203 protein-coding genes, 1 other RNA gene, 9 pseudogenes and 1 riboswitch (2 of these 214 cut by a window edge) are annotated in these 230,686 nt (G+C 61.9%); of the genes and pseudogenes, 134 read left to right on the top strand and 79 right to left on the bottom strand.

The window, feature by feature from the left end:
• Positions 1-501, top strand: the 3' end of a protein-coding gene (locus IVA81_RS27990) for an LLM class flavin-dependent oxidoreductase (RefSeq protein ID WP_247323990.1). 519 nt of this gene lie to the left of the window's left edge; 501 of the gene's 1,020 nt are visible here — the last part of the coding sequence; its start codon lies off the left edge, out of view; it ends in the stop codon at positions 499-501.
• Between the two features lie 128 nt (positions 502-629).
• On the opposite strand, the gene IVA81_RS27995 is transcribed toward IVA81_RS27990, so the two are convergent.
• A complete protein-coding gene (locus IVA81_RS27995) occupies positions 630-1,490 on the bottom strand; it encodes a prephenate dehydratase (protein ID WP_247323991.1) in 861 nt (286 codons plus the stop codon).
• Positions 1,491-1,527: 37 nt separating this feature from the next.
• A complete protein-coding gene (locus IVA81_RS28000; protein WP_247323993.1) occupies positions 1,528-2,268 on the bottom strand; it encodes a 3-deoxy-manno-octulosonate cytidylyltransferase in 741 nt (246 codons plus the stop codon).
• A gap of 218 nt (positions 2,269-2,486) precedes the next feature.
• Here IVA81_RS28000 and IVA81_RS28005 point away from each other — a divergent pair, with 218 nt between their 5' ends.
• The 6 genes from IVA81_RS28005 to IVA81_RS28030 all read left to right on the top strand — a co-directional run bounded on the left by IVA81_RS28005 (position 2,487) and on the right by IVA81_RS28030 (position 11,004).
• Positions 2,487-3,041 (top strand): cytochrome c family protein, encoded by a 555-nt coding sequence (locus tag IVA81_RS28005; RefSeq protein WP_247005541.1) that lies wholly within the window; start codon positions 2,487-2,489, stop codon positions 3,039-3,041.
• Between the two features lie 213 nt (positions 3,042-3,254).
• On the top strand, positions 3,255-5,171 hold the full coding sequence (locus tag IVA81_RS28010; RefSeq protein ID WP_247323995.1) for an extracellular solute-binding protein: 1,917 nt from the start codon (positions 3,255-3,257) through the stop codon (positions 5,169-5,171).
• Between the two features lie 14 nt (positions 5,172-5,185).
• Positions 5,186-7,072, top strand: coding sequence for an extracellular solute-binding protein (locus tag IVA81_RS28015; protein WP_247323997.1), 1,887 nt, complete (start codon positions 5,186-5,188; stop codon positions 7,070-7,072).
• Positions 7,073-7,074: 2 nt separating this feature from the next.
• Positions 7,075-8,184: a microcin C ABC transporter permease YejB gene (locus IVA81_RS28020; protein WP_247323999.1), complete on the top strand. Its 1,110-nt coding sequence runs from the start codon at positions 7,075-7,077 to the stop codon at positions 8,182-8,184.
• Positions 8,184-9,362, top strand: coding sequence for an ABC transporter permease (locus IVA81_RS28025; protein WP_247324001.1), 1,179 nt, complete (start codon positions 8,184-8,186; stop codon positions 9,360-9,362). Before IVA81_RS28020 ends, IVA81_RS28025 begins: the two co-directional genes overlap by 1 nt.
• 4 nt (positions 9,363-9,366) lie before the next feature.
• Entirely contained in the window at positions 9,367-11,004 is a 1,638-nt protein-coding gene (locus IVA81_RS28030; RefSeq protein ID WP_247324003.1) for an ABC transporter ATP-binding protein, read from the top strand.
• 78 nt (positions 11,005-11,082) lie between these two features.
• Here the strand turns inward: IVA81_RS28030 and IVA81_RS28035 are convergent, their stop codons facing one another.
• From IVA81_RS28035 to IVA81_RS28050, 4 genes are all read right to left on the bottom strand, one after another.
• Positions 11,083-11,310 (bottom strand): hypothetical protein, encoded by a 228-nt coding sequence (locus IVA81_RS28035; RefSeq protein WP_247324005.1) that lies wholly within the window; start codon positions 11,308-11,310, stop codon positions 11,083-11,085.
• A 38-nt stretch (positions 11,311-11,348) separates the two neighbouring features.
• Entirely contained in the window at positions 11,349-11,630 is a 282-nt protein-coding gene (locus tag IVA81_RS28040; RefSeq protein ID WP_247324007.1) for a hypothetical protein, read from the bottom strand.
• A gap of 200 nt (positions 11,631-11,830) precedes the next feature.
• Positions 11,831-12,685 (bottom strand): NlpC/P60 family protein, encoded by an 855-nt coding sequence (locus IVA81_RS28045; protein ID WP_247324009.1) that lies wholly within the window; start codon positions 12,683-12,685, stop codon positions 11,831-11,833.
• Entirely contained in the window at positions 12,678-14,051 is a 1,374-nt protein-coding gene (locus IVA81_RS28050) for a leucyl aminopeptidase family protein (protein ID WP_247324011.1), read from the bottom strand. Before IVA81_RS28050 ends, IVA81_RS28045 begins: the two co-directional genes overlap by 8 nt.
• A 200-nt stretch (positions 14,052-14,251) precedes the next feature.
• Between IVA81_RS28050 and IVA81_RS40740 the strand changes: the two genes are divergently transcribed.
• The 3 genes from IVA81_RS40740 (at position 14,252) to IVA81_RS28065 (ending at position 17,178) form a co-directional block, all read left to right on the top strand.
• Complete coding sequence (locus IVA81_RS40740) at positions 14,252-14,455, top strand: hypothetical protein (protein WP_246923905.1); 204 nt, start codon at positions 14,252-14,254, stop codon at positions 14,453-14,455.
• 291 nt (positions 14,456-14,746) lie between these two features.
• Entirely contained in the window at positions 14,747-16,249 is a 1,503-nt protein-coding gene (locus IVA81_RS28060; RefSeq protein ID WP_247324016.1) for a metallophosphoesterase, read from the top strand.
• A gap of 98 nt (positions 16,250-16,347) precedes the next feature.
• Positions 16,348-17,178, top strand: coding sequence for a tetratricopeptide repeat protein (locus IVA81_RS28065; protein ID WP_247324019.1), 831 nt, complete (start codon positions 16,348-16,350; stop codon positions 17,176-17,178).
• A 52-nt stretch (positions 17,179-17,230) separates the two neighbouring features.
• Here IVA81_RS28065 and IVA81_RS28070 read toward each other — a convergent pair whose 3' ends face one another.
• The 10 genes from IVA81_RS28070 to IVA81_RS28115 form a co-directional block, all read right to left on the bottom strand.
• The gene (locus IVA81_RS28070; protein ID WP_247324021.1) at positions 17,231-18,205 is read right to left on the bottom strand and encodes a type II secretion system F family protein; all 975 of its coding nucleotides are present in this window, start codon (positions 18,203-18,205) and stop codon (positions 17,231-17,233) included.
• Between the two features lie 9 nt (positions 18,206-18,214).
• The gene (locus tag IVA81_RS28075) at positions 18,215-19,192 is read right to left on the bottom strand and encodes a type II secretion system F family protein (protein ID WP_247324023.1); all 978 of its coding nucleotides are present in this window, start codon (positions 19,190-19,192) and stop codon (positions 18,215-18,217) included.
• A 16-nt stretch (positions 19,193-19,208) separates the two neighbouring features.
• On the bottom strand, positions 19,209-20,678 hold the full coding sequence (locus IVA81_RS28080) for a CpaF family protein (protein ID WP_247324025.1): 1,470 nt from the start codon (positions 20,676-20,678) through the stop codon (positions 19,209-19,211).
• Between the two features lie 21 nt (positions 20,679-20,699).
• On the bottom strand, positions 20,700-21,968 hold the full coding sequence (locus IVA81_RS28085; RefSeq protein ID WP_247324027.1) for an AAA family ATPase: 1,269 nt from the start codon (positions 21,966-21,968) through the stop codon (positions 20,700-20,702).
• On the bottom strand, positions 21,965-22,699 hold the full coding sequence (locus IVA81_RS28090) for a CpaD family pilus assembly protein (RefSeq protein WP_247324037.1): 735 nt from the start codon (positions 22,697-22,699) through the stop codon (positions 21,965-21,967). The genes IVA81_RS28085 and IVA81_RS28090 overlap by 4 nt, the downstream gene beginning before the upstream one ends.
• Before the next feature lie 20 nt (positions 22,700-22,719).
• Positions 22,720-24,195, bottom strand: a complete 1,476-nt coding sequence (locus tag IVA81_RS28095; protein ID WP_247324329.1) for a type II and III secretion system protein family protein — start codon at positions 24,193-24,195, stop codon at positions 22,720-22,722.
• A gap of 11 nt (positions 24,196-24,206) precedes the next feature.
• Positions 24,207-25,004 (bottom strand): Flp pilus assembly protein CpaB, encoded by a 798-nt coding sequence (gene cpaB, locus IVA81_RS28100; protein ID WP_247324039.1) that lies wholly within the window; start codon positions 25,002-25,004, stop codon positions 24,207-24,209.
• Between the two features lie 128 nt (positions 25,005-25,132).
• Complete coding sequence (locus IVA81_RS28105) at positions 25,133-25,657, bottom strand: prepilin peptidase (protein ID WP_247324041.1); 525 nt, start codon at positions 25,655-25,657, stop codon at positions 25,133-25,135.
• A gap of 114 nt (positions 25,658-25,771) precedes the next feature.
• A complete protein-coding gene (locus IVA81_RS28110; RefSeq protein ID WP_247324364.1) occupies positions 25,772-25,912 on the bottom strand; it encodes a hypothetical protein in 141 nt (46 codons plus the stop codon).
• Between the two features lie 74 nt (positions 25,913-25,986).
• Positions 25,987-26,151, bottom strand: coding sequence for a Flp family type IVb pilin (locus IVA81_RS28115; protein WP_027544253.1), 165 nt, complete (start codon positions 26,149-26,151; stop codon positions 25,987-25,989).
• A gap of 270 nt (positions 26,152-26,421) precedes the next feature.
• Here IVA81_RS28115 and IVA81_RS28120 point away from each other — a divergent pair, with 270 nt between their 5' ends.
• The 4 genes from IVA81_RS28120 to IVA81_RS28135 all read left to right on the top strand — a co-directional run bounded on the left by IVA81_RS28120 (position 26,422) and on the right by IVA81_RS28135 (position 29,355).
• Positions 26,422-27,249, top strand: coding sequence for a sterol desaturase family protein (locus tag IVA81_RS28120; RefSeq protein WP_247324042.1), 828 nt, complete (start codon positions 26,422-26,424; stop codon positions 27,247-27,249).
• 156 nt (positions 27,250-27,405) lie between these two features.
• Entirely contained in the window at positions 27,406-27,903 is a 498-nt protein-coding gene (locus IVA81_RS28125) for a pilus assembly protein N-terminal domain-containing protein (RefSeq protein ID WP_247324043.1), read from the top strand.
• A 232-nt stretch (positions 27,904-28,135) separates the two neighbouring features.
• Positions 28,136-28,717, top strand: coding sequence for a TadE/TadG family type IV pilus assembly protein (locus IVA81_RS28130; RefSeq protein WP_247324044.1), 582 nt, complete (start codon positions 28,136-28,138; stop codon positions 28,715-28,717).
• 23 nt (positions 28,718-28,740) lie between these two features.
• A complete protein-coding gene (locus IVA81_RS28135; RefSeq protein WP_247324046.1) occupies positions 28,741-29,355 on the top strand; it encodes a TadE/TadG family type IV pilus assembly protein in 615 nt (204 codons plus the stop codon).
• A gap of 102 nt (positions 29,356-29,457) precedes the next feature.
• Here IVA81_RS28135 and IVA81_RS28140 read toward each other — a convergent pair whose 3' ends face one another.
• From IVA81_RS28140 to IVA81_RS28150, 3 genes are all read right to left on the bottom strand, one after another.
• Positions 29,458-29,670 (bottom strand): cold-shock protein, encoded by a 213-nt coding sequence (locus IVA81_RS28140; protein ID WP_194404462.1) that lies wholly within the window; start codon positions 29,668-29,670, stop codon positions 29,458-29,460.
• A 266-nt stretch (positions 29,671-29,936) separates the two neighbouring features.
• A complete protein-coding gene (infA, locus tag IVA81_RS28145; protein ID WP_008131890.1) occupies positions 29,937-30,224 on the bottom strand; it encodes a translation initiation factor IF-1 in 288 nt (95 codons plus the stop codon).
• Between the two features lie 24 nt (positions 30,225-30,248).
• A complete protein-coding gene (locus IVA81_RS28150) occupies positions 30,249-31,832 on the bottom strand; it encodes a DEAD/DEAH box helicase (RefSeq protein WP_247324047.1) in 1,584 nt (527 codons plus the stop codon).
• 480 nt (positions 31,833-32,312) lie between these two features.
• Between IVA81_RS28150 and urtA the strand changes: the two genes are divergently transcribed.
• From urtA to IVA81_RS28225, 15 genes are all read left to right on the top strand, one after another.
• Entirely contained in the window at positions 32,313-33,641 is a 1,329-nt protein-coding gene (urtA, locus tag IVA81_RS28155; protein ID WP_247324056.1) for an urea ABC transporter substrate-binding protein, read from the top strand.
• Between the two features lie 84 nt (positions 33,642-33,725).
• Complete coding sequence (gene urtB / locus IVA81_RS28160) at positions 33,726-35,333, top strand: urea ABC transporter permease subunit UrtB (protein WP_247324058.1); 1,608 nt, start codon at positions 33,726-33,728, stop codon at positions 35,331-35,333.
• Positions 35,330-36,499, top strand: coding sequence for an urea ABC transporter permease subunit UrtC (urtC, locus tag IVA81_RS28165; RefSeq protein ID WP_247324059.1), 1,170 nt, complete (start codon positions 35,330-35,332; stop codon positions 36,497-36,499). The genes urtB and urtC overlap by 4 nt, the downstream gene beginning before the upstream one ends.
• A gap of 6 nt (positions 36,500-36,505) precedes the next feature.
• Positions 36,506-37,267: an urea ABC transporter ATP-binding protein UrtD gene (gene urtD / locus IVA81_RS28170; RefSeq protein WP_097659970.1), complete on the top strand. Its 762-nt coding sequence runs from the start codon at positions 36,506-36,508 to the stop codon at positions 37,265-37,267.
• A 3-nt stretch (positions 37,268-37,270) separates the two neighbouring features.
• Complete coding sequence (gene urtE / locus IVA81_RS28175; protein WP_247324061.1) at positions 37,271-37,966, top strand: urea ABC transporter ATP-binding subunit UrtE; 696 nt, start codon at positions 37,271-37,273, stop codon at positions 37,964-37,966.
• A 31-nt stretch (positions 37,967-37,997) separates the two neighbouring features.
• A complete protein-coding gene (locus tag IVA81_RS28180) occupies positions 37,998-38,828 on the top strand; it encodes an urease accessory protein UreD (protein WP_247324063.1) in 831 nt (276 codons plus the stop codon).
• Between the two features lie 36 nt (positions 38,829-38,864).
• Entirely contained in the window at positions 38,865-39,167 is a 303-nt protein-coding gene (locus tag IVA81_RS28185; RefSeq protein WP_247324065.1) for an urease subunit gamma, read from the top strand.
• Positions 39,168-39,297: 130 nt separating this feature from the next.
• The gene (locus IVA81_RS28190; RefSeq protein ID WP_247324067.1) at positions 39,298-39,603 is read left to right on the top strand and encodes an urease subunit beta; all 306 of its coding nucleotides are present in this window, start codon (positions 39,298-39,300) and stop codon (positions 39,601-39,603) included.
• A gap of 57 nt (positions 39,604-39,660) precedes the next feature.
• The gene (locus IVA81_RS28195; protein ID WP_247324069.1) at positions 39,661-40,200 is read left to right on the top strand and encodes an HD domain-containing protein; all 540 of its coding nucleotides are present in this window, start codon (positions 39,661-39,663) and stop codon (positions 40,198-40,200) included.
• A 34-nt stretch (positions 40,201-40,234) separates the two neighbouring features.
• Positions 40,235-41,950, top strand: a complete 1,716-nt coding sequence (gene ureC / locus IVA81_RS28200; protein WP_247324071.1) for an urease subunit alpha — start codon at positions 40,235-40,237, stop codon at positions 41,948-41,950.
• A 141-nt stretch (positions 41,951-42,091) separates the two neighbouring features.
• Entirely contained in the window at positions 42,092-42,391 is a 300-nt protein-coding gene (locus tag IVA81_RS28205) for a putative quinol monooxygenase (RefSeq protein WP_018318764.1), read from the top strand.
• 14 nt (positions 42,392-42,405) lie between these two features.
• Complete coding sequence (ureE, locus tag IVA81_RS28210; protein ID WP_247324072.1) at positions 42,406-43,053, top strand: urease accessory protein UreE; 648 nt, start codon at positions 42,406-42,408, stop codon at positions 43,051-43,053.
• Complete coding sequence (locus IVA81_RS28215) at positions 43,034-43,762, top strand: urease accessory protein UreF (protein ID WP_247324330.1); 729 nt, start codon at positions 43,034-43,036, stop codon at positions 43,760-43,762. The genes ureE and IVA81_RS28215 overlap by 20 nt, the downstream gene beginning before the upstream one ends.
• A gap of 41 nt (positions 43,763-43,803) precedes the next feature.
• Complete coding sequence (gene ureG, locus IVA81_RS28220) at positions 43,804-44,427, top strand: urease accessory protein UreG (protein WP_008131868.1); 624 nt, start codon at positions 43,804-43,806, stop codon at positions 44,425-44,427.
• Positions 44,428-44,721: 294 nt separating this feature from the next.
• Entirely contained in the window at positions 44,722-46,380 is a 1,659-nt protein-coding gene (locus IVA81_RS28225) for an HWE histidine kinase domain-containing protein (protein WP_247324074.1), read from the top strand.
• 11 nt (positions 46,381-46,391) lie between these two features.
• Here the strand turns inward: IVA81_RS28225 and IVA81_RS28230 are convergent, their stop codons facing one another.
• The 5 genes from IVA81_RS28230 to IVA81_RS28250 form a co-directional block, all read right to left on the bottom strand.
• Positions 46,392-47,006, bottom strand: a complete 615-nt coding sequence (locus IVA81_RS28230; RefSeq protein WP_247324076.1) for a TetR/AcrR family transcriptional regulator — start codon at positions 47,004-47,006, stop codon at positions 46,392-46,394.
• A 178-nt stretch (positions 47,007-47,184) separates the two neighbouring features.
• The gene (locus IVA81_RS28235; protein WP_247324078.1) at positions 47,185-48,327 is read right to left on the bottom strand and encodes an OpgC domain-containing protein; all 1,143 of its coding nucleotides are present in this window, start codon (positions 48,325-48,327) and stop codon (positions 47,185-47,187) included.
• A gap of 183 nt (positions 48,328-48,510) precedes the next feature.
• Positions 48,511-48,966: a hypothetical protein gene (locus IVA81_RS28240; RefSeq protein WP_247324081.1), complete on the bottom strand. Its 456-nt coding sequence runs from the start codon at positions 48,964-48,966 to the stop codon at positions 48,511-48,513.
• A gap of 93 nt (positions 48,967-49,059) precedes the next feature.
• Positions 49,060-49,431 carry a DUF883 family protein gene (locus tag IVA81_RS28245; RefSeq protein WP_247324083.1) on the bottom strand — a complete coding sequence of 124 codons (372 nt, stop codon included), beginning with the start codon at positions 49,429-49,431 and terminating at the stop codon, positions 49,060-49,062.
• A gap of 78 nt (positions 49,432-49,509) precedes the next feature.
• Positions 49,510-50,622, bottom strand: coding sequence for an AI-2E family transporter (locus IVA81_RS28250; protein WP_247324087.1), 1,113 nt, complete (start codon positions 50,620-50,622; stop codon positions 49,510-49,512).
• 208 nt (positions 50,623-50,830) lie between these two features.
• On the opposite strand from IVA81_RS28250, the gene IVA81_RS28255 reads away from it, so the two are divergent.
• The gene (locus IVA81_RS28255) at positions 50,831-51,604 is read left to right on the top strand and encodes a L,D-transpeptidase (RefSeq protein WP_247324088.1); all 774 of its coding nucleotides are present in this window, start codon (positions 50,831-50,833) and stop codon (positions 51,602-51,604) included.
• A gap of 17 nt (positions 51,605-51,621) precedes the next feature.
• Positions 51,622-52,272: a DUF2865 domain-containing protein gene (locus IVA81_RS28260; protein WP_247324090.1), complete on the top strand. Its 651-nt coding sequence runs from the start codon at positions 51,622-51,624 to the stop codon at positions 52,270-52,272.
• An 85-nt stretch (positions 52,273-52,357) separates the two neighbouring features.
• On the opposite strand, the gene IVA81_RS28265 is transcribed toward IVA81_RS28260, so the two are convergent.
• Positions 52,358-54,451 carry a HAMP domain-containing methyl-accepting chemotaxis protein gene (locus tag IVA81_RS28265; RefSeq protein WP_247324092.1) on the bottom strand — a complete coding sequence of 698 codons (2,094 nt, stop codon included), beginning with the start codon at positions 54,449-54,451 and terminating at the stop codon, positions 52,358-52,360.
• A gap of 270 nt (positions 54,452-54,721) precedes the next feature.
• On the opposite strand from IVA81_RS28265, the gene IVA81_RS28270 reads away from it, so the two are divergent.
• Positions 54,722-54,877 carry a Thivi_2564 family membrane protein gene (locus tag IVA81_RS28270; RefSeq protein ID WP_008546817.1) on the top strand — a complete coding sequence of 52 codons (156 nt, stop codon included), beginning with the start codon at positions 54,722-54,724 and terminating at the stop codon, positions 54,875-54,877.
• Between the two features lie 143 nt (positions 54,878-55,020).
• Here IVA81_RS28270 and IVA81_RS28275 read toward each other — a convergent pair whose 3' ends face one another.
• The 4 genes from IVA81_RS28275 to cysD all read right to left on the bottom strand — a co-directional run bounded on the left by IVA81_RS28275 (position 55,021) and on the right by cysD (position 60,541).
• Complete coding sequence (locus tag IVA81_RS28275) at positions 55,021-55,221, bottom strand: CsbD family protein (protein WP_247324094.1); 201 nt, start codon at positions 55,219-55,221, stop codon at positions 55,021-55,023.
• Positions 55,222-55,352: 131 nt separating this feature from the next.
• Complete coding sequence (locus IVA81_RS28280) at positions 55,353-57,518, bottom strand: malate synthase G (protein WP_247324096.1); 2,166 nt, start codon at positions 57,516-57,518, stop codon at positions 55,353-55,355.
• Between the two features lie 292 nt (positions 57,519-57,810).
• Positions 57,811-59,727: an adenylyl-sulfate kinase gene (cysC, locus tag IVA81_RS28285; protein WP_247324098.1), complete on the bottom strand. Its 1,917-nt coding sequence runs from the start codon at positions 59,725-59,727 to the stop codon at positions 57,811-57,813.
• Between the two features lie 19 nt (positions 59,728-59,746).
• Positions 59,747-60,541 (bottom strand): sulfate adenylyltransferase subunit CysD, encoded by a 795-nt coding sequence (gene cysD / locus IVA81_RS28290; protein WP_247324100.1) that lies wholly within the window; start codon positions 60,539-60,541, stop codon positions 59,747-59,749.
• A gap of 244 nt (positions 60,542-60,785) precedes the next feature.
• Here cysD and cysG point away from each other — a divergent pair, with 244 nt between their 5' ends.
• From cysG to IVA81_RS28350, 12 genes are all read left to right on the top strand, one after another.
• Positions 60,786-62,210 carry a siroheme synthase CysG gene (gene cysG, locus IVA81_RS28295; protein ID WP_247324101.1) on the top strand — a complete coding sequence of 475 codons (1,425 nt, stop codon included), beginning with the start codon at positions 60,786-60,788 and terminating at the stop codon, positions 62,208-62,210.
• Complete coding sequence (locus IVA81_RS28300) at positions 62,207-62,524, top strand: DUF2849 domain-containing protein (RefSeq protein ID WP_135166566.1); 318 nt, start codon at positions 62,207-62,209, stop codon at positions 62,522-62,524. Before cysG ends, IVA81_RS28300 begins: the two co-directional genes overlap by 4 nt.
• An 11-nt stretch (positions 62,525-62,535) precedes the next feature.
• Positions 62,536-64,191, top strand: a complete 1,656-nt coding sequence (locus tag IVA81_RS28305) for a nitrite/sulfite reductase (RefSeq protein WP_247324102.1) — start codon at positions 62,536-62,538, stop codon at positions 64,189-64,191.
• Positions 64,178-64,693, top strand: a complete 516-nt coding sequence (locus IVA81_RS28310) for a DUF934 domain-containing protein (protein WP_247324104.1) — start codon at positions 64,178-64,180, stop codon at positions 64,691-64,693. Before IVA81_RS28305 ends, IVA81_RS28310 begins: the two co-directional genes overlap by 14 nt.
• A complete protein-coding gene (locus IVA81_RS28315) occupies positions 64,690-65,415 on the top strand; it encodes a phosphoadenylyl-sulfate reductase (RefSeq protein WP_247324105.1) in 726 nt (241 codons plus the stop codon). The genes IVA81_RS28310 and IVA81_RS28315 overlap by 4 nt, the downstream gene beginning before the upstream one ends.
• Positions 65,416-65,527: 112 nt before the next feature.
• The gene (locus IVA81_RS28320) at positions 65,528-66,541 is read left to right on the top strand and encodes a sulfate ABC transporter substrate-binding protein (protein WP_276578192.1); all 1,014 of its coding nucleotides are present in this window, start codon (positions 65,528-65,530) and stop codon (positions 66,539-66,541) included.
• A gap of 38 nt (positions 66,542-66,579) precedes the next feature.
• Positions 66,580-67,416, top strand: a complete 837-nt coding sequence (gene cysT, locus IVA81_RS28325; RefSeq protein ID WP_346659422.1) for a sulfate ABC transporter permease subunit CysT — start codon at positions 66,580-66,582, stop codon at positions 67,414-67,416.
• 10 nt (positions 67,417-67,426) lie between these two features.
• Positions 67,427-68,338 (top strand): sulfate ABC transporter permease subunit CysW, encoded by a 912-nt coding sequence (gene cysW, locus IVA81_RS28330; protein ID WP_247324108.1) that lies wholly within the window; start codon positions 67,427-67,429, stop codon positions 68,336-68,338.
• A complete protein-coding gene (locus IVA81_RS28335; protein WP_247324110.1) occupies positions 68,328-69,365 on the top strand; it encodes a sulfate ABC transporter ATP-binding protein in 1,038 nt (345 codons plus the stop codon). Before cysW ends, IVA81_RS28335 begins: the two co-directional genes overlap by 11 nt.
• Before the next feature lie 87 nt (positions 69,366-69,452).
• Positions 69,453-69,956, top strand: coding sequence for a CAP domain-containing protein (locus IVA81_RS28340; RefSeq protein WP_247324112.1), 504 nt, complete (start codon positions 69,453-69,455; stop codon positions 69,954-69,956).
• Between the two features lie 89 nt (positions 69,957-70,045).
• Positions 70,046-71,221, top strand: a complete 1,176-nt coding sequence (locus IVA81_RS28345) for a patatin-like phospholipase family protein (RefSeq protein WP_247324113.1) — start codon at positions 70,046-70,048, stop codon at positions 71,219-71,221.
• A 1-nt stretch (position 71,222) separates the two neighbouring features.
• Positions 71,223-72,011 (top strand): 3-hydroxybutyrate dehydrogenase, encoded by a 789-nt coding sequence (locus tag IVA81_RS28350; protein ID WP_247324114.1) that lies wholly within the window; start codon positions 71,223-71,225, stop codon positions 72,009-72,011.
• A gap of 155 nt (positions 72,012-72,166) precedes the next feature.
• Here IVA81_RS28350 and IVA81_RS28355 read toward each other — a convergent pair whose 3' ends face one another.
• From IVA81_RS28355 to IVA81_RS28365, 3 genes are all read right to left on the bottom strand, one after another.
• Complete coding sequence (locus IVA81_RS28355) at positions 72,167-72,991, bottom strand: sulfite exporter TauE/SafE family protein (RefSeq protein ID WP_247324116.1); 825 nt, start codon at positions 72,989-72,991, stop codon at positions 72,167-72,169.
• 198 nt (positions 72,992-73,189) lie between these two features.
• Positions 73,190-74,557, bottom strand: coding sequence for an oligosaccharide flippase family protein (locus tag IVA81_RS28360; protein WP_247324342.1), 1,368 nt, complete (start codon positions 74,555-74,557; stop codon positions 73,190-73,192).
• A 612-nt stretch (positions 74,558-75,169) separates the two neighbouring features.
• Entirely contained in the window at positions 75,170-76,009 is an 840-nt protein-coding gene (locus tag IVA81_RS28365; protein ID WP_247324119.1) for a protein-disulfide reductase DsbD domain-containing protein, read from the bottom strand.
• Positions 76,010-76,151: 142 nt separating this feature from the next.
• Here IVA81_RS28365 and IVA81_RS28370 point away from each other — a divergent pair, with 142 nt between their 5' ends.
• Positions 76,152-76,796 (top strand): YqgE/AlgH family protein, encoded by a 645-nt coding sequence (locus IVA81_RS28370; protein WP_247324120.1) that lies wholly within the window; start codon positions 76,152-76,154, stop codon positions 76,794-76,796.
• Positions 76,797-76,994: 198 nt separating this feature from the next.
• Here IVA81_RS28370 and IVA81_RS28375 read toward each other — a convergent pair whose 3' ends face one another.
• Complete coding sequence (locus tag IVA81_RS28375) at positions 76,995-77,882, bottom strand: TauD/TfdA family dioxygenase (protein WP_247324122.1); 888 nt, start codon at positions 77,880-77,882, stop codon at positions 76,995-76,997.
• 97 nt (positions 77,883-77,979) lie between these two features.
• Complete coding sequence (locus IVA81_RS28380) at positions 77,980-78,759, bottom strand: SDR family NAD(P)-dependent oxidoreductase (protein ID WP_247324124.1); 780 nt, start codon at positions 78,757-78,759, stop codon at positions 77,980-77,982.
• Between the two features lie 98 nt (positions 78,760-78,857).
• Here IVA81_RS28380 and IVA81_RS28385 point away from each other — a divergent pair, with 98 nt between their 5' ends.
• Complete coding sequence (locus IVA81_RS28385) at positions 78,858-79,595, top strand: SDR family oxidoreductase (protein WP_247324126.1); 738 nt, start codon at positions 78,858-78,860, stop codon at positions 79,593-79,595.
• 78 nt (positions 79,596-79,673) lie between these two features.
• Positions 79,674-80,042, top strand: coding sequence for a CsbD family protein (locus IVA81_RS28390; RefSeq protein ID WP_247324128.1), 369 nt, complete (start codon positions 79,674-79,676; stop codon positions 80,040-80,042).
• 175 nt (positions 80,043-80,217) lie between these two features.
• On the opposite strand, the gene IVA81_RS28395 is transcribed toward IVA81_RS28390, so the two are convergent.
• Together IVA81_RS28395 and IVA81_RS28400 are read right to left on the bottom strand one after the other, a co-directional pair.
• Positions 80,218-81,927 (bottom strand): DUF459 domain-containing protein, encoded by a 1,710-nt coding sequence (locus IVA81_RS28395; RefSeq protein ID WP_247324130.1) that lies wholly within the window; start codon positions 81,925-81,927, stop codon positions 80,218-80,220.
• A gap of 170 nt (positions 81,928-82,097) precedes the next feature.
• Positions 82,098-83,483, bottom strand: a complete 1,386-nt coding sequence (locus IVA81_RS28400; protein WP_247324132.1) for a lytic murein transglycosylase — start codon at positions 83,481-83,483, stop codon at positions 82,098-82,100.
• 205 nt (positions 83,484-83,688) lie between these two features.
• Here IVA81_RS28400 and IVA81_RS28405 point away from each other — a divergent pair, with 205 nt between their 5' ends.
• On the top strand, positions 83,689-84,564 hold the full coding sequence (locus IVA81_RS28405; protein ID WP_247324134.1) for a UTP--glucose-1-phosphate uridylyltransferase: 876 nt from the start codon (positions 83,689-83,691) through the stop codon (positions 84,562-84,564).
• Positions 84,565-84,670: 106 nt separating this feature from the next.
• On the opposite strand, the gene IVA81_RS28410 is transcribed toward IVA81_RS28405, so the two are convergent.
• The gene (locus IVA81_RS28410) at positions 84,671-86,167 is read right to left on the bottom strand and encodes a diguanylate cyclase (protein WP_247324135.1); all 1,497 of its coding nucleotides are present in this window, start codon (positions 86,165-86,167) and stop codon (positions 84,671-84,673) included.
• Between the two features lie 154 nt (positions 86,168-86,321).
• Between IVA81_RS28410 and IVA81_RS28415 the strand changes: the two genes are divergently transcribed.
• Complete coding sequence (locus IVA81_RS28415) at positions 86,322-86,585, top strand: hypothetical protein (protein WP_247324137.1); 264 nt, start codon at positions 86,322-86,324, stop codon at positions 86,583-86,585.
• Between the two features lie 199 nt (positions 86,586-86,784).
• Here the strand turns inward: IVA81_RS28415 and IVA81_RS28420 are convergent, their stop codons facing one another.
• Entirely contained in the window at positions 86,785-89,661 is a 2,877-nt protein-coding gene (locus tag IVA81_RS28420) for an EAL domain-containing protein (protein ID WP_247324138.1), read from the bottom strand.
• A gap of 138 nt (positions 89,662-89,799) precedes the next feature.
• Positions 89,800-90,798, bottom strand: a complete 999-nt coding sequence (locus IVA81_RS28425) for an NAD(P)H-quinone oxidoreductase (RefSeq protein ID WP_247324139.1) — start codon at positions 90,796-90,798, stop codon at positions 89,800-89,802.
• A 109-nt stretch (positions 90,799-90,907) separates the two neighbouring features.
• Here IVA81_RS28425 and IVA81_RS28430 point away from each other — a divergent pair, with 109 nt between their 5' ends.
• Positions 90,908-91,099 carry a DUF1192 domain-containing protein gene (locus IVA81_RS28430; protein ID WP_247324140.1) on the top strand — a complete coding sequence of 64 codons (192 nt, stop codon included), beginning with the start codon at positions 90,908-90,910 and terminating at the stop codon, positions 91,097-91,099.
• Positions 91,100-91,111: 12 nt separating this feature from the next.
• Here the strand turns inward: IVA81_RS28430 and IVA81_RS28435 are convergent, their stop codons facing one another.
• Positions 91,112-91,543 (bottom strand): helix-turn-helix domain-containing protein, encoded by a 432-nt coding sequence (locus IVA81_RS28435; RefSeq protein WP_247324142.1) that lies wholly within the window; start codon positions 91,541-91,543, stop codon positions 91,112-91,114.
• 88 nt (positions 91,544-91,631) lie between these two features.
• Here IVA81_RS28435 and IVA81_RS28440 point away from each other — a divergent pair, with 88 nt between their 5' ends.
• Complete coding sequence (locus IVA81_RS28440; RefSeq protein ID WP_247324143.1) at positions 91,632-92,063, top strand: SDR family NAD(P)-dependent oxidoreductase; 432 nt, start codon at positions 91,632-91,634, stop codon at positions 92,061-92,063.
• Positions 92,064-92,472: 409 nt separating this feature from the next.
• Entirely contained in the window at positions 92,473-92,982 is a 510-nt protein-coding gene (locus tag IVA81_RS28445; protein WP_246931258.1) for a DUF1465 family protein, read from the top strand.
• A gap of 379 nt (positions 92,983-93,361) precedes the next feature.
• On the opposite strand, the gene rpmE is transcribed toward IVA81_RS28445, so the two are convergent.
• Complete coding sequence (gene rpmE / locus IVA81_RS28450; protein ID WP_007599895.1) at positions 93,362-93,589, bottom strand: 50S ribosomal protein L31; 228 nt, start codon at positions 93,587-93,589, stop codon at positions 93,362-93,364.
• Positions 93,590-93,785: 196 nt separating this feature from the next.
• Between rpmE and IVA81_RS28455 the strand changes: the two genes are divergently transcribed.
• On the top strand, positions 93,786-95,648 hold the full coding sequence (locus IVA81_RS28455) for an ABC transporter ATP-binding protein/permease (protein ID WP_247324144.1): 1,863 nt from the start codon (positions 93,786-93,788) through the stop codon (positions 95,646-95,648).
• A 194-nt stretch (positions 95,649-95,842) separates the two neighbouring features.
• Here IVA81_RS28455 and IVA81_RS28460 read toward each other — a convergent pair whose 3' ends face one another.
• From IVA81_RS28460 to IVA81_RS28475, 4 genes are all read right to left on the bottom strand, one after another.
• A complete protein-coding gene (locus IVA81_RS28460; RefSeq protein WP_247324145.1) occupies positions 95,843-96,049 on the bottom strand; it encodes a hypothetical protein in 207 nt (68 codons plus the stop codon).
• 79 nt (positions 96,050-96,128) lie between these two features.
• On the bottom strand, positions 96,129-96,575 hold the full coding sequence (locus IVA81_RS28465; RefSeq protein ID WP_247324147.1) for a GNAT family N-acetyltransferase: 447 nt from the start codon (positions 96,573-96,575) through the stop codon (positions 96,129-96,131).
• Positions 96,575-97,603 carry a peptidoglycan -binding protein gene (locus IVA81_RS28470; protein ID WP_247324148.1) on the bottom strand — a complete coding sequence of 343 codons (1,029 nt, stop codon included), beginning with the start codon at positions 97,601-97,603 and terminating at the stop codon, positions 96,575-96,577. Before IVA81_RS28470 ends, IVA81_RS28465 begins: the two co-directional genes overlap by 1 nt.
• 147 nt (positions 97,604-97,750) lie before the next feature.
• Positions 97,751-98,773 carry a flagellar motor protein MotA gene (locus IVA81_RS28475; protein WP_247324149.1) on the bottom strand — a complete coding sequence of 341 codons (1,023 nt, stop codon included), beginning with the start codon at positions 98,771-98,773 and terminating at the stop codon, positions 97,751-97,753.
• Positions 98,774-98,940: 167 nt separating this feature from the next.
• Here IVA81_RS28475 and IVA81_RS28480 point away from each other — a divergent pair, with 167 nt between their 5' ends.
• From IVA81_RS28480 to IVA81_RS28500, 5 genes and pseudogenes are all read left to right on the top strand, one after another.
• A complete protein-coding gene (locus IVA81_RS28480; protein WP_247324150.1) occupies positions 98,941-99,966 on the top strand; it encodes a cyclopropane-fatty-acyl-phospholipid synthase family protein in 1,026 nt (341 codons plus the stop codon).
• Between the two features lie 284 nt (positions 99,967-100,250).
• Positions 100,251-102,846 (top strand): annotated as a pseudogene (locus IVA81_RS28485) (autotransporter outer membrane beta-barrel domain-containing protein).
• Between the two features lie 321 nt (positions 102,847-103,167).
• Positions 103,168-104,361 carry an efflux RND transporter periplasmic adaptor subunit gene (locus IVA81_RS28490; protein WP_247324151.1) on the top strand — a complete coding sequence of 398 codons (1,194 nt, stop codon included), beginning with the start codon at positions 103,168-103,170 and terminating at the stop codon, positions 104,359-104,361.
• A 6-nt stretch (positions 104,362-104,367) separates the two neighbouring features.
• Positions 104,368-107,529 (top strand): multidrug efflux RND transporter permease subunit, encoded by a 3,162-nt coding sequence (locus IVA81_RS28495; RefSeq protein WP_247324152.1) that lies wholly within the window; start codon positions 104,368-104,370, stop codon positions 107,527-107,529.
• Between the two features lie 172 nt (positions 107,530-107,701).
• Positions 107,702-108,829, top strand: a complete 1,128-nt coding sequence (locus IVA81_RS28500; protein ID WP_247324153.1) for an AAA family ATPase — start codon at positions 107,702-107,704, stop codon at positions 108,827-108,829.
• A gap of 26 nt (positions 108,830-108,855) precedes the next feature.
• On the opposite strand, the gene IVA81_RS28505 is transcribed toward IVA81_RS28500, so the two are convergent.
• The 8 genes from IVA81_RS28505 to tkt form a co-directional block, all read right to left on the bottom strand.
• Positions 108,856-109,647: an inositol monophosphatase family protein gene (locus tag IVA81_RS28505; RefSeq protein ID WP_247324154.1), complete on the bottom strand. Its 792-nt coding sequence runs from the start codon at positions 109,645-109,647 to the stop codon at positions 108,856-108,858.
• Between the two features lie 97 nt (positions 109,648-109,744).
• Positions 109,745-110,827: a tetratricopeptide repeat protein gene (locus tag IVA81_RS28510; RefSeq protein ID WP_247324155.1), complete on the bottom strand. Its 1,083-nt coding sequence runs from the start codon at positions 110,825-110,827 to the stop codon at positions 109,745-109,747.
• 8 nt (positions 110,828-110,835) lie between these two features.
• Positions 110,836-111,504 carry a thiamine phosphate synthase gene (locus IVA81_RS28515; RefSeq protein WP_247324157.1) on the bottom strand — a complete coding sequence of 223 codons (669 nt, stop codon included), beginning with the start codon at positions 111,502-111,504 and terminating at the stop codon, positions 110,836-110,838.
• Positions 111,505-111,507: 3 nt separating this feature from the next.
• The gene (locus IVA81_RS28520) at positions 111,508-112,533 is read right to left on the bottom strand and encodes a class I fructose-bisphosphate aldolase (protein WP_247324159.1); all 1,026 of its coding nucleotides are present in this window, start codon (positions 112,531-112,533) and stop codon (positions 111,508-111,510) included.
• A 304-nt stretch (positions 112,534-112,837) separates the two neighbouring features.
• Positions 112,838-113,905, bottom strand: a complete 1,068-nt coding sequence (fba, locus tag IVA81_RS28525; RefSeq protein WP_247324160.1) for a class II fructose-bisphosphate aldolase — start codon at positions 113,903-113,905, stop codon at positions 112,838-112,840.
• A gap of 57 nt (positions 113,906-113,962) precedes the next feature.
• Positions 113,963-115,159, bottom strand: coding sequence for a phosphoglycerate kinase (locus IVA81_RS28530; protein WP_247324161.1), 1,197 nt, complete (start codon positions 115,157-115,159; stop codon positions 113,963-113,965).
• Positions 115,160-115,301: 142 nt separating this feature from the next.
• Positions 115,302-116,309, bottom strand: a complete 1,008-nt coding sequence (gap, locus tag IVA81_RS28535) for a type I glyceraldehyde-3-phosphate dehydrogenase (protein ID WP_247324162.1) — start codon at positions 116,307-116,309, stop codon at positions 115,302-115,304.
• A gap of 148 nt (positions 116,310-116,457) precedes the next feature.
• Positions 116,458-118,443: a transketolase gene (tkt, locus tag IVA81_RS28540; protein ID WP_247324163.1), complete on the bottom strand. Its 1,986-nt coding sequence runs from the start codon at positions 118,441-118,443 to the stop codon at positions 116,458-116,460.
• Positions 118,444-118,816: 373 nt separating this feature from the next.
• On the opposite strand from tkt, the gene IVA81_RS28545 reads away from it, so the two are divergent.
• The 5 genes from IVA81_RS28545 (at position 118,817) to IVA81_RS28565 (ending at position 121,451) form a co-directional block, all read left to right on the top strand.
• Positions 118,817-119,137 carry a DUF4164 domain-containing protein gene (locus tag IVA81_RS28545; protein ID WP_247324164.1) on the top strand — a complete coding sequence of 107 codons (321 nt, stop codon included), beginning with the start codon at positions 118,817-118,819 and terminating at the stop codon, positions 119,135-119,137.
• A complete protein-coding gene (locus tag IVA81_RS28550) occupies positions 119,134-119,517 on the top strand; it encodes a cell division protein ZapA (RefSeq protein ID WP_212088021.1) in 384 nt (127 codons plus the stop codon). The genes IVA81_RS28545 and IVA81_RS28550 overlap by 4 nt, the downstream gene beginning before the upstream one ends.
• A 162-nt stretch (positions 119,518-119,679) precedes the next feature.
• Positions 119,680-119,840, top strand: a non-coding RNA gene (ssrS, locus tag IVA81_RS28555) — 6S RNA.
• 212 nt (positions 119,841-120,052) lie between these two features.
• Positions 120,053-120,649, top strand: coding sequence for a 5-formyltetrahydrofolate cyclo-ligase (locus IVA81_RS28560; protein ID WP_247324165.1), 597 nt, complete (start codon positions 120,053-120,055; stop codon positions 120,647-120,649).
• Entirely contained in the window at positions 120,627-121,451 is an 825-nt protein-coding gene (locus IVA81_RS28565) for a TIGR00282 family metallophosphoesterase (RefSeq protein ID WP_247324166.1), read from the top strand. Before IVA81_RS28560 ends, IVA81_RS28565 begins: the two co-directional genes overlap by 23 nt.
• A gap of 495 nt (positions 121,452-121,946) precedes the next feature.
• Here the strand turns inward: IVA81_RS28565 and IVA81_RS28570 are convergent, their stop codons facing one another.
• Both IVA81_RS28570 and IVA81_RS28575 read right to left on the bottom strand, forming a co-directional pair.
• Entirely contained in the window at positions 121,947-123,371 is a 1,425-nt protein-coding gene (locus IVA81_RS28570; RefSeq protein WP_247324167.1) for a methyl-accepting chemotaxis protein, read from the bottom strand.
• Positions 123,372-123,479: 108 nt separating this feature from the next.
• Positions 123,480-125,228, bottom strand: a complete 1,749-nt coding sequence (locus tag IVA81_RS28575) for a methyl-accepting chemotaxis protein (RefSeq protein ID WP_247324169.1) — start codon at positions 125,226-125,228, stop codon at positions 123,480-123,482.
• A 223-nt stretch (positions 125,229-125,451) separates the two neighbouring features.
• On the opposite strand from IVA81_RS28575, the gene IVA81_RS28580 reads away from it, so the two are divergent.
• The 6 genes and pseudogenes from IVA81_RS28580 to IVA81_RS28605 all read left to right on the top strand — a co-directional run.
• The gene (locus IVA81_RS28580) at positions 125,452-126,198 is read left to right on the top strand and encodes a YebC/PmpR family DNA-binding transcriptional regulator (protein WP_247324170.1); all 747 of its coding nucleotides are present in this window, start codon (positions 125,452-125,454) and stop codon (positions 126,196-126,198) included.
• A gap of 212 nt (positions 126,199-126,410) precedes the next feature.
• Complete coding sequence (gene ruvC, locus IVA81_RS28585; protein WP_247324171.1) at positions 126,411-126,938, top strand: crossover junction endodeoxyribonuclease RuvC; 528 nt, start codon at positions 126,411-126,413, stop codon at positions 126,936-126,938.
• Positions 126,939-127,080: 142 nt separating this feature from the next.
• Positions 127,081-127,698, top strand: a complete 618-nt coding sequence (ruvA, locus tag IVA81_RS28590) for a Holliday junction branch migration protein RuvA (protein WP_247324174.1) — start codon at positions 127,081-127,083, stop codon at positions 127,696-127,698.
• Between the two features lie 155 nt (positions 127,699-127,853).
• A complete protein-coding gene (ruvB, locus tag IVA81_RS28595; protein WP_247324345.1) occupies positions 127,854-128,888 on the top strand; it encodes a Holliday junction branch migration DNA helicase RuvB in 1,035 nt (344 codons plus the stop codon).
• A 129-nt stretch (positions 128,889-129,017) separates the two neighbouring features.
• The gene (locus tag IVA81_RS28600; protein ID WP_247324176.1) at positions 129,018-129,938 is read left to right on the top strand and encodes a metallophosphoesterase; all 921 of its coding nucleotides are present in this window, start codon (positions 129,018-129,020) and stop codon (positions 129,936-129,938) included.
• 69 nt (positions 129,939-130,007) lie between these two features.
• Positions 130,008-130,097 (top strand): annotated as a pseudogene (locus tag IVA81_RS28605) (acyl-CoA thioester hydrolase); the annotation flags it as partial.
• Here IVA81_RS28605 and IVA81_RS28610 read toward each other — a convergent pair.
• Entirely contained in the window at positions 130,070-131,773 is a 1,704-nt protein-coding gene (locus IVA81_RS28610) for a recombinase family protein (RefSeq protein WP_247324180.1), read from the bottom strand. The pseudogene IVA81_RS28605 and the gene IVA81_RS28610 overlap by 28 nt on opposite strands.
• A gap of 852 nt (positions 131,774-132,625) precedes the next feature.
• Here IVA81_RS28610 and IVA81_RS28615 point away from each other — a divergent pair.
• Together IVA81_RS28615 and IVA81_RS28620 are read left to right on the top strand one after the other, a co-directional pair.
• Positions 132,626-133,180, top strand: a complete 555-nt coding sequence (locus tag IVA81_RS28615; protein WP_247324181.1) for a hypothetical protein — start codon at positions 132,626-132,628, stop codon at positions 133,178-133,180.
• A complete protein-coding gene (locus IVA81_RS28620; protein WP_247324182.1) occupies positions 133,177-133,944 on the top strand; it encodes a hypothetical protein in 768 nt (255 codons plus the stop codon). Before IVA81_RS28615 ends, IVA81_RS28620 begins: the two co-directional genes overlap by 4 nt.
• Before the next feature lie 67 nt (positions 133,945-134,011).
• Here the strand turns inward: IVA81_RS28620 and IVA81_RS28625 are convergent, their stop codons facing one another.
• The 3 genes from IVA81_RS28625 to queD all read right to left on the bottom strand — a co-directional run bounded on the left by IVA81_RS28625 (position 134,012) and on the right by queD (position 138,935).
• Positions 134,012-135,589, bottom strand: coding sequence for a recombinase family protein (locus IVA81_RS28625; protein WP_247324184.1), 1,578 nt, complete (start codon positions 135,587-135,589; stop codon positions 134,012-134,014).
• A 1,431-nt stretch (positions 135,590-137,020) separates the two neighbouring features.
• The gene (locus tag IVA81_RS28630; protein WP_346659423.1) at positions 137,021-137,713 is read right to left on the bottom strand and encodes a 3'-5' exonuclease; all 693 of its coding nucleotides are present in this window, start codon (positions 137,711-137,713) and stop codon (positions 137,021-137,023) included.
• Positions 137,714-138,572: 859 nt separating this feature from the next.
• On the bottom strand, positions 138,573-138,935 hold the full coding sequence (gene queD, locus IVA81_RS28635) for a 6-carboxytetrahydropterin synthase QueD (RefSeq protein WP_247324346.1): 363 nt from the start codon (positions 138,933-138,935) through the stop codon (positions 138,573-138,575).
• A gap of 754 nt (positions 138,936-139,689) precedes the next feature.
• Between queD and IVA81_RS28640 the strand changes: the two genes are divergently transcribed.
• The 3 genes and pseudogenes from IVA81_RS28640 (at position 139,690) to IVA81_RS28650 (ending at position 142,951) form a co-directional block, all read left to right on the top strand.
• A complete protein-coding gene (locus IVA81_RS28640) occupies positions 139,690-140,679 on the top strand; it encodes an MATE family efflux transporter (RefSeq protein WP_247324186.1) in 990 nt (329 codons plus the stop codon).
• A 12-nt stretch (positions 140,680-140,691) separates the two neighbouring features.
• Positions 140,692-141,144: pseudogene (locus IVA81_RS28645) on the top strand (MATE family efflux transporter); the annotation flags it as partial.
• 623 nt (positions 141,145-141,767) lie between these two features.
• Positions 141,768-142,951, top strand: a pseudogene (locus tag IVA81_RS28650) (Glu/Leu/Phe/Val dehydrogenase).
• Between the two features lie 482 nt (positions 142,952-143,433).
• Here IVA81_RS28650 and IVA81_RS28655 read toward each other — a convergent pair.
• The 3 genes from IVA81_RS28655 to IVA81_RS28665 form a co-directional block, all read right to left on the bottom strand.
• Positions 143,434-145,137: an outer membrane beta-barrel protein gene (locus tag IVA81_RS28655; RefSeq protein WP_247324188.1), complete on the bottom strand. Its 1,704-nt coding sequence runs from the start codon at positions 145,135-145,137 to the stop codon at positions 143,434-143,436.
• 322 nt (positions 145,138-145,459) lie between these two features.
• The gene (locus IVA81_RS28660) at positions 145,460-145,675 is read right to left on the bottom strand and encodes a hypothetical protein (protein WP_247324189.1); all 216 of its coding nucleotides are present in this window, start codon (positions 145,673-145,675) and stop codon (positions 145,460-145,462) included.
• 47 nt (positions 145,676-145,722) lie between these two features.
• Entirely contained in the window at positions 145,723-146,319 is a 597-nt protein-coding gene (locus tag IVA81_RS28665; RefSeq protein ID WP_247324190.1) for a recombinase family protein, read from the bottom strand.
• Between the two features lie 155 nt (positions 146,320-146,474).
• On the opposite strand from IVA81_RS28665, the pseudogene IVA81_RS28670 reads away from it, so the two are divergent.
• From IVA81_RS28670 to IVA81_RS28680, 3 genes and pseudogenes are all read left to right on the top strand, one after another.
• Positions 146,475-146,951, top strand: a pseudogene (locus IVA81_RS28670) (helix-turn-helix domain-containing protein); the annotation flags it as partial.
• A gap of 53 nt (positions 146,952-147,004) precedes the next feature.
• A pseudogene (locus IVA81_RS28675) lies at positions 147,005-147,264 on the top strand (hypothetical protein); the annotation flags it as partial.
• 161 nt (positions 147,265-147,425) lie between these two features.
• Positions 147,426-147,611 (top strand): hypothetical protein, encoded by a 186-nt coding sequence (locus IVA81_RS28680; protein WP_247324366.1) that lies wholly within the window; start codon positions 147,426-147,428, stop codon positions 147,609-147,611.
• Positions 147,612-147,921: 310 nt separating this feature from the next.
• Here IVA81_RS28680 and IVA81_RS28685 read toward each other — a convergent pair whose 3' ends face one another.
• Positions 147,922-148,755, bottom strand: coding sequence for an IclR family transcriptional regulator (locus tag IVA81_RS28685; protein WP_247324191.1), 834 nt, complete (start codon positions 148,753-148,755; stop codon positions 147,922-147,924).
• An 18-nt stretch (positions 148,756-148,773) separates the two neighbouring features.
• On the opposite strand from IVA81_RS28685, the gene IVA81_RS28690 reads away from it, so the two are divergent.
• From IVA81_RS28690 to IVA81_RS28715, 6 genes are all read left to right on the top strand, one after another.
• Positions 148,774-149,562, top strand: a complete 789-nt coding sequence (locus IVA81_RS28690; RefSeq protein ID WP_247324192.1) for an ABC transporter ATP-binding protein — start codon at positions 148,774-148,776, stop codon at positions 149,560-149,562.
• Complete coding sequence (locus IVA81_RS28695) at positions 149,546-150,319, top strand: ABC transporter permease (protein ID WP_247324200.1); 774 nt, start codon at positions 149,546-149,548, stop codon at positions 150,317-150,319. The genes IVA81_RS28690 and IVA81_RS28695 overlap by 17 nt, the downstream gene beginning before the upstream one ends.
• Before the next feature lie 33 nt (positions 150,320-150,352).
• Entirely contained in the window at positions 150,353-151,375 is a 1,023-nt protein-coding gene (locus IVA81_RS28700; RefSeq protein WP_247324208.1) for an ABC transporter substrate-binding protein, read from the top strand.
• Positions 151,376-151,429: 54 nt separating this feature from the next.
• Entirely contained in the window at positions 151,430-152,671 is a 1,242-nt protein-coding gene (locus IVA81_RS28705) for a CoA transferase (protein WP_247324209.1), read from the top strand.
• 77 nt (positions 152,672-152,748) lie between these two features.
• Positions 152,749-153,576, top strand: a complete 828-nt coding sequence (locus tag IVA81_RS28710; RefSeq protein WP_247324210.1) for a citryl-CoA lyase — start codon at positions 152,749-152,751, stop codon at positions 153,574-153,576.
• Positions 153,573-154,472 (top strand): SMP-30/gluconolactonase/LRE family protein, encoded by a 900-nt coding sequence (locus tag IVA81_RS28715; RefSeq protein WP_247324211.1) that lies wholly within the window; start codon positions 153,573-153,575, stop codon positions 154,470-154,472. The genes IVA81_RS28710 and IVA81_RS28715 overlap by 4 nt, the downstream gene beginning before the upstream one ends.
• 579 nt (positions 154,473-155,051) lie before the next feature.
• Here IVA81_RS28715 and IVA81_RS28720 read toward each other — a convergent pair.
• Complete coding sequence (locus IVA81_RS28720) at positions 155,052-155,567, bottom strand: GNAT family N-acetyltransferase (protein WP_247324212.1); 516 nt, start codon at positions 155,565-155,567, stop codon at positions 155,052-155,054.
• A gap of 602 nt (positions 155,568-156,169) precedes the next feature.
• On the opposite strand from IVA81_RS28720, the gene IVA81_RS28725 reads away from it, so the two are divergent.
• Both IVA81_RS28725 and IVA81_RS28730 read left to right on the top strand, forming a co-directional pair.
• The gene (locus IVA81_RS28725) at positions 156,170-157,384 is read left to right on the top strand and encodes an EAL domain-containing response regulator (RefSeq protein ID WP_247324213.1); all 1,215 of its coding nucleotides are present in this window, start codon (positions 156,170-156,172) and stop codon (positions 157,382-157,384) included.
• Between the two features lie 617 nt (positions 157,385-158,001).
• On the top strand, positions 158,002-158,205 hold the full coding sequence (locus IVA81_RS28730) for a 4Fe-4S binding protein (protein WP_148740553.1): 204 nt from the start codon (positions 158,002-158,004) through the stop codon (positions 158,203-158,205).
• 21 nt (positions 158,206-158,226) lie between these two features.
• Here the strand turns inward: IVA81_RS28730 and IVA81_RS28735 are convergent, their stop codons facing one another.
• Both IVA81_RS28735 and IVA81_RS40510 read right to left on the bottom strand, forming a co-directional pair.
• On the bottom strand, positions 158,227-158,490 hold the full coding sequence (locus IVA81_RS28735) for a hypothetical protein (protein ID WP_247324214.1): 264 nt from the start codon (positions 158,488-158,490) through the stop codon (positions 158,227-158,229).
• 27 nt (positions 158,491-158,517) lie between these two features.
• Positions 158,518-158,652 (bottom strand): hypothetical protein, encoded by a 135-nt coding sequence (locus IVA81_RS40510; protein ID WP_256468918.1) that lies wholly within the window; start codon positions 158,650-158,652, stop codon positions 158,518-158,520.
• Positions 158,653-159,302: 650 nt separating this feature from the next.
• Positions 159,303-159,503: riboswitch (cobalamin riboswitch) on the top strand.
• A gap of 99 nt (positions 159,504-159,602) precedes the next feature.
• Between IVA81_RS40510 and metE the strand changes: the two genes are divergently transcribed.
• From metE to IVA81_RS28755, 4 genes are all read left to right on the top strand, one after another.
• On the top strand, positions 159,603-161,918 hold the full coding sequence (gene metE, locus IVA81_RS28740) for a 5-methyltetrahydropteroyltriglutamate--homocysteine S-methyltransferase (RefSeq protein ID WP_247324216.1): 2,316 nt from the start codon (positions 159,603-159,605) through the stop codon (positions 161,916-161,918).
• A gap of 1,354 nt (positions 161,919-163,272) precedes the next feature.
• Positions 163,273-163,740 carry a reverse transcriptase domain-containing protein gene (locus IVA81_RS28745; protein ID WP_247324217.1) on the top strand — a complete coding sequence of 156 codons (468 nt, stop codon included), beginning with the start codon at positions 163,273-163,275 and terminating at the stop codon, positions 163,738-163,740.
• Between the two features lie 111 nt (positions 163,741-163,851).
• On the top strand, positions 163,852-164,157 hold the full coding sequence (locus IVA81_RS28750) for a reverse transcriptase domain-containing protein (protein ID WP_247324348.1): 306 nt from the start codon (positions 163,852-163,854) through the stop codon (positions 164,155-164,157).
• Positions 164,158-164,218: 61 nt separating this feature from the next.
• On the top strand, positions 164,219-164,311 hold the full coding sequence (locus IVA81_RS28755) for a group II intron maturase-specific domain-containing protein (protein ID WP_247324218.1): 93 nt from the start codon (positions 164,219-164,221) through the stop codon (positions 164,309-164,311).
• 358 nt (positions 164,312-164,669) lie between these two features.
• Here the strand turns inward: IVA81_RS28755 and IVA81_RS28760 are convergent, their stop codons facing one another.
• On the bottom strand, positions 164,670-165,737 hold the full coding sequence (locus IVA81_RS28760) for a cytochrome-c peroxidase (RefSeq protein ID WP_249812871.1): 1,068 nt from the start codon (positions 165,735-165,737) through the stop codon (positions 164,670-164,672).
• A gap of 1,801 nt (positions 165,738-167,538) precedes the next feature.
• On the opposite strand from IVA81_RS28760, the gene IVA81_RS28765 reads away from it, so the two are divergent.
• Positions 167,539-168,045 (top strand): hypothetical protein, encoded by a 507-nt coding sequence (locus IVA81_RS28765; protein WP_247324219.1) that lies wholly within the window; start codon positions 167,539-167,541, stop codon positions 168,043-168,045.
• 280 nt (positions 168,046-168,325) lie between these two features.
• Here IVA81_RS28765 and IVA81_RS28770 read toward each other — a convergent pair whose 3' ends face one another.
• Positions 168,326-168,622 (bottom strand): hypothetical protein, encoded by a 297-nt coding sequence (locus IVA81_RS28770; RefSeq protein WP_247324220.1) that lies wholly within the window; start codon positions 168,620-168,622, stop codon positions 168,326-168,328.
• On the opposite strand from IVA81_RS28770, the gene IVA81_RS28775 reads away from it, so the two are divergent.
• The 10 genes and pseudogenes from IVA81_RS28775 (at position 168,621) to fdxB (ending at position 178,362) form a co-directional block, all read left to right on the top strand.
• Positions 168,621-168,911, top strand: a complete 291-nt coding sequence (locus IVA81_RS28775; protein ID WP_247324221.1) for a hypothetical protein — start codon at positions 168,621-168,623, stop codon at positions 168,909-168,911. The two genes, IVA81_RS28770 and IVA81_RS28775, sit on opposite strands and share 2 nt — an antisense overlap.
• Positions 168,868-169,216, top strand: a pseudogene (locus IVA81_RS28780) (ISNCY family transposase); the annotation flags it as partial. The gene IVA81_RS28775 and the pseudogene IVA81_RS28780, both read left to right, overlap by 44 nt.
• 1,452 nt (positions 169,217-170,668) lie before the next feature.
• On the top strand, positions 170,669-172,171 hold the full coding sequence (gene nifD, locus IVA81_RS28785) for a nitrogenase molybdenum-iron protein alpha chain (RefSeq protein WP_247324222.1): 1,503 nt from the start codon (positions 170,669-170,671) through the stop codon (positions 172,169-172,171).
• Between the two features lie 72 nt (positions 172,172-172,243).
• The gene (nifK, locus tag IVA81_RS28790; RefSeq protein WP_247324350.1) at positions 172,244-173,803 is read left to right on the top strand and encodes a nitrogenase molybdenum-iron protein subunit beta; all 1,560 of its coding nucleotides are present in this window, start codon (positions 172,244-172,246) and stop codon (positions 173,801-173,803) included.
• Between the two features lie 118 nt (positions 173,804-173,921).
• Positions 173,922-175,565, top strand: coding sequence for a nitrogenase iron-molybdenum cofactor biosynthesis protein NifE (nifE, locus tag IVA81_RS28795; protein WP_247324351.1), 1,644 nt, complete (start codon positions 173,922-173,924; stop codon positions 175,563-175,565).
• A gap of 9 nt (positions 175,566-175,574) precedes the next feature.
• Positions 175,575-176,957 (top strand): nitrogenase iron-molybdenum cofactor biosynthesis protein NifN, encoded by a 1,383-nt coding sequence (gene nifN, locus IVA81_RS28800; protein WP_247324223.1) that lies wholly within the window; start codon positions 175,575-175,577, stop codon positions 176,955-176,957.
• Between the two features lie 22 nt (positions 176,958-176,979).
• On the top strand, positions 176,980-177,375 hold the full coding sequence (gene nifX / locus IVA81_RS28805) for a nitrogen fixation protein NifX (RefSeq protein WP_247324224.1): 396 nt from the start codon (positions 176,980-176,982) through the stop codon (positions 177,373-177,375).
• Between the two features lie 10 nt (positions 177,376-177,385).
• Positions 177,386-177,856 carry a NifX-associated nitrogen fixation protein gene (locus tag IVA81_RS28810; RefSeq protein ID WP_247324225.1) on the top strand — a complete coding sequence of 157 codons (471 nt, stop codon included), beginning with the start codon at positions 177,386-177,388 and terminating at the stop codon, positions 177,854-177,856.
• Between the two features lie 7 nt (positions 177,857-177,863).
• A complete protein-coding gene (locus IVA81_RS28815; protein ID WP_247324226.1) occupies positions 177,864-178,064 on the top strand; it encodes a CCE_0567 family metalloprotein in 201 nt (66 codons plus the stop codon).
• 13 nt (positions 178,065-178,077) lie between these two features.
• Positions 178,078-178,362 (top strand): ferredoxin III, nif-specific, encoded by a 285-nt coding sequence (gene fdxB, locus IVA81_RS28820; RefSeq protein ID WP_247324227.1) that lies wholly within the window; start codon positions 178,078-178,080, stop codon positions 178,360-178,362.
• 875 nt (positions 178,363-179,237) lie between these two features.
• On the opposite strand, the gene IVA81_RS28825 is transcribed toward fdxB, so the two are convergent.
• On the bottom strand, positions 179,238-179,828 hold the full coding sequence (locus IVA81_RS28825) for a hypothetical protein (protein ID WP_247324352.1): 591 nt from the start codon (positions 179,826-179,828) through the stop codon (positions 179,238-179,240).
• Between the two features lie 326 nt (positions 179,829-180,154).
• Here IVA81_RS28825 and IVA81_RS28830 point away from each other — a divergent pair, with 326 nt between their 5' ends.
• From IVA81_RS28830 to IVA81_RS28885, 12 genes are all read left to right on the top strand, one after another.
• A complete protein-coding gene (locus IVA81_RS28830; protein ID WP_247324229.1) occupies positions 180,155-180,475 on the top strand; it encodes an iron-sulfur cluster assembly accessory protein in 321 nt (106 codons plus the stop codon).
• Positions 180,476-180,514: 39 nt separating this feature from the next.
• The gene (locus tag IVA81_RS28835) at positions 180,515-180,808 is read left to right on the top strand and encodes a NifU family protein (RefSeq protein ID WP_247324230.1); all 294 of its coding nucleotides are present in this window, start codon (positions 180,515-180,517) and stop codon (positions 180,806-180,808) included.
• Positions 180,809-180,826: 18 nt separating this feature from the next.
• On the top strand, positions 180,827-182,020 hold the full coding sequence (nifS, locus tag IVA81_RS28840) for a cysteine desulfurase NifS (RefSeq protein ID WP_247324231.1): 1,194 nt from the start codon (positions 180,827-180,829) through the stop codon (positions 182,018-182,020).
• Positions 182,017-182,238 (top strand): putative nitrogen fixation protein NifT, encoded by a 222-nt coding sequence (nifT, locus tag IVA81_RS28845; protein ID WP_247324232.1) that lies wholly within the window; start codon positions 182,017-182,019, stop codon positions 182,236-182,238. Before nifS ends, nifT begins: the two co-directional genes overlap by 4 nt.
• Positions 182,239-182,727: 489 nt before the next feature.
• Complete coding sequence (locus tag IVA81_RS28850) at positions 182,728-184,833, top strand: prolyl oligopeptidase family serine peptidase (protein ID WP_247324236.1); 2,106 nt, start codon at positions 182,728-182,730, stop codon at positions 184,831-184,833.
• 640 nt (positions 184,834-185,473) lie between these two features.
• Complete coding sequence (gene nifB, locus IVA81_RS28855; protein ID WP_247324239.1) at positions 185,474-187,030, top strand: nitrogenase cofactor biosynthesis protein NifB; 1,557 nt, start codon at positions 185,474-185,476, stop codon at positions 187,028-187,030.
• A gap of 15 nt (positions 187,031-187,045) precedes the next feature.
• A complete protein-coding gene (locus IVA81_RS28860) occupies positions 187,046-187,270 on the top strand; it encodes a 4Fe-4S binding protein (protein ID WP_247297545.1) in 225 nt (74 codons plus the stop codon).
• 744 nt (positions 187,271-188,014) lie between these two features.
• Positions 188,015-188,395 carry a 4Fe4S-binding leucine-rich repeat protein gene (locus tag IVA81_RS28865; protein WP_247324241.1) on the top strand — a complete coding sequence of 127 codons (381 nt, stop codon included), beginning with the start codon at positions 188,015-188,017 and terminating at the stop codon, positions 188,393-188,395.
• On the top strand, positions 188,392-188,712 hold the full coding sequence (locus IVA81_RS28870) for a nitrogen fixation protein NifZ (protein WP_247324242.1): 321 nt from the start codon (positions 188,392-188,394) through the stop codon (positions 188,710-188,712). The genes IVA81_RS28865 and IVA81_RS28870 overlap by 4 nt, the downstream gene beginning before the upstream one ends.
• Complete coding sequence (locus tag IVA81_RS28875) at positions 188,709-188,948, top strand: nitrogen fixation protein NifZ (protein WP_247324250.1); 240 nt, start codon at positions 188,709-188,711, stop codon at positions 188,946-188,948. The genes IVA81_RS28870 and IVA81_RS28875 overlap by 4 nt, the downstream gene beginning before the upstream one ends.
• Before the next feature lie 11 nt (positions 188,949-188,959).
• Entirely contained in the window at positions 188,960-189,319 is a 360-nt protein-coding gene (locus IVA81_RS28880) for a hypothetical protein (RefSeq protein ID WP_247324251.1), read from the top strand.
• Positions 189,320-189,330: 11 nt separating this feature from the next.
• Positions 189,331-189,597 carry a DUF6129 family protein gene (locus tag IVA81_RS28885; protein ID WP_247324252.1) on the top strand — a complete coding sequence of 89 codons (267 nt, stop codon included), beginning with the start codon at positions 189,331-189,333 and terminating at the stop codon, positions 189,595-189,597.
• Between the two features lie 1,878 nt (positions 189,598-191,475).
• On the opposite strand, the gene IVA81_RS28890 is transcribed toward IVA81_RS28885, so the two are convergent.
• A complete protein-coding gene (locus IVA81_RS28890; protein ID WP_247324253.1) occupies positions 191,476-192,030 on the bottom strand; it encodes a peroxiredoxin in 555 nt (184 codons plus the stop codon).
• 534 nt (positions 192,031-192,564) lie between these two features.
• On the opposite strand from IVA81_RS28890, the gene nifH reads away from it, so the two are divergent.
• The 8 genes from nifH (at position 192,565) to IVA81_RS28930 (ending at position 201,481) form a co-directional block, all read left to right on the top strand.
• On the top strand, positions 192,565-193,455 hold the full coding sequence (gene nifH, locus IVA81_RS28895; RefSeq protein ID WP_026233535.1) for a nitrogenase iron protein: 891 nt from the start codon (positions 192,565-192,567) through the stop codon (positions 193,453-193,455).
• A gap of 98 nt (positions 193,456-193,553) precedes the next feature.
• The gene (locus tag IVA81_RS28900; RefSeq protein WP_247324355.1) at positions 193,554-194,249 is read left to right on the top strand and encodes a nitrogen fixation protein NifQ; all 696 of its coding nucleotides are present in this window, start codon (positions 193,554-193,556) and stop codon (positions 194,247-194,249) included.
• Positions 194,250-194,844: 595 nt separating this feature from the next.
• Entirely contained in the window at positions 194,845-196,113 is a 1,269-nt protein-coding gene (gene nifV, locus IVA81_RS28905) for a homocitrate synthase (protein WP_247324254.1), read from the top strand.
• 2 nt (positions 196,114-196,115) lie between these two features.
• Entirely contained in the window at positions 196,116-196,448 is a 333-nt protein-coding gene (gene nifW / locus IVA81_RS28910; protein WP_247324255.1) for a nitrogenase stabilizing/protective protein NifW, read from the top strand.
• Between the two features lie 1,171 nt (positions 196,449-197,619).
• Entirely contained in the window at positions 197,620-198,732 is a 1,113-nt protein-coding gene (locus IVA81_RS28915) for an electron transfer flavoprotein subunit alpha/FixB family protein (protein ID WP_247324357.1), read from the top strand.
• Between the two features lie 11 nt (positions 198,733-198,743).
• Entirely contained in the window at positions 198,744-200,051 is a 1,308-nt protein-coding gene (locus tag IVA81_RS28920; RefSeq protein ID WP_247324256.1) for an FAD-binding protein, read from the top strand.
• 41 nt (positions 200,052-200,092) lie between these two features.
• Positions 200,093-200,389, top strand: a complete 297-nt coding sequence (locus IVA81_RS28925; protein WP_247279062.1) for a ferredoxin family protein — start codon at positions 200,093-200,095, stop codon at positions 200,387-200,389.
• Between the two features lie 561 nt (positions 200,390-200,950).
• Complete coding sequence (locus tag IVA81_RS28930; protein ID WP_247324257.1) at positions 200,951-201,481, top strand: hypothetical protein; 531 nt, start codon at positions 200,951-200,953, stop codon at positions 201,479-201,481.
• A gap of 832 nt (positions 201,482-202,313) precedes the next feature.
• On the opposite strand, the gene IVA81_RS28935 is transcribed toward IVA81_RS28930, so the two are convergent.
• Positions 202,314-203,153, bottom strand: a complete 840-nt coding sequence (locus IVA81_RS28935) for an RMD1 family protein (RefSeq protein WP_247324258.1) — start codon at positions 203,151-203,153, stop codon at positions 202,314-202,316.
• 714 nt (positions 203,154-203,867) lie between these two features.
• On the opposite strand from IVA81_RS28935, the gene IVA81_RS28940 reads away from it, so the two are divergent.
• The 4 genes from IVA81_RS28940 (at position 203,868) to IVA81_RS28955 (ending at position 206,512) form a co-directional block, all read left to right on the top strand.
• Positions 203,868-204,614 (top strand): energy-coupling factor ABC transporter permease, encoded by a 747-nt coding sequence (locus tag IVA81_RS28940; RefSeq protein ID WP_247324259.1) that lies wholly within the window; start codon positions 203,868-203,870, stop codon positions 204,612-204,614.
• 67 nt (positions 204,615-204,681) lie between these two features.
• A complete protein-coding gene (locus tag IVA81_RS28945; protein WP_247324260.1) occupies positions 204,682-204,918 on the top strand; it encodes a hypothetical protein in 237 nt (78 codons plus the stop codon).
• Between the two features lie 153 nt (positions 204,919-205,071).
• Positions 205,072-205,593: a thermonuclease family protein gene (locus IVA81_RS28950; protein WP_247324261.1), complete on the top strand. Its 522-nt coding sequence runs from the start codon at positions 205,072-205,074 to the stop codon at positions 205,591-205,593.
• Between the two features lie 589 nt (positions 205,594-206,182).
• Complete coding sequence (locus IVA81_RS28955; protein WP_247324262.1) at positions 206,183-206,512, top strand: hypothetical protein; 330 nt, start codon at positions 206,183-206,185, stop codon at positions 206,510-206,512.
• Positions 206,513-206,579: 67 nt separating this feature from the next.
• Here IVA81_RS28955 and IVA81_RS28960 read toward each other — a convergent pair whose 3' ends face one another.
• Entirely contained in the window at positions 206,580-206,849 is a 270-nt protein-coding gene (locus IVA81_RS28960; protein ID WP_247324265.1) for a hypothetical protein, read from the bottom strand.
• Between the two features lie 259 nt (positions 206,850-207,108).
• Here IVA81_RS28960 and IVA81_RS28965 point away from each other — a divergent pair.
• Positions 207,109-207,437, top strand: a pseudogene (locus IVA81_RS28965) (inorganic phosphate transporter); the annotation flags it as partial.
• Positions 207,438-207,460: 23 nt separating this feature from the next.
• On the opposite strand, the gene sugE reads toward IVA81_RS28965, so the two are convergent.
• The 3 genes and pseudogenes from sugE to IVA81_RS28980 all read right to left on the bottom strand — a co-directional run bounded on the left by sugE (position 207,461) and on the right by IVA81_RS28980 (position 211,689).
• Positions 207,461-207,775 carry a quaternary ammonium compound efflux SMR transporter SugE gene (gene sugE, locus IVA81_RS28970; RefSeq protein ID WP_247279066.1) on the bottom strand — a complete coding sequence of 105 codons (315 nt, stop codon included), beginning with the start codon at positions 207,773-207,775 and terminating at the stop codon, positions 207,461-207,463.
• A gap of 116 nt (positions 207,776-207,891) precedes the next feature.
• A complete protein-coding gene (locus IVA81_RS28975) occupies positions 207,892-208,752 on the bottom strand; it encodes a radical SAM/SPASM domain-containing protein (RefSeq protein ID WP_247324266.1) in 861 nt (286 codons plus the stop codon).
• A gap of 1,580 nt (positions 208,753-210,332) precedes the next feature.
• A pseudogene (locus IVA81_RS28980) lies at positions 210,333-211,689 on the bottom strand (IS1182 family transposase).
• A 1,268-nt stretch (positions 211,690-212,957) separates the two neighbouring features.
• On the opposite strand from IVA81_RS28980, the gene IVA81_RS28985 reads away from it, so the two are divergent.
• The 7 genes from IVA81_RS28985 to IVA81_RS29015 all read left to right on the top strand — a co-directional run bounded on the left by IVA81_RS28985 (position 212,958) and on the right by IVA81_RS29015 (position 221,612).
• A complete protein-coding gene (locus IVA81_RS28985; protein ID WP_247324268.1) occupies positions 212,958-214,073 on the top strand; it encodes a dsDNA nuclease domain-containing protein in 1,116 nt (371 codons plus the stop codon).
• Positions 214,070-215,761: a hypothetical protein gene (locus IVA81_RS28990; RefSeq protein WP_247324269.1), complete on the top strand. Its 1,692-nt coding sequence runs from the start codon at positions 214,070-214,072 to the stop codon at positions 215,759-215,761. Before IVA81_RS28985 ends, IVA81_RS28990 begins: the two co-directional genes overlap by 4 nt.
• A 580-nt stretch (positions 215,762-216,341) precedes the next feature.
• Positions 216,342-217,904, top strand: a complete 1,563-nt coding sequence (locus tag IVA81_RS28995) for a hypothetical protein (RefSeq protein WP_247324271.1) — start codon at positions 216,342-216,344, stop codon at positions 217,902-217,904.
• Positions 217,905-217,995: 91 nt separating this feature from the next.
• On the top strand, positions 217,996-218,760 hold the full coding sequence (locus IVA81_RS29000; RefSeq protein WP_247324273.1) for a hypothetical protein: 765 nt from the start codon (positions 217,996-217,998) through the stop codon (positions 218,758-218,760).
• 3 nt (positions 218,761-218,763) lie between these two features.
• Positions 218,764-219,957, top strand: a complete 1,194-nt coding sequence (locus IVA81_RS29005; protein ID WP_247324275.1) for a hypothetical protein — start codon at positions 218,764-218,766, stop codon at positions 219,955-219,957.
• 111 nt (positions 219,958-220,068) lie between these two features.
• Positions 220,069-220,737 carry an ATP-binding domain-containing protein gene (locus tag IVA81_RS29010; protein WP_247324276.1) on the top strand — a complete coding sequence of 223 codons (669 nt, stop codon included), beginning with the start codon at positions 220,069-220,071 and terminating at the stop codon, positions 220,735-220,737.
• 74 nt (positions 220,738-220,811) lie between these two features.
• Entirely contained in the window at positions 220,812-221,612 is an 801-nt protein-coding gene (locus IVA81_RS29015) for a restriction endonuclease (RefSeq protein WP_247324278.1), read from the top strand.
• Between the two features lie 21 nt (positions 221,613-221,633).
• Here IVA81_RS29015 and IVA81_RS29020 read toward each other — a convergent pair whose 3' ends face one another.
• The 4 genes from IVA81_RS29020 to IVA81_RS29035 all read right to left on the bottom strand — a co-directional run bounded on the left by IVA81_RS29020 (position 221,634) and on the right by IVA81_RS29035 (position 228,247).
• Entirely contained in the window at positions 221,634-222,623 is a 990-nt protein-coding gene (locus IVA81_RS29020; RefSeq protein WP_247324279.1) for a restriction endonuclease, read from the bottom strand.
• 60 nt (positions 222,624-222,683) lie between these two features.
• Positions 222,684-225,587 (bottom strand): hypothetical protein, encoded by a 2,904-nt coding sequence (locus IVA81_RS29025; RefSeq protein WP_247324281.1) that lies wholly within the window; start codon positions 225,585-225,587, stop codon positions 222,684-222,686.
• A 1-nt stretch (position 225,588) separates the two neighbouring features.
• Positions 225,589-226,674: a hypothetical protein gene (locus IVA81_RS29030; RefSeq protein WP_247324283.1), complete on the bottom strand. Its 1,086-nt coding sequence runs from the start codon at positions 226,672-226,674 to the stop codon at positions 225,589-225,591.
• Between the two features lie 232 nt (positions 226,675-226,906).
• Positions 226,907-228,247: a hypothetical protein gene (locus tag IVA81_RS29035; RefSeq protein ID WP_247324285.1), complete on the bottom strand. Its 1,341-nt coding sequence runs from the start codon at positions 228,245-228,247 to the stop codon at positions 226,907-226,909.
• Between the two features lie 205 nt (positions 228,248-228,452).
• Between IVA81_RS29035 and IVA81_RS29040 the strand changes: the two genes are divergently transcribed.
• Together IVA81_RS29040 and IVA81_RS29045 are read left to right on the top strand one after the other, a co-directional pair.
• Positions 228,453-229,784: a hypothetical protein gene (locus IVA81_RS29040; protein ID WP_247324287.1), complete on the top strand. Its 1,332-nt coding sequence runs from the start codon at positions 228,453-228,455 to the stop codon at positions 229,782-229,784.
• Between the two features lie 16 nt (positions 229,785-229,800).
• Positions 229,801-230,686, top strand: the 5' portion of a protein-coding gene (locus IVA81_RS29045; RefSeq protein ID WP_247324289.1) for a PD-(D/E)XK nuclease family protein. Its footprint extends 1,766 nt past the window's final position; only the first 886 of its 2,652 coding nucleotides appear in the window; the start codon lies at positions 229,801-229,803; its stop codon lies off the right edge, out of view.

Below are 230,686 nucleotides of genomic sequence, written 5' to 3' on the forward strand. Positions count from 1 at the left end.
AGCGATTATTCTTCGGAGCTCGCCGCCCAAGTCGGCATGGGCTTCGCCTTCGCCCATCATTTCGCGTCCCACGATGCGGTCGATGCGATGGTGCATTACCGTAACCGCTTCCAGCCCTCGTCCTGGCGTGCGAATCCGCAAGCGATCCTCGCGGTCGCGGCAATCGCGGCCGATACCGATGAGGAGGCCGAACGGCTCGCCAGCTCGTTCGACCTCAACCAGCTGCGCCGCGACCGCGGCCAATATCTGCCGCTGCCGAGCGTCGAGGAGGCGCTGGCCTATCCTTACTCCGATTCCGAGCGCACCTCGATCCTCCGCAACCGCTCTCGCCTGTTCGTCGGAAGCCCCGCGACGGTGCGGAAGAAGCTGCAGCCGCTGATCGACGCGAGCAAGCCGGACGAGCTGATGGTGATCACCGCCGTGTATGACCACGAGGCGCGGAAGAAGTCGTATTCGCTGCTGGCGGAGGCGTTTGGGCTGGCGAAAGTTGCAGCCGCGTAGCCAGTCCTGTGCCCCGGACGCAGCGCAGCACTTCTTTAGTGGTGCGCTGCAGAGCCGGGGCCTAGCGCAGCAGCGGGTTTTGCCGCCTCTGGGTCCCGGCTCGCGCTTCGCGCGGCCGGGACACGAGTTTAATCCTGCTGCGCTTCGCTGAACGTCGCGCGGAACGGATGGCCCGGATAGACGCCGACGATGCGGAATTCGCGCGAGAAGAATTTCAGCTCCTCGATCGCGAAAGCGAGGCCCTTGTCCTCGGGGTGGCCGTCGACGTCGGCATAGAACTGCGTGGCGAAGAAATTGCCGTCGACCATGTAGCTCTCGAGCTTGGTCATGTTGACGCCGTTGGTGGCAAAGCCGCCGAGCGCCTTGTAGAGCGCGGCCGGCAGGTTGCGCACCCGGAATACAAAAGTGGTGACCAGCGGGCCGGAGCCCTGCGCGGCCCATTTCGGCTCCCGCGCCAGCACCACGAAGCGCGTGGTGTTGTGGGCTTCATCCTCGATGTCCTCGGCGAGGATGTCGAGGCCGTAGATCTTGGCGGCGAGGCGCGAGGCGATCGCGGCGACAGTCTTGTCCTTGCGTTCTGAGATGTCGCGGGCGCTGCCGGCGGTATCGGCGTGCACGATCGGCTTGATGCCGAGCTTGCGGATGATGCGCCGGCACTGGCCGAGCGCATGCACATGGCTCTCGACGCTCCTGATGTCGTCGAGCTTGGTGCCCTTCACCGCCATCAACTGATGCCGAACGGGGAGAAACCACTCACCGATGATGAAGAGACCGGAGGCCGGCAAGAGATGATGGATGTCGGCGACGCGGCCGGCGACCGAGTTCTCGATCGGGATCATGCCGAGATCGGCCTCGCCCGACGAGATCGCAGACAGCGCGTCCTCGAAGGTGGCACAGGGCATCGGCTCGGCGTCGGGATAAGCCTCGACGATGGCGATGTGCGAATTGGCTCCGGGCTCGCCCTGGAATGCGATTTTCAGCTTGCTCATATCTCGAAGTGCTCCTGCGGCGCCTTGTAACAGCCGCTCAGGATTTGGAAAGGATGCTGCGCGCGGTTTCCAGATCGGGCGGCGTGTCGACGCCGCGGGGCACGCTGTCGACGATCATGATGTCGATGCGCATGCCGGCTTCTACCGCCCGGAGCTGCTCCAGGCTTTCCTGACGCTCCAGCGGCGAAGGCGGCAGCGCCACGAACCGCTCCAGCGCAGCGCGGCGGTAAGCATAGAGGCCGATGTGGTGGTAACGCGGTCCATTGCCGTAAGGGGCCGTAGCGCGGGTAAAGTAAAGTGCCCGCATGCGCCGCGGGCCGATCGGCGAGCCGATGGCCTTCACGACGCTCGGGGCGAGGTCCTCCTCCTCGGTGTGGATCTGCGAGGCCAACGTCACGATGTCGACCGCCGGATCGGCAAAGGGCGGCAGCACCTCCCGGATGGTTGCCGGCGTGATCGTCGGGAAATCGCCCTGGAGGTTGATCACGATCTCCGCCTTGCCGTCCGGGTCGAGCTTCTGCATGGCCTCGTGGATGCGGTCCGAACCAGAGGGGTGGTCGGCGCGCGTCATCACGGCTTCGCCGCCATGGGCAGTCACGACCGAGGCGATCTCCGGCGTATCGGTTGCGACCGCGACCCGGCCGATACCGGCGGCCTCGGCGCGGCGCAGCACATGCACGATCATCGGCTGGCCCGCGATATCGGCGAGCGGCTTGCCGGGCAGGCGGGTGGCGGCCATGCGGGCCGGGATCAGCACCAGGATGCGAGGATCGATCATCGGGTCAAGAGCCTGCAAACAGGGCGTTTTCCGCGCCGAGAAATGGAGTGGGGACGGGTTGAAAGTCGGGTCGCTTATACGGGTTGCCAGACCCCGGGCAAACCGATATCTCAATGGCAAAACTCGGGGAAACAATAGGGAACGTTTGATTCTCCCGAGGCTCGTCCTGGCGGCCGATTGCGCCGCTGTTTCCTTCTTGCGGTGGGGCCTGGCCGGAAATGGACTCTTTCGAACTCAATAAAATCATGGGTGCCGTGCTTGGTACCTGTCTCTTTCTCTTGGTGACCAGCTTTACCGCCCAGGCTCTTTTCTCGCCCAAGATGCCGGAAAAGCCCGGCTTCGAGATCGCCGTGAAGGAAGATGCCGGCCACGGCAAGGAAGGCGGCGCTGCCGCCGCTGCTTCCGAGCCGATTGAAAAGCTGCTCCAGACCGCTTCGGTCGAGAAGGGCTCTGCGGCCGCCAAGAAGTGCGGCGCCTGCCACACCTTCGAAAAGGGTGGCCCGAATCGCGTTGGTCCGAACCTCTATGGCGTTGTCGGCGAGAAGCGGGGCGAGGGCCGCGGCGGCTTCAACTTCTCGGCTGCCATGAAGGCCAAGGGCGGCACCTGGACGTTCGACGACCTCAACAAGTTCATCGCCAATCCGAAGGGCTTCATCCCGGGCACCGCGATGGGCTTTGCCGGTATCCCCAAGGATTCCGAGCGCGCCGATGTCATTGCCTATCTGAATTCGCTGTCAGAGCACCCTCAGCCGCTGCCGACCGCATCGAAGTAAGGGCTCTCAAGAACCTGTCTTGGAATATGCGGCCAGGCTGAAAAGCCTGGCCGTTTCCTTATCCGGGCCTCGCAGTGAATTTATCGGGGCGTTTGGCCGCATCTGACAGGCCATCGGGTCTTTCAAGATGAGGAAAAAGCAACATATTCGGTCGAAACCTCGCCTATATTGGGAACTTAAAGGAGTAGCCTCCTTCAAGACAGGGATGTTGATTTGGCCATTACCCGACGCGATCTCCTGCTCACAAGCACTGCTGCCGCAGCGCTTCCCGTCCTTGGTTCCCTCGGCAGCGTTCCCGCCATCGGCACGGCGCATGCGCAATCTGCCAGTGAGCTGACTTCAAATGGGCTTCCTTGGCGCCACGCGCTATCCCTGTTCGGGAAGGTCAAGTACCCCGCCGATTTCAATCGCTTCGACTACGTCAATCCGGAAGCGCCCAAAGGCGGCGTCGCCCGCCAGATCGCCGTAGGCACCTTCGACAACTTCAACATCGTCGTGTCAGGTGTGAAGGGGCAGGTCGCCGGCGCCGTCGCATTCATCTACGAATCCCTCACGACGGCCTCGCTCGACGAGGTCTCGACTGAATACGGCGCGCTGGCCGAGGCCATCAGCCATCCGGATGATTTCTCCTCCGTCACTTACCGCCTGCGGCCGCAGGCCAAATGGCACGACGGCAAGCCCGTTACCGCGGACGACGTGATCTTTTCGCTCGATTCCTTCAAGAAGCACCACCCGATGTACTCGGCCTATTACAGCCATGTGGTGAAGGCCGAGAAGGTCGGCGAGCGTGAGGTGAAGTTCGTATTCGACGCGCCCGGCAACCGAGAGCTGCCGCAGATCGTGGGCCAGCTCACGGTCCTGCCGAAGCATTGGTGGGAAGGGACCGACGCGCAGGGCCGCAAGCGCGATGTCTCCGCGACCACGCTCGAAGTGCCGCTCGGCTCCGGTCCCTACAGGATCAAGGACTTCGTCGCCGGACGGTCGATCGCGCTGGAGCGCGTCAAGGACTATTGGGGTCGCGACCTGCCGGCCAATGTGGGTCGCAACAATTTCGACGAGCTGCGCTACGAATATTTCCGCGATGCCACCGTGGCGATCGAGGCTTTCAAGGCCGACCAGGTCGATTGGCGTACCGAGAACAGCGCGAAGAACTGGGCGACCGCCTACGACTTCCCGGCCGTGACGGAAAAGCGGGTGATCCTCGAGGAGTTCGCCAATCGCAGCTCGGGCGTCATGCAAGCCTTCGTGCCGAACCTGCGCCGCGCCAAATTCAGCGACCCCCGCGTGCGGCGTGCGCTCAACTACGCCTTCGACTTCGAGGAGATGAACAAGCAGATCTTCTACGGTCAGTACAAGCGCATCAGCAGCTATTTCGACGGCATCGAAGATCTGATGGCGACCGGCGTGCCGCAGGGGAAAGAGCTCGAGATCCTCGAGACGGTCCGCGCCCAAGTGCCGCCCGAAGTCTTCACCACGGCCTACACCAATCCGGTCGGCGGCAGTCCGGAGGCCGTACGCGACAATCTGCGCGAGGCGCTGCGCCTGTTCAAGGAGGCCGGCTACGAGGTTCGCGATCGCAAGCTGATCGACGTCAAGACCGGCGCCCAGTTCACCCTGGAATTGCTGAACTCGGATCCAAGCTTCGAGCGGATCACGCTGTTCTACAAGCCGTCTCTGGAGCGGCTCGGCATTGCCGTCAGCGTGCGGACGGTCGATCCGACCCAATACGAGAACAGGACACGCGAGTGGGATTTCGACATCGTCACCAACTCGTGGGGCGAGTCGCAGTCGCCGGGTAACGAGCAGCGCGAGTTCTGGTCGTCCAAGACGGCTGACATCGCCGGCTCCCGCAACATTGCTGGCATCAAGAATCCCGCAATCGATAAGCTGATCGAGCGGGTCATCTACGCGACCGATCGCGACGATCTTGTCGCCGCGACCAAGGCGCTCGACCGTGTGCTGCTCTGGAATCACTATGTCGTGCCGCAGTGGACCTATACGAAGGTGCGCACCGCGCGCTGGGATCGCTTCGGCCGGCCGGCCGAATTGCCCAGATATGGCCAGTCCGGCTTCCCTTTCATCTGGTGGTACGACGCAGACAAGGCGGCGCGGATCGCAAAGAAGTCGTGAAGGACATCCCCCGCATGACGCAGATGTCGCGCCGCCATGTGCTAGCCCTCGGTGTCGGCGGCACCTTTGGGGTGTCGCTGGGCGCGCAGCTGTTGCGTGGCGCGCATGCATCGGAAGCCGGAATTGAGGCTCACGGCATTTCGGCGTTCGGCGATCTCAAATATCCCGCCGACTTCCACCATTTCGACTATGTCAACGTCGATGCGCAAAAGGGCGGCGCGTTTTCCCTCATTCCATCGGTGCGCGCCTACAACCAGTCCTACCAGACCTTTAACTCGCTCAACGCCTTTATCCTGAAGGGCGATGGCGCGCAGGGCATGGACATGACGTTTGCGCCACTGATGGTGCGCGCGAACGACGAACCCGATGCGATGTACGGGCTTGCCGCCAAATCCGTGCAGATATCGCCGGACAGGCTGGTCTACCGCTTCACGATGCGGCCGGAGGCGAAATTCCACGACGGCACGAGGCTCACCGCACATGATGCGGCGTTTTCGCTGACGGCGCTGAAGACCAAGGGACATCCGCTGATCGTCGTGCAGCTGCGCGACATGGTCAGCGCGGAAGCGGTCGACGATGCGACGCTCGTCGTCACCTTTGCCAAGGGGCGGGCACGCGACGTGCCGCTCTATGCAGCGAGCCTGCCGATCTTCTCGAAGGCGTATTACGCGTCTCGCCCGTTCGATGAATCGTCTCTGGAGACCCCGCTCGGTTCGGGTCCGTACAAAGTCGGCAGGTTCGAGGTCAATCGCTACATCGAGTATGAGCGGGTGAAGGACTGGTGGGCTGCCGATCTGCCGCCCTGCCGCGGCACCTACAATTTCGATGTCGTGCGCTATGAGTTTTATCGCGACCGCGATGTCGCCTTCGAGGGTTTTACCGGCAAGAACTATCTCTACCGGGAAGAGTTCACCTCGCGCATCTGGGCGACGCGCTACGACTTCCCGGCCGTGAAGGAAGGCCGCGTCAAGCTGGAGATCGTGCCCGACGACACGCCGTCCGGCGCGCAGGGCTGGTTCATCAACACGCGACGCGAGAAATTCAGGGATCCCCGCGTGCGCGAGGCCCTGATCAATGCCTTCGACTTCGAATGGACCAACAAGACCATCATGTACGGCGCCTATGCCCGTACGGTGTCGCCGTTCCAGAACTCCGATCTCATGGCGAGCAACGGGCCGCCGTCGCCTGAAGAGCTGAAGCTGCTCGAGCCATTCCGCGGTCAGGTTCCCGACGAAGTGTTCGCTACGTCCTTCGTGCCACCGGTTTCCGACGGGTCGGGGCAGGACCGCGCTCTCTTGCGCAAGTCGCAGCAGCTTCTTAACGAGGCCGGCTTTCCGATCAAGGATGGCAAGCGAATGCTGCCGAGCGGAGAGGTGTTCAAGATTGAGTTCCTGGCGGAGGAGCCCTCGCTTCAGCCGCATCACGCGCCGTATATCAAGAACTTGGGAACGCTCGGCATCGAGGCGAGCCTCCGCCTCGTCGATGCCGTGCAGTACCGCGCGCGCGTGGAAGATTTCGACTTTGACATGACGATCCAGCGCTTCAGCATGTCGGCGACGCCGGGCGATGCCATGCGCGCGTTCTTCTCGTCGCAGGTCGCGGCGACCAAAGGCTCATACAATCTCGCGGGCGTCGCCAGCCCGGCAATCGACGCCATGATCGAGAAGATTATGGCGGCCGACAGCCGCGAGGAATTGACCGTCGCCTGCCGCGCCTTCGACCGCCTTTTCCGCGCCGGCCGCTATTGGGTGCCGCAATGGTACAACAAGACGCATCGGCTGGCCTATTGGGACCAGTTCGGCCATCCACCGAGGCTGCCGCGTTATGCCAACGGCGTCGGCGCGCCCGACATCTGGTGGCATGAACCCGCCAAAGCCGCCAAGCTCGAGCAGGCGAAATAATCATGAGCGCCTATATCGCCCGCCGCATCCTCTTGATGATCCCGACGCTGCTGGGGATCCTCTTCGTGTCCTTCGTCGTCGTGCAGTTCGCGCCGGGCGGCCCGGTCGAGCGCGTGATCGCGCAGCTCTCCGGGGCTGACACCGGCGGCACTTCGCGCATTTCGGGCGGCAGCGACTTTGCGCAGCGCGCGCCCGGGCAAGTCGGGGCCGGCGGCGATGCCATCAACTCGAAATATCGCGGCGCGCAGGGTCTTGATCCTGACTTCATCAAGAAGCTCGAGGTACAGTTCGGCTTCGACAAGCCCGCACCGGAACGCTTCGCACTGATGGTGTGGAATTTCGCCCGCTTCGATTTCGGCAAGAGCTATTTCCGAGACGTCAGCGTTCTGCAACTCATCAAGGAGAAGCTGCCTGTTTCGATCTCACTCGGGATCTGGCTGACGCTGATCACCTATCTGATCTCGATTCCGCTCGGCATCCGCAAGGCGGTGAAGGACGGCGCGCGCTTCGATACCTGGACATCGACCATTCTCGTGCTGGGCTATGCCATTCCCGGCTTTCTGTTCGCAATCCTGCTCATCATCCTGTTTGCCGGCGGCTCCTTTTTCAACTGGTTCCCGCTGCGCGGACTGACCTCCGACGGCTGGTCGCAGTTTCCCTGGTACTGGAAGATCATCGATTATTTCTGGCATCTGACGCTGCCCCTGATCGCCATGGGGTTAGGTGCCTTCACCACCATGACGTTCCTGACCAAGAACTCGTTCCTGGACGAGATTCGCAAGCAATACGTCATGACCGCGCGCGCCAAGGGCTGTAGCGAGGGCCGGGTGCTTTACGGCCACGTCTTCCGCAATGCCATGCTGATCGTGATCGCCGGCTTCCCCGGGACCTTCATCCACGCCTTCTTCTCCGGCTCGCTGCTGATCGAGACCATCTTCTCGCTGGACGGTCTGGGACTGCTCAGCTTCGAGAGCGTGCTCAACCGCGACTATCCCGTGGTGTTCGGCACGCTCTATATCTTTTCGTTGGTCGGTCTCGTGATCAACCTGGTCTCCGACCTGACCTATATGTGGATCGACCCCCGAATCGATTTCGAGGCGCGGGAGGTCTGATGACGATTACCGCACCGACGCCGATCGAGACCACCACCCAGTCCCCACTGGGCGAGGTCGTTCCGATCACACGGAAGCCGTTCGCTCCTTCGCCGCTCAACAGGCGGCGGTGGCAGAACTTCAAGGCGAACCGTCGCGGCTATTGGTCGTTCTGGATCTTCATTGCGCTGTTCGTGGTCTCGCTGTTCGCGGAGCTGATCGCCAACGATCGGCCTTTCCTGATCAAGTTCGACGGCCGTCTCTATTGGCCCGCGTTCGTGACCTATTCCGAAACGACCTTCGGCGGGGACTTCGAAACCGCGGCTGACTACCGCGATCCCTATTTGCAGAAGCTGATCAAGGAGAAGAACGGCAGCATCGTCTGGCCCCTGATCCGTTATTCTTACGACACCCACAATCTCGACTTGCCGACGCCGGCGCCGTCGCCGCCGACCTGGATGCTGACCGAGAAGCAATGCCAGCCGGTGGTGGAGAAGAAGGGGCTGAAGAGCTGCCGCGACCTCGAATACAACTGGCTCGGCACCGACGATCAGGGCCGCGACGTGGTCGCACGGCTGATCTACGGCTTCCGCATCTCGGTGCTGTTCGGCCTTTGTCTCACCATCGTCTCGTCCGTCATCGGCATCGCAGCGGGCGCCGTGCAAGGCTATTTCGGCGGTCGGGTCGATCTCATCTTCCAGCGTTTCATCGAGATCTGGACGGCGATCCCCTCGCTCTATCTTCTCCTGATCCTGTCTTCGGTCCTCGTGCCCGGCTTCTTCGTGCTGCTCGGCATCCTCCTGCTGTTTTCCTGGGTCTCGCTGGTCGGTCTCGTGCGGGCCGAATTCCTGCGCGGTCGCAACTTCGAATACATCCAGGCGGCGCGGGCGCTCGGTGTCTCCAACCCGATCATCATGTTCCGCCATTTGCTGCCGAATGCGATGGTCGCGACCATGACGTTCCTGCCCTTCATCGTGTCGAGTTCGGTTATGACGCTGACGGCGCTGGATTTCCTCGGCTTCGGCCTGCCGCCGGGATCGCCTTCGCTCGGCGAATTGCTGTCGCAGGCCAAGTCCAATGTGCAGGCGCCCTGGCTCGGCTTCTCCGGCTTCTTCTCGGTCGCGAGCATGCTGTCTCTCTTGATCTTCACCGGCGAAGCCGTGCGCGACGCCTTCGATCCGCGCAAGACGTTCAGGTAAGCCGATGGACGCGATCAACCAGCCCCTGCTTGCCGTTCGCGACCTCTCGGTGGCCTTCCACCAGGGCGGCGCCACCACGCTTGCGGTCGACAAGGTCTCGTTCCAGATCAAGCGCGGCGAATGCCTGGCACTGGTCGGTGAATCCGGCTCCGGCAAGTCTGTCAGCGCGCTCTCGATCCTCAAGCTCTTGCCCTATCCGAACGCATCGCACCCCTCGGGCAGCATCCGCTTCAAGGGGCAGGAGCTGATCGACCGATCCGAGCAGGAGATGCGGGAGATTCGCGGCAGCGATATCTCCATCATCTTCCAGGAGCCGATGACCTCGCTCAATCCGTTGCACACGATCGAAGCGCAGATCGGCGAGATCATCCAGCTGCATAATCCGACCAGCAATGCCGAGGTGCGCAGACGGACGCTGGAACTGCTGACGCAGGTCGGCATCCCCGAGCCCGAGACGCGGCTGAAGAGCTATCCGCATCAACTCTCCGGCGGTCAGCGCCAGCGCGTGATGATCGCGATGGCGCTCGCCAACGAGCCGGATCTGTTGATCGCGGACGAGCCGACGACGGCGCTCGATGTCACCGTGCAGGCACAGATCCTGGCGCTGCTCGCCGAGATTCGCTCGCGGCTCGGCATGAGCCTGCTCTTCATCACCCACGATCTCGGCATCGTGCGCCGCATCGCCGACACCGTCTGTGTCATGAAGAGCGGCGAGATCGTCGAGCAGGGACCGGTCGAGCAGGTCTTCAAGTCGCCGAAACATCCCTATACGCGCGATCTGCTCGCGGCCGAGCCGAAGCCGGATCCGGCGCCGCCGCAGCCGGATGCGCCGGTGGTGATGTCGGCCAATGACCTGAAGGTCTGGTTTCCGATCAAGCGCGGCCTGATGCGCAAGACGGTCGGCCACATCAAGGCGGTCGACGGCGTCAGCGTCGCCGTGCGCAAGGGCGAGACGCTTGGCGTGGTCGGCGAATCCGGCTCGGGCAAGACCACGTTGGGGCTGGCGCTGATGCGGCTGATCTCCTCGAACGGGCGCATCGTGTTCTTAGGGAAGGACATCCAGGGCCTCCGTTTCAAGGAGATGCGGCCGTTCCGGCGCGACATGCAGATCGTATTCCAGGACCCGTTCGGCTCGCTCAGCCCGCGCATGTCGGTCGCCGACATCATCGCCGAAGGTCTCTCCGTGCATCAGCCGAAGCTGTCGCGCGAAGAACGCGAGGAGCGCGTCGTCAAGGCGCTGGAAGACGTCGGGCTGAAGCCCGATACCCGCTACCGCTATCCCCATGAATTCTCCGGCGGCCAGCGTCAGCGCATCAGTATCGCGCGGGCGGTGGTGCTGGAGCCGGATTTCGTCGTGCTGGACGAGCCGACCAGCGCGCTCGACATGCTGTTCCAGGCGCAGATGGTCGATCTGCTCCGCGAGCTCCAGCGCAAGCGCGAGCTCACCTACATGTTCATCTCGCACGACTTACGCGTCGTCGCCTCGCTCGCCAGCCATCTGATCGTGATGCGTGGCGGCAAGGTGGTCGAGGAAGGCCAGGCCACCGAACTCTTCAAGAGCCCGAAGACGGATTACACGCGCGCGCTGTTCGCGGCGGCGTTCCGGCTGGAGACGGCGGGCAATGGGGCGGCCGCGACGTAGTCCGTCATTCCGGGGGCGCGACAGCGCAAACCCCGGGGACGCTTCCAAAGCGGGCTGTGCTTGACCCGTCGCGTTGATTTACGCGGCGCGTTCCTTGTCCGACCGGTCCTCGGCCGCGGTCGCAGTTTCTTCCAGCCGCTTTTCGTAATTGCCCGCGAGCCTCTCGATGCTGTCGGCCCACATCCTCAGCATTGAGATCTGAAAGTGCATCATCGGCTTCAAGGCATTCATGCCGATTGCTGTCGCTGCGGCGATGCGCCGTTCTGGGTCGCGCGCGAAACGGTCTGCATTGGTCTTGTCTGCCATGCTGTTCGCTCCTTCGCTCTGGTGTTATGGCCTGAAAGCTACCTGTCGTGTTGTGAACCGCGTGCCTCTAAACATTTGGCCAAAACTTGATCCGCCGCGAGGCGCGCGCATTGGTTGTCTTGCAATTCATCCAGCTTTTTCAAGTAGGCGACTGCGGCGATTTGCAAGAGATCGAAATCATCTTCGCCGGCATCGCGAAGATTGGCGATGTAGCGGTAGAGGGCGGAACGCCTGTTATCATTCTCGCTGATGCCGCTGTGGAGCAGCAAGTAGTTCCGCCAAGCGAACGCACACGCGCCTTCTCTGGCCTGAGAACTCATGGGCACCTCCCAAAGCCAGAGAAAGACTGACGACGCGTTTCGTTCCGCAAAGCTCTCAGATGTAACGTTTGTTCCGTAGCTGCGCCGCAAGGTGCCCATTGAGACGGGGTCGATGCGTCCGATAGGTCAACAATCGCGTCCGGAACCCGTTCGGGTACCGAGAAAAAAGCTCGCGTTTACGATCCTCTTGATTCACGGCCCTAGAGTCGCTTGATCGCGACGACTTCGCTGCCGGCCTGCTTGGTCCGTGCGATGGCCGGCTCGATCGGTTCGATCACCGTCGCCATGTGATGCGCGTTGGCGTGAACCATGGTGCTGCCATCGCGTACGATGGCAACGTGGCCCTTCCAGAAGATCAGATCGCCGCGCAGCAAGCTGCTCCGCTCATGCGGCTCCAGGGTGCGGCCGAGCCCGGCCTGCTGCATGTCGCTGTCGCGCGGGCAGCCGGTGCCTGATGCTGTCAGCGAGACCTGAACGAGGCCAGAGCAATCGATGCCAAAACTGCTCTTGCCGCCCCACAGATAGGGCGTGCCGACGAAGCGCTCGGCGACGGCGATGAAATCCGGCTCGCGATGATCGAGCGGCGCGAGATGGGACTTCGGCAGATATCTGCCGTCACGCGTCACGGCGAAGCTGCCGTCTTCGCGCGTCACCGCGAGCTTGGATCCCATCACGAGCGTCTCGGCCGGCGGCAGCTTGATCGAGGGACCGGGAAAGGCAAACGTCCGTAGCGCGCTGACCACGTGAGTTGGGGCGGCCGACGGCTTTACGAGCGCCGCATCCGGCAGCCAGCCGACATAGCCGTCGCCATTGAGCTGGCCCCATGCCCAACCTTCGCCGTTGCGGTCGTAGATTGTGACGCGTTCACCGCGCAGCGCCTCCGTCATCAGCATCGCGCTCGACGACGGCTGCTCGCGCACCGGCGCGACCGGTTCGATCACCTCGAATTCCTCGCCACTGACGAAGCGATTCGCCTCAACCTTGCCTTCGAGATACTTCGCGGCGAGGTCGCCCCGCGCCGGCGTCAGCCTTGGGTCGTATTTTGGATCATGCATAGCGCGCGCTCAGCAAGGTGTAGATGGCCCGCGCGGCCTGGCACTCGCCGCCTTCGGGGCGTGCCGGTTTTGCCGACGGCGTCCAGCCGTAGATGTCGACATGCAGCCAGCTCCCGGCCTGCTCGACGAAGCGTTGCAGGAACAGCGCGCAGGTGATCGAGCCGGCAAAGCCGCCTGATGGCGCGTTCGTGATGGTGGCCGTCTTGGAGTCCAGCCACGCATCGTAAGGCGGCCACAGCGGCATGCGCCACAACGGGTCGTTCTCCTTCGTCGCACAGCGCGCGAGGTCGGCGGCAAGGATCTCATCATTGGTGTAAAAGGGCGGTAAATCCGGCCCGAGCGCGACACGCGCCGCGCCGGTCAGCGTGCCCAGATCGATCAGCAGATCGGGCCTCTCCTCGTCGGCCAGCGCCAGCGCGTCGGCCAGCACCAGCCGGCCTTCCGCATCGGTATTGCCGATCTCGACCGTGATGCCCTTGCGCGAGGTGAAGATGTCGAGCGGGCGGAAGGCGTTGCCCGCGACCGCGTTCTCGACGGCCGGGATCAGCACGCGCAGCCGCACCTTCAGCTTCGCGTCCATTACCATGCGCGCCAGCGCCAGCACGTTGGCGGCACCGCCCATGTCCTTCTTCATGATCAGCATGCCGCTCGACGGCTTCAGGTCGAGCCCGCCGGTGTCGAAGCAGACACCCTTGCCGACCAGCGTCACCTTGGGATGATCAGGATCGCCCCAGCCGATATCGATCAGTCGCGGCGCGCGGCTGGAGGCCATGCCGACGGCATGGATCAACGGGAAATCCTTCGCCAACTCTTCGCCGATGGTGCAGGCGAAACTTGCACCGAACTCGGCCGCGAGCGCTTGCGCAGCTGCGGCCAGCTCCGCCGGTCCCATGTCGTTGGACGGCGTGTTGATGAGGTCGCGCGCGAGCATTGCGGCATCAGCGATCCGCTCGATCTCGGCCGCATCGACGCCATCAGGCGGCACCAGCCGGACGTCGCGGCGATCAGCCTTGCGGTAGCGAGCGAAGCGGTAGCGGCCCAGAGCAAAAGCGAGCGCCGCCAGCCGTGCATCGTGTGGGGCATTGGCAAAGCGATAAGTGCCCGGCGGCAGAAGCCCCGGTAGGGCACCAGGCCGGAACAGGTCGCGCGATCTTGCACCCTCGTCCTCGAGGCCGAACAGCACCTGCGCAATTGCGCCATCGGGCGCAGGCAGCGCCAGATAGGCGCCCGGCTTGGCGGTGAAGGCGCATGCCGTGGCGAACAGGCGTTGCGGCGGCGGCAGCGTCTCGGCGACCTGATCCCAGCTCGATTTGGTGACGAAGGTGATCGGGATGGCGGTGGGTGACGTCTCGAAGACAGAAGGCATTGGCGGGTCCGGATCGTCAGATCAAACGGGTCATACGAACGGACGAGACTTCGCAGAGTTTGGCCGCTGCTGCAATCGGCTTCGCTGTCACCGTTCGGCGAGCCGCTACTCGCAGCAAGGGGGCCATGCTAGGTTCCGGCAACGGTCGCCAGGGATGGAAATCGGGCGACCGACGACAAAGCGCGCCGGGAGGAAGTGCAATGGAATTTGTGTGGAGCGTGGTCACATTCATCGGCCAGGCCGTCGAGGCGATTTTTGGCTATGTCGAGCACCACCACTGGATCTTCGCGCTCCTTGCCGGCGGTTACGTCTTTTATCTCCATGATCGATCCGTCCACGCGCGGTTCGATGCGCTGGACAAGCGCGTCGACGAAATCCGCAAGCGGCTTGCCATCGAATATTGATCGGACGAAGCGAAACCGTTGTACGGCAGGTCTCGTATCTCATGTTGAGAACTGTCGTTCACGCGAGCGCGGCCGCAGGGCTTTACTAGCGCCACGGTTGTGGCATGATTGGCCGAAATTTTAGATTGTGCCGCGCGTCTCTGTACGCATCGGGAGCGAGAACGCGGCGGCACGCGGTTGATACTTGCCCGAGGTCATCCTTGCCCGGGCTGCGACCGGCCTCAATCTGTTCGTCGAAGGCATTTCTCGCATCGTTTTGGGCGACGCAGCATTGGCAAATGAGCGGCGCAAATGGATAGATCGTTCGTTATTGCGCAGATTTCCGACTTGCATCTGGACGGGTCGGGCCGGCTGCTCCCGACGATCGAGGCGCTCAGTGCCGCTCTCCGCGAGAGGATTGCGCACCTCGCCGATGTCCCCGATCGCATCCTGCTGATCACGGGAGATCTCGTGGACGATCCGACGCCGCGCGCGCTCGACGAAGCGCTGGCCGTCATCGCGTCCCTCCGGCAGACCGGTGTGTTCACCGACATCCAGGCCGTTGCCGGCAATCACGATGTCAAGCGGCCGAGCCAGTGGACCGGCCGTCACGACGTCTATGATTACCTGCATCTACCGCGGACCTCGAAGAGCGTCTATTACCGGCAGGCCGGCCTCGACCTCGTGCTGCTGGATTCCAACCGCGCAAGCCTGACGACGCTTGCGAGCGGCAATATCGATCAGGGCACCTACAACGCGATGGTCGCGGATTCCGCCCGGCTGAGCGTCGAGCTCGCGGGCAGCATGGGGTCTGCGGGGCGTGCCGATCATGCCGAGCCGACGGAAAACCTGGTGCGCGTGCTGGCCCTGCATCATCATCCGCTGCCGCAGGCGACCGGGGAAGGAAAGCGCTTTCTCGGCGTGCCCGACGAGCCGCTGATGTATCTGGCAGCGCCCGGAACCTTCCTCGAAGCGGCAACCTCCCTCAACGTCAATCTGGTTCTGCACGGTCACCGACATGTCGAGGGACTGACCCGCTATTCCATCCCCGATCCACGCGCGATCTCGAGCGAGAGCGGCGAAGCGTTTTGGCGCACGATCTACGTGCTCTCCTGTCCATCCTCGACCGGGCAAGCCGGCGACGATGCCGGCTTCAACATCATCCATTTCGGTCCAACGTCCCGTGCTGCCCGCACGGACTACCGCTTCGCGATCGCGCGCTATTCCAGGCCGCGTAACGGTGACGCTTTCGGGCTGCTCGATTCGAATCTGCCGGACGGCGTCATCAGGCTGCCGGCAGGGCGGGACTTTTCCCGCGATCCAGCGGTCCAGTCGGCGATCGAGATCGCCTCATGCGCCTCGCTGAAGCGGGATCAGGTCGCGGCGATCGCCCGCCGATTGTTCATGCGTCGCGGCTTTTACGATGAAGCCGAACCGGACTGGGCGAGCGCGATCTACACTTACGTCGTCTCGTCTCATGCCTGGACGGACCTCGAAGGCAAGGTCGCGAGGCCCGGGCCGAGGTCTGACATCGACGCATTGTCCGCCGTGAGAACACTGCTTGGTCGATTGATCGCGCAATCCGCCGACGTGTTCGGCGTCGATCGCGCTCAGCTCGATGAGCTCGCCGGCAGGCGCCCGATCAACTGTGATGATTTCCTGCGCCAACTGCCGAGGCTGTCCCGCGAGGGCCTCGATGCCCGGCAGCCGGCGCGACAAAGGCGTCAATTGCTGCGGGACCTGAACGAACAGGTGAAGGCACTCGGCCTCGATCTTGACCTTGGCGGTGAGGCGCCGCCGCAAACGCCGCCGTGAGAGGTGCGGGTCGGGAAGCGGCGTTAACACGCCGTTAGGGTTAACAGTCTATTGCTGGCGCGTTCGGCTCGATCAATCGGCTCGAGAGTCAAGGCGTCATGCGTCAACGGTTCAGTCTTGCCAGGCTTCTTGCGTCCACGTCGGTGGTCGCAGCATTGGCCATGGGCCTCGGCGGCTGCACGGCCATGTCGAAACTCTCCGACGTGACGGGCTCGGTCGGCGGGCCGCGGGCTGAGGCAGCTCCCACCGATCGCGCGCCCACCGATCCGGTGCGTGCCGTCGAGGCCTATGGCGAGCGCTACCGCGCCAATCCCAAGGACGCCGACGCCGCGCTTGCCTATGGTCAGGCCCTGCGCGCGAACGGCCAGCGCGCCCAGGCCGCAGCGGTGCTCGAGCAGGCGACCATTGCCAATCCCGGCAACAAGACACTGCTCGCCCTGTACGGCCGCGCCCTCGCCGACAACGGCAATTTCCAGCAGGCCTACGACGTCCTGTCGAAAGCGCATTCCCCGGACAATCCGGATTGGCGCCTGCTCTCTGTGCAAGGCACGGCGCTGGACCAGATGGGCCGTCACGAGGAGGCGCGCTCCTATTACGCGAGCGCGCTCAAGATCGCTCCGGGTGATCCCGGCGTGCTCTCCAATCTCGGCCTGTCCTACATGTTGTCGCGAGACTTGCCGAAGGCCGAAGAGGCGCTGCGGCAGGCCTACGCCTCGCCGCGCGCGAGCACCCGGGTGCGGCAGAATCTCGGCCTCGTCGTCGGTCTCCAGGGCCGCTTTGCGGAAGCCGAGACCATCGTGAAGGCAGATCTGCCACCGGATCAGGCTGCGGCCAACGTCGCCTATCTCAAGGACATGCTCAGCCGCAGCGAGGGCCCGCGCGGCGGGCCGAAGCGGACGCCGGTGGCCTCGCTCAGCCAGCCAGACTGATCAGATTCCTCGACTTTGACGTAAGGGACGGACCGCGCTGTCGGGCCCTGTCTCAGTGCAGCTCGGTGATCTTGATGCCGGTCGGCCCGAGAATGACGACGAAAAGCACCGGCAGGAAGAACAAGATCATCGGCACAGTCAGCTTCGGGGGCAGGGCGGCGGCCTTCTTCTCGGCCTCGTTCATGCGCATGTCGCGGTTTTCCTGCGCCATGACGCGCAAGGAATGCCCGAGCGGGGTGCCGTAACGCTCCGCCTGCTGAAGCGCGAGACACACCGACTTGACGCCTTCCAGCCCGGTGCGTCGCGCCAGGTTCTCATAGGCGACCTTGCGATCCTGCAGATAGGACAATTCGGCCGTGGTCAGCGTGAACTCCTCCGACAGCGCGATCGACTGTCCCACGATCTCGGTGGCGACTTTCCGGAACGCCATCTCGACCGACATGCCGGATTCGATGCAGATCAGGAGCAGGTCGAGCGCATCGGGAAAGGCGCGCTTGATCGAGAGCTGGCGCTTGGAAATCGCGTTCCTGAGGAACAGCATCGGTGCCTGGAGGCCGAGATAGGCGGCGCCGACGCAGATGCCGATCTTGATCGGCATCGTCTGCTCCATATGCGCGATGCCGAAAACGTAGACGACCGAGCCGATGAAGAGCACGATCGGCGCGACCATGCGGGCAAACAGGAAGGTGATGTAGGGCGCATGGCCGCGGTAGCCTGCCATGATGAGCTTGTCCCGCGCAGCCTCCTGCGCGAGCCATTTGGTGAGGTTGAAGTCCTCGACGACCTTGGAGACGAGCTGCTTCGGGGTCTGGCGCAGCGAGACCTTTTCGTTCTTGTGAAGGCGCTCACGCTCGCGCTGCCGAATGCGCTCACGCTCGCTCGCCACCGCCTTCATGCGCTTGGAGAGCCCCTCGCCGGCGAGCAGTGGCATCACCAGCGTATACACGGTGGCGCTGGCGGCAATGGCCGCCAGCAGCATGGTCATGAAGCGAACGTCGTGCAGTTTCGAGACGAGGAAATCGACCATACGGCACCGTCAGAAATCGAAGTTGATCATCTTCTTCATCACCATGATGCCGATCGACATCCAGACGACGCAGCCGACCAGCATCAGCTGGCCGGTGGGATGAGTCCAAAGCAGCGAGATGTATTGCGGCGTCGTGAGATAGACGAGGAACATCACGATCGGCGGCAGCGAACCGATGATGCCGGCCGAAGCCTTGGCTTCCATCGACATTGCCTGGATCTTCTCTTTCATCTTCTTGCGGTCGCGCAGCACCTTGGAGAGGTTGCCGAGCGCTTCGGAAAGGTTGCCGCCAGACTTCTGCTGGATCGAAACCACGATGCCGAAGAAATTGGCCTCCGGCAGCGGCATGCGCTCGTAGAGCCGCGAGCAGGCTTCGCCGAGGGGCATGCCGATCGCCTGCGTCTCGATGATCGCCAGGAACTCGCTGCGCAGCGGCTCGGGCGCGTCGGCGGCAACGACCTTGATCGATTCGAATAGCGGCAGGCCCGCCTTGATGCCGCGGACGATCACGTCGACCGCGTCCGGCAACGCCGCCAGGAACTTGGCCTCGCGACGGTTCTTCAGGAAGCCCAGCGCCCAGCGCGGCAGCCCGAACCCGCCGGCAAAGGCAAGGCCGGCAGCACCGATCAGGCCGCCGCCGGCGAACAGGGCGACCGCGAAAAACACGCCCGCCACGACGGCGGAGGCCACCCAGAATTTCTGCGTCGTCCAGTCGAGCCCAGCCTGCGACAGGCGGACGCTGAGCGGAGCGCTCCTTTCCTGCAGGCGTCGTGCTTCGAGATCCTTCAGCGTGGTCTCGACCTGCTCGCGGCGCGAGCGCTGGGTCTTCTCGGCCTGGCGTGCCGTGGGCGCCTCGGCGCGCGAGATCGAGGCTCGGCGGCTTTCCGCCTTTCGTTCCCCGGACAGCAGCGGATAGAGGAAGACCCAGGCGACGCCGCCGACCGCTGCGGTGGCGAGGAATGCGAGAGCGAGGACTTGCATGTTCATGACGGTGCTGACCTGCTCACGTCTTCGGCGTGACTTCCGCCGCGTCCAACGCAGCGGCAAGGCGCTTCTCGTCGCCGTAATAACGAGCGCGTTCCCAGAACTTCGGACGGCCGATGCCGGTCGAGCGGTGCTGGCCGATGATCTTGCCGTTGGCGTCCTCGCCGACGATGTCGTAGAGGAAGACGTCCTGGGTGATGATGGTGTCGCCTTCCATGCCCATCACCTCGGTGATGTGGGTGATGCGGCGCGAGCCGTCGCGCAGGCGCGCGGCCTGGACGATGACGTCAATCGAGGCGCAGATCATCTCGCGGATGGTGCGCGAGGGGAGCGAAAAGCCGCCCATCGTGATCATGGATTCGCAGCGCGACAGTGCCTCGCGGGGGTTGTTGGCGTGCAGCGTCCCCATCGAGCCGTCGTGGCCGGTGTTCATGGCCTGGAGCAGGTCGAACGCTTCTGGGCCGCGGACTTCGCCGACGATGATGCGTTCAGGACGCATACGCAGGCAGTTGCGCACCAGCTCGCGCATGGTGACCTGGCCCTCGCCCTCGATGTTGGGCGGACGGGTTTCCAGCCGCACCACGTGAGGCTGCTGCAGCTGGAGTTCGGCGGCGTCCTCGCAGGTGATGATGCGCTCATCGTGCTCGATATAGTTGGTCAGGCAGTTGAGCAGCGTGGTCTTGCCCGAGCCGGTACCGCCGGAAATCAGCACGTTGCAGCGGACGCGGCCGATGATCTGGAGGATTTCCGCGCCTTCCGGTGAGATCGCGCCGAATTTGACGAGCTGATCCAGCGTCAGCTTGTCCTTCTTGAATTTGCGGATGGTGAGCGTCGGCCCATCGATCGACAGCGGCGGCACGATGGCGTTGACGCGGGAGCCGTCGGCGAGGCGCGCGTCGCAGATCGGCGAGGATTCGTCGACGCGCCGGCCGACCTGGCTGACGATGCGTTGGCAGATGTTGAGGAGCTGCTGGTTGTCGCGGAAGCGAATTCCCGTGCGCTGGATCTTGCCGGCGACTTCGATGTAGACGGTGTTGGCGCCGTTGACCATGATGTCGGCGATGTCGTCGCGCGACAGCAGCGGCTCGAGAGGGCCGTAGCCGAGAACGTCGTTGCAGATGTCGTCGAGCAGTTCCTCCTGCTCGGCGATCGACATCACGATGTTCTTGATCGCGATGATCTCGTTGACGATGTCGCGGATTTCCTCGCGCGCGGACTCCGAATCGAGCTTGGCGAGCTGGGCGAGGTCGATCGCCTCGATCAGCGCGCCGAAGATGGTCGCCTTGACCTCGTAATAATTGTCTGAACGCCGGCTCTCCATGGACGGAGGCGGCGGGGCCTTGGCAGGAGCAAGCGGCGGGGAGGCGACGGCCGGCGGAGGCGGGGCGCGCGACACCGTCGGCGCCGGAGCCTGGGCAGGCTCGGGCGACACGGCGCCGGGCTTGGGCGCCCGAAGGTCGGTGTCTGTTCCGCTACGCTTACCGAACACTTAACAACTCCATGCGGTGGCTTATTTTCCCCGCAACTTGTCAATCAGGGGTGAAAACAGGGACGACTTTTGTTTCTTGGTCTCGCTGCGGCCGGTCAGGCGCTGGGCGATCTGAAGGAACATCTCGATCGACTTGTGGTTGGCGGAGATCTCCGCGATCATCTGGCCGTTATTGGCCGCCGAGCCGAAGATCTGCGGCTCGAACGGGATCGAGACGATCGGCTGGCTCTCGATGGCCTTGGCGAACTCCGCGGCGGCGATTTCGGGTCGCTTCGGCACGCCGACCTGGTTCAGGCAGTAGAGCGGCGGTCGGTCGTTGGGGCGCGCGGCCTTCAGCAGATCGAACAGGTTCTTGGTATTGCGCAAATTGGCGAGGTCAGGAGCGGCCACGATCAGGATGTCATCCGCTCCGATCAAGGCGCGCTTGGTCCAGCCCGACCATTGATGCGGAATGTCGAGCACGATGCAGGGCATGGTGGAACGCAGCGTGTCGAATACTGAGTCGAATGCGTCAGTGCCGAAATCATAGACCCGGTCGAGCGTCGCCGGCGCCGCCAGCAGGCTGAGATGGTCGGTGCATTTCGACAGCAGGCGGTCGATGAAGGCGGTGTCGACGCGATCAGGTGAGAATACGGCGTCGGCAATGCCCTGCGGTGGATCCTGGTTGTAGTCGAGCCCGGCGGTGCCGAAGGCGAGGTCGAGATCGGCGACGACGGCGTCCATTGCGAGGTCGCGCGCGATCGCCCAGGCGACATTGTGGGAGATGGTGGAAGCCCCGACGCCGCCCTTGGCGCCGACGACGGCGATGATGCGGCCGACCGCCTTGGCTTCCGGCGCCGAGAACAGGTTGCAGATCGAGCGCACGACGTCGATCGCGCCGACCGGCGCGAGCACATAGTCGCTGACGCCGCGGCGCACCAGCTCGCGGTAGAGCATGACGTCATTGATGCGGCCGATCACGACCACGCGGGTGCCGGCGTCGCAGACGGTGGCGAGCTGGTCGAGCCCGTTCAAGAGGTCGTTGCGGCCGTCGCTCTCGAGCACGATGACGTTCGGTGTGGGAGCCGAGCGGTAGGCTTCGATCGCCGCCGCCATGCCGCCCATCTGGATCTTCAGATGAGCCTTGCCGAGGCGGCGATCCTCGCCGGCCGACTGTACCGCGGCAGCAGTTTCCACGGTCTCGCAAAAGGCCTGGACGGAGACGCGCGGCGCGGGCGCAATATGCTCCTCGACCGGCGGAGGAGCTGCTTCCGGCTGCTCTTCGTGTGTCTGGCGAGCGTAGCTGATCATTTGCCGGTGTCGCTGAGTTTGGCCTTGTCGGCGTCGGGATAGGTGGTCGATGTCGAGAGTCCCTTGCGATACTTCTCGAGACCGGTGATGCGTCGGGCCGTGTATGACGGCGTTTCAGGCCGCGGCTGCTCGAGGTCCGACGGATTGTCGACCATCGCCGCGAGGTTGCGCTGATAGGCGCAGCCGTAATTGTAGTAGTCCTTGTTCTCGAACCACCTCTTGTTCTTCATCGAAGGGCCGATGTCCTCCGGCCACAGGCCGCACGGACCCGCGACCGCGGCGATCTTGGAATAGGTGAGCCGGATCGGCGGCAGGAAACGTTTGTCTTCCGGCTGATAGGGGCGAATGTTCACGCCGCGCGGCGGAACGCCGGCGCCCGCAAGCATGGCCTGGATTTCACGCATCGTGTCCGCGACCGGACGCGCGTTTGGCGTGCCGGAGGGCACGTCGATACGGATGGCGCCCGTGCCTTCGTGCAACCATGCCGAGGCCACACCCATCACGTCCGCGCGCTGGGCGGCGGTCAATCCGCCGCGGGCATGACCGACGAAGACGACGATCGAGCGGTTCTGCTCCTCGACCGCGATCGGATGGCGCTGCTTGTAGTCGTCGGGAATGGAGGCGGTGAGGACTTCGTCGTGCTGGCAGCCGCAGAGCGCCAGCGCCATGCCGACGAGCGCGCCACCGAGGCGGATGGCGCGTTTGCGAAGCTGGGGTGGTCTTGTGATCATCGTGAAGTCCCCGTTCCGCTTCAGTCGGTGATGAAGCCATAGGTGCCGCGGTAGTTCTTGGCCGGTTCGGTTCGGCCAGGCACGCCATAGATCCGGTTGATGTTGCCGATCAGCTGGGCCTGCGGATCCGCTGGCGGGGCAAAGCCGTCATCCGGTCGCGACAGATCCTTCGGCGCCACCGCGCGAACGACGTAGGGCGTTACGATCACGACGAGCTCAGTCGCGTTGTTGACGAAGTCGCGGCTGCGGAACAGCGTGCCGAGGATCGGGAGCTGCATAAGTCCCGGCAGTCCGCTGACCGCCTGTTTGGTCTGCTGCTGAATCAGGCCGGCCATCGCCATTGCGCCGCCGGAGGGAATTTCCAGCGAGGTCTCCGCGCGGCGGGTCCTGATCGAGGGCACCGTCAGCGAGTTCACCGACGTCGAGGTCACGGCCTGCGACAGCGTGATCGCATTTTCGTTCGATAGCTCGGAGACCTCGGTCATGACCCGCAGGCTGATCTTGCCTTCGCTCAGCACCACGGGGGTAAAGTTGAGCGAGATGCCGAACTTCTTGAAGCTGATCTGGGTGGTACAGACATGCGTGGTGGGATCGCACGCATAGCCTGCCGGGACCGGAAACTCGCCGCCGGCGATGAACGTTGCCGATTCACCGGAGATCGCGGTCAGGTTCGGTTCGGCCAGCGTGCGGATCACACCCGCGGTTTCCATCGCGCGCAGAGTGGCCTGCACCGACGGCGCGGCGCCGAATTTCGTGGTCAGATTGTTGCCGTCGACGAGGTTCTTGCCGAGAGCCGTGAACGGATTCGAGTTGGAGAAGCTCACCACGGAGGTGCCGTAGTTGAGGTTGGCGGTCAGGTCGATGCCGAGCTGCTTGACGATGTTGCGCTGGACCTCGGCCACCGTCACCTTGAGCATGACCTGGTCGCGGCCGCGGACCACGATCGAGTTCACCACCTTGTCGGCGCCGCCGGCCAGGCGCGCGGCGAGATCGTTGGCCTGCTGCGCTTCCAACGGGTTTGCCGCCGTGCCGGTCAGGACGATACCGTCACCGAGTCCGTCGATCTGGATGTCTGAATTGGGCAGGACCTGCTTCAGCGCGGCCCGCACGCCGTTGAGGTCGCGCTTGACCGCGATGTCATAGGCCGCGATCTGCTGACCGGCGGAATCGAAGAACACGATATTGGTCTGGCCGACCGCGGCGCCGATGATATAGGCGCGTTGCGCCGAGCGGACCACCGCATTGGCGATCTTGGGATCGGCGACCAGCACGTCCTTGATGTCGCGCGGCAGGTCGATCACGATGGACTTGCCGACGCCGAGCGAGAGGAAGCGCGCGTTCATCTGGCCGTCCGCTGCGGCCGACGCCACGGGGCGGTAATCGGCGGCGACCGCGGGGGTCAGCACCGGGTTGAGCGCCAGCGCGAAAGCGGCCGAAAACGACAGGGCGCGGACCATGGAGGTTCGCATCGTCGCCAAATCCACCCTGCAATTCATATCGACTGTCTTCATCGTGCTTTCGCCGTCTGACTTGGAATGCCGTAGCGAATGATCGAAACACCGTCCCGCTTCTGCGCGGAGTCATCGAGCGTGATTTCGCTCATCTTGACGTCGACGATGCTGCGCAGTGCCAGCGACAGCGTGCCGCTCTGGCGGGCCGCCGAAAGCGTTGCGGTCTGCGCGGGATTGAGCTCGAGGGTGACGGTCTTGCCGACCACCGCGTTCTGGCCATCCTTCTCCTTCGGCGCCTGATCGATGGCGAGGACACGGATGTTGGCCAGGATGATCTCGGAGGTGACGACGTCGGGGGCGCCGCTGCTCTGGTCCGGGTTCTTCAGCCGGCGCGTGAGAAGGACGTCGACGCGATCGTTGGGCAGGATGAAGCCGCCTGCGCCGGTCTCCGGCGAGATCTCGGTCGAGATCGCGCGCATGCCGGTGGGCAGGATTGCGGCCATGAAACCGGAACCCTCGGCCTTGACCAGCTTCTGGTCGCGAATCGGCTCGCCCTGAATGAAGGGCGCGCGCGCAATCGAACCAGCGACCTGGGTCGCGCCCTCGGGACGCTCGTTGCGGCGGATGAAGGTGGCGCTGGCGGTCGCGGCCGGCCAGGTCTGCCATTGCACGTCTTCCAGCTTCACGGTCTGGCCGAGGCCGATGTCGTTCTTGGCCACGAGAACGTCGACGGTCGGAAGCTGCGCGACCGGGGCCGGAGGCGGCGCAGAATTGTCCGAGCCGCTCGCCAGGTACGCGGCGACGCCGCCGGCGCAGATGGCGACCGTCAGGACGACAATGCGTGCCCTATTCATACGCTTCACTTTCCAACAAAACGCCGCGACGCTGCCGCCGCCGTAATCGGCAGTTGACCAGCTATTCGTCAAAGCATGGTTAATGAGGCGTATCTAAATCGCCTTAACGCCGGGTTTACCCAGTGCGTTCAGCGCAGTGCGAGGTGAGTGAGGTCGATTGCCTTCACCCATTCGGTCTCCGGGTAGACCATCAGCGCGCTCAGGGCGAGCGCGATGCCGTAGGGGATGCCGCTCTCCTTGGCGTGCAGCCGCGCGAGCCAGGCCTGACCCGCCAGCCCGTAGGGCAACGGCCATTGCCGGAACTGGAGCAGGAGCAGCGTCAGCGCGCCGCCGAACAGCGAGGCGTAGAGCAGGAAGTTCATCAACTGCGCGAACCCGAACCAGAGCGCGACCGAGGCCGCGACCTTGGCGTCGCCGCCGCCGACCCAGCCCATCGCAAAGCAGGTGAAGGCCGCGACCAGGAGAAGCGCGCCGGCACCGACATGACTCAGCATCTCGTAAGGTGCCATGCCACCGGCGAGGGCAAGTGCGAAGAAGCCTGCGACCAGCGCCAGCGACACACGGTTCGAGATCGTCATCGTGAAGAGATCGCTCGCGGCGGCGAACGCCATCAGGGCCGGGAAGAGCAGAAGGCGCGCAAGGTCGAGGATCATGGGCTGGGTCTTGAGGCCTGGGTTTGTCGCGGGAACTGGCGTCGCCCCGATGCTAGCCGGCAGTGCTAAACAAACCGACAACGGCGGCGAGGACCAAAGCCCCAGAACGCGTGCTCACCAGAGGCTGGCAATGCGCGCGGCGAGCGCGACTGTTGCAAGCAGCAGGGCAAGGCAGACCCAATAGACCGGCGAGCCGGCCTGCGCCGCCCCTGTCTCGTTCGCCGCGACCGCGGCATCGGTTCTGTACTCGCGCAACGCCACTGGAACTCGCCGTCTTCAAAAACAAAGGCCCCGGAGATCCGGGGCTTTTGCCGTCGTTCGTCGGTCGCTTACTTCAGCGACGTGCTGATCGAGGTGAACTTGGTGTTCAGCGTGGTGCCGAGGTTGTTGACGACGGTGATGATGGCCAGCGCGATGCCGGCGGCGATCAGACCGTATTCGATGGCGGTGGCGCCGGATTCATCCTTCGCGAAACGTGCAATCAAGTTCTTCATGAACAAAACTCCATCTGGGGTGAAGATCGCCTCGTTCGGCGCCGTCTTTGACCTGATGACCATGAGAGCCGAGCTCTTTCGGTAGAGTTAATTCGATCAAGCAAACCCGATTCTGGCGCGATGCTTTCGCCCAAAGTGAATTTCGCCTTAAGGCTGCGGCCGCAAATCGCTCCGGTTCCAGATGCAGCGTGAGCGCGGCGGCGGCTTCACCGTCCCTTAAATCTAGCGGAGTAAGCGTAAGAGAACTTGAATCCGCGGAGAGAGGCGACGATGTCGAGCCTGCCCATGCAAGTCGCCTTGATGCTCGGCGAGACCATCGTGAAGGTGATGCCCGTCACCTTCGTGCTCGCGGCCGTCTTCACCGTGCTCGAGCATTTCTGGGCCTGCAATCCCGGCGCACCGTGGTGGCGCAAGCGGGAGATCATCACCGACATCTGTTACTGGTTCTTCGTTCCGGTGTTCGCCCGCACCATGCGGATCGGACTTCTGATCGTCGGCGCCAGCGCCATCTTCAACATCCACGATGCCGACGGGCTCATCGCCTTCTACGACAACGGCCACGGCCCGCTGTCGCAACTGCCCCTGTGGGTGCAGGCCCTGCTATTCCTGATGCTGTCTGATTTCATGCTGTATTGGCTGCACCGGCTTTTCCATGACGGCGGCTTCTGGAAGTACCACGCCGTCCATCATTCGTCGGAGGAGATCGGGTGGATTTCCGCGGCCCGCTTCCATCCCGTCAATCTCATGCTCGGGACGATCAGCGTCGACGTCGTTCTGCTGATGGCCGGCATCTCCCCGAACGTCATGATCTGGGTCGGCCCGTTCACCACCTTCCATTCGGCCTTCGTGCACGCCAACCTGAATTGGACCTTCGGACCGTTCAAATATTTGCTGGCAACGCCGGTATTCCACCGTTGGCACCACACCTCGCTCGAAGAGGGTGGCAACACCAATTTCGCCGGGACGTTCCCGGTCTGGGACGTGCTGTTCGGCACCTTCCGCATGCCGGCGGGGCAGCTGCCGCAGGACTACGGCAAGGACGAAGCGACCATGCCGAAGGAGTTCGCCGGCCAACTGGCTTATCCGTTCCGCCGCTAGGATTGGAATATCGGGCCGTAAACGCCAGTCCGTTCAAACAATAGTCGGCGAGTTTGCGGAACGTTCACGAATTAAAGGCAGGTTACCCGGGTCGGGCACTGGCTCCGCTGTTATCTGGTCGCTTCTGCCGGTTTGTGACGTCCCGGGGGTAAGAGTATGCGTAAAGAATTGCTGCGCCGTCATGCGCGCGTCTGTCTTCTGGTTGCTGCCGCAGTGCTGGCCTCGCCGGCTGCCGGCCTCGCCGAGCCCACCGCCGACACCATCGCCGTCAATGTCGACCAGGCCAAGCTGGTGCGGCTGCCCGGCAAGGTAGCGACCATCGTGGTCGGCAATCCCCTGATCGCGGACGTCACCCTCCAGCCCGGCGGCATGATCGTCGTGACCGGCAAAGGTTATGGTGCCACCAATTTCATCGCGCTCGACCGGAGCGGCGAGATTCTGGTCGACCGCCAGATCCAGGTCGAAGGTCCGAGCGACCGGCTCGTCACCGTCTATCGCGGGATCGAGCGCGAATCCTACAGCTGCGTGCCGCTTTGCCAGCGTCGCGTAACGCTCGGCGACAGTGACACCTACTTCAACAACACGATGAGCCAGGCCGGTTCGCTGAGCAGCAGTGCCAGCGGCAACGCCGGTGCGGGCACCAAGTCCAACTAGCGTCGACTGGCGGGTTGACCCGGGCAGGATCACCTGATCGCGCCTGAGTATTTCCGGATGTCAGGACGAGGTCTCTCTGCGCGCGCCGTGTTTCCGGTGCCCTGGGGACGTGCACGGATAACGCATCCTTAACGATGCGGTTCGCCGGGCGTGAATCGCCTGCAACACTTAAACAATCAGTTTTAGCTATTGAACGAAGCAGAGGATCGCCGCTGCCGGGGAATTTGACGCGATGCCATCGCTGCCACCTACGAGGTTCACGCTCCGGAAAGCGCTATGCCGGTTTCATGGCAGCCGCCGCGGCTCCGCGGCGGTCGAATTCGCGCTGGTCGCTCCGATTTTCTTCGGGCTGCTGTTCGCCATCATCGAGACGGCGCTGGTGTTCTTCGCAGGCCAGGTGCTCGAGACCGTCACCCAGAATTCCGCGCGTGCCATTCTGACCGGCCAGGCGCAAGCGCAGGGCGGCTCGGTGGCAGCCTGTCAGACCACGCCCAACGTGGTCTCGGCGTGCGATCAGACCACGTTCAAGACCTATGTCTGCAGCCAGATCCCGGCGCTCTTCGATTGCAGCAAGCTTTACGTCGACGTGGTGAGTACCAGTTCCTTCACGGCGCTGAGCCTCACCAGTTACGGCGATTCCTGCAACTTCAACCCGGCCGGCGTGCAATACAATCCCGGCAGCTCCAGCCAGGTCGTCGTGGTGCGGATGTTCTATCAGTGGCCGCTCTTCGTCACCGGCCTCGGCTACAACATCGGTTGCAGCAGCAAACGACTGCTGGTGGCGACCGCAGCCTTCAAGAACGAACCTTTCTGAGGCAGATGGATCTGAGCGGACCAATGCAGGCGATTGCGAATTTCTCGAGGAATGCGCGCTGCTCGGTGCCCGACTTCGTCGCCGACAGCCGCGCGCTCGCGGCGACCGAATTCGCGGTCATCGTGCCGCTGATGCTGGTGATGTTCTTCGGTACCGTCGAATTCTCGTCGGCCGTCGCGATTGATCGCAAAGTCACATTGATCGCACGGACACTGTCCGATCTGACGTCGCAGTCGACGACGCTGAGCGATTCCGACATGCAGAACGCGTTCACGGCAAGCATCTCGATCATCATGCCTTACGACGCTACGCTCGTGAAAGGCTCGATCTCCCAGATCTACATCGATGCCAACAGCATTGCCACGGTCCAGTGGAGCAAGGCCGGCACCATTGCGAGCGGCGCGACGCAAGCGACGCTGGCGACCTCGGCTCGGAAGGCCGGTGACAAGGTCACCAGCGAGCTTCCCTCGACGCTGTTGATTCCGTCGACCTACCTCATACTCAGCGAGGCGAGCTACACGTACAAACCTTCCGTGGGCTACGTGTTGAAGTCGAGCATACCGCTGAGCGATCTGTCCTACACGCGGCCGCGCCAGGTCACCTGCGTTCCCTACAACGGCGTGCCGTCCTCGTGCTGACATCCACGAGCAGGCCCCCGGAATGAAAAAGGCCGTGCGTTGTGCACGGCCTTCTTGTTTGCTTTGGCTGGCGTAAGCCGATCGGGCCAAGCGCCCGGCGGTTCAGCCTGCGTCGCGCAGGTTGTCCGCTGCCGACTTGCCGGAACGACGGTCGGCTACGATCTCGTAGGAGATCTTCTGACCTTCACGCAGCGTGCCGAGGCCTGCACGCTCGACAGCGCTGATGTGAACGAACACGTCCTGGCCGCCATCGTCGGGCTGAATGAAGCCGAAGCCTTTGGTCGCGTTAAACCACTTCACGGTTCCCATGCTCACGGGGGTAGTCCCTTCTCAGATACATAGTGTTGGAGCCCGCTCGCGCGGACCGGTTAGATCGAATTTTTGGAAGGGTCGTCAGCGTGTCTGAACCGGCTGTACCGGTGGATGCTAATGTCGTCCGGCCGAAAATCGATAAATTCATTTTATCGGAATTGAGCCCTCAAAACAATCCGGCCATGCACGATTTTTTGATCCGCCGCGAGGTCCGCGGCGGATCGACAGGCAGGCCGTAATCTTACGGCCGCACTCGCGCCAGCAACCTGCTAGCGACGGCGGAACTGGCCGCCGCGCTGGCCCGGACGAGGCGGTCCACCCACCCCGCTGGGACGTTCGTCCTTGTGGCGGAAAATCAGCCGGCCCTTCTCGAGGTCATAGGGCGACATTTCCACCGTCACGCGATCGCCCGCCAGCGTCTTGATGCGGTTCTTCTTCATCTTGCCGGCGGTATAGGCAACGATCTCGTGTCCGGCGTCGAGCTGCACGCGGTAGCGGGCGTCGGGGAGGATTTCGGTGACCAGTCCTTCGAACTGGATCAGCTCTTCCTTAGCCATGTGGGTGTCTCCAGTCGTGGACTGTTAGTTCGAATGAGGATTGCGGTTCGGTCGGCCGTTGGGGCGACTCTCGCGACGCAAAAAGGCAACGCCTTGTATTCCATCAGGCTTGCCGGCGCTATGCGCGGAACGCTGTTCCGACCGATCGGCGGGTGAGGAGTTCATCTTACCACCGGAACCGCGGCGGCGGCGAGACCCCTTGGAGGCCTTGTGGCCTTCACCGGGCCTGCCATCAACAGGTCTGCCCTCGCCATGACGTCCTTCGCCGGGCCGTCCGTCGCCCTGCCTGCCGGCGCTATGATGGCGTCCGTCGGCATGCCTGTCGTCGCCACGCCGTCCGTCGCCGTGCCGAGCGCCTTGGGGACGCTGGCCCGGGCGGCCCGACCGGCCCTGTCGCTGCTGAGCAGGGGGAGGGCCGGCGTCGCGGCGGCCGGCATCGGTGCGGAGGTCTTCGCGCGGCAGCGCCACCTTGATCAGCCGTTCGATGTCGCGGAGGTAGCTGAGTTCCTCGCCGCCTGCGACCAGCGAGATCGCGGTGCCTTCGGCGCCGGCGCGCGCGGTGCGGCCGATGCGATGGACGTAGGTTTCCGGCACGTTGGGCAGGTCGAAATTGATGACGTGGCTGATGCCGTCGACGTCGATGCCGCGGGCGGCAATGTCGGTGGCGACCAGGGTGCGGATCTCGCCCGAGCGGAACTGGGCGAGCGTGCGCTCGCGATGGTTCTGCGACTTGTTGCCGTGGATGGCGCTGGCGGGGATGCCGGCCTTCTCGAGCGACTTCACGACCTTGTCGGCGCCGTGCTTGGTGCGGGTGAAGACCAGTGCGCGGTTGACCGGCTCGTCCTTCAGAAGCTTGGTCAGGAAGGCGGGCTTGGCGGAGAAATCGACCTGGACGATGCGCTGGTTGATCCGCTCGGCGGTCGAGGAGACCGGGGTCACCGCGACGCGGGCGGGGTCACGCAGCATGGCGTCGGCGAGCTCGGCGATGTCCTTCGGCATGGTGGCCGAGAAGAACAGCGTCTGCCGCTTGATCGGGAGTTTCGCGACGATTTTGCGGATGTCGTTGATGAAGCCCATGTCGAGCATGCGGTCGGCTTCGTCGAGCACGAGGAACTCGACGCTTCCAAGTTTCAGGCCATTGCTCTGCACGAGGTCGAGCAGGCGGCCGGGGGTCGCGACCAGCACGTCGACGCCCTGCATCAGTGCACGGACCTGGCGGCCCATCGGCACGCCGCCGATAGCGAGCGTCGAGGACAGGCGGATATGGCGCCCATAGGCGTTGAAGCTATCGAGGATCTGGCCTGACAGCTCGCGGGTGGGCGACAGCACCAACACCCGGCAGGTCTTGGGCTGCGGCTTGATGCGGTTCTCGAGCAGGCGGTGCAGGATCGGCAGCGCGAAGGACGCGGTCTTGCCGGTTCCGGTCTGGGCGATGCCGACGACGTCGCGCCCGGTCAGCGCGATCGGAACAGTCTGGGCCTGGATGGGGGTGGGAGTGACGTAGTTCTCTTCGGCGAGAGCACGCGCGATCGGTTCGGCGAGGCCGAAATCCTGAAACGAAGTCAAAAGATGGGTTCTTTCCATGTCAAAAGCGGGCGCCCGGCGCATTCAGCGCGGCGCGCGCAAAAGGGTGTCGAGAAGACACCTGCGTGTTTAGGGTGTCGGATGGCTTGGGAGATATGGGGCAAGCCAGAGGCCCGTAGGGGCTTAAGAACACGCGGCTCGCAACGACCTCTTGATTCGCAAGAGGTCTCGGCTGCTCATATGGAACATTCAGGGGGCGCTTTCAAGGCAGGCTCACTCGAAATGGCGATTGCGGTGCAGAAATAGTTATGCCGGAAATTTAGCCAGAGTGGGTAATTTGCTAAAAAAATAACCAGCCTGCCGCTTTGGCATACATTTGGATTGCTCAAGATTTGGGCTGTTTCTTGGTGGTGAAACTTTGATTTCTGGCAATTATTCTAGTGAAACCAAATGGTTGGTGGGTGCTCAGTCCATGGCACGGTTCTTGCGAATCCGTTAATCGCAGGCGGCCGTGGGGCCGTTTCGCAGCGTTTTTCACGTCTGCGTCAGGGAGAAGAGACACTCATGCTTAGCAAATCCATTCACGATATAGCGGCGTCATTTAGCCGCCGCGGCGTTCTCGCTGCGACCGCCGGCCTGATGCTCGGCCTGGCTCCATTGACCGGCGCGAAAGCCGCCGACGACACCATCAAGGTCGGCGTGCTGCACTCCCTTTCCGGCACCATGGCCATCAGCGAAACCACGCTGAAGGATACCATCCTCTTCCTGATCGACGAGCAGAACAAGAAGGGCGGCGTGAACGGCAAGAAGCTCGAGGCCGTCGTCGTCGATCCCGCCTCCAACTGGCCGCTGTTCGCCGAGAAGGCGCGCGAGCTGATCACCAAGGACAAGGTCTCGGTCGTATTCGGCTGCTGGACCTCGGTGTCGCGCAAGTCGGTGCTCCCGGTGTTCAAGGAGCTGAACAGCATCCTGTTCTATCCCGTGCAATACGAGGGAGAGGAAAGCGAGCGCAACGTGTTCTACACCGGTGCGGCGCCGAACCAGCAGGCGATCCCCGCCGTCGACTACCTGATGAAGGAAGAGAAGGTGAAGCGCTGGGTGCTCGCGGGCACCGACTACGTCTATCCGCGCACCACCAACAAGATCCTGGAAGCCTATCTGAAGTCCAAGGGTGTCGCCCAGGAAGACATCATGATCAACTACACGCCGTTCGGTCACTCCGACTGGCAGACGATCGTGGCTGACATCAAGAAGTTCGGTTCGGCCGGCAAGAAGACCGCGGTGGTCTCGACCATCAACGGCGACGCCAACGTTCCCTTCTACAAGGAGCTCGGCAATCAGGGCATCAAGGCGAAGGACATCCCGGTCGTCGCGTTCTCGGTGGGTGAGGAAGAGCTCGCCGGCATCGACACCAAGCCGCTGGTCGGCCATCTCGCCGCCTGGAACTACTTCGAGTCGATCAAGACCAAGGACGGATCGAACGAGAAGTTCATCAAGGACTGGCAGGCCTACACCAAGAATCCGAAGCGCGTGACCAACGATCCGATGGAAGCGCATGTGATCGGCTTCAACATGTGGGTCAAGGCGGTCGAGAAGGTGAAGTCGACCGATCCGGACAAGGTGATCGAAGCGCTTCCCGGCATCGAAGCACCCAACCTGACCGGCGGCGTGTCGAAGATGCTGCCGAACCACCACATCACCAAGCCGGTGTTCATCGGCGAGATCAAGGGCAACGGCCAGTTCGACGTGGTCTGGAAGACCCCCGGCCTCGTCGCGGGCGATGCCTGGTCGAAGGAGCTCGACGGTTCCAAGGATCTGATCGGCGACTGGGTCGGCAAGAAGTGCGGCAACTTCAACACCAAGACCAACAAGTGCCTCGGTTCGGGCTCCTGATCCGGATCTGATACTCCATTGCACGATCGGAGAAGGCGGCGATCCCGCCGCCTTCTCCACTCATTTCCGCCGGGGTCATTCACAGTGCCAGCCTATTTGTCCGCGCGCCTCTGCTCGCTTGCGCTCTCGTTGCTGCTGATCGCGTTCGCGCTGCCGGCCTTCGCCGGTCCGTTCGAGGACGGGGTCGCCAAGTTCGCCAATGACGATTTTTCCGACACGGAAGAGGCTATCGGCGTGGTCGCGGGCAGCGGCAATGCGCTGGCTTTCCCCATCATCAGCGCGCTCCAGGACGGCCGCCTCATGGCCGACCCCGACAGCAAGAAGGTTTACGTCACCGGCACCGACGGTAAGTCGATCGATGCCGCGACCGGTCAGGCCGTGGCCAGCGTTCCCGACAGCGCGAGCGCGGTCCGCCTCAACAACCGCCTGCGCCGCAGCGTCGATGCCGCGCTCGGCGGCCTGACGCTCCAGTCGCCGGACGTCGGGACGCGGCTTCAGGCGGCGCAATCCGTCTTCAAGTCGCATGAGGAGACCGCCCTCGAGGCCGTCGACGCCGCGCTTGCCAAGGAAACCAACAGATCCGTCAAGACGGCGCTGGGCGAGGCCCGCGCGGCCATCCTGCTGTTCAAGGCTGATGCCTCAGAGGTCGAAAAGCTCGAGGCGGTCGCCACGCTCAAGGCCCGCGGCGACCAGGAGGCGATGGCGCTGCTCACCGGCATGGGCGACCAGCCGGCTTCGGTGACCAAGGCCGCCGCGAGCGCGATCGGCTCGATCCAGTCTTCGCTCGCCATCTGGTCCACGGTTCAGAATGCCTGGTACGGCCTCTCGCTCGGCTCGGTGTTGCTGCTCGCCGCGATCGGGCTCGCCATCACTTTCGGCGTGATGGGCGTGATCAACATGGCGCATGGCGAGATGGTGATGATCGGGGCCTACACCACTTTCGTGGTGCAGGAGGTGATCCGCACCCGCTATCCCGGCCTGTTCGACTATTCGCTGCTGATCGCGGTGCCGCTCGCCTTTGTCGTCGCCGGTGCGATCGGCGTATTGATCGAGCGCAGCATCATCCGCTTCCTCTATGGCCGTCCGCTGGAGACGTTGCTTGCGACCTGGGGTCTGTCACTGGTGCTGCAGCAGGCGGTGCGCACCATGTTCGGCCCGACCAACCGCGAGGTCGGCAACCCCTCCTGGATGAGCGGCGCGTTCGAGCTCGGCCAGATCACCATCACCTACAACCGGCTCTGGATCCTCGTGTTCACGCTCGCATTGTTCGCGATCCTGCTGGCGATGCTGCGCTACACCGCGCTGGGCCTCGAGATGCGCGCGGTGACGCAGAACCGCCGCATGGCGGCCTCGATGGGCATCGCCACCTCGCGCGTCGATGCGCTCACATTTGGACTCGGCTCGGGCATTGCCGGCATCGCCGGGGTGGCGCTGTCGCAGATCGACAATGTCAGCCCCAATCTCGGCCAGAGCTACATCATCGACAGTTTCATGGTCGTGGTGTTCGGCGGGGTCGGCAATCTCTGGGGCACGCTGGTCGGTGCCTTCACGCTCGGCATCGCCAACAAATTCCTGGAGCCGGTTGCCGGCGCCGTGCTCGGCAAGATCGCCATTCTGGTTCTGATCATCCTGTTCATTCAAAAGCGGCCGCGCGGCCTGTTCGCGCTCAAGGGCCGTGCGGTGGAAGCATGACCCCTCACATGCTGACGCGATCGCTGGACCGCAGCGCGACGATCTTCCTTGCCGTCGTCGCGGCCTGCGGCATTCTCATCCCGCTCTCCAACCTGCTGCTGCCCGCAGGGGCGTTCCTGCAGGTGCCGACCTATCTCGTCGCGCTGTGGGGCAAATATGTCTGCTACGCCATCCTCGCGCTCGCGATCGATCTGATCTGGGGCTATTGCGGCATCCTCTCGCTCGGCCACGGCGCGTTCTTCGCGCTCGGCGGCTACGCCATGGGCATGTATCTGATGCGGCAGATCGGCAGCCGCGGCGTCTATGGCAATCCGGTCCTGCCCGACTTCATGGTGTTCCTGAACTATTCGAAGCTGCCCTGGTACTGGTACGGCTTCGACATGTTCTGGTTCGCCGCGCTGATGGTGCTGGTCGTGCCCGGCCTGCTCGCGTTCTGCTTCGGCTGGCTCGCGTTCCGCTCCCGTGTCACCGGCGTGTATCTCTCGATCATCACGCAGGCGATGACCTATGCGCTGCTGCTCGCCTTCTTCCGCAACGATTTCGGCTTCGGCGGCAACAACGGCCTGACCGACTTCAAGGACATCCTCGGTTTCAACGTCCAGGCTGAAGGTACCCGCGCGGCGCTGTTCGCGCTGAGCTGCCTGGCGCTGATCATCGGCTTCCTGATCTGCCGCGCCATCGTCTCGTCCAAGCTCGGCAAGGTCCTGATCGCGGTGCGGGACGCGGAATCGCGCACGCGCTTCCTCGGCTATCGCGTCGAATCCTACAAGCTGTTCGTGTTCACGGTGTCGGCCTGCATGGCTGGCGTCGCGGGCGCGCTCTACGTGCCGCAGGTCGGCATCATCAATCCATCCGAATTTGCGCCCGGCAATTCGATCGAGGCGGTGATCTGGGTTGCGGTCGGCGGCCGCGGTACGCTGGTCGGCGCTGCGCTCGGCGCCGTCGTCGTCAACTACGCCAAGACGTTCTTCACCTCCGGCATGCTGGCGCCGTACTGGCTGTTCATGCTGGGCGCGCTGTTCATCCTGGTGACGCTGCTGCTGCCGAAGGGCATCGTCGGCACTTTCAACGCCTGGTGGGACCAGTCGAAGGAAAAGCGCAACGCCGCAAGCCTGGCGAGCGCCGCGGCCGAAGACGGCGTCACCGAACCCAAGATGGCGGAGTAGGCGCACATGAACGTCATGGACAACCGCGCAACGTCCGCGATGCTGTATCTCGACGGCGTGCACGTCTCGTTCGACGGCTTCCACGCCATCAACAACCTTTCGCTGACGCTCGAGCCCGGCGAGATGCGTGCCATCATCGGCCCCAACGGCGCCGGCAAGACCACGATGATGGACATCATCACCGGCAAGACCAAGCCGGATGAAGGCACCGTGCTGTTCGACGGCGTCACTGATCTGACGCGGCTCGACGAGACCCGCATCGCCGAGCTCGGCATCGGCCGCAAGTTCCAGAAGCCGACCGTGTTCGAAAGCCAGACGGTGCAGGACAACCTCCTGCTCGCGCTCAATGTCGACCACTCGGTCCGCGGCACGCTGTTCTGGCGCGGCAGCAAGGCTGAGTCCGAGCGCATCGACAAGGTGCTGGAGACGATCCGCCTCACAGAGGCGCGCAACCGCCTCGCGGGCAGCCTCAGCCACGGCCAGAAGCAGTGGCTGGAGATCGGCATGCTGCTCGCGCAGGATCCGAAGCTGCTTCTCGTCGACGAGCCGGTCGCAGGGATGACCGACGTCGAGACCCATCTCACCGCCGAGCTGCTCAAGGAAATCAACAAGACCCATACCGTGATGGTGGTCGAGCACGACATGACGTTCGTGCGCGAGCTCGGCGTCAAGGTCACTTGCCTGCACGAAGGCACCGTGCTCGCGGAAGGAACCATCGACCAGGTCTCGTCCAACGAGCGGGTCATCGAAGTCTATCTGGGACGCTGAGCGATGCTTGAGGTCAAGGACATCAACCTGTTCTACGGCGCAGCGCAGGCGTTGCGCGGCGTCTCCATCGCGGCCGAGCCGGGCAAAGTCACTTGCGTGCTCGGGCGCAACGGCGTCGGCAAGACCTCGCTGTTGCGCGCGATGGTCGGGCAATACCCGATCTCGTCGGGTGCGATCGTGCTCGACGGCAGCGACATCACCGGCTTGAAGCCGTACGAGCGGGCGCGCAAGGGCATCGGCTTCGTGCCGCAGGGCCGCGAGATATTCCCGCTGCTGACGGTCGAGGAGAACCTCAAGACCGGCTTCGGTCCGCTCAAGCGCGAGGACAGGCACATTCCGGACGACGTGTTCTCGCTGTTTCCGGTGCTGCAATCCATGCTCGGCCGGCGCGGCGGCGATCTCTCCGGCGGTCAGCAGCAGCAGCTCGCGATCGGCCGCGCACTGGTGATGCGGCCGAAGCTGCTCCTGCTCGACGAGCCGACAGAGGGCATCCAGCCCTCGATCATCAAGGACATCGGACGCGCCATCTCCTATTTGCGCAACCTCGGCAACATCGCCATCGTGCTGGTCGAACAATATCTCGACTTTGCCTGCGAACTCGGCGACAGTTTCGCGGTGATGGATCGCGGCGCGGTGAAATTCACCTGCGACCGCAGCAATCTCGACGCGGGCGAGATCAGCCGCCAGATGGCGCTGTAAGCCATTCTGCAGCGACCGGCTGGGGAGGCGGATGCGCAGCGACGTTTCAGTTACGTCAACGGTTTTCGAGGCGAACCGGGCCCGCGGCGCGGTGCGCTTCGACGTCCATGCGCGCGATGGCGTGACGCGACGTGGCGTCTTGCATGAATCCGGCTCGCTGCGCGTGCGCTTTCCTTCGCCGGAAGACGAGGGACTGTCCGGCGTGTTCGTCAACACGGCCGGCGGCGTCGCCGGTGGGGACAGTTTCGATGTCGACATCACAGCGGGTCAAGGTTCGCGCCTGACATTGACGACGGCGGCGGCTGAAAAGGTCTATCGTGCGCCCGGGGCGGCGGCGCAGCTCAATATTGCCTTGAAGGTCGCCGCGGGTGCGCATCTCGGCTGGCTGCCGCAGGAGACGATCCTGTTCGATCGCGCGCGGGTCCATCGTCAGTTCGACATCGCGCTTGATGACGCAGCCTCGCTCCTGCTCTGCGAGATCGTCGTGTTCGGCCGCACAGCGATGGGTGAGCGGATGGAGCAGGGCGAGTTCGTCGATCGCTGGCGGCTGCGTCGTGGCGGCAGGCTGGTGTTTGCCGAGACGGTCCGGCTCGACGGCAATATCGGCGCAAAGCTCGACCGATCAGCCGTTGCCAAAGGCGGCGCCGCGATCGGGACCGCCCTGATCGTGCCCGGTGACGAGACACTGGTCGAGCGCATTCGCGAGGCCTCGGACTCATTCTCCGGCGAGGTCGGAATCTCGGCGTGGAATGGCTTTGCAATGGCGCGGTTCTGTGCCCAAGATGCGGCGCGCTTGCGCGCCGACATGATGGCGGTGCTGGCGCGCACCGGTGCCGCGCTGCCGCGGCTCTGGCTGAACTGACTGGCTGATTTGACGTGTGAACGGAAGAGATGTCGCATGAATCTGTCTCCCCGCGAAAAGGACAAGCTTCTGATCTCGATGGCGGCCATCGTGGCTCGCCGTCGGCTGGACCGCGGCGTCAAGCTCAACCATCCCGAGGCGATCGCGATCATCTCCGATTTCATCCTGGAAGGCGCGCGCGAGGGCCGCACCGTCGCCGAGCTGATGCAATCCGGCGCGCAGGTCCTGACCCGCGACCAGGTGATGGCGGGCATTCCCGAGATGATCCACGACATCCAGGTCGAGGCGACCTTTCCGGACGGCACCAAGCTCGTCACCGTGCACGAGCCGATTCGTTGAAGCGCGAAACTGTATCAACATCGTCATGCCCGGGCTTGTCCCGGGCATCCACGACTTTCGAACCAAGTGGCACTACGTGGATGGCCGGACAAGCCCGGCCATGACGCAGCGGAGCAAGACGAGGTAGCACATGATCCCCGGCGAACTCTTCATTCAGGACGGCGAGATCGAGCTCAATGCCGGCCGCAAGACCGCGACGCTGACGGTGGCCAATACCGGCGACCGCCCGATCCAGGTCGGCTCGCACTACCATTTCTTCGAGACCAATCCGGCGCTGAAATTCGACCGCAAGCAAGCCCGCGGCATGCGCCTCGACATCGCCGCCGGCACTGCCGTCCGCTTCGAGCCCGGCCAGACCCGCGACGTCCAGCTCGTCGCCGTGGCGGGCAAGAAGACCATCTACGGCTTCCGCGGCGACGTACAGGGCAAGCTGTGATCTCAGCAGGAACGAGCGCGGTGCGGCACGGTTGAGGCGGAAATGGAGGTTCTTGCCATGCTGTCACCCATCCGCCTGATCTCTGAAGCCGCCGAACTTGCCGCGCATCGCCACAATGGCATGGCGCGCAAGGGGCGCGGCAACGAGCCCTATATCAATCATCTCGCCGAGGTCGCGAACCTGCTTGCAACCGCGACGGATGGTGCCGACGCCGAGCTGGTCGCGGCCGGCTGGCTGCACGACACGATCGAGGACACCGACACCACCCGCGAGGAGCTCGCGCTGCTGTTTTCCGAGCGTGTTGCTTCCCTCGTCGCGGAATGCACCGATGACATGAGCCTGCCGAAAGCCGAGCGGCGGCGCCGGCAGGTGATGGACGCGCCGAAGAAATCCGCCGGCGCGAAGCTGATCAAGATCGCCGACAAGATCAGCAATACGGGGGCGCGCATTCAAACCGACCCGAGTGCCGAGGAGCGCGATGATCTCGCCGATTACGTCGAGTGGGCCACGCAGGTCGTCGCGGGCTGTCGTGGCGGCAATGCGTGGCTCGATACGAAATTCGATGATGCCGTGAAAGCAGCGAGGGCCTTGCTGTGATCCACCAAAAATTCAAACGCAAACGGGGCTTGTGATGTCCGTCAAGATGAAGCGTTCTGTCTACGCCGACATGTTCGGCCCGACCACAGGCGACAGGGTGCGGCTGGCCGACACCGATCTCATCATCGAGGTCGAGAAGGATTTTACCACCTATGGCGAGGAGGTGAAGTTTGGCGGCGGCAAGGTGATCCGCGACGGCATGGGGCAGTCGCAGGTCACCAACAAGCAGGGCGCGGCCGACACCGTCATCACCAATGCGCTGATCGTCGATCACTGGGGCATCGTGAAGGCCGACGTCGCCATCAAGGACGGCATGATCGCCGGCATCGGCAAGGCCGGCAATCCCGACATTCAGCCCGGCGTGACCATCATCATTGGTCCCGGCACCGACGTGATCGCGGGCGAGGGCAAGATCCTCACCGCCGGAGGCTTCGACAGCCATATCCATTTCATCTGCCCGCAGCAGATCGAGCACGCGCTGATGTCTGGCGTCACCTCGATGCTGGGTGGCGGCACAGGCCCCTCGCACGGCACCTTCGCGACCACCTGCACGCCGGGGCCGTGGCACATCGCGCGGATGATCCAGTCGTTCGACGCCTTCCCGGTCAATCTCGGCATTTCCGGCAAGGGCAACGCCTCGCGGCCTGCCGCGCTGGTCGAGATGATCAAGGCCGGCGCCTGCGCGCTGAAGCTGCACGAGGATTGGGGCACGACGCCGGCGGCGATCGACAACTGCCTGTCGGTTGCCGACGCTCACGACATCCAGGTGATGATCCACACCGACACGCTGAACGAATCGGGGTTCGTCGAGGACACGATCAAGGCGTTCAAGGGCCGCACCATCCATGCCTTCCACACCGAGGGTGCCGGCGGCGGTCACGCCCCTGACATCATCAAGGTCGCCGGGCTCAAGAACGTGCTGCCATCCTCGACCAACCCGACGCGGCCCTTCACGCGCAACACCATCGACGAGCATCTGGACATGCTGATGGTGTGCCACCACCTCGATCCCTCGATCGCCGAAGATCTCGCCTTCGCCGAGAGCCGTATCCGCAAGGAGACCATCGCCGCCGAGGACATCCTGCACGATCTCGGCGCGCTCTCGATGATGTCATCGGACTCCCAGGCCATGGGCCGGCTCGGCGAGGTCATCATCCGGACCTGGCAGACCGCCGACAAGATGAAGAAGCAGCGCGGGGCATTGCCGCAGGACAAGGGCAACGACAACGACAACTTTCGCGTCAAGCGCTACATCGCCAAATACACCATCAATCCGGCGATCGCGCACGGCGTGTCGAAGCTGATCGGCTCGGTCGAGAAGGGCAAGCTTGCCGATCTCGTGCTGTGGTCGCCCGCCTTCTTCGGCGTCAAGCCGGACTGCATCGTCAAGGGCGGCAGCATCGTCGCCGCGCCCATGGGCGATCCCAACGCCTCGATCCCGACGCCGCAGCCGGTGCACTATCAGCCGATGTTCGGTGCCTACGGCAAGGCGCGCACGGCATCCTCCGTGGTGTTCACCTCGAAAGCCGCGATCACCGGCGGTCTCGCGCGAAAACTCGGCATCGAGAAGAAGCTCTATGCGGTCCAAAACACCCGCGGCAAGATCTCCAAGAAGAGCATGATCCACAACGACGCCACGCCCAATATCGAGGTCGATCCGGAGACCTATGAGGTGCGCGCTGACGGCGAGCTGCTCACCTGCGCGCCTGCCGAGGTGCTGCCCATGGCGCAGCGATATTTCATGTACTGAAATAGCGCCTCAACGCATGTCCCAGGAACATGTCCTGACCGCATGTCCGGGGGCGGCTTTTCCGGATTTGCGTTCGATCCCGCCTGGTCTAATGTCCCGCCCGGTATCGTACCTTCAAAAGAAAAGCCGGGAGGATTTCTCGTGATCTACGTCGTCGCCACCTTGACCATCAAGCCTGAAACGCGCGCCGAATTCATTGCTGCGGCCACCGCCTGCATCAAGGAGACCCGGAAAGAGCCCGGCAATATCGCCTATGATCTGCATGAGAGCGTCACCGACCCTGCCAAGATGGTGTTCGTCGAGCAGTGGGAGAATGCCGAGGCGCTGGTGCCGCATCGCGGCATGGAGCACATGAAGACGTTCGGCCGCGTCGCGGTGAAGTGCTTCACGGCACCGCCGAAGATCGAGGTGATCACGCCCGAGAAGGTCGAGACACGGTAACAGGGTAAAAGCGCATGATCCGGGCGACGCAGGTTAAGGGACAGCACCGCTTCACGGAAGCGCCAATGGATACGGTCGTGCTCGATTTCGACGATCGGCACCGCCGCCGCATGGCGATGACGGGGACGCGGGGGCTCGAATTCCTGCTCGACCTGGAGAATGCCGTCGCGCTGCGCGGCGGCGATGCGCTGGTGCTGGAGGACGGAAGGCTGGTTGAGGTGGTCGCGGCACCCGAGCCGCTGCTGGAGATCCGCGGCCGCGATCCGCACCATCTCATCCGCGTCGGCTGGCATCTCGGCAACCGTCATCTGCCGACGCAGATCATGGCCAAAGCCTTGCGCATCCGCCGCGACCACGTCATCGAGGCCATGGTGAAGGGGCTCGGCGCGCGCGTGATCGAGATCGAGGCGCCGTTCGATCCCGAAGGCGGCGCCTATGCCGATGCCGGCCACGCGCATGGGCACGACGACCATGCGCATCACGATCACGGCCATCATCACGATCAGGGCCATCACGATCACCATGATCATCACGGCCACGATCACCACAATCATGGCCATGCCGCACATGACCATGGACACGATCATCACCATCACCACGACGAGCATTGCGACCATCCCGACCATCACCACGGCCACACGCATGCTCATGACCACAAATGAGCCGGTCCGTGCCGGTGACCTCGCCGAGCGCGAGGCGGCGGCGCTGTACCGGTTGATGACCTGGTTGTCGCCGGCGTTCCCGGTTGGAGGTTTCTCCTATTCCAGCGGCATCGAATGGGCGGTCGAGGCCGGTGACATCACGGATGCCGCGACGCTGGCCGACTGGCTCGACGCGATGCTCGGCGATGGCTCCGGCTTCTGCGATGCGACGTTCCTGGTCCATGCCTATCGCGCCACGGAGGCGGCCGAGGAGACCACGTTGAACGATATCGCCGAGCTCGCCGCCGCCTTCGTGCCGTCGCGCGAGCGGCAGCTGGAGACGAGCTCGCAGGGCCGCGCCTTCATCGACATCGCCCGCGCCGCGTGGGATGCAGACGGGCTGGATGCCATGGTTGCGGCATGCCGCACGCCACTGGTCTATCCGGTCGCAATCGGCGTGGTCGCAGCTAAGCACGGTGTGCCATTGGCGCCGACGCTCCACGCCTTCCTGCATGCGCTGGTCTCGAACTGGATTTCCGCGGCCAGCCGGCTCATTCCGCTCGGCCAGACCGACAGCCAGCGCGTGCTGGTGAGGCTGGAAGCCGCTGTGGCCGCGACCGCCAATCGTGCGCTGAATGCGACATTGGACGATCTCGGCGGCACGACCTTCCGCGCGGATCTCGCCAGCCTGCGGCACGAGACGCAATATACGCGGCTGTTCCGATCGTGAGAGCGAGGCGGCCTTCAACCCAGCGAGAGCGAGCGAATTCCATGTCGAAATCTCACGGCCCTTTGCGTGTCGGCGTCGGCGGCCCGGTCGGATCGGGTAAGACCGCGCTTATGGACCTGCTCTGCAAGACCATGCGCGAACGCTATGACATCGCCGCGATCACCAACGACATCTACACCAAATGGGACGCGGAGTTCCTGGTGCGTTCGGGCTCGCTGACGCCGGACCGCATTGCCGGCGTCGAGACCGGCGGCTGCCCGCACACCGCGATCCGCGAGGATGCCTCGATGAATCTCGCCGCGGTCGCGGACATGCGCGCCAAGTTTCCCGGGCTCGATCTCGTGCTGATCGAGTCCGGCGGCGACAATCTCGCTGCCACTTTTTCCCCGGAGCTGGCCGACCTGACCATCTACGTCATCGACGTGGCGGCCGGCGACAAGATCCCGTCCAAGGGCGGCCCCGGCATCACCCGATCCGACCTTCTGGTCATCAACAAGATCGATCTCGCCCCCCATGTCGGTGCCTCCCTGGAGAAGATGGACACGGATGCCAGGCGCATGCGCGGCGAGCGTCCTTTCGTCATGACTAACCTGAAGAAGAGCGAGGGGCTTGACCGCATCGTCGGCTTCATCGAGGCCAAAGGCGGCTTGAAACGGGCAGGCTGACGGCGCGACGACTTGGCGCACGCACTTTTCGCCGTTAACCTTGGGGTCGAACCACAACCAGGGAACAAATTTCGGACACGGCGATTGATTACCTCCGGCGCCCGGGCAATCCATCCCGGCCAGACCATCGGCCGGACGGATTAAGCTTTTCAGGCGACCTACGTTGCGTACCGATGTCTCCTCCTTCATTATCTCTGCCACTGGGGTTCACCCTGTTTCGGCACGTAGCCGTTCGAGCGGCGTTCATATGCTCCTTGTTTATTGCCGACCTCCTGCGTTCGCCTGAGTAGTCGCGTGGTCCGGCTGGGTTTCATCATCGGCTTCATCGCTCTGCTCGGAGCCTTGCTCTCCGGGCTTGCGGCTTATCGCGTCCACGACCAGGAGCTGGCGTTGGATCGGATCGCGCTCGCGCGTGCGATCGACGTTCACGCCAGCCTGGTCCAGGATCGGCTCACCGAGCGCGAACTGCTCGCACGTGTCGCTTCAGGCCTGTTCCGCACGCCATCCGTGATCAAGCCGAACATGCTGGAGCCGCTGCGCTCGGCCATCTACGCCTTCAAAACGGATTTCGTAGTGGCCGGCTGGATCGCCCGGCTGAAGCCGAACGAGCTTACGGCGGCGCAGGCTGCCATTGGCGGCGCCGGCTTCCCGAATCCGAAGATCCGCACCTATGACGACAAGCCGATCAATCCGGCCGAGATCACCCAGCCGATCGACGTACTGTTGGATCTCGAACCGCGCAGCGACGAGACCAAGGCTCTGCCGGGCCGTAGTTACGATCAGGACCCGGTTCGCAGCGCCATGTTGACGCGCGCCCGCATCGAGAAGAGGTCGGTGGCTTCGGACCCGGTCCCGCTGTTGCGCGCAAACGGGCCGATCGGCGTCATCGTGGCCGCACCCGTCGTTCCCGAGGGAGCAACCGAGCCGGCCGGGTTCGTCACGTTCTCCTACGAGCTCGCCTCGCTGATGTTGACCAATGACGACATGTCGTTGTTCTCGGTCGCGCTCAGGGATCCGCGCAAGGAAGGCGGCGAGCTGATCGCCAACGACCAGGGCGTGGTCTCGACGCGCAGGGCGGCGGTGGACGGACCTGCGCCGTCGGCAACGCGCACGGTGAGCTTCGGTGGCCGTGATTGGCAGCTCGGCTACTATGCGAAGACCAACTCAGCGCGCCGTGCCGAGCAGACCGCGATCATCGTGGCGGCGATCGGCTTTGCCATCACTGCGATGGTGTGCGGCCTGTTCGGCTATGTCGCCTACAATAATCTGAGGCTCAGCCGGGAAATCCAGGTCAGAATCGGCTTCGAGCGCCGGCTGACCGCGGTGATCGACGAACTCAACCACCGGGTCAAGAACATCCTTGCGGTCATCCAGTCGATCGTGACGCGCACCTTGCGTCACGGCTCGGACATCGACGTCGCCCGCGAGCTCCTGATCGGCCGCATCCACGCCATGTCGAACGTGGTCTCTCTGCTCAGCGAGAGCCAATGGCAGGGGGTCAAGCTGAAGGGCCTGTTCGAAGCGCGCGCCATTCCGCATGCCGATCGCATCGCCGTGACCGGTCCCGACATCGCCGTCAGCGCGCGCGCGGCGCAGAGCCTCTCACTGCTGTTCTTCGAGCTGGCCTCGCATTCCGACGAGGGCCTGTCGCTGGTCGGAAAGCATCCGCACATCACCGCCAGCTGGACGGTGACAGGCGAGGGGACTGACGAGGTCTTCCATTTCCGCTGGGAGGAGCTCAACACCAGCGAGGCGACGCGCCGCCCCGATTCCGATTTCGGCCTGATCCTGCTCGACCGCGTCGCCCCCGAGGCGCTCGGCGGCACCGCCAAGCGCTATTTCACCGACGCCTCCTACGTCTATGAGCTGACCGCACCGATGGAAACGGTGGTCGACATGACCGAACGCGATCGCACGGATAAGATCTCGGCCCCGGTGAGGCCTGCGCGATAAACGTCGTGCGGCTAAGTCTTCGGCCGCAACACCACGTCGACCAGATGGCGGGCGTAAGCCGGCGTGATCGGTGCGATGCCGAAGACGTAGCGATAGAACAGGCTGCCGTAGATGGCGTCGTAGAGATCCTCAGCCGGCCCTTCGGCCAGGATGCTGCCGTCGTTCTGGCCTGCCGCAATCATCTCCACCAGCGCATCGCGACGGAACTGCAGATAGCGGGCGTAGAACAGCTCGGCGGAGCCGGTCTTGGAAATGCATTCGGAGATGACGGCGAGTTGGACCTTGCCGAACTCGCCCTGGAGCGCCTCGGTATAGGCCGCGGCATGGCGGCGCGCGCGCGCCGCAGGGCTGCCGGAACTCGCCGGGGGCAGCGGCAGCATCTGGGCGGCATGTTGGAGAAAGGCGTCGATCAAGAGCGCCTCGCGCGACGGCCACCATTTGTAGATCGTCATCTTGGAGACGCTGGAGTGGCGGGCGACCGCGTCGATGGTGGTGGCGGCAAGGCCGGTGGAAGCCATCAGGGCATAGGCGCTTTCGAGAATGGCGTTGCTGGTTTCGATCGATCGCGGCCGGCCGCGCCGAGGAGCGCTGTCGGCCCTGTCACCCCCGCCATTCGCCGTCACCACGCCCGGTCTCCCCGCGCAACCCGCTCCTGCTCCGGGATAGCGCAGGCGCGGCGGCCAACCTAGCGGAATCGCGACGGCCAAAGCATGATCCGGAAAAGTGCGCAGCGGTTTTCCGAAAAGATCATGCTCAAACAACAGCCCAAAGCGGGATGACGACGCATGCTGATCGCGTCGCGCTTTAGGCCTGCTGCCGCAAGGCGGCTGGCAGGTCCTGCCATTTCGACCAGGCGACGTAGTAGGCCACCGCGCTCATCGCGGCGAATCCGGCGAGGCTCACCACGATCTGCATCACCACCAGATTGGCGCTGGTGATCAGGATGAGATGGCCGGCAAAGGACAGGAACACCCCGGCGCAGAACACGGCGAGCCATTCCTCACCGCATCTGATGACCGCCTGCAGCGGCTTCAGCCGCAGTCCGGGATGATCGGCCGGAATGAGATGGGTCGCGAGGAAGGCGAGCGCGAGGAAGTGAACCACGCGATAGGGCGCAAGGTTTTCCTTGTCCGTCGGCGCGATGCTGTCGAGGAGAAGGTCCGGCAAATAAGCCGACAATGCCGGCGAATGGCGCAGCAAGGTGACGGCCATCGCGAATATGAGATAGGCACCGGCGAGGATCCGCAGCCAGGGCATGTCGCGTAGCGCGCGCCCGGGCGCGTCTGTCACGGCGAACCAGCCCCCGAGCACCATCAGCATCTGCCAGCACAGCGGATTGAAGGTCCACTCCTGGTCCGGATAGACCCGAAAATTCCAGTCGAACCAGCGTGCGGCAAGATACAGCGCGATCGATGCCGCCAACGTCAGGCTCGGCCGCCGCAACAGGCCCCACAGTGCTAGTGGAAAAAAGGCCATCAAGGGGATCATCAACTGCAGGAGATCGAGGTTCAGCGGCTCCTCCTGGAGCACGAGTCCGCGGACCAGGATGCGCAGCGGGTGCTCGAGAATCCCCGAGATGTTGTATTCGTGGATGATTTCGGGCGCCATCGACTGCGAGGCGACGTAGGTGATGGTGGCGATATAGATCACGAACAGCACGACATAGGCGGCATAGAGCCGCCAGACGCGGCGAAGGATTCGCGTCGCCGCGACCACGTAGTCGCGCTCCAGCGCGATCCGGCCGTGGATGATCGCGACGCCATAACCCACAACGAACACGAACAGGTCTGCGGCGCCGCTGAAGCCGAAGTTACGCAGCGTCAGCAGGTTGACGACGTTGTTCGGGATGTGGTCGACGAAAATCGACCAATTGGCGATGCCAAGCGTCAAATACAGCCTGGCGTCGTGCTGGAATGCGGAGAGGTTCGCCTTGACGGAAGGTTTCATTGAGTAAAATAGCTTTGGGAATCAGGATGATGCTTTTACCGGCAACCGCCTGCCCATCCGAGTAGCGTTTGCGTGAGCGAAGGCATTCGTCCCGCCTGGCGAAAAATTGCGCGGCGTCGCCTGCGTCGAGCTGGGGGAGGTTCTCGCAGTACTTATAACGAAATTTTCTACCCGATCGGACCGTTACTCGGCCGGTTCGGCCGCTACCTCGTCGGAGACACCGGCGCGGCTTGCCATGATGCCGAGGGCGACGCCGCCGATCGCCAGGATCGGCAGCAGCCGCTTGACGCCGATGGCACGAACGATCTGCAGCCCGGTGGCGAGCAGCATGGGGTCCGCGAGCATGCTTTGCGCCGCCGACTTCGCGGCCCGCTCGGCCGCGATCTGGGCTTGCTTGCGCAACTCCCGCTTGTAGGCCCAGTAGCTCACCGCTGCGGCCAGGGTCAGTAAAAAGAAGACGCCGGCACCCGCGAGGCAGGCTTGCACCGGACCATACTTATTGAGCACCGAGATGAACGCCGCCGCGCACAGGAAGCACGTGGTGATGAACAGCGCGAACGCCGCGCCCGCGGCCAGGGAGGTCAGCCGCATAGTCGTACCGGTGGATGCACTGATCCCGTCGATGATGCGCTGAAACATGGCCTTGCTCCTCAAATCCCCACAAGCCGAATCGTCCACAAGCCGGCATCGGCGGCGCAGTAGCGCCGCCGTCTCAATATCCGTTCGCGCTGCCTACCGGCGCCAGGCGGCACCGATCAGGAAGCCGATGCCGAGCGCGAGCCCGACGGTCGCAAGCGGCCGCTGCGTGATCGCGTCTTCGAGCGTCTCCTCGATCGATCCGTAGGCCTCCTGGGCCGCGCCCATCATTGCGCTGCCGCGCTCCGACATGTCGTCCATCGCGGTATCCACGTTCTCGCGCGCCTGGCGATAGCCGCGGCGGGCCTGCTTGCTGGTGGAATTGGCGAAGGTATTGAGCGCGTCGGTGATCTGGTCGGTGAGGGCGGCGATATCGCTTTTCACGGCTGCTACATCCTTCTCGAGGCGTTCTCTGGTGGCTTTGTCGGTCCAGTCTCTCATCCCGGCTTCGGCATTGGGCGTGGACATCAGGAGCTCCGAACTGTTGACGGCTGAGATAGCCGGAGAACGTTTCGTCATCGGGGAAGTTCCGATCGCGGAAACCGGTCAGTCCTGCGGAAGCTGCGGCGCATCCGCCGGCAACAGATGCTCCTTGAGGATCAGGGCCACGATCAGCAGCGGCGACGCCAGGAAGGCGCCCATCGGGCCCCACATCCAGGTCCAGAATGCCAGCGCAAGCAGGACCGCAAGTGCGTTCAGCGCCAGCCGCCGGCCGATGATGGTCGGGGTGATGAAGTGTCCTTCCAGGAAGGTGAGGCCGCCGAAGGCGAGCGCGGCCATGAGGCCGCCGCTGATGGTCGGGAAGGCGACCAGCCCCACCACGACCAGCACCACGAACATCGCGACCGGTCCGATGATCGGGATGAAATTGAGCGTTGCCGCCAGCGCGCCGAGCCCGGCCGGATTGGGCATGCCGGTAAGCGCGCAGATGATGCCGGTGGCGACGCCGACGCCGACATTGATGAGGGTGACGGTCAGGAGGTAATTGCCGAGATGGACCTCGATCTCGTTGAGGATCCGGAGCGTACGCAGCCGCGCGTCGCGATCGCTGAAAGTCATGATCATGGCCCGCCGCAGGTCGCGCCAGCTTGCGATGAACAGGATCAGGGTGACGAAGAACAGCAGGAATTCGGTAAAGGTCGGCGACAGGAATTCCAGCGTCGGCTGCACCCACTCGACCTTCGGCATCTGGAAGCTGGGCAATCCTTCCGAACCGCCGAGCATGGCTTGCATCTCGCGCCACAGCGAAAGTGGCCGGTCGAACACGTGCAGCTTGTCCTTCAACTGCGCGCCAAGCTCCGGCAGGCGCGTGCTCCACTCCATCACGGGCGAGGCGATCAGCGCCACCACGAAGGCGACCACCGCGGTCACTGCGACCACAATCAGGACGGCGCCGAGGCTGCGGGGGACTTTGCTGCGCTCAAGCAAGCTCGCCGCCGGCGATAGCATGGTGCCGGTGACAAAGGCCATCACCACGGGCAGGAAGAATGCCTTCCCGACATAGAGCACGGTGACGACCGCAATCAGGAGCAAGCCAGCGAGCGCGAAGGCGACAAACTCGGTGCGGCGGATGATCGGCGGTAGCTCACTATGGCTCTCGGGAAGCGGCTCACCTTCGCTGTTGCCGGGGATCAGACGTTCATTGGGAAGGACGCGCACAATCTCTCTCCCGCACGGAAGCCTCGATCCGCGCGCCCATTGACGGCTGATAATGCGCGAGCGTCGCCGCGGTTCCATCGCGGCTTCGTGAACACGTGCTCGCTTGACTGTGACAAGGCTGCCGCGCGCCGCGCCGGAACTTGGATCGCGCATGCGGAGTTCATTGGGAAGCGCATCACCCTGATGCACACATCCAACGGGGCAGCACATGACAAAGTTCTCTGCAGTCCGTCGCAGCTTTTCGCCGCGCGCCGTCGCCGCATTCGCCTTCGCAGCCGCTTTGGCCACGGTGCCCTTCGGCGGCGCGAGCGGGCAAACCCTCGGCTATGCGCCGATGCAGCCGCAGGCGTACCCGCAGGACCAGGTTTACTCGCAGGGCTACGTGAACGAGGCGCCGCAGGCGGCTGACGAGGATGCCCAGCTGCCCGATCGCCTGCGCAAGCAGATCGTCGGCTTCGACCGCAGCGAGCCGGCCGGCACCCTCGTGATCGATACCAACAACACCTATCTCTATTACGTGCTCGGCAATGGCCGTGCGATCCGCTATGGCGTCGGCGTCGGCCGCGAAGGCTTCACCTGGTCCGGCGTGCAGAGCGTCAGCCGCAAGGCGGAATGGCCGGACTGGCATCCGCCGGCCGAGATGATCGCGCGTCAGCCCTATCTGCCCCGCTTCGTCGCCGGCGGCCCCGGCAACCCGCTGGGCGCGCGTGCGATGTATCTCGGCTCCAGCGAATTCCGCATCCACGGCACCAACGATCCCTCCACAATCGGCAAGTTCGTCTCATCCGGCTGCATCCGCATGACCAATGAGGACGTCATCGACCTGTTCGGCCGCGTCAATGTCGGCGCCAAGGTCGTGGTGCTGCCAAAGAACGCGCCGTTGATGGCCAAAGGCGGCGACCCCGTGCGCAAGCGCCCGGCCGTGACGGCAATGCCCTCGGGGCGGCAGGCGCTGAATATCTCGGCGTCGTCGGTGAACTAGGAATTCAGTGAGGTCACATGAGTAAACGCTCGATCCGCAAATTGGCCGTTGGCGTGGCGGCAATGTTGGCCGTTGCTTTCTCCGGTCTTGCGCTAACGCCATCGGCGCATGCGGAAGACTTCTTCTCGGCGCTGTTCGGCGCGTTTGGGGGCCGACCTCCGCAAATCCGAGCGCCGTTTCCCAATGACGGCATGCCGCGTTACGACGTGCCGCGCCAGCGGGCCGCCTATGGCGGGGGCACGGCCTATTGCGTGCGTGGCTGCGATGGCCGCTACTTCCCGGCGCAAGGCACCGATGCCGAGAGCAAGGCGAAATCCTGCAAGAGCTTCTGTCCGGCTTCCGAAACCTCGCTGGTCTATGGCAGCAATATCGACGACGCCACCACGGACAGCGGAAAATCCTATTCCGACCTGCCGAACGCCTTCCGCTATCGCAACGAGATCGTCGCGGGCTGCACCTGCAACGGCAAGGATCCGGCCGGGCTCGCATCGGTCAAGGTCGAGGACGACCCCACCTTACGCAAGGGCGACATCGTCGCCGGCGCCGACGGCCTCGTGGTCGCCAGCCGCAATGCCAACGACCGCCGTGGCGTCGCGATGAACTTCTCGCCGCTGCCGGACTCGGTGCGCGCCAAATTCCGCCAGGTGCCGGTGGTGGCGAAGGAGTAGGGGCAATGGGGCGCGCTATCGCCCCACTCTGAGCTGTCGTCCCTGCGTCCGCGGGACGACAGTGAGCGTGTAGCGCCAGCGCGCCCTACGCCGCGCGGATCTTGCCGAGGAAGTCACTGACCTGATGGCCGAGCTGGCGGCTCTGGGTCTCCAGCGTCTCCGATGCCTGCTTCACGTTGTCGGCGGCTGCGGCGGCGGCGTCCGCATCGGCTTTGACGCCGGTAATATTGTCCGAGACGTTCTTGGTGCCCTGGGCCGCATATTGGGTGCTGCGGGTGATCTCCTGAGTCGCCGCGCCCTGCTCCTGGACGGCGGCGGCAATCGCGGTCGCCACCTCGTTCACTTCGCCGATGATACCGCCGATGGTCTGGATCGCGTTGATGGCGTCGCCTGCGACCTTCTGGATGTCGGCGATCTGCTCCGAGATCTCCTCGGTCGCCTTCGCAGTCTGGCTTGCCAGCGACTTCACCTCGGAGGCGACCACGGCAAAGCCGCGGCCGGCCTCGCCGGCGCGAGCCGCCTCGATCGTGGCATTGAGCGCGAGCAGATTGGTCTGCTGTGCGATGGTGTTGATCAGGCCGACGACCTCGCCGATGCGGCCGGCGGATTTGGCGAGACCCTGCACGGTACCGTCGGTCTCGCGCGCCTGCGTCACGGCGCGGCCGGCGATGCCTGCGGCATGGGCTGCCTGTTGGCTGATGTCGTTGATCGAGGCCGAGAGCTCTTCGGCGGCCGCGGCCACGCTATCGACGCTCATCGAGGCGTCGTTGGAGGCCTTGCCGGCGATCTGCACGCGATCATTGGTCTGGCGCGACACCGCGGAGAGGTCGCCTGAGGTCTTGCGCATCTCGCCGGAGGCCTCGCTCAATTCGCCCAGCGTCTTGCGCACTGCGCCCTCGAACTCGCCGACATAGGACTCGACGGCGCGTTGGCGTGCAGCAGTGCCCGTGTTCCGTTCGCGCTCCTGCTCTTCGATCTTGAGCTTGTCGGTGGCCTGCTGCTTGAAGGTTTCCAGCGCACCGGCAAGCGCGCCGATCTCGTCCTGGCGATCGAGATAGCCGCTGTCGACGGCAAGGTCGCCGCCGGCGACCTTCAGCATGGCATCGCGGATAGTGTTGAGCGGGGTGATAACGTGGCGGCTGACCAGCATGATCGCGCCTGCGGCGAGACCGATGGCGAGCGCCAGCGATCCAAGCTGCACGATCAGCGCGCGCTGCGCGGAGTCGCGTTGCTCCAGCGTATGGACCTTGGCGGTGTCGAGCGCGGCTTCCGCCACGGCGACAGCGCTCGCGAGGCGGCCGACCGTCAGCGGGCTCCACTGATTGGCGGTCATCTCGGCTTTCTCGCCCTTGGCCAGCGTGTCCGCGAGGCGGTCGCGCAGGGTCAGATATTGCGGCTCGAAATAGGCGGTTTTGGCTGCGGCCATGGCGGACGCAAGCGCGGGCGGCAACTGCATGCCCGAGGTCGACAATTCCAGCGCCTTCCACATCGCGGCGGTGCCGCCGACATGTTGGGTATAATTGTAGCGGGCTTCGGGCGTGATCTTGCCGGCGGCAAGTCCGGTCGAGATCACCAGCGAGGCTTCGCCGCCGGTGTTGCGGAGCAGCCAGGCGTTCTGCTTGATCGACAGCAGCTGGTCGATCACGGCGTCCTGATGGTTGACGGTGGCAGCCAGAACGTTCGAGAGCTTGTCGAGCGTTTCGAGTAGGCCCTGCGTCGTCTCCATGTATTCCTTCGGCAGCCCGGCGCGGCGCTGATCCTTCGCCTTGGCGACCTCTTCCCAGAACTGCTTCTGCTCCTCGCTCAACAATTTGTAGAGCCGCGCGAGCTCCGGCACCAGCGTGCCCGATTGCGGGAAGTCCATCGTCGGCAGCACCTCGAGCGCGCGCGCCATCGCCGGCATCTGCGCGTCGCGCAGGCCGCGGAGGTACTTCTCGATCTCGGCGTCCATCGGCTCGGTCGCGTTCAACAGCCGCGTCGTGGTCGAGCGATCGGTGCGCAGATTGTGCATCGCCTTGAACAAATCGGCGGACGCGCCTGCGATCTGGGAGATCCGGTTGGCGGTTTTCAGGCGGTCCCAGGACTCGTAGGCGGTGAGCGAGAGCGCAATCACCACGCAGGCCGACGTGATCGCGATCACCGCCTTCAGCAGCGCGGATACGGTCAGACGATTCAGCATCGAAGTCCCCCAATTCCCATTTGCAAAGCTCAAAAGGACGCCCGGCAACATCGACAAACGGGGGCGTAACAGATCGGCGATCGCATGCCGTTTGCGGCTCAGAGCCCAAACGGTTTTCGCATCTGAAGGGAAAAGGGTAAAAGTTTAGGCAGATCGGCTGATCGTAGAAGTACGTATTTACTAGAAGTTGCAGTGGGTTGCTGCGATGGAACCGGTGCGGGAGACAGGCGTTAGAGCAGCGGTCGCAATTTGCCTGAAGGGGGTCTCGCGATGCTGGTGGGTGTACTCGTCACTTTTCTCGTCGTTATTCTCGTACTTTATCTCATCAACATGCTGCCGATGGACGGCCGCGCCAAACAGATCGCACGCGTGATCGTCATCATTATCGGCATCGTCTCGCTGTTGAAATATCTCGCGGTATTCTAGCGGGGACGTAGTTCGTAGCCCGGATGGAGCGCAGCGAAATCCGGGGGCTTGCGCGCTCCTGCTCCCGGATTGCGCTTCGCTCCATCCGGGCTACTAGTGCAACAAAGAGCCCCGGCTTTCGCCGGGGCTTCGTTCATGCTGCTTCAGTGCAGCGTTTTGAGCCAGTCGTCGACGTCCTGGCGAACCTGGTCCTTGGCCTTGCCGTAGCGTTCCTGGAGCCGGCCCTCGAGCTGCTCGCGCCGACCCTCGATCAAGCTGAGGTCGTCGTCAGTGAGCTTGCCCCATTTCTCCTTGGCCGAGCCCTTGAACTGCTTCCAGTTTCCTTCGATCCGATTCCAGTCCATGACCATCTCCCGTTGGTTGATGGCGGTACAACGCGAGCGCCGCGCAGCCTGTTCCGCCGCACGCCGCGACGTTTCGCCCAACAAAAAAGCCCCGGCTTGTGCCGGGGCTTTTGACATTCGAGTGACTGAACTTAACCGGCCGCCTTGGCCTCGCGGCGGCGCGCGGTGAGGATGTATTCGGTGTAGCCGTTCGGCTGCTCGCGCCCCTTGAAGATGAGGTCGCAGGCGGCCTTGAAGGCGACGCCGTCGAAGGCGGGCGCCATCGGCTTGTAGATGGCATCGCCGGCGTTCTGCTTGTCGACCACGACCGCCATGCGCTTGAGCGATTCCATCACCTGAGCCTCGGTAATCACGCCCTGGTGCAGCCAGTTGGCGAGATGCTGGCTGGAGATGCGTAACGTCGCGCGGTCTTCCATCAGGCCGACATCGTGGATGTCGGGCACCTTGGAGCAGCCGACGCCCTGGTCGATCCAGCGCACGACATAGCCGAGGATGCCCTGGCAGTTGTTGTCGATCTCCTGCTTGACGTCGTCGGGCGCCCAGTTCGACTTCGACACCGGAATGGTGAGGATGTCCGAGAGCTTGGCGCGCGGGCCGCCGTTCGTCAGTTCCTCTTGGCGCGCGCTGACGTTGATCTTGTGGTAGTGCAGCGCGTGCAGCGTCGCCGCCGTCGGGGAAGGCACCCAGGCGGTGGTGGCGCCGGCCTGCGGATGGCCGAGCTTCTGCTGAAGCATGTCCGCCATCTTGTCGGGGGCGGCCCACATGCCCTTGCCGATCTGGGCATGGCCGGGCAGGCCACAGGTCAGGCCCATGTCGACGTTCCAGTCCTCATAGGCCTTGATCCAGGCCTGCGCCTTCATCTCGTTCTTGCGGATCATCGGGCCCGCTTCCATCGAGGTGTGGATCTCGTCGCCGGTGCGATCGAGGAAGCCGGTGTTGATGAACATGATGCGCTTGGAGGCGCGCTGGATGCAGGCCTTGAGGTTGACGGTGGTACGCCGCTCCTCGTCCATGATGCCGACCTTGAGCGTGTTCTCGGGCAGCGACAGCATCTTCTCGACGCGGTCGAAGATCTCGCAGGTCAGCGACACCTCGTCGGGGCCGTGCATCTTCGGCTTGACGATATAGGCCGATCCGGTGCGGCTGTTCTTGACCTTGGAATTGCCCTTGAGATCGTGAATGGCGAGCAGGCCCGAGACGGCGGCATCCAGCAGGCCTTCCGGAATCTCCTCGCCCTTCTCGTCCAGCACCGCGTCGGTGAACATGTGGTGACCGCAATTGCGCATCAGCAGCAGGCTGCGGCCGTGCAGCTTGACCTCGCCCTTGCCGTCAGGCGTCTTGTAGCTGCGATCGGCGTTGAGCGAGCGCGTCAGCGTCTTGCCGCCCTTCTCGAAATCAGCCGACAGCGTGCCGTTCATCAGGCCGAGCGTGTTGCGGTAGACCAGCACCTTGTCTTCGGCATCGACCGCGGCGACCGAGTCCTCCATGTCGAGGATGGTGGAGACCGCAGATTCCATGATCATGTCGGCGACGCCGGCCGGATCGTCCTTGCCGATCGCGCTGCTGCGGTCGATCCTGACCTCGACATGCAGGCCGTTGTTGACGAGCAGCACCGCGCTCGGTGCGGCCGCATCGCCCTGGAAGCCCGCGAACTGCGCGGCGTTCTTCAGTGCGGTGGCGTTACCGCTCTTCAGCTTCACCGCAAGCTGGCCCGCGACGACGCTGTAGGCGGTGACGTCGGTGTGGCTGCCGGTCGCCAGCGGCGCCGCCGCATCGAGGAAGGCTTTTGCTTTCGCGATCACCTTGTCGCCGCGCCCCTTGTTGTAGCCCTTGCCGCTCTCGGCAGCGTCGTGCGGGATCGCGTCGGTGCCGTAGAAGGCGTCATAGAGCGAGCCCCAGCGCGCATTCGCCGCGTTCAGTGCATAGCGTGCGTTGGTCAGGGGCACGACGAGCTGCGGGCCGCAGATCTTGCCGATCTCCTCGTCGACATTGGCGGTCTCGACCTTCTGCGTCGCCGGCTCCGGGACGAGATAGCCGATCTCCTTCAGGAAGGCGGTATAGGCGTTGAGGTCGAACGCCTTGCCTTTGTTGGCACGGTGCCAGCCGTCGACCTTGGCCTGCAGTGTGTCGCGGAAAGCGAGCAACGACCGGTTCTTCGGGCCCAGCTCCTTGATGATGGCGGCAAGCCCGGCCCAGAACGCATCCGGCGCGATCCCCGTTTTCGGGGCCGCTTCCTTGGCGATGAAATCGAACAGGACGGGAGCGATCTTCAATCCGTGGGCGTCGACGCGTTTCATGATGGGCTTTCTCGTTGGAAATGGCTGTTTTTGGCTGCTTTTGACCCGACAGCAGCAAAATGCACCCATAGAGGGCGGCTTTCGGGGCCCTATTAGCCCCAAAAAAGGGGCGGTGAGAAGACCCCCAGGGGTTTGTCAAAATGTCAAGAAAAGTGGGGGCGCACGCACCGGTGTCATTCCCCGCGAAGGCGGGGAATCCAGTACGCCGCGGCCTCTCCGTATCCCAACGCTGTCTCTGGAATACTGGGTCGCCCGGTCAAGCCGGGCGACGACAGCGGGGGTTAGGACGCACTCAAATATTTGCGGCGAGGTCCAGGACTTCGTCGAACAGCACGCCCGTCGTCTTCAGCATGCGCTCGATCTCGTCGGCGGCCTCAGCGACCGTCCGTGCCGAGGTGTCGATCACGAGCTCGGCGGCCTGCGGTGCTTCGTAATCGTTGCCGATGCCGGTGAACGAGGAGAGCGCGCCGGCTCGCGCCTTCTTGTAATGGCCCTTGGGGTCGCGCTCCTCGCACACTTCAGCAGGCGTCGCGACATGGATCTCGCGGAACGCGGTGTCGGCGATGCGGCGCGCGGTCGCGCGATCCTCGCGGGCTGGCGAGACCGCGGCGACGATGGCGATGTGGCCGTTACGCGCGAGATGCGTCGCGACTTCGGCGAGACGGCGGATGTTCTCGCTGCGGTCCGCAGCGGAGAAGCCGAGATCGTTGTTGAGCCCGGCGCGCAGCGTGTCGCCGTCGAGAAGGATCGGCGAGCCGCCATTGGAGAACAACCGGCGTTCCAGCGCTTTTGCCAGCGTCGACTTGCCGGAGGCCGGCAGGCCGGTGAGCCAGACCACGGCGCCGTTGTGGCGGTAGCGCGCGGAGCGTTCGTCGGGGCGCAGGGCCGATTCCACCGGCACGATGTCGACGGGCACGGCGCGCTGGCCGGCATCGACCGACAGCACCAGACCGCCGCCGGCGATGCGTCCGGAGACCTCGATCACGAGACGGCCCGTGCGCGGGTTCTCGGTATAGGGATCGGTGGCAATCGGATTCGACAGAGAAATATCGATCTCGCCGACATGGTTACGGCCGATCGCCTTGTTCTCGGTGCTCGACAATTCGCCGGGATCGACCGCCTTCTCGATCGCGATCACGGTGGCGCGGCTTTCCTTCGGCCCGCAGCGAACCAGGAGCTGGTCGCCCTTGGCGAGCGGCTTGTCGTGCAGCCAGAAGATGCGCGCGCGCAGCCGGCGCGTCTCGCGCGGGGCGCCGCTCGCATGCGCGACGATGTCGCCGCGCTCGATGAACAATTCGCGGTCGAGGGTAATGCCGACCGAGCGGCCGGCGCCCTGCCGTCCCGCGACCGGCGTCGCCGGCCAGCTCTCGACCGTCTTGATCTTGGCGATCTTGCCGGCCGGCATGATCACGATCTCGTCGCCGGCTTTGAGGCTGCCGGATTCGATGCGCCCCGCCACGATGCGGCGGTCGTCGAACTTGTAGATCGCCTGCACAGGCAGGCGCAGCGCCAGCGCTTCCAGGGGGCGCGCCGGCTCCAGCTGGTCCAGCGCTTCGACCACCGTCGGTCCCTTGTACCAACCGATTCGATCGGTACGCTCGGCGACGCCGTCACCATCGCGGGCGGAAATCGGGATCACTGCCGTGGGCTTCACACCGAGGCCGCTCAGATGCGCGGAAATCTCGTCGCTGATCTCCTTGAAACGATCGGCGGAAAAGTCGACGCGGTCCATCTTGTTGACGACAACAGCGACCTGCTTCACGCCGAGCAGATGCAGGAGATAGCCGTGCCGCCTTGTCTGGTCGCGCACGCCTTCGAGCGCGTCGATGATCAGCACCGCGCCGTCGGCCTGCGAGGCGCCGGTGATCATGTTGCGGAGGAATTCGGCGTGGCCGGGCGCGTCGATCAGCACGATGTCGCGCGAATTGGTGCGAAAGCGGATCTGCGTGGTGTCGATGGTGATGCCCTGGTCGCGCTCGGTCTGAAGCGCATCGAGCAGGAACGACCATTCGAACGGCATGCCGCGCCGCGCGCTGACCGCTTTCAGCATGTCCAGCTTGCCGTCGGGCAGGCTGCCGGTCTCGTGCAGCAGGCGGCCGACCAGCGTCGACTTGCCGTGGTCGACATGGCCGACGATGACGATCCGCACCTGCGGACGCGTGGTGCCGTTCGGGGTGGCGGGCGAAGCGGGGGTGACGATCATGTTCATAACGCGCTCGCGTCCTTGATCAGAGATAGCCGGCGACGCGAAGGCGCTCGAAGGCGTCCTCGGTCTCGTGGTCGAGCGCGCGTCCGGCGCGCTCCGGCACCTTGGTCTGTTCGAGCTCGATCAGGATCTCGTCGATGCTCGACGCAGTCGAGGCGACCGGATTGGTGATGTCCTGATCGCCCAGCGAGCGGTAGCGCTTGCCGTTCTGCGACAGATAGAGCGGGATGATCGGGATGTTCTCGCGCTTGGTGTAGGCCCAGATGTCGGCTTCGGTCCAATGCAGGATCGGGTGGATGCGCAGATGCGCGCCCTGCGGCGGCGAGGCGTTGAAATGGTCCCAGAACTCCGGCGGCTGGTCGCGCACGTCCCAATTGCCTTCCAGGCCGCGCGGCGAGAACACGCGCTCCTTGGCGCGGGTCGCTTCCTCGTCGCGGCGGATGCCGGCGATCAGGCCGTCAAAGCCGTATTTGGCGAGCGCCATCTTGAGGCCCTCGGTCTTGCGCGCGGCGGAACGGGCGGCCGGCGGCAGCGTTGGGTCGACGGCATCGATAGGCGGGCAGGGCTCGACACGCAGATCGAGATCCCACTCCTTCCCGTAATGATCGCGGAAGCGATACATGTCCGGAAACTTCTTGCCGGTGTCGACATGGAGGGCCGGGAACGGCAGCCGGCCGAAGAACGCCTTCCGCGCCAGCCAGATCATGACGTTGGAGTCCTTGCCGAGCGACCACAGCAGGGCAATCTTCTTCAGCCGGGCGAAGGCCTCCCGGAAGATGTAGATGCTCTGCGCCTCGAGCTGGTCGAGATGGTCCATGCTGGGGGCAACATCAGCAGAAAATTCTTGCGAGCCCGCGCGGCTGAGGGGGGCCGTGCTGCTCACTCCGACAACTGCGGAATCGTCCTTGAGAAGATGCATCTCTGCCACTTTGCGTTTGGAGGCGAAAATTCTATAGTGACCGCGTGGAGTAGAAGAAAAAATTTTCTCTTTGCGCGCTCGAAACGACACATATATAGAAAATAATTCCAGTCAACCCCGTATCGGGGGAAGCGAGTATCGTATGCGGTTCTTGCCGGTGTTTCTCGATCTCAAGGCCGGTCCGGTGGTCCTCATCGGTGCGGGCGAGCTTTTGCGCGCCAAGTTGCGCGTGCTCGCGGCGGCCGGCGCGCGCATCCGCGTGCATGCGATCGACGGCAATCAGGATCTGGGGCTCAGTTCTGAGGACGTAGCCCGTATCGAAATCGCGGCGGGCGATCCGCTCACCGCCGATCTCTCGGGTGTCATCGCCATCGTCTGCGCGGGAGCAGGCGACGTCGGCGTTGCGATGTCGGTGCGCGCCAAGGCGCTTGGCCTGCCCGTCAACGTCATGGACGATCTCGAGCATTCGAGCTTCATCTTCCCGGCGATCGTCGATCGCGGCGATGTCGTGGTCGCGGTCGGTACCGGCGGCACCTCGCCGGTGGTGGCGCGGCGCGTGCGCGAGAAGATCGAGGCGCTGCTTCCGGCGCGCATCGGCGAGCTCGCCGAGTTCATCGGCGGCTTCCGCAAGTCCATCAACGAGCACATCGCCGAGTTTCCGTTGCGCCGCCGGTTCTGGGAGCGCGTGATCGACGGTCCGATCGGCGCCGCCGTGCTCGCCGGCCGCAAGGCCGAGGCGGATGCGGCGCTCAAAGCCATTTCAGATCCCTCCGAATTCGCGCGCGCAGACAAGCCGGAAGGCTCGGTCGTGCTGGTCGGCGCCGGCCCCGGCGACCCCGACCTTCTCACCATCAAGGCGCTGCGCGCATTGCAGGACGCCGACATCGTCTTCCATGACGAATTGGTCTCCCCCGAAATTCTCGATCGCATCCGCCGCGACACCACGCGCGTTGCCGTCGGTCGCCGCGTCGGCAAGCCCGGCATCGGCCAGGACGCCATCAACAAGCGCATGATCGAGGCCGCGCAATCCGGCCAGCGCGTGGTGCGGCTGAAAGGCGGCGATCCCTTCGTGTTCGGCCGTGGCGGCGAAGAGGTGGAAGCCTTGCGCGCCGCCGGCGTCGCCTATTCGATCATTCCCGGCATCACCGCAGGTCTCGGCGGCGCCGCCGATTTCGAGGTGCCGCTCACTTATCGTCACGAAGCCACCCGCATCACCTTCCTCACCGCGCACAAGGCGCGCGATGCGGAGGTCGTGGACTGGTCGACGCTGACCGACACCAAGATGACCGTCGTGGTCTACATGGGCATGACCGCCGCGCCCGCCATCCGTGCCGGCCTGTTCGCGGCCGGCCGTTCGCCGGAAACGCCGGTGGGCGTGTTCGCCCGCGTCACGCGTCCCGACGGGCAAGGCGCGATCGGCACGCTGCGCGATCTGCCCGAACTCGTGCGGCGGACCCAAGGCGGCCCCGCCATCCTCATCATCGGCGACGTGGTCCGGCTTGCCGGCTCGCTTCGCCGCCAATCTCCAAAGCAAATCATCTCTGACCTCCTGGATGCAGCCGAATGACCTCCCCGCTTGAACAGAAGAAGATCAAGATCGCCGGCCCCTCGATCGTGACCGCCAACCGGACCTGGGACGGCATCGTGGTGTATCGCACCGCCGCCAAGAGCTGGTCTGCGGACCTCTCGGAGGCCGCGATCGTGCGCAACTCCGACGAGGCCAAGGCGTTGCTTGCGGAGTCCGTCGCCGATGACGTCGGCGCGATCGGACCCTATATCGCCCCGGTGCAGGTCGGCGCGGACGGCAAGATCGAACCCGGCAATCTGCGCGAACAGATCCGCCGCACCGGTGTGACCATCGGACAGTCGGCCCAGGCTTAAGGCACCTTCTTATGTATGCTTACGACGAAATCGACCGCACGCTCGTCAACGAGCGCGTCTCGGAGTTCCGCGACCAGGTGAAGCGGCGCCTCTCCGGCGAACTCACCGAGGACGAGTTCAAGATCCTGCGCCTGCAGAACGGCGTCTATCTGCAATTGCACGCCTACATGTTCCGCGTCGCGATCCCCTACGGCACGCTCGCAACGAACCAGTTGCGGGCGCTCGCCCATGTCGCGCGCAAATACGACCGCGGCTACGGCCATTTCACCACGCGGCAGAACATCCAGTTCAACTGGATCAAGCTGGCCGAACTGCCGGATGCGCTGGAGGATCTTGCCAAGGTCGGCATCCATGCGATGCAGACCTCCGGCAACAACATGCGCAATGTCACCTCGGACCAGTGGGCCGGCGTCGCGCCCGGCGAGATCGAGGATCCGCGCATCTGGTCGGAGCTGATCCGCCAGCACACCACACTGCATCCGGAATTCTCGTTCCTGCCGCGCAAGTTCAAGATCGCGATCACCGCGTCGGACCACGACCGCGCCGCGATCAAGATCCACGACATCGGCCTGAGGCTGATCAAGAACGAGAAGGGCGAGACCGGTTTCGAGGTGCTGGTCGGAGGCGGCCTCGGTCGCACGCCGTTCATCGCCAAGACCATCAAGCACTTCGTGCATGGCCGCGATATCCTCAGCTACATCGAGGCGATCCTGCGCGTCTACAACCAGTACGGCCGCCGCGACAACATCTACAAGGCGCGCATCAAGATCCTGGTGCACGAGCTCGGCATCGAAAAATTCTCCCGCGAGGTCGAGGACGAGTGGCAGCATATCCGCAACTCCTCGCTCCAGATCGACGACGAGGTGATCGAGGACATTCGCTCGCGCTTCACTTATCCTTCTTACGAGAAGCTGCCGCACATGCCGGACGAGCTGCGTCAGGCCGCGGCCGATCCTGATTTCGAGGCGTGGCGCAAGAACTCGGTGGCCCCGCACAAGGTGCAGGGCTACTCCATCGTCACGATCTCGTTGAAGCCGATCGGTGCGCCTCCGGGCGATGCCAACGCCGAGCAGATGGATGCACTGGCCGATCTCGCCGACAAATATTCGTTCGGCGAGATCCGCGTCGGCCACGAGCAGAACCTGGCGCTGCCGCATGTCGCCAAGCGCGACCTGCCGGCGCTGTGGAAGGCGCTCGACAAGCTCGGGCTCGCGACGCCGAACGTCAATCTGATCACCGACATCATCGCCTGCCCCGGGCTCGACTATTGCTCGCTGGCGAATGCGCGCTCGATTCCGATCGCGCAGGAACTGACGCGGCGCTTTGCCAATCACGAGCTCGCGAACCTGATAGGCCGCCTCCACATCAACATCTCCGGCTGCATCAATGCCTGCGGCCATCACCATGTCGGCCATATCGGCATTCTCGGCGTCGAGAAGAACGGCGAGGAGGTCTACCAGATCACCATCGGCGGCCGTGCCGACGAGAACGCCGCGCTGGGCAGCCTGATCGGACCCGGTGTCAAATTCGACGAAGTCGCCGATGTCATCGAAGACGTTGTGGAAGCCTATCTGGCGCTGCGCGAGCGGCCCGAAGAGCTGTTCATGGACACGGTGAAGCGTCTCGGCGTCGAACCCTTCAAGGAGCGCGTCTATGCCACTCGTTAACGGCGGAAAGATCGCCGACGACAGCTTCGTCAAGCTGGCCGTCGACACGCCGCTGCCCGAGGGCGGCGACATCCTGGTGCCGGCCGAACGTTTCCTCGGCGAGGCCGATGCGTTGGTCAAGCGCTCCGGCAAGGTCGGCGTGATCTGGCCGAACAGTCGCGATATCGCCGAGCTCGTGCCCTATCTCGGCAAGATCGCCGTCGTCGCGCTGGTGTTCCCGACTTTCCGCGACGGCCGTGCCTACAGCCAGGCCCGCCTGCTGCGCGAGCGTTACAATTACCGCGGCGAATTACGCGCGACCGGCCAGGTGTTGCGCGACCAGTTCGTGTTCATGCTGCGCGCCGGCTTCGATTCCTTCGACGTCAAGAAGCAGGGCGACGCGGAAGCCTTCATGCAGACCGCCAAGCGCTATTCGGTGTTCTACCAGCCGACCGGCGACGGCCGCATCACGGCGCTGCACCGGCGCATGCAGCTCCGCCATTCCGAAGGTGTCGGCACGTGAACGCGATCGCGCCTCAGGTTTCGCCCGTCTCTGCGTTGCCTTCGGCGGACGAGCTCGATCGCGCCCTGCGCGATGCCTCGCCCGCTGAGATCATCGCTGCGGCGCTTAAGACGGTCGGGCGTGAAAGGCTTGCGCTGGTGTCGTCCTTCGGCACGGAATCGGCGACGCTGCTGAAGGTCATGGCGGACGTCGATCCGGCGATCCCGGTGATCTTCCTCGACACTGGCTGGTTGTTTGAGGAGACGCTTGCCTATCGCGACACGCTGATCGCGACGCTGGGCCTGAAGGATGTCCGTTCGATCAAGCCGGCCGAGGAAGCGCTATCGCGCGAAGATCCCGACCGTGACCTCTGGTTCTCCGATCCCGACGCCTGCTGCCGCATTCGCAAGGTGGAACCGCTGGCGCGTGCGCTGAAGCCGTTCTCGGCCTGGATCAACGGCCGCAAGCGCTTTCAGGGCAACGCGCGGGCCGACATGCCGGTCGTCGAAGAGGATGGCGCCCGGTTGAAATTCAACCCCTTCGCCAACGTCTCGCGCGAGGAACTCGAGGCGATCTTCGTCCGCGCCAAATTGCCGCGTCATCCACTCGCCGCCTCCGGTTTCCTGTCGGTTGGGTGTATGCCTTGCACGAGCAGAACGGCCGAGGGCGAGGATGCGCGCGCCGGTCGCTGGCGCGGCCGGGCCAAGACAGAATGCGGCATCCACACGACGAAGACTTCGTAGCACAGCCACGCTGCCACGCTGCGAACAAGAAAATCCGGTTCCGTTGACTTAAGCGCGTTTCGCCCCGAGTTATGCCTGCACGCCTTCGCTGACACCGACGTCAGCGAAGTGAATGGAGATGGACATGATGCGCCGTATCGTTCCGCTCGCTGCAGGCCTCGTCTTGACGGGTTTCTTGGCAAGCTCGGCTCTCGCTGCTGATATCAATCTGTTGAACGTGTCGTACGATCCGACGCGTGAGCTCTATGCCGAATTCAACAAGGCGTTCGCGAACGCCTTTCAGAAGGAGACCGGCAAGAGCGTCGAGATCAAGCAGTCGCATGGCGGCAGCGGTTCGCAGGCCCGCGCGGTGATCGACGGCTTGCAGGCCGATGTGGTGACCCTCGCGCTCGCCTATGACATCGATGCCATCGCCGCCAAGGGGCTCACCACAGCCGATTGGCAGAAGCGGCTGCCGCAGAATTCATCACCCTACACCTCGACGATCGTCTTCCTCGTCCGCAAGGGCAATCCCAAGGCCATCAAGGACTGGGACGATCTGATCAAGCCGGGCGTCGCCGTGATCACGCCGAACCCGAAGACCTCGGGCGGGGCGCGCTGGAATTATCTGGCGGCCTGGGGTTTTGCGCAGAAGAAGTACGGCTCGGCCGACAAGGCCAAGGATTTCATCGGAAAACTCTACCAGCAGGTGCCGGTGCTCGATACCGGCGCACGCGGCGCGACCGTCACCTTCGTCGAGCGCGGCGTCGGCGATGTGCTGCTGGCCTGGGAGAACGAGGCCTTCCTGGCGCTGAAGGAATTCGGCGCGAACAAGTTCGAGATCGTGGCACCGCCGCAATCGATCCTCGCCGAGCCGCCGGTCACCATCGTCGACAAGGTTGCCGATAAAAAAGGCACCCGCAACGCCGCCGATGCCTATCTCCAGTACTGGTACACCAAGGACGGTCAGGAAATTGCCGCGCGTAATTTCTACCGCCCGCGCGATCCCGAGATCGCCAAGAAGTATGAAAATTCCTTCGCCAAGGTCGAACTATTCACCATCGACGACGTTTTTGGTGGTTGGACCAAGGCTCAGAAGGAGCATTTTGCCGACAGCGGTATCTTTGACCAGATCTACAAGAACTGATCTGGCGCAGTCTTAATGGGCTTTTAGCAGGGGGCCTGGTGAGCGCATTCGCAGCAAGACGCCGGACATTGCCGGGCTTCGGTCTCACGATGGGACTGACGCTGTCCTGGCTGTCCGTCATCATCCTGATTCCGCTCGCTGGGCTGTTCCTGAAATCGCTCGAGCTCAGTCCCGAACAGTTCTGGAATATCCTCACCAGCCGCCGCACCCTCAATGCCTTGCGCGTCTCCTTCGGCCTCGCGTTCGCGGCGGCCTCCGTCAATCTCGTGATGGGCAGCATCATCGTCTGGGCGCTGGTGCGGTACCGCTTTCCCGGCCGCCGCCTGTTCGACGCCATCGTCGATGTGCCATTCGCGCTGCCGACGGCAGTCGCCGGCGTTGCGCTGACCGCGCTGTTCGCCGAGAAGGGCTGGCTGGGGGCGCCGCTTGCCGCGGCCGGCATCAAGGTGGCGTTTACGCCGGTCGGCATCTTCGTCGCCATGATCTTCATCGGCATTCCCTTCGTGGTCCGCACCGTGCAGCCGGTGTTGCAGGATCTCGACCCCGAGATCGAGGAGGCGGCGGGCAGCCTGGGGGCCAGCCGCTGGCAGACCATCATCCGCGTGATCCTGCCCTCGCTAGCACCGGCGCTGCTCACCGGTCTTGCGCTCGCCTTCGCGCGCGCGGTCGGCGAATACGGCTCGGTGATCTTCATTGCCGGCAATCTGCCCAACGTGTCCGAGATCGCCCCGCTGCTGATCGTGATCCGCCTGTCCGAGTTCCGCTACGCCGACGCGACCGCCATTGCGGCGGTCATGCTCGTCGTCTCCTTCGTCATCATCTTCGCCGTCAACCGGCTCCAGCGCTGGTCGCAGAGCCGGATTCCGGCGCGTTGAGGGGCGGACCATGACGATGCAGATCGCAGATTCCGTTTCCCTGGCCTCACCCGATGCGCGCGCTCGCGCGCATGCGGCCGCGGCACACGACAGTCTGCGTACCGAGCCAAGGGCGGTGCGCATCACGATCATCGCATTGGCGATGATCTTCCTCTCCGTCTTCGTCGTGTTGCCGCTGGTGGTGGTGTTCGCCCAGGCCTTCTCGAAGGGGATCCTCGCTTATTTCGCCGCGCTCGCCGAGCCGGAAGCGCTGGCCGCGATCAAGCTGACGCTGCTGGTTGCGGCGATCTCGGTCGGCCTCAATCTCGTGTTCGGCCTCGTTGCGGCCTGGGCGATTGCGAAATTCGAATTTCCGGGCAAGACCTTCCTGATCACACTGATCGACCTGCCGTTCTCGGTGAGCCCGGTGATCTCGGGCCTCGTCTTCGTGCTGCTGTTTGGCGCGCAGGGCTATTTCGGCGGCTGGCTCAGGGACCACGACATCCAGATCCTGTTCGCGGTGCCCGGCATCGCGCTCGCCACCACCTTCGTCACCTTCCCCTTCGTGGCGCGCGCGCTGATCCCGCTGATGCAGGAGCAGGGCACGCAGGAGGAGGAGGCCGCGATCTCGCTCGGCGCCTCGGGCCTGCAAACCTTCTTCCGCGTCACGCTGCCCAACATCAAATGGGGCGTGCTCTACGGCGTCCTGCTCTGCAACGCGCGCGCGATGGGCGAGTTCGGCGCGGTCTCCGTCGTCTCCGGCCACATCCGCGGCGAGACCAATACGATGCCGCTGCTGGTCGAGATCCTCTACAACGAATACCAGTTCGTCGCCGCCTTCGCGATTGCCTCGCTGCTGGCGATGCTGGCCTTGATCACGCTGATCGCCAAGACTGTTCTCGAACGTCACCTCGACGAAGGAGACGACGCAAGTGACCATTGAAGTCAAAAACCTCGTCAAGAAGTTCGGCGGCTTTTCAGCCCTCGACGGCGTCGACCTCAAGGTCAATGACGGCGAATTGCTCGCGCTGCTCGGCCCCTCCGGCTCGGGCAAGACCACGCTGCTGCGGATTATCGCAGGTCTCGACTGGCCTGATGCCGGCGAGGTCTCCTTCAATGGCGAGGATGCGCTGGCGCAGGGCGCGCGCGAGCGGCATGTCGGCTTCGTGTTCCAGCACTACGCGCTGTTCCGCCACATGACCGTGTTCGAGAACGTCGCCTTCGGCCTGCGCGTGCAGCCGCGCGCGATACGGAAAGACGAGGCCACGATCCGAGCGCGGGTGAAAGAGCTGCTCGATCTCGTCCAGCTCGACTGGCTGTCCGACCGCTATCCGAGCCAGCTCTCCGGTGGCCAGCGCCAGCGCATCGCGCTCGCCCGCGCGCTGGCGATCGAGCCGCGCATCCTCCTGCTCGACGAGCCGTTCGGCGCGCTCGATGCCAAGGTGCGCAAGGAGCTGCGAAGATGGTTGCGCTCGCTGCACCACGAGATCCACGTCACCTCGATCTTCGTCACCCACGACCAGGAGGAGGCGTTGGAAGTCGCCAACCGCGTCGTGGTGATGGACAAGGGCAGGATCGAGCAGATCGGCTCGCCCGATGACGTCTATGAGAGGCCGGCAAGCGCGTTCGTCCACGGCTTCATCGGCGAATCCATCGAGCTGCCGGTACAGGTCGAAGGCGGCGTCGTCAGGCTCGGCGACCGGCCGCTTGCCCTTGCGGCGGACGGGATTGCGTCTGGCACGTCAAAACTGTTCGTGCGGCGACATGACATGTTGGTCGGCCCGCCCGGCAGCGGCGCGTTCGAGGGCGCCGTGCAGCATGTCCGCAATTTCGGTCCGGTGCAGCGGGCCGAGGTCGCGTTGTCAGGCGGCGAGACCATTGAGATCGACGCCCCCCGCGACAAGGAACTGCGCCCCGGCGACACCATCGGCCTCGAGCCTCGCCGTTACCGGATATTTGCGGGCGCCTGAGCTGTCCTGCCGGCTCGAATTTTCTTCAAAATTCACCTTTCAGCCACGGTTGGTATGCAACAACGGCCCCTCATTCGGGGGCACTCTATGCGCGCTGCGGCCGCAATTCTCATCACTTTGCTGCTCGCCGGCTGTGCCGGCAACGAGGCGCCGGTCCAGCAGCCGTCGATGTATGCCGATATGTCGGTCCCGGGCGCCAAGCTCGATGCGCAGGCGGCCGCGATCATGATCTCGCAGTACCGCCAGAACAACGGGCTCGGCACCGTCGTGATCGATTCCGATCTGATGCGGCTTGCCGAATCCCAGTCCCAGGCCATGGCGGCCGCCAACAAGATGGACCATGACGTCCGCGCGCCGCTGGCCAAGCGGCTCAGCACGGGCGGTTACCCGGCGACGGTTGCGGTCGAGAACGTCTCGGCCGGCTATCATACGCTGGCGGAAGCGTTTTCCGGCTGGCGCGACTCGCCTCCGCATCGCGCCAACATGCTCAAGGGCGGTGTCACAAAATTGGGCATAGCGGCCGGCTATGCTCCAGGCACCAAGTACAAGGTGTTCTGGACCATGATCCTGGCCTCGACGGACCCCCGATAAGCCAGACTTGATCCCGGGATGCATTGACGCCGCGGCGAAACTGTCGCCACGGTGGCTCGCGTTTTGCGTTTTTTTGCTAATGTCCCCGCATGACCGATCATAGCCCGGAAGTCGCAACAGTCCCCGCGAAAGCGCAACGCGTCCTGGTTCTCCAGGGCGGCGGCGCACTCGGCTCCTATCAGGCCGGCGCCTGTCAGTCGCTGTGCCATGCCGGCTTCGAGCCGGAATGGGTGGCCGGCATCTCGATCGGCGCGGTCAACGCCGCCATCATCGCCGGCAATGAGGGCGAGACGCGCGTCAAGCGGCTCAAGGAATTCTGGGAGATGGTCTCCGCGCCGGTGCCGTGGAAGCCGATCGGCAAGAGCGATCGCAGCCGCGAGCTGTTCAACTCGACCAGCGCCGCGCTGATCGCAACCTTCGGCGTGCCCGGCTTCTTCACGCCGCGCGTCCCGCCCGCGCCGATGTGGCCGCCGGGCCATCCCGAGGCCGAGAGCTATTACGACACCGCGCCGCTGAAGAAGACGCTGGAGCGCCTGGTCGATTTCGACCGCATCAACGATCTCAAGACGCGCCTGTCGGTCGGCGCGGTCGGGGTCACCTCGGGCAATTTCAAATATTTCGACAATTACGAGTTCAAGAAGCTCGGCAAGAAAATCGGGCCCGAGCACATCATGGCCTCCGGCGCGCTGCCGCCGGGCTTTCCGTCCGTCGTCATCGACGGCGAGCATTATTGGGACGGCGGCATCGCCTCCAACACGCCGCTCGACTACGTGCTCGATGCCGAGATCGACCGCGACATGCTGATCTTCCAGGTCGACCTGTTTTCCGCGCGCGGCGACCTGCCGAATTCGCTGCTCGAGGCGACCGAGCGCGAGAAGGACATCCGCTTCTCCAGCCGCACGCGGATGAACACCGACAAGAACAAGCAGATCCACAACGCCCGCAGGGCGGTGCGCGACCTGATCGGCAAATTGCCGGACTACCTGAAGAATGATCCGTCCGTCGAATTCCTCGCCAAGGTGTCGCGCGAAAGCACGGTCACCGTGGTGCATCTGATCTACCGCAGCAAGAACTACGAATCCTCGTCCAAGGATTACGACTTCTCGCATGTCGCCATGGTCGAGCATTGGGAAGCCGGCGTGCGCGACGTGCATCTGTCGATGCGCCACAAGGACTGGCTCGAGCGGCCGCAGTCCGGCGAGACCATGGTGACCTACGATCTTACGGGGGACGTCACCGCGCCCCCGCCAAAAAGGAGCGAATAACATGGGTACTCTGTCAGGCAAGAACGCCGTCGTGACCGGTTCGACCAGCGGCATCGGGCTCGCTTACGCGCGCGCCTTCGCAGCCGCCGGCGCCAATGTCGTCATCAACGGATTCGGCTCGCCGGAGGACATCGAGAAGGAGCGCGCCAAGATCGAGTCGGACTTCAAGGTGAAAGCGATCTATTCGCCCGCCGACATGACCAAGCCCGCCGAGATCGCCGGGATGATCGCGCTCGGCGAGAAGACTTTCGGCTCGGTCGACATCCTCGTCAACAATGCCGGCATCCAGTTCGTCTCGCCGATCGAGGAATTCCCGGTCGAGAAATGGGACCAGATCATCGCGATCAACCTGTCCTCGGCCTTCCACGCCATCCGCGCCGCCGTCCCCGGCATGAAGAAGAAGGGCTGGGGCCGCATCATCAACACGGCTTCGGCGCATTCGCTGGTCGCCTCGCCCTTCAAGTCGGCCTACGTGTCGGCCAAGCACGGCATCGCCGGTCTCACCAAGACCGTGGCGCTGGAGGTTGCGACCCACAAGATCACCTGCAACTGCATCAGCCCGGGCTATGTCTGGACGCCGCTGGTGGAGAGGCAGATCCCCGACACGATGAAGGCGCGCAATCTGACGCGTGAGCAAGTCATCAACGACGTGCTGCTCGATGCGCAACCGACCAAGGAGTTCGTCACCTCCGAGCAGGTCGCCGCGCTGGCGCTGTTCCTGTGCGGCGATGATGCCGCGCAGATCACCGGCACCAACCTCTCGATCGACGGCGGCTGGACCGCGGAGTAGGGCGGGGTGCCGTAGGGTGGGCAAAGGCGCTTTTGCGCCGTGCCCACCATGCTTCCGCCATTGAGAGAAACGGTGGGCATGCTTCCGCCTTCGCTCTTCGAGCTACGGCGGACAAGTCGCTTTGCCCACCCTACGAGTCCGTCGTCCGGTCGGGCCTAATGCCCCCAAGCCAGCGCCGTCACAAAGGCGGATGACAGGTGCAGCTCGGCAAACAAGATTTTGCCGGCGACCACGAACAGGACGCTCGCAAGCGTCAGGCGCAGCACCGTCTCGGGCACGCGCGTGGCGCTGAAGCTGCCGACGATGATGCCGGGCAGCGAGCCCATCAGCAGCACGCCCATCAGGGCCCAATCCACATCGCCGAGCGCCCAGTGCCCGATGCCCGCGACCAGTGTCAGCGGCACCGCATGGGCGATATCCGAGCCGACGATGGTCACCATGGGCAGGCGAGGGTAGAGCAGCAGCAGCACGGTCACGCCGACCGCACCGGCGCCGACCGACGAGATCGAGACCAGCACGCCGAGCACGATGCCGGTAACGACGGTCGCAATGGCGGTGATGCGCTCGTCGACCTGTTCGAGCCGGCGGCGATAGCGCTCCATGATGGATTTGCGGAAGATCAGCGACGTCGCGGTCAGCAGCAGCGCGAAGCACAGCACCAGGTTGACCAGGTTGCGCTCGGAATCGCTCTTGAGGTCGAGCTTCCACAACACCAGCAGCGTCAGCGCACTCGCAGGAATGCTGCCGCAGGCTAGCCGTAGCACCGCTGGCCAGTGCACGCTGCGCGACCAGCCATGCACCACGCTGCCGCCGGTCTTGGTGGCGGCGGCATAAAGCAGGTCGGTTCCGACCGCTGTGGAGGGATGGACGCCGAACAGCAGGATCAAGAGCGGCGTCATCAACGAGCCGCCGCCCACGCCGGTCATCCCGACAAGCAGGCCGACGCCGAATCCAGAGGCGACGTAGAGTGGATCGAACATATCAGGGGAATCTTAGGTTGATCTCGTCGGTTAGGCAATACGACGTAGAATAAAGTTCCCCTAACGCGCAACCGCTCGGGCAGAATAAGAAAAATTTTGCCTCAGGTTCAAAAAGGAGAGGCGTTTTGTCTCGTTCCTGTGCGTGCTCTGACAGAGCCGTTCCCCGGGGAAGCAGCGAGCACGTCAGGCGCGCAGCGCCTATTTACCGAACGCCAGCACGTGCAGTCCGAGCCGCTGCCGCACGATCCAGAACAAGAGCACCGTCTCGAAGGTGAGGGAGATCGATGTCGCGGCCGCCGCGCCGTGGCCGCCGTAGCGCGGCACCAGCGCGATGCAGAGCAGGAGGTTCATCACGAAGGCTAGGGCATAAGCGAGCGCGCAGATCTTTTGCTGACCGAGCATGTTGAGCAGCCGTTCGACCGGCCCGATCGCGGAGCGCACCACCAGGCCGATCGCGGCGACGAACATGATGTCGTAGCCGATCACGAATTGCGGCCCGAATAGCCAGAGCAGCGGCTTGCCCACCGCGAGCAGCGCGATGGTCGCCGCCAGCGACGGCCAGAACGTCCAGCCGATCGCATGCGCGACATAGGCCGATAGCCGTGCCTTGTCGCCGCTTGCGTTGTATTCGGCGAAGCGGTGCGCCGTCGTCGCCGACATCGCGTAGTGGATGAAGGAGACCAGCGCCAGCGTCTTCACGACAGCGAAATAGACGCCGACCTCGTCGGAGGGGCGGAATTGCTGCAGCACCAGCACGTCGGTGTAGGACAGCAGCAGGTAGAAGCTCTCGACCAGCAGGATCGGCAGCGAGACGGCAAGCCAGCCGCCAATGTCGTAGGTCTTGGGACCGGGCGCGATATGATCGGCGAGCTTGCGGTTCAGCACCACCATCTGCCCGGTCATCGCGATCCAGACCGCGCCGGCGCTCGCGGCCATCGCGGCGACCGCGCCGAGATGATAGCCGAGCAGGAAGGCGATAGCCGTGATGCCGATGATCAGCGCCTGGCGGATGATGAATTGCGGCATCAAGCCGAGCTGCATCCAGTCATGCGATCGCGCGATGCCGTCCTGGGTGTTGGCAACGACGAAGGCCGGCAGCGTCATGCAGCCGATATAGAGCGGCAGCTCCTCGGCCGGGTCGATCCAGGGCGACAGCAGCCTGACGATGCCGGCGAGGCCGAGCGACACCAGCATGGAGACGAGGAAGGTCAGCCAGCGGCTGCCGGAGAGAAAGCCGCGCAGCAACGCCTGCTCGCCGCTGCTGCGATACTCCGGAATGATCTTTTGCGCGGAAGCCGAGATGCCGAAATCCATCATGCTGCCGAGCAGCAGCACCCAGGTCCAGACATAGACATAGATGCCGTAGTCGGACGTGCCCATCCAGCGGGCGAGCAGCACCTGCGAGACATAGGCAAGGCCGGCGCTGATCACGCGGATGATGAAGATGGTGCCGGCAAGCCGCCGCGTCAGCGATGCCTCGCTCGGGCCGCCCGTCAGCTTGGTCCGCAGCCGTGCCATCAGCCCGGCCGGTCCGGTCGTTGCGGGTTCTGCATCCATCACGGCCAATACGAACGGTCCCCGGGGCGCGCGCATGCTGCGGCAGGCCTGGGACTTAGCAACCATTCCTTAAGATTCGGTTGGAACGCCTCCGGCCGCGTCCCGCCAAGGTCGGCGCGGCGAACATCGTTTCGCATGCCGGGTCAAGCGGCGCTGTTGCGGTTGTCACTTCATCCAGGGAGTTTCCATCCTGCCTATTTGGAGGGGTGACGTCCTGCGCCGCTTCGAACTATGCTCACGGCATAGTGGAGGCATTTGGAATATGTGCGGGCCGGCATGCTCGCGCATGGAATTGGCGCGATGCCGGGCGGAGACCACAACAGTTCGCGGTCCCGGCCAGACGCTTGCTTTGAACGTCATTTCAGAAGGAGCGATTGATGACTCGATTTATGATGTGCGTGACCGTGCTCGCCGCAATAGCCTTCTTCGATCTCTATGCCATGACACCCGCGCGAGCGGACGCGTGGGGATGCTCATACGAGAAGTGCCTGGCCGCCTGCACCAAGGCCGGCGGTCAGCGATGCAGCCTGTATTGCACAAAGAAGTTGCAGGAAAAGCAGGCTACGAAGGTTTGCCCTGCATCCTGATCCTGGCCGGCTCCACTATTCGGTCCGGGACGATCTACTCCAAATTCGTATTGAACTCGTACGACTTCTCCGCACCCACCAGCGTGAACTTCAGCGCTGCGCCGTCGGGCTTGGCGCTCGGCGGCAATCCGTCGAGCTCGAACGAGAAGCGTTTGACGCCGACCGGACTGGGCTCGACCTGGGCCGGGATCGGCAACGCCCAATCGGGCGTCGGCCCTTCCACGAACAGATTGACGTTGCGGCTATCCGGCGTCACCACGTCGACCACCACGATCTTGGGCCCCTCGCGCTTGACGTCGCGGATGGTGAGCGGATTGGGATCGCCGATATTGGCAGGCTTGGGCACCGTGTCGAGCGCGGCACGCAAATTGGCGTCCTCGGTCGAGGCGACGCTGTTGAAGCCGAGCTCGGCGCTGGCCTCGACCGGAATGCAGAGCTTTTCGCACACCGCGTAATTGATCTCGGCGCGCAAGGTCACCGGCTTGTCGGCCGCCTTGGGGACGATGCGCAAGGGCAGCACGATCTGGTTGTGATAGCCGATCGAATGGCCGCCCGCGCCGTCGTCGAACTTCAGCGGCGCAGGCCACATCACCGTCACCGCCTCGACATTGTCCGACTTCGAGAAGTCGAACCGCGGCGGCACGCCGGAATCCCCGGGGGTGCGCCAGTAGGTCTTCCACCCCTGCTGGAGCTGGAAGGCGATACCGCCGAGCAGGACGGCGCCGCTGCGCGATCCCGCCAATAGCCGCACCGCGGAATGTCCGTCGCGCTGCCACGGCGAAGCGTCATCGGCGCGGGCCGCGATGGCCAGCGACGACGCAAGCAGGGTTGTCGCGACGCCAATCGCCGCACGCAGGGGAACTCTTGTGAGCATGGCACGTCTTTACAGGGTCACCCCGGGGCAAACCATTGAATTGCTTGTGATGGATGCACCTGAATCGAGTCTCTGCAAGCCTTGATTTGACAGCGGCCCGGGCCGACATCAGGATAGGAATTGAAACCGGAGTGCTTTACCGATGGCTCCCACAGGCAAGAGGACGGGCGAAAGCACCCGCAGCGCAAGCCCCGCGCTCCCCAATTCGGCCGGTTATCTCGACGGCCGGCTGCTGATTGCGATGCCCGTGATGGGCGATTCCCGCTTCGAGCGCTCGGTGATCTATCTCTGCGCCCATTCGGCGGAGGGAGCGATGGGCATCATCGTGAACCACCCGGCCGGCAGCATCGACTTCCCCGAGCTCTTGCAGCAGCTCGGCATCATCAAGAAGGGCGAGCACATCAAGCTGCCGGAAAATGCCGAAAGCATGAAGGTGCTGCGTGGCGGCCCGGTCGATACCGGCCGCGGCTTCGTGCTGCATTCCAGCGACTTCTACATCGAAAATGCGACGCTGCGGATCGATGACGGCGTCTGCCTCACGGCGACGGTCGACATCCTGCGCGCCATCGCCAACGGCTCCGGCCCCAAGCACGCCATTCTCGCACTCGGTTATGCCGGCTGGGCGCCGGGCCAGCTCGAGACCGAGATCCAGAGCAACGGCTGGCTGCATTGCGATGCAGACGCGGACTTGATTTTCGGCGACGACGTCGACGACAAGTACGGCCGCGCCTTGCGCAAGATCGGCATCGATCCCGGCATGCTCTCGAACGAGGCCGGGCACGCGTAGCTCTGGCGCACTCGTTGCGTCAACCTCCGCTGTCGTCCCGGACAAGCGCGCCTCAAGCGAAGCGCAGATCCGGGACCCATACTCCCAGGATGAAGTTTGAGGCAGGCAGGTCACTCCGGGCCTTCGCCAAACCACGTCCGGTGGTTATGGGTCCCGGATCTGCGCTTCGCTTGTCCGGGACGACACCGGAGTATGTCGCTACTCCGCCGCCTGCTGCTGCACCGTCGGCTCCGTCCCCGCCACGGTCGCGCGGCGCATGTCGCGAGGTTGCGACTGGTCGTAGCGGCGGACGCGGTGCATGGTCTGGCGATTGTCCCACATCACGAGATCATGCAGCTTCCATTTGTGGACGTAGACGAACTCGGCCTGCGTCGCGTGCTCGTTGAGATCGCGCAGCAGCAGCCGCCCTTCCGGCACGCTCATGCTGACGACCTTTCCGGCATGCGATGACAGATAGAGCGACTTGCGGCGATGGACGGGATGGGTGCGCACCAGCCGCTGCAGCACCGGCTTGAACATCTCCTTCTCTTCGTCGGTATATTCGGTGAAGCCGAGCGATCCCCGCGAATACATCAGCGAGTGTTCGCAGACGAGGTCCTCGATCTCCGCCTTGATGTCATCGTCGAGCGCGTCATAGGCAGCGCGCATGTCGGCGAATTCGGTGTTGCCGCCCTTCGGGTTCACCACCCGCGCGGAGAGCAGCGAGAATTTTGCAGGGATCGGGCGGAACGAGCTGTCGGAGTGCCACAGGCAATTGCCGAGGTTGAACAGATTGGCGCGGCTGTCCTTCGGCAGCGGCTTGCCGTCCTTGCCGAGATTGGAGACATCGTTTAGGCCCGAGGTGAGGCGGTATTCATCCGCCTTGGTGATGTTGCCGCCGCGCGCTTCCTCGCGCGGGCCGAAATTCAGCGCGAACGCCATCTGCTGCTCGTCGGTGATGTTCTGGTCGTGGAAGACGAGAACCGCGTATTTGTCCATAGCGGCCTCGACCTCGCGCGCCTCATCGGGTGTGAGAGGCTTGCGCAAATCGAGGCCGGACACCTCACCGACGAAATGCTTCTGAAGCTGCCGGATGGCGATCGTCATGGCGTTCTCTCCCGCGTCTGCGAGCGGTTTCTCCGCTCTGTTTGCGGAAAAAATGACTCGCGCGTCCGGCGATGTCAACGCGCCGCGCGCATGGCTCTCACGCGTTCCGCGCCATCAACCCACCGTCGACCGGGATCACGGCGCCGGTGAGGAAGGACGACGCCGGCAGGCACAGGCTCAGCGTGATATGCGCGACCTCCTCGGGATCGCCGTAGCGGCCGAGTGCGGTGCGGCGCTTGGCGTAGATCGTCTTGTGCTCCTCGGAGATGCGGTCGGTGATCCCTGTGCGGATCGGGCCCGGACAGATGCAGTTGACGGTGATGCCCTCGCGGCCGAGCTCCACCGCGAGCGAGCGGGTGAGGCTTGCCACGCCGCCCTTCGCTGCCGAATAGGGGCTGTGCAATGCGGTCGCGCCGAGCGCCTCGGTCGAGGCAATGTTGACGATGCGCGGACTGTTCGATTTGCGCAAGTGAGGCAGCGCAGCGCGGATGATGCGCGGATGGGCAGTCAGCATCACCGCGATGCCCCTGGCCCAGGCGTCCTCATAGCCCTCGTCGTCGATCGCAACCCGCACGGAGATGCCGGCATTGTTGACGATGATGTCGATTGCGCCGAAATGCGCGGCGACCTCATCAACCACGCGCTTGATCTCGTCGCCGTCGGCAACGTCGAGCTTCCACGCCCTTCCTGCGCCGCCGCTCGCGGCAATCTCCTTGGCAACCGAATGCGCGCCTTGCCCGTCGAAATCGGTGACGGCGACGTTTGCGCCCTCAGCGGCGAACAAGCGCGCGGTCGCGCGCCCCATGCCGCTGGCCGCGCCAGTGACGAGCACGGTCAAGCCCTTGACGGACCGGCTGAGCAGCTTGAACTCGGACATGTTGTTTCCTTAGGAAGCCGCTTGTTCTTGTTATGATTGACAAGGCTGGCATCGATCCGCAGACAGGTCAAACAAGCAAGACAAAATGGGAGGCCGCGATGGCGAACGAGCTCGATTTTTCAGGCAAGCAGGTGCTGGTCGTAGGCGGTTCGAGCGGGATCGGCAACGGCATCGCGCAGGCGTTTCGCACAAGGGGCGCGCTTGTCGCGGTTTGCGGCACGCGGGCACAGCCGCAGGATTATTCGATCGAGGAGGGCTCTGATCTCACGGGCCTCTCTTATGCGCAGCTCGACGTCGGCAACCCCAGTGCGATAGAGGCGTTCAAGCCGTCCTTCGACAGGCTCGACGTGCTCGTGCTCGCGCAGGGCGCGGTGCTCTATCGCCGCGGCGAATTCGAGATGAGCGGTTTTCGCAAGGTGGTCGAGGTCAATCTCATGAGCCTGATGGCCTGTGCCACGCGATTTCATTCCATGTTGCGGGATTCCAGGGGCACGCTGATCATGGTGTCCTCGACCGCGGCCTATCATTCCACCATGGGCAATCCCGCCTATAACGCGTCGAAGACCGGTGCGGTCGGATTGACGCGGACGCTGGGCGAGGCCTGGGCCGAGGACGGCATCCGCGTCAACGGCATCGCGCCCGGGCTCGTCGACACCAAGATGACGAAGGTGACGACCGACAATCCGAAGCGGCTCGAAGGCGCGCTCGCGCGCATCCCGCTGCGGCGATTGGGTACGCCGGCTGACATGGCGGGGGCGGCGCTGTTCCTGGCCTCGCCGCTGTCGTCTTACATCATCGGCCAGACGCTGGTCGTCGATGGCGGGCTCATCTTGTAACGGGCTACACTTTCGTCGTGTCTTGGAACTGCGCTGCTCCTGATCGGTTACTTCGGCTGACCCCCGAGGAGGAGCATCATGGATACGGATCGGATTGTTGGATCGGCCAAGGAATATGCCGGACGCGCGGAAGGCGCGGTCGGAGACATCGCAGGCGATGCGAAGACGCAGGCATCGGGCAAGGCTAGGGAAGCTGCGGGCACGGTGCAGAATCTCTATGGCCAGGCCAAGGATGCCGTGCGCGATGCCACGGACACCGCCGCCGGCTACGCCAAGGACGCCTATGATAACAGCGGCGAGACTTTCCGCGATGGGACACAGGCGCTGACGAAGAAGGTGCAGGACAATCCGCTCGGCTCGCTGCTGGTGGCCGGCGGCATCGGGTTTGCGCTCGCGCTGCTGATGTCGCGGCCCGCACGCCGTCCGCCGCCACGCTGGCGCTATTAAGGCTGAGCCAAAAGCTCATGTTTCTCGTGCCCCGGACGCAGCGCGCCACGCAGTGGTGCGCTGCTGAGCCGGGGCCCATTCTTTTCAGAATGTGGTGAGAGGAACTGGGTCCCTGCTCTGCGCAGCAGCGTTCCACGCTGCAGCGCGTCCGGGACAAGAGAACCTGCTCCAGCGACTACCGGATCGCTTCCGCCGAGCGTCCGACGTTTCCAGGCGGACGTGGGGCCCCCGGATTGGGATTCGGATTGCGTGGCCCGGGCGCCGGCGCCAGCTGACGCGGCGGCGGTGGCGGCGAGCCGAAGCCGAAGAAATCCCGGAACGTCGGCGCGGCCTGTGCCGGCTGCTGCACCACCGGCGGCTTCTTCGGCGCGAGCTTTGGCGGTGCCATCGCAGCCGCGGCACCCGGTGTGCCCGGAGCAACACCGCCCTCAGGCGTCGTCGCCGCAACAGGCGTATCGCCCTTGGCCTGCTCGCGCCCGACTTCGCGGCGCGGCCAGGCATAATCGTCGGCACGGCCGGCCGGGGCCGCCAGCGGCTCGCCTTTCACCATCGTCTTCGCAGCGAGCGCATCGACGGCGGCGGGACGCGAGCCCGGTCCGCCCAGCAATTGATCGGTAGAGATCGAGGCTGCAACCAGCGGCACGATCGGCCCCGCCAGCGGCCGTGGCGCGGGCTTGCCGGGCTCGGCGCTGGTGTCGGGCGTCGCCGGCTCGCTCGGCAGCGCGATCGGGCCGGAGCGTCCCGCAAGCAGGCGCGTGATCTCGCGCTCGACATAGTGCGCGAGCTTGCGCGCGCCGGGTTTGGTGAAATAGACGCCGTCAGAGCTGCGCAGCTGACGGATCTGGCCTTCGAAGTCAGGACCCTTCTGGAGGAAGCGGCCGGCCTCGTCGACAAAGCCGTCCCAGACGTCGACATAGGTAATGCCGGCCTTGGCCGAGCCTTCGCGATAGAGCGAATCCAGGAACAGCATGTCCGCCGTGCCCTTCTGCCCGCGGATGGCGGGAAGACCGACCCAGAGCACCGGCACGCCCTTGGCCTTGAGGACGCCTGCCAGTTCCTCGATCTTCTTGCCGTAGAGCTCGACCCAGCGGTCATCGCGGAATTCGTAGAGGCCGTTCGGATTGCGGGCCGTCTTTTCGGGCGCGGCCACTGGCGCGTCGGCGTTGTCGGCATCATCCTGCGGCAGATCGGCATCGGCAGGCTTGTCGTCGGGCTTGGCGGCGCTGTCCGTGCCGGGTTTGGTCTCGCCGGGCTTGGCCGGTTGCTTGGCGCGGGCGCCCTTGTCGTTCTTCTTGTCCTTGTCCTTATCGGTCGCTTTGTCCGACTTGTCGGCGACAGGCTCGCGGATCGCGGCGCGGTCGTTGAGGCCGAGCATGACGACGATGACGTCGGGCTTCTCGGTTTCGAGGATGCCCTTCGCCGCTGCCGCCCAATCCGAGGGTTCACCCTTCGGCTGGTACTTGATCAGGCCCGACGTGGACTTGTGCTTGCGGATCACGCCCATGTCGGGCTGCTCGGTGTAGGCGTCCTCCAAGCCGTAGGCGAGCCAGTCGGCCATGGCGTCGCCGATCACCAGCACGTTCTTCTCAGGGATGGTGTCGCGTTTCGCCGGCGCCGGAGCGCGCGAAAAATCCTGGCGCGGTGCCTGTTGCTGTTGCTGTTGGAACGGCGCGAAGAAGTCGCCGCCGAACCAGCCGCCGCCGCCTCCACCACCGCCTCGCTGTGGTGGCGGAGCCGAACGCTGCGGCGGGCCGCCGAAGCCGGGGAAATTGAAGAACTGCGCCGAAGCGGGCGCTGCGACCGCAACCAGAATCGCAAGCGCCGTCCCCAGCGCGATCAACGGGCCGGTCTCGGTCAGCGCCTTGAACAGGGACTTTTTGGACATGCGATCTCGGGCACGCGCAACGGGGATCGGAAGCGGCTCAATATAATAACGGAATCGGGCGCCAAACAGGCAAATTCCGTTGCAAATTCTTGCCCCATACACCGGGGAACAGCCGCCTCCGTCAAGGCTGCCTGCCAAAATCCCTGTTCAGGGTTACTTTCGGGGCGATTTTACCGCCCGCGCAGCCGGTCCAGCACGTCGGAGGAGGCAAAGCCATCGGCGGGCGCCCCCATCGAGGCCTGGAAGTTGCGCAGTGCCTCCCGGGTCTGGCCGCCGAACTGGCCGTCCGGGGTGCCCTTGTAGAAGCCGCGCTGCGCCAGCAGCTGCTGCAGTTCCAGCCGCTCGGTGCGCGACAGCTCCCGTTCCTGCCGCGGCCAGGGCTGCACGAAGGGCTGCCCCCCGCGCAGGCGGTCAGCGAAATGGCCGATCGCCAGAGCATAGGCCTCGGCCGGGTTGTACTTCATGATGACGCGGTAATTCTGCAGCATCAGGAAGCCGGGGCCTTGCGCGCCCGCCGGCGCCAGCAGATAGGCTTTGTCCGCCGGATGCGGGAAGGGCTGATTGGTCGGGCGCTTCAGCCCGAGCTTCTCCCATTGCGCGATCGTCATCGCCTTGGCGCGATCGGCCAGCATGTAGTTGAATCCCTGGGGCACCACGACCTCAAAGCCCCAGGTCTGACCGGCCTGCCAACCGTCTTTCTTCAAATTGTTGGCAGTCGAGGCGATCAGGTCGGTGGGATTGTCGACGACATCGCGCCTGCCGTCACCGTCGCCGTCGACGGCAAAGCGCTTGAACGCAGTCGGCATGAACTGGGTCGGGCCGAAGGCGCCGGCCCAGGAGCCGCGCAACTGCTCCGGTCTGAGGTCGCCGCGGTTGACGATCTCCAGCGCGGACAGGAACTCGTCCTTGAAATAGGCCTGGCGGCGGCCGATGCAGGCGAGCGTCGCGGTCGATTGCAGCACGCTGCGGTCGCCCATCTGCGTCGAGTAATTGGACTCGATGCCCCAGATCGAGGCGATGATGTAGCGGTCGACGCCGGTGGTCTTTTCGGTGGCGTCGAACTGCGCCTTGTATTTGGCGAGGACCTCGCGGCCCTTGGCGAGGCGGTTGTCGTTCACGAGGATGTCGAGATAGTCCCAGATCGACTTGGTGAACTCCGGCTGCGAGTCCATCAGGTCCATGATGCGCAGGTCGGGCGAGAGCCCGGCCGTGAAGCGCTGAAAATTCTCCTGCGTGATGCCGCGTCGTGCGGCATCCGGCCACATCCCGGCGACACAATTGCTGAAATTGCCGGCGGCCTCGCGGATCGCCGCGGCCGTCATCAGCGGATGGCCCGAAGCGCCGTCCTCGCCGCTCCAGGGAAGTGCGCCGCCGGGGCCGGGCGCAGGTTGCGAGGGCGCGGGGTTCGCACCCGAGAAGATGCCGCCGAACAGGTTGGACAGGCCGTTCTGCGCCTGGGCGTGCGCGCTGACAGGCAGCAGCACAGCGGCCGCAATCATCATCGCGCCGGTCGCGGATACCGCCCGTCTTGCCTGCCCTGCCACCGATTGCATCATGTCCCACTCGTCGGCTTCTGGAATCCGCCATCAGGAGGCCTGGTTACGGTTGCCAATAGCTTAACAAAGATGAAATTTTGGTGACGGCCTTTTTCTTAACTCTGCGCGGATGAGGCCCCACAACCGCCTTTGTTGGCGGCTGCAAACAGGCTAGCAAGATGCCATTGCTCCGTCCCCATGTGCCCCCAGGTATTCGAACAATCACATGAAAATTCGCAAAGCCGTATTCCCCGTCGCCGGCCTCGGCACCCGTGTCCTGCCCGCCACCAAGGCGATGCCGAAGGAAATGCTGACCATCGTCGACAAGCCGCTGATCCAGTACGTCTATGACGAGGCGAGGGAGGCAGGCATCGAGCACTTCATCTTTGTCACCGGCCGCAACAAAAACGTCATCGAAGATCATTTCGACCGGATGTTCGAACTCGACGCCACGCTCGCGGCGCGCGGCAAGAAGGCCGAGCAGGACATCCTGGCGCAGAACCAGCCCGAAGCCGGCGCCGTCAGCTTCACCCGCCAGCAGGCGCCGCTCGGCCTCGGTCATGCGGTCTGGTGCGCGCGCGACATCGTCGGCAACGAGCCGTTCGCGGTCGTGCTGCCCGACGAGCTCGTGCTCAACACGCCGGGCTGCCTCAAGCAGATGATCGAGATGGCATCCTCGCTTGGCGAGAAATCCAATCTGGTCGCGGTCGAGGCGGTGCCCGACCATCTCACCCATCAATACGGCATCTGCGGCGTCGGCAAGCGCAGCGGCAAGATGTTCGAAGTCGACGGCATGGTCGAGAAGCCGGCCAAGGGCACCGCGCCCTCCAACCTCTCGATCACCGGCCGCTACATCCTCCAGCCCGAGATCTTCAAGATCCTGGAGACGCAGGAGCGCGGCGCCGGCGGCGAGATCCAGCTCACCGACGCCATGATCGGGCTCGCCAAGTCGCAGAAATTCTACGGCGTCGAGTTCGAGGGTGAGCGCCACGATTGCGGCTCCAAGCCCGGCTTCCTCCGCGCCAACATCGCCTACGGCCTGAAGCGGCCGGAGCTGCGCGACGGACTGATCGCGGAGATGAAGAAGTATCTGGGGCAGTAGCGCCCCTCGTCATTGCGAGGAGCGAAGCGACGAAGCAATCCAGACTGCTTCCGAGGAGGAAGTCTGGATTGCTTCGCTTCGCTCGCAATGACGTGGAGAGACCGCCTCACGCCGCCAGCGACAGCTGCGGCAAGCTCGCAACCACCGACTGGTTGCGGCCGCCGGCCTTGGCGGCGTAGAGCGCCTTGTCGGCGGCGGCGACCAGGACCGGCCAGTCCATGCCGGCGGTGGGAATGAGGCTGGCGACGCCGCAGGAGACCGTCGAAATCACCGTCTCGTCGGACCAGCCCTGCACCTTGGCGCGGATCGTCTCGGCGACCTTGAAGGCGTCTGCAGCCGAAACGTTCGGCAGCAAAACGGCGAACTCCTCGCCGCCATAGCGTGCGGCGCAGTCGCCGGCCCGGCTCACCGAATCGGAAATGCAGATGGCGATACCGACCAGCACCTGGTCGCCGGCCTGATGGCCGAACGTGTCGTTGTAGGCTTTGAAGTGATCGGCATCGATCATCAGCAGCGCGAGCGGGGTCTTCTGGCGCATGGCGCGCCGCCATTCGACGTCGATGACGGAATCGAACTTGCGGCGGTTCTTCAGGCCGGTGAGCGCGTCCGTCGTCGCCATCTCCTCGAGCTTGCGCTCGGCCTCGGCGCGCCGGCCGATCTCGCGCGCGAGCACCAGCGTCGATCCCAGCACGAACAGCGCGAGCATCAGCACCACGGTGCCGATGCGAAACGCCTCTTTCTGCCAGAGCGCGAAAACCGCGGCCAGAGGTTTGCCCGCCACCACGAACAGCGGTCCGTTGTCGGCGCTGCGGACGTAGAGCCGCGGCGTCGGATCGACCGGGCCCTGTCCCGAATAGGAGGCGCCGACCGGGAGATTGTCGGGCTTCCAGGCCCGGCGGTCGTTCAGGTTCGTACCGATCACATCGAGGTCGAACGGCCGCCGCATCATGATGGTGCGGTCACGCTTGAGCACGGTGATGGTGTCTTCAGGATCGAGGTTCAGCCGCTCGAACAATTCGTGGAAATAGCTGAAGCGGATCGAGCCGGCGACGACGCCGAGGAAGCCGCCGTCGGTATCGCTGATGCGACGGCTCAGCACGATCGCGTAGGCGCCGCGGAACAGCATCGGGCGGCTGATGAAGAGCCCGGCTTCGGGATTGTCGCGATGAACCCTGAAATACTCCTCCTCGCTCCGGTTCTCGGTGAGGGGATCGAGTGTGGAGGCGTCGATGGTCAGCCTGCCGTCGGCATCGAACACCTGGATGGCGCCGAAATGCCGTGCCGTGATCGCATGGTCGAACAGGATCAGGTGACGGATCGGCTTCGAGACCGTTGCAAGCTCGGGCAGCAGCATGTTGCTGGCGACCGCCTTCAGCGACAGGTCGTAGATCTCGATATTGCGGCTGACGTCGGACTCGATGCTCGTCGCCAAATTCTCCAGCGTCTGGCGGGCGAGCGCCTCCTCACCCCGGCGCATGTCGAGCATGACGTTGACGCAAATGGCGGAAAAGCCGATCACCGTCACGACGGACGAGATGATCAGCAGCTTCGCCGAAATCCGCCACGGCCGGCGGGCCGTGACTTCGCGCCATCCAGACAGCATCGTTTGCTCCCGACATTAGTGGATGCGCCCGAAAGCTTGCGTAGTGTTTAAGGTAGGACGGCGCTGCCGCAATGAGTTAAGGATCGGTTTACAGGGCCCACGCTTTTGGGCAGACCTCGATGGGACAGTCTGGGGTTCGGGCGAGAGGACGATTGTGAACGACTACCACGCGTTGCGCGACTATCTGATGCGGCAGAAGCAGGCCGAATTCGTCCTGAGCTTCGAACAGATCGAGGAGATCATCGGCGCGGCGCTGCCGCGCGCGGCCAATCGTGCCTCATGGTGGGATAGCCTGCGCAGCCCCGACATCCAGATGCCGCAGCGCGAAGCCTGCCTCGCCGCCGGCTTCATCGCGACACGGATGCCGGACGGCCAGAGCGTGCGGTTCACGAAGAAGAAGAGCGTCCGGCGGCCTTGACGGCGTGTGTTGTTCGCTTCGACCCTTGTGGGAGAAGCTGGCGCAGAGCGCCGGATGAGATATCTCTCCGTACATTCAGTATCGTAGGGTGGGCAAAGCGGAGTGTGCCCACCACCTCTGGCGTAGGGTTGGATGGTGGGCACGGCGCAAGTGCGCCTTTGCCCACCCTACGATACCGGATTCGGGGAAGGACGAGCGATCAGCTCGCCGCTTCCAGCCGCACTTCCGTCAGCAGCCGCATCGCGGCGTCGGCGTCCATCGGCTCGCCGAAGGCGAAGCCTTGTGCGTATTCGCAGCCCATCTGGTAGAGCTCGACCGCATCCGAATCGGTCTCGGCGCCTTCGGCCACCACGTCCATGCCGAGGTCGTGCGCGAGCGCGATGATCGACTTCAGAATCACCGGCCGGGTGCCGCGGTTGGTGGTGCGCACGAACGACTGGTCGATCTTGATGGTGTCGAACGGGAAGCGCTGCAGATAGGCCAGCGAGGAATGGCCGGTGCCGAAATCGTCGAGCGAGAGCCCGGTGCCGAGCTCGCGGATCCGCGTCAGCATTTGCGCCGCGTGCTCCGGATTCTCCATCACCAGCGATTCCGTCAGTTCCAGCTTGAGCGTACCGCGCGCCACCGAGGAGCGCGACAGCACGGTGCGGATGTCGTGGATCAAATCGTGGCGCAGCAATTGCCGTGACGACACGTTGACGGAGGCGAAGATCGGCTCGCGCGAGCGCATCGCGCGCTGCCAGATCGAGAGCTGCTTGGCGGTCTGGTCGAGCACGAACATGCCGAGGTCGACGATCAGGCCGGTCTCTTCCGCGATGGTGATGAACTCCGACGGCGCCATGCGTCCGAGCTTGGGATGATCCCAGCGCACCAGCGCCTCGAAGCCGGCGACCGAACGATCCTCCAGCCGCACGATCGGCTGGTACAGGATCGTGAGCTCCTGCCGCTCGATGGCGCGGCGCAGCTCGCTCTCCAGCGTCAGCCGGTCCGTCTTCCGCGCCCGCATCGCGGGCTTGTAGACGTCGATGCGGTCGCCGCCGATGCGCTTGGAATGATACATCGCAAGCTCGGCGTCCTTGATGATCTCGTCCGTGAGCTGAACTTGCGGATCGGACAGCGCGAGACCGATCGACGCCGTGAGGAAGATCTCGCGGTCGTTGAAGGCGATCGGCGCGCGGATGGTCTTGCGGATGGTCTCGGCGAAGGCGGTGATGCGGGCGGGGTCCTGCTCCGACAGCAGGATCAGGCCGAACTGATCCCCGGCCAAGCGGGCCAGCGTGTCCTGCGGCTTCAGGATGCGGGTGAGGCGGCGGGCGAGCGTCAGCAGGATGGAATCGCCGACCGCGATGCCGACGGAATCATTGACCTGCTTGAAGCGGTCGAGATCGATCACCATCAGCGTCGGCCGCAGCGTCGGCATGGTCTTGGCGAAATGCGCGACCGCACCCAGCCGGTCCATGAACAGTTTGCGATTGGGCAGGCCGGTGAGGTTGTCATGCACGGAATCGTGCAGCAGGCGCTCCTCGGCGTTGCGCAGCTCGGTGACGTCGGTGAGGGTGCCGACGACGCGCGAGACCTCGCCGTCGGAGCCGACCACCGGACGCGCCTTCAGCGCGAACCACATGAAATGGCCGTCCGGGGTGCGCAGGCGGAAATCCTGCACGAGGCGGCCGCGGCGCTGGTCGAGCACGCTGTCGAGCGCGGCGCGGAAACGGTCCTGGTCGAGCGGATGCAGCACTTCGAGCCACGAGGCCGCGGGCCCTTCGAGCGTACCGCGCTTCAGTCCGAGCAGGGCTTCGGTCTCGGGGCTGGTAAAAACCTTGTCGGCGGAGACGTCCCAGTCCCAGATCAGATCGCCGGACCCAGCCAGCGCCAGCGCCCGCCGCTCGATGTCGGAGACGACGCCGGTGGTGGCGCCGCCGCCGGCAAAGGCGTGCTGCATCACCGTGAAGCCGATCAGCATCACGATCAGCACGAGGCCGCCGAGCAGGGCAGGGCCGACGATGTCGTTGGTGACGGAGCCGGCGACCGTCATGCCGGCCGCGACCACCCAGACCACCAGCAGGAACCAGGTCGGGATCAAGAGCACGGCACGGTCGAAGCCGTGGGTGGAGAGATAGACGATCAGCGCGAAGCCGGCGAAGGCGATCAGCACCAGCGATATGCGCGCGATGCCGGAGGCGACGGCCGGATCGAACAGCGCGAGCGCGACCAAGGACCCCAGGAAGGCCAGCCAGCCCACGGTGATGTGCGAATAGCGCACATGCCATCGGCTGAGATTGAGATAGGCGAACAGGAAGACCAAGAGCGTTGCCGCCAGGATCGCTTCACCCGCCGCGCGCCAGATGCGCTCGGCGTTGTTCGACATGTCGAGCACCTTGCCCCAGAAGCCGAAATCGACGCCGATATAGACCAGCACCGCCCAGGCCAGCGCCGCGGCAGCCGGGAACATGATGCTGCCCTTGACTACGAACAGGATCGTCAGCACCAGCGCGAGCAAGCCGGAGATGCCGATCACGATGCCCTGGTACAGCGTGAACGAGTTGACCTTGTCCTTGTACGCTTCCGGCTCCCACAGATAGAGCTGCGGCAGCTTGTCGGTGCGCAGCTCCGCGACGAAGGTGATGACGGCGCCGGGGTCGAGCGTGACGCGGAAGACGTCGGCTGTCGGGCTTTCCTGCCGCTCCGGCCGGTCCCCGGTCGAGGGCGTGATGGTCGCGATGCGCGACAGGCCGAGGTCGGGCCACAGCAGCCCCGAGGAGACGATGCGGTAATGCGGAGCGACGATCAGGCGGTCGAGCTGGTCGTCGGTGTTGTTGGCGAGCGCAAACACCACCCAGTTCTGGCCACCCTCGCGGGCGCGCACCTCGATGCGGCGGACGATGCCGTCGGTGCCGGGCGCTGTCGAGACCTGGATGCGATCGGCATCGCTGCGCTGATGCTCGAGCACGCCGGTGAGGTCGATCGCGGGCGCGTCACCGCGGACGCTGACAGCGTCGAGCGCGCGTGCAGGAGACGCGGCAACGAGCATCATGAGGCCCAGCGCGATGGGCGCGAGGCACCTGATCAGACGCAAGGTCAGTTCTCCGCGTTCGACGCAAACTCTTCGGTGAAGACGATTTCAGACCGAACGACAGTCGTTCGGTGCGCCGCGATAGATGCCACGAAAGCAAGGAAAATCAAAGGGTTTCCGCCAGCCCAGTGGGCCGGCGGCCTAGACCTCCAACACAATTTTGCCAATATGTGCGCTGGTTTCCATGCGCCGGTGCGCGTCGGCTGCCTTTTCCAGCGGGAAAGTGCTGTCCATCAGCGGCTTGACGCGGCCTTCACGCAAAAGCGGCATCACCTTCGCTTCGATCGCCGCCACCATCGCCGCCTTGTCCGCATTACTACGGGGGCGCAGGGTCGAGCCGGTATGGGTGAGGCGCTTGACCATCACCTTGGCGATGTTGACGCTGACCTTGGGGCCATTCAGCGTCGCGATCTGGACGATGCGGCCATCGACCGCGGCGGCATCATAGTTGCGGTCGACATAGTCGCCCGCGACCATGTCGAGGATCAGATTGACGCCGGCCTTGTCGGTCTCTTCCTTGACCACGGCGACGAAGTCTTCGCTCTTGTAGTTGATGGCGCGGTCGGCCCCGAGCTTGAGACAGGCATCGATCTTGTCCTGCGATCCGACGGTGACGAACACCTTCGCGCCGAACGCCTTCGCGAGCTGGATCGCCATGGTGCCGATGCCGGAGGAGCCGCCATGGATCAGCAGCGTCTCGCCGGCCTTCAGGCCGCCGCGCTCGAACACATTGTGCCAGACCGTCATCAGGGTTTCCGGCAGCGCGCCGGCTTCCTTGATCGACAGCGCCGGCGGAACGCTCATCGCCTGGGCGTCCTGGGCGATGCAGTACTGCGCATAACCGCCGCCGGCGACCAGCGACATCACCTTGTCGCCGATCTTGTGCCGCTTGGCGTTGCTGCCGACTGCAACCACTTCACCGGCGATCTCGAGTCCGGGCAAGTCGCTGGCGCCGGGCGGCGGCGGATAAGCGCCGGAGCGCTGCGCGACGTCGGGCCGGTTGACGCCCGCGGCCTCGACCTTGACCAGGATCTCGTCCGGCCCGGGCTGCGGCAGGCTGCGTCGTTCCGGAACCAGCACCTCCGGTCCGCCGGGCTTGGAGATGGCGACCACGGTCATTTGCGCGGGCAGCTTGTCCATGATGTGTCCTTGAGCAAAGGTGCGGGAGGAACGAGGCCTTTGCTTAGCCAGCGCGGCCGACGCTGGCAACCGCCTCGGCATTGTGCCCGCGAACGCAGGAGGAACGAGCATGGCGACGGAAGACGACGACCGCCCGCGCAAGAAGATCACACATGAAATCGGACAGGATCTCTCACTGTTGTCGGTGGAGGAACTGACCGAGCGCGTCCTCCTGCTCAAGACCGAGATCGCAAGATTGGAAGAAGCGGCCACCAAGAAGCGCGCCTCGCGCGATGCGGCGGATAATTTCTTCAAGAAGTAGAGCCTGTCGTTTCTACTCCGGTGCGACGATGCGAATGGCGCGCGTTCCGATCGGCGCACCGGTCGCGCGGTCGATGGTGACAGCGTCGATTTCCGTTCCAGCCTCGGCGTCGAAGAACCGCGTGACATCTCTCCCCCCGCCGCGGTGCTTCTGTCCCCAGGCACCGAATGCGAACAGGACCGGCAGGAAGTCCACACCGGCGGCGGTCAAAACGTACTCGTCGCGCGGTGGCCGCTCCGAGTAGCGGCGTTTTTCCAGCAGCCCCTCTTCGGTCAAGGCGGCAAGCCGGCCCGTCAAAATGGTCGGAGCGATGCCCAGGCTTTTCCTGAATTCGTCGAACCGGCTGAGCCCCGCATGCGCGTCCCGCAGGATCAGGATGCTCCAGGCGTCTCCCAGCAGCGCGACGCACCGGGCGATCACGCATGGTTGATCCGACAGATCCATGTTAATATCATTTCGATAGTGACTAGATATCAAATCGATAGTAACACCGTCTCCGCCGTATGCCATCACAAAATGAAAGCGGAAACAGATGAGCAGGAAAACACGAGGCGTCGCACTGATCACCGGCGCTTCCTCGGGCATCGGGCTTGCGACGGCACGAGCGCTGCGGCGCGATGGCTTCCGGGTATTCGGAACCAGCCGGAAGCCGGCCGCCAACACGTCGGATGGGGTGACGATGCTGGTCTGCGACGTCACGGATGAGCCCTCGGTGCAGGCGGTGGTCGACGACGTCGAGATGGGGGACGCGCCCGAGGTGGTCGCCGACATGGTCGTGAAGGCGGCCACTGCGGCAACGCCCAGGCGGCGCTATACCGCGGGAAAGGTGGCAAGGCAGGTCAGCCTCATGCGGCGCTTCCTGCCGGAATCGTTCGTCGACAGGGGCCTTCGCAAATACAACCGGCTTCCGCTCGAACTGACGTCGCCGGTGCTGTCGACGTCTCCTGCCAGTCAGGCCGTTTAACGTTGGTGTCGAAGACGCCCGTGAACGCGCTTACGGCGCCGTACTGCGTCCGGGGCACGCAGGTGGCTCGGCCACTGACCGACATGGCTAACGAACCCTCAAAAAATTAGCTCGTTTACGGTCGATTAAGCTTTCGGGTTTATGACTGGAACTGTCCTCGTTTGGACACCGAGTGGCTCCTGTCCACTCTGTTTGACGCCTCCCTGTTATCAACTTTCAAAGCCGCCGGTCTCCGGCGGCTCTTTTTTTGCGCTTTCGCATCTCGTTGCGGTTGAATTCCCGGGAATGACCCGCGGAAACCATATCCGCGCTTGTCACTGGACTCGGCGTCCCGCCCGCGCAATGATTTGTTCATCATAAGCCGGCGCCAAAGCCGGATCGTCAAACAGTTGCGTAAGAGGCGTTAACCATGGAACGTTTGCAGGCCGACGGCGCTCTCGTTCAACTCAGCGAGCGGTTCACCAATTCTGCGGCGTTCGGCGTCCTGTTCCGCGAGGGCATGGACCTCGTCGAAGAGACCGCCGCCTATCTCGACGGCGACGGTCGTACCGAGGCCAAGGCGCTCGACCGTGCCGTCAGCCTCACCTACGCGACCGAGAGCATGCGTCTCACCACCCGCCTGATGCAGCTCGCCTCGTGGCTGCTGCTGCACCGCGCGGTGAAGGAAGGCGAGATGACGTTGAGCCAGGCCAATCGCGAGAAGACCAAGGTCAAGCTCAGCGCCGCCGATCCCGGCCCCGCCGACACCATCGAGAAGCTGCCCTCGCAGCTCCAGGACCTGATCCATCGCTCGATGAGCCTGCAGACCCGTGTGCGCCGCCTCGACACCACCATCCACACCCCGCCGGCCGAGCACGTCGCGATCGGCAATCCGCTGGTGCCGCACCTCAACGCGCTGAAGGCGGCGTTCGAGCGGTAGGTTCACAGCTGCCGTAGGGGCACGCTGCCGTAGGGTGGGCAAAGGCGCGTAGCGCCGTGCCCAGCATGCCTCACTTGGGACTACAACAAGGGTTTCGTGGGCACGCTTCCGCCTTCGCTCTTCGAGCTACGGCGGACAAGTCGCTTTGCCCTACGAGACCATCCGTGCATTGAATCCTGAACCGTCACCCTGAGGTGCGAGCTGAGCGAGCCTCGAAGGGCGAACGGCCCGGATGCATCTCGGCCGTTCATCCTTCGAGGCCTCCGCTTCGCTCCGGCACCTCAGGATGACGGGTCTGTCAGCAGCGCGACGGTTGCCCAAAACAAAAACGCCCCCGGTCTGCCGGGGGCGTTTTTCGTGTCCAGCCTTGCGGGCCGGATCAATCCTTTTTAAGGAAGCCCGAAAACTTCTTCTGGAAGCGCGAGACGCGGCCGCCGCGATCCATCAGCTGGGCGTTGCCGCCGGTCCAGGCCGGGTGCGACTTCGGGTCGATGTCGAGGTTCAACGTGTCGCCTTCCTTGCCCCAGGTCGAGCGGGTCAGGTACTCGGTTCCGTCGGTCATTACGACCTTAATTGTATGATAGTTCGGGTGAATTTCGGCTTTCATGGCAATTCCTCGGCGCCCCGGCGCCTTCTTGGGTGGCTAACGAATGACGGATTTGGGCGGCTCTATACCTCACGATATCAGGTAAAACAAGCTATCCCGGGCGGTGAACCGGGCTTCCCCCTAAGGGACATCCCGGATTTGCCACTCCCCTTGCACCGGCCTATTGGGAGCAAACGAATGCAATGGGTCGGATCTCATGAGCGCAGTGGAACGGCTTGATGACCAGTATGTCGATCAGCCCGGAATGAACTCCCAAGTGAATTCGGCCGACAGCCCCTCGATCGAAGCCGAGCTGATCGAAGCGCCGGCCAAGGGCCGCGCCAAGCTGCGGCCGTTGCTCGCGCTGGCGCCCTATGTCATCCGCTATCGCGGCCGCGCGGCGCTGGCCTTCGTCGCACTCACGGTGGCGGCACTGACCACGCTGCTGGTGCCCGTCGCGGTGCGCCGAATGATCGATTTCGGCTTGACGCCCGAGGGCATCGAGCTGATCAACAGCTACTTTTCAGTGATGCTCGCGGTGGTCGCCGTGCTCGCGCTCGCCAGCGCCGCGCGCTACTACCTCGTGATGACGATCGGCGAGCGCATCGTTGCCGACCTCAGGCGCGACGTCTTCGCTCATCTGCTCTCGCTCTCCCCCGCCTTCTTCGATTCCGCGCGCAGCGGCGAGCTGATCTCGCGGCTCACCGCCGATACCACCCAGCTCAAATCGGCCGTCGGCGCCTCCGTGTCGATCGCGCTGCGCAACCTGATGATGTTCCTGGGCGCCGCGGCGATGATGGTGATCACGAGCCCGAAGCTGTCGGGCTTCGTGCTGCTGGCCATCCCCTTGATCGTGCTGCCGCTGGTCGCTTTCGGACGCTGGGTGCGGCGGTTGTCGCGCAATGCGCAGGACACGCTCGCCGAGGCCTCGGCCTATGCGGGCGAGCTGGTTGGTGCGATCCGCACGGTGCAGGCCTATACCAGCGAGCCATTCGCCGAGAAGCGTTTCGGCGGCGATGTCGAGCAGGCCTATGAGGCGGCGCGCACCTCGACGCAGGCGCGCGCGGTGCTCACGGCTATCATCATCTTCATCGTGTTCGCAAGCGTGGTCGCGATCCTCTGGATCGGCTCGCATGACGTGCTCACCGGCGCGATTTCGCCGGGCCGCCTCGGTCAGTTCGTGCTTTACGCGGTGTTCGCCGCAGCCGGCCTCGGCCAGCTCAGCGAGGTCTGGGGCGAGGTCTCGGCGGCATCAGGTGCGGCCGAGCGCCTGTTCGAGATTTTGCATGTCGAGCCCGACATCAAGGCGCCCGTGTCCCCCCGCGCGCTGCCGGTGCCGGCACGCGGCGAGGTCGGTTTCGACCGGGTCAGCTTTGCCTATCCGGTGCGGCGCGATGTCAATGTGCTCGATGCCGTGTCATTCACGGTGCGCCCCGGCGAGAAGGTTGCGATCGTCGGTCCGTCCGGCGCCGGCAAGAGCACGATCTTTCACCTGTTGCTGCGCTTCTACGACCCGCGCAGCGGCGCGATCTCGCTCGACGGCGTGCCGGTCAAATCCGCCGATCCGCGCGATTTCCGCGGCCGTATCGCGCTGGTGCCGCAGGAATCCAACGTGTTCGCCGCAAGTGCCCGCGAGAACATCCGCTTCGGCCGGCCCGATGCGACCGACGCCGAGGTCGAGCGCGCCGCCGAGCTCGCGCATGCCGCCGAATTCATCCGCCGCCTGCCCGAAGGTTTCGATACCCCGCTCGGCGAGCGCGGCGTGACGCTGTCAGGCGGCCAGCGCCAGCGGATCGCGATCGCCCGCGCCATCCTGCGCGATGCGCCGCTCCTGCTGCTCGATGAAGCCACCTCCGCGCTCGACGCTGAAAGCGAGACGCTGGTGCAGACCGCGCTGGAAGAGCTGATGCGCCACCGCACCACGCTGGTGATCGCGCATCGCCTCGCCACCGTGCTCTCCTGCGACCGCATCCTGGTGATGGACCAGGGCAGGATCGTCGAGCAGGGCACGCATGCCGAGCTCGTGGCTGCGAACGGGCTTTATGCGAGGCTGGCGAGGCTGCAGTTCGAGGGGGCGTGAGGCGCTGCTATCGTCGCCTCACTCGCGACTGTGAGAGTGTTGCGAGTGCGTCCCACAATCTCGTCATTGCGAGCGCAGCGAAGCAATCCAGAGTGTCTCCGCAGAGAGACTCTGGATTGCTTCGTCGCAAGTGCTCCTCGCAATGACGTGTGGAGAGAGCTTCGCACTACAACTGCAAGAGCATCCCAGCGAGCTTACCGGCACTTCGGCGAGAGCGCCGGCACGTTCGGCCATGGCCAGTTCTTCCAGCTACCGTCCTCGCCGACGCAGGCCGATGACGCGGGGCTGCTGGTATCGAGTTGCGTCGCAAAGCGCTGGTCGACATAGGTCGTCGAAAAATATCCGGCGACGATGACGCCCAGAAAGACCGAGGAACCCTTGGCCAGATCGCGCAGCTTCATCGATCGTCTCCATCCGCTTGTCATCGCTGCTCCGGCACCAACGATTAGCAGACGTCCCTGGATCCCGGCGTGACAGGCCTCACGCCCGCCATGCCATCTTCAGCACCGGCCGCCCCGAGGTCGGGTTCACATCGTCGCCGGCAGGGACAAAGCCGTTGCGCTCGTAGAAGCGGATGGCGCGGCTGTTGTCCTTGTTGACGAGCAGCGTGATGCCTGATGGCGACAGGCGCTTGGCCTCTTCGACCAGCAGCTTTGCCGCATCCGATCCCCAATGATCGGGATCGACCACGAGCTGGTCGAGATAGCCTTCGCCATCGATCGTAACGAAACCGATCAGCGCGCCATTCAGTTCCGCCACCACGATCTGGGCCTTCGGCACCATGTCCTTGCGCCAGCGCTCGCGCCACCATTCCAGACGGGCCGCGAAGTCGATCTGCGGATAGGCCTGCTGCCAGGTGCGATGCCAGAGGTCGATCGAGGCTGCTTCGTCCTCGGGGCGATAGGGACGGAGGTGCAGCGCGCTCACTACCGCTCCGTCAGCTTCAGCTCGATGCGGCGATTGCGCTTGTAGGCCTCCTCAGTATTACCGGGATCGAGCGGCTGGAATTCGCCGAAGCCGGCGGCGACGAGGCGCTGGGCGGGCACGCCGAGCGAGATCAGATATTGCACCACCGAGATCGAGCGGGCCGCCGAAAGGTCCCAGTTCGACTTGAAGTTCGCGCCGCTCACCGGGCGCACATCGGTATGGCCGTCGACCCGCAGCACCCAAGGGATCTCGTTCGGGATCTTCTTGTCGAGCTCGATCAGCGCGGTCGCCAAGGTGTCGAGCTCGGCGCGCCCCTCGGGCAGGAGCATCGCCTGGCCGGTGTCGAAGAACACTTCGGACTGGAACACGAAGCGGTCGCCGACGATGCGGATGTCGGGCCGGTTGCCGAGGATGGTGCGCAGCCGGCCGAAGAACTCCGAGCGGTAGCGCGACAATTCCTGCACGCGCTGCGCCAGCGCGACGTTCAGGCGAGAACCGAGATCGGCGATCCGGTTCTGCGATTCCTTGTCGCGCTTCTCGCTCGCGTCGAGCGCTTCCTCCAGCGCCGCCAACTGCCGGCGCAGCGCGCTGATCTGCTGGTTCAGCACCTCGATCTGCGCCAGCGCCCGTGCCGAAACCGCCTTCTCCGAATCCAGCGCCTTGCCGAGCTCGGAGGACTTGCCTTGCGCGTCGTTGCCGGCGGCAGCTAAGCCGTCATAAAGGCCCTTGATGCGGTCGCGCTCGGTCTCCGCCGAAGCGAGGCCGGCTTTCAGTTGCGAGACCTGGTCGTCGAGCGTGAGCTTGCCGAGCTTCTCCAGCGACAACAGCTCGTTCAGCTGCGCGATCTTGGCATTGAGCTGCTCCAGCGCCTTGTCCTTGCCGGTGACCTCCTGCGACAGGAAGAACTGCACCACCAGGAACACCGACAGCAGGAACACGATCGACAGCACCAGTGTCGACAGTGCGTCGACGAAGCCGGGCCAGTAGTTGAAGGCGCCGTCGCTGCGGCGGCCGCGCGCTAGAGCCATTGTTGTCTCCGTTCCTTCGTGTCCCGGACGCGCTGCAGCGTGCAACGCTGCTGCGCAGAGCCGGGACCCAATATTGTCCCTGACGCTGTGCCCCGGCTCAGCGATGCATCACTGCGTGCTGCATCGCGTCCGGGGCACGATACCGTCTCAACTCTTTTCCGGCTGGCGGGCGATGCGTTCCAGCAGGCGCCGGATCTCGCGGTTCTGCTCGCCCTGGCCGTCGGCCCATTCGCGGATCATCTGCTGCTCGGTGCGCATGTGCGAGACCAGCGCCTGGATTGCTTCGGCAAGGCTTGCCATAGCCGCCGTGGTGCCGCGGCTGGCGCTGCCTTCCTCGAGCACGGAGCGCAGCCGTTCGACCACGGCCTGGAGCTCGCCGCTGGCGACCCCGCCGCCGCCGCCGCCGGAAGCGACCGCGACTTCGCCGCTGCCATATTCCCGCACCGTGGTGGCGAGCCAGTCTTCCAGGTCGGTGTAGAAGCGGTTCTGCGCCTGGCTCGATTGCAGATCGAGAAAGCCGAGGATCAGCGAGCCGGCGAGGCCGAACAGGGAGCTCGAGAACGAGATGCCCATGCCGCCGAGCGGGGCGGCAAGGCCCTCCTTCAGCGTGTCGAACAATGCGCCGGAATCGCCGCCGACCTTGAGCCCGTCGATCACCTTGCCGACCGAGCCGACAGTTTCGATCAGGCCCCAGAAGGTGCCGAGCAGGCCGAGGAAGACCAGCAGGCCGGTCATGTAGCGCGAGATGTCGCGGGCTTCATCCAGGCGGGTCGCGATCGAATCGAGCAGGTGCCGCATGGTGGTCTGGGTGATCGACATCCGCCCGGAGCGCTCGCCACCGAGGATCGCCGCCATCGGCGCCAGCAGTTTCGGGTGCCGCGCCGGCGCCAGGCCGGGATCGGCAACGCGGAAATTGTTGACCCAGGACACTTCAGGGTAGAGCCGGATGACCTGGCGGAAGGCCAGGATGATGCCGATGAACAGCACGCCGCCGATCAGGGCATTGAGCCCGGGATTGGCGAAGAAGGCCTGGATGATCTGCTTGTAGAGCACCACGCTGACCAGCGTGCACAGCACCAGAAAGACCAGCATCCGCACCAGGAAGACGCTGGGTGAGGACAGTTTGGTGTACTCGATATCCATGGTGGAGCGGGAAGTGCCAGGCGGCATGGCCGGTATCATCCATTACGAAAGCTTGCTTGCGTGCGCACTATGGCACAGCGCCAGCCCAAAAAAAGCGCCGGATCCGCCGATTTCGGGGATGGTTCGGGGAACCCCGAGCGGAAGCGGCGCTTTGATAGCCAGGTATCTGCAGAAGTTCGCCATTCGGGGGGCGCATGAGCGTCGTTTCCGCGATCATCGGGACTGCCGAACGTGTGCCGCTGCCGGACGTGGTGATCCGCGCCGCCATCCAGCGCCTGTGCTCCCGCAGCGCAACCCGCCTCGCCGCACATGACGCGGCCGCCGATGCCGCTTTCGCCGGTCGGATGATGCTGCGGCCGATCGCCGAGGATGCCGAGGCCGGGGGCGGCGAGGCGCCTGCTTCGTTCTTCGCTGACATGCTCGGCCCCAGCCGCAAATTTTCCTGCTGCTTCTACAAGACCGATGCGACCACCCTGCAGGAGGCGGAGGAGGAGGCGCTGCGCCAGACGGTCGAGCATGCCGGTCTCGCCGACGGCCAGACCATCCTCGAGCTCGGCTGCGGCTGGGGCTCGCTGTCGCTGTGGATGGCGCGACAATTTCCGCACGCACAGGTGACGGCGGTGTCGACCTCGCAGGCGCAGCGCGCCTATGTCGAGGAGCAGGCGCAGCGGCGCGGCTTGCTGAACCTGCGCGTGGTCACGGCGGACATGAACGTGTTCGCGCCCGACGGCCAATTCGACCGCATCGTCTCGGTCGAGATGTTCGAGCGGATGACGAACTGGCGCAAGCTGATGACGCGCCTGCGATCATGGCTCGCGCCCGAGGGGCGCTTCTTCATGCAAATCGTCACCCATCGCTCGGGCTCGCAGCTGTTCGACCGGCTCGATCGCGACGACTGGATCGCGCAGCACGTCTTCACGGGCGGGCTGATGCCGAGCCATCACCTCATTAGGCAATTCGACGACATCTTCGCGGTCGAGAAGGAATGGTGCTGGAGCGGCACGCATTATCAGCGCACCGCGAACGACTGGCTCGCCAATTTCGATACGCATCGGGACGCCATCGAGGCGTCGTTGCGCAAAGTCTATGGCGAACAGACCTGCCAGTGGATGCGGCGCTGGCGCTGGGTCCTGCTCGCGACATCGGGCCTGTTCGGCTATGCCGACGGGACCGAATGGGGCATCAGCCAGTACCGGATGAAGGCCGCCGGACCGGATTGACCTTTAAAGAAACCGTTAAGCGTCTTTCGTTGCGCGGACGGCACACGCCGGGTATTTCTTCGAGGAAACACGTTTCGATTGTTGTCTGATTGTTTCTGCTCACTTAACGGTCGCAGACGTCCTTCGTGAATCACACGACAAGAAATCCGCACCCTCGAACGGTGTGGACCCAATTGGAATAGTGCATGCGCGAATGCATCCGGGCTGCGACGATCCGACGACAAGATGATGACCGGCTCAACAGGAATCAGCTTCGGACCAGACTATCTCCCCTCAGCACCCGAATGTTTCGCTTGCTCCTGGCGAGCCTGTCGGCGGCGGCGCTGACGGCCGCCGCAACAGGATCGGCCTCGGCCCAGGCCAACTGGACCGGGGCGACCAGCAATGACTGGATAGTGGGGAGTAACTGGACGACCGGAGCCCCGCCCACTCCAGGTCAAACCATCAACATTGGTGTCGTGGGAGCACCGCCGATCAGAGAGACGGTCCTCGGCGTCGGCGGCCCGGTCAGCGTCTCGGTGGGGACTACGAACATTGGCAACAGCGGCGCAACGGCCGGCAATCTGACGATTCAGAACGGCAGCACGCTAACCAGCACCGCCTCAACCCGGATCGGGATTTCGGCCGGAAGTACGGGAATCGCGACCGTCACCGGACCGGGGTCGCGATGGAATATCCCCAGCGGTACATTTTTTGTCGGCTTTCTCGGCGCCGGCACGCTCAACATTCAAAACGGCGCGCAAGTCGTTACGGCAGTGGGCACGGTCTTGGGCAGCGGCGCCCCGTCTTCCGGCACCCTCAACATCAGTAGCGGTGGCATGCTGGAAACTCAGTCCTTGCGGGGTGGAGCCGGCGCGAGCCAAGCCAATTTCGACAATGCTATCCTGCGGGTAAACGCCAACAACGCGACCTTCATCAACGGATTTTCGGGCACCAAGCTCAACATTCTCGCGGGCGGGCTGACGATCGACACCGGTGCATTCACGATTGGCACCGATGCGACATCCGCCTTCACGGGTGTCGGTGGACTGACCAAGATCGGCACCGGCACGCTGAACCTGGCCGCCGCCAGCGCGTACACCGGCCAGACCGTGATCCAGGTGGGCATCCTGGCGCTCACCGGCGCGGGCGCCATCAGTAACTCGAGCCACGTCGTCGCGAACGGGACGTTTGATATTTCAGGCTTGGCCGCCGCCGGCACCAGCATTCAGAGCCTCGCTGGCAGCGGCGCCGTGACCCTGGGCGCAAAGAGCCTGACGATCACTAATGCAAACGACACGTTCGCCGGCGTGATCGGTGGCACAGGCTCCGTGACGCTGACCGGCGGCACGCAGACGCTGTCCGGCGCGAATGCCTACACCGGTGTGACCAATGTCAACGGCGGCATCCTGCGCGCCGGAGCCGCGAATACGTTCAGCGCGGCTTCGGCTTTCAACGTCGCCTCCGGCGGCACGCTCGATCTTGCCGGCTTCAATCAAACGCTGGCCTCGCTCGACAACGCCGGCACCGTCACCCTCGGCGGCGCGCCGGGAACCACGCTGACCGTGGCTGGCAATTATGTCGGCAATGGCGGCATCGTGCAGCTCAACAGCCGGCTCGGCGGCGACGGCTCTCAGACCGATCTGTTGCGAGTGCAGGGAAGCACGTCCGGCGCGTCGTCGCTGCGCGTCACCAATGTCGGCGGCACCGGCGCGCAGACCGTCGAAGGCATCAAGGTGATCGATGTGGTCGGCGCGTCCAACGGCAGCTTTTCGCTTCTGGGCAGCTACGTGTTCCACGGCGAGCAGGCGGTGGTCGGCGGCGCCTATGCCTACACGTTGCAGAAGAACGGCATCGCTAGCCCAGCCGACGGCGATTGGTATCTGCGCTCGAGCCTGCTCGATCCGCCGGTCACGCCGCCTCGTGGTCCGCTCTATCTATGCGCAAGTGCTGCTCGGCTTGAACGTGCTGCCGACGCTGCAGCAGCGCGTCGGCAACCGCTATTGGGGCGGCAGCGATGCGATGGCGCGCGCCGGTGTCGCGCCGGTATCGGGCGCGGCTTCGCCAGCGCCCACGGCGTTCTGGGGTCGCATCGAAGGCGGGCATTCCGACTTGCAACCCTCCAATACCACGGGGTCGACGTACAAAGCCGACCATTTGAAAGTGCAGACGGGACTCGATGGCCTTGTGCTGGAGAACGAAGGCGGTCGGCTGCTTGTCGGCCTCACTGCTCAATATGGCCTGACCACCGCCAATGTTGCTTCGTTCTTCGGCAATGGTCGTATCCGCGTCGAGGGAACGGGCGTGGGCAGCACGGTGACGTGGTATGGCGACAACGGCTTCTATGTCGACGGTCAGGCGCAGTCGATGTTCTACCGCAGCGATCTGTCCTCCGTGTTGGCCGGCAGCCTGACGCACGGCAATGAAGGGTTCGGCTATGCCTTCAGTGCTGAAACCGGCAAGCGGATCGGCGTCGGCAACGGCTGGTCGCTGACGCCGCAGGCGCAGCTTGCCTATTCGAGGGTCGCTTTCGACAGCTTTGCCGATCGGTTCGGCGCGCCCGTATCGTTGCGTGATGGTGACAGCCTGCTCGGCCGCGCCGGTCTTGCGCTCAACCATCAGAGGACCTGGAACGACGGCACGGGTATCGTGCGATCCGATGTCTACGGGATCGCCAATCTGCGTTACGAATTCCTCAACGGCACCACCGTCGATGTCGCGGGCACCAGCTTCGCCAATGCGCAAGATCGGCTGTGGGGCAGCATCGGCGGCGGCGGTACCTACAGTTGGGCTAACGGGCGCTACGCAATCTTCGGCGAGCTCTCCTACAATGCGAGCCTCAACAACGGCTCCGACAACCGCAACTACAAGGGCACCGGGGGCTTCCGCTTGACGTGGTAAAGCATGGGCTTGCAGCGGAGCGTTATGCCCGATGGAACCAAGCGCGCCGATGCTGGCCGCAATGATTCAAGTTGATTATCGGTCTCGTTGCGCTGTTCCGTCGCAGCACGCAGCGATGGAACCCCGATTCACGATCAAGTGACACGGCAAAAGCCCTCTAAACTCAATGTCATACGCTGTGTGACAATGAGCCGCCCGCTTCATGCGTTGCATCGCAGCAGATGCATTCTATTTTGGCGGCATCAGCCGCGTGCAAAACGGCCCAGAACGGGCCTCGCGCGGAGCGTGATCAGTTTCAACAATATCGGGGCACCCCACTTCATGTCAGGACTTCGTGCGCGATCGGCATGCGTTGCAATGATGCTCGCGGCCCTAGCGCCGCTGCTCGCGGGCTGTGACGAGTCCAGCTCCGCCGTGTCCGCCGCTCCGCCGGCCCACCCTGACGTCAGCATCGTGATCGTCAAGCCGCAGTCACGCGCCGTGGTGCGCGAGCTGCCGGGCCGCATCGCGCCGACGCGGGTCTCCGAGGTGCGGCCGCGCGTCTCCGGCATCGTGGTCGAGCGTCTGTTCCGCCAGGGCAGCGAGGTGAAGGCGGGCGATCCGCTCTACCGCATCGATCCGCGCCCGTTCGAGGTCGAGGTGATGGCAAACGAAGCTGCGCTCGCCAAGGCGGAGGCCGCGTTGATGCAGGCGAAGCAGCAGGCGCACCGTATCGCTACCCTCACCAAGGATCGCGCTGCTCCGGAAGCCGAGAACGAGAAGGCGATTGCGGCCGAACGCCAGGCCCATGCCGAGGTCGAAGGTCGCAAGGCCGACCTGTCGCGGGCAAGACTCAATCTCGACTATGCCACCGTGCGCGCGCCGATTGACGGCGTGGTCGGCGCGGCCCTTGTCAGCGAGGGCGCCCTCGCGGTGCAGAACGAGACCAATCTCGCCACCATCCAGCAACTCGATCCAATCTATGCCGACTTTACGCAGTCGGTGAACGAGCTCAACCAGCTCCGCCGCGCCTTCGAGACCGGCGACCTCGAGCGCATCGCCTCCGATGCTGCCAAGGTGCGCCTGGTGCTCGACGACAACACCATCTATTCGCTCGACGGCAAGCTGCTGTTCTCCGATGCCAAGGTCGACGCCCACACCGGACAGGTGACGCTGCGCGGCGAGTTCCCCAATCCCAAGCGCGAACTACTGCCGGGCATGTATGTCCGCGTCCGCATCGACCAGGGTCTCGATTCCGATGCGATCGCGGTCCCGCAGCAGGCGATCCAGCGCAATGGCGGTGGCGGCAGCGAAGTGTTCGTCGTCAAGGATGACAACCACATCGCGGTGCAGGCAGTACGCACAGGGTCTGTGCAGGACGGAGTCTGGTTCATCACTGAAGGCCTGAAGGCCGGCGACAAGGTCGTGGTCGAAGGGTTCCAGAAGTTCGCGGCCGGCGACAAGGTCAAGCCGCAATCCTGGTCGGAAGCGGACGCGACCGCCGACAACCGGCACGCGCAGAAGCTCACGCGGTAACGCACTATGGCGAGCTTCTTCATCGACAGGCCAATCTTCGCCTGGGTGGTCGCGCTGTTCATCTGCTTGATCGGCGCGATCGCCGTGCCGCTGCTGCCGATCGCGCAATATCCGATCATCGCGCCGCCCTCGATCTCGATCTCGACCAGCTATCCCGGCGCCTCGCCCGAAAACCTCTACAACAGCGTCACGCGGCTGATCGAAGAGGAGCTCAACGGCGCTGCCAACATCCTCAACTTCGAATCGACCAGCGACTCGCTCGGCCAAGTCGAGATCATCGCCAACTTCCAGCCGGGCACCGATACCAGCGCCGCCTCGGTCGAGGTGCAGAACCGTATCAAGCGCGTCGAGGCGCGCCTGCCGCGCGCGGTGATGCAGCAGGGCATCCTGATCGAGGAAGCCTCCAGCGCGGTGCTGCAGATCATCACGCTGAACTCGACCGATGGCAGCCTCGACGAGGTCGGCCTCGGCGACTTCATGATCCGCAACGTGCTGGGCGAGGTCCGCCGCATTCCCGGCGTGGGCCGCGCCACGCTGTACTCGACCGAGCGCAGCTTGCGCGTCTGGGTCGATCCGGCCAAGCTCGTCGGCTACGGGCTGACCGCCGACGACGTCAACAAGGCCATTGCCGCGCAGAACGCGCAGGTGGCTTCGGGCAGCATCGGCGCCGAGCCGTCGACGTCGAACCAGCGCACCTCCGCTCTGGTGCTGGTCAAAGGCCAGCTCTCTTCGCCGGATGAATTCGGTGCCATCATCCTGCGCGCCAATGCCGACGGTTCGACCGTGCGCTTGCGCGACGTCGCGCGCGTCGAGGTCGGTGGTCTCAGCTACCAGTTCAACACGCGGCTCGACGGCAAGCCGACCGCGGGTCTGTCCGTCTTGATGTCGCCGACCGGCAACGCGCTGGCGACCGCGAGCGCGGTCGAAGAGAAGATGAAGGAGCTGTCGCGCTTCTTCCCGGCCAACATCTCCTACGAGATCCCCTACAACATCACGCCCGTGGTCGAGGCCTCGATCAAGAAGGTGCTGACGACGCTGGTCGAAGCCGTGGTGCTGGTGTTCGTGGTGATGTTCCTGTTCCTCCAGAACATCCGCTATACCATCATCCCGACCATCGTGGTGCCCGTGGCGCTTCTGGGCGCCTGCACCACGCTTCTGCTCGCCGGCTACTCCATCAACATGCTCTCGATGTTCGGCATGGTGCTCGCGGTCGGCATCCTCGTCGACGACGCCATCGTCGTGGTCGAGAACGTCGAGCGCATCATGTCCGAGGAGGGCCTGCCGCCGAAGGAAGCGACGCGCAAGGCGATGTCGCAGATATCCGGCGCCATCATCGGCATCACGCTGGTGCTGATGGCAGTGTTCGTGCCGATGGCATTCTTCCCGGGATCGGTCGGCATCATCTATCGCCAGTTCTCGGTGACCATGGTCGCCGCGATCGGCTTCTCCGCCTTCCTTGCGCTGTCGTTGACACCGGCGCTGTGCGCGACCCTGCTCAAGCCCGTCGCGGCCGGTCACGGTCACGCGAAGAAGGGCGTGTTCGGCTGGTTCAACCGCATGCTCGAAGGCGTCAAGGAACGCTATTCGCGCACCGTCGGCTTCTCGCTGAACCGCACCGGCCGCCTGATGCTGGTCTATGTCGCGCTGCTGGTCGGCCTGTCCTGGGCCTTCGTCAATCTGCCTGGCGGCTTCCTGCCCGTCGACGATCAGGGCTTCATCACCACCGACGTGCAGACGCCGTCGGATTCGTCCTATGCCCGCACCGAGGCCGTGATCGAGAAGGTGGAAAAATACCTTGCCGCACGGCCGGGTGTCGACAACGTCACCTTCCTCACCGGCTTCAGCTTCTCCGGCCAGGGCATGAACACCGCGCAGGCCTTCATCACCTTGAAGGACTGGTCGGAGCGCGGGCCGAAGGATTCCGCTTCAGCGATCGTCAACGACGTCAACCGCGACCTGGGCTCGTCGATCCGCGACGCAAAAATCTCGGCGCTGCAGCCGCCGCCGATCGACAATCTCGGCAACTCCTCGGGCTTCTCGTTCCGCCTCCAGGATCGTGGCCAGAAGGGCTATCAGCAATTGATGCGCGCCGCGGATCAACTGATCGCGGAAGCCAATGCGAGCCCGGTGCTGCAGAAGGTCTATATCGAGGGCCTGCCCGAGGCGGGCGTGGTCAATCTCATGATCGACCGCGAGAAGGCCGGCGCCTTCGGCGTCACCTTCGAGGACATCAACAACACGATCTCGACCAATCTCGGCTCGAACTACATCAACGACTTCCCGAACCGCGGCCGCATGCAGCGCGTCGTGGTGCAGGCCGACGCCCGCGACCGCATGCGGACCGAGGACATCCTCAACTACAACGTCAAGAACAGCCGCGGCCAGCTGGTGCCGTTCTCGTCCTTTGCCACGGTGGAATGGGCGCGCGGGCCGACGCAGATCGCTGGCTTCAACTATTATCCGGCGGTGCGCATCTCCGGTGAGGCGAAGCCCGGCTTCACCTCGGGCGACGCCATCGCCGAGATGGAGCGGCTCGCCGGCAGGCTGCCGCGCGGCTTCGGCTATGAATGGACCGGGCAGTCGCTCCAGGAGAAGCTCTCGGGCTCGCAGGCGCCGTTCCTGCTGGCGCTGTCGGTGTTCGTGGTGTTCCTGTGTCTCGCCGCACTCTATGAAAGCTGGACCATTCCGCTCGCGGTGCTGCTCACCGTGCCGCTGGGTATCGTCGGCGCGGTCGTCGCCGCGACGCTGCGGAGCCTGCCCAACGACGTCTACTTCACCGTCGGCCTGATCACGATCATCGGCCTCGCGGCAAAGGACGCGATCCTGATCATCGAATTCGCGAAGGACTTGCGCAAGGAAGGCAAGCCGCTGGTGGAAGCCACCATCGAGGCCTGCCGCCTGCGCTTCCGCCCGATCCTGATGACCGGTCTCGCCTTCATCTGCGGCGTGCTGCCAATGGCCATCGCGCACGGCGCAGGCGGCGCCAGCCAGCAGGCGCTCGGCAGCGTCGTGATGGGCGGCATGATAGCGGTGGTGATCCTGGCGCTCTTGATGGTGCCGGTATTCTTCGTCTCGGTGCAGCGCGTGCTGGCGGGGGATCGGGAGCCGAAGGCGGCGAAGGAAGGCGAGGCTTATGGGCCGCCGGCGCCGGCAAGGACCGGCCACTGAAGGCGGGATCGGTGCTGATTGCTTCAGAACTGATGCCACGCCGCGCGACGACAGACGGGTGTTCGCTTGCTTTCTCGGAGGTGTCGATCCAGACTGCATCCCTGGATTGAACGAATGTGTATTCTGCGGCTTACTGCGAATGCACACGCAGCCCGCCGACTGAGAGCACGTGATGCGTCCGACCGAAATTGCGATCTCGAACTATCGCTCCATTCGTCGGCTCTCCATACCAATCCACCCCTTGTCCGTGTTTGTTGGCGAGAATGGTGTCGGCAAATCCAATCTCTACAAGTCCTTGTCGCTGTTGCGCGACGCCGCGACCGGGCGGATCACGCGCACGATCGCCGACGAAGGCGGATTGAATTCAGTCTGCTGGTCCGGCACTCGCAAGCGCGGCGAAGATGGGCGATTGCGGTTGTCGGCCAAGTTCGACCGTCTCAAATATTCCATTGAGATCGGATTTCCCGCCCCGCTTGCGGCGGCGTTTTCCGGCGAGCCGATGATCAAGTCCGAAGGTATCGAGGCGACGCAGGGTAAGCGAACGGTTCAACTGATGGAGCGGAAAAACTCGCTCGTCAGCGTCCGCGGCGAGAGCGGCGCATGGAGCAGCCACAAAGATGCGGTGCTGCCGTCCGAGACGGCGCTTGCGGGTTTTTCCGATGGCAAGGACTGTCCCGAAATCGACTTGATCAGAAACGCGATGCTGGGCTGGCGATTCTATCATGACTTTCGCACCGATCCGGCATCACCGATACGAAAGCCGTGTCTGGCGATCACGACGCCCTCGCTCAGTGCCGATGGAAGCGATTTAGCTGCGGCCCTGGCGACGCTTTATACAATTCGGGAGGACGCCACCGACCTGCAGGACGCAATCCAGGATGCATTTCCGGGCGCCGAACTCCGCGCATGGGAAGAAAGCGGTTCGTGCGAATTCGATCTGCAGCTGGAGGATATGCCGCGGCCGTTTAGGGCTCATGAACTATCCGATGGGACGCTGAAATATATTTGTCTGCTCGCGGTGTTCATGGGCTATCGGCTTCCGCCGTTCATCGCGCTGAACGAACCCGAGACCAGCCTGCATCCATCGCTGCTAGCGCCATTGGCCCGGCTGATCGCCAAGGCATCAAGCCGGGCCGACATCTGGATCGTCACCCATTCGGAACAGTTGATGGAGGCATTGCGGAGCGAGAGCTCTGTCCCGCTTCGCCGCGTCATCAAGTCGAAAGGCGCCACGGCTATCGAGGGCCTGACCCTTGGCGGCGAATATCGGGACGAGGAGGCCGACGATGACGACTCTTAGCCGCTGCTGATCGAGCCGTCGTGCCGCTACCCTGGTCGCTTCAATATCTTGATCAGCTCGCCGTGCACGAACTCGTTGCCGCAGACCACGTGACCGGTCTGCAGCGGATCGTCATTGCCCAGGACGCCCGACACCGTCCCGCCCGCTTCCTTCACCATGATCATACCGGCGGCGATGTCCCAGGATTGCAGATCGCGCTCCCAATAGCCGTCGAGGCGGCCGGCGGCGACGAAGGCGAGGTCGAGCGAGGCGGCGCCGAAGCGGCGCAGGCCGGCGACGCGGTCCTGGATCGCGGTCATCTCGCGGCGGAATTCCTCGTGGTCGCCGCGGCCGATATGGGGCAGGCCGCAGGCCACCACGCATTCGTTGAGCTGGCGGCGCCCGGCCACCCGCAGGCGCTGGTCGTTGAGGAAGGCGCCCTTGCCGCGCTCGGCGATGTAGAGCTCGTCATTGGCTGGATTGTAGATCACGCCGGCGATCACCGTGCCCTCGCGCGCAAGACCGATCGAGATCGCGAATTGCGGGATGCCATGCAGGAAATTGGTGGTGCCGTCGAGCGGATCGACGATCCAGGTGTGGCTCTTGTCGGAGCCCTCGCGCATGCCGCCTTCCTCGCCGATGAAGCCGTAGCCGGGGCGAGCCTTGGCGAGGTCCTGATAGACAATCTCCTCGGCGCGCTTGTCGGCGAGCGAGACGAAATTCGCCGGCCCCTTCAGCGAGACCTGGAGATGCTCGATCTCGCCGAGATCGCGCTTGAGACTGCGGCCGGCACGGCGCGCGGCCTTGACCATGACGTTGATAGTGGCGGAATACAGCATGAGCTCTGGACTTGATCGGGGGAAAGGGCGGGAAATCGCGCCTGTTTGAGCAATTGGGTGCCCTGCGGGGGCGCTTGCGTCAAGTCATTGGGTCAAGTCATTTGGTTCCGAGCCATTTTTTGGCGGCGGCCTCCGCCTTGGTCCGGTCCTCGGCCGGCAAGTCGGATAATTGCTTGTCGAGCTCCGGGTCGCCCTTGCCGGCGGTTTTGGCCACCAGGTGCCATTTGAAGCCCTCGACCTTGTCCGCGGATACGCCAACGCCGTTGATCAGCACCCACGCAAGCCGGTTCTGCGCGATCGCGCTGCCCTGGCGGGATGCCTTGCGAAGCAGGGCGACGGCGGCCGGCTGGTTCATCGGCGTGCCGGTGCCGTTGAACATGGCGATGGCATATTCGACCTCGGCGTCGACATTGTCGGCGAGCGAGGCGGCCTGCAGCAGCCTCACCGCGCGCTCCGGGTCCTTCGCCACGCCGGTGCCTTCCTTGTAGAAGGTCGCAAGCGCGTATTGCGCCTCGGGCAGGCCGGCGTCGGCGGCCTGGCGCAGCAGCTCCGCGGAGCGCTTGACGTCCTGCGGCAGGGTCTGGCCGTCCAGATAGAGCAAAGCGAGGTTATAGGCCGCCTTGGGCTCGCCGAGCTTGGCGGCGGACGCCATCAGCTTGACCGCCTCGCCCTTGTCGACCGAGCCGCCGCGGCCCGAAATGCGCAGCATAGCGAGCGCGAACATCGCCTCGCGGTCGCCGGCATCCGCCGCGCGCTTGTACCATTCGGCCGCCTTGGCATAGTCGCGCCGGATGCCCATGGCGTTGGAATAGAGCTCGCCGAGCATGGTCATCGCCTTGGGATCGCCGGCTTGCGCGCGGGCGGTGGCGAGGTCGAATGCCGACTTGTACTGTCCGCGTTGATAGGCGCCGTACACCAGATCGGCGTTGGAATTGTCGGACGGCGGCGCCGGGATCACCGTCGCGGCCGGGGCAGGCTTGGAGGAGGGAGCCGGCTTGGGCGAGGCCGAAGGCTTCGGCGCCGGCGTGGCCTCCTTCTTCTTGGTGAGCGCGTGCGGCTTGGGCTTTGGCTTCTCGGCCGGCGCGCTCGGCGTTGTCGCCGGCGGCGTGATCTGGAGCTGCGCGGCCGCGGGCGCTGTGAACAGCAGCGTAGCCAATATGGTGATGCAGGGGAGCTTCATGTCGGGCGCTAGCCGTGCTCCTGGCTAGCGGTCGCATGGGCCTTCTTGATCGCAGCGTCCGCCTCGATCAGCGCGGCCTTGGGCCCGCGCGAATCGGCCCAGATGAAGTCGCCGACCAGCACGAAATCGGCGCCGCTGGCGGCGAAGTCGTGGGCCTCTTCCAGGGACGTCGCAAAGCCGACGCAGGGCGGCTCGAACAGCTCGGCCCACCAGTCCAGCCGTTCCGCGATCGCTTGCGCCGAGGGACGCTGGCCTTTCGCATCGGGCTCGCCGAACAGCACGTAATCCGCTCCCATCTCGCCTGCATCCATGGAATGGTGCCGCGTCGTCAGCCCGCCGACACCGGCGATGCGATCGGGCTTGAGCGATGGCAGCGCCTCTTTCAGCGCGGCGATGCCGGGCAGGTGCGCGCCGTCGGCGCCGCCACGCGCGACCAGCTCGGCATGGTCCTCGACCAGCAGCGCGGCACCCGCCTTCTGGACCGGCGGTGCGAGCGCCTTGATGCGCGTGATCATGGTGCGCTGGTCGGTCTCCTTCAGCCGCAGCAGCACGGCCGCGACATCGGCGGCGGCGAGCAGGCCCGGCAGCTCGGCAAGAAGCGAAGCGGGATCATCGACAACAGGCGTCGCGAGATAGAGGCGCGGCGCCGGGCGCGGCGGAGGTGGTTTGTTCGACAAGATCTAGGCTGCCTTCTTTTCCAGGCTGCTTTGCCATTCGCCCTTGGAGGCGAGGCCGTTCATCCGCGCGCGATGGCTGAAGGCGGTTTGGCCAGCCGCGACGTTCTCGGCCTTGCCGGACCAGGCCTTCTGCGGCGCGGCCTGGAGTGCGCGGCCGTAGGAGAAAGTCAGGCCCCAGGGTAGCCTGCCGAGCTTGTGCATGGCGTTGAGATGGGCGGTTGCCTCTTCATCCGACTGGCCGCCGGAGAGGAAGGCGATGCCGGGCACCGCCGCGGGCACGCAGGCCTTCAGCAGCCGGATCGTCTTCTCCGCAACCTCTTCGACAGAGGCCTGTTTTGCGCACTTCTTGCCTGATATCGCCATGTTGGGCTTGAGCACCATGCCTTCGAGCGCGACGCGCTGCACGCGCAATTCCTGAAACGTCTTGTTGAGCACGCGTTGGGTGACCTCATAGCAGCGGTCGATGTCGTGGTCGCCGTCCATCAGCACCTCAGGCTCGACGATCGGCACGATCTGCGCGGCTTGGCACAGCGCGGCATAGCGCGCCAGCGCGTGGGCGTTGACGCTGATAGCCGTCATCGAGGGAATCCCGCTGCCGATGTCGATCACCGCGCGCCATTTGGCAAAGCGTGCGCCGCGCTCGTAGTATTTCTTCAGCCGCTCGGCGAGCTTGTCGAGCCCGACGGTGACGAGCTCTCCCGGGCACATCGGCAAGGCTTGCGTGCCTTCGTCCACCTTGATGCCGGGAATGGCGCCGCTCTGTTCGATCAGCTTCACCAGCGGCGTGCCGTCCTTGGCATCCTGCCAGATCGTCTCGTCGTAGAGGATCACGCCGGAAATACACTGGCTCATGGCTTCCTGGGAGCGGAACAGCATTTCGCGATAGTCGCGGCGGTTCTCTTCGGTCGATTCCACGCCGATCGCGTCAAAACGTTTCTTGATGGTGCCGGAGGATTCGTCGGCGGCGAGGATACCCTTGCCTGATACGACCATGGCGGTCGCGATCCCATTGAGCTCAGTCAGATTCATCGAGAGGTCCTCCCAAAACGATTCTGCCCTTGCCCGTGAAAATAGACCGTTCTCGGGCAATTGCCGAGTTAACGTTCGTCGCAGGGTAAAGGGGGGAGGATGCTTACCTCCCCGCCTGCGGTAGGCATCGCGTATGAGGTCGGAGCCATGGGGCGCCCGAGCTTCCACAGCGTCATGGCCGGGCTTGTCCCGGCCATCCACGCCTTGCCCCGGGGTACCCAAGAACGTGGATGCCCGGGACAAGCCCGGGCATGACGACATCTCGTGAATCTCTAAAAGAGACGGCCCTGCCGCAAGCGCGGTTTCACGCCACCTTCGGGTCCAGCTCGCCCTTGGCGTAGCGCTTGGCCATTTCGGCGGTGGTCAGGACCCGCTTGATCTTGGAGGCTTGCCCCGCGGTGTTGAACTCCTGGAGCCGCTGCTTGCACAGCTTGGTCATGGCTTCCATCGCCGGCTTCAGATATTTGCGCGGATCGAACTCTTCCGGGCTGTCCTTGAGCACTTTGCGGATCTGACCGGTCATCGCCATGCGGTTGTCGGTGTCGATGTTGATCTTGCGCACGCCGTTCTTGATGCCGCGCTGGATCTCGGCCACCGGCACGCCCCAGGTCGGCTTCATCTTGCCGCCATTGGCGTTGATGATCTCCTGCAGGTCCTGCGGCACCGAGGACGAGCCGTGCATGACGAGATGCATGTTCGGCAGCTTGCGATGGATCTCCTCGATCACGTTCATGGCGAGGATGTCGCCATCAGGCTTGCGGGTGAACTTGTAGGCACCGTGAGAAGTGCCCATCGCGATCGCGAGCGCGTCGACCTTGGTCTCCTGGACGAACTTCACGGCCTCGTCCGGGTTGGTCAGGAGCTGGTCGTGGCTGAGCTTGCCTTCGGCGCCGTGGCCGTCTTCCTTGTCGCCCATACCGGTTTCGAGCGAGCCGAGCACGCCGAGTTCGCCCTCCACCGAGATGCCGCCGAGATGTGCCATGTCGGTCACGGTCTTGGTGACGCCGACATTGTAGCTCCAGTCGCCGGGGGTCTTGCCGTCGGCCTTCAGCGAGCCGTCCATCATGACGGAGGTGAAGCCGGCCTGGATCGCAGTCATGCAGGTCGCAGCTTCGTTGCCGTGGTCGAGATGAACGCAGACGGGGATGTGCGGATAGATTTCGGTCACCGCGTCCATCATGTGCTTGAGCATGATGTCGTTGGCGTAGGAGCGCGCGCCGCGCGAGGCCTGGATGATGACGGGCGCGTCGACCTGGTTGGCCGCGTCCATGATCGCCAGCGCCTGCTCCATATTGTTGATGTTGAAGGCCGGTACGCCGTAATCGTTCTCCGCCGCGTGGTCGAGCAATTGACGTAACGTGATCCGAGCCATCTGTCTTTTTCTCCCGTTTGGGCCTTCCAAGGCCGCTCAATGTTTGCCGATTGAAGCTTACTTGATGCGCAGCACCTCAACGCCGGGCAGGGGCTTGCCTTCCATCCATTCAAGGAACGCGCCACCAGCGGTCGAGACATAGGTGAAACTGCCGCCGACGCCGGCCTGGTTGAGCGCCGCGACGGTGTCGCCGCCGCCCGCGATCGAGATCAGCTTCTTGGCCTTGGTGCGCTCGGCAGCGTGCTTGGCGGCCGCGACCGTGCCGCGATCGAACGGCTGCATCTCGAACGCGCCCAGCGGTCCGTTCCAGACCAGCGTCGCGGCATCGTCGATCGCGGCGTGGACGCGCGCGATCGATTGCGGGCCGACGTCGAGGATCATGCCGTCGGCCGGGATCGCGTCGAGCCCATAGGCGTGCGACGGCGCGTTGGCCGCGAAATGGTAGGCGACGGTCGCATCGACCGGGAGGATGATGGCGCAGTTGGCGGCTTCCGCCTTCTCCATGATGCGCAGCGCGGTGGCGGCGAGATCCTTCTCGGCCAGCGACTTGCCGACGCCGACGCCCTGGGCGTGCAGGAAGGTGTTGGCCATGCCGCCGCCGATCACCAGCGCATCGACCTTGTTGACGAGATTTTCGAGCAGGTCGATCTTGGTCGAGACCTTGGCGCCGCCGATGATCGCGATAACAGGCTTGGTCGGCGAGCCCAGTGCCTTCTCCAGCGCGACGAGCTCGGCCTGCATGGTGCGGCCGGCATAGGCGGGCAGCTTGTGGCCGAGGCCTTCGGTCGTGGCGTGGGCGCGGTGCGCCGCCGAGAACGCGTCATTGACCCAGATATCACCGAGCTTTGCGAGCTCCGCGACGAAGGCGGGATCGTTCTTTTCCTCTTCCTTGTGGAAGCGGGTGTTTTCGAGACAGAGAATGTCGCCGTCGTTCAGGCTAGCTACCGCCTTGGCCGCGGGCTCACCGATGCAATCCTCAGCGAAGGCGACGGGCTTCTTCACCACCTTCGACAGCGCTTCCGCGACCGGCTTGAGCGACTCCTTGGCGTCGCGGCCCTTCGGCCGGCCGAAATGTGCGAGCAGGATGACCTTGCCACCCTTGTCCGAGATTTCGGTGATGGTCGGCGCGACGCGCTCGAGCCGGGTCGTGTCGCTGACGCGGCCATTGTCCATGGGCACGTTGAGATCGACGCGCAGCAGCACGCGCTTGCCCTTCACGTCGACGTCGTCGAGGGTGCGGAATTTGTTGGCCATCGGACACTCTCTCTTGTCCCGGGCGCATTGCGGCGCGAAGTGCCACTGTGCTGAACCGGGACCTACGCGGGGAGACATGGGTCCCGGCTCTGCGGAGCAGCGCAAGCGCGCTGCACCGCGTCCGGGACACGAGACCTGCTACTTAGATCACCTTCGCGATCGCAGCGGCGGTGTCCGCCATGCGGTTCGAGAAGCCCCACTCGTTGTCGTACCAGGACATCACGCGCACCAGCGTGCCGTTCTGCACCTTGGTCTGGTCCTCGTGGAAGGTCGAGGAGTGCGGGTCGTGGTTGAAGTCGATCGAGACGTTCGGCGCATTGGTGTAGCCGAGGATGCCCTTGAGCTGCTGCTCGCTGGCGCGCTTCATCGCCGCGTTGATTTCCTTGGCGTCGGTGGCGCGCTTGGCGACGATCTTGAGGTCGACGACCGAGACGTTCGGGGTCGGCACGCGGATCGCGACGCCGTCGAGCTTGCCTTTCAGCTCGGGCAGCACGAGGCCGATCGCCTTCGCCGCGCCGGTCGAGGTCGGGATCATCGACATCGCAGCCGCACGGCCGCGATAGAGATCCTTGTGCATCGTATCGAGCGTCGGCTGGTCGCCGGTATAGGCGTGGATCGTGGTCATGAAGCCGGTCTCGATGCCGACGAGGTCGTTCAGCACCTTGGCAACCGGCGCGAGGCAGTTGGTGGTGCAGGAGCCGTTCGAGATGACCAGATGATCTTTGGTCAGCGTGTCGTGGTTGACGCCATAGACGATGGTGGCATCGGCTCCGTCAGCGGGCGCGGAGACCAGCACGCGCTTGGCGCCGGCGGTCAGATGCGCGGAAGCCTTGTCCTTCGAGGTGAAGATGCCGGTGCATTCCATCGCGATGTCGACGCCGAGATCCTTCCAGGGCAGCTTCGAGGGATCGCGCTCGGCGGTCACCTTGATCTTGCCGCCGCCGAGGTTGATCGAGTCGCCGTCGATGGTGACGGTGCCGGGGAAACGGCCATGCACAGAGTCGAAGCGGAGCAGATGGGCGTTGGTCTCGACCGGACCGAGGTCGTTGATGCCGACGACCTCGATGTCCTTGCGGCCGGACTCGGCAATAGCCCGCAGGATGTTGCGGCCGATGCGGCCAAAACCGTTAATTCCAACGCGGACTGCCATGTTTCGTCTCCTTCAATGACCGTTGTCATCCCGCACAACGCGCACTACGCGCCTGCGAGGGTTTTTTAGGGGCGGACGCCCGGTTCGGCCGGGCGGTGCTTGATCATATGAGAGATTACGTAGTCCTTTTTTGCGGCAAGCTCAACTCTCAGGAAACGCGCTTCAGCACAGCGTTAACCGCGGCCTCGGCGGTAATGCCGAAATGCTTGTAAAGCTCCTTGGCAGGACCGCTTTCGCCGAAGGAATGCATGCCGATGAATTCGCCATCCTGGCCGATCACGGCGTCCCAACCCCAGCGCACCGCGGCCTCGATCGCAATCTTGACCGGCGCGTTGCCGATGATGGCGGCGCGCTTGGCCTCTGGTTGCGCTAACAACAGCTCGAGCGAGGGAACGGAGACCACCCGTGACGCGATGCCGCGCTCGGCGAGCTGCTTCTGGGCGGCGACCGCGATCTCAACCTCGGAGCCGGACGCGAACAGCGTCACCTTGGCTTCGCCTTGGGCTGCGACCAGCTCATAGGCGCCGGCCGCGCAGGGATTGTCGTTCGGTGCGGTGGTACGGAGCTGCGGCAGGTTCTGACGCGTCAGTGCCAGCACGGTCGGTCCGTCCACGCGATTGAGCGCGAGCTCCCAGCACTCGGCAACTTCAATGGAATCGCACGGGCGAAACACGCGCATATTGGGAATCGCACGAAGCGCGGCGAGATGCTCCACCGGCTGATGGGTCGGACCGTCTTCGCCGAGGCCGATGGAATCATGGGTCATCACATAGACGACGCCGGAGCCCATCAGCGCGGCAAGCCGCATCGCGGGACGTGCGTAGTCGGTGAACACCAGGAAGGTCGCGCCGTTCGGTGCGAAGCCGCCGTGCAGGAAGATGCCGTTCATCGCGGCGGCCATGCCGTGCTCGCGAATGCCGTAGTGGATGAAGCGGCCCTTCGGCGTCTTGGCCGAGAACGCGGTCGCCGATTTCGCTTTGTTGTTGTTGGAGCCGGTAAGATCCGCCGAGCCCGCCAGGAATTCCATCGGCATCGCGCCGGCAATGACTTCGATCACGGCTTCCGAGGATTTGCGGGTCGCCGCGGTCATCGGCTTTTCCAGCAGCTCCTTCTTGTACGCGCGCACGGCCTTTGCGAGCGAGGCCGGACGCTCATGGCGCAGGCGGCGCTCGAACTCGGCGCGCTTGCGGCTGCCGAGTTCGCCAAGCCGTGTTTCCCATTCCTGGCGCGCCACGGCGCCGCGGCTGCCGGCTGCGCGCCACGCCTTCAGCACGTCGTCGGCGACCGCGAACGGTTCGAGCGAGATGCCGAGATTCTCCTTGGCGGCCTTGAGCTCGTCGGCGCCGAGCGCCTCGCCATGCACCTTCGACGTCCCGGCCTTGTGCGGCGCGCCGAAACCGATGGTGGTGCGGCAGGCGATCAGCGTCGGCTTGTTCGATTTCTTCGCGCGCGTGATGGCATCGGCGATCGCCGCCTGGTCATGGCCGTCGATCTTCTCGGCCGCCCAGCCCGCCGACTTGAAGCGCTTCACCTGGTCGACGGAATCGGAGATCGAGGTGGGGCCGTCGATCGAGATGCCGTTGTCGTCGTAGAGCACGATCAGCTTGTTCAGCTTCCAGTGCCCGGCCATCGCGATCGCTTCCTGCGACACGCCTTCCATCAGGTCGCCGTCGGAGGCGAGCACGTAGGTGTGGTGATCGACGATCTTCTTGCCGAACTCGGCAGCGAGCATCTTCTCGGCGAGTGCCATGCCGACTGAGGTCGAGATGCCCTGGCCGAGCGGGCCGGTCGTGGTCTCGATGCCCTTGGTGCGGAAATTCTCGGGATGCCCCGGGGTGAGCGAGTCGACCTGGCGGAACTGCTTGATCTGGTCCAGTGTCATCTCGGAATTGCCGGTCAAAAACAGCAGCGAATAAAGCAGCATCGAGCCGTGGCCGGCCGAGAGCACGAAGCGGTCGCGATCCGGCCAGGCGGGCGCGGCGGCGTCGAATTTCAGGAACTGCGTGAACAGCACCGTGGCAATGTCGGCGGCACCCATCGGCAGGCCGGGATGACCCGATTTCGCCTTCTCGACAGCGTCCATCGAAAGGCCGCGGATCGCGTTGGCCATACGGGAGTGTTCGACCTGCGTCATGTCTGAAATCCGTCTGAAATGAGGCGCTTGGAGGCGAGGTACGCCCGCGCGGGAGGAGCCTGGCGGCCACTGAAGGTCGGGGCTGGGATAGCACCTCGGTTCCGGGAGTCCAAGGCAATCAAACGCCGGTTTGGCCGTAAAAGTTGCCTCTGTGGAGATCGGTTTTCCGCCGGGCTCGTGGGTGCGGAGGAACGGGCGAATCGGATCGACCTCCTTCCGATCTATCGGTGCATAGTTTCGCGGCGGCGTTGCGCTGGGCTAGCTTGCCACGTAAATTTCTGCTTCTAACCGCTTGCCGAACCGAGTCTTTTGCCGGACGGCACGCCCCAGGAAAAGGCCACTGGCAAAGGCCGCAGGTTTCGCCGCTGACTAGATGAACGATCGCGTGTCCAACAGTTCCGCCATGACGGAGTCCTCCGCGGTCGAGATCGAGATCGCGACCCGGAGGCTGACGGCGGCGCTCGACGCGCTCGAAAGCGCGGTGGAGCGGCGGCGCGACGCCGATCGCGACGAGAACGAGCTTGCGGCACGAATCCAGGCGCTCGGCGCGGATCGCTCGCGGCTTGCCGACGAGCTCGATGGCGCGCTGGTGAAGGCGCGCAAGCTCGAGCGCACCAACCGCGATATCTCCGACCGGCTGGATTCCGCGATCGTCACGATACGCTCGGTGCTCGATACCGGAGAGGACGGATGAGCCACATCAACGTCACCATCAATGGCCGGCAATACCGCATGGCCTGCGAGGAGGGCCAGGAGGTGCGGCTGCTCAAGCTCGCCGAAAGCCTGGAAACACGGATTCAATCGCTGCGCGGAAAATTCGGCGAGATCGGCGATGCGCGCCTCACCGTGATGGCGGCGCTGACCGTCTGCGACGAGCTGGTCGACGTCGGCAATCGTGTCCGCGCCATGGAGCAGGAGCTGACCGAACTTCGCGATTTCCGCAACGCCGCCGTCGAGCGCGCCAGGATGACGCAGACCGCGGTGGTGAATGCCCTGAACGCGGCGGCCGAGCGCATCGAGAAGTCGACCCAGGTCCTGAACCGGACCGTCGGCAACGGGATTGCGATCGGGTAGGGGCCGCGAGCCTCAATAGCCGCCGCGAAGTCGGTGCGCTCCCTCCCCCGCTTGCGGGGGAGGGTCGGGGAGGGAGCCCGCGGCGCGAGCAACTTGTCCAAACACCGTCCCGCCCTCTGTGTCGGGCTAGCGATTCGTCAGTATCGTTGTTACATTGCGCGAGCGAGGCTGCGACGCGCGTCAGGAGCCATATATCCCCGGGGCCTTATCGATCCTTTAGGGAACTGTCCCTGGCCGGGCCCGTGGGCCCGGACATATGGTGCCCACCTACTTTCGTAGGGAACTCCGGGATCGAGTGCTTCAACGGCGTACGCGGCTTCGCACTGTTGTTTGCTTGGTTTGTGCCTGTCGAAACGACTGCGGCCAGTTCAACAGGTGGTGTCATGCCCCCCGAGTGCGCAATTGCGCACGGGGACCGGGGCATCCAGTACGCCGCGGCCTTTGTGTGAATCACGACCGCCTCTGGAATACTGGATCACCCGCCCCAGTGCGCAAGGGCGCACAAGGCTGGTGATGACCTTGGGGGACCCAGCGCATGTCCAATTCGAAAGCCGAACTCCGTGCCAAAGCCCTCGCGGCGCGTGACGCGCTGAGCGAGAAGAAGCGCGCCGCCGCCGCGGCAAAGCTCGCCAAGCGCGGGCTGCCGTTCGACCTGCTGCCCGGCAGCATCATCTCCGGCTATTCGCCGATCCGCAGCGAGATCGATCCGATGCCGCTGCTCGCGAGGCTTGCCGAGGAGGGCGCAAAGTTGGCGCTGCCTTGCGTCACCGCACGGGGGCAATCGCTAATCTTCCGCATCTTCCATCCAAACGATCGGCTGATGCTCGGCCCGCTCGGCATTCCCGAGCCGTCGCCGGCAGCGGCCGAAGTCATTCCAGATATCATGCTGACGCCGCTGGCCGCGTTCGACCGCCTTGGCCATCGCATCGGCTATGGTGCTGGGCATTACGATTTCACCTTCGCGCATTTGCGCAAGGCCAAAAATATCGTCGGCATCGGGCTCGCTTTTGCAGCGCAGGAGATCAAGGCGGTTCCGGCACTATCCCACGACGTCGCGCTGGATTATGTGCTAACCGAATCCGACGTGTTCGATTTCCGGAGTTCTGAAGTTGCGCATTCTCTTCGTGGGTGATGTCGTCGGCCGTAGCGGGCGGAACGCCATCGCCGAATATCTGCCCGGCATGGTCAAGGACTGGTCGCTCGATTTCGTCGTCGTCAACGGCGAGAATTCCGCCGGCGGCTTCGGCATCACGGAAGCGATCTATCAGGAGTTTCTCGATGCCGGCGCCGACGCGGTGACGCTCGGCAACCATTCCTGGGACCAGCGCGAAGCCCTGGTGTTCATCGAGCGTGCCGAGCGCCTGGTGCGTCCCGCAAACTATCCGCGCGGCACGCCCGGCCGCGGCGCCGCCTTGGTCGAGACCAAGAACGGCAAGCATGCGCTGGTGGTCAACGCTTTGGGCCGCGTCTTCATGACCCCGTTCGACGATCCCTTTGCAGCGCTGGAGCGCGAGCTCGGCGCCTGCCCGCTCGGCGTTGCCGCCGATGCGATCGTCGTCGACTTCCATTGCGAAGCGAGCAGCGAGAAGCAGGGCATCGGCTTCTTCTGCGACGGCCGCGCCAGCCTCGTCGTCGGCACCCATACCCATGTGCCGACCGCCGACCATCAGATCCTCAACGGCGGCACCGCCTACATGACCGATGCCGGCATGACCGGCGACTACGATTCCATCATCGGCATGCAGAAGGAAGAGCCGCTGCGCAGGTTCACGTCGGGAATTCCGTCAGGCCGCTTCGAGCCGGCCGCTGGTGCGGCAACACTCAGCGGCGTCGCGGTGGAGACGGATGACGCGACGGGCCTCGCACTGCGGGTCGCTCCGGTGCGTGTGGGTGGAAGGCTGGAGCCGGCGACGCCGAGATTCTGGTTGAGTTGAATTCTTCGCGCAGCATTCACGGTGCACCCTCGCCCCTTGCGGGAGAGGGTGGCTTGTCGCGTAAGCGGCGAGACGGGTGAGGGGTCTCTCTCCGCGCGCGAAACTGCCTGTTGTGTTCGCGGATAGATACCCCTCATCCGGCGCTTCGCGCCACCTTCTCCCGCAAGGGGAGAAGGGGTAGCGGTGTTTGCGGCGAGACTACTCCGGCTCGACAATGCACCATCAGGCGTGTGGCGAGTAGTCATTTCGGAATATTCGCACTATGCCCCTGTTTTGCCCGACGGGTCAAGTGCGGGCGCATCGCCTCTTCTCCGTCGGGAAGAGCTGAAACCGCTGACAGCCGACCGGGTCTGATTTCATGGCGCGTCGGAGCACCTAGGCCGACGATTTCGCCATGCGCCTAAGCCATTGATTCCGCATACCCCGGCTACTGTGCATGGGGTTGTTTTCGAGTTTTTGTTTCAGGGATACCGGAGCGCCGTCGCGCGCCGGCCGTCAGCTCTGCCGAAAACCCATCCGGAAGGCGCCCCAGTGCTTGCCGCGGATCACGATCGGCGAGGACAGATCCTTCATCAGCACGAACTGTCCGCCGCCCATGTCGCGGCGGTAGGTCTGGAGCAGGAACGGCTTGGTGTTCGCCGCAACCTTCTTCACCGCGCGATCGGTGAACAGGCGGCGGTTGCGGCAGTTGGCGTTATTCCAGACCGGGTCCTTGCCCTGCGGCAGGCGGTAGTTCGGGTTGTGGGTCGGCAGATAGCCGCCCTTGGCCCAGGCGACGCAGAACACGATGCGGGGATCGGATTTCTGGATCGGGTCCTGGATCGCGGGCAGCACGCGATCGGTGAAGTCGACGTAGTTGGTGAGGTATTGTTTTGGATCGGTGCCGGGGATCTCGCGGTAAGTCTCGTCCATGAGCCGGTCGAGCGTGATGTCGCCGCGGTCGATCGCGGCCTCGAACTCGGCCGAGATCCGCTTCGCGGTCTCGACGACGACGCGGATCAGCGGTGCGTCCGATGTCTCCACGCCGCTGTCTGCGATCAGCGCGATCAGGCCTTCGGAGGTGTCGAGCAGCTTTGTCACCCGCTGATCGGCGCTCCTGAGATCGCGAGAGGAGAGGTCGACGCCCTTGGCGAGTTCGTTCAGCTCGCTGATGACGGTGTCGCAATGTCCGAGATTGGACGTCGCCGCGCGCGTGACGCTGCCGATCTCCGCTTCCACGGAGGCAAAGCCCTGCTGGACCCGCGAGATGATGCCGGAGATCTGCTGGGCCCCTTCCCCGGCGGTCTTGGCGCGTTGCGAAGCGTCGCTGCTTTCGCCGATCAGGCCTTCGATCTGGCCGTCGAGATCGCGCACGGTGTCGGAGATCTGATGCGTGGCCTGGCGGGTGGCTTCCGCGAGGTTCTTCACCTCGCTTGCGACCACCGCGAAGCCGCGGCCGGCGTTGCCGGCGCGGGCGGCTTCGATGGTTGCGTTCAGCGCCAGCAGATTGGTCTGCTTCGCGATCGCCTCGATCGAGCCGGAGACTTTCGCGACCTGCGCCAGCGCCGACCCGACGGCGCTGAGGCGCGCTTCGATGCGCTCCACCGCTGCGACGAGCTCGGAGATGTGGTTGACCGCGGTGTCGACGGCGCTGCGCGACTGCGCGATCTCGCCGACCGCCGCGGACGTGGTCGTTTGCACGGCCTGCGATGCATTGGCGATATCGTGGTTGGCCGAGACCATCGTCTCGGCCGTCTCCTGCAGATGGTGGAACCGTTCCGACTGGCCTGCGACGCGGTTTGCGACTTCCTGGACGTTGCCGGCAATATCGGCGAGTTCCACGCCGAGGCCGCCGATGCGGTCGGCAAGCTGATCAATCAGCCGTTCAGCCAGCGTGCGATTCGAGCCGGTGTCCATGACGGCAAGTTGTACGACGGACATGTTCGATGAGTCCTCCAGTCAGAGCCGCAACCCGGCTCACGGCGGCATTCCCATTCCAATTTCGATCTTAAGGGATGATTCGCGCTCGGCGTCTTGCCTGAGCGTGCACTACAGTTTGTAAGCCGTGCGGAATCCACCCCAGTGACGGCCCTGCACGCGGATCGCGACGTCGATCTCCCGCATCATGACGGTGTTCCCGTTGCCCATGTCGCGCGCATAACTCTGGACAAGATACGATCGCAGGTTGCGTGCGGCCGCCAACCCCGCCGGATCGTTGAATATCCGCCGGTTGCGGCTGTTGGCCGTGTTCCAGGCCACGTCGCCCGGCCGTTGCAGATGTGAATAGATCTTGTTGTGCACCGGCAGGAAGCCGTTGCGGTCGACCATGGCGCAGAACGCCATGCGCTGGTCCTTCGCCAGGAACGATTCCTGGAACGGCGGCAGGGCGCGGTCGGCCCAGTCGAGATATTTCGTGCGGTATTGCTGGGGATTGGTTCCGGCGATTTCGACATAATCGGTATCGAAGAGGTCGTCGATCTTGACCTCGCCGCGCGCAACCGCCTGTTCAAATATCTTCGTCAGCGCGTTGCCCGCCTCCATGGCGCGGGTCACGAACTCCGTGTTCTCCTCATGGATCGACCAGAGCCTGTCCTCGATCTTCTCGCGGAGCTCGGCATTGGGGCTGGCGAATTGCGCGCGGGCGCCGGCCTTGGATTGCTCGATCACGCGCAGACGGCAGGCGCCGACGTTTTCGAGCGTGCCTTCGATCATCGCTTGCGGTGTGAGCCGGCCTGCGTCCGCGCCGCCGATCAACACGCCGTCCATCGAGATTTCATAGACCGGCATCACGGCGTGCGCGCTCTCGAACTTGAGATGGCAGGGCAGCCGTTCGGTCTTGCGGCGGTCGTCGTGCTCGCTCTGGCGGAGCAGCACGGCGCAACGCGATTTCAGCTTTTGAGCAAAAGTGGTGACGGCCTTGCCGGCACTGGCGACGTTTTCGCCATGGCTCTCGGCCGCCTTGGTCGCGGCATCGATCTCGGCGGCGCTCTCGCCGACCGAGACGATGAACTCCGAGGCGCTGGCGGCATTGCCGGAAACTTCGCTGGTGGTGGCGTTCTGTTCGGCGACCGCGCCGTTGACGGTCTCGAACACCGGGCGAATCGCCTCGATCGCCTGCGAAATGCGGTGCACGGCATCCGCAGAGCCGGCGGCGTCGCGCTGGAGTGCGTCGATCTTCTTTGTGATCTCTTCCGTCGCGCCTTGCGTCTGCACCGCGAGGGCCTTGACCTCGGTGGCGACGACCGCGAAGCCCTTGCCGGCAGCGCCTGCGCGCGCGGCCTCGATGGTCGAGTTGAGCGCGAGCAGCGTGGTCTGCCGCGCGATCTGCGCGATCAGATTGACGACGTTGCCGATGGCGGCAGAGGATTCGCGCAAGCGATCGACATTGGCGCGGGCTTCCTGCGCGGCGGCGCTGGCCTCGTCGGCGAGCTTGCCGGCCTCGCGGACCTGCGCCCCGATGCCCAGCGCGGACTGGGTGAACTTGTCGGCGGCATGGGCGAAGGTCGAGGCGGTCGATTGCGCGGCATTGGTGCGGCCGGTCAGGGCATCGGTGCGGTCGCGGATGGCGGCAAGCGTCGTCGCGGTCGCCTCGGCGCCCCCAGCCACCGAATTGGCGGCGCGTTCGAGCTGGCGGATCATCGCGCCGAGTTCGAGTTCCAGCAATTCGAGGATTTCCCGGGCCGAATCGCTTTCGGCCGTGGCAACGGGCTCGGAATTGGCAACCGGCTGCGCAGCCTGCGGGGCCGGCGCAGGCGCAGCCGCCTCCGGCAGACGCTTCCGAAATAGTCCGAACGCCATCACGTCTCTCTTGTCGTGGAACGGGCGGACGCTATTTTCGCAGGCTGGAATGAAATCAGGGTTAACGATGCCCGACCTCTAGGCACGGACCATTACGGCGGCTACCTCTACAGTGCTACCTTAAGGCAACCAGAGCCCTTTGATTCCGGTCGGTCGGCGGCCTATAAGCCGCGCTTCCCACCCCATCGGCGACCGATTCCAAAGACCATTCAAGAGACCACGCATGGCCGGACATTCCCAATTCAAGAACATCATGCACCGCAAGGGGCGGCAGGATGCCCAGAAGTCGAAGCTGTTCGGCAAGCTGGCGCGGGAAATCACCGTCGCTGCCAAGCTGGGCACGCCCGACCCCAACATGAACCCGCGCCTGCGCGCCGCCATCATCGCGGCGCGCCAGGAGAACATGCCGAAGGACAATATCGAGCGCGCCGTCAAGAAGGCGCTCGGCAATGAGGGCGAGAACTATGACGAGATCCGCTACGAGGGCTATGGCCCCGGTGGCGTCGCCGTCATCGTCGAGGCGTTGACCGACAACCGCAACCGCGCCGCCTCCGACATCCGCTCCTTCTTCACCAAATCGGGCGGGAATCTCGGCGAAACCGGCTCGGTCTCCTTCATGTTCGACCGCACCGGAATCATTGAATACGACCGCAGTGTCGCCTCCGACGACGCCGTGCTCGATGCCGCGATCGAGGCCGGCGCCGACGACGTCGTCTCCGGCGAAGGCGGTCACGAGATCTACGCCTCGACCGAAGGTTATCGCGACGTCGCCAAGGCGCTGGAAGCCAAGTTCGGCGAGCCGCGCAAGGCCGCGCTGATCTGGAAGCCGCAGAACACTGTTACGGTCGACGACGAGACCGGCGAGAAGCTGCTCAAGCTGATGGATTTGCTCAACGAGCATGACGACGTCCAGCACGTCTACGCCAATTTCGAGGTGTCGGACGCGCTGATGGCGAAGATGGCCGGGTAGGGCCGTTCTCGTGTCCCGGACGCGCTGCAGCGTGAAACGCTGCTGCGCAGAACCGGGACCACGGCGCCTCAAGGACCGGTCGCAACATGGGCCCCGGTTCTGCGACGCATCACTTCGTGCTGCGTCGCGCCCGGGGCACGACACCCCACTTCCCCTGTTACTTCCGTTCTGTTTCTGTTTCCCCCACGGCAGCCAGCCGCTATCACTGGCCCATGACTGCGCTCCCGATTCGTGGCCCCGTTCGCATCATCGGCATCGACCCCGGCCTGCGCCGCACCGGCTGGGGCGTGATCGAGGCCGAGGGCAATCGTTTGATCTACGTCGCTTGTGGGTCGGTGGAACCGCCGGACGATCTGCCGCTGGCGAGCCGGCTGCTCGCGATCCATGAAGGGCTTGCGGCCGTCCTGTCCAGCCACCAGCCGATGGAAGCAGCGGTCGAGCAGACCTTTGTGAACAAGGACGGCGTTGCGACGCTGAAGCTCGGCCAGGCCCGCGGCGTCGCCATGCTGGCGCCCGCGATGTTCGGCATCTCTGTCGCCGAATATGCGCCGAACCAGGTCAAGAAGACCGTGGTCGGCGCCGGGCACGCCGACAAGCACCAGATCGCGATGATGCTGAAGATTTTGCTGCCCAAGGCCGAGCCGCCGTCCGCGGATGCCGCCGACGCGCTCGCCATCGCCATCACCCACGCCCATCACCGCCAGAGCACGGCGCTCAGGCTGAAGGTGGTGGGGATATGATCGTTGGCCCCATCTCGCCGTCGTCATGCCCGGCCTTGTGCCGGGAATCCACGTTCTTTCTTGCCGGTATCGAAGACGTGGATGGCCGGGACAAGCCCGGCCATGACGAGAGAGAAGTGTCTGCCGCGATCGAGGACTCGAGATGATCGGCAAGCTCAAGGGCCTGATCGATTCCTACGGCGAGGATTTCGTCATCCTCGACGTCGGTGGTGTCGGCTATCAGGTGCATTGCTCGGCGCGCACCTTGCAGCATCTGCCCTCGCCTGGCGAAGCGGCCGTGTTGTCGATCGAGACCTATGTTCGCGAGGACCAGATCAAGCTGTTCGGCTTCCGCACCGATCAGGAGCGCGAATGGTTTCGCCTGCTCCAGACCGTGCAGGGCGTCGGCGCCAAGGTCGCGCTCGCGGTGCTCGGCACGCTGGCGCCGTCCGATCTCGCCAACGCCATCGCGCTGCGCGACAAGGCTGCGGTGGCACGCACGCCCGGGGTCGGGCCAAAGGTTGCCGAGCGCATCGTCACCGAATTGAAGGACAAGGCGCCGGCCTTCGCCAATGTCGATCCAGCCGTCGTGCACCTCGCCGGCGCCGTCGACGACCAGCGCGCACCGCGGCCCGTTGCCGACGCCATTTCCGCACTGGTCAATCTCGGCTACGGCCAGCCGCAGGCCGCCGCGGCCATCGCATCGGCATCGCGCAGTGCGGGTGAGGGCGCCGAAACGGCGCAGCTCATTCGGTTGGGATTGAAGGAACTCGCGAAGTGACCGCGTCGATGGTCGAGCTCGTAGGGTGGGCAAAGCAAAGCGTGCCCACCATCTATCGAGCGACCGGAGACATGGTGGGCACGGCGCGAAGGGCGCCTTTGCCCACCCTACGATCTGAAGGAGCTCGCTAGGTGAGCGATCCCAAGGCCAACCGCATGGTTACGCCCGAGCGCCGCAGCGACGATGTCGGCGACACCGCGCTGCGGCCGCAATCGCTGTCCGATTTCGTCGGCCAGCAGCAGGCGCGCAAGAATCTGTCGATCTTCATCGAAGCCGCGCGCAAGCGCGGCGAGGCGCTGGATCACGTGCTGTTCGTCGGCCCGCCCGGTCTCGGCAAGACCACGCTGGCGCAGATCGTGGCCAAGGAGCTCGGCGTCGGCTTTCGCGCCACATCAGGGCCGGTGATTGCCAAGGCCGGCGATCTTGCCGCGTTGCTGACCAATCTCGAAGAACGCGACGTGCTCTTCATCGACGAGATCCATCGCCTGAGCCCGGCGGTGGAAGAGGTGCTCTATCCCGCGATGGAGGATTTTCAGCTCGACCTCATCATCGGCGAGGGCCCGGCGGCGCGCTCGGTGAAGATCGAGCTGTCGAAATTCACCCTCGTCGGCGCCACCACGCGCGCCGGCCTGCTCACCAATCCCTTGCGCGATCGCTTCGGGATTCCGGTTCGGCTGAATTTCTACACGATCGAGGAATTGGAGAGCATCGTCAGCCGCGGCGCCCGGGTGCTCAATGTCGGCATGAGCGCGGACGGCGCCAACGAGATCGCGCGCCGGGCCCGTGGCACGCCGCGCATCGCCGGCCGTCTGCTCCGCCGCGTGCGCGACTTCGCCTCGGCTGCCGATGCCGACAAGATCGACCGCAAGATCGCCGACCACGCGCTGAGCGCGCTCGAGGTCGACGCCGCAGGGCTCGACGCCATGGATCGCCGCTATCTCACGACCATCGCGATGAACTATGGCGGCGGGCCGGTCGGCGTCGAGACCATGGCCGCCGCGCTGTCCGAGCCGCGCGATGCGATCGAGGACATCATCGAGCCTTATCTGATCCAGTGCGGCTATCTCCAGCGCACCCCGCGCGGCCGCCTGCTGACCTCGCACGCCTTCCGCCATCTCGGCATCGCCGAACCCTCGCGGGATGCGGCGACACAATTCGGCTTGTTCGGCACGGACGAGAGCGACGACTGATCTGCATTCACGCAGCGCGCTCCATCTATCATGAATTTCCGGTAATCTCGTGCAGACGATCTGCACGAGCGCACCCCAATTCCGCTCCAATCGGATCGCATCGAGAAGCTGCATCAGAGGCGGGCTTCCATGATCACGCGTCGTCATCTCATCCGTTCCATCGGGGGCCTGTCCGCCCTCGGCGTCTCGACCGCCGCCTATGGCGTTGCCGTCGAGCCGGTGCTGCGGCTTCGCGTCACCCGCTATCATCCGGCGCCGCGGCAGTGGCCGGCGGATCTGCCGCTGAAGATCGCTGTCATCGCCGACATCCATGCCTGCGATCCCTGGATGCCGCTGGACCGGATCGAGGCCATCGTCGACCGCACCAATGCGCTGAATGCTGACATCATCGTGCTGCTTGGCGACTATGTCGCCGGCCTGCATCAGGTCACGCGCTTCATTCCGTCGAGCGAATGGGCCCGAGTGTTGGCCGGGCTCAAGGCGCCGCTGGGCGTCCATGCCGTCATGGGCAACCACGATTATTGGGACGACAGGACGGTGCAGCGGACCGGGCACGGGCCGACCATCGCGCATCGTGCGCTGGAAGCCGCCGGCATTCCCGTCTACGAGAACGACGTCGTACGCCTCACCAAGGACGGCCGTCCGTTCTGGCTCGCCGGCTTGGGCGATCAGCTCGCCTTCCTGCCGGCGCGCCGGTTTCGGAGTATGGTGCGGTTCGGCGCCGACGATCTCAGCGCCACGCTCGCCAAGGTCACGGACGATGCGCCGATCATCCTGCTGGCGCATGAGCCCAACATCGCGCCGCGCGTGCCCGCACGCGTCGCGCTGCAACTGTCCGGCCACACCCATGGTGGCCAGGTCCGCTTGCTGGGCTGGTCGCCAGCGGTACCGCCGCAGCATGGCATCCGGCTCGCCTATGGTCATGTCAGGCTGAAATGCGACGTCATCATCTCCGGCGGCCTTGGTTGCAGCATCATGCCGCTCCGTGTCGGCGTGCCGCCGGAGATCGTCGAGGTGACGCTGGGCAGGACGGGAGCAATTGTGTCCTAGCTGCGCTTGCGCGACCGCCAGTTTTTGCGCAAAACGGGCTGGTGACCGACAAGCGAAGAGGCACGCGACGTGACTGCCCATCTCGACGGCGAGATCCGCGACGGCCGCCACCACATGCAGGTCCGCGTCTATTACGAGGACACGGACTTCTCTGACTTGCCATTATCGTAGTATGCAAACATGCCAATTTCTTCTGCCTTGCGGCGGTTTTCGGGGAAAAGCTTCTTGCCGAAAAGGGCGGCACTGTTCAGGTATGGCGTATATTCGTAGGGCATCCGCTTGCGGCCGGGATGCACCACAATGCAGTCGATCAAATTGCGGAAGGCGACGCGGGTTTCGATCGCTTTCGGATTGATCTTCAGCGCGCTGACGAGTTTCTTCACCTCCGAACGGTAGAGTTCGCCGAACTTCGGATGGTCGAACGGGATCACATTCTCGCTGCCATTGCCCAGCAGCCGCAAGCGCGCATCCACATTCTCCCGCTCTAGATCGCACTCATCGATACGCTTAAGCAGCTCATCCGGTTTACGACGACTGTTTGCGATCGCATATGACAGGCGCTCTATCTCGGTAGTCAGTACTCGCCGTCGACGCTCCAGGTTGTCGCGTTCACTACCTTTTTTTCGGTCTTTCTTGCGTTCCTCCTGCCAAGCACCCATCGCTTCTTCAATGGCTTTTGGCGAAAGCAATTTCGCATCGATCTTGATGGAAACATCCTCAAGTAGAACGTCCATGTCAAAGCTTCGGGTGTGCTCGCAGGTGCCTCGCTGATGCGCGTTGGCGCATGCCGCACGCGGCGCGCCGTTCCGAGACGATTGTGCAATTCGCATATGGCCGTTGCAAACGCCGCAGCGGAGTACGCCGGCAAGCGGGTGCTCATTGTTACGCGGGATCAGCGGGCGACGCTGCGGTTTACCCGTTGGTCCGAACATATGGATGGCGCGCGCGCTGCGCACTTTCTGCACCGTATCCCAGAGTTCTTGCGGAATGATTCGCAGCTCGGGATTCTTGACCAAAATGTGGCGTTCTTCCGGATTGCGGCGCTTCTGCTTCTTCTGTGTCTCCGGGTTCAGAATTGTTGAGCGAACATTCCAATGAATTTCGCCGATGTACAACTCGTTGCCGAGAATTCCGCGACCATGACGACCACCAGTTATGCACTGATGATTCCAAGTGGAACGGCCAGCCTTGTTCTTGTGACGGGTGGCACCGGGCGAGTGCACGCCTTCGTGGGTAAGATCGGCGGCAATCTCTCGGGTTGAACGGCCCGAAGCATATTCTTTGAAAATGCGGAGTACGATCTTCGCTTCGTTCTTGTCGATCAAGCGCTCACCGGGCGCGCCAGGCTTCAGCCGATAACCGTACGCATACGCGCCGGGAATTTTTCCGTTGGCGACGGCGTTGTCGTGCCCGCGCCGAACTTTGTCAGCAAGCTGCGGCTTGTAGATCGTGTTGTAGAGACTCGCGATGCTGATATCGGTAGCCGTCGCGTAAATGCCTTTCTGATCCATTAGGTCAACGCCGTTGAACTCGAAGACCTGTTTTAGGCGCTGGATCGTTGCGGGATCGCGCGACAGCCGATCAAAGTGCTCAACGACGACCACGTCAAAGTCGTGATTTCGCACGCCGTTGAGAAGTCGCTGATAGCCATCACGCGCCTCTTCGGTAAGGCCAGACTTTGCGGCGTCAACGAATTCACCGATCACGTCCAGGTTGTTGCGTTCGGCGATCTTTCGGCAAAGCAATAGCTGACCGTCAATCGAGGTCGCCTTTTGCATGTCGCTGGAATAACGGGCGTATAGCACGGCCCTCTTTTTCGGTGACACTATCGTCATGCCGTTCCCTTATCTCGGTGTTCCAAATCGGCTTTTTCGTCCCGTGCAATTTGTCGTCCGATGGAGCGCGCCAACTCGAGCCAGACTTCCTCATTGTCGGGATTGTCCCAGCTCTGAGGGTGCGAAGGGGCAAGCGGTCGGATGATCGCTTTTTGTCTCGGATGCGATCGCGTCCCGTTACGCATTACACAGTAGCGCAGGCGATCGCGTCTGCAAGCATCAATGGCGTAGCGCGCGTGATTTCTCGAAGTTTTTCGGATGCCATCGCATGAACCTGGACGGAGTAGCTGAATTCTCCTCTCGACAACTTTGACAAACGTCCGCGCCAAGATAAACGCGGTCGCCGCTGCACCGCAAAGTGCGATGTCGCGCGTTTGCGTTGCGGCTGCATGTTCGTCGTAGCGATGGGAAAACGCGGCGGAAAAAATTACGAAAAAATACTTGCGCTATCGAAACGATTCCGGCCGATCACTTGGAGGGACCGATCGCCTCCGTAAACCAAGTGGGCATGCCCGCGCTATGGCTTGCGTTTGAAAGCGCGGCAGCCGCACTCCAGTCTCCTTGCAGGGATGTCTTAGGCCTGCTCGCTAGCATCTGCACCATCCTCTCGATCCCCGTGATCGCGGCAGAATCTGGGAGCCGGCGCACAGCAAGGAGGCCACCGAAACGCGATCCCGAGCGACCTAAGGAAAGACCCGTCGAATATCCTTAAGTAAGCTGCCTACCCGCGCCGATCTCTAGCTGGTTCGGCGCGAGGAACTATCTGGCGATTCTGCTGAATCCGAGTAAAACTTGACAAGCCAACCCATGGGGCGCAGTCCTCTGTCCGAGGACTGAGGACAGCGCGGAACCATGAAAAGCCAGGATATTGTCGTCCTGCTAAAGCTCGTCAGCTTGCAGGATCATGAACACGCAACCGGGACAGACGTCCACCTGGACGGTGAGGACCCGTACTCGGTGAGAGGGCTCGAAGCCTCTCTCGGAATCAGCAAAACGGAAATCGCGGCCTCGATCAATCGCAGTCTCGCATCCGGCATGGCGATCAAGGACCGCAACACCAACCGTCCAAATCCCAATCGCAGGAACCTGCGCGATTTTATTGCCCACGGGCTGAAGTTTGTTTTCCCGGCAAAACCAGGTCCGATGCAGCGCGGCGTGCCGACAGCTTTCGCCGCCCCTGTCCTAAAGGACTCGCTCCACAGCGCTGGCAGCCTGATCCACGTCTGGCCCTATGCGCGCGGCCGCGAGATGGGCGAGTCAATCGAGCCTCTGTTCAAGACCGTGCCAGAAGCCGCAGAGAAGGACGATCGCCTTTACGCCTATTTGGCTCTCGTGGACGCGATACGACTCGGTAATCAGCGCGCAGCACACCTCGCCAGCAATTTGCTTAAGGAGAGGCTAGGATGACGATTCAAAGCCGTCTCAAGGAAATGCTGAAGACAGTTGCCGTCGCGCTCGGCGATCAACTTCTTGCGCGATTGGTCTTTGTGGGCGGCTGCACAACGGCTCTCTATATAATGGATCCGGTCACGCTTGAGGGAGTAAGAGCCACAGATGATGTCGACCTGAATGTGGATCTGGCCGGCTTCCCGGAGTGGGCAAAGTTACTGGAGCAACTTCGCAAGCAGGGCTTCTCCGAGGCAGTCGACGACAATGTCATATGCCGGATGAAGCTTGGCGAGCTCAAGGTCGACTTTATGCCGGACGACGAGGAGATCCTCGGCTTCAGCAATCGTTGGTACGCAAAGGGGATCGAAACAGCCGTTGAGACGTCACCGGATGAAAACATCACGATCCGGCATCTCGCCCCGCCCATGTTCATCGCAACGAAGCTGGAGGCTTATCGCGGCAGAGGTGGCGGCGACCTTATCGGCAGCCGCGACGCTGAAGATATCCTGCTCCTCGTTGACGGGCGGCAAGAACTGGTTGACGAATCGACGTCCACGCCCTTGTGGTGCTTTGCGCAGAGCAGCATCAGGTTGTTCAGGTCTCTGGCGAGCGCTGGCGAACGAACGGGATCGCCGCGTGGCCGGTCTGCACTGTCGGCCACGATATGCGCGATGAAGCCAAACTTTCCATCCTCACGGCCGGCGATCAGGTCACCGATGAGATCCTCGTTGCATCCGCGATACTCGCAGCGTCCCCCAGCCTTGGCCCAGAGAGCGACCTGAATTTTGCTTGGGATTTGCGATTTTGCCATGGTGGAGGTCCGGTACGACTCGGTATAGTATTCACGTTTTACCCCAAAAGCTCAACCGCGCGGTTCGACAATCCCCACGCGCTTCCTGGGCTGCATCTGGAGGCCGAAGGTGGACCAGCAGAGCCGACCCGCGAGAGCGAGGAATTCCTGGAAGATCTTGCCGTAACCTCCGAACGGTATCGGTCACCGAATTTCGGGTGATCGAAGCCAATGACATTTTCGCCGCCACCGCCCAGCAGCCGCAAGCGCTCTTCAACGCTTTCCCGCTCCAGGTCGCACTCATCGATCCGCTTGAGCAACTCGTCCGGCTTCCGACGGCTATTTGCGATGGCATATGACAGGCGTTCGATCTCGGTAGTCAACACGCGGCGTCGACGCTCTAGCTTAGCGTGTTCGCTGCCCTTATTCCGATCGTTTTTGCGCTCCTCCTTCCAGGCACACATCGCCTCTTCAATGGCTTTCGGCGAAAGCAATTTCAGTTGGATTTTGTCGGAAGCATCCTCGAGCAGAACGTCCATGTCAAAGCTACGGGTGTGCTCGCAGGTGCTCCGCTGATGCGCGCTCGCGCATGCCGCGCGCGGTGCACCGTTACGCGAGGATTGAGCGATTCGCATGTGGCCATTGCAGACGCCACACCGGAGCACACCGGCAAGCGGGTGCTCATTGTTGCGCGGGATCACGACCCGACGCCGCGGGTTGCCAGTCGGTCCGAACATAGATACGGCGCGCGCGCTACGAACCTCCTGCGTTCGATTCCAGAGCACTTGTGGAACGATCCGCAGCTCTGGTTTTTTGACTACGATATGGCGCTCTTCTGGATTGCGGCGCTTCTGTTTCTTCTGGGTCTCCGGGTTGAGAATTGTCGAGCGAACGTTCCAATGTATCTCGCCGATATATAGATCGTTGCCGATAATGCCGCGACCATGCCGACCGCCTGTGATGCACTGATGATTCCAGGTGGTACGGCCAGCCTTGTTCTTGTGACGAGTTGCCCCTGGTGAGGGCACGCCGTCGCGGATGAGATCAGCGGCGATAGTTCGGGTCGAGCGGCCCGCTGCATATTCGGTGAAGATGCGGAGCGCTATCTTTGCTTCGTTCTCATCGATCACGCGTTCGCCCGGCGCGCCCGGCCTCGGTCGATAACCATAGGCGTATGAGCCAGGAATTCTTCCGTTGGCAACAGCGTTGTCATGGCCGCGCCGAACCTTTTCGGCGAGCTGCGGCTTGTAAATCGTGTTGTAGAGACTTGCGATGCTGATGTCAGTGGCGGTCGCATAGACCCCTTTCTGATCCATCAGCTCAACGCCGTTGAACTCAAAAACCTGCTTGAGACGCTGGATGGTTGCGGGATCGCGCGACAAGCGGTCGAAATGCTCAACCACGACTACGTCAAAGTCCTGGTTTCTCACACCGTTGAGCAAGCGCTGATAGCCGTCCCGCGCACCTTCGGTAAGACCAGATTTTGCGGCATCCACAAGCTCGCCGATGACATCGAGGCCGTTGCGCAATGCGACCTTCCGGCAGAGCAATAGCTGACCGTCAATCGAGGTCGCCTTTTGCATGTCGCTGGAATAACGGGCGTATAGTACGGCCGTTTTCTTCGACGCTGTCGTCATGCCGGTCCTTTATCGGCTGCCCCGAGCCGTGATTTTCATCCCGTGCGACCTGACGTCCGATAGCGCGCGCCAACTCAAACCAGATTTCCTCATTGTCCGGATTATCCCAGCTCTGAGGATGAGAGGGGGCAAGCGGTCGAATGATCGCTCGTTGTCTTCGGAGAGATCGGATGCGGGTACGCATTTGCAAACTCGCGAGCAGAAGCTAGCGTAAATTTCTGCGCTGCGCTGCAGCCAAGCCGCAGCGATTACTCGCAACGCTTCTCTCATGCTGACTTCGGCAGCGTCGAATGAAAATGAAATTCTTCAAGTGCCGCGGCGCGCGTGAGGGCATTCCTAGCGATGAGGCGCGTAGTCGAGAGCAGATACGCTAAGCAAAGCGGAGTAAAAATACTTGCGGGTGGGCGACGTAAGTCTGTGGCTGGGAGACCGGTGCCTAGCGGACCCGTTCTCGGTTCACGAGGCTTCTCGTACAGATGTGTAGTGGCTGCCGCGGAGCGCCGGCTCGTCCATCAATAAAATTTGGCCGCTGGCGGCGAATTGTCGCGCACAGCCCAGACGCGGTGGTCCGACCCCAAGGAACCGTCGCTGATTGGGTCTTTCTTATTCCGCTGGTTCGATGATCCTTGCGTCGAGCCTCCAAGAGCAAGCACTCCGTCTGCGTGAGCTCCGTAATCGGGCGTCGAAAAGCACTGTCAGAAAAACGCATACTTCTGATAGAGTCCTTCCGCTCCGATATCCAAGGAGTTCAAAACTGAACTCGCTGCCCAGGTCCCGTCCGGTGTCTGGATCCTCACGGATTTCCTCCATGTCGGCTGGCGAGACACCGTCGATGGTGCCCGTGGCCTATTTTATTAAATGTTGTCGGCTTTATGTGTCCATGTTTTGCGGGAACGGAGACCGCGACCCCAAAGCATCAGACCTCGCTTGAAAAGATCGAACAGAAGATCGAGCGGAAGAAGGATGAGGCTGTCTTCCTAGCGCGTGAGTTCACCAAGTCTCGGCGGCGAAGATCAGGCCTTGGGCGCGCTTCCTACCCTTCTGGGCAAGGGCTGTCTCGCACGGCTCGGCTACGCCCCATGGCCGTGCCAGTCCCTCGCGGCTGACGCCAGATGGCTTCGCCGGCGTGGCGCGTCAGGCGCTCGATGAGCCTGGCGTGGAACGGGAACCTACCGAAGCCGAACGTGCCTATTGATGAGGGCCTCTCGACCCAGATTCCCGTCAAACCCGGTCGTCCGTCAAAGGCCGCTTCTCGCGTAAAGCCTGATCATCATGCATGCAGGCACATACACCACGTTGTCGCGCGAGACGGCGCGGGAAGCACGAATCGGCTCAACCCCGGCGTTTGGTCCGGCCTCGTGTCTACAATCGTCTTAATGCCTGTTGCGGATTTCGTGTAGATTTTCCGGATCGAGCAGCACCGGTCTCCTTCTAGCTCCTGACGGAAAAGCGGTTGAAAGCTGTCAGGCTCTGAATGCGGAGCTCCACTTCGCGCTGATAGATCGTCCTTTGCAAGAACACGATTTCCGCGTCTCGATCGCTTTCGTCGACATCGATGTACCAAGACTTTGAGCGTCCATCGATACCGTCACTCCAGCGATATCCACGCGTCTTGAGTTCATCCTTCGGCTCGAACGGCGAATGTTCGGCCCAGATCCTAGTGGTTTTGCGCCGCGCACGTTCCAGCAGTGCGGAAAGAACGGTCCTATTGTGATCGGGGAGCTGCAAGGGTTGGATCTCGAGGAGCGCGAGGCAGTCATCGACAGCGCGATGAGCCTCATGAAACAGGCCCGCCTTCATCCGCAGATACGGCAGCCGTGAGCCTTCGAAGCCATGACTGCGCCATTCAATCTCACTGACCGAACACGCCCAAGCTTGATGCTCAAACGACGGACTGTAACGCTCCATGAACGTGCGATCGAAAGCGGCATTGTGCGCAATGACGACAACGGCATCTGCCGCGAAGGCGGCAACGCGATTCGGGTCAAGGTTGTGGCCATTGACCATCTCGTCGGTAATCCCGGTGAGAGCCGTAACCTCGGGGGGATGGCCACCGACGGCTGGTTGAAACAGCTGAATGTATCGCGGGCTCGGGTGGTCCGGCCGTCCGGTAGGTACGCGAATTTGACCATTCCAAGCTCGATGATCTGATCGCGGGTCGAATTCACGCCGATCGTCTCGACATCCAGTAGGAGAGCAGTCTTGGCTGCTTCATCGTTGCTCGCAGCGAATTCTGGCCGCGGAACGAGCCGGCGCAAGATGCGATAATCCCGTGATTGCTCGAGCGCGGCCGCCATTTCGGCCAGGTTACGGGATCGGTCATTTTCTTGGTCAACAGATGAAATCGCGTTCCGCGTGCACCTGACTGCACTCTACCGGATGCGCTCGGGCGAGGCATCGGTGCCTGTGGACAGCTATTCGCCGGTTTACGTCCGCAGCTATCGGCTGGGTGGAAATAACCGGTCGGGCGAAACGGCATCCGCGACCAGCCAGCGGGGACGCTCGAGTCCAGCACCTTGCCAACTTCACTAGAGGCTTCGCCCGCCGAAGTGTCGAACGGCGGATATTGATGGCGATCTCTATGGCACGCTCGCATCCACCCGTGCTCCTCGCATTCGCGGCTAGCGCCGACCTGCTGCAGCACCGAGATCGCCCAGCCGCGAGCGTCCGGGATCGAGGGTCCTCTCTCCGGTACAATCAGCATCGAATTCGCTCCAACGAATCCCCCAGACAGTTCCGGCGGTTAGCACAACGTGGGATTCCGGATCGTCTGGCCGAATGCGGTCACGTGCTAGGGGGGCCTCATGACCCAGCCGGGCGCGGTCCTCTGACCTCCCGCGAGATCCAAGGGCCTTCCGCGAGCACGGGAATCTGCCCGCGGAGCCGGCCGACGAGGAGCCGAAGTGCAGATCGAGCAAGTCGGCTTCGGAGCCGAAGAAGGACAGGCGTGCCGCATCGACACAGTCCAAAATGAGCGCTGAATTCAGCGATCGGGCCCGTCATATTCCGCCCAACAATCGGTCGTCTCGTACACCCTCACGCTCGAGAGTTGCGCAAGGCACGGTTTCGCGTGCTTCCAGATCCAGATGGCGATATATTCCGCCGTCGGATTTTCCAGTCCCGGGACTTTGTTCAGGCAATGGTGATCGAGCTTCTTTAGAAGAAGACCGAACGCTTCTTCCATGTTGAAGAAATCCATTACGAACCCGGTGTGCGGATCGACGGGCCCGTTCAGCACGACCTCGACCCGATAGGAATGACCGTGCATCCGATGACAGCGATGTGTCTGCGGGACGTTTGGAAGTCGGTGCGCTGCCTCGAACTTAAATACCTGGGATATCTTCATCTGATGCCGGGATGTTTGTGGGATTGCACGCTGAGTCGCCATTTCCGATGAGCAGACATTACGCGACGGCGTGCCGCATGTGGTCGACGGCGTCAAATTGTCGAGCCCCCTCTCATCGAACCGGTCCGGCAGAGCTTCCGGCTGCGGCTACACGAATTTTGAGTTCGTGTCCGCGAGTGATGCCCACGCGGCGCGATTTGCTGACGCAAATCGAGTCACCACGCCGGCCGGGACCGGCAGCCTGCCGTTCGTCTCGATCGCGATAAGGAACCCGAGATCATGGAGCGCTTGCACGAGATCGTCGCCGAACCGCAACAGTGGTTCTGGGCACGTTCATTGCCTGTGCCATGCAGGCGATGGAGCGTCTACTACAAGATCCGGTAGATGCCGAAGCCAACTTGAGGCGCTAGGGTCCGGCCGCGTTCCCCCGCCGGTCATCATCGAGGAAACAGAAATGAACGCAACCGACGGGAAGCCAACAAAGGGCAGAACGGCACAATATGACTGGCAGAACCTGGGTGGCTACCCACGAACACCTCAATCAGGATCCTCGTTGTTCTGACTTAAGAGCCGCAGAAGGCTACGATTGCCGGGAGGCGTATACCTAGGGAAAATCGACTAAGGCAAAAATCAGCTTGTGAAACGTCAAACGGATTTACGCGATCACGGCGATCGATTGGCGCAGATAAACTTATGTACCCCTGTGCAAGGAGCAGATCCGGAGAGGGTTGCGCTGAGTACGCGATCAGCGAATTTGGAAAAGCTCGCGACACGTTCATCCATGAATGAGCCGGATACGGAATTCGCGCTCGAGAGCGAGCGCAATTTGATGCCACAGAAGAAACAGCACATCGATCTATCGGACCCGAATCTCTCGAGCCTTATCCTGCGGCTCGCCATTCCATCTGTTGTTGGGTTATCGATCCATGCGTTACAGCAGGTCGTCAATGCGATCTTTGTTGGCGCACTTGGCGCGCAGGCGATCGCAGCTGTGAGCATGACCTTGCCGATCATGGTCCTGCTCGCGGCAGTCGGACAGGGGATCGGGGTTGGAACGGCGTCGTTCATATCTCGTCATCTGGGCGCTCGTGAGTACCTAGAGGCGAGTCGAGGCGCAAGTACAGCACTCGCCCTCACCGCTCCGACCGGTATCATAGTTACCGTCGCACTGCTTCCAAATCTGCCAGCGATATTCGCAAGCCTCGGAGCCACTCCAACCATCATGCCCGTGGCGCTCGACTACGCGGGAACGCTTTTGTTCGGGAACACCCTGATGCTTCTAAACATCGTCAGCGGGTTCATTGTCAGAGCCGAAGGCGATACGCGATTCAGCATGTGGGCGATGCTTACCGCGTTTCTACTAAACGCTGTGCTTGACCCCGTCTTCATATTCCTGCTTCACCTTGGTGTGCGAGGCGCAGCCATCGCAACGCTGGTATCGCAGATCGCTGCTATTGGACTCTATATCGCGTATTTTACGAAGCTTGGCGGGACAGTTCTCGTCAGGGTATCTCACATATCATTGCGAGCAGATCGGATCAGACAGCTCGCGTTGGTAGGCGCGCCGGCGACAATGACGAGTATCTTATCTGCTTTTGCCGTTATGCTGTTGTATGGAGCTGCTGCACCGTTCGGCGATGATTCCATCGCCGCAGTTGGAATAGCTGTGCGAATCTTGATGGTCGGCGCACTGCCTATCACCGGGTTCTGCATAGGCGCTCAAGCTATCCTGGGTTTCGGTTAGGGCGCACGCGACTATGTTCGTATTCTGAAGGCTGCGAAGTTCATGCTCTTCGTGACGGTCGCATTCTCCATGGTGTATTCTGCAGCCGTTGTGATTTTTGCAAGGCCTTTGGCGAGCCTATTTAGCGATAACGAGAAGGTCACGGAAATAGCCGTGTCGACCTGCATCGTGTTCCATCTCTTCTTTGGGCTGTTTGGGGTTCAGAGTTTCGTGACGGCAATGCTTCAGTCGTTTGGGAGAGCACGCCTCAGTGCAATTGTGTCCCTGGCGAGGCAGGGGTATCTCTTCATACCGGCCGTACTGTTATTCCCGATGGTTGCGGGTTTCAACGGACTGTTAGCCAGTCAAGCAATCGCTGAGCTGGGCGCCGGAATGATCGCTCTGTTCGTCATGTTCCACCAGTTCGGTGAGCTCAGACGAGCGCTCCGGCACCGTGGTTCAAGAGCAATCGGGATAGCGGGTTGACCTGAGAACGGATGTCATCGAGCCCAGAGCATTGGGCGTAAGCCTCCTGAGAAGCTCGCGGCAAGATGCGCTGCCAGTGGGCACGGATTTTGCGGGTTCGCGGGCGTGCGATCGGCGCGGTCCTTCATCCAGGCGTGCTCCTCGCACTCGCGGATCGCACCGGCTCGCCTAGCGGACGGATCGGGCAGTTCGGCGAGCGATAGCCAATGTGCTCCCGCTCGCCAGGCGGGGGGTGCCTTTTTGCGAGCGCGTTGGCGGGGCGGCAAGGGCTCTACGCGCGGTCGAAAGGCTCGGCTTTAGCAGAGTGGGTGTTTCTGCGCTTATGCGGGTTTGTCTCTCAACCCGGGTCTTTGGAGCTGACTTGAATGCCGCCGCTTTGGGTCGACACTTCGCAGGACGCTCTTGAATTTTCGCCTGCCACGATTCGCTGTTGGGCCGTCGTGGCCGCCTCGGTCAATCTCGCTTTCATCGCATTGGTCATATTTTTGGCGTGACCGCGAGACGCAATCTTGCTGATTGGACTAGTTGTCTCGCCCACACTGAAACGCGCAACACGCACTAGGGAGCTCGGTGCTCTGAAGCACAAGCATTCCAATGTTTCATATCCAGCCTCAGGAGCTATCGTGACTGTCTACACTGGGCCAGTGTTTGAGATGGCCGTAAAGCAATTCGAAGTGATCGCGAATTATCTGGGGATACCGTAAGACCCCGCCTGCTGCTGCCGAAGCGATCTGTCACGGTGTCGTGCCCAATTCACCGTGATGACGAGCACAACGGCGGTTTTTGAAGGCTATCGGGTGCAGCATCACCTTACACTTGGCCCTACAAAAGGGGGCACCAGATTCGGGCCAACCGTCGACCTTGGCGAAGTCGCAGCGCTCGCGATCTGGATGAGCTGGAAGTGTGGCCTGGTCGGATTGCCATATGGCGGCGCCAAGGGCGGAATTAACGTCGACCCTTCTAGCTTGTCGAACCGTGAGCTTCTGACTCTGTCGCGCCGGTACATGCTGGAAATGATCCCGTTTGTTGGGCCGCACACAGATGTCATAGCTCCCGATCTTGGAACAAACGAGCAGATCATGGCGTGGTTCATGGATATCTACTCGATGTATCAGGGCCAAACCGTCACCGAGATCGTGACTGGCAAACCTGTCAGCGCTGGCGGAACGCTCGGTCGCCGTGAAGCCACAGGCCGGGGTGTGGCTCATTTGGTTCGCCGCGCAGCGGACGAGCTCAAAATCCCACTCAATGGCGCAGCCGTTGTTCAAGGCTTTGGAAATGTCTGTTCGATCACCGCACTCGAGCTACACAACATGGGAGCGAAAGTGATCGCGGTCAGCGATCACACGGGCGCGCTTTATCGACCTCGGGGGCTCGATATACCACAGCTGGTCGGACATGCTGCCTCGCAAGGTAGCCTGGATGGCTACTCCAGCGAGCTTGCTCTAGATCCAGGCGAGTTGCTGACGATCCCGTGTGACGTGCTTGTTCCGGCTGCCCTGGAATGGGTCATCGACGCCGAAATAGCCAGTAGGAAGGCCATCAGGAGGAGATCTTCCTCATCCCCGATATTCTCTGCAACTCGGGCGGTGTCGTGGTCAGCTACTTTGAATGGGTGCAGGACCTCCAGCGACTGTTCTGGAAGGAGGAGGAACTCACGCGTAGGGAGTATCAACTTTTGGACCGTGCTTTCGAGCGCGTCCTGGCGCGAAGCAAACGTGAAAACCTGTTCAATCGCACGGCAGCCATGGCGATAGGTGTCGAGCGCGTTCGCGGAGTAAAAGAAACACGCGGACTGTTTCGCTAGTAATGTGATCTCGCTGAATGTCTTTGTTGTCAGTTCGATATGTCGGGCCGATGACAGACCGGACTTTCTGCACCGTAGGCCCAGGTGGGTCGCCGCCGAAGTTCACGGCGGCGGCCCCTTCTTTACTAGTGAATGAGTGCGTGCGTCTTACGAATCGCCCGTCGATCAGAATTGAACCTTGTTTTCCCCGTCACACTTCGTGAATCGTCCTACAAGGGCAAATCTTTGCGGGGCTTGTTGAAGTTGCCGATTCCAGCCTGGCGCCGCTTCCACGTTTCTATCAGCTGCTCGACAGTATCTGACTACTATTTGGCGGCGGAATCCACCGTAAACCCGCCGCCGGCGGGCCACGCCGGTAATGACTTCCACCTTCGAAAACGTCTCGGACGGTTCAAGGTACTTCTGCTAGGGAAACGCGTACGGCTTCAGGATGCTCGTCCAAGGAAGGCTGGAGTCTGGAGCTTGACTACGGTGGGGCCTTTTCAATTGACCTTGTAAGAGGCCTGAAAGAACGTACCCCAGCGCTCCATGCTAAACTTCGAAAACCCAGTCGCAGTGGTTCCCGGATAACAGCCTGTGCATATCGTTTCGCTGTCCTTTTGGGTCCACATTGCCCAATAGCGCCCGCCGACGCCGATGCTCAGATTATTGGTGATGAAGTAGGACAACACGCCTTCGACCTGTACACCCCCGCCTCCGTTCCCGCGTTGATCAGCAAAGGTAGTCGTCGGGCGCAAGAGATGGTGGTCGCGACCAGCGAAATCGGTCCAAGGCAGGTAAGCGACATCCGTGCTTAAACGCCAACGCTCGGTAAGCATGGTTTCGGCGCTCAGGCCGACGCGAGGTGCATTCCACTGCGTATCCTGGCTGCCAATAATTTGATCAGCGGACGCCCGGCATAGTTGCATGGGGTTGGCAATCTGCATGCATCCCATCGTGTCGGAGTTCTGGGCGTAATAGGTCCAGCCGATAAATCCGCCGAGCTTGTAGTTGGCGCCGCGCAAAAAATCGTAACCTACGTCGGCCGTGTAGTACGTGAACCTCCCGTTTGCCTGGCCCGATATCGTGTTGCTATATGAGCTGCGAGGGATGCCCCAATCTTCATCGTTGAACTTTCCTTTCTCGAAGCGCCCGATGCCGACGTTGCTCTTCAGGAACACTCCCCACGGGCTGTCAAGACGGCCAAATAATTCCCCGGAAAGTCCATCTAGGCCGTGGTAGGTGAGCCTTGATATAAGAATGTTAGGATCTTCAGTAGCGATCTCATCGGGAATAGCGCTGGCGTCCCATTGGAATCGTCCCCGGCTGAGCCAGAGCCGCGATCCGCCTTCGAACGACCAACCGGCCGTGTAAGCAATCGGCGGCGCGCCGGCAGGTGCTTTCGCGTACAGCGGCGCATCGGACCATTGGGCCGCCCATGGGTCCGGGCCGAAATGGTAGTTCAACCCCATCTTTCCGATGTGATAGTTGCTGGACAGGCTCGTTGTGTTCGCCGGAAGAATTGCCAACGGCGGAAGCTGCACCGTCGGAGGCGTTACGACACTTGGCCCACCGAAATGCAGATAGTCATACTCTACTTTGACCGACCATGCAGGCGTAAGCGCTTGCTCGATGCCCAGCCCGATGATGCCACCGACCTGACCATAGTCGAAATGAGTGTTCTCCTGTGGCTGCAGGCCATTATATTCGTTGTTATTGAGCACGTTGCCCTGATTGTATTGCCAAGCCACGCCTCCCTTGAGATAGGCCAGCGTATGGCCGAGAGCGCCGAACGCGTAACCGACGCGGCCGGTCCCGGTGGCAAAGAGGTTTGGACCTGCCGTGCAGTTTGCGCTCACAACAAAGCCCGAGGCGGCCAGGCAAGTATTTGTGCCATCGGAGACAGCACGGCTGGCATCTAGTTCGACGCCAAACACCCAGCCGTTCTTCTGCCAATTGTAGCCGATCTGGCCTCCTGCGAGGAACACTGGGGTATCGACGCCGCCGCCATAGATTGACGGACCGTAGGGATTGCTGAAGGAGGTTCGGCCGTACCCACCGCCGACGTGCCCGCCAATATAGCCTCCGGACCAGCTCCACACCGCGGGTGGCAGTTTCACTTCCGGCTCAAGGTTCGCCGCATTGGCTGCACCGCTTGCGATGAGCGCAATTGTTGTGGCTCCCGAAAGAAGAACTCCAGATCGCATCCAATACTTCCCTGCATTTTCTCGGTCCACAACCGAGCGCCCTTAAGTTATCGCCGCAGCAAGCCGTCGGGGCGGACCAGACGCTAACGGCGATGCGCGCCGAGTCCGTCCCGAAGACCATCGCACTGCGATTGGTGATGATGACGTGAACAACGCAAACCTCGTGCCGAAGAGAGTTCGAGGCTCTGCAGGCACTCCGTAAGGTGTGTAGCGTCAAGTTGCTGACATTTGTCTCAAGACTGACAGTCTGCGCTGCTATCGTCCGACAGGACGTTGCGCTTCGAACAGTTGTCCCATCGCCCCTCAATACGCGGGACGCGCGTTAATGTAGGGCATTCAACTCCGCATCGTTCAGCGCGGTGATCGAGGAAGCGCTGCTTGGCGTCATGGGGCGATCGCCGCTGCAATCGCGGCCGCCAAGAGAGCTAAGGAACGGCGGGATCAGGTGCGTGATGCTCTCCGCCGACATCATCCAGCCGTGCGCCAACTGGTGCTGATCGCCAGCGACGATCTCATTGCCGGCTTCCTCAATCGCCATGGCCTCAAGACCGGCAACGGCAATCGCGTACCCGCGAGCGCGTCACATCAATGCGCTCGAACTACCACATCCCGGTGTTTAAGCCTGCCGATGGCGGAGTAGTGTGGTCCCCGCCGGGCCGTGTCCCCGTTGGTCTGCTTCACCGGCAGATCGAGATTGTACTCGTGGAGCCAGCAGAGCGCCTGTCGCGCGCCGCCCAGTTCCTCGACCTTGTCGAACACCAGCCTGATCGCTTCCTGGACACGCCGATCCGGATCTTTCTCATAACGGTCGCCGGCCTTCACGAAGCCGACCGGCGCCGCCACAACCAACTCGCCCCGGCGCGCCTTCTCGTAGCGGGCCGAGAGCGAGCGCTGGCGCAACAGATCCAACTCGTACTCGTTGAGGCTGCCCTTGAGCCCGAGCAGCAGGCGGTCGTTGCCGTGCCTTGGCGCATAGATCGTCTCCTGATCGACCAGGACGGTATCGACCACGCGACACATCTCGATGAGTTGCTGCCAATCCCGGCTGTTGCGAGCGAAGCGAGAGACCTCGCGGGCGCAAACCGCCCCAACCTTACCGAGGCAAACCTCCGCTACCATTCGCTCGAAACCGGCGCGTTGTACGCCGCCGGCGGCTGAACGACCGAGATCATCATCGATCACTTCGATCTCTGACTAAGCTGGGTGATGACGGACTGAGATAGGCGGCGTATCGAGGCGGGTGTCGAGCCTGCCAGAACCTCTCAAGGAGAGCGATACGCCATGAACGAGAGCAGTACCCACTTTTCTTGGATCGTGAGTCGTGATTCAAGATATGGATGATCCCCGAAGCAAAAGAAGTCCACCTTTCGCGGAAAGATCGCAAGGTGCTTGAGGCGTGTTGTCGCTCGCCAATGACGTTGCAGCGCGATTTGAAGCGAGCGCGGATCGTTCTGTTGGCGGCGGATGGGCGCAGCACCCGGTCGATCGCCAAAGAAGTCGGAGTCCAGCCGCGGATTGTCAGCCTTTGGCGGCACCGCTATGCCGATCATGGCCTTGAAGGGCTGCAAGACAAGCCGCGGCCCGGCAAGCAGCCGATCTATACGAAGGTCACCGACAAGCGGATTCTGAAGCTGCTGGATAAGCCGGCCCCGCAAGGGTTTGCACGCTGGACAGGCCCTCTGCTGGCCGAGGCGCTGGGCGATGTTGACGTCCAATATGTTTGGCGGTTCCTGCGCAGCCACAAGATTGACCTCGCGGCTCGCAAGTCCTGGTGTGAGAGCACCGACCCGAAACTTCACGGCACCGCTCGTGCCCCCACTATTTGATTGTTTGCGTTGAAGGTCTTACTGCGCTTCTCTGTAGCGCCATGTCCACGAAATCCCGCGGTTTCTGTTCGGCACTCAAATCAGAATGTCGGCCGAGCGTGCAATGGAGGCGCGCAAGCAAGTCGACAAGCTGGCTTGTGAGGCGTGGAAGGGACCGACCCCGCCGTCACCTACGATCGGCGACGCGATCAATGCCGGTTATTTTTACTTGGAAGTTCGGTGCCTGGGGTGCGACACCAATCAGACCGTGGCGCTCGACATCATCAGGCGTGGGAAGACCACGCCGGTGCATGAGCTAGATGTGGTCTTTCAGGAGGTTGTCCATCTGGTCCGAACCGAGGAAGCTGAGGTTGCGAAGCTTCAGTGTTCCACGGAAAGACCAGATGAACAGCCAAAAGAATGCTCCCCTGACGCCGAAAGGTCGAGAGGCCATGGTGCGGTGTGTGGAAGCGGGACTGAGCAATGCACGCCGCCGCGCGCCAGTTCAACACCACGCCGAAGATGGTGGCCAAATGGGTCGAACGGCCGCACAATCTGCGCAACGTTCTGGCTGCGCTTGCATCGATGTCCGCGCGCCGCAGCTTGGCCCTCAGCATATGCCGGCTCCAGAACACCAGCACATATATCGAGCAGCGTAATAGCCTTTGAAGAAGCCTCCCTCCTGATGCCCGTGTACAGGTGGGTGGCGTCGAGATCGAGGATGATCTGCGGCGGGATCACTTGGGCGACTCCAGGAACAGCTTCAGGGGCCTCCCACCACTCCAGACTGATCTGCACTACGCTCTGTCGTTATCAGGGCATTCCTTGAACCACCACAAAATTCTTGCCGCAAAAGAACGCCTCGCCGAATCGCGCCCCGATGCGCCTCAACAATGTGAGAAATGCACGCTGCGCTCAGGAGAGGCCCTTGCGGCACCCGCTGAGCTGTGCGTCATAAACGGAACGCTGCCATTGTAGCTCAGCGCTCGCTTGCAGGCAGCAGACCGATCAGCGCTTTAGCCTCGGACTTCAGAACTACAATCGCAGCCTTCCGAGCATCTGCATCAAAGCGAGTCCGAATGGCGGAGACCGAGAGGGCGCCGCGCAATTGGCCATGAACGTCGATCACAGGCACAGCTGCGGCCGCGACCTCAGGATCCCGCTCGCCGATCGAGACGTAGAAGCCACGATCTCTGACCTTCTTTCCATCGGCTGATGCAGAATCGCGATAGGCGGTAAGAACACGGCCGGCAGCGCCGCGGTCAATCGGCAATCGCTGACCCTCTTCGAGGTGATGCCGGACCGAACGCGGAGAATTGACGCGATAAAGGCAGATGCGCTCGTCGCCCTCCGCGATGTAGAAGGATGCGGTCTCTCCGGTTGCCTCGACCAGACGATGGAGCGAGGGTCTGATCAGGTCACCGAGGTCGAGCCCGCGCTGATAGAGCGCCCCAAGGCGCCATAGCTCCGGTCCGGGTCGAAATAGCCGGTCCGTACCCCGCACCAGGAAGCCATCCGCCTCCAGAGATGCGGCAAGGCGAAGGACTGTGCTCTTGTAGAGGTCAGTCGCATCCGCAATCTCCGTCAGCGTCATCGCGGCGCGCTCCGGGTCGAACGCCTTAAGGATTGCCAGTGCCCGCGCGACCGCATCAACCCCTTTTCTTACCATCGATACCTCTGGTTCTGCTGTACAGAACCAATAGTCAGAATGACGACAAGAGTCCAGCCAGCTAGCAAGAGCGCCATTCTGCACATCAGAATACGATTGACTCCTTGTGAGACGCGAGCTACTCGGTTCCAGACGCCAGAACAAGTTCTATGGAGCGAAACAATGGGGCGGCCGGGACTTGCCGTGGACTTGCGCGACGTGATGATTCGCTTCGGCGACTTCACGGCCGTCAAAAGCATGAACCTCCAGGTGGCCGAGACTGAATTCGTTGCAGTGGTCGGGCCGACCGGCTGCGGAAAATCGACCATTCTCAACACTGTCACCGGACTGCTGAAGCCCGCCGCCGGCGACGTTCGCATTTTCGGCCAGTCTCTTACGGGTCTGAACGGTCAGTCCGGCTACATGCTTCAACAGGAAGGGCTGCTGCCCTGGAAGACCGCCCAGGACAATGTCGGCCTCGGGCTCGTCTTTCAGGGCAGCTCGATCGCGAAAGCGCGCGAGCAGGCACGGCCCTGGCTCGCCAAGGTCGGATTGAAGGGATTCGAGGAGCGCTATCCGCATCAATTGTCCGGCGGCCAGCGCAAGCGCGTTGCGATGGCACAAACCCTGATCATGGAGCCCAAAATCGTTCTCATGGATGAGCCGTTCTCCGCGCTGGACGTTCATACACGCCGACTCATGCACCGCATCCTGCTCGACCTCTGGCAGGCGGACCGGCGCTCGCTCATCTTCATCACCCATGATCTCGATGAGGCGATCACGCTGGCGGACCGCGTCGTTGTGATGTCTGCCGGTCCCGCCAGCCGCATGGTTGCCGACGTCAGGATCACGCTGCCTCGTCCGCGCGATGTTTCTGCGCTGCAGACCACCGACGAATTCGTCGCGCTCTATCGTGAAATCTGGTCGCTGCTCGGCGCCGAAGTGGAGAAAAGCTATGTCACGCAGGGGTAGGGTCGCTCTCACGCAGTTCGCCATCCTCCTTGGCCTGATCCTGATCTGGGAATTGGGCGTGTGGGCCGGACTGATCGATCCCTTCTTCTTTCCGGCACCGTCGACACTTGTCGTAAGGATCGGGGAGTGGATGTCGACGGCGGACTTTTGGACCGATATTGGCATAACATTGCTGGAGACGGTCCTGTCGTTCCTGGCTGGCATCGGGATCGGCACAGCACTTGGTATCTGGCTGGGCTTAAGCCCGTTTGCTGCCGAAGTCGTTCAGCCCTTTATCAAGATGTTCAATGCAATCCCGCGGATCTTGCTTGGACCCATTTTCGTCATCTGGTTCGGATTGGGCCTCACCTCCAAGGTTGCGCTCGGCGTCACGCTGGTTCTATTCGTCGCATTCTTCAACACCTTCCAGGGCGTCCGCGAGGTCAATCCGGTCGTGCTGGCGAATGCCCGCCTGCTGCGTGCATCGAAGTCGTCCCTGCTACGGCACGTCTACCTGCCGTCCGCCACGACCTGGATTCTGTCGAGCCTGCGGGTGTCCGTCGGCATGGCCGTGATGGGAGCCGTGGTCGCCGAATATCTCGGCTCGTCCGCAGGATTGGGGCACTTAATTGCGCAGGCCGAAGGCGTCCTCGATGCGACCGGAGTGTTCGCAGGAATTATCGTTCTCTCCGCCTTCGTCGTTGTCCTCGATGCCATCGTCGACTGCGCGGAAAAGCGGCTCCTGGTCTGGCGGCCGGCGCCTGCGCACGAAAGCTGATCGTACGCTCTCCCATCAATCATGGAGGTTCGCATGCACGTTTCCATAAGATTGACGCCGGTCGTGGCGCTGGCCGCATTCTCGGTCATTTTGGCGCATGCCACCGAGCCCGAGAAAACAAAATTGAAGATCGCCGTGGGGTCACAAATTCTCAACTATATGCCTGTCGAACTTGGAGTGAAGCTTGGCTCCTTTAAGGAAGAAGGCCTTGACGTTACCGTCGAGAACTTCCAGGCCGGTGGCTCAAAGGCTCTGCAGGCCCTGATCGGCGGCTCCGTCGACGGGACTATCGGCTTTTACGATCACACCATTCAGATGCAGGCGCTGGGTAAGCAAATTTCCTGCGTGTTCCTGCTGAATGACATTCCCGGCGTCCTGCTCGGTGTCCGCAGCGACCTCGCCGACAAGGTCAGAACCGGCGCCGACCTGAAGGGTCTCAGGCTCGGGATCACGGCGCCGGGGTCATCGACGGAGACTATGGCGCGTTACTACATCAAGAAGTCAGGATTGGGTTCACGCGATGTCAACATCATTGCCGTCGGCAGCGGCGCACCGGGCATGGTGGCGCTTGAGGCCATGAACGTCGATGCCCTGGTCTATTTCGATCCCATCGCGACGCTTCTCGCGCGCAAGAAGAGCGCGACAGCGCTGTTCGATGCGCGCACGATCGAAGGCTCAAAGCAGGCCTTCGGCGGATCCTATCCGACCGCGTGTCTCTACCTTCAGCAGTCTTTCATCGACAAAAATCCCGAAACGGTCCAGCGCCTGGTCAACGCCTTGCTCAAAACTCACCGCTGGATCAACGCAACGCCGACGGAGCAGCTCGTCGATACGATTCCTCCTGGTTACAAGACTGACAATCGCGAGGTGAATATCGAAATCATGAACGCATCGAAAGCGCTCTTCTCGCCAACCGGACAGATGGACATTGAGGCGGCCAAGGTCCCGCTGGCTGTCCTGAGCGACTTTGATCCAAAAATTGCTGCCGCAAAGATCGACCTGAACAAAACCTTCACCAATCGTTTCGCGGAACGCGCCGCACAACAACTGAAATAGCTGCCCGCCGGCCAAGCCCTCACCATCGGATCACCTAAAGGAAGGCGTCTTCAGATGTCTCTGCCGCTCACCGGCATCCGCGTCCTGGACCTGTCGAACGTGTTGGCCGGTCCGTTCTGCGGTTATCATCTCGCGCGTCTTGGCGCGGAGGTCATCAAAGTCGAAAATCCGAACGGCGGCGACCTCGCGCGGCGCCTCGGCGCCGATCCGCAAAGGGCAGAGCGCCTGCAGGGCCTCTCTTTTGTCGCGGTGAACGCCGGCAAGCAATCCGTGGCGCTGGACTTGAAGTCGGAATCGGGCCGCGAGGTATTCTTGCGACTCGTCAAAGAAGCCGATGTGGTGCTCGAAAACTTCCGGCCGAAGGTGATGGAACGGCTTAGCCTGGGCTTTGATGTGCTCAGCAGGCAGAACCCGCGTCTGGTCTACTGCGCGATCTCCGGCTTTGGGCAGAGCGGGCCGTGGTCCGCCCGTCCAGCCTATGACCAGATCGTTCAGGGTCTGTCTGGTGCCATGAGCGTCACTGGCGATACGGCCTCGGCTCCCCTGCGCACGGGCTTTCCGATCTCGGACACGATTGCGGGACTGACTGCTGCCTTTGCCATCGCCGCGGCTCTGGTCGAACAGCGGCATAGCGGCCGCGGTCGGTTCATTGACGTGTCCCTGCTCGAAGCCACCGTTGCAGCGATGGGATGGGTCGTCTCCAACCACCTGAACGCTGGTGTCGAGCCGCAGCCCATCGGCAACGAGAACTTCACCGCGGCTCCCTCCGGCACGTTCCGCACCGCAACAGGCCCGCTGAACATTTCCGCCAACGAGCAGAAGCAGTACCAAGCCCTATGCGACCTGATTGGCCGACCGGACCTGAAGACGGATCCACGCTTTGCTGGGCGCGAGATGCGCAAGGTCAATCGCGCAGCGCTGAACACGGAGTTGAACAAGGCGTTGAGTTGCAAGCCCGCTGACGAATGGGAGGCCCAAATGAATCTGGCTGGAGTCCCCGCAGGCTGCGTGCTGACGGTCTCGCAAGTTTTGCAGCAGCCACAGCTCCTCGAGCGCGGATTCGTCGAGACTTTGGCCCCAGAACAAGACGGTGCGCAGCCGTTACGAATCACGCGGCCGGGCTTCCGGCTGGATGAGGAGTTTTCGGTGCCTTCACCACCTGCGACGCTCGGAGCAGACACCGAGCGATGGCTGCAGCGGCTCGGCTATTCGTATGCGGAGGTCGAGCAACTGGTCTCAAGCCGGGCCGTCGGGACGCCAAGCAAGGAGAGGCTGATTTCCTGCCCGTCCGCGTAGCCGCGGACGGACCAATATCATGATATTCGACGGCTTACGGCGGTTGCAATCGGCAGGTTGAAGGGGCGGAACCGGAAATGAGCGAAGAAGAACTGCGACAGCAAGCGGCCCGTTGGTGGCGAACCTCCATCTGCGACATCGCGCCCGGTCGCATCGCCTATCGGGGTTATCCAATCGAAGATTTGATCGGCCGGATTTCCTTTCCCGCCATGATCTGGCTGATGTTGCGCGGCGATCTGCCGACGCCAGCGCAGGAGCGGCTGCTGCAGGCTGCGCTGGTCGCGTCCGTTGACCACGGTCCGCACGCGCCCTCCATCGCAATTGCGCAGATGGCGGTGAGCTGCGGGCTGCCCCTGAACGGTGCGATGGCCTCCGCGATCAATACGCTCGATGACGTGCACGGCGGAGCAGGGGAGCAGGCGGTCGAACTCTACGAAGATGTGCTGCGGAGGCGCGATGGCCTAGAGATCGGCGAGGCCGCGGCCGCCGCAATCGACCATTTCACCGCAAGGCGCGGCAAATATCTGCCCGGCTTCGGCCACCGGTTTCATCCGGTCGACCCGCGCGCGGCACCGCTATTGGCGCTGGTGGATGGCGCAGGTGCTGAGGGCAGTGTCAGCGGCGACTATGCCAAGGCCGCCCGCGCGATCGAGCGCGTGATGCAGCAGCGCAAGGGCAAACTCATCCCAATGAACATTGATGGCGCGACCGCGGTCATTTATGGCGAGCTCGGCTTCGCGCCTCCGCTGGCGCGCGGCGTCTTCTGCCTGTCGCGCGCGGTCGGAATCCTGGCCCACGCCTGGGAACAGACCAGGCGCAAGGATCGTAACAAGGGACCGATGCCCAAGCAGTTTGGCTACAAATATGAGGGCCAGCCGCGCCGCACGCTGGGAGGCGCGTCATGATGTATCTCGACAAGCCGCCTCAGCTGGTTGAGACCCGCGTGTTCTCGTCGATGCCGGCGGAATTTCGTCGACCTGGTGTTTCCTCGAAATGGGCGGATGCCAACCGCGGGGGCCATCCGGTGGATTGTTTCATCGAGGGGCCGTCGTTTGACAAGTCCGGGAATCTCTACGTCGTCGATATCCCCTTCGGCCGCATTTTCCGGATTTCGCGCGACGGCATCTGGTCTCTGATAATCGAATATGACGGCTGGCCGAATGGTCTGAAGATCGCACCTGATGGCCGGGTGCTGGTGGCCGACTACATGAACGGCCTCATGGAGCTCGATCCGCAGCGGGATACTATCAGCCCGCTTCTGGGGCACCGCAATTCCGAGTCCTTCAGAGGCTGCAACGACCTGCATATCGCGACCAACGGCGACATCTATTTCACCGATCAGGGGCAAACTGGATTGCACGATCCGACCGGCCGGGTGTTCCGACTGCGTCCTGACGGCCGGCTCGATTGCCTGATTTCGAACGGGCCAAGCCCGAACGGGCTGGTGCTCAGTCCCGACGAGGCCGTGTTGTTCGTTGCAATGACGCGCGACAACAGCATCTGGCGCGTGCCGCTGATGCGTGACGGCGGGGTTGCGAAGGTGGGACGGTTCAGCTTGTTCTTCGGGACCAGCGGTCCTGACGGGTTGACGATGGATCAAAAAGGGCGGCTCTTTGTCGCGCACGCCTCCCTCGGCCACGTCTTCGTCATGGCGCCGAACGGCGAAACGATCGCCCGCATCAAGTCCTGCGCTGGTGCGACCTGCACGAACCTCGTATTGGAGGCGGCAAACGGCACATTGCTCATTACGGAATCCTCTACCGGATCAGTGTTGATGGCTGATCTCGCTCACCTTCCTTGAACGTTCGCCAGCAGGAGTGACAAGGTGGTACCGAATCCTTTCACGCGACGGTCCACCGAATCAAGATGCAGGAAGGAGCCCGGTAGATGATTGGCTTGCCAGTTGCCGAGGCATTGTACTTGGCGACGAATGGATCGCATTTGTGTGCGGTGATCCGAAACTGGCGTCAGTAAGTCGCACTGTGTGGGAAGCACGAAAGAACGACTCGGCTATCGTTTGTAAGGCTGGGTCGGGCCCCGCAACGGGCCGCCGCCGACTTGGCTCCGCGCCTTTTAGCCGGGCAGGTTTCGGCTCGCGGTCCACGAGCCTTGAGAAGACCCACGTATCGCTTCGCACCATGAAGAACGCGTTGATGGCTGATATCTTGAACGTTCCCGCCAAGAAGGTCGAAGAGGTAACCGCTCGCAGTGGGAGTAAGCACCGCATCAGCGTCGAGGTTCTCGATCATGCTCGGCCGCGACGCACGCGTTGGAGCGTTCGTTTTGAGAACCAACAAGCAGCAGGATTTGCTGCTTTGAAAGTCTTTACTGATAGGCCCAGGAGCGCTTTTAACTGTGTGGAGCAGAGGTCGCAGTACTGTCATAGCCTCTTGCGCGCGCGCAATCCTCCAACCCGATATCCCCTCTCCTCGTAGAAACGGCGTACCCGTTCTAAGGCCGGATAGCCATCCGGGGGCAACGCAACCTCAATCATCTGCCAGCCTCGGCGCTTCGCCTCCGAATGTACCGCCTCGAGCAGATGCCGACCGTGGTCAGAGCTTCGGAAGTCGCGAGAAATCCATAGCTCCTGAAGCACACCGTACGCTCCGGCCGCTCTCACGGCCTGTACGGCCGAGATGGCAGCGACCCCTACAATCTGCCCGGTGACTTGTTCCTCGATGACAAAAATGAAGCCCTCTTCGGGATCCTGAATCAGGCGTAAAGCAGCCTGCTTCGCGCCTTCAAGGCTGAACTCTGGTCCGGGGCCACCTAATTCAGAAAGTAGCTTTCCGACGGCTTCTGCGATCGCGTTCTCATCTCCTGGCACGCCTTTGCGCAAAGCCGTGCCCCCGTGGGCCAGGCCTTGCGCTTCAGCGCCAACACGAACACCCGTCACGTTAGTCCCTCCAGTCCCTCTTGAGGAAATCCATGTTCAGAAAGGATACAGAAAACGCAACTGAGAGCAACTATCAAGCTCGGTAGGGAATAGGACGTCCGCACTCGCTATAAGCAACAGAGGTGAGGTAAGTGCAAGCTGTTGCCGTTCTCAGAATCGACTGCGGCTTGACTTGCTGGGAACTCATGATGGACTTCCTTCGATTGGAAAGGAAATCCACGAGACGGCACATTCGCGCGTGGGCAGGCCGGCCATGCCGATCAAACATTTCGTAAGAGTGATTGCCGATCGTCACTCACGAGCGACTCGATTCAGTAGATCTTGCAGCATGATAATCGCCGTGCCATAGGGCGCATCAGCTCGGCGCGTCTGAAGGTGAGATTCCCAAACTCGCGTGCTTCACTCGTACAAAGCTGCGCGAAGCGGGACAGGTATCATACGCGTGCGCCCGACAAAATCGTCTGAACAACATCGCGAAAGATTTTGCACGCTAATGCACTATCTTAAGCTTACCTCGAAGAATCGAAAGATAATGGCAAGCACTGCTTGTTTGGACCTTCGCTCCTCGTTTAAGGGACCGTCACGGAACGGGAGTGGTTGCGATGGAGCATGGGCAGGCCGAACTGGTCGGAGGGAAACCTGTAATCTTCGGCCAGCGTAAGGTGCGGCCGCGAGCGTGCGTGGCCGTCGGCAAGCGGCATCTGCGCGCCTTTCTACGGGATGTGCTGGAGGATATGGGGTTTGTTATCAGCGAATGCGGGACTGCTGACGAGCTGCCGCACGTACTCTGCACGGACTTCCCTGATCTGATCCTGCTCGGCATTGGCTCGGATCGCATCGAGCCTGGACGATTGCTCGAGATACTCGTACGCGAAGAATTTGCAGGCAGAGTGCTGGCGTTCGGCGCCCGCGAGTCGATCGTCATGACGGCAGTGCAGCAGGTCGGGGGCGAATATGGACTTGATATGCTGCCGCCGCTGAGGACGCCGTTTGCAGCCGAGACGCTGCGCGATCGGGTCGCCATGCTCTTGCCCAGAGAGCCGGCGCCCCGTCCCGCAGTCCATGTCGGAGAAGCCTTACACGCTGGCTGGCTTGAGCTCTGGTATGAGCCGAACTTTGACGCGTGTACCCTCAGCCGCCGCGGCGCCGAGGCGCTTGTGCGAATGCGGCACCCGACCTGGGGCGTTGTTCCACCAGCCTATTTCATCCCGGAGGCTCACGATCCGCATTTTAGGGAGTTGTCGCAGTTCGTGATCGACCGCGCGATCAAGGATTGGCAGTATCTTCTGGAGCAGCAAACTTCGATCGATCTCTCCATCAATCTCCCGGCAGCATTCCTGATTGACCCGCAGGCGGTACGCGATCTCTGTCAGCGCATGCCGTCGCACCCCGCTTTCGGCGGCTTGACGATTGAAATCGAGAGCGAGGAAGCGATCCAGAACCTAGATCTCCTGATCGAGGTCGCGCGTGAGGTTCGCTTTCACAACATTGGCCTTGCAATCGACAATGTCGGCGCCAATTGGCCGCAGCTGATGGGGGTCGAAAGATTCCCGTTCATGAAATTAAAAGTGGACCGGCAGTACGTCGCCGGTTGCGGAAATGGGCCCCTGAAGCGAACGGTGTGCCGCCATATCGTCGATCTAGCCAAAGAGTACAGTGTGCGCACCGTCGCCGCAGGTGTGGAGAGCCACGCCGACCTGATCGCTGTGACCGAACTCGGCTTCGACCTTGCGCAGGGCCATCTGTTCGGAAAGGCCATGCCGCTGAAGCAATTTGCACAGTCATCTTTCAGCCCTGTTCCACTTCGTCCAAAATAGTTGCATGAGGAGTGGCTGAGCACAGCCAGGCAAAGCGTACCAGCGCTCGCCCGCGCCGCCATACCTACTCGGCACCAGGCATGCGGCTGACTGCAATTAAATCGGTCACTTTGCAAAGCCAGTATCGCTCCTCCCGGCGGATTCATTTCCCTCCGAAGCGACGCCGAAGGTTATTGTAGCACAAACCCGTTTTGGCAAGCCTCCAGCGAGTCAATCCGCGGAGTTAACGTTGCAGCCGTGAGTGAGGCTTGCACAAAACCTCCAGTCAGGGCGTGTGACCGGAGGTTTGCCGAGATCCGGCGTAGACGTGCGTCGGCTCGCGGCTTTTAGTCGCGCCGCCGGTTTCGGAATCGTCGAGCGTCGCTTGGCCCCGCGCTGCCATGCCAGACAAACCAACGGAAGCTCGCAGCGGTCGAGTCGCGACTGGCTCTCGGAGTAGGGCCCGAGGGCTCGCATAGCTTGAAATTGAAGTGGCCCGTTGCTGTCGCAGATGCAACATGGTCTCAGACCCGGGACAGCACAATTGGGCAAATTGCCCATCATTGAGCGCGTCTGTGTTTGGCACGGCATTTGAAAGGGATCGCCAATGGCATCGCTCGCCTAAGGAGTCGGAAGGCATGGCTTACAAGATCGTCGCTTCGCAATGCACCGTTTGTGGGGCATGTGAGTTCGAGTGTCCCAACGCGGCGATCAGCCTCAAGCGTGACATTTACGTTATCGATGCCAAAAAGTGTACGGAGTGCGAGGGCCATTCCGACACGCCGCAATGCGCGGTCGTCTGTCCGGTGCCTGACACCTGTGTCCCGTCTAAGACAGCATAAGCAGCCCGCGTCCAGACGGCTTCACCGCTCGATTTCGCGAACGAAGTAGTAGATGTCGAGCTTGAGGAGGCCGCCGACCGCATGGGGCGCATCGAGGTCGATCAACATCGTTATGACCTTAAGGCGCTGATCGACTCCGAGAAGCCCTCGAAGGGCTCTGTCAGAGGACACCGTCAAATTTGTCTCGAATAAGGACAAGGCCGCCTCGATGCTCCAGTCGCCGCGTCGAGGCTTATCGTCGCTGGCTGACGAGCCAAGGCGAAGTGGACGGGCGTCGAATATCACAAGATCGACTTGCAGGATATCTAAAAGCTACGTCACGGCCGAAGCCGAAGAGACGGTCTCCTCGCGCGACGAGATCGGTCCGGAGATCCTGAAGACGTACGAGAAGCTCGGCATCCGCTTGCCCGTGGTCACCGTGCACGAGTGCATGGAGCGTAGAGTCATAGCACGATCCCGCCGTGCGCGCTCTCGCCGCTTACTCCAGTTTCGCAAGTCAGCGTGCATCCTGAGGTCCGGAACTGTTCCTGCGATGTCGCGCAGGCCAACGTCCAGGCTGCACTATTCGCCAAGCGGCGACGGAGACAACGAGGCGCGCGCCAAAGTCGCTCAGCACGTGAGTGCCTGGCGCACCGAGGAGATCATCTTGACCAACGCCACGGAGGCGATCGAGCTCGCGGCTCGTCGTGGGGCAGGCCGAACACAGGCAGTCCGACCTGATCATCCGTTCGATCCTGGAGCAATCCGGCCTTGGCAATTCCTAAGCAGCCTCATCGCGCTGTGATCAAACGGATGCCGGCGAGGATGATCGCAACTTCCTCACAGGCGAGTTCGAGAAGCTGCTGACGGAAAAGATCAGGCTTTGTCGCGATCATGCAGATGTCGAAAGCGCCCAGCGCGTTCGTTCTGCTCGCGTTAGCCCATCCGATTACGAGAACAGGGTGTTGAGCGGACGCATTCACAAGCGGAGCCTCCACAGATCCACGCGTTTTCACGAGGCCGGGAGTAAGACCGTTGTAGCCTACCTAGTACAGTTCGCAATCGCTTGGGCAATATCGCAGCGACACTCAGTAGGTTGACGGATCGATCCTCGTGCGCATAATGCCAGCCGTCGTGGTCTCCGGATTTCGTTTGATCCGGAGCTAAGAGGGAAGCCGGTGCAATGCCGGCGCTGCCCCCGCAACTGTAAGCGGCGAGCCGCTGTCCAACGAAGTCACTGAAGCCATGCGGCTTCGGGAAGGCCGGACAGCAGCGACGACCCGCGAGCCAGGAGACCTGCCTCGACAATATATCGTCCACGGGCGGGGTGTCCCGGTGTGCGCCAAGCAGCTGTCGCTCACGCGATATTCGCTGCATGCGTCCGCCATGGCCTTTGCCCCAATTATGGGGTCTGAGCTATGTCTATTCTTTCGCTTCCCGTTGCCACACTGGGGACGTCACGCATCGGCCCACGACGCGAACTCAAATTCGCGCTCGAGAGCTACTGGGCGGGAAACTCCAGCGAAGCCGAGCTCCTCGAGGCGGGGAGTGGACTTCGTGCCGCTAATTGGGCACGGCAGAAATCCTGCGGTGCGACCGTCATTCCTTCGAATGACTTCTCGCTCTACGACCATGTGCTCGATACCAGCGTAATGGTGGGAGCCATTCCCGACGTCTACAGCTGGACCGAAGGTCCTGTGTCGCTCAAGACCTACTTCACCATGGCGCGTGGCGCTCAGGACGGTGATCACGCTCAGCATGGGCCTGGCGTAGCCGCACAGGAAATGACGAAGTGGTTCGATACCAACTACCACTACATGGTGCCGGAATTTCACCAGGATCAGATCTTTAAGTATTCCTCTCGAAAGCCGATCGAGGAATATGAGGAGGCAAAAAGCCTCGGCTACCAAACGCGCCCCGTCCTAGTTGGCCCAGTCACTTTCCTGAAGCTCGGCAAAAGCGCAAATCCCGCATTCAATCCGCTGTCGCTGCTTGATAGGCTCCTCCCAGTCTATGTCGATGTTCTCCGCGAACTAGCCTCGCGCGGTGCTGAATGGGTTCAGCTCGACGAGCCATGCCTAGTGATGGACGTCGACGAAGCATCGCGGGCGGCTGTCCGCCGGGCCTATGCTCATTTCGCAAAGGTTGTGCCGGCCCTTAAAATCATGCTGGCCACTTATTTCGGCGCTATCGGCGACAATCTTGAAACAGCCTTGGCCTTGCCCGTTGCCGGGCTTCATGTCGATCTGGTTCGGGCACCCGACCAGTTGGACGCAATTGTCGCCACAGCCCGCAGAGATCTCGTGGTCTCGCTAGGCGTCGTTGATGGTCGCAACGTGTGGCGCTCCAATCTTGCGGCGCTGCTCGACCAACTTGCCCCTATGGTCAAAAAGCTGGGCAGGGACCGTGTTCAGATTGCTCCTTCCTGCTCGCTGCTTCATGTTCCGATCGACATTGAGCTAGAGACCGATCTCGATCCCAATCTGAAGACGTGGCTGGCGTTCTCAGTTCAGAAGATCAAGGAACTTTCGATATTGGGCAAAGCGCTGGCCGGCCATGCTGCCGAGGTGGCCGATGAACTTGCGGTTTCGGAGGACGCAGCCGTGATCCGCGAAACATCGCCCGAGATCCACAATGCGAATGTCGCCGGACGAATGGCCGCGATTGACGATAGCATGCGTCGCCGTCGCAGCGCGTTCACCCAGCGTGCCGACGTCCAGCGCATCGCGTTCGCATTGCCGATGTTTCCAACGACAACCATCGGATCCTTCCCGCAAACGGCCGACGTCCGGAATGCGCGTGCGGCTCATGCGCGGGGAGCGCTGAATGACACGCAGTACGAGCAGCTTCTGAAAGCGGAGACAGCCCGTACCGTGCAGTGGCAGGAAGATATCGGCCTGGACGTGCTCGTACACGGTGAGTTCGAGCGCAACGACATGGTTCAATACTTTGCCGAGCAGCTGTTGGGCTTCGCTTTCACCAAGCACGGCTGGGTTCAGTCTTATGGCTCGCGGTACGTTCGTCCGCCTATCCTGTTCGGAGATGTCTCCCGGCCGAAGCCCATGACCGTTGAATGGTGGCGCTATGCGCAGTCTCTGACCAAAAAACCCGTCAAGGCTATGCTGACCGGACCGGTGACGATCCTGAACTGGTCGTTTGTCCGTGACGACATCTCGCGGAGCGAGACATGCCGACAGATCGCTCTCGCGATCCGAGATGAGGTCATCGACCTTGAGGCGGCTGGAGCGACCATGATCCAAATCGACGAGGCTGCGTTGCGGGAGGGATTGCCGCTACGCAAATCGCAGTGGAAGAACTATCTCGATTGGGCAGTGGACAGCTTCCGCGTTTGCTCCTCCGCTGTCGCCGACGGAACTCAGATCCATACTCACATGTGTTATTCCGAGTTCAACGAAATCATCGATGCGATCGCAGCAATGGATGCCGACGTCATATCAATTGAGACGTCGCGTTCTAAGATGGAATTGCTCGAGGCCTTCAAGAGCTACAAATATCCTAATGAGATCGGGCCTGGCGTCTATGACATTCATTCACCGCGCATTCCCGCAGCGGCGGAAATCAAGCAGCTGATTGTGCTGGCGCGGCAGCGAGTTTCCGATCGGCAGCTCTGGATCAATCCCGACTGCGGACTAAAAACTCGAAGGTGGGAGGAGGTGCGTCCCGCGCTCGTCAATATGGTGGCCGCCGCACGCGAGTTGCGGGCTGAGCCATGATGGTGCGGAGCGTTTCGCCAATGCGTTTGTGAATAAGATGCACGCGCTTTGGGGGCTTACGATGTCCTTGCGAGCTCCCAAAGTTCCCAGCGCCTGGGAATGCCGGCCGGCGTCGGCGGAGGCGGTCGCATGCAGCCGGCGACAAGCTCGATTCTCGACCCGACGGCCGACAGCATGCCGGCGACGCCCGATCAGGTCACATATTGCGAAGTCATTAACGCTCGACGCGAAGCACAGCCCTACTTTTTCATTTATCCACCGCGTGGATGCGTCCCATCACAACAATCTATTTTACCGCCCTTACGGAACGTCATACGAAATTGGCGCCTTGGCACGATCTTCGGGAAGATAATCGAGCGTTGTTGTTTGGGGGTGCCAAATGCTGCTACGCGACGGCAAACTGCCGCTTGTGTTTCAGGGCACGGCAGCCAAACCGCTTGCGCGGGATCCCAGCTCGATCAAGGCACTGCCTTGCCAGTCGGACAGCGGGCGAGTGGTGGGCAAATCGTGAAGTTTCCGACAGGAGCGGAAGGTAAGCGGCTCCAGATTTCGCGCGGAGTGATATCCGCTTCTCGTTGTTTGACGGCGAATGCCCTCGCCGAAAATCGATCGCCGGTAAGTCCTCCCTACCGACGAAAGCTGGTGCGATGCGTAAAGCAGCGTCGTTCCTGCGTGACTTTCGCCCGGCCTCCGGAAGAGGCCGGGCTTTTTTTTGGTGCGCCAGGCATGGCGCGGAGCGCGGTGACTGGCGCGATTTGACCGGAGTGGTGTCCGGTCGATGACTTGGAGGTGAGAGTCCTCTACGGACCCTGGTGATGGGAACCGTTAGCTGAACAGCAAGGGCGTCGTCGCGAGGCGGGGTCTGAAGGAAGCTGTAAGCAAAGTGCCGGCCTGACGAACAGCCAGCGCATAGGAGGCGTCCGCATCCGGGCGAGGGAGCCAAAATTCCCGAAGCCCGATATCACCCGGAGGGTGCGGCCGTAGATGCGACAGGTAGATGGCACGAAGGTCACGCGACTAACCCTGGGAGGTCTGCCGCCCTGCCCCCGGCAACGGGTGTGCTACCGGCGTTGCAAGGCGTCGGGAAGGGGCGGCAGAAGTCAGCAGAGGCCGTAGTAGCCGGCAGCACCAAGCTGGCGAAGGGCCGAACGTCGAGTACCGGAGGAGGCCGGTCTGTCGATGGTGATAGCAGATGCAGACGATGACGCTGAGATGCGTCGTGCTCATCCCGAGGGTAGCGGCCGGAAGCCGCCAGAGCAGGGAATGGGTTGCATCAATCGCCACAGCAAGACCGCAACCTTCCCCTCCGGAGGTGGAGACGCGGCTGACGGAGGAGATCGTCAGCCGAGCGAACATGATAGCGGCCTACCATCGGGTGTTGGCGAACAAGGGCGCCGCGGGCATTGATCGGATGACCGTGGAGCAGTTGCAACCGCATCTGAAGGAGCACTGGTCGCGCATCAGAGAAGAACTGCTGGAAGGCCGTTATCGGCCGCAGCCGGTGCGCGGGGTGGAAATCCCGAAGCCCGGTGGAGGGATGCGCCAACTGGGCATCCCGACGGTGGTGGATCGGCTGATCCAGCAGGCGATGCATCAGGTGTTAATGCCGCTGTTCGATCCAGGCTTCTCCAAGGCCTCGTACGGCTTCCGTCCAGGGCGCAGCGCGCACGATGCGGTGCTTGCCGCGCGGGCGCATGTGGCTGAGCGCCGACGCTTTGTCGTCGACCTCGATCTGGAGAAGGTTCTTCGATCGGGTGAACCAAGACGTGCTGATGGCACGGGCGGCGCGCCGGGCTGCGGACAAACGGGTGTTGCGATTTGATCCGCCGCTACCTGCAAGCTGGATTGATGACGGGCGGGATTACGACGGCGCGGAGCGAAGGCACGCCGCAACGCGGTCCTCTCACCTCTATCGAACATCCTGCTCGACGATCTGGACGAGGAACTCGAGCGACGGGGCCATGCCTTCTGCCGCTACGCCGACGACTGCAACATCTATGTTCGGACGCGGCGGGCTGGCGAGCGGGTGATGGCGTCGGTCACGCAATTCCTGACGGAGCGGCTACGGCTCAAGGTCAACGCCGCGAAGAGCGCTGTTGACCGTTCCTGGGTGCGGACCTTCCTCGGCTACACCATGACCGCGCACAAACAACCGCGCCTGCGGGTGGCGGTCAATAGCGTGAAGCGGTTGCGGAGCAAGCTGAGGACGAGGCTGCGCCAAGACCAACCCTGGCGGTGACCCCCAAACCCCCATCCTGCGCGGCTGGCTGCAATACTTCCGGCTGGCGGAGGCCAAAGGGGTGTTCGAGGAGCTTGACGGCTGGATGCGGCGCAAACTGCGCAATATCCTCTGGCGCCAGTGGAAGCGACCGCGGACACGCCGCAAACGCTAGATGCAACGCGGGCTCGATCCGGAGCGGGCATGGCGGTCGGCCTACAACGGCGGCGGTCCCTGGTGGAATGCCGGGGCCAGCCACATGAACGATGCCTATCGCGCCGCCTTCTTCGTGCAACTCGGGCTACTGTCCCTCATCGAATTGCACCGCCACCTCAACGTGCCTGCCGAACCGCCGTATACGGACCCGTACGTACGGTGGTGTGGGAGGGGGAAGCCGTGAGGCTTCCTCCTACCCGATTGCCTAGTAATGAGTGACAGCACGGGATCATTCATTTTCACGTCATTGCGGGATGCCGGGTTCTTGCGTCGCATCTGTTACTATTCGGCAAGGCATGACGCTGGTGCTGTTAATCCTATCGGTCTATTGAAGGCTTTGGCGTCGTGTTCGTACGGGTGGGTAGTATCGGATACTCGATCTTAGGTAGCCGCCCGGTTAGCGAATTCAGAAACGCGACAATGTCGTTTTCTTCCCCATCGCTAAGCTTGGCGCCGAGCTGGATTTCGCTCATCAGGGCAACAGCTTGCTTCAGGCTCCAAACCTGCCCCGAATGGAAGTAAGGGGCTCGCAACGCGACGTTCCGCAACGGCGCCGCGCGGAAGACATATTCGTCGCCGACCGCCTTGGTGACCGCGAATCGGCCCTTATCGGCTTCCGGAAGCAGGGTTGCGTCCGGCTTCTTCATCACGCCGAACTGGAAGTAGGCCTGTCCACCGACATTGATTCCATTGTGGCAAGAGGAGCATCCCTTCTCCATAAACAGCGCCAACCCTGACTTCTGCTGATCATCGAGAGCATGTGTATTGCCCTCCAAATACTGATCGAAGGGGGCCGCAGGTGTAATGAGAGTCGCTTCAAAAGCCTCGATTGCCTTCGCAAAGTTTTCGAAGCTGACCGGTCTCGCTTCGTTCGGGAAAGCGTTTTTGAACAAGGCGACATAGCTGGCCATTGAGTTCAAGGTGTCGAGCACATGATCCGGAGTCGCATTCATTTCGGCACTCGCCTGCACAGGGCCAGTTGCTTGCGCCTTGAGGTCCGCGGCGCGTCCGTCCCAGAATTGCGCCGCATTGAACACCGCGTTGTAGACGGTTGGGGCCCGACGTAGGCCGACCTTCCAGCCGTGACCGACTGAGGTCGGACCGGCATCGACTCCGCCGCTGCCGAGATTGTGGCACGTATTGCAGCTAATGATCTCGCTTGCCGATAGCCGCGGATCGAAGAACAGAATCTTGCCAAGCTCGACCTTTTCGTGCGTGACTGGATTGTCCTTTACCGCAGGAATGACTGAGGGGATCGGACGGAAGATCTGCCTGGCGGTTCTCATCAGATCATCGTCCGCGCTAGCTCCTGACGACATCAGCAGCCCAATCGCCAAAACAGATGCTTCAGCCACAAGCCGAAGCTCCCGGATCGATTTGTTCATACACCCGCCTCATCAGTTCTGATTGTTAATCAAGGAAACAGTCGAAAGCGATGCCACACCCCGTTCCCTCAACGGGCCCGGCGCAGCACGCACCGGATCCTCTGAAGCGAGGCTGCATCAAATGTTCGATTTCGAGGTGCTCGCTGCCGGCGTTCGCCCACGATGCTTTAAGCCGTTATTTGATTCGCGAGTTCGCTTTGAGCTTAGATCACGACCTTCCTGTTGGTAGATCAGACTAGCGCCTCAACCTTCGGCATGTTGGCCGATCTGACAACAACAAGCGTGCCGAAAAAGGATAATCTGTCCGGTGGCCGCATCGGTTCTCCATTAAGCGATTGGGTGGCCAATACGGCTCCAGCGAAGTTGATCGTATCCGTCTTACACCGCTGGTCGCGCTCAGCGCTCACGGTGCGGCTGGACAATAGCAACCCCCATGCCAGTTGCATCTGACATGCAAGCTGCTGATTTAGTTACGGAACGAGTCCCGGCTACCGAACAACGTCGGATGTCTTGGTTTGATGAATACATGCAGTGTCACAGATGCGACAAGCGCCAGTCCCGGCTAGACATCATCGCACAGAAACTTTTGTGATGAGATCCAGTTGACAGCTTGCCGACCGCGCGTGGGACGGCGGTAATAAGATCTACGCAGGCATATGGCGAGACACTGAGCCGAGGCGTCGGCGGTGCGCATCGCTCACGATTTCGCCTCGCCCTGCCGACTGAAGGCTCTCCGACCTCATATCCGGGCCGGCTCTTCGCGCGCCGCCGCCGAAATCCCGCTCGATTGTAACAGACGAGCCCCCAAGCCTGAACAATGGTTTGTCTTGAATCCCACCTGGGTTCGCTGGCACGGCAATTGCCGATCTCAAATCTGTTACCCAGAGTTTGACGGTACGACCGTCCGATTACTCAGATACTCCCATTCGACACCAGCTTAAGTGGGCGGTCTGACACCTGATCGGGCCGCGTGTTGGTTGGAGTAAGATAATCATTTCGACCCACTCACGGGCTAGTGGCAGCTTTTGAAATCCTGCGCGCTGAAGGCAAAAATCGCTGAACTTCTGCAGAAGTAACTGTCACTTCATGCTCTTGCGTTGAAAGACTCCGATACAAGACGACATGCTGGGAGGAGATCGTTACATCATGTCCGCAGATGGCCAGGTCGTGAGATCTCACCGGCGGACCAGTTGTCCATGGGTGGTTCAAGTTAGATATGGTGTCTGTGATGGCTTCGATTGACGATCGCTTGAATGAGATCAGATACGTGCGGAATGACATTTGGCGCTGTCGCAGAAGGCTTCAAAGCGAGCTAAGTGATCTCGAGCGTAAGATTCTCGAAGAGCGCCTGCTTGAGCGGAAATCTGCCTTTGAACGGCTCCTAGCGACCACGTTTCCTTTTACATTGACACTGTGAAGCAAAATTCGGGACCTTTGCCGCGGGTCATTGGCGCGGAAAATGGCGTCCGCTCATAGAACGCATGCGCCTGCGTCAGGAACGTAGCGCTCCGTCGCCGCGGGCCGTCGCGCCCATGATGGCCGCCGCCGAGCTGAAATGCGTCGGTCCTCTGCCTTGCTTCACCGATGTACTGGCCCGCTGCGCACCGTGAGCGCCGATAATGAAACCGTTCGGGCCGCCCATCCAGGGCCACCGCTGGGGGATACCGATTGCCTCGTTTCTGCGACACCGCGGTCACCATGAGTAGCTTTCATCCGACAGAGCGATCGAAGAAGCTTGAATCGGCCGTAGCGTCAGATTGTACAGAGCAGCCGAACGATACTCCAGACTAGGTGTAGCCGAATGAGAAGACCCGTTCTCGCTTTTGTGTTATGTTCCGCTCTCGAGTTGCTCGGGCTAAGCACGGGCGCGGCTGCGGACACAATGCGGTACGCGTGCACAATCACTGCCGCCGATAGAGAGCCGGTCGGAGTTCGGAATGAGCGGATCATTCTCACGGTTCAATATGGCTGCCGGATCGCCGATGGTCTCTTGAGTGACGCGGGGATTACAGCAGTGTCGGTGAGCGAATGGGCTGCTGATAAAGGAACATACTTAGCGTCCCTGGAATTTCGCCGCGCGCTGGAGGGACTTGCCATTGGGCAACTCTCCGAGGCGACCGGCTTCTCTAGCATGGAAGGCGAGCAAGGCATTGCGGTCGCAACTTCCGGCACGACAGTATTCAAGTTCGCATCTGGCTCATTGGCAGCCCTTTCAGGGAAGACCCTTAAATTCACCACCAAACTCACTGGCCTACGTAGCTTCGAATTGGAGTTCACAGATTGGCCAGAATCTCTTTTTTGGAAGTGACTCGTGTCTCACGCTGATTTCCGCAAGCGCTCGGGCGGACGAGCCACTGTCGACTCTTACCTCCACGCGATGAATACCGCTCCGGCTTGTGTGCCGTCCTCAAAGACGAGCACACCGCAACAAAGGTTGAGCCCAAACTCCGAAGGCACTTGAAGGCGCTAGACTACTTCCCGGCGCAAATTAGGTGGACGCAGTCTGAGTTCAGAGTCGGCCGATCGGCGGAAAACTGCAAGGTCGAACGGATCGGCGCTTGACTTGTTAGGCTGCCATTGATTCATTCTTATGAATCATTCGTGAGCGAACCGTTAGAGCGCGCGACAAACTCGTCGGCAAGCTGCCGGCCACCGGCGAGTTGCTGCGCGGTTCGTTGCTGGAGCGCGCCGTCCGACATAGCAAGGGCTGTCCTAAATGCGCGCGCGGCGAAGGGCATCAGGTGTTCGTGCTCGCCGTGACATACGCCGGCGGCCGCACGCAGCAGTTCAGCGTACGTCGCGGACGGGGCGCCGAGGTTCGTCGCTGGCTCGACAATTATCAGAAGCTGAAGCAGGCGGTCGAGGGCATCTGCGAACTCAATCATGAGCTGCTACGTCCAGAGCCGCATCGAAGGCGCGCGGGGCGGCGAGATGATTGAGATGCGGCGAGCGCAACTCAGCTTTGGCAATGGGCTGATCGCCGAGGAAGTGAGTGATCTTCGCGAAGAGTGGATGCAGCACGCCGATCAGGTGCTGGCGGACGAGCAGATCGTGGCGGCCGGTGCACGAAGCACTGGCGAAGCGGTGCCCGAAGAGCCACAGTCGTGGTCGGCTCGGCACGATCGCAACCCACCAGGTCAAGCTGAGGCGCGTGCCGCGGCTGGTGGCGACTGACGCCGGGTTCCACTCTGCCAGGGACGAGGCCGCTGCGAGAGCAATGGGGGTCAAACGGGTATGCATTCCCAATCGATCGAGCAAAAGCCCTGAGCGCAAGCGCGAACAGAAGAAGCGCTGGTTCCGCGATGGCCAGAAATGGCGTGCGATGTGACGGACGCATCAGCGTGGTTAAGCGGCGAAACGGTCTCAATCGATGCCGATAGAAGGATGACGCCGGAATGCAGCGCTGGGTCGCGCTCGGCGTGATCTCTGACAACCTCGTCAATATCGGCCGGACGATGAGCAGCCGAGCCGCTCCGTAGACCTCGCACACATCATTGCTCGCTTCAGACCCCCGCCGTCCACCATGGCGGGGTTTGCTTGGGCCCATGCCGTTGGCCAAAAGGTTGGAAAGCATCAATTTTGCGCCGGGAAGTAGACTAGAGTGAGCTATCCAACGAGCATTATTTGCCGAACGGAGAAATATGCGAAGCTTCATCGACGGACGATGAACGCTCAACGCGAAATTGAGGGCAGTCCGCGCTGGTCGAGCCGCTCTAGCGGTGTCCATCTTTAATGGGAGGAGGGCCTCGCGCTCATGAGCGGACCGGCCTCGCTGTCGCTGCGCAACCTTCCCCTCCGGAGGTGGAAGCGCGGCTGATGGAGCACTCGGTGCCGCGTGCCGGCTTCGGCTCACCGTGTCACGCTCCCGCAAGCGGCGATAGAAAAAAGTCGACGCGCGCCCAATCGAAGCGCGGTATTGAGTCGTGGCGCGTCTAACCGAGATGCTGAAGCGAGCTGCAGCTGGACTGCCAAATGAGAAGGACGGGGCCATTGCAGAACGCCAACCCCTTTACCTCGAACGACGAAGGGCCACGAGCTTGCGCCTTTTAGGCTATTGCGGGTTGGGAATCGATCAGCCCCACATGCTCTCCAGGGGGGCGGGTGTCGCCACGTTAGAGCGCGTCTCCACGAGATCAAGGAATGACGAGCGAAGCGAAAGATCGCGCGCAAGTGAAAAAGCGTTCTGCTGACAACCGAGTTCTCTTAGTCATCCGGAAGAGGTGGTGCAGCGCTCAATCACCGCTTGCTCAGGATCGATCGCAAACACCTTGGGCGCATCTACGTGCGCTGAAATCCATCTCGAACCGATGGTGTTTCCGATCGCTGGATTGGTGCGCCAAGCAAAGCTGCGCACCGGAGTGACGTCGGCGCGCGGGAAGACTCTAGCCATGTCGCTGGCGGAGAGCGCAAGTGATTGTTTTGTTTCAGACAGGGCGTTAGCGGGTACGCCTGTCGGTGCCAGACAGGGTCAGGTTTATAACAATCCGCATCCTGCCAGCTATCTAGCTCTACAGACGTGGGTTTTTGTATTCAACCAGCGCTGGCACACTCGTTGCAGACTCCTGCGCAAGAGGCGACTATTAGCCCTTCATCGACATGGAGAGACAGGCCCACCAATGGCACGCGAGCGAGTAAAGAAGCGGATATGACCAATCGCTGGAGGGCGGGCATGACATCACCGAGACGCGTCTTGGTCAGCGATCCCGTCGACAAATCAACGTCACACAGGGCGCTCGCAAACGCTCAGCCGAGATGAGCTACAACATCCTGATCGACCGCTGCGGCATGATCCAGAAGCCCGCGAAGTTGCGACCGGTAGGACCGGTCAGGGAGGTTGCACATTTTACACCTGAACGCCGGATCGGAAATCCGTCGGTCCACCGGAAAAGCGCCGCTTCTTGATTTGAGACGACAATGGAAAGGAATTTTGTATGAGCCGAGCAACTACCGAAAGCGTCGCAGAGATCAAGGCGCGCAACAAGCAGCTAATCGATGAGGTGTTGAAGGTCTACCCAGAGAAGACCGCCAAAAGGCGCGCCAAGCATCTGAGTGTTCACGAGGCGGGGAAGTCGGATTGTGGCGTCAAGTCGAATATCAAGTCCATTCCGGGCGTGATGACCATCCGTGGCTGCGCCTACGCGGGCTCCAAGGGCGTGGTCTGGGGGCCGATAAAGGACATGATCCATATTAGCCACGGTCCGGTCGGCTGTGGTCAGTACTCATGGGGATCGCGGCGCAACTACTACGTCGGCACGACCGGCATCGACACGTTCGTGACACTGCAGTTCACTTCCGATTTCCAGGAAAAGGATATCGTCTTCGGCGGCGATAAAAAGGTCACCAAACTCATCGACGAGCTCCAGGAGCTATTTCCTCTCAACAGGGGCATCACCATTCAGTCCGAATGTCCGATCGGTTTGATCGGCGACGATATCGAGGCGGTCTCCAGAGAAAAGTCAAAGGAATATGGCGGCAAAACCATCGTGCCTGTGCGGTGCGAGGGTTTTCGTGGCGTGTCACAATCGCTCGGCCATCACATCGCGAACGACGCGGTTCGAGACTGGATCTTCGACAAGAGTGCCCCAGAGGTCAGCTCTAAATTTGAGCCGACGCCATATGATGTTGCCATCATCGGCGACTACAACATCGGCGGCGACGCCTGGTCGTCACGGATCCTGCTGGAAGAAATGGGCCTGCGCGTCATCGCCCAGTGGTCCGGGGATGGATCTCTCGCTGAATTGGAGGCGACGCCGAAGGCGAAGCTCAACATATTGCATTGCTATCGCTCGATGAACTACATCTCACGGCACATGGAGGAAAAATTCGGGATTCCCTGGTGCGAGTACAACTTCTTCGGGCCTTCCAAAATCGCGGAGTCGCTGCGCAAAATTGCAAGCTTCTTCGATGATAAGATCAAGGAAGGCGCCGAGCGCGTCATTGCGAAATATCAGCCGCTTGTCGATGCGGTGACCGCGAAATACCGGCCGCGGCTCGATGGCAAGACCGTAATGCTGTTCGTCGGCGGCCTACGTCCTCGCCACGTCATCGGCGCCTATGAGGACCTCGGCATGGATGTTGTCGGCACAGGCTATGAGTTCGGTCACAACGACGACTATCAGCGCACCGCCCAGCACTACGTCAAGGACGGCACGCTGATCTACGACGATGTCACCGGCTACGAATTCGAGCGCTTCGTAGAAAAGATCCGGCCAGACCTCGTCGGCTCCGGTATCAAGGAAAAATACGTCTTCCAGAAAATGGGCGTGCCGTTCCGCCAAATGCATTCCTGGGACTACTCGGGTCCTTACCACGGCTATGACGGCTTCGCGATCTTCGCCCGAGACATGGACATGGCGATCAACTCCCCGATCTGGGGGAAGACCACCGCACCTTGGAAGGACACTCCGCGGCCGAGCCTCATGGCGGCGGAATAGGAAAGCCGCCCTTTCTTCCACAGAGGAGGGGAAGGGCAGGAGAACGAACACAAGAATCTGAAGAGTGCCATGATGACACAGAACGCCGAACACATACTCGACCACTCTGAGCTTTTCCGGGGAGACGACTACCAGCAGATGCTGGCCAATAAGAAGGCGCTATTTGAGAATCCGCACGATCCCGCCGAGGTCGATCGTATCAGAGAATGGTCCAAGACGCCCGAATACCGCGAGAAGAACTTCGCCCGCGAGGCGCTAACCGTTAATCCGGCGAAGGCTTGCCAGCCGCTAGGTGCGGTGTTCGCCGCGGTCGGGTTCGAACGCACACTGCCGTTCGTCCACGGCTCCCAGGGTTGCGTCGCGTATTACCGCAGCCATTTGTCACGGCACTTCAAGGAGCCGACCTCGTGCGTCTCGTCGTCCATGACGGAAGACGCGGCTGTGTTCGGGGGGCTCAACAACATGACCGACGGGCTTGCCAACAGCTACAACATGTACAAGCCGAAGATGATCGCGGTCGCCACGACCTGCATGGCGGAAGTCATTGGCGACGACCTCAACGCCTTCATCAAAACATCAAAGGAAAAAGGTTCAGTCCCCGCGGACTACGACGTACCATTCGCTCACACCCCTGCATTCGTCGGTAGCCACGTTACGGGCTACGACAACACGCTCAAGGGCATCCTCGAGCATTTCTGGGATGGCAAAGCCGGCACGGCGCCAAAACTCCAGCGCAAAGCGAACAACTCGATCAACTTCATCGGTGGCTTCGACGGCTACACTGTCGGAAACATCCGTGAGATAAAGCGCATCTTCGACTTGATGGGGGTCGGCTACACGATCCTCGCGGATAACAGTGATGTGTTCGATACCCCCACCGACGGCGAGTTCCGCATGTATGATGGCGGCACCACACTAGAGGATGCCGCGAACGCAGTCCATGCGAAGGCAACCATTTCCATGCAGCAATATTGTACGGAGAAGACGTTGCCCTTCATCAAGGGGCACGACCAGGAGGTCGTCGCCTTCAATCACCCGCTGGGCGTCACCGCCACGGACGATTTCCTGATGACGCTGTCGCGTATCACCAACAAGGCAATTCCAAATGCGCTGGAGCGGGAGCGCGGGCGTCTGGTAGACGCAATGGCTGACTCTAGCGCGCATGTTCACGGCAAGAAGTTCGCGATCTACGGCGATCCCGACCTCTGCTATGGCCTGGCCGCATTCTTGCTGGAGCTCGGCGCTGAGCCGACCCACGTGCTCTCGACCAACGGGAGTAAGACCTGGGAGCAGAAGATGCAGGCGCTGTTCGCGAGCTCGCCGTTTGGTAAAAACTGCCGCGCCTACCCCGGCAAGGACCTCTGGCACATGCGTTCTCTCCTGTTCACAGAACCGGTCGATTTCCTGATCGGTAACACCTACGGCAAGTATCTCGAGCGTGACACTGGAACGCCGCTAATCCGCATCGGGTTTCCCATCTTCGATCGCCATCATCACCATCGTTATCCAGTGTGGGGCTATCAGGGTAGCATGAATGTGCTGGTCAAGATTCTCGACAAGATCTTTGATGAGATCGATAGAAAAACCAGCTCGGTTGGCAAGACAGACTACAGCTTCGACATCATACGCTAAGGCGAGCGCCCCGCCTCATCGTCCGCAGGAACAGCGGCACTGTGGCGGGGATCACAGGTTATCCGCCGGCCCATCCTCTTGGTCTGTGCGGTGTCTTGACATCCCTGAAAGAGACGCCATGACTTCGCTTCCCACGACCATACAAGACGTCTTTAACGAACCGGGCTGCGCCAGGAACGCGAGCAAGTCGAACGTCGAGCGCAAGAATGGATGCACCAAGCAGCTGAAGCCGGGCGGCGTCGCCGGTGGGTGTGCCTTCGATGGCGCCAAAGTCGCACTGCAGCCCTTCACCGATGTCGCCCATCTTGTGCATGGTCCAATCGCCTGTGAGGGCAATTCCTGGGACAATCGCGGTTCCGCCTCCTCCGGCTCCGATCTGTGGCGCAGAAGCTTCACCACAGACATGAGTGAGACCGACATCGTGTTCGGCGGCGAGAAGCGGTTGTACAGGGCAGTCAAGGAGATCACAGAGAAATACGACCCGCAGGCCATCTTCGTCTACCAGACATGCGTGCCCGCAATGATCGGTGACGACATCGATATGGTCTGCAAGGCGGCCTCCGCCAAATTTGGTAAACCGGTCATTCCCATCAATGCACCGGGATTTGTGGGGTCGAAGAACCTTGGCAACAAGCTCGCGGGCGAAGCACTGCTGGAGCACGTCATCGGTACCGGAGAGCCCGATTACACCACTGCGTATGACATCAACATCATCGGCGAATACAACCTGTCCGGCGAGCTCTGGCAGGTCAAGCCGCTGCTCGATGAGCTCGGAATCCGGATCCTGTCGTGCATCTCGGGGGACGGCAAGTATCGCGAGGTCGCTTATTCGCACCGAGCCAAAGCCGCGATGATGGTCTGCTCAAAGGCAATGATCAACGTCGCACGCAAGATGAGGCAGCGCTACGGCATCCCGTTTTTTGAAGGCTCGTTCTACGGTATTGAGGATTCCAGCGATTCACTGCGCCAGATCGCGCGCATGCTGATCGAACGCGGCGCGCCGGCTGAGCTGATGGAACGCACGCAAGCCCTGATCGCACGCGAAGAGACCAAAGCCTGGGCTGCGATTGAACGTTTCAAGCCACGCTTTGCCGCCAAGAGGGTTGTTCTCATCACCGGTGGCGTGAAATCCTGGTCGATCGTGGCCGCTTTGCAAGAGGCCGGGCTCGAGATCGTCGGCACGTCCGTGAAGAAATCGACCAAGAAGGACAAGGAACGTATCAAGGAATTAATGGGCCAGGACGCCCACATGATCGAGGACATGTCGCCTCGCGAGATCTACAAGATGCTCAAGGACGCAAAAGCCGACATCATGCTCTCCGGCGGCAAGTCGCAATTCGTCGCACTAAAGGCGGCGATGCCGTGGCTCGATATCAACCAGGAGCGCTGCCACGCCTACATGGGCTATATCGGGATTGTCAAGCTCATGGAGGAGATCGAGAAAGCGCTCTACAATCCGATATGGGATCAGCTCCGCCAACCCGCGCCATGGGATGAGTTCGACCGGAAGCGTCAGGCAACGACGGTTGCGCAGATGTATGCGCAAGCCGCTGATCCAGTTCGGGACGCGAGCAAGAACGGCGTCAATACGATAAGTTCCTGCAATGAAAGTGAGGCCAGCGGTGGCGAGAGCGCGATTGCGGCGCATGGCCCGAATCTCGCCAAGCCCGCCGGGCCGTGCACCAATTCCACCGCACGGTGCGTTGCTTGTAAGGACATTCGTTCCGATCTGCAGCCCCCGGCGCTGCAGGCGGCGGAGTAGGGGGACGACATGGCGATCGTCACTACCTCGAACAAAGCCTGTTCGGTCAATCCGCTCAAAATGAGCCAGCCGATCGGCGGCTCATTTGCCTTCCTGGGCCTGCGCGGCGCGATGCCGCTTTTGCACGGCCCGCAAGGTTGCACGTCCTTCGGGCTGACGCTGTTCGTGCGCCATTTCAACGAAGCCGTGCCGATGCAGACGACCGCCATGAGCGAGGTTGCCACCGTGCTCGGTGGCCACGAGAATCTCGAACAGGCGATCCTCAACCTCTACAATCGCGTCGAGCCCGAGATCATTGGCATCAATTCGACTGGCGTCACCGAGACCAACGGCGATGACGTCGAAGCCTTCATCCGGTTGATCCGACAGAAGCATCCGAAGCTCGAAAAGCTCCCCCTTGTCTACGTCTCGACCCCGGATTTCAAGGATGCCTTTCAGGATGGCTGGGGCAAGACAGTGGCGCGGATGATCGAGGTGCTTGTGGCTCCCGTCGACGCAGCGAGACCGCGCGATACCTCCCGCGTTAACGTGCTACCTGGTTGCCACCTCACGCCCGGCGATCTCGACGAGCTTCGCACGATTTTTGAGGATTTTGGGCTCAAGCCCTCCTTCCTACCGGATCTTGCCGGCTCGCTGGATGGTCACATTCCCGACGAATTCACGCCGACCACGATAGGGGGCATTGGAGTGGACGAGATTGCGACCATGGGGCAGGTGGCCTGGACGGTCGCGATCGGCGCGCAAATGCGCCGTGCGGCCGAGGCCATGCAGGTGCGGACAGGCACGCCGTTCCGTCTGTTCGACCGGCTCTGTGGCCTTATCCCAAACGACGAATTCATCGCTTTCCTGAGCCAGATCAGCGGCCGGTCGGTGCCCTGGAAATATCGCCGGCAGCGTGGACAGCTGGCAGACGCCATGCTGGATGCACATTTCCATATCGGCGGTCGCAAGCTCGCGATCGGCGCCGAGCCGGACTTGTTATTCGATCTCTCCAGCTTGCTCCACGAGATGGGGGCAAAGGTAAGTGCTGCGGTGACGACGACGAACTCACCGGTGCTCCAGCGGGTCAGGACCGAGGACGTCCTGATCGGCGATCTGGAGGATCTTGAAGAGCTTGCCAGGTCGCGTGATTGCGACCTCTTGATGTCGCATTCACATGGTCGCCAGGCCGCTTCGCGACTTAATGTTCCGTTCTTCCGGGTAGGCTTTCCGATGTTCGATCGCCTTGGCGCTGCGCACCTCACGACCGCTGGCTATCGCGGCACGCGCGATCTGATCTTTGACATCGCCAATCTGATCATCACCGACCGCGAAACCAACCATGGGCCGACGCCCGACACCTGGCGATCAACCTGCGGCGGCCCGCAGGTCCATCCGCCCCAGGTGCATTGAGCAGGGAGAGAAAACAACCCGGATGAAAGTTGCATTCGCCACTCAGGACTTGAAGCACGTCGATGCCCACTTCGGCTGGGCCAAGAACATCGCGATCTACGAGGTCGGCCCGGACGGGCATCGGTTTATTGAGGCGATCCAGTTCGACGGTGACCTCACCGAAGACGGCAATGAGGATAAGCTCGCGCCGAAGATCGAGGCGATCAGGGACTGCGCAATCCTCTATGTTGCGGCGATTGGCGGCTCGGGCGCTGCGCGAGTCGTCGCGCGCAACGTCCATCCGATGAAGGTGCTGCAGCCAGAGCCCATCGACGAGCTTTGCGTCAAACTCGAAACCGTGCTGAAGGGGTCGCCGCCGCCCTGGCTGCGGAAGCTGCTCACCAAAAGCCCGGAACGTACGGTGCATTTCGAAGCCTGAAGGAACAAAGATGGCAGATCCGTCTGAAGTCACTCCAGCCGCCGCCGCGGCGGAGGGGCCATTTCTGAAAGAGCTCATCAAGATCTGGCGCGCCCAGGACACCCACGGCGCCTGGGAGGGCAAGAAGGATCTCGAGCTGCTCGAACCCTACGTTCTCGACAAGGACAAGCGCCGTGCGCTGCCGATCGTCGGCAATCCCGACCCGGACACGACATGGCGGCTGGAGCTGTTCTTCGACGCCGTTGCGCTCTCGATCGAGAAGGCGACCGGTGTGATGATCTCGCCAATGCTGAAGATGCATCACGAAGGGTTCGGTCGGATCGTACTGATCGGCGGCCGGCTCGTTGTCGTGAGCAAGCAGCTGCGCGACGTGCATCGCTTTGGTTTCGATCATCTCTCTGATCTCGCCAATCAAGGCGACAAATTCGTCAACAGTGGCGTTGAGATGATCCGTAAGTTCCCGGAAGCGGCGAGTTATTGAGGCAAGTGTGAGCGATATTGAAACCCTGAAAGCGGAAATAAAGAAGCTGTCGGCCAAGGCGACCCAGGCCAAGATGGACCTCCACGACCTCTCCGAGGAGCTGCCGGTCAACTGGTCGTCGATCCTGAGCGTGGCCCAGAAGGCCCACGCTGCCTTCAGCGAACTCGAAAGCAAGCGCCAATATCTTCAGGGGCTGGACAAAGCATAACGGACGGTTGGCCATGTCATTCAGGACCCGCGACGGTCGCAATTGGAGGCCGGACTACCTGGTTTCTATCGATCCCAAGAAGTGCATCGGCTGCGGCCGCTGCTACAAGATCTGCGGCCGTGAGGTCATGACGCTGAAGGGGCTAAGCGAGGGTGGCGAGATCATCGATCTCGACGAGGACGACGATGAGGTCGAAAAGAAGGTCATGGTGCTGAAGGACGAAGGCGCTTGCATCGGCTGCAGCGCCTGCGCCCGGGTGTGCCCAACAAACTGTCAGACCCACACACCACCTGGTTGATTTAGCTTCTCCGACGAGATCGACAAGTCAGTTGTCAGATACAATCTGGTAAGGAACGCCCAGATCCGACCTGTTCTACTGGCGTGAAGCCGGCAGTTGCCGAGTCGGCCGTGAGCTCGCATGGGCCAACTGGCCGATCTTCGGTTGGATCGGTCGGATCTCGCAAGACGAGCGCGCTCGATCCATTGAGGCGAACTGCAGTCGGCCGCCGGCGCAAGCAGTTGATGAGCTAGGACAGCTTCGGTTGCGGCATTCTGCATAGCTTCGCTTCGTTCTCACGATATTGAGGACGTGCGGCCAAATCTGTTCAGCTATCGCTTGGCCTGGCTCGATCAACCGGCACCCCGCCGCCGCATTTTGAGGCTCTGCGAAACTGCATGTACGAGGCAAACCGCTTGACACTGGCACGCTGGGTTCTCTCGAACGATGCAACCTGCGCGTTACTCAATCCCCCGGGTCGGTCTCCCATCATCCATGGGCGCAGCTCGTCGACAACCTGTCGGCTGGCGAGCATCGACGCGCGACATCTCTGCGCCGCGCAGGCCGGCAAAGGCCTGGAGCACAGCGCCAAAGCCGATCCATACATCGTCGATCAGCCCTCTGAAATGTGTGACCGCGATCATGAACCGATGAGCATTGGAACGTCCGGATCCCCATGGACGCAGTCAGCCGGTCCGTCGCGGCCAGCCGCCCCTCGGTGTAATTGACGACAGTGCTCTTGGCCAACACACGCCTAGCAGAGTGGCCGTGTGATCTCCCGAAAGGTAGGCCGATCACCAGGGTTTGTCAGAGCCAGTCCCAGGCGAAGCGGGTGCAGTGTCTCTCTCTGCGGCATACTCGTCGGGCTGCCGAGAGAGAGGGTCTGAGGCGATGCCTCAGACGGGGCGGTTTTCGCTTCTGTTCTTCACCGGCTCCATTTTGGCCAGGCCGTCCTCGTATGAGATTTCCGCGTATGATCCACCGATGTCCTTGGCCGCGTCGAGCAGGTAGTCGAGCCTACCGGCCGTACCGAGCTTCTTGATGTCATTCTTGTCGACGCCGGCGAGGTCCATCATCTCCTTCCACACAGTTGATTCGTCGCAAGGCAGAATGCGGAAGGTGATGTCGCCTATCTTGGTGCGGTACTTCGCGAGCAGATCAATGTTGTTGCAGAAGATGAAATAGCTCCCTTTGGGGCTCAGCCTGCCATCCAGAACCTTTGCGGCCTGAGGTAGATACGCGAAGGAATGCAGATATCCGGCAAGGACTGGGATGGTCGGTTCGCCTTCCTGCGCGATTGCAAGAACTTGTTCGATGGAATAGTCCGGCGGTCGTTTTTCGTCGGCGAGCTGGGCTTGGAACTTCAGCGCGATGTCGCCCCGAAATCCAAATCGCCCCGACTTCGTTGTCTCGGTCTTAAGCACCGCATTCAGCAACCGCCCCTCCTTGTCCAACTGGCCAAGAGCAGTGTTGTCGATCGACGTCATGGAAGGCTCCTCATCAATCTGTCGTGCACATGCATCGCCCAATGCGGCGTGTCCGCTAACCTTATGCAAGTTGTTTGCCGTGCGCCTATGTGTGCAGCGACGCACAGCGTAAGCGGCGGCTTGGCGCAATGTGCAGGGATACGTGCTGGCACCATCACGAGGTTTCGGCCGGATGAGGTCGGGACGCCGGAAAACCGCCTGTCGCAAAGCCGACAGGTCGCAAATCGAATGGTCGCCGCCTTCAAAACCAATTGTTTTCAGCTGCATCTCGACTGGCATGGGATTTGCGAACTGTGCCTCGCGACAGAACTGAGAGCGAGCCAGAAATGATCAACCTAACGGATAGCGCCATCAACGCACTGAAGGCCGCAATCTCCTCGACAGCCCAGCCGGCAAGCGGTTTGCGGATCATGGTCGAAGGCGGCGGTTGCCAAGGGTTCACATACAAAATGGGTCTTGCTCATGAGCCGGTCTCCGATGAGCCCGTGTTCGAGCAAGACGGGATCAAAGTATTCGTCGACAACGCAAGCCGGGCGCATCTCAATGGCACCACGATCGACTTCGTGGTGTCGCTCGAAGGATCGGGGTTCCGCTTCGATAACCCAAATGCCAAATCGAGCTGCTCCTGCGGCAAATCGTTCAGCTGAGCCGCCTTCGGACCATTCGCAATGGAAGGAGCATCGAACATGGGCCTGAAGGCTGAACGAACGAAGCAGTCTTCGACTGCAGAGCCTTCCGATCGCGAGCGGACTGTCTGCGCGGTGCTCGATGAGATTCGGCCAAGCCTCAGGCGTGATGGTGGGGATTGTGAGCTCGTCGAAATCGACGGCAACAAGATCATGGTCAGGCTCACCGGCGCCTGCATGTTATGCAAGCTTGCGGGCACGACGCTCGCGGCCATTCAGGCGCGCCTGATCGAGCGGCTCGGCGAGTTCGTCCGCCTGATCCCGCTCCCCGGAGCTGCCAAAGTGGGGCATTAAGTGCAGAGCGGACAGTCCGTGCGGCCGATCTACCTGGATAACAACGCGACGACCCGTGCTCATCCTTTGGTCGTGGCGGCAATGCTGCCGTTCTTCTCTGGGCAATTCGGCAATGCCTCGTCCGCGCATGCATTCGGCATTGAGGTTGCGCCCGCATTGAAACAAGCGCGCCGGAAGCTGCAGGCCCTCGTTGGCGCGGCATTCGATCACGAGATCGTCTTCACGTCGGGCGCGACTGAATCCGACAACACAGCGATCCTGTCCGCGCTCGCCGTGCAGGAGGGACGCGACGAGATCGTCACAACGGCCGTTGAGCATCCGGCCGTGCTGTCCCTTGCCGAGGAGCTGGGACGACGAGGAATCAAGACCCATGTCATTCCGGTCGATGCAAGCGGCCGATTGAACATCGAGGCTTATCGCAACGCATTGTCGAGGCGCACGTCAATCGCCTCGGTCATGTGGGCCAATAATGAGACCGGTACGATCTTTCCGGTGAAATCCCTCGCCAAGATGGCGCGCTCAGTCGGTGCGCTCTTTCACACCGACGCGGTCCAGGCGGTCGGGCGGATTCCGATTGACCTGAAGACTACGGACATCGACATGCTGTCGCTCTCCGGCCACAAGCTCCATGGTCCGAAGGGGATCGGCGCGCTGTATGTGCGCAAGGACATCAAGTTTCGACCGCTGATCTTCGGCGGCGCACAGGAGCGGCATCGTCGCGCTGGCACCCAAAACGTTCCGGGCATTATTGGGCTCGGCAAGGCGGCGGAACTCGCTGCGGCACACCTCATACAAGAGCAGATGCAGATTGGCGTCCTTCGCGACCGGCTGGAGCAAGGCATTCTCGCTCTCGGCAGTTGCATCGTGCTTGGTCATATCAAGAACCGCTTGGCAAATACGTCTAACATTGCCTTCGAGCATCTCGAAGCAGACGCCATCGTCAACCACCTGAACCGCAACGGAATTGCCGTCTCACTCGGTTCGGCCTGCGCGTCCGGCTCGATGGTGCCGTCCTATGTCCTGCGCGCGATGAGAGTACCACCGGCTTTTTTGCGCGGTGCGGTTCGCTTCTCGCTGTCGCGCGACACGGCGCCCGATGAGATCGATCGTGTCCTGCAAGTCCTGGCGGACATCACTGCCAAACAGAGAGCCTTGTGGCGTGCGTGTCAGGAGCGCGCGGGCGAGAGCTCACAACTTGCGGAGCTCCTATGAAGGTCATGATTCGCCGTTCGCCCGAGACGGGGCTTTCGATTTATGTGCCCAAGAAGGATCTTGAGGAGCCGATTGTCGAATGTGAGCACGAGACGCTGTGGGGTGGTTGGATTAGAATCGCGAACGGCTGGGTGCTCGACCTACCCGCGATGGCGAGTGACACCATCCTTCCAATCACTATCAACGCCAAGAAGCGCGGCGGCGAAGCAACCGAATGATGAATGCTGCGACTCCACAGAACCTCGCCAAGCCAGCGGATGCGGAAGCTATTCTTGGCGGAGCGGTCCGGCCTCTGCGAGGAAGGCCACATCATTCCCTGGCTTTGGCTTGGCGTGACCGAAGGTTCCAGCCGACCGTGCCGATGACTCCGGAAGCGCTCGAAGCGTTCTTGGGAACCAAGATCGCGCCGACGCACGGTGCCAAACGCAATATCTCGGCCTAGGCCAGCACTGAGGCGTTAGGCCAGCGCGATGGCGTTGACGGGGGAGGCCCTCGCGAGGGCCCATTGTGCTGACATCGCCAGCCCGGTCGTTGCATTCCGCACACAGCGTCAGGCCAATTGCTACAACTCCGCAAGATTCAGTTTCGAGAGGATTGAATCTCGCGCCGGGCCAGGTCGTAGCTTGCAAATCGTGATGCAACGTTCGCGATGCAAATCCTTGAATCAGTCTCGAACGACGCGTCAAGACTAAGGTTGTAAATGAAGCATGGTCAGACAAAGAGCGTCGACGAGGTCGCGAACTGGAAGGCCAACGCCCTCCGCTCCTGACGATGATCCCTATCTATGGTTGGAACAGATCGAAGGCGCGCGGGCGCTGAATTTCGTCGAGCGGCAGAATAGCAGAACGCTGGAGGTGTTTGGCGGACCTGCAGCCGAACGAGACAGAGATGCGCTGACAGCGATTTACGACCGACCTGACAATATCCCCTATGTCAGCCGGCGCGGCGGGTATCTCTACAATCTGTGGAGGGACGCCAATAATCCACGCGGCCTCTGGCGGCGAACCACTCTGGAAGAGTATCGCACGCTGAAGCCGTCATGGGACATCCTGCTCGACCTCGATCAACTTGCCGTCAGCGAAGGCAAAGACTGGCTTCTGAACGCCACGGCCGCACCGCCTGGAAATTACTCGCGGTGGATCTTGAGTCTATCGCGCGGCGGAAGCGATGCCGTCACCTTGCGTGAATTCGACTCAGATACGAAGCTCTTCATCCACGATGGCTTTATCTTGCCGGAAGCCAAAGGCAGCGGCGTATGGCTCGATTCTGATACGCTGGTGTTGTTAAGCTCCCATGGCGACGGCATGGCCGCGACCACCGGCTATGCGCGCACGGTGAGGCTGTGGCGGCGTGGTACGCATGTTGACAAAGCGGCAGTGATCTTTGAGACCAAGGCCGCTCATGTGTCAGTCGGTTGCAGTGTTGACGACACTGTCGTGCCGCCCAGGATCTGGTTCCTCGATGCGACAGACGTCTCCAATTGCGTGGTCTGGCTGGGCGATGAAACGGGCGCCAAGACGAGGCTCGATTTGCCAAGTAACATCTGGATGCGGTCGCATCGCAACTGGCTTGCCCTGAAGCCGCGCGAATCCTGGTCTGTGGCAGGGCAGACCTATGCCGCGGATACGGTGCTCGTCATCCCGCTGCCGGCGTTCCTGGCGGGCAGCCGCCAGTTCGAGATTCTCTTCGAGCCGGGCCCGCGCCGTGCGCTGCAGAGCTTCTTTTGGAGTGCGGGCAAGCTTGTGCTTTGTATTTTCGACGAACTCCGGCCAGTCTTCGAGATCTGCGCGCCATGCGATCATGGCTGGAACCGCGAGCAATTGGGCGGGCTTCCTGATCTTGGCGTCGTCGACATCTGGTCTCTCGATCGCGATCCGTCCGAGAGCAATGGCGACTTGCTGGCTCACGTCGAGGATCCGCTCACCCCGCCGTCCCTCATCCTGATGGAGCGGGGCGTTGGCAGTCCCGCCGTGCTGAAGCAGGCGCCGAAGACGTTTGCCGCGGAGCACTGCGTGTTCACGCGGCACGAGGCCATCTCGATCGACGGTGAGCGAATTCCCTACCTGCAGACCGGCCCGGTCAGACAGACCGGCAACGCGCCGGTCCATCTGAGCGGATATGGCGGGTTTGGGATCTCCGTGAAACCGTATTACAATTCCGCGCTCGGTAAGCTTTGGCTTGACTGCGGCGGCACCACGGTTCAGGCAAATTTGCGCGGCGGCGGTGAGTTCGGCACGCGCTGGCACGACGCCGGCCGGCTGGCCGGCAAGAGATTGTCGCATGACGATTTCGCAGCCGTCGCCGCCGATCTCGTTAAGCGCGGCGTGACACAGGCCAAGCGGATCGGGGCCGAGAGTGGATCGAACGGCGGCATCCTCATTACCAACATGCTAACGCGATACCCCGGGCTCTTTGGCGCACTGTTCTGCACCGTCCCGCTGATCGACATGCGCCGCTACACCAAACTGCTCGCCGGGGCGAACTGGCTCGCCGAATATGGCGATCCCGACAACGCTGAGGAGTGGGAGTGGCTGAAGACCTATTCTGCCTATCATGCCGCAAGTCCCGGGCAGTCCTATCCACCGATCCTGATGGCCACCAGGCGGCGGGACGATCGCGTCCATCCCGGACATGCGCGCAAAATGGCAGCGAAGCTGCAGGCGATGGGCTATGAGGCTTATTTCTACGAGCATGCCGCCGGCGGCCACGGCTATGGCAAGGACAACAGCGAGCACGCCGGCTTGTTGGTGCTGGGCCTGCGTTTCCTGAAGAGCAGGATCGGCTGGCTGGATACCGAGACGTCAGCGACGTAGTGTAGTTGTTGGACGGCAGTTCGTGCGATGTCGACCGAGGCGGCTGCAGCCTTACGAATCTGATCGGCATCCACACCCGCACGACCTATTCGAGATGCCAACCAACGTTTGGACGCACGGTCCAATTCGTGGCCGTCGGGACCCTGGCCACCAGGCGTTTCTCTTCACCTGCCCGACAATGCCTTCCGGAGTGTCAGGCAGGGGCCCGCGTGATCTTCCACGACATAGGTCGGTAACGGGGGCTGCTTCTTGTCGGTATCTACGAAGGATCGCCAGTTCAAGTTGTCCTTCAAAGCGTCCGGAACGTCTTTTGCGGATTGTGCTTTGCATACGCGTCACATTTCGGCGACAAGATCAACTTTCAACGACACCAGCCGCCATGCTCTTTGCCCAAGGGCATAGATGAAGCAGCGTAACCGCCGTCATAAGAGCGCTGCCAGCGCTCTTGTGATCGCAATTTCTGTCAGCTTTCCAACATGAGTTGATAAAACTGACATTCGAGCAGGCGTTACCTAACTGCTTGAAGCGGACCACAAAATTCGTTTGTGGCAGGTATGGCACGCCAGTTGCTCTTGGCTTTTCAGAAACGACTCTGGGAATGCTTGCTGGAAGGATTCGGCTTGCGAAGAGAATTGGAAAAATGAGTACTTCAGCGCAACACCAGGTATCCTGCGGCGGCGGCGAGATCAGCGAGACCATGCAAGTCATGGCTAAGCACAAGAGCTGCGGTACGGTCGGTGGCAGCGGCAAGGCGAGCTGCGGATCTCAGGCCGGCATCGGCAATGTGCCAAATGAGGTCTGGGAAAAGGTGAAGAACCATCCCTGCTACAGCGAGGAGGCGCACCACCATTATGCCCGCATGCATGTTGCGGTCGCACCCGCCTGCAATATCCAGTGCAATTACTGCAATCGTAAATACGATTGCGCCAACGAATCGCGCCCCGGCATTGTCAGCGAGAAGTTGACGCCGGAGCAGGCCGCCAAGAAGGTGCTGGCGGTCGCTTCCGCGATCCCTCAGATGAGCGTGGTCGGCGTTGCTGGCCCTGGCGACCCCCTGGCGAATCCGGACAAGACATTCAAGACGTTCGAGCTCGTCAATAAGCTCGCGCCAGATATCAAGCTGTGCCTCTCGACGAACGGTCTAGCGTTAGCTGATCATGTCGACACGATCGCAAGACTCAAGGTCGATCACGTGACGATCACGATCAACATGATCGATCCCGATATTGGCGCAAAGATCTATCCCTGGATCTTTTACCGCCACAAGCGCTACACCGGCATTGAAGCTGCAAGCATCCTCAGCAATCGGCAGCTCCAGGGCCTGGAGATGCTCACCGCGCGCGGCATCCTGTGCAAAGTCAACTCGGTGTTGATTCCCGGGATTAACGATCAGCATCTGGTTGAGGTTAACAAGGCCGTGAAGTCGCGCGGCGCCTTCCTGCATAACGTGATGCCGCTGATTTCGTCGCCCGAGCACGGCACCGTGTTCGGTCTCAGCGGGCAACGCGGGCCGACCGCACAGGAAGTGACAGCGTTGCAGGATAGCTGCGAAAGCGAGATGAACATGATGCGTCACTGTCGCCAGTGCCGCGCCGACGCCGTCGGACTGCTCGGGGAGGACCGCGGCGCGGAGTTCACCATGGAAAAGATCATGGCCATGGACATCAAATATGATGAGCAGGCCCGAAAGGAGTATCAGGCCAAAGTCGAGAAGGTGCGCATTGCAAAGCTTGCGGCCAAGCAGGAGCAGCTTGCGGAGCTCGCCAGCGCGTCCAGCGAAATCAAGGTGCTGGTGGCGGTTGCAACCAAGGGCTCGGGATTGATCAACCAGCACTTCGGTCATGCCAAGGAGTTCCAGATCTACGAGCTCTCGACTTCAGGCGCAAAATTCGTTGGCCATCGTCCTATTCATCCCTATTGCCAGGGCGGCCATGGCGAGGACAGCAAGCTCGAAGTCGCCATCGGCGCCATCAACGATTGCCATGCCGTGTTCGTGTCAAAGATCGGCGGCTGCCCGAAGGCCGAATTGATCAAGGCCGGAATCGAGCCGGTCGATCAGTATGCCTGCGAGTTCATCGATGGCTCGGCGATCGCCTGGTTCAAACTCTATCTCGATAAAGTCAATGAGGGGAAGATCAAGCACGTTGAGCGGCTCGATGCGGCGGCCCGCCACAATGGGCTGATTTCCGCAGCCTGAGGATGGGTTCAAACAATGCCCTTCAAGATCATCGCCTCGCAATGCACGGGCTGTTCGGCGTGCGAAACGCAATGCCCGAACTTCGCTATTTCCGAGCGAGCCGGCGTTTTCCTGATCGATCCTGAGAAATGCACCGAGTGCGCCGCCTACTTTGATGAGCCGCAATGCGTGGCGGTTTGCCCGGTTGACAATACATGCGTGCTCGACACGGCACTGCCGCGTCACCAGGAGCCTGCTTGAGGGCCACGATGGATGTCACTAACGACACTAAAGGTTCAGAAACTCGGGCGGATGATGCTCCGCCTTGACGAGGCGCCGGCCGCGGCTTTCGCCTTCTCAGACCGGGTGGACGGCTCGCCCTGGTCGCTAACCTTTTCGCCAGTTGTCAAGCCATATTCTGGCGACGCGCACGTCGGCGGGAGCGCGTCGAGCTATTCTTGTCGGCCCGAAGGCCGCTGTCTTGAGCGTCGAGGATCGATTTCGCCGATGGGCCCACGAAGGGCGGACCCGTCTTCCACGATATCAATCCAGTCACCTGCGGCCATCATTGATCAGGCGACATTCATGCCCGAGGCCTTCTTCAGTTGGTCATCCGAGAGAGGGCGTCCTCACCGAGTCCTGTCTTGGTCGCACGGTGTCGAGCCGGCCGAGCATCATCCCAGGGCGACAGGGCTATCCTATCACCTCGATGAAGGTGCAGAAGGTACACCTGCGCCACGCCAAGGCGTTCGCACCCGATCACGTGATGCGGAAATGAATTTCCTGCCACCGGTGCGGTCGGCGCCACCAAGCCGGAATTCGGCTGTTATGAGAGCACCTCGTGTGGGTCTTCCTATTCTCGCTCAACGCATATTGCCGACTTGCAGATGCGTCTCGGGCAACTCGGGAAGGACGGCAGCTGTCGGGAGACTGCTGGGGCTTTGTCCCGCGGACAAGGCTGGCGCCAAGGTGTTGTTGGGCACGCTCGAGCGTATGGGCGGGACCGTGAGTGATGACGTCCACAATGCCCTCGGTTGCCGGGGTAATCAGGTCGAGTCTGTCGGCTGTGCGCATCCCGCGCTGGAGCACGCGGCTCGCGGCCGGCTCAAGCACGCCTCGCTCGATGACAGACGCGCGTGCCGCGTCGATGGCTTCTTCAACATCAACCATGGGCTCACGGATAGTTATCTGGAGCATCTGGATTTTAGGTTGCGGGCATTGATGTTGCTGCACCGGGATGCCGACAGGCTCATGCAATCCGTGATCGCAAGCGCCGCCGTGCGGGAATGGAGGGGGTTGATCGAGCATCATGATAGGGCGGTCCGTAAGGCCGCGCGCCCGCGAGGCGCGGTACACTTGAACTATGGAACAGGGACGGCAGCATGAGCAACATCGCCCGTGACAGTGACATCGTCGAGCTGACGGACGCCCCCTTCTTTGATTATGGTGACAACGTGCGGGCCAACCGCACCATCCGCAACGACGGCACCTATGTGGGCAAGGAGATCGGTGAGGTTCTGGTCAAGAAAGGCGAGCTTGGCTATGTCGTCTCGATCGGCACGTTCCTGCAACAATTTTACATCTATGGAGTCGAATTCCTCGGCTCCGGCAATCGCGTCGGCATGAAATGCAAGGAGCTCGATCTAGTCACGCCAAGCCACGAAGGCGAGGAGCCGTTCTTGCCAGGAGCGGCACCCCGATGATCGAACCAAGATTGCCAAAATACCGCTCAGGCCAACGTGTCAAGGCGGCAATCGATCTGCTCAACGACGGTTCCTTTCCCGACGCGTCGGCGGAAGAATGTCTGGTCGGCGTCGGGTACATTGGTGAGATCGTCCAGGTCGGTCGCCATACGGAAGCGAACCTACCCATTTATATGGTCGACTTCGGCAAGCAGTTGGTGGTTGGCTGCCTCGAGGCAGAAATCTCTGCAGTCTAGGACATCGCGCAATGAACGCCGCAATCATCAGACGACATCATTCCGCATTGCCTGCGCAACCCAACGAGCTCGACCGGTGGCGGATCGTCCGCGCGCTGACAAAGAGCGAGCGCTACCGATATGTCTCGCCAAAGGTGACAGCGGTTGCTGGCGGCTATCTGGTCGAGAGCCCGTGCTGCTCAGGCAATATCAATGCGGAGGGCGGCCTCGTCGACGTCGCGCTGCTGCACCACGATAGGACTGGAGTGGCATGGCAGCTGTTCCGCAAAGATCACCGCAAGGGCGTCTGGGAGTGGCATTCGACCCATCAACGGCTTGGCTTGGCGACAGCGGTTCTGAACGCCGACCCTGAACGTTTGTTCTGGCAATAAGGATTGTGGAGATGGTGCTCGAAGGCGACTTGACGGAGATCGAGCAGACGCTCGCCGTCGTTGATACAGCCTCTGAGCCCTGCCTGACGCTCCGGCAGAATTTTCCACATCTTGCCTGGATTTGTTGCGAGGCGTCCGACATGACGCAGAGTCCGTTCCGCCGGATTGGAAAGTTCGACCTGCATCTGCTCGACAGTGGAGGTCACTGTGTACAGATCACGAATGATCCGCAGCGCGCCACCGGTATTGTGCTGGCCAAGCGCTCTGGCAAGTCATGATCAAGCAATCGCCTGCCGGTGCCAAGCTCACACAGGACGGCTAGGCCCGCGGGTTGTTTGCAATGCCGTAGTGGCCGGCCCGGGAAATATCACCATCAGGTCGCACGCTCGTTCATCGGGTCCATGAGACGGGGGCAGGCGATGGTCTCGCAGAAATGTTCGCTGAGGGCGGAATTGCCTGGGCATCTCAACGTGGCTTATTAAACCAAGGATACTGCGGCAGATCAAATTTGGCTGAGCGAGCCGTGCTCGATCAGCTGACGTGGAGTAACGCTCAGGCATCGCAAGATTTGCCTTTGTGAGTACTCGCCCTTAAGTCCGCAGGACTTCAGAAAATAGGAGAAGACGTTTGTTCTTTGCGCGGTAACGCCGTGCACTCGCCGTGAAGGCCGGTTGATGATGCGCGCGCAAGTGAGGCAGTGCGACTGTCCCGGCCGATCCTCGCTACTCCATCAATATTATTGGCGCCTGGAAATATCATTCTACGAAATTGGTGAGTGAAGTCGGCGCCTTCAAGCAAGAAGGGCTTTTCGCGTTGTTTTTCGAAGATGCATCGGGCGTCCCTTCTCTATGGCTTGCTTCCATGTTGAAGTGGCTGACGCGCACGTCGAGAATCGGGCTTGTCACGCGGATAAAGATCCAGAGGACGGAGGACAAATTCGCGTGTAGTTCCAGTTCTTATCTCGAAGAGAAAAATCCGCTTGAATAGTTGTCGATGGCCATTGATATGGTAATGGGAAGCAGTTGCGTCTTCGCCAAAAACAAGACGCTACAGGCAGATGTGCAAAGCGAAATCGGAGAACACGTGGCAAAAAGTACCAAGCGCAAAGAGTATAGTAAGGATGACGTCAAGCTGCTCAAAGCGCACTCAAAGGCCCGCACCCCTGTAGCTAGGGTTTCAAAGCTTATGAAGCGATCCGAGGGCTCTCTAAGACAGAAAGCACGTACCTTGGGGATTGGCTTGGGTCACCAGCGCTGAGATACGCGTCAATGTTCGGAAATTGACCGGCGTAATGATCGAGACGGCCAGGCGGCTTACGACCGCCGGGCCACCTGATCGTTTCAGGTCCCTGCGCCCGAGGGTCAGCTCGCGTGATGAACGAGCTGACCGATTTCCCGATAGACCGGCTCAGTGGCTAAACCTCGTCGAGTGTCATGTGGACTGATAAACCCGACTTGTTCGTCTCATAGTGCGGCTTACATCGGTGAATATAGATTTACCGAACCCGGAAATACGGTCCGCGAGCGTGCCGGCGGATCATCGTCTCGGCCGGTAGACGTCATTCGGCGCTGAGCCATCTCCCTCTGCCTCCACCCTTCTCGAGGCGCGGCGACTGGAACCTAGTTGCGCCGAAGAGGGAGCTTGGCACCATTTTTTCCGAGTCCGTGGGCGCCGGCATCGTCGGCCTACAGCATTAGCGGCCTGCGGCTGACGCAGATCGCTCTGATGATGCTGCCGGCCGTCAAGCCGCAGAAAGAAGGGAATAGCCGCGGTCCGGCCTACGGCGACAATATAAAGGAACTCTGGCAGGAGCGTCCAGCAGGCGCAGAAGCGTACAAGTATTTTGTATGTTCATGCGGAGCCGCGCCGGCATCCTCTTGCATGCGGGATTTGTTGTGAGGTGAGCAAAGCGGTGGTGAACATTGTTCATCGTCATCATCGAGACCGTCGATTTCGCCGCCGCGACTGCCGCACGCGGACAGCGCGGCGGCCGCGGCAGACTCCATGGTGGCAATGAGAATTGAATTGCAGGCCGCACTCGCTAGCAGCAGGCCGCATTTGCGGTAAGATCGTCTCATCTGGTATCCGACAAACGATTGAATCTGACGTCCTTCGAATACGGGAGCTGCTCCTTGCTGCACTTTCGATATGTTGCGTCAGGCAATTTTAAGCGTGTCGCCGCCGATTTCGCGGTTGCAAGGGCAGAGCTCATCAGTCTGTATCGCATCCAGAACGCGTAACGTGTCCGTCGGACTGCGGCCGACATTGAGGCTTGTCGCATAGACATGCTGGATCGTGTTCTCAGGATCGACGATGAAGGTGTAGCGATGTGCGATGCCATCACGCGATCGCACTCCAAGGCCATCGACCAGTGCACCCTTGGTGTCGGCAAACTGCCAGATCGATAGACGGTGCAGATCCTTGTGCTCACGCCGCCAGGCGAGCTTGCAGAACTCGTTATCGGTCGAGCCACCAAGCACGATTGCATCGCGATCGGCGAAATGCTTGGACAGGCGAGCAAACTCAGCGATTTCGGTTGGGCAGACGAATGTGAAATCCTTCGGGTAAAAAAAGATGACTTTCCATTTTCCGGGGAAACTCCTCTCAGTCAGCGTCTCGAAGGCGCTCTGCCCGTTCTCCTCTTGCAGGTGAAAGCCGGGCTTCACGCCTGTGATGTCGAACGGCGGCAACTTACTTCCAATTCCAGGCATATTGTCCTCACAACATCGCGTCACACGGAAACAGAGTTCCGCGATTGGCAAAGCAAGCGATATGCCACCCGATCTTACGGCAAGTACCCATCATGCCGGTCGTGGAACATTCGCCTTTGATGATGGCGGTGGCCTCGAAACCCCATCTGCGCCGTGTGGTCTCCTCGATTGTCTCGGGCTTACGGCCCGGCATTCCCCGTTCCGCGCTCTTTCGGCCGGCACTCGTAGTGGAATCCACGCGCCGGGCTTTGTCGGGTTTCTATCAGAGCCCTTGCCGCTGTCGGGTCCGCCACAGCATCCGGTCTCGGACATTGCGCTATTAGTCGAGCTTAGTCAGATGCTTAACGCGCGTGCGAACGAATGGCACGCCAGTTGCTAACTGGATGCAGCAACAACGAGTGAGGGCTGAGGGCACGCCGACGCCGATGGCGAGCGATGGCCTCCTTCCCGAAACCCGTGTGCCCACGTTTCTGAGAGAGAAACAGCCTCGCGCGTTCGGCGCGAAAAATTGGCAATCGGTTGATGGAGAGCAGCATGTCTTCGCTGAGACAAATCGCGTTTTATGGCAAGGGTGGCATCGGTAAATCGACAACGTCGCAAAATACGCTGGCGGCTCTTGCTGAGCTGGGCCAAAGGATTCTCATCGTCGGCTGTGATCCCAAAGCGGACTCCACTCGCCTCATCCTGCACGCCAAAGCGCAGGACACCATTCTGAGTCTGGCGGCGAATGCCGGCAGCGTTGAGGACCTCGAAATCGAGGACGTCATCAAGCTCGGCTACAAGGACATTCGATGCGTCGAGTCCGGCGGTCCAGAGCCGGGGGTCGGGTGCGCCGGAAGAGGCGTGATCACTTCGATCAACTTTCTGGAGGAGAATGGCGCCTATGAGGACATCGACTACGTCTCTTACGACGTGCTCGGCGACGTCGTCTGCGGCGGCTTCGCGATGCCTATCCGCGAGAATAAGGCACAGGAAATCTACATCGTGATGTCCGGCGAGATGATGGCGATGTATGCCGCCAACAACATCTCCAAGGGTATTCTGAAGTATGCGAATTCCGGCGGCGTGCGCCTCGGCGGTCTGATCTGCAACGAGCGGCAGACCGACAAGGAGCTGGAGCTTGCAGATGCTCTTGCCAAGAAGCTCGGCAGCCGGCTGATCTACTTCGTGCCGCGCGACAATGTCGTGCAGCACGCGGAGCTGCGCCGGATGACTGTGTTGGAATACGCGCCAGAGTCCAAGCAGGCGGATCACTATCGCAATCTCGCGACCAAGATCCACAACAATGCGGGACAAGGCGCCATCCCGACGCCAATCAGCATGGACGAGCTCGAGGATATGCTCATGGAGCACGGCATCATCAAGCCTGTCGACGAGAGCCTGGTCGGCAAGACCGCCGCCGAGCTCGCCGCTGTTTCGGCATAGTTCATGTTGTCGGCCTTCTCGACCGGGGAAGGCCGACATCGTCCACTCAGAAGCTGGGGACCTTCATGATTGGCACACAAAGCAAATTGGCCGATACGATGTCATCTCCTGTATCAGCAGCTCACATCGCCGAGCAGCGCGATGCAAGTGAGCTCTACGGGCTTCTGACCGGGCGCCATCCAACAGAAATCGACATCAGCGACGATGACGATTTCGATCGCCATGTGCTCGCTTGCGTTCTCGCCGCATCCGCTATGGATGGCGGCCAACTTCCCGAACGGGCTGGCTTGAGTAACCAGGAGCTCGATGCGCTCTTGGTGCAATACTTCCCATCCACCCCGGTCAGGAGTTGTACCTGGCGCGAACAGTCCGCGTTACCGGCTCCTGACGAGACGATTATGGTGCGCGATCTCCTGCTTGCGCAACGTTCCACCCGTGGCGAGGTCGGCGGCTGGCTCGCGACGATGATCGCGCGGCGCGCCATGGAGCCTAATCACCTGTGGGAAGATCTCGGTCTGCGGGAGCGGGACGAATTGTCCCGCCTCCTGATGCGCCATTTCGGGCCGCTGGCGGCTCGCAACACCAAGAACATGCGCTGGAAGCGCTTCTTCTATCGCACGCTATGCGAAGATGACGGTCTGGTGATGTGTACCACGCCGGTCTGCACGGAATGCAATGATTTTGATCTTTGCTTCGGCGAGGAGAGCGGGGAGAGCCGGATGGCCGGACGCCGGCGGGATCATCTGCGTCGTCTCGATGACTCCGTCCAAGCCATCCCAAGTTCGCAAGACTGAGCTCATAATGGATGCTCCCTCCTCGGCGCGAGCACCGGTGTATCGGACGAGCTTTCGGCCAGCTGTCGCCTGAGGAGACTGAGGGTTTGAAAAGATCACCGAGGTAAACAATTGCGCGCAGCCGGCCTAAGCCGGACGCGGCGGCGCCTGATGATCGCGGCTTGATAATTGGCGGAGGCGACCGTCACATTTACCGCCGAGATGTTTTATGTCGACGCGCGATCGACGCCAACATCCGCCTCTTGATCGCGCCCCGCTGAACTTGTTTACGAACGCCGACCTGTGGTTGGACCGAACCCGATGGCTCAAAATTCTTCTTCGATAAGCATGCCGGAATGCACGCGCCTTCCCCGAAGTGCTGCAGCTTGAGGTGACACCCGAACCGTTGCCCGGCTAGCAAGCTCCAAGCTAGGCGCCTGCCTTCAGCTCGGTCGCAAGCGCACCGAACCTGGCGCTCCGCCGTTTCCATCCTGTCGGATTTGCGACACACCCGACTAATCTGAAATTCGACGTCGTTCACAGGTTCTTGGGAAATTCGAGCGGGTTGGCACAGCAGTTGCTGAACAGCTTCCGGAATAAACATACGGAGCCGCTGATGGCGTTCGCTGCCGCAATCACCGGGCCCGACAAAGATCGGTCGAGGTCCATAGTCCTAAATGACACCACGTTGCGCGACGGCGAACAGACACCCGGCGTGGCCTTCACGACACCGGAAAAGGTCTCGATCGCGCGTGCGCTGGCCGCGGCCGGAGTCACGGAGATCGAGGCCGGCACGCCGGCGATGGGTCAGGAAGAGATTGCCGCGATCCGAGCGGTCGCCGAAGCGGGCCTTGCGGCCACGATCATCGGCTGGTGCCGGATGAAACCCGCGGACGTCGATGCGGCGGTCGAGGCCGGTGTTTCGATGGTCAACCTATCGATTCCATCGTCCGACGTGCAGATTGCGGCGAAACTCGGTGGCGGCCGTTTGGCCGCGCTGGAGCGGGTGAAGCGCGTCGCGGCCTATGCTCGCGACAAGGGACTGGATGTCGCGGTGGGTGGCGAAGACTCCTCGCGTGCCGATGTCAACTTCCTGATCGAGCTGATCGCAACCGCCAAGGCGGCCGGCGCGCGGCGCTTTCGTGTCGCAGATACGCTGAGCGTGCTCGATCCCGACGCGTCCTTCGCGCTCATGGCCGCACTGCGCGCCAGCACCGATCTCGAGCTCGAATTCCACGGCCATGACGATCTTGGGCTGGCAACGGCTAATACGCTGGCGGCGATCAAGGCCGGTGCGACGCACGCCTCTGTGACGGTCATTGGACTGGGCGAGCGAGCCGGCAATGCTCCGCTGGAGGAAGTTGCCGTCGCACTCAGGCAGCTTTACGGCGGTGATACCGGCGTGCTGCTATCCGAACTGGAAAAAGTCGCGGCCGCCGTTGCAGCCGCAGCGTGCCGCACCATTCCGCTCAACAAGGCGATTGTCGGCGAGCATGTCTTTACCCATGAATCCGGCATCCACGTCGATGGGCTCTTAAAAGACCGGACCACCTACCAAGCGCTGGACCCGGGGTTGCTCGGCCGCTCCCACCGCATTGTGATCGGCAAGCATTCCGGGCTTGCCGCTATCACTTCGCTCTTGTCTGAGTTGCAGCTTTCGGTCACCGCCGAGCAAACCGAAACCATTCTCGCGCGCGTCCGCAAGCATGCCATCGAGCACAAAGGCCCGGTTTCCCAGGAAACGGTGGTGGCGATCTGGCGCGACATTCACGAGAGCTCGCTCGTCAACCGAGGGCGATCGAGTGGTCAGCCATGCGCGTCGCGCGATCAGGTTGGGACATTCGAGCCAGGACGGTTTCTGGCCGCGGATCTAGATGGAGGTTGAGAATGACGACGGACGGGATCCTTTCGCAATTGAACAAGGCCTCCGCGGCAGAGGAGTTTTTTGCACTGCTCGGCGTCGAGTACGATGCGAAAATCATCGACGTGGCGCGGCTTCATATTCTGCGTCGCATGGGTCAATATCTCGCGGGCGAGGAGTTTACCGGTGCATCCGATCCTGACATCGCCTCGCGTTGCAAGGCCACGCTTGAGCGCGCCTATGCCGATTTCGTCACGTCCTCCCCGATCGAACAGCGCGTGTTCAAGGTCCTGAAGGATGCGGCCGCACCACAATCGAACAAGCATCCAGCATTGGTGCAGCTCAGTTCCTTGGAGTGAATTGAGTTTGTATCTCGTGCCCTGGAGCGTGAAGGTTCAGAGAACCTGCCAACCTCCCAGGGCGTCGAATTCAAATGGAAGTTGCAACGGCCTCGCGGATCCGCAGCTTGGACACTCGGCTCCTTAAGGTAATCACGGCTCAGCCCTGATATTTCCGTCGTTTCAAGCTGGTGCCCATGGTGCACCTATCTCCTGCAATGGTACGCCGGCAGCGGGGAGCGCATATTTGGCGAGGAAAGCGCAGCAAGATTCGGATGACTGTCTTCTGTCGCATTCCGGACACGGGTCAGCACGGTTTCGAATGTTCCGATCCTCGTGAGAGGCTGCCAATCCGATTTCCTTCAGTAAGATTCTGTATTGGCGGTCAATTTTCATTGTCTGCGCAATTGGTACGACAATTGCTGACATATGCTCAGTTAGTCTGGAGAAGCGAATGCACATCTTGGTCCGCATCGAGTTTGTTTTGGACGCCGCGCAGTTTCGCGCGCGCTGCCTGTCGGCATCATGATGCGTCGCGACGCCAAAGCGATGATTGCATATTCTGGCCTGGCTGAGCTGAAAGCTGCGCTTGATCCGCGCCAAAGATTCGTCGACGAAATCACTCCCGTTGGCCGATCTATGGCCGAGGTTTCGCGGGGGGAGCCCTTGCTCTCCAGCGCCGGTCGCGCGGCGCCGCTGACGGGCGGCTTCACCGCCAACCCTCGTGCCCTCGCCAAGAGTGGCGGGCGTGTCGCTGCAATCGGAAATATTCCGACGGCATTCGGAGTAATGGATCGCGTTTTCACCGGCAAGCTCGCGGCCGACAATGGCACCAGCCGAGCCTCTGGCAGGTCCTCGATCTGTTCCAACTCGGTTGCATCTCGAAGATGAGGGGGACCAATCGATCGGCTCGGGTGACCGCGCGGTTGCGTGCCTCACTAGTTCCATTGCCAAATGGTGGCCCAGAATGCCGAACCCGGAAAGAACCCCAAGCGCGTGCTTCCGGGCTCGTCGACAAAGGTCCAGCAATGGGTGTCTCGGCCCCGCGCTGCTGCCAGGCGGTGTTGAAAAAATGGCGGCGGGCACGCGGCCGAACTCTTAACTGAAGCAATCTTCACGCGCGAATTCAAAGCTGAAGGCGGAGCACGCTTCGCTGGCGAGCCGCTACTGAACAAGGATGGGAGTACAGATGATGAGCACCGCACCCAAAAGCGCCGCTCCGGCCGCGGGTGGTGGTCGCGCGGCGACCAAGAGGGAGCTGCCCGAACGATTCAAGGCGTATAAGCACGTCTGGGTCTTCATCGAGCAGGAACGCGGGATAGTGCACCCCGTCTCCTGGGAGCTGATGGGTGCCGGCCGCCGGCTCGCCGACAAGCTCAACGTTGACCTCGCCGCGGTTGTCATCGGCCCGGTCGGGGAGACAACGCAGCAGGCGATCGCCGAATCCTTCTGCTACGGCGCCGACCTCGCCTATATCGTCGCGGATGATCTCTTGGCCGATTATCGCAATGAATCCTACACCAAGGCCCTGTCAGAGCTGGTCAATACGTACAAGCCGGAAATCCTACTCCTAGGGGCAACTACACTGGGCCGCGATCTCGCCGGCTCAGTGGCTACCACACTGCTCACCGGCCTAACTGCCGACTGCACCGAGCTCGATGTCGATGCCGACGGCTCGCTTGCAGCGACCCGGCCGACGTTTGGCGGCTCACTATTGTGCACGATCTACACACTGAACTATCGTCCACAGATGGCAACCGTCCGTCCGCGCGTGATGCCGATGCCCGAGCGCGTGACCGGCGCCGTCTGGCGCGTCATCTCGCATCCGCTCGGGCTTGTAGAAGAAGATATCGTCACAAAAGTGCTGTCGTTCCTGCCGGACCGCGATTCTACAAAGTCCAACCTTGCCTACGCCGACGTGGTCGTCGCCGGAGGGCTCGGTCTGGGATCGCCTGAGAACTTCCAACTGGTACAGCAGCTCGCGGACGTGCTTGGCGCCGAATATGGCTGCTCGCGGCCGCTGGTCCAGAAGGGCTGGGTCACCTCGGACCGACAAATCGGCCAGACCGGGAAAACCATTCGGCCAAAGCTCTATATCGCGGCCGGTATTTCCGGCGCGATCCAGCATCGCGTTGGCGTGGAGGGGGGCGACCTCATCGTTGCCATCAACACCGACAAGAACGCTCCGATCTTCGACTTCGCCCATATCGGCATCGTCACCGACGCCATTCGACTGTTGCCCGCATTGACCTCTGCATTCCGCGCGCAGCTGTCGCCGCACTCGCACGACCGCATCGCTGGCTAGGGGAGCTTGTTATGATCGAGGAAAGATTCGACGCGATCGTCGTCGGTGCTGGCATGGGCGGGAATGCGGCAGCGCTTACCATGGCCGAGCGGGGCCTAAAAGTGCTGCAGCTGGAGCGCGGCGAGTATTCGGGGTCGAAGAACGTGCAAGGCGCCATCCTCTATGCCGATATGCTGGAGAAGCTGATCCCGAATTTCCGAGAAGATGCACCGCTTGAGCGGCATCTCGTCGAGCAACGCTTCTGGATCGTGGACGAGCGTTCGCACACGGGGATTCACTATCGCTCCGATGATTTCAACGAGGAGAAGCCGAACCGCTACACCATCATCCGCGCCCAGTTCGATAAATGGTTCTCCCAGAAGGTCCGCGAGGCCGGCGCCACGGTGCTGTGCGAGACCACGGTGACCGAGCTCCTCCAGGATTCCCATGGGAGGGTCGTCGGGGTGCGCACAGACCGAGATGGGGGTGAAATCCATGCAGATGTCGTCGTGCTGGCCGAGGGGGTGAACGGAGTGCTCGGGACGGGTGCGGGCTTAAGAGGGCGGCCGAAACCGGACAAGGTCGCACTCGCGGTCAAGGAGATGCATTTCCTGTCGCGCGAGACAATCGATGCTCGCTTCAATCTCAAAGGCGACGAGGGGCTCGTCATCGAAGCCGCCGGAACCATCTCCCGCGGCATGACCGGTATGGGCTTCATCTATTCCAACAAGGAATGCATCTCGCTCGGTATCGGCTGTCTTGTTGCCGACTTCCAGCGTACCGGCGAGACGCCTTACGGCCTGCTCGAGGGCTTCAAGCGTCACCCGTCCGTCGCGCCGTTGATCGAGGGTTCGGAAGTAAAGGAATATTCCGCGCATTTGATCCCCGAAGGTGGATACAAGGCGATCCCGCAGCTTTGTGGTGAGGGCTGGGTCGTTGTCGGAGACGCCGCCCAGCTCAACAACGCCATCCATCGCGAGGGGTCCAATCTGGCGATGACGTCGGGCCGTATCGCCGCGGAAGCGATCTGCCTTATCAAATCGCGAAATGATCCGATGACGGCCAAAAATCTTTCGCTTTACAAAAAACTGCTGGATGATTCCTTCGTGATCAAGGACCTGAAGAAGTACAAGGATATGCCGGCACTGATGCATACCCACTCGCAGAACTTCTTTCTCACATATCCGCAGCTCTTCTCCAAGGCGATGCAGGATTATGTGCGCGTCGACGGCACACCAAAGCTCGAGAAAGAGAAGCTGATGCTGAGCTCGTTCATCAAGGCGCGGTCGTGGAGTGGACTGTTCAGCGATGCCCTGCGCATTGCCCGGGCCTGGCGGTGATCACAAACCAAAGACAACGACGAACGACGGAGCCAGAAACAATGCCGAGCGAGCCATCCCGACGTGTCGAGGACAAACTATTCTACAACCGCTATCTCGTTGATTCCGGCCGCGCCCATATCAAGGTGCGGCCGCACACCACACCATCCTCGCGGCTCTTATCGATGCTGAAGGCCTGCCCTGCACGGTGCTACGAGCTCAGCGATAAAGGTCATGTTGAGGTGACAGTCGACGGGTGTATCGAGTGCGGCACCTGCCGGGTGATCTGCGAAGAAAGTGGTGATATCGAGTGGAGCTACCCACGTGGCGGTTACGGTGTGCTATTCAAATTTGGTTAAAGCTTCGAGGTAGGGGCTGATTGGCAGGCTGCGGCGTTCTCGCGATACAACGAGATCACGCGCGAAATTGAGATTTCACCTGATTCAATCGAGTCCCGGTCTTTCCATCTACCGGGCGGGCCCTTGCCAGGTTCCGCTATAATATGCCCGGAGATAGCCAAAGCGAGCGGATCCGAAACAGGGCGCAACGCATTGGCGGGATTAGGTCGTCCATCTCGGATCTGTCGACCGATCCTGGTTCTCTTCCCCAATATCTGGCCGGTTTCGTCCTTCTTGGAGTTCGCGGCGATCCGCCTGCCGCCACTGCCTCGCGACGCTGCCTATCACCTACAAACGGAACGCTGGAAGCAGGACTTCGCTTCGCCATAGCCGCCGACCCGACGAACGTGCCATCGAGCGCCTTGTAGACAGACAAGCACGAGCGGATCACGAAATTAGCGCTTTGTGACTCCTTCGCGCGACCGCCGGTTGGGCGTTCGTCAGGCGGGCTGCGCGCATGCAGCACACAAGTTTGCACTTTCATTCGCCTGTATCGCCGGGATATATGGTCGGCCGGAGAGCATGACGATGGTTCGATTACAAAAGAGCAGGGCAGCCGCTAACGCGCGGCGAGCAGAGGCACGCCGTGAGAGTTCGGTCGGCGACATCCAGGCCCGCATAGCCGAACTGAGAAGCTTGCCGCGCGAGAACCTCGCGGATGCGGTGTTCATGCTCTCGATGAATGCAAGACGGCAGGGCGAGTTGATTCGACAGGCGATCGACAAGCGCGCCGAGGTCGACTGGGACTTTGATCCGCCGCCGAATGCTGATTTGGCGACCTATCTCGCGAATGATGTGGTCTCGACCTTACGCCACCACGTTGCTGACCTTCCGACCTTGCTGGACCTGTTGGTTGAGCGAGCGCCTGACGTCTGCTTCACCGTCGATCGGGAGGAGGCCGTTTCGCTGCTGGCCGCAATCATTCGCGAACAGCGGCTCGAAGGAGTCCTTGAAGGCCTCAGGCTCGCCGGGCTCCTGAACGAGCCAGCGAAGGATCGCCATGCCGGGATCGGTTCGGAAGTGGATTTGAGAGGAGCTGCCGAGGGCGCGTGAGTGTCCAGGGCGCTTTGAGGGACAGTCCACAGATGGAATGTCCAGAGCGGATGAGGACGTCAGAAAATCTCGGCGCCTGCTTGCGAGGTCAAAACCGCGTCGAAATTCGCGGCGTAGTTCCTTTGTCATCCATTTAGTGTTTATCGCTGACGCGGAGCCGCTATGCACGCCCGGTCGCAGTCCCCGGCCGCGTCAAGCTCGGCGACCTTCGCGTTAGCGAGGACGAGATCCGCATTCTGAGCTTTCATGTTCAGTTGCAGCGCGCGTTTGCGCGCTGGCGGATCATGGAACCGTTCGCTAACAGCCACGCAAGGGAAATCACGGCAGGACACGTCGACCGAGCCGCGGCGATGTGCCAAAGCGGCGAAAGGGGGTCGCTCAACTCGGTGAGGCGTCCTGGTGAAATCGACCGTCCTTGTTTCGGTAGTCGCTGGCTGCGCCCTGGGGGCGGCGGGGGGAAGGCCTGGCAGAGTATTCCGCGACCAAGTCGAGAATAGCAGACAAGCTGAGTGGCGGCCCGCTGCAAATTGGGCAAAAGGGCCTTCTTGGGTGGCGCTGGATCGTCGACATGGACGCTCCGCCGCGCGTCTGCCATACACCCCCTATCCTTGCTCGATCGTCGGGGAAACGAACTCGCCTCGGCTATTCGCTGTCTTCGCGAGCCGCACCGGGATTTCGCCGAACCTCGCGTCCACGAGCACGGCGAAGACATAGCCGAAATCCGTAGCTGAGTGCGGCCGAACGGCGCGTCCCACGTCAATGCCGGCCAGGTCGGTCAGTAGGCCCGCTCAAACCCCACGAAGGCGCCTCACGCGCTACGGCCAGCCGCACTTCAGTGAGCTGCTGTAATAATCTGAAAGCATCCGATCGCAACTTCCATCACGATCAGCACGACTATAACCCACTCAAGACGCAGCGAGCGCCGTGTGTCGATGATGTCCGTCAGTGCGTTAGCCGTTCCGGAGATGGCCGACAGCTTGCGCTCAAGCATCTCAAGACGCTCCTTCAGTTCGTATTCGTCTTTCAGACGCGAATAGAGCCGCTCGAGTTCCGGCTTCTCCCAGAGTGCGTCGGGCTTTTCGGCAATGGCGACGCGGCCCGCGACGCGCTGCTGGACCAGGAGCGCATTGCCGATCAGTTGGAGAATGCCCTTGCGGCCCCGCGGCGTCCGGCCGCGCTCGGCTAGTTCGCTTGCAAAGGGTTCGATCACGTCGAACACCGCGGCGACACGGCGCTCATCTCGCTCTAGCGCCGTGCTCTTGGCTAGCGTATCGGCGATCAGCAGCAGCCGATCGTCGCTAAATTCTCTGAGACAAATCCGCCCGCCCGGCAGGATGACCTCGGCGCTCTGGTCGTTGCAGAGCTGCGCCTGCGCGCTCTCCTCCTCATAGGAGCTGAGTTCACCGATGACCCGCGATATCAGGGTTTCGATCAGAGCGGTTTCTTCCGAGGGCGACAACCCGATGAGCACTACAACGCCATAGCGGAAGATCACGACAAGGCCCGCATGAATGCGGAAAGCGACCGGCGTCGAGGACACCAGCGTTCCGATCTCGAGAGCCGACGGGTTGATGCGATCGCCCAGCATGACTGCGCGAATGCTCAGCATCGAGGCGGCCGCCGTCTGTTCGGAGACGGCAGGCTTACCGGGCGAAAGTTGATCCATGTTCACTTTAGCATCCGGTTTGACTGCGACACGGTAGCGTTCCCCCGGGACCGTCAAACACGTCCAGAACTTCGTCGCAGATGGTGCAGCGGAATTTGCCGGGCGCGTCGCTGAGAGATGATGCTGCGATCCAGAAAATGCCGGCTCCAAGTTTGGATGGGTGCGTCGCCATTTCCATGTTCGTGCATGCTTGCCCGCAAGGTCAATCGAACGACCCAGCAAGCTCTTGGAGGATTTCGACGACCCGAGCCGCCAAACATTTGGCTGCGCCGTAGGCGCCGTCCTCGGACAAGGTCGAGCAAGATTGATGCCGAACCGGTGTCTTCGCGCCAGCGGCGTCAGGATTTTCCGCTTCAATGGGCGAGCGAAAATGATTGTTTGAAACGGCACAGGTTGATCAAAGACTGGCCGCGATGTGTGTTCAATTTCCTCCAGAGCATGTCGGCTACAGAACACGGCGAATCCTGCGCGCCGCGGGATGTTTCAAGGCAATCAAAGCCTTAACCGCCGCAGCGGCGCTGGCATAGCTGTTGCTATGAAATGTCGCAATGACCGAGCGAAGGCGGAGTGCACACCCGGTCCGATCTGGCGAAAACAGGACGTTATCAGTGGACCGAGGGTGGCGAAGGTGAAGTGCCGTTTCCGACCGTCAGCCACACGACGGTCCCGGCAAATTCTTGAGCCAAGGTCCGAGTACAACGGCAGAAAGGACTTGAGACCGTGCATATCGAACCGGGAATAGTAACAGGCGCCAAGCTCGTGTTGAGGTACGCGACAGGCATTGCGACGGGCTGCGTCATCGCCAAGCTTGTGGTCGAGACCATACGCGAGCGGGGCGCTCTGTCATTTGCTATGCAAGCCATCGCCGCGACGGGCCTTGTGTTCACGTTTTTCGAAATCCTGCCGCACTTTGCGGTTGGGGTCTCCGAAGTGCACTTCGTCCTGCGCTCGACGCTGTCACTGTTGTTCGGCGCGGCGCCGGCTGCCTTTGGTCTTGCGCTCGGCCTCTTGCTGCAAGGCGTCCTCTTTATTCTGACCGACCTGCCGCAATATGGTATGAATGTCGCGACGCTTCTAGTGCCGCTGTTTGCGATCCAGGCGCTCGCCAAGCGCCTCATTCCATCCAAGGCCGCCTATCGCGATCTGCAGTACAGTAACACGATTGCGCTCTCGACTGCGTATCAATCTGGTATCGTTGTCTCGGTCGCGTTTTGGGCGCTTTATGGCGCGGGCTTCGGCGCCGCCAACCTCGGTAACGTCGCATCGTTCGCGGTTTCCTATGCACTTGTGGCCTTGGTCGAGCCGGTGGCTGATCTGGCTGTGCTGGCGCTCGCGAAACAAATTGGGCGGCGTGAGTGCGAGGGGATCTGTCGCCCACCGCTCCTAGAAGGCATGTTGCTTTTGATAGCAACGATGGCCGTCATGTCGCCCGTTTTGCTCAAGCGATGCGTACGCTTTCCCCGATAGCAGCCGGCTGCAGCGATCCGGGGCGACGCGCGCTCGCTGCTATCCGTGGCAGCGAGGGGCCGAGCTTATGCTCATTCCGCACAAGGCGACCAGGAAATCATATCTCGCCGACTTGCGGCCGGCCGTCTGCGCCGGCCCGGTCGCTAGTGAGCGGACGCGCACTACCGAGTTCGACCTGCTGGTGCGTGATGCGGCCAAGGCGAACTGCCGCAAGGACGTGGAGGAATGGCGGGATGCGGTCAGCACAGCAGCCTGGTCGCAGAGCATCGGGGGCGAGGTTGGACACGAGGGGCGTCCGTCTTGAGCTGCTGATACACGGGGAGTCATCCGTCGAACGAGCTTACCTATGCAACATTAGCAGCCTCCTAAGCACAGCCGCGATGGAGCGCCGTTCGGCGGTTTCCCATGCTCTGCTGCACTCGGCCGGAATGTTCGCAGTTCGACAAAGAAGATCGCCATGTATGGATTGATCGTAATGTTGACCATGCTCGCACTGTGCAGCATTGTGTTTGCCGGCGAATTGACGGGGCCGGCAAAGGTCATCAGCACCGACACCCTTGAAATTCACGGGACACGCGTTCGGCTCTGGGGCATCGACGCGCCGGACAAGACTCAAATGTGCCGAGATATCAACGTCAATCCATATCGATGTGGCCTCAGGGCCGCGAGCGATCTTGAAAACTTCATTGCAGAGCGCGAAGTCAGTTGTCTGTCAGTCCTGGAGGATGAGTGTGGACGGACGATGGCGACCTGTTCAGCTGATGGCATCGATCTCGGAGAATGGTTGGTGCGTAATGGTCTCGTGCTCGATTGGGCGCAATACTCCAGGGGACGATACCAAGCTGCGCAACGCGCGGCCGATCGTGCCGGGCTGGGCTTGTGGGCGGGCAGCTTTGCCGTACCTTGGCTATATCGAGCGTGCATTCGGTTAGGTGGTCGACCAGCCAGTTGTTCTGACGACGCGAATGCACATCCTTGACTCGTATTCCCCACACCAGAATATATATTACAGTCGGTTCCGCACAAGGTGACAGTCACGGGCGAGCTGGCGTCGACCGGAGTGAGCAAGCTTCCCACTGCCGCCCAACCATGCTCAAAGGAGTAAGATGGTCTCAACCTCTCGTAAGCGCGAAAGTCGCAAGACCAGAAAATCGCGTGCTCCGCAGGAACGCCATCGTTCTCGGCGTAATTCTTGGGAACCCTGGACGCGCGGTCATGCCAAGGCGGCGCCTTTTGAGTTCGAGAGAGAGCCGCATTTACCTCAGAAGAATGGCGGGTTCTCCGGAGCCTAAACAAGACAAACGCGTGGCACGGAAAAAACAATCAGATTCCGCCGGGTACAGGTTGAGCGGAAGAAAGAAGGCCAGTGGCGTTCAAGGCACCACTGGGCAAGGTAGGCAACACGAATGTGGCTTGGGATGCAGCCTGCCTCTACTCCATTCGACTCGAGTTTTCGGGTTTTGACATACCCAGGGCTCGCAGCTTGATTCCCAGAGGTCGCCAGATGCTGTCCCACCAAAACTCATACACTCGCACTCAAATCTGATGGACCAAGCCGGTGTGAGCGCTTGCTCAACGCCGGCTCCGCGGGACCCATCGAAACGACGGTAATCGAATTGCGCCCTTTGCCGCGGGAACGCCGCATAGGTCCCTTCCCGGACTTCGCTGCTGTTGGCGATATCGGCCGCGATTGCCTTTTCAAGCCACGGCTGCTCCGATATACGCCAGAATTTGGCCGGGCGAGTAAGAAGCTGAACACCACACGTGCGGTTTCGGTGACAAAGACGTGTGGACCTGCCTTGCAGGCGCCGATCACAACAATGCCACAGAAGACAATGCAGCTGTTCGTTCGGTTGGAAACAGCATGGCTCGCTGACGACTGGCTGGAGATCCGCTGAATGAGCAACACCGCATGCGACGAGCGCAACTGCTGCGGCAGCCCGAGCAAGAACGTCAGATCGCATATCACCTCCCGAACACGAAGTGCGCGCCTTCCAGAACGAAGCGTGAGCCACTGAACTCGCAGCGTCGCTCCCATGCCCTCGTGGTGTGCAGACGCTGTGCCGACGGGCACGATGCAAGCTCCCGGCGTTTTTCGATCGCGATGTCGTCTACGCGACAATAGCGGTCATTGTTCAAACAAGCCGCCGGTCTGAGGTCGAACACGAATCGAATGCCGCGCGTCGGCACCGCCAGTTCGATGATGATTAGGTGATCGAGCTTCTTTGCAGCCACACAATGAAGTCGCACCGACAATTCGAGGCGCGGAGCTGAGCTCAGTCAGAGATCGCAAGCTCACCTGACTGCGATCTAACAATTGAACTGGTCGGCAGTCCCTGATGGTGCCGACGCGGGATAGTCGGAAGCAGTTCGGAACAAACGAACACGATCTGCCGATCTGCATCTTCTCCCCTGCTGCTCCGGAGTCAGGCATCGTATAACTCCGGCAAGCGACCTTTCTTGACCATCGCCCGGAGATCAGCCGCATAGCTGGGTTTCATTGCCGTTCTATTCGCACGGCGATCTCGGCAGCGAGTTGTTCGTGCCGTTCTGGGTGGTGAATTGCGCCAGACGTGATGCCGGTGGGACCCTGATGGGCGGCTGGCGTATCGTCCGCACTAGGGCTTTCGCGTCACGACCAGGTCGCGGCCAGATGGTCTCGGCCCAGAGGCCTTGCATCAGCATGTTGTTCTTGGCGACTTTCCTCGCCATTGTCGGCGCGCCGCGCCCCTCGGCGGTGCGCTGGAACGTGGCCAGCTCGATCGTCTATGCCTGGAGAATCACGTGCCGGCCTCGGCGATCGTTGCGGCGCTGACCTGGTGGGGTCAATGCTTTCGATGTTTTCGTCAGGACACGAGCTTCAGCCCGACAATGCCGGCGACGATCAGTCCGATGCTGGCAAGGCGAAACGCGGCGGCCGGTTCTCCGAACAGGATGATCCCGAGCGCTGCGGTGCCGACCGCACCGATGCCGGTCCAGACCGCATAAGCAGTTCCAATGGGCAGCGTCTTTAGAGCAAGGCCGAGCAGGATCACGCTGCCGGCCATGGCCGCGAGCGTGAGCACGGACGGAACGGGCTTGGTAAAGCCCTCGGTGTATTTGAGGCCGATTGCCCAGGCGACCTCCAGCAGGCCGGCGACCAACAAAATGCTCCAAGCCATGGCGGCCCTCCGTTCATGGCAGGGTCGTCCCCGCGGCTGATGTGGTGATGAGCTGGAAGGCCATCCTTGCCAGGGCTCGTGATTCGCTTCGAGCAGGGGTCAACTTCTCTCAAAGATCAGCATTCCGACGTTATTGGTTCGGCGAATTCACACGATCGACAAAGCAGAAATCCGTCCGTTCCGTTCATGCGATCGGCAATCTTGCAAAAAGCTGCCCCTTCGAAGAGATCCTTGTACCTGTCGCGGAGGAGGTTGCCCAACACGTGTCGTCGCTCAAAATCCATGCAGCAGAAAGTGACGTCGCCGTTTGGGAGAAGAACATTACGATATTGCCGTTCGTCAGGACATGTCAGTGCTCCAACGATTGGCTGCCGCGCTCCAACCATCTTCTCGCCGTTGCCAGCCCTGCTGCGCGGCGGACGCGAGCGAACCAGCGCTTTGTCAGGAATTATGCCGACAAGTTCGGGATGCACCTCGCCCATGACTATGAAGAGCAACGATGAAATGTCGGCATCGACAAGTTGGCGCATCAAATCGACATAGTTGCGCCTGACGAGACCACTATCCATGTGCGTGGCGTCATCAAAAACATGCACCAGGAAAACGCGGAACTGCAGCGCACGCAAGCGTCTTAGATCCCGCCCGTTCATTCCTGCCAGGGTTGTGGAAATCCGGATTCCATGGCCACACGCATAGGCATGCTCAACCATTTCGGTGCAAGCCGGATTGAGCCAAGGCTCCGAATACCCGGAAAAGCTGATGTCGACAGGTGCTGGTACGCGCGCCAGACACCGCTTGAAATCTTGGAGAGAAAGATGCTTCACCTCGGATATCTCTCTTTGCCGTTCGGCAAAGTTGTCCTGCGGGCAATAAGAACATCCGACGACACAGCCCGTTGTCGTAGTTATCTCCAAGACCCTGCCGCCACTGATTGCAGAGCGCAGCTCCTGTAGAGTCATCGATTCTATATTGTCCACTTCCGCGCTCCGCGTTTGGAACAAAGAGATCTTGAGGGGACCGTCGATTTGCATCTCATGCCGATTCGCTCATGCATCATTCTCGATTCGTCGTCCATCAGCGCGACACGGCACCGTCGCAAGCGCGGTCGCGACAGATGAAGAAAGCGCCACGGCTCTCTCCCCTTAGCGCCCCAGTCTAGCAGGATTGGACGGCTGCCGAATGCACATGTGTCCATGGGGTTGGTCTAACGTCTCGTTTATTCCAACAAGCATCACTCATGCCATTGGCGGTACTGTCCATAACTCGACACGTCCGCGAAAATGTCGTCCCAAATGCGCAACCGAAGCGCAACTCTACGCGATCGATAGCGTACAATATGACGCTACGTACGATTCAAGCTCTCTTGAAAATGAGTTGAATGGCAGCTTTCTTATGAAATGTGACGGTGTAGCCGCCGCCCCGAGCACCACGTCATCATGATCAACGTGGTCGGCATCGACCCGCGAAGTTCCGATTGCGGGTGCCCTTGGCCCCAGTCGAGAATGCAAAGTCTTCACCTTCGTGCGGCAAATCGTTAATTTCAACAGTTGAAAACGCTACTCAACATAGGAGTGAGCTGGCGCGATTTGCGCGACTCGGGCTAAGTCGACCTCGTCTTCTTACTGTCGCTAAAGGAAAAAGATGGTCGCTATCGCCCGTGAATTGCCGGCTTCACGTTACGCACTTGAAATCGATGGGCGACTCAAGACTGAATTTGCAACGAGAGACGGGGCCAAAACCGGCGCGCGCGAGCTGAAGAAGCAGTTTCCCATGCTGCGAGTCAGATCTATGGCGCGCAAACCAAGACTCGAGAGGACGTCGCGTGAGGCTGGGCGATCGATCGCAGCGAGGCCACGTGCTGACTTCTTGCTGATAAATGGCCTTGAAATCTATATAAGGCCAGCACGGCAAACCAGGCCGGTGGCGGCATCGGTACAAAGTTGCCCACCAGAAAGCACCACAACGGATTGGGCCTATCTGCCGATGAGGTGCCGATACGGCCGGGAAGTCCTCTCTTCAGCAAGCTAACACAGATTGTGAGCTCCGCATGTCGCGAGACACCGTCGAGTTTTGCGATCGAGAGTTTTCACGAGCCGGAAACCACTCTTCCATTCATCATCGACACCTGCCTGGTATGTGTTTGGCCTCAGGCCGCGATAATATTATGATCGCGATGACAATCTCGTCATCGAGCCTGACCACAGGCTATTCACAAATTCCAGGAAAAGCAGAGTCCCTCGGGCTTCTCTTTCCAGCCTGCTGCGCGGCTTCGTTGATTTTGCGTCTTTTTGTTTAAATCCGATCGCGTTCGTTACGCTTCGGCTGGGGCGTTTCTGGTGCGAAACTGGTGCAGTAACGCCTGCTCATGCAGGCGAGCCGGGATTGACATCCGCCAGGGCTCTATCGCCGAACTCTCTTCACCTTGACCATCAAGCGGATCGACTTGGCCCTCTCAAGGCTGAAACAGGGGTTCGATTCCCCTAGGAGCCTGTCCCGGTAATGGACTTGGGATCAAGCGAATCGAGTTCTGAGCGTTTTTTTGGAGACAAGTTTCTCCTTAGCGTGCTGCTGCGAGTTTTGTGAGGTTGTGGGCGGTGCAGATCATGGCCCATTCGGCTTTGACCTTGTCGATGCCGCGCAGGAGGAACTGGCGGAAGCCTCTTGCCTGCTTGATCTGGCCGAAGACGGGCTCGACGATCTGTTTTCGCAATCGATACCGGCTTCGATAGCCTGCGCGCTTGAGCTTTGTGCTCATTCTGGCGATGAGCGTGCCGGATTTGAGCTTCCTTTTTGCCGTGGCCGCCTTGGTGCCGTGCTTTTGCCGTCCAGTGGCGACGTAGCCCTCGATCCGGCGTCGAACGAGCGTGCGAAGATTGGCTTGCGAGCAATAGCCCGAATCGGCCGATGCTTCATCCGGGTTCGTCCCGAGATTGGCTTTGATGGCATCGAGCAAGGGTGCGAGCTGCGCCTGATCGCTCGGCGAGTTGGTCAGCGTGTGCGCCACGATGATCTGATGGGCGCCATCGACGGCGGCCTGTGCGTTGTAGCCCTGGATGAAGCCGTTTTTGGTCGGCATCACGCGGCTGTCGGGATCGGTGAAGTTGCGTTGCGCCTTGTCGCTCGGCTCTGCCGTGACAGGCTTGGACTTGCGTCCCGGCCGGCCCCTGCCGCCGTCGCCGGAGCCGTCGTCGTCCGGCTTCGAGGCGGCTTTGGTTTCGGCAGCAGCCTTGGCTTCGGCTTCCAGCGCGGCCTTGGCGGCCCGGATCTTCTCGAGCCGCTTCTCTTTATTGGCCATCCAGTCCGGCATCTCGTCGCCGCGCTTCAAGGCTCCGAACTGGCGGTCCTCGGCCTTGTCGGTCTGAGCGGCTTCGGCGAACCAGCGTTGGACTTCGGCAGCAAGCCTCGGTTCGGCCTCTTTCATCCGGCCATAGCTCATCGCCTTGTTGATCCCGGCATTGGCCTTGATCTTGGTGCCATCGAGCGCCACATGGCCAAGCTTCACAAGGCCGGCCTCGCGGCACAGCTTCAAGACCTGCCGGAACAGGCCCGATAGCGCGGCCCGATAGCGCGGCCAGATGGCGCTTGCGGAACTCGCTGATCGTGCGGAAGTCCGGACGCTGCATCCCCGTTACTGCCGCAAAATCCAGCCGCTCCTCGCAGCCCCGAGCGATCCTGCGCGACGAGTAGATCCCCTGGCTGTAAGCATAAAGCAGCAGCGCCACCATCATGCCAGGATGATAGGGCGGAAAGCCGCGCTCCTCGTCGTAGGCATCCATGATCGCCGACAGGTCCAAACCCGTGCGAACCGTGTCGCGAACAAAGTGGGCCACGTGCCCGGGAGGCACCAAATCCTGGACCGACGGCGGCAGCAGCCAAACCTGATCAACGTCCCAAGGACGAAATGTCTTGCTCATCCGCCGTTTGAATCACGACGCTTGTGCTTCGTCGAGAAAAATCCGATTACTCGGACAGGCTCCTAGGGAGCGCCAGCAAACTCAGGCACTTAGTTAGCCATCAGCCGCGTTCGTTGAATAATGGTTGAATAAGACGCTGGTGAACAGCGGCGAACGCTTGCGGAATTTGCTGCCGTCATTCGCCAAATTGCCTCGGCGCACGCCTGACTGTGGCTGGCGCATTCGCGAAAAATTTCTGCGTCGCCCCTTGGTGTCCGGAAATATTCAAACCACCGCTAAGGTGCGCTGTCGTACGCGAGCGCCCTCGGATGTTCGCATTGACGTTGCTCTTCGCACAATCAACTCTTGTCCCGCACGAGATTTGTGCGAATAGGAGGGCCACGTGAGATACATTCGACGAGAGAAAATTAGCGGAAAACAATCACAAGTCAGTCTATCCGATCCGAAGGCCGCAGCACTAATCACGATGCCATTCGCCCAGCGGCTCACCTGCACTATTGACGATGCATGCGAAGTGACCGGCTTGGGACGCACAAAGCTTTACGAGTTGATAGGAACTGGGCGTATCGTCACGACAACGATCGGACGTCGGCGACTAGTAGTGGTGCGCTCACTACTGGCGCTACTTGACACCAACATGTCGAACTAATGGACGGGCGACTTAAGCGAGCAACCTCACTTTGAACGCGCTTTTCCTTCGGCACTCATCTTAATGACACGAATGCGCTTCCTCAGCCGATCGAAATTCGTCCGCTCTCCAATCAGACGCTCATACTGGAGCATTGATTGACGAGCTTTGGGTTATCTCACCCTTTGAACTCGATGAAGGCTTCGTCTCGCGTCCTTCTTGAAGGTTGGTGAGCCCGACTGGTTCGAACCTGCAACCCGACCGTTATGAGCGGCAGAATATCGATCGCCTTCGTTGATTTGCTGCGTTTTCGTTCGAGGTTGATCGCGTTCGTGGCGTTTCGTTAGCGCTGTTTCTGGTGCAAAACTGGTTGCGGTGGAAACTCGACCTTCGTTCTGTGGAACAGGAGGTCGGTGGTTCGAGTCACCCAACTGTATCATTCAAATCAATCACTTAGCGGGTGCTCGCTTCGTTCCAGCGCTCGAATTTTGCGCGTGGGAAGAGCTCTGGGGAATGACCGCTCAATCCCCGGCGAGACATCCTCACCGCCGGGTATCCTCCTAAGGACTGATCGCGTGGGCTACCCGCGATAGTTGTCTAGCGTCCACGGCCCGCTACAATGCCGAGCATTGGGGGACGTATGTCATTTGCAGAAAAGCTTGTTCAGACGCCGCGGCGAGAGAAGTCGGGCGAGACAGGATACGAGAGGTACGATTATCAGGCGAGCTGGGGTCTCGCGCTCATCTTTGAAAGCCACAGTGACCTCGACGATTACGCAATTGCCTTTGAGTTCCACGACGACATTGTCCGGCTGAACAGCAGCTCCGCTCCAACGCGAGCCCGCTTCTATCAGGTCAAGACCAAGCTGAGCGGTCATTGGACGCTCACAAGTCTGAGCACCCAAAAGAAATCAAAGGATGGGACGTCGAAATTACCGTCCTTCATCGGGAAGATGCATGACAATTATGAGCTCTTTCCCGATGAAACCGAACGCCTGAGTTTTGTCTCAAACCTGCCATGCGAATTTATTGATGCTGCTGCGACCGTTTGTTGTTTTGGCGATTGCGATCCGGACGACTTTGCAAAATTTCTCGCGAAGCTGAAATCCGAACGCCCATCCGCGACGGAGGACACCGCGAAGCTCATGCACTTCGTTCGCGCGGACCTCAGCCTTCACGATGCGTCCGCGCACTTGAAGGGGATGATGCAGAATTTCGTGACGAGCCAGCTTGGGACCGTGATCTACAGTCCGGACACTCTGTATAAAACGATCATCGAGGAATGCCGGACCAAGTCCAAGTATACGGGGTCCGTTCAAACATTTTCCGATCTCATCAAGCACAAGGCCATCACCAAGAGCCAGGTGGATGGTTGGCTTTCTCAGATACAGACAACTCACGTGGTGCCGACGTGGGCAGATATCGCTAGCGACCTGACGTACAGCGCGCTTGAGAAGGCGGGCATCGCGAGAGAATGGAAACTCTACCGTACCCTAGCGCTGGGTGCTGGTAATGAAGCGATCAACCGAGTTCGCACACGGATCCGGACGGAGTTGAAAAAGTTGCAGGGTTCCTCGCTTGAATTGACGCCGTTGACCGAACAGGTGTTTGGTCAGGTTTGGAGCTTTGCGAAGGCGACGATCTCGGAATTGAATGCGAGCCGTGCGAAGGCGATGATCATCTACGAGGTGTTGGACTATGACGCGTCAGGAGATGTACAAAAAACTGATCAGAAGCCTGCGGACGCGCCGCCATGAAAAACTTTCAATTAAAAAGGCTGTGTCTCTTGTCCGCACGGGAGAAAGCGGCGCGCGTAGTCGAGTTCAGTCCGACAACGACGGTCGTTCTCGGCGAAAATGACACGGGCAAATCCTGTCTCATAAAGTCTATCTATGCCGCGTTCGGCGCCGATCCGGCGAAGGTGAACCCGACGTGGCGCGATGCCAAGGTCGATATATTTGTAGATTTCACTATCGCTGGAGTGCCGTTTAGCATTCTGCGATCTGGGAACAACTACGCACTGTACGACGCCGGCGGTAAGGGCATCTGGTCCGGTACTGGCGTTACGCATGGCCTGGGTCCAGAGCTGGCACGCTTGTTGAGTTTCGAACTCACACTCGCCACTCGCCAAAATGAACTATTGATCCCGCCACCCGCGTTTCTCTTCCTGCCGTTCTATATTGATCAGGATAGCAGTTGGGTGGGCAACTGGAATTCATTCTCAAATCTGCAGATGTTTCCGAACTATCGGAAGGACGTCGCGAATTTTCACGCCGGCTTGCGTCCTAATGAATATTATCAAGCCAAAGCTTTGAAAGCTGCATCCGATCGGGCACGAGAAGAATTGAAGGTTGAGCGACGGGCGCTAGATCGCGCTAGCAAGCGATTGCGATCGACGCGTACACGCGTGCACTTCGATATCTCTCCTGATCAGTTCGTTGAGCAGATTGACGCGCTGGTGACCGAATGTCGAGGGTTGCAGGTCGAACAGGACAAAGCTCAGCGTGTTCTATCGGAGTTGAATTCGAAAAGAGCTATCCTCCAAGAGCAAGCCGCCATCGCGGAGAATGCTCTAGCCGATCTTGATGCTGACTACGAATTCCTGCGACGTGAAAGCGAAGACGAGATCATTTGTCCGACGTGTGGCACCGTACATTCCAACGATTTCGCCAATAAATTCAGCCTAATATCGGATGTCGATACCTGCCGAGGGTTTCTCATTGAGGTTCGTCGAGAAATTGAAGCGGTAGACGTGCAAATATCCGACGAGAAGGAGCGACTGCGCTCGTTCTCGGGCTCGATCGAGCGCATCACCAAAATTCTTGATGAACAGAGAGGCGAGCTGAAACTTCGCGATTTGATAGAAGGTGAAAGCGAAAAGCTAATGGATACAGCGTTCGCCGCAGAGGGGAAGGACATTGATGCGCAAATAGGTGCGCAGGACATGAAATCCGACGAAGCCGCGCAGAGTATGAAGTCCTTTGATGACAAAAAACGGCAGGACAATATCAAGGGATACTACCTGCAGCAGATGAACTCGTTTGTGCAGCAGCTTCAGGTACCCAACCTAAAAGAAGCTAGCTACAATGCGATCGATAGCAAAATACAAGAAACAGGTAGTGATCTGCCACGAGCACTCCTTGCTTACTACTACGCCTTCATCCACACGATGAAGCGCTTCTCTACGTCGGCTTTCTGTCCGATCGTGGTCGATACGCCCGTGCAGCAAGATCAAGACAAGACCAACGCCGCGCGCATGATCGGCTTTTGTCTCAGTGAAGTTCCGACAGGTTCTCAATTGATCTTGGGAACGGTAAGCATGCACGGCGTCAAATATGATGGTCATGTTATCGCGACTGACACCAAGAACAAGCTGCTGAAGACCGATCAATTCGATGAGGTTAGCGCCATTCTGGCGTCCTACTACATACAACTGCTTCAGTGAACGGGGCCTCATCTCGACCCATCCGTGAGACCTGCTGGAAACCGCCAGGCGGGTCAGGGGCGGTTGCCGGGGTGGAGGACGCCCGGGAGGTAAATACCGGCTGCCGGAGCGGCCTCAACGGCCTTCCGGCCGAAGCGTGCTTTTGACCCATTTTTGGACCTCCGGCAGCCTCTACCTCGGGGCTCGCACGCAAGCCGCGGCGGTTAAGGGCTCGCCCGAACCCACGCAACAATTTGGTCGACGACTTGATCGATCGTAAGAGTGGTCGAGTCGAGAACATGCGCACGCCATCGCGGGTCGCCGCGTTGCCAATCGGCCCAGCGCTCCCACCGCATTGTCTCGAGTTTTCGGTCGGCTATCACAACCTCGCGTGACGACGGTGCGCTGATCGACTATTCACAGAATCCGGGGAAGAAATCGTCTGAAAACAAGGGCGCGGAATTGAATGGCCTGGATTTCTTGGCCAGTGTCTCGTGGCAAGCGGGATCATACTGCACGTGTCCGGTAGCGGGGCCACCAACAGCCTCGGTCATCCTTGCAAGAGGCGCGGCAGCCTAGAACATCACGGGCCGGAGGAACGTTGGTAGCGAAACGAGATATTGGCGCAATAGGCGAGAACCTATTTCTCAGTTGGTGCGAGCCGGAGGGTTTCCACGCCCAGAAATCTCAGGTCGACCGCTTGGGATGGGACTTTTTGCTTGAGAGTGAGCCAGACCGCTCGACTGAGCGACCGCTCGATGCTCAGAATGAGCTTCCGAAATTCCTCGCGCAGGTAAAATCGACGGAGAAGGCCGGAGAACCGCCTCGTATCAAGCTGTCTGCGCTCAAGCATCTCGTTGATGCAGATTTGCCTACCGCCATCATCGCGTTGATCTACAACAAGAGTGGTAGGGTGCCTGACCGCAGCCTTTTCATTCCAGTTGATGATGTGGTCATCACGGAGACGCTGCGCCGAGTTCGTCGCGAAGAAGCGCGTGGAAACCGCGCCATCCACAGAACGACTGTGCCTGTGCCATTAGAGCGGGCAATTGAAATTGGTCCCTTGGGAGAAGGCCTGGGAGCCGCGCTCACGGGCATGCTGGGCGATAGCCCATCCGAATACATCGCAAGCAAAGCCAGGCACCGTCAAACCTGTGGCTTTGATGATAGAGCTGTCATCGGGCATTTTTTCGTTCCCGGCAGCGATGCGGCCAAAAAGATATCCGACCTGTTTTTGGGCGGCCGCCGGGAGCTGGAAGTGTCGAATCTGACCATCGAGCACCACCGCTTCGGGATAGCGTTGGAAAACGATCGCGAACACTTCCAGCAGGCTGTTCTGGAGATGAATGTTCCACCGCTGTTGGCGACAACAATCGAGCTCGCATCGGACGCCGGAGAATGGACTTCGATAGAGGCTGAAGTCTTCATACCTCCGCCCTTCGAAGGCAAAGGGATAAGTCGCGTTCGGTTCGCAAACCTCTATTTTGAGGTTGTACTCGACTTCGAGAAGAAGTGGGCCGAGCTAACATTTAACTATGCTGGAGACCGAATGGTCGAGCTCGATGAGGCAGTCTCCATTATCGAAATTGGCGCGATACTCTCAAGGCCGGCCAAAAAGGTGACGGCTCACTTCAAGGGTACTCAGCTTGAGCTGCCCGTTGGTCCGCTCGAAGGACCATTCCACCATTGGATACATGCCGCTCCGGCACTGCGCCAAATCTTGTCGGCTATTGCCCGCTCTGGCCGCCGCCTTACACGTCAGATCAAGCTCAAGGACTTCTATGACTGGGTCGCGAAGCATACAGAGTTCCTGGCGCTGACATCTACGCCAGGCGTGAACATGATTTTCCCGAAGTTCGACAATGGTATTGTTGACGAGCAGAATGCGATCTTAACGCCGTTCTCGCTGGAGTTCGGTGGCGCGCAATACACCGCCTTGATTGAAATTCCTATCGAAGCTGTGACCACCTCCGAAAAGGAAATTACTCTGATCGGAGGTCGGCCGCATATCGTCGCCGACGTGGCGCGATTGCCGGGTTCGGATACAGCGGATTTTATCGACACGGCGATCGAGAAATCGAAGCGGGAAAGGAAGGCCACAGGCCCTGCTCTAGTGGCTGGCGGGTTCGAAAATTGGCAGAACGTTATACTGTCCACCTCATAGAGCGAGGTTATACGATTTTATTCGTGAATTGATGGACATTAAGCCGTTTACGATCAATTGCCGACAATGACTCAAATGGGGGGACGGTACCTTGGAGTCCAGTGACGAAAAACGCGAAATTGTACTCAAGGTGGGAGAGGAAATTCTCACAGCCCTCACAAGCATTGCCGATGGAGCGCGTTCTAATCTCGAAAGTCGACCATTTGGACTTTCTATTGATGGTGTTTTGAACCGCTCGAACACGATGGTTGGCGTAGGGAATCCGGAGCGGTTCGCCCACGCTCAGAACGCAGGCTTGCGCGAGGCGCTGCGCAGACTTTTGCTTGAGCCGTGTATCGCGCGCGTCGAAGTCGAATGGAAGAAGGAGGCCCGACCTCCGCAGACACTCTATTTCGCACGTCTATCCGCAGCTGGCCTGAATGATGCGGTGAAAGGCGCGCATTTCGTGACCTCGCTAGACGACCTTGGTCACCTCGCGGAGCATGAGGCTGGCGAGACCGTAACCTTGGATGTCCGTAATCGCGAACGAACGGCCCGCATTCTGAAGAGGACGGTGTGGTCGCCGCGGGAACAATCCGGGGGGTGGGACGCGCTGGTTGACGATTTTGAGTCCACTCCATGGGGTGCATTGCACCAGCTTCTGAAGCAAGACTCCCTGCGCCAGGCACTGAAACTCCTTCGCGAGGGCGACGTTTCGGCGGAAGACATCCTGGGCCAGATTTTGCAGCAGGCGGCCGACGCCCAATCTGACCGCCAGCGCAACCGACGAAGAACCATCGACAGGATCGCTCTCCGGGATCGGCCGATTCTGAACAAGTTTCAGGGAGCAATCTTTCGATTGCCGCTGAACAAGTAGGTCATGCTGTTTGGCCCGCCGGGATCGGGAAAGACGACCACGCTGATCCGGCGGCTGTCACAGAAGCGGACATTGGAAGCATTGTCGGACTCGGACACAGCTTTGGTGACCCGTGCGGGCGTTGATCTAGCGAGCACAAACAGTTGGGCTATGTTTTCGCCTGGCGAACTCCTGAAGCAATATCTTGGCGACGCATTCAATAAGCAGGGGGTGCCGGACGCCGGCAATGTCCGCACTTGGGCTAAGGAGAGGCTCGATCTCGCACGCAACGTGCTGAACATTCTGCGGTCGGCCGACTCCGGTCGCTTCCAACTCGCCGATATTGATCTACTTGCCGATCAATCGAGCGCCGCGCGGTCGAGCCTCCATGACGAGTTCGCGACCTTTGCGGGGGCGGATCTGATCCGGAGGTTCGACGGTGCGCTGACAAGTCTGCAAGGGTCCGATAATGAACGCGCCAAGGGTATTGCGACCGGAATTCGAGCCGCTCTTCGACGAGGTGACGAGTCCAGCGTCGACGATATGTTGGCGGTCGTCATGCAGGCGACGGAGCTACACGAGGAGGTTAAGCGTCTCGGCGACCTGATCACCGCAGAGTTGAGAAAGATCAACAATCTTCTGCTAAACCAAAACAAGGGCTTGCTCCAGGAACTCGCTTCCCTCCCTTCGCCCCGGTCATCGGAGCAGGACGACGATGATGAGGATGACGATGATGAAACAAGCCAGGTCCTAGCATCCACAGGGACCTCCGAGGCGCGCGCACTGAATGTTCTCTGGAACGCCCTTCGAAACTGGGCGCGTTCCATCGCAGAAGGCCGGCGGTCACTCGGCGGACAATCGGCCAGGGTCATTGAACTGATCGGCAAGCGGCTGCCCTCCGACAACGTTTTCGTGCCGATCGGCAAGAACATCACGACACGGTCGTGGTTGAGGACGCTACTCCAGGCGCCGCGCTTATCAGTACTTGGCTTGCCCGGCGCCTATTCGCGGTTTCGTCGCCAAATGATCCGGGAAGGCAGGCACTATACGTCGGATGAAGGGATTGCCGAAGCCGCAAGCCGCAGCTTGATTTCCCCCGACGAGGTCGACATCGTCCTGCTGGCAATGCTTCGAAACGCGCGCCGCGTTGTACGCAATGTGGATGCGAGACGCGACGGCGCGATCAGGTATGACTGGCTCGAAACGATACGCAGCTGATATCTCACTCAGGTTTTTGTTGACGAAGCGACGGATCTCTCCGCGGTCCAGCTTGCATGCACGATCGAGCTTGCCCATCCTGAACTGCGCTCGTGGTTTGCATGTGGCGATTTGCGCCAGCGGGTGACGTCGTCCGGCATTCAGAGTGAAGCCGAAATTGACTGGCTGAATCGTGTGTCGGGAGCCCAGATTGACGTCCGCAAGATTGACATCGGCTACAGACAGAGCCGGAAGCTTCGCCAATTTTCGGACGCTCTAGCAGAGCTGCTCGACCCGGGTGCACAGAAGACGCGATCTCCGTCGGAAATCGAAGAAGCGGATGTGTGGCCGCTACTCGCGGAAGGCGTTTCTGACACGGCGCTTGGAACCTGGCTTGCCGATCGCATTGATGAGGTCGAGCGGTCAGTCGGGTCGCTACCTTCCATCGCCGTTTTCGTTGACGGTGATGACTTCATTGATCCGCTGGTGAATGCAACGCGGACCGCATTGGCGGAGCGCAACATTACCATCGTCGGGTGCAAGGAAGGGCGCGTGGTCGGCGATGCAAGCGAGGTGCGTGTCTTCGATATCCAGCATATCAAAGGTCTGGAATTTGAAGCAGTCTTCTTCATTGGAGTCGACGGATTAGCCCGCCGCCTTAAAGAGCTCTTCCCGCGCTATCTTTACGTTGGCGTAACGCGTGCCGCGACCTATCTGGGCGTGACCTGCGAGGGGCGCTTGCCCGCGATCCTCGAACCATTGCGACCTCAATTCAGCGATCGTGTCGATTGGCGCTCATGATAGAGCTGCTCATTGCAGCCTGCGCCGGTAGTCAAGAATGAGAGATTGCTGACCGAAAGAGGCGGGCGACACATTTGTTCTGGAATTACCAAGTACAGATTCAAACGAAGCCAATTCTTGAGACCGTTTTTGCTTCTCGGCAGTGTCCCTGCAGTAAGTCACGCCCACGATTGCGCTCTGCAGACGAAAGCCGAGAGAGTGATGGCCGACGATTTTCTGAGTATGTTGAAGTGCTCACCTGCGCATTTTGCGGCTGGTGGTTTGCATTCAAGGATATGTGGGATTGCTCCTGCGCTTCCGTTCCGGACAGGGCGCTGCGGACCGTACAGGCCGGCGGTGCGGCCTTGGCAACGTTTTCACCAGCTCTTGACCAAGCTCAAATCGGACTTTTGACCAGGGAAATCGAACAACATCTCTTGGGACGAGGAAGTGCTGATGAATGGGCAACTCTTGAAGACGCCAGCACGGCAATTCTTAGAGAGTTTGGCTACGAGGCCCGCGGCACCGCACGTTCAAAGGACGGCGGCGTCGATATAGTGGTTCAGCATCCGGACGGCGGCCGCGCCGCGATCTACGCCCAGATAAAGCACACGAGAAACAAGGTCGGAGCTCGGGTGTTGCGGGAACTTATTGGCACGATGAGCATTCACGCGACCCATAGCGGCCTGCTGGTAACATCGTCGGTATTCACGGCCGGCGTCTTTAGGGAAACCGAGATGGCCGCTCAGAGCGGCTTTTTCGTCGAATTGGTTGACGGCGCGAGGCTTCTGGCGTCGTTGCGGCTCACGTATCGAACGGCCGCTCCTACTGTAGCCGAGATACTCGATGTCGCGCGACCGAACTTGATCATCTTGTCCGGTGAATTCGATGTTTGACGTCCCGCGCCTCGACCACCCCTAAAGGACCACGCCGGCAGTAGGGCGCCGCATGGCTGTGATCCACCGTGTGACCTCGTCACGATTCGCAACCGTGATCGGATACGCCCGAGCTTCGACAAGTTTCGACGCTCCCGGACTGATATCATTCGTCGTGGCTACGAGGCCTCCATCCGCTCCTTCTGCATGAACGTCGGCCCAGAGGGCCTTTACGACGACCTTGCCGATCTTCCGCTTCTCCCGTTTGCACTGAACGATCACAACTGGCGGAACACCGGGTTTTCTGCCGGCATTCCAAGCGCGAACGTCGACACCGCCGTCATTTCGGCCAGCTCCAAGTTCTACCTCGTAGCCATTCCGGACGAGCCATTCTGCGGAGAGTCCCTCGAACTGCCGCCAATTTATCTCCTGCAGAAGCTCCGGCTTTTGGGATAGGTAGTTTATGAACCGCTGATCAAAGAAACCCGATCCTTCGATTGGAAGACGCTCGCTCTCGAACAAATCCGTCAGAGCTAAGTGATCCTCCGCTTTCATCTCGCGTGTAAAAAACGGGGACAAAGCTAGGTGGACGGACATCGCCTCCAGCAGATGCTCCAAAATTGCCTTACGGGACCCACTGATGACGCATTTGATGTCTGAATCGAGTGCGTCCCGATCGAGCGATCCGCTCCTATTGCGTATTTGCAGATGATGATTACCAACGGCCTCGACTTGGAGGATCGTCTCGAAGTCCATCAGCGCGCGCCAATCCGGCCCCAGTCTTTCGATCAACCGTTGACCCAGGCTCGGCATGCCTGGTTGGTCAGCGGCGCCGAGGGCGTAGAGTAGATCTCCTACCGTGTCCGCATACTCCTCACTTCCAACGCGCATCAATGCGTCATCTTGGGCAAATGCTACCCGAAATGGGTGATCCTTCCGGAGATGCTCGACAAGTTGTTGCCTGCTGAGTGCGAGACCCGAACGTTCGCCGGTATCTTCGCTCAGCGAAGCCACGAACCCCGAGGTAACCATCAGAATGTGTCCCATAAAGCACCGAGTTTGAACCAGTGTTAGCGATTTCCCTCCCGCCCTTCACGCAGGCGAGATTCCGGCAATCTCCTCCAGCGTTGATCGCGCTTGTGGAACGAACCGAGTCCCCGCTGCGGGCGCGAATGCGAGAAGCAATTCGGCGGCAGACGCGATGGTTCGTTCGGACCGCGCAAGGACAGCCTCGACTGGCGGCACCGTGGTCGCCGGAAGCGATAGGCGGAAGCGAGCGTTGCTGACAAGATGAGTGCACCCGGCAAAGATCCACGCCACAAGCGGCTCGGCTACACCACTGCGGAGCCGCGACGCGTTCACATGGAACAGCAGCCATGCAGCTGCCCAGCAAAACTCGGCGGGGCGCGCCGTTAGATCCTCTCGCAGCAGCCAGATCGCGTTGGCCGCGCCATCTCGATCGGTCGCGATTGCCGTGAGGTCGCCCCCCATCCGTCGAAGCAAAGGATGAATGGATTCGATCTCGGGAGACGCCAATCCTTCCTCGACAATCGCATCGATCGCCCGGAATTCGCGGGCGAGCGCCGCGGCCGCGGCGAAGCTCAGCAGATAATCTTCGGCGGCGCGATGCAGATCCTCCTCGGCGGGCTCGCCGATCGTAGCCAACGGGATCGTGCCGCGTCTGGGATTCTTAAGTGCGTCGCCACTTTCGAGCCACTCGCCGGAGGTAACCATGCGCGCCACTGAAGCATGCCGTCGGACGCGCTCGACGAAATGGGCTGGATCGTGCGTTGCGATGGTCCTACGATCTTCGGCGATCGCCGCCGACAGTTCTGAAGAGACAATCGGGCCCTCGACTAGATAGTCGCGAAAATTGCGATAGAAACCGGTAGGCTCGGTGAGTGCTTGGTCCGCATCGGCCAGCAGGTAGAATCCGAGATCGAGCGCAATGACAGAATGCTCGCGGATTGCCTCGATCGGCTCGGTGTTGCTGCCGCAGCCCGGCGGATAGAATACCTCCTCCTCGCCGCCTGCTTTGGTCCCAGTGATTTCTCGGTAGAGCCAAAGCAAACCATTTGGCACGACACGGCGGCAATAGGCTTCAGCCAGCGTACCTTCCGCATCGACCCCGGACAGGGCGGAGAGGGCGTCACGCATCTTGATGATTGAGATGTCGGGCCGGCTGGCGCGATAGGCAGCCTGCGCGGTATCGGCGAGCAACCCGATCGCCATCGCACGCACCGATGGTATTTTGTCAAGCTTCGATGCCTCGACTTGGGCACGTTCAAACCACCGTTGCGCTGCCGCCCAGTCGCCGAGCGTCGCAGCGCTTATGCCTGCTTCGCGAGCGATATGAGCCTTTTCGATTGTGTCTTGCCCGCCCGCTTCCGCAGCGGCAATCAGCAGCGGGAGCGCCGCTGCATGATCGCGTCTGCGCCAGTGGATCTTGGCGCGCGCGCGCGAAAGCGCGATGTCGAAGCCAAATTTGACTTCAGCTTGCATCAGACACGCGAGTGCTTGCTCGACGTCGTCGCCATTCTCGTCGAGGCAAATGGCCTGCGCAATTGCGCAGCGTGTGGCGAGCATCGCATTGCCCCATCGCATCGCGAGGTCTGCGCAAGCGGCATATTCGCGGGCAGCAGCCGCCCAATCGAACGTCTCAGCTCGCGATTCCTTGAGCCAGGCATGGTTGACCAAGTTTGAAATATCGCCGCGCCCAGGTTGGAAGGACGAGAAGATCTGATCGCGTGTTGCGGGCTCCTCGCCATCGAGCCGTTCTAAGATTTCCTTGAAACGGGCAACGCTGCGGATATTGCCAAGTTGCGCTGCGAACAAAACGCCACTTACATGCGGATCGCCGCCGGCCGGCGAATTGAAGTTGCGGTTGGCCTCGGCGAGCTTGGGCGCGCTTCTCAGCAGCCGATCGAACCGAAGTAGGATCTCCAACCAATCGGGAAAAAGCTCGCCGGTGCGTGGATGGAGCAGGAGCTTGGATAGCGCGAAACCCTCGATGAGCTCCGGTCCCTTCAAGTGGACGAGCTCGTGCTCGAACGCGTTCCAGGCGGCGCGAGCATTTTCGGATGTTCCATGAGGGAGGAGGACGAGCAATTGAGCCAATCGCAGCATCGCCGACGCCGCGAGGTCTTGAGGGAAGATCGGCGCGTCGGTTCCGAAGATCATGAGTTCGCCCACGAACGGAGCGAGCAGGTCCAGCACGCCTACCGGGCAGGTGATCACGCTGTGCGCGAAAGCAAATACGAGACTTCCCTCCTCGCTCTTGAGCGCGTGATGCAACGCTGCGGACGCATCCAGTACGGAGACGTCCCTGTTTCGCATCATCGTGTCGGCGACGCGGAGATGGATGGCCCGACATTCTGCGGCGGTGAGCACTTCCTCCGCGGCATCTTCTAGCAATGGCGACACTCGCAGTCGCCTTTTACGATATGTCTCGATCCACGGCCCGACGAGCTGATCGAGCAGAAGACCAGGGAGCGCTATGGTTGGATCGAGGCCAGCGATCTCTAACGCCAGAGCTCGGTCGAACCCGCCACGGATCAGGCTGGCGCGCAGCAGCAGCGTTTGCGCATCGGTCGAGAGCGCTGTTATCAATCGTTGTCGCGCTGCGCGCCGTTCCGCGCCCAGTTCACCGGGGAGTTGCCCGCCCAATACCCCAGCAAGGGATGCGCGCGACCAATTCGCCGCCTTCAGATGAAGCAGCGTCGCCATGGTGAGTTGGGGATGACCCCGCGCCGCGGCGCGAAAGACGGCGCCGGCGTACTTGGCGTCGCCGCCAGCCAGCTCCACGAGTTCAACTACTTCCTCTTCCGAGAGGTATTCGACCTCGATTGCAGCAGGCGCCTCTGGTGCCAACTGATGATGTGTCGCCCTGGTAGGCGTGCGATAGCTTGTAACTATAGCGGTGCAATCGCGACGCCGAAGGCTGGCGACGACGCGTAGCAGTGCATCCCGCACGGCAGGATCGTCGATCTCATTCACGTCATCCAGGATGAGATGCGTCGCGGGGGAGGCCGCCAGCAGCGGTGTCGGAGGGCGATAGGTTGCGGAAGTCGACGATCGACCATTGCCCGCCACCGTGCTCGGCTACGAGGCGTGCGGCGAGAGACTTGCCTAGTCCCGTCGCGCCACTGGCGATCGCTACCCCTGCGCTTCGTCGGGCCGTGTCGATTGTGGCGACCAAGTCTACTCGCGGAGCCCGGATCGGGGGAAGAGGTAAATCGCTAGCCGGCACAAGCAAGGTTGGACGAGTGAAGGTCGTGCCTGAGCTGCTGCCCTGGAACGCCGCGGTTAGTTGCTCCAACGGAACGGGAACAATGGCGGTCTTGTCGATTAACTCGAGGAGGTCGGCTCGTCGTAATTGCCGTGCATTGTCGGAGACCACCGTCATCAGCAGGCGCTCGATCGTCGCGGGCACTACGGCCTTACCTGTTTGGCTTGAGAGCCGTCTTGCGGATGCGACATACTCGATGAGTCCAGCCTCGAGCTCGGCGCGCACGTCTGCGAGGCCCGGTGCACCACAATCCCAGTGAATGCGTTGGAGGAAATCGCACCGGAACCCTTTGTCGGGCAGTGCTTCGAGATAGAGTTTCGTGGACGGCTTCAAATCGAGTCCGGCTATCAGTGCGCGTAAGGGCCCAACAGCCGCTCCTGCAGCGGCACGCCGCCAATAGTGAAGTGCGGCACCTCCAGCGATCCGATGCTCAATGCTGCGCTCCACACCGATTTCGGACGTAGTCAGATAATGAAATGACACGACGCGCTTGGGATTGCGTTGGACAAGATCCACGAAAGAATCGATTGCGTCGCGGACATGCGCCGTCTGGAGGGTGATGCTTGTGCTGCCGCCTGTGTCTTTGACCTGGGTTCCTGCGAGCGCGCCGCGCGCCGCGACTGCGTAGTCTTCAGCCACTTCGAGATAGAGCGTCTCTCCGTCCCCCAAACCTAACCAGGCCAAGCCCGATGCATAAAGCTGATAGCCATAACCACGCAGCGAGGCGGTCGCTTGGCGCGCGACATCGCCTTTCGGTGAATCGAGGCCTGGACCCGACCCGAAAACGCTCGTCAATAGCGCTCCTCCAGCATAGGCGGGGCCGGAACTCCTCCGGCTCGCGCTTGGTCTTCAAAACAGTTCGGACCTATTTCAATCAGTCTTGGATCGCTAGTCTGCTTGATCATGATTGGAGCCCGGGTCCGAACCGCAACAGCTCGATATCGCTAATCTGCGCCATGACACTCGATCCTTGGCGCTAAGCAATAGCCAGCTAACGATTTCCTGACCAGCGTTGATCGGGGTAGGGTCATCGCGCGACGCGATGCAGTCGGAATAGCTTTTTGAAGAAATCCGCGATCCTCGATTCGGCGTCATCGCCAACCAGCTCATTCGCTCCAAATCGGTAAATTTCATACCCGGCGAGGCGTAACTCTCGGTCGGCCGACACCATGTCTGCATAGACCTTCAAGGACGGGCGGTCCTTTTCCGAGAAATGATGCTTTCCGTCCACCTCAAGCACGATGCGTTGGCGTCCCGGGAGGAGGAGCAAAAAGTCCATCCGCTGTCGCGGAAGCGGCAGGCGATGGCGCAGGGTTTTTACGATGGCGGGGTCATAGTGAAGATAGACCTGCGGCAAGAGCGCAGGCAACGTCTCACCCAGAGCGGGGTGGAAAACCTTGAAATAGGTGGCGAAAAGCTTGTGCTCTGCATCTGACGACAGAGACTTCTGCAGGCGTGCGCCAAGATTTGCTGCATTGGCGCCTGGCATGATGTCGCTCCACCACGCGACAAGTTCGGACCATAGCAGACCGTTTGAACTGATCGGCCGATCATAGACCAAGCAGCTCTCCTCGCCAGAGAGGATGACGATGTCATTGTTTATGGCGTCGGCGAACCCGATCTCGGGCTTCGGACCTTGAGAAGCGAAGATCAGGTTCTTGGGCCGGCCGCCAACACCCCGCACGAGAGGTCGGAAAACGAAAATCGGGTGACCGGAAAGTTCGCTCTCCTGCACTAATTCGTATCCATCGCGCGCGAGTATTTTGTTGAGGGCGGCGACCGACTTCAACTGTTCCTCGCCCGACCGAGCGAGGGGGTGGACAGCTTCCTCGAGCAACGCGCCGAACCGAGCTCTGGAGCAGTCAAATGCACCGATTTCCCCGAATAGATGCTCGACCGACCAGTCACCTGGATTGTCATCCATGTGCCGAGTGATCTTATCGCGCAAGCTTTGATGGGCACCCCTGCTTCGAGCCATGCTTCCGAAGAAGTCTTCAAAGGGCGTGGAAAGTGGGAAATAACGTTCGACCATCTCCACCGTGCCACGCTCGCCAGCGAGATCGTCTCCGAAGACCCGTGCGACATCGCGCCTAGTGATCTGGGTTATAGGCGGGTCGTTGGCTTCCAGCACCTTTCGGCCGGCCTCGTCGAGAGAAACGTCGCCACGATGAACCGCAAACTTCAAAGCCAACTGCGCCAAATCCATCTCGGTGAGGTTGGCAAGCGCCGAGTCGATACGTTGGCGCTTTGAAAGACCTTCACCCGCGGGAACAACCAAGCCCGCGATTTCAAGCGGAGCCTGGCTAAGCTCCGTGTGGGTCATTGCCTGCAATACATCGGCGATTAAGATGCGAAGGTTGGTGGTCATTGAAAATGTTTGAGCAAGCCGGCTTCAAGCCTTTGGAATCGCCTGCACTTTATAACGTTCAGATGGCAAATTCAGCCGGAATGCGACTTTATTCGAGCTAGCCGTGGGAAGCTTTTGGAGGTGAAAACGAGAGAAGCGCCCGAGCAGGCGGCTGAAAGGAACGACGCATGAAACAGGTGATGGTTGTCGGGTTGCGAATCACCTGATGGGTGAGACTGGTCCGAGCACGGCGATGCTTGCGGCGATGACGGAGCTCTGGCGGCTACGTCCGCCGGGGCCTGATAATATTCTCGCGCATCCCGCCTTCGTGCGGCTGCGCGAGACTTGCCGCGACGGCTATACGAACGCCGGTGAGAAGGGGCCGAACTTCGCGCTCTCGACCGCATTGCGAAGCCTGGGCCTTCCGTGTCACCTGCAGAAGGAAACATCCCATCTTGCGTTGCCGGTGGAGGAAGCAGCGAAGGAACTGGATGCGGCGCTGTTGGCCACCCATGCCAGGCGCATTCACCTGGCGCCGCTCGATCTTGCTGCCGACCTGCCACCGCTCGCATTCGGCCCGGTCAGGGTGTGCCGGTTGAGCGCGGACGAGCTGCGCGGCTTGATCGATGTGCACCGGCTGAAGCGGCTTTATCCGCGTCAGGACTTCGATGCTGAGCGCTTTTCCGAATTCCACTGGCTCATCGTCGAGGAGGCCGTGGCGCTCGAGCAGGAGCCGGAGAAGCGCGCGGTTCCGGTCCTCTTCATGGACCTGAGCCAGGACCTCGGGCGGATCGAACCGCACAAAGGGCGCTTCCCGAGTGCTTTGGAGAAAGCATTGTTCTTCCTCCTGCTAGCTCCCTGGGAGAGCTGGTCGACTATTCAGGAAGTCGATTGGCGCGGCTTTCGTGTGCCGTGGGTCTACACGATCGACAGCGACATCTTCGTTCGGCCCGCTTCGCCGCCGTCCCCCGACACGCTGAGCTGGGAGGACCAGATCTACGAAGATGGGTTTGGCAAAACGTACGAGGAAGAGCGCCCGGTAGGGCTTCACTTGGAGGAAGATGCGAAAAGCGAGCTGACGGGCTGGAACGAAAGCCGATGGGCGACCGTCGAGCAGGCGAAGGGATCGGTCTTGTTCGAGACACCGATCGCCCACTTCCTCGTCCGGGCGTTTCTGGCCGACGGCGTGGGCGAATTCCTTGCGCACATCACGACGATTGAGGCGGCGCTCGGCTTGCGGGCGGATTATCACAAGAGCTTTCGTGTCGCGCCTGATCGCCACAAGGGGGTGGGCGCCACGAACCGAATGCGAAGGCGAGTCGCGGGTCTACTCGGTGATCGTCTTTATGCCGACCAGTATGAGCAGCTTTTCGATATAAGAAGCGCTTTCCTGCATGGCCGCGCCGTAGCTGCCATCTCGACGCAGGAGCGGGTGATGGCGCGATCACTGGCCCGCAGGGTGGTCGAGGCTCTCATCCTCGCAATCTGCAGAGGGCCGATTTCATCGCGAGAGGACGCGCTCGACGACCTTCTCGATCGGGGCGCTGCGCTGTTGTGAATGGGGAGGAACGTCAATGGCGGCCGTCAGCCTGAGGCCACAAGCGCAATCGGACCTGTTCCGGACCGTCGTCGTCGACGGTCCGCTCGCCCTGCGTATGGCTCGATTGAAAGCAGCGCGCGAGGGGGCGGTCGGATGTCAGATCGTGAGCCTCTCCCAACTGGCCGCCCGCTTGGCAGGAGGGTTCGTGCGCCCCGCACAAAGAGAGGAGCTGGAGCCTGCGCTCGCCGACGCGCTCGCCGAAGGCAGGTTCGCGGAACTGACGCCGCTGCAGAGTCTCCCCGGGACGGTGCGCGCGTTGGCGCGGACCTTCGAGCGGCTGTGGTCAGCAGGATTCAATCTGGCCTCGGCGGCGCCTGCACCGCGGCTCTCGGACTTGGCCCTCATCGAGAGCCGCATCAAGGCGCGCCTCGGACCCGGCGTCCTGACGCCTCCTGACTTGGCGGCGGCCGCCATCGCGCGGATTCGCCTTGCCACCGATCTGCTCGGACCCGTGACTCTCCAGCACATCATCTGGATTCCGCCGGTCTGGCGGAGCCTGCTTGCGGCTCTCGGCGAGGTGACGAGTGTGACGGGGCTACCTTGTGAAGAGCCGCCCGGCGCGCCGACCGCTCTGACCGCTTGGGTATGTGCCGATCCCCATGCTGAAGTGGTCGAGGCCTTGCGATGGGCACGCGAGCTGATCGCGAGCGGGACGGCCAGACCCGAAGAGATCGCGATCGCTACGGCCGCACCCGGGCCTTGGGATGAGTCCATGCAAACTCTCGTGGCGAGCGCCGAGTTGCCTGTCCATTTCTCGCACGGCACGCCGATCCTATCGACGGTCGACGGGCAGGCATGCGCGGCTTTAGCCGAACTCCTGGGGCAAGGGCTATCGCAGGAGAGGGTGCGGCGCTGGTTGG

It is taken from the genome of Bradyrhizobium sp. 141 (assembly GCF_023074055.1).
Lineage (GTDB): Bacteria > Pseudomonadota > Alphaproteobacteria > Rhizobiales > Xanthobacteraceae > Bradyrhizobium.

What these genes read in the sequence shown, in the direction of transcription:
- IVA81_RS28550 (WP_212088021.1), top strand. Translation starts at nt 119,134, where the DNA reads ATGAGCCACATCAACGTCACCATCAATGGCCGGCAATACCGCATGGCC.
- IVA81_RS28425 (WP_247324139.1), bottom strand. Translation starts at nt 90,798, where the DNA reads ATGGACAAGCTGCCCGCGCAAATGACCGTGGTCGCCATCTCCAAGCCC.
- IVA81_RS28705 (WP_247324209.1), top strand. Translation starts at nt 151,430, where the DNA reads ATGTCTCTGCCGCTCACCGGCATCCGCGTCCTGGACCTGTCGAACGTG.
- IVA81_RS28500 (WP_247324153.1), top strand. Translation starts at nt 107,702, where the DNA reads ATGCGTCCGACCGAAATTGCGATCTCGAACTATCGCTCCATTCGTCGG.
- IVA81_RS28725 (WP_247324213.1), top strand. Translation starts at nt 156,170, where the DNA reads ATGGAGCATGGGCAGGCCGAACTGGTCGGAGGGAAACCTGTAATCTTC.
- IVA81_RS28610 (WP_247324180.1), bottom strand. Translation starts at nt 131,773, where the DNA reads ATGACGATAGTGTCACCGAAAAAGAGGGCCGTGCTATACGCCCGTTAT.
- IVA81_RS28700 (WP_247324208.1), top strand. Translation starts at nt 150,353, where the DNA reads ATGCACGTTTCCATAAGATTGACGCCGGTCGTGGCGCTGGCCGCATTC.
- IVA81_RS28070 (WP_247324021.1), bottom strand. Translation starts at nt 18,205, where the DNA reads ATGGTCGATTTCCTCGTCTCGAAACTGCACGACGTTCGCTTCATGACC.
- IVA81_RS28065 (WP_247324019.1), top strand. Translation starts at nt 16,348, where the DNA reads ATGCGTCAACGGTTCAGTCTTGCCAGGCTTCTTGCGTCCACGTCGGTG.
- IVA81_RS28530 (WP_247324161.1), bottom strand. Translation starts at nt 115,159, where the DNA reads ATGGCCAACAAATTCCGCACCCTCGACGACGTCGACGTGAAGGGCAAG.
- IVA81_RS28265 (WP_247324092.1), bottom strand. Translation starts at nt 54,451, where the DNA reads ATGCTGAATCGTCTGACCGTATCCGCGCTGCTGAAGGCGGTGATCGCG.
- nifN (WP_247324223.1), top strand. Translation starts at nt 175,575, where the DNA reads ATGGCGATCGTCACTACCTCGAACAAAGCCTGTTCGGTCAATCCGCTC.
- IVA81_RS28435 (WP_247324142.1), bottom strand. Translation starts at nt 91,543, where the DNA reads ATGGATCTGTCGGATCAACCATGCGTGATCGCCCGGTGCGTCGCGCTG.
- IVA81_RS28355 (WP_247324116.1), bottom strand. Translation starts at nt 72,991, where the DNA reads ATGTTCGATCCACTCTACGTCGCCTCTGGATTCGGCGTCGGCCTGCTT.
- IVA81_RS28915 (WP_247324357.1), top strand. Translation starts at nt 197,620, where the DNA reads ATGAGCACCGCACCCAAAAGCGCCGCTCCGGCCGCGGGTGGTGGTCGC.
- ruvB (WP_247324345.1), top strand. Translation starts at nt 127,854, where the DNA reads ATGGTTACGCCCGAGCGCCGCAGCGACGATGTCGGCGACACCGCGCTG.
- IVA81_RS28300 (WP_135166566.1), top strand. Translation starts at nt 62,207, where the DNA reads ATGACCTCCCCGCTTGAACAGAAGAAGATCAAGATCGCCGGCCCCTCG.
- fba (WP_247324160.1), bottom strand. Translation starts at nt 113,905, where the DNA reads ATGGCTCGGATCACGTTACGTCAATTGCTCGACCACGCGGCGGAGAAC.
- IVA81_RS28885 (WP_247324252.1), top strand. Translation starts at nt 189,331, where the DNA reads ATGGTGCTCGAAGGCGACTTGACGGAGATCGAGCAGACGCTCGCCGTC.
- IVA81_RS28430 (WP_247324140.1), top strand. Translation starts at nt 90,908, where the DNA reads ATGGCGACGGAAGACGACGACCGCCCGCGCAAGAAGATCACACATGAA.
- IVA81_RS28770 (WP_247324220.1), bottom strand. Translation starts at nt 168,622, where the DNA reads ATGATTGAGTTCGCAGATGCCCTCGACCGCCTGCTTCAGCTTCTGATA.
- IVA81_RS28340 (WP_247324112.1), top strand. Translation starts at nt 69,453, where the DNA reads ATGCGCGCTGCGGCCGCAATTCTCATCACTTTGCTGCTCGCCGGCTGT.
- IVA81_RS28850 (WP_247324236.1), top strand. Translation starts at nt 182,728, where the DNA reads ATGGTCAGACAAAGAGCGTCGACGAGGTCGCGAACTGGAAGGCCAACG.
- IVA81_RS28255 (WP_247324088.1), top strand. Translation starts at nt 50,831, where the DNA reads ATGACAAAGTTCTCTGCAGTCCGTCGCAGCTTTTCGCCGCGCGCCGTC.
- IVA81_RS28680 (WP_247324366.1), top strand. Translation starts at nt 147,426, where the DNA reads ATGCACGCCGCCGCGCGCCAGTTCAACACCACGCCGAAGATGGTGGCC.
- IVA81_RS28310 (WP_247324104.1), top strand. Translation starts at nt 64,178, where the DNA reads ATGCCACTCGTTAACGGCGGAAAGATCGCCGACGACAGCTTCGTCAAG.
- urtD (WP_097659970.1), top strand. Translation starts at nt 36,506, where the DNA reads ATGAACGTCATGGACAACCGCGCAACGTCCGCGATGCTGTATCTCGAC.
- IVA81_RS28275 (WP_247324094.1), bottom strand. Translation starts at nt 55,221, where the DNA reads ATGGACTGGAATCGGATCGAAGGAAACTGGAAGCAGTTCAAGGGCTCG.
- IVA81_RS28270 (WP_008546817.1), top strand. Translation starts at nt 54,722, where the DNA reads ATGCTGGTGGGTGTACTCGTCACTTTTCTCGTCGTTATTCTCGTACTT.
- ruvA (WP_247324174.1), top strand. Translation starts at nt 127,081, where the DNA reads ATGATCGGCAAGCTCAAGGGCCTGATCGATTCCTACGGCGAGGATTTC.
- IVA81_RS28890 (WP_247324253.1), bottom strand. Translation starts at nt 192,030, where the DNA reads ATGCCTGGAATTGGAAGTAAGTTGCCGCCGTTCGACATCACAGGCGTG.
- IVA81_RS28920 (WP_247324256.1), top strand. Translation starts at nt 198,744, where the DNA reads ATGATCGAGGAAAGATTCGACGCGATCGTCGTCGGTGCTGGCATGGGC.
- IVA81_RS28060 (WP_247324016.1), top strand. Translation starts at nt 14,747, where the DNA reads ATGGATAGATCGTTCGTTATTGCGCAGATTTCCGACTTGCATCTGGAC.
- IVA81_RS28410 (WP_247324135.1), bottom strand. Translation starts at nt 86,167, where the DNA reads ATGCTGTCTGGATGGCGCGAAGTCACGGCCCGCCGGCCGTGGCGGATT.
- IVA81_RS28860 (WP_247297545.1), top strand. Translation starts at nt 187,046, where the DNA reads ATGCCCTTCAAGATCATCGCCTCGCAATGCACGGGCTGTTCGGCGTGC.
- IVA81_RS40740 (WP_246923905.1), top strand. Translation starts at nt 14,252, where the DNA reads ATGGAATTTGTGTGGAGCGTGGTCACATTCATCGGCCAGGCCGTCGAG.
- IVA81_RS28760 (WP_249812871.1), bottom strand. Translation starts at nt 165,737, where the DNA reads ATGAACAAATCGATCCGGGAGCTTCGGCTTGTGGCTGAAGCATCTGTT.
- IVA81_RS28375 (WP_247324122.1), bottom strand. Translation starts at nt 77,882, where the DNA reads ATGACGATCGCCATCCGGCAGCTTCAGAAGCATTTCGTCGGTGAGGTG.
- IVA81_RS28130 (WP_247324044.1), top strand. Translation starts at nt 28,136, where the DNA reads ATGCCATCGCTGCCACCTACGAGGTTCACGCTCCGGAAAGCGCTATGC.
- nifT (WP_247324232.1), top strand. Translation starts at nt 182,017, where the DNA reads ATGAAGGTCATGATTCGCCGTTCGCCCGAGACGGGGCTTTCGATTTAT.
- IVA81_RS29040 (WP_247324287.1), top strand. Translation starts at nt 228,453, where the DNA reads ATGGGTGAGACTGGTCCGAGCACGGCGATGCTTGCGGCGATGACGGAG.
- urtC (WP_247324059.1), top strand. Translation starts at nt 35,330, where the DNA reads ATGACCCCTCACATGCTGACGCGATCGCTGGACCGCAGCGCGACGATC.
- IVA81_RS28190 (WP_247324067.1), top strand. Translation starts at nt 39,298, where the DNA reads ATGATCCCCGGCGAACTCTTCATTCAGGACGGCGAGATCGAGCTCAAT.
- IVA81_RS28575 (WP_247324169.1), bottom strand. Translation starts at nt 125,228, where the DNA reads ATGGCGTTCGGACTATTTCGGAAGCGTCTGCCGGAGGCGGCTGCGCCT.
- IVA81_RS28830 (WP_247324229.1), top strand. Translation starts at nt 180,155, where the DNA reads ATGATCAACCTAACGGATAGCGCCATCAACGCACTGAAGGCCGCAATC.
- IVA81_RS29005 (WP_247324275.1), top strand. Translation starts at nt 218,764, where the DNA reads ATGCTGTTTGGCCCGCCGGGATCGGGAAAGACGACCACGCTGATCCGG.
- IVA81_RS28950 (WP_247324261.1), top strand. Translation starts at nt 205,072, where the DNA reads ATGTATGGATTGATCGTAATGTTGACCATGCTCGCACTGTGCAGCATT.
- nifX (WP_247324224.1), top strand. Translation starts at nt 176,980, where the DNA reads ATGAAAGTTGCATTCGCCACTCAGGACTTGAAGCACGTCGATGCCCAC.
- sugE (WP_247279066.1), bottom strand. Translation starts at nt 207,775, where the DNA reads ATGGCTTGGAGCATTTTGTTGGTCGCCGGCCTGCTGGAGGTCGCCTGG.
- IVA81_RS28990 (WP_247324269.1), top strand. Translation starts at nt 214,070, where the DNA reads ATGAAAAACTTTCAATTAAAAAGGCTGTGTCTCTTGTCCGCACGGGAG.
- rpmE (WP_007599895.1), bottom strand. Translation starts at nt 93,589, where the DNA reads ATGAAAGCCGAAATTCACCCGAACTATCATACAATTAAGGTCGTAATG.
- IVA81_RS28345 (WP_247324113.1), top strand. Translation starts at nt 70,046, where the DNA reads ATGACCGATCATAGCCCGGAAGTCGCAACAGTCCCCGCGAAAGCGCAA.
- cysD (WP_247324100.1), bottom strand. Translation starts at nt 60,541, where the DNA reads ATGGACCATCTCGACCAGCTCGAGGCGCAGAGCATCTACATCTTCCGG.
- IVA81_RS28580 (WP_247324170.1), top strand. Translation starts at nt 125,452, where the DNA reads ATGGCCGGACATTCCCAATTCAAGAACATCATGCACCGCAAGGGGCGG.
- IVA81_RS28185 (WP_247324065.1), top strand. Translation starts at nt 38,865, where the DNA reads ATGAATCTGTCTCCCCGCGAAAAGGACAAGCTTCTGATCTCGATGGCG.
- IVA81_RS28035 (WP_247324005.1), bottom strand. Translation starts at nt 11,310, where the DNA reads ATGGCAGACAAGACCAATGCAGACCGTTTCGCGCGCGACCCAGAACGG.
- nifB (WP_247324239.1), top strand. Translation starts at nt 185,474, where the DNA reads ATGAGTACTTCAGCGCAACACCAGGTATCCTGCGGCGGCGGCGAGATC.
- ruvC (WP_247324171.1), top strand. Translation starts at nt 126,411, where the DNA reads ATGACTGCGCTCCCGATTCGTGGCCCCGTTCGCATCATCGGCATCGAC.
- IVA81_RS28030 (WP_247324003.1), top strand. Translation starts at nt 9,367, where the DNA reads ATGGACGCGATCAACCAGCCCCTGCTTGCCGTTCGCGACCTCTCGGTG.
- cpaB (WP_247324039.1), bottom strand. Translation starts at nt 25,004, where the DNA reads ATGAATAGGGCACGCATTGTCGTCCTGACGGTCGCCATCTGCGCCGGC.
- urtA (WP_247324056.1), top strand. Translation starts at nt 32,313, where the DNA reads ATGCTTAGCAAATCCATTCACGATATAGCGGCGTCATTTAGCCGCCGC.
- IVA81_RS28620 (WP_247324182.1), top strand. Translation starts at nt 133,177, where the DNA reads ATGACGATTCAAAGCCGTCTCAAGGAAATGCTGAAGACAGTTGCCGTC.
- IVA81_RS28925 (WP_247279062.1), top strand. Translation starts at nt 200,093, where the DNA reads ATGCCGAGCGAGCCATCCCGACGTGTCGAGGACAAACTATTCTACAAC.
- IVA81_RS28690 (WP_247324192.1), top strand. Translation starts at nt 148,774, where the DNA reads ATGGGGCGGCCGGGACTTGCCGTGGACTTGCGCGACGTGATGATTCGC.
- ureG (WP_008131868.1), top strand. Translation starts at nt 43,804, where the DNA reads ATGTCGAAATCTCACGGCCCTTTGCGTGTCGGCGTCGGCGGCCCGGTC.
- IVA81_RS28090 (WP_247324037.1), bottom strand. Translation starts at nt 22,699, where the DNA reads ATGATCACAAGACCACCCCAGCTTCGCAAACGCGCCATCCGCCTCGGT.
- IVA81_RS28380 (WP_247324124.1), bottom strand. Translation starts at nt 78,759, where the DNA reads ATGTCCGAGTTCAAGCTGCTCAGCCGGTCCGTCAAGGGCTTGACCGTG.
- IVA81_RS28445 (WP_246931258.1), top strand. Translation starts at nt 92,473, where the DNA reads ATGGAACGTTTGCAGGCCGACGGCGCTCTCGTTCAACTCAGCGAGCGG.
- fdxB (WP_247324227.1), top strand. Translation starts at nt 178,078, where the DNA reads ATGTCATTCAGGACCCGCGACGGTCGCAATTGGAGGCCGGACTACCTG.
- IVA81_RS28765 (WP_247324219.1), top strand. Translation starts at nt 167,539, where the DNA reads ATGAGAAGACCCGTTCTCGCTTTTGTGTTATGTTCCGCTCTCGAGTTG.
- IVA81_RS28775 (WP_247324221.1), top strand. Translation starts at nt 168,621, where the DNA reads ATGAGCTGCTACGTCCAGAGCCGCATCGAAGGCGCGCGGGGCGGCGAG.
- IVA81_RS28280 (WP_247324096.1), bottom strand. Translation starts at nt 57,518, where the DNA reads ATGAAACGCGTCGACGCCCACGGATTGAAGATCGCTCCCGTCCTGTTC.
- IVA81_RS28570 (WP_247324167.1), bottom strand. Translation starts at nt 123,371, where the DNA reads ATGTCCGTCGTACAACTTGCCGTCATGGACACCGGCTCGAATCGCACG.
- IVA81_RS28075 (WP_247324023.1), bottom strand. Translation starts at nt 19,192, where the DNA reads ATGAACATGCAAGTCCTCGCTCTCGCATTCCTCGCCACCGCAGCGGTC.
- IVA81_RS28245 (WP_247324083.1), bottom strand. Translation starts at nt 49,431, where the DNA reads ATGTCCACGCCCAATGCCGAAGCCGGGATGAGAGACTGGACCGACAAA.
- IVA81_RS28490 (WP_247324151.1), top strand. Translation starts at nt 103,168, where the DNA reads ATGTCAGGACTTCGTGCGCGATCGGCATGCGTTGCAATGATGCTCGCG.
- IVA81_RS28505 (WP_247324154.1), bottom strand. Translation starts at nt 109,647, where the DNA reads ATGCTGTATTCCGCCACTATCAACGTCATGGTCAAGGCCGCGCGCCGT.
- IVA81_RS28695 (WP_247324200.1), top strand. Translation starts at nt 149,546, where the DNA reads ATGTCACGCAGGGGTAGGGTCGCTCTCACGCAGTTCGCCATCCTCCTT.
- nifD (WP_247324222.1), top strand. Translation starts at nt 170,669, where the DNA reads ATGAGCCGAGCAACTACCGAAAGCGTCGCAGAGATCAAGGCGCGCAAC.
- IVA81_RS28005 (WP_247005541.1), top strand. Translation starts at nt 2,487, where the DNA reads ATGGACTCTTTCGAACTCAATAAAATCATGGGTGCCGTGCTTGGTACC.
- nifH (WP_026233535.1), top strand. Translation starts at nt 192,565, where the DNA reads ATGTCTTCGCTGAGACAAATCGCGTTTTATGGCAAGGGTGGCATCGGT.
- IVA81_RS28405 (WP_247324134.1), top strand. Translation starts at nt 83,689, where the DNA reads ATGAAAATTCGCAAAGCCGTATTCCCCGTCGCCGGCCTCGGCACCCGT.
- IVA81_RS28660 (WP_247324189.1), bottom strand. Translation starts at nt 145,675, where the DNA reads ATGGCGATTGAGGAAGCCGGCAATGAGATCGTCGCTGGCGATCAGCAC.
- ureC (WP_247324071.1), top strand. Translation starts at nt 40,235, where the DNA reads ATGTCCGTCAAGATGAAGCGTTCTGTCTACGCCGACATGTTCGGCCCG.
- IVA81_RS28480 (WP_247324150.1), top strand. Translation starts at nt 98,941, where the DNA reads ATGAGCGTCGTTTCCGCGATCATCGGGACTGCCGAACGTGTGCCGCTG.
- IVA81_RS28930 (WP_247324257.1), top strand. Translation starts at nt 200,951, where the DNA reads ATGACGATGGTTCGATTACAAAAGAGCAGGGCAGCCGCTAACGCGCGG.
- queD (WP_247324346.1), bottom strand. Translation starts at nt 138,935, where the DNA reads ATGAAGATATCCCAGGTATTTAAGTTCGAGGCAGCGCACCGACTTCCA.
- IVA81_RS28880 (WP_247324251.1), top strand. Translation starts at nt 188,960, where the DNA reads ATGAACGCCGCAATCATCAGACGACATCATTCCGCATTGCCTGCGCAA.
- cysC (WP_247324098.1), bottom strand. Translation starts at nt 59,727, where the DNA reads ATGAACATGATCGTCACCCCCGCTTCGCCCGCCACCCCGAACGGCACC.
- IVA81_RS28115 (WP_027544253.1), bottom strand. Translation starts at nt 26,151, where the DNA reads ATGAAGAACTTGATTGCACGTTTCGCGAAGGATGAATCCGGCGCCACC.
- IVA81_RS28440 (WP_247324143.1), top strand. Translation starts at nt 91,632, where the DNA reads ATGAGCAGGAAAACACGAGGCGTCGCACTGATCACCGGCGCTTCCTCG.
- IVA81_RS28455 (WP_247324144.1), top strand. Translation starts at nt 93,786, where the DNA reads ATGAGCGCAGTGGAACGGCTTGATGACCAGTATGTCGATCAGCCCGGA.
- IVA81_RS28560 (WP_247324165.1), top strand. Translation starts at nt 120,053, where the DNA reads ATGTCCAATTCGAAAGCCGAACTCCGTGCCAAAGCCCTCGCGGCGCGT.
- gap (WP_247324162.1), bottom strand. Translation starts at nt 116,309, where the DNA reads ATGGCAGTCCGCGTTGGAATTAACGGTTTTGGCCGCATCGGCCGCAAC.
- IVA81_RS28125 (WP_247324043.1), top strand. Translation starts at nt 27,406, where the DNA reads ATGCGTAAAGAATTGCTGCGCCGTCATGCGCGCGTCTGTCTTCTGGTT.
- IVA81_RS28040 (WP_247324007.1), bottom strand. Translation starts at nt 11,630, where the DNA reads ATGAGTTCTCAGGCCAGAGAAGGCGCGTGTGCGTTCGCTTGGCGGAAC.
- IVA81_RS28400 (WP_247324132.1), bottom strand. Translation starts at nt 83,483, where the DNA reads ATGATGCAATCGGTGGCAGGGCAGGCAAGACGGGCGGTATCCGCGACC.
- infA (WP_008131890.1), bottom strand. Translation starts at nt 30,224, where the DNA reads ATGGCTAAGGAAGAGCTGATCCAGTTCGAAGGACTGGTCACCGAAATC.
- IVA81_RS28655 (WP_247324188.1), bottom strand. Translation starts at nt 145,137, where the DNA reads ATGCGATCTGGAGTTCTTCTTTCGGGAGCCACAACAATTGCGCTCATC.
- IVA81_RS28810 (WP_247324225.1), top strand. Translation starts at nt 177,386, where the DNA reads ATGGCAGATCCGTCTGAAGTCACTCCAGCCGCCGCCGCGGCGGAGGGG.
- metE (WP_247324216.1), top strand. Translation starts at nt 159,603, where the DNA reads ATGTCTATTCTTTCGCTTCCCGTTGCCACACTGGGGACGTCACGCATC.
- IVA81_RS28025 (WP_247324001.1), top strand. Translation starts at nt 8,184, where the DNA reads ATGACGATTACCGCACCGACGCCGATCGAGACCACCACCCAGTCCCCA.
- IVA81_RS29035 (WP_247324285.1), bottom strand. Translation starts at nt 228,247, where the DNA reads ATGACCACCAACCTTCGCATCTTAATCGCCGATGTATTGCAGGCAATG.
- IVA81_RS28150 (WP_247324047.1), bottom strand. Translation starts at nt 31,832, where the DNA reads ATGCGCCGGGCGCCCGCTTTTGACATGGAAAGAACCCATCTTTTGACT.
- IVA81_RS28600 (WP_247324176.1), top strand. Translation starts at nt 129,018, where the DNA reads ATGATCACGCGTCGTCATCTCATCCGTTCCATCGGGGGCCTGTCCGCC.
- IVA81_RS28495 (WP_247324152.1), top strand. Translation starts at nt 104,368, where the DNA reads ATGGCGAGCTTCTTCATCGACAGGCCAATCTTCGCCTGGGTGGTCGCG.
- nifK (WP_247324350.1), top strand. Translation starts at nt 172,244, where the DNA reads ATGACACAGAACGCCGAACACATACTCGACCACTCTGAGCTTTTCCGG.
- IVA81_RS28710 (WP_247324210.1), top strand. Translation starts at nt 152,749, where the DNA reads ATGAGCGAAGAAGAACTGCGACAGCAAGCGGCCCGTTGGTGGCGAACC.
- IVA81_RS28045 (WP_247324009.1), bottom strand. Translation starts at nt 12,685, where the DNA reads ATGCATGATCCAAAATACGACCCAAGGCTGACGCCGGCGCGGGGCGAC.
- cysW (WP_247324108.1), top strand. Translation starts at nt 67,427, where the DNA reads ATGACGATGCAGATCGCAGATTCCGTTTCCCTGGCCTCACCCGATGCG.
- IVA81_RS28195 (WP_247324069.1), top strand. Translation starts at nt 39,661, where the DNA reads ATGCTGTCACCCATCCGCCTGATCTCTGAAGCCGCCGAACTTGCCGCG.
- IVA81_RS28730 (WP_148740553.1), top strand. Translation starts at nt 158,002, where the DNA reads ATGGCTTACAAGATCGTCGCTTCGCAATGCACCGTTTGTGGGGCATGT.
- IVA81_RS28835 (WP_247324230.1), top strand. Translation starts at nt 180,515, where the DNA reads ATGGGCCTGAAGGCTGAACGAACGAAGCAGTCTTCGACTGCAGAGCCT.
- IVA81_RS28385 (WP_247324126.1), top strand. Translation starts at nt 78,858, where the DNA reads ATGGCGAACGAGCTCGATTTTTCAGGCAAGCAGGTGCTGGTCGTAGGC.
- IVA81_RS40510 (WP_256468918.1), bottom strand. Translation starts at nt 158,652, where the DNA reads ATGACTCTACGCTCCATGCACTCGTGCACGGTGACCACGGGCAAGCGG.
- IVA81_RS28000 (WP_247323993.1), bottom strand. Translation starts at nt 2,268, where the DNA reads ATGATCGATCCTCGCATCCTGGTGCTGATCCCGGCCCGCATGGCCGCC.
- cysG (WP_247324101.1), top strand. Translation starts at nt 60,786, where the DNA reads ATGCGGTTCTTGCCGGTGTTTCTCGATCTCAAGGCCGGTCCGGTGGTC.
- nifE (WP_247324351.1), top strand. Translation starts at nt 173,922, where the DNA reads ATGACTTCGCTTCCCACGACCATACAAGACGTCTTTAACGAACCGGGC.
- IVA81_RS28095 (WP_247324329.1), bottom strand. Translation starts at nt 24,195, where the DNA reads ATGAATTGCAGGGTGGATTTGGCGACGATGCGAACCTCCATGGTCCGC.
- IVA81_RS28985 (WP_247324268.1), top strand. Translation starts at nt 212,958, where the DNA reads ATGTCATTTGCAGAAAAGCTTGTTCAGACGCCGCGGCGAGAGAAGTCG.
- tkt (WP_247324163.1), bottom strand. Translation starts at nt 118,443, where the DNA reads ATGACGCAGGTCGAACACTCCCGTATGGCCAACGCGATCCGCGGCCTT.
- IVA81_RS28715 (WP_247324211.1), top strand. Translation starts at nt 153,573, where the DNA reads ATGATGTATCTCGACAAGCCGCCTCAGCTGGTTGAGACCCGCGTGTTC.
- IVA81_RS28050 (WP_247324011.1), bottom strand. Translation starts at nt 14,051, where the DNA reads ATGCCTTCTGTCTTCGAGACGTCACCCACCGCCATCCCGATCACCTTC.
- IVA81_RS28460 (WP_247324145.1), bottom strand. Translation starts at nt 96,049, where the DNA reads ATGAAGCTGCGCGATCTGGCCAAGGGTTCCTCGGTCTTTCTGGGCGTC.
- IVA81_RS28305 (WP_247324102.1), top strand. Translation starts at nt 62,536, where the DNA reads ATGTATGCTTACGACGAAATCGACCGCACGCTCGTCAACGAGCGCGTC.
- ureE (WP_247324072.1), top strand. Translation starts at nt 42,406, where the DNA reads ATGATCCGGGCGACGCAGGTTAAGGGACAGCACCGCTTCACGGAAGCG.
- IVA81_RS28395 (WP_247324130.1), bottom strand. Translation starts at nt 81,927, where the DNA reads ATGTCCAAAAAGTCCCTGTTCAAGGCGCTGACCGAGACCGGCCCGTTG.
- IVA81_RS28945 (WP_247324260.1), top strand. Translation starts at nt 204,682, where the DNA reads ATGCTCATTCCGCACAAGGCGACCAGGAAATCATATCTCGCCGACTTG.
- IVA81_RS28105 (WP_247324041.1), bottom strand. Translation starts at nt 25,657, where the DNA reads ATGATCCTCGACCTTGCGCGCCTTCTGCTCTTCCCGGCCCTGATGGCG.
- IVA81_RS28520 (WP_247324159.1), bottom strand. Translation starts at nt 112,533, where the DNA reads ATGAATCTGACTGAGCTCAATGGGATCGCGACCGCCATGGTCGTATCA.
- IVA81_RS28875 (WP_247324250.1), top strand. Translation starts at nt 188,709, where the DNA reads ATGATCGAACCAAGATTGCCAAAATACCGCTCAGGCCAACGTGTCAAG.
- IVA81_RS28625 (WP_247324184.1), bottom strand. Translation starts at nt 135,589, where the DNA reads ATGACGACAGCGTCGAAGAAAACGGCCGTACTATACGCCCGTTATTCC.
- IVA81_RS28320 (WP_276578192.1), top strand. Translation starts at nt 65,528, where the DNA reads ATGGAGATGGACATGATGCGCCGTATCGTTCCGCTCGCTGCAGGCCTC.
- IVA81_RS28510 (WP_247324155.1), bottom strand. Translation starts at nt 110,827, where the DNA reads ATGAAGCTCCCCTGCATCACCATATTGGCTACGCTGCTGTTCACAGCG.
- nifV (WP_247324254.1), top strand. Translation starts at nt 194,845, where the DNA reads ATGGCGTTCGCTGCCGCAATCACCGGGCCCGACAAAGATCGGTCGAGG.
- IVA81_RS28015 (WP_247323997.1), top strand. Translation starts at nt 5,186, where the DNA reads ATGACGCAGATGTCGCGCCGCCATGTGCTAGCCCTCGGTGTCGGCGGC.
- IVA81_RS28825 (WP_247324352.1), bottom strand. Translation starts at nt 179,828, where the DNA reads ATGACGTCGATCGACAACACTGCTCTTGGCCAGTTGGACAAGGAGGGG.
- IVA81_RS28370 (WP_247324120.1), top strand. Translation starts at nt 76,152, where the DNA reads ATGGCTCCCACAGGCAAGAGGACGGGCGAAAGCACCCGCAGCGCAAGC.
- IVA81_RS28235 (WP_247324078.1), bottom strand. Translation starts at nt 48,327, where the DNA reads ATGAAACCTTCCGTCAAGGCGAACCTCTCCGCATTCCAGCACGACGCC.
- IVA81_RS28390 (WP_247324128.1), top strand. Translation starts at nt 79,674, where the DNA reads ATGGATACGGATCGGATTGTTGGATCGGCCAAGGAATATGCCGGACGC.
- IVA81_RS27995 (WP_247323991.1), bottom strand. Translation starts at nt 1,490, where the DNA reads ATGAGCAAGCTGAAAATCGCATTCCAGGGCGAGCCCGGAGCCAATTCG.
- IVA81_RS28475 (WP_247324149.1), bottom strand. Translation starts at nt 98,773, where the DNA reads ATGCCGCCTGGCACTTCCCGCTCCACCATGGATATCGAGTACACCAAA.
- IVA81_RS28260 (WP_247324090.1), top strand. Translation starts at nt 51,622, where the DNA reads ATGAGTAAACGCTCGATCCGCAAATTGGCCGTTGGCGTGGCGGCAATG.
- IVA81_RS28615 (WP_247324181.1), top strand. Translation starts at nt 132,626, where the DNA reads ATGAAAAGCCAGGATATTGTCGTCCTGCTAAAGCTCGTCAGCTTGCAG.
- IVA81_RS28900 (WP_247324355.1), top strand. Translation starts at nt 193,554, where the DNA reads ATGTCATCTCCTGTATCAGCAGCTCACATCGCCGAGCAGCGCGATGCA.
- IVA81_RS28365 (WP_247324119.1), bottom strand. Translation starts at nt 76,009, where the DNA reads ATGCTCACAAGAGTTCCCCTGCGTGCGGCGATTGGCGTCGCGACAACC.
- IVA81_RS28135 (WP_247324046.1), top strand. Translation starts at nt 28,741, where the DNA reads ATGCAGGCGATTGCGAATTTCTCGAGGAATGCGCGCTGCTCGGTGCCC.
- IVA81_RS28240 (WP_247324081.1), bottom strand. Translation starts at nt 48,966, where the DNA reads ATGTTTCAGCGCATCATCGACGGGATCAGTGCATCCACCGGTACGACT.
- IVA81_RS28545 (WP_247324164.1), top strand. Translation starts at nt 118,817, where the DNA reads ATGAACGATCGCGTGTCCAACAGTTCCGCCATGACGGAGTCCTCCGCG.
- nifW (WP_247324255.1), top strand. Translation starts at nt 196,116, where the DNA reads ATGACGACGGACGGGATCCTTTCGCAATTGAACAAGGCCTCCGCGGCA.
- IVA81_RS28020 (WP_247323999.1), top strand. Translation starts at nt 7,075, where the DNA reads ATGAGCGCCTATATCGCCCGCCGCATCCTCTTGATGATCCCGACGCTG.
- IVA81_RS28745 (WP_247324217.1), top strand. Translation starts at nt 163,273, where the DNA reads ATGATAGCGGCCTACCATCGGGTGTTGGCGAACAAGGGCGCCGCGGGC.
- IVA81_RS28470 (WP_247324148.1), bottom strand. Translation starts at nt 97,603, where the DNA reads ATGGCTCTAGCGCGCGGCCGCCGCAGCGACGGCGCCTTCAACTACTGG.
- IVA81_RS28085 (WP_247324027.1), bottom strand. Translation starts at nt 21,968, where the DNA reads ATGATCAGCTACGCTCGCCAGACACACGAAGAGCAGCCGGAAGCAGCT.
- IVA81_RS28350 (WP_247324114.1), top strand. Translation starts at nt 71,223, where the DNA reads ATGGGTACTCTGTCAGGCAAGAACGCCGTCGTGACCGGTTCGACCAGC.
- IVA81_RS28870 (WP_247324242.1), top strand. Translation starts at nt 188,392, where the DNA reads ATGAGCAACATCGCCCGTGACAGTGACATCGTCGAGCTGACGGACGCC.
- IVA81_RS28215 (WP_247324330.1), top strand. Translation starts at nt 43,034, where the DNA reads ATGCTCATGACCACAAATGAGCCGGTCCGTGCCGGTGACCTCGCCGAG.
- IVA81_RS28120 (WP_247324042.1), top strand. Translation starts at nt 26,422, where the DNA reads ATGTCGAGCCTGCCCATGCAAGTCGCCTTGATGCTCGGCGAGACCATC.
- urtE (WP_247324061.1), top strand. Translation starts at nt 37,271, where the DNA reads ATGCTTGAGGTCAAGGACATCAACCTGTTCTACGGCGCAGCGCAGGCG.
- IVA81_RS29020 (WP_247324279.1), bottom strand. Translation starts at nt 222,623, where the DNA reads ATGGTTACCTCGGGGTTCGTGGCTTCGCTGAGCGAAGATACCGGCGAA.
- IVA81_RS28180 (WP_247324063.1), top strand. Translation starts at nt 37,998, where the DNA reads ATGCGCAGCGACGTTTCAGTTACGTCAACGGTTTTCGAGGCGAACCGG.